Raw genomic sequence first — 230,686 nt, 5'->3', positions numbered from 1 at the left:
TTTTTTAGTTAATTTATTTTTCTTGCATTTTTGAATTAGTTCGCAGTCTCAGTATACAGTTGCTAAACTGCGACTGAAAACTGAATACTTACTCAAATTCTCCCACAAAAGTCACCACAGATCTTGCAGGTATTTCTAAATTATTGTTTTTTTGAATTTCGCCTTTTTTTAAATTTGATTTATCCGAAGTGATGTAGGGCGTAAATTCATTGTTTTTTAAAGTTCCTTTTGAAAGATCAAATTTGTATTTCTGAGTTTCTTTACCACAATTTACTGCCACAACAATCAGCTTTTTGTTTTGAACATCTTTGTAGGCTGTCAGCATTACATCATTTGCTGCGTCTAATTCTTTTTGGTTTGGAATATCAATTCTTTGCATTCCAGGACGTACAAAAAGCGAATAATTTCCTAATGCCCAAAGCAATTTTGAGTCGTGAAATTCGCCATCATTTTTCACATAATTTGGCTCCGTTCCTCCGTTGCTTTTTCCATCATCCAAATAAATTAAACCGTCTTTGTAATCTACTCTTGTAATCGAAGTCCACCATTGCCATGAAGCCGCATTGGCAACTGCAATATCATTATGAATTAATCGGGCTACAAATAAAGCAGTCTGCATTCCTAAATCTCTTCCTCCGCCTGATCCTCCCGGAATTTCATTTTCTCCAGGATTTTCTAAAATACAATATTCAGATTGCCAGTATTTTAATCCTAGCTTTTGTTTCACTTCCGCGGCAATTAATTTTCGGCTTAAAACCTGTTTTTCAATTGGCCATGTTGTAAAATAACTATGTCCTAGAATTACATTTTTTACATTCGAAAATTTAGTCACATTGGTTATAGTTTTTCCGAAGAAAAAATCAATTTGATTGTCACGATTTTCGGCATTTACATTTTCATACAAATAATCGATTTGCGCCGCTTCTGCAACCACGATTTCGGTATTCATTTTCTTAGCTTTTAGCTTTTCCGAAAGCGATTTGGTTAAATCATAAATTTCCTGATTCGTTGCTGGTGTTCCTTCTTGACTGTTGGTATCTCCATTCTTTGGCATCCATTCCCACTGCGGTTCGTTTATCGGACTCACATAATCGAATTTAATTCCTTCTTTTTTCTCCAATCCCTGAATACTTTGAACTAAGAAATCGGCAAATTGTGGAATTGCGCCATCTTTTAGATTCAGTTTATTCTTTTGAGAAGCGAAAGACAATCCGTTGTTTGTCAAATAAACGGGTGGACTATTAGTAAAAATAAGAAATTTTTCAACTCCTCTTTTTTTAGCTGCCTGCAAAAACCATCTCTGACCTTCTTGTTTAGAAAAATCATAAGTTCCGTCAGCATTCAAGAAACATTCACTTCTTCTCCATTCGTCAGAAACTTTACTGTTTTCTCCTTGTTCCGTGCTTCCAGCTCCCAAATTAAATCGCCAGATCGAAAGTCCTATTCCTTTAGGATTTCCCTGTGCATCGATTTCTTTACTGAATAGTAAATCTGCAATAGCATTCTTTTTCTGATCAGGCCAATTTTTCCCCACAAACTGTGTTCGCCAAGCATCAGAACCTCCAAAACCGTCCATGGTTTGTACTACATTATCTGTGCTGATAGTAATCGTTCGCTGTCCAAAAGACAGCGAACTAATTACCAGAAAAAGTGAGATATATACTTTTTTCATTTAATTCTTTTATTATCTATTATCCTCAATTTTGTCATTTCGACGAAGGAGAAATCACACTAGGAATTCAGCAAAGTAAGTCGCCAATCTTTGTCGAGTTTCATGTGTGATCCCTCGTTCCTCGGGATGACAAGATTATGGTAAAACCTTTGTCTCTTTGTAACTCTGTCCCTTTGAACCTTATTTATATGTTCCCACATAAGTCACAACTGATCTAGCTGGAATTTCGAAACCTGAAGCATCAACCGCTGCTCCTTTTTTCAAACTCATAGCATCAGAAGTGATGTACGGAGTCAATTTATTATCTGATACGGTTCCGCCTGCAAGATTCAATTTATAAGCTTTCGCTGATTTGCTGATGTTAACTGCAACTACAACCAGCTTTTTATTTGCCGCATCTTTATAAGCCGTAACCATAACATTATTTAATTCTGACGTATTGTCTACACTTGGAATCTGAACTCTAACCATTCCCGGTTTTACAAAGAATGAAAAATTTCCTAAAGCCCAAAGCGTTTTTGAATCTCTGATGTATCCGTCATTTTTACAATAATCAGCATTTCCAGCTCCGTTGCTTGCTCCATCATCCACGTGAATTAAACCGTCTTTATAATCACCACGGCTAATTGCGGTCCACCATTGCCATGAAGTTACGCCTCCAACAGCAATATCAGTGCTAATAATACGAGAAGTCCAAAGTGCTAAAGACATTCCTAAATCTCTTCCTGCTCCTGCTCCACCTGGAAGTTCTGCAGTTCCAGGACTTTCTAAAACACAATATTCCGATGACCAAAGACTTAAACCTCCAACAGATTGCGTTCTCGCAGCCGCTTCTTGTCTTGATGAAATCAATGTACTTAGTGGCCACGCTTGCCAGTAACTATGTCCAGAAATAGTTCTTTTTACGTTGCTTAAATTTCCAATATTTTTAGAAGAATTAGCAGCAAAGAAATAATCAATCTGGTTTGATCTGCTTTCTTTTCCAGAAACTGTTTTATAAAGCGGTTCGTAAGCTCCAGCTTCTCCTACAACAATTTTAGCTTCTAACTTTTTGGCCTGTAATTTTGGCGATAAGATGTTTACAAAACTGTAAATATTAGCATTACTTGCCGGAGAACCTTCCTGTCCAGAACCATCCCACTCATATTGTGGTTCATTGAACGGACTCAAATAATCGATTGTTAAGCCGTGTTCTGTTTTTAATTTTTCTAAAGAAGTTGTCCAGAAATCAGCTAAATCGGGCATTTTACCATCTTTTAAATTATAAAATTCTTTGATAGAAGCGTGTGCCTTTCCGTTTTGAGTCAGATAAACCGGTGCGCTGTTTGCGAAAGCCAATAGTTTATCGACACCTCGCTCTCTTGCCGCTTTCATAAACCAAACCTGTCCTGCTTGTTTGTTCATATCATACGAAACTCCATTGGTGGTAAAACATTCCGATCTTCTCCATTCATCTGTAATATCACTGGCTTCACCTTGTTCTGCACTTCCTGCTCCAAGATTAAAACGCCATAACGATAATCCAATTCCTTTTGGATTTCCGTCAGCATCTAAACCTTGGCTGAACAATAAATCGGCTATTTTATTTCTTTTATCAGTCGGCCAATTTTTTCCAATAAAATTACACTGCCAAGCGTCTGAAGCTCCAAAACTTTCCATAGTTTGAAGATTCATATCCAAACTTACATTTAATTCTGTTACAGCATTTTCTGAACCTGAATTTTCAGATTTTTCAGAATCACAGCTTACAAAAAAAGAACTTGCGAAAAGTAAGCCTGCACATAGCAGACCTACTTTATTTTGATTATACTGTTTCATCTTAGTATCCAGGATTTTGTTTAATTACACCACCGCTCAAATCGATTTCTAATTGCGGAATTGGCCACAATAAGTTTTTTGCAGGATTAAAATTGATTCCTTTATCCTGAGATTCTCTCAAGTTTGTTGTTTCGTAAGGATCTGTAGAACTCAAATTGTATTGTACAAAAGTTCCGTTTGGTCCCATCAAAGATTCGATCACCGGTCTTCCTGTTGTTGGATCTTTTTCTCGGCGAATATCAAATAAACGCAATCCTTCAAAAGCCAATTCTAAACGACGTTCTTTGTAAATCTGTCTTAAAAGGGTTGGTCCAGAAATTCCTGTTTTCGGATCTAATTTTACACGTGCTCTAATGATATTAATATCTGCTAAAGCATCACCGCCTGTATGATAATTTGCTTCAGCTCTTGTTAAATACATTTCTGCTAAACGAATCAACGGAATGTTTAATGGCAAGTGACCGTCTTTTTTATCTAATGAACGACGTGTCGCAATCGGGATATAATATTTACGGCAGATACGTCCAGATTTATTATCATTTAAACTGAATTTATGTGTCGGATTTAAAACTTCATCTCCGTAAGCTGCTTCTCCCCATTTTGTAATGGTGCTTCTGCGGCGGATAACATCATTTTCAGACAAATAAGCATTTTCTAAATCACTTGTCGGCATACACCATCCCCAACCATCCAAAACATCGGCTGCATCATTACTTGGGAAATTCTTTTTGTCTTCTCCTCTTGCTCCAGATAAAGTTGGCAACGCTGCACCTAAGTTTCTATCCTGGACAGAAGAGGATTGCGCTTCTAAAATAGATTCAATTCCGTTATGATTGTTAACATTCCAGATATTTAAGAAATCAGCTTCTAACTGGAAAGGACCTTCTGTAATTACTTTGTTAGAATATGTTTTTGCTTCTGCCCATTTTTCTTGGAACAAAGACACACGAGCCAGTAAAGCATAAGCCGCCCATTTGTTAATTCTACCATTTCTTGCTACAGGAGCGCTTTCTAGTTTTGTTGCTGCGTCTTTAAGATCGGTTTCTATTTGAGTATATACTTCTGCAGCTGTATTACGTGATAACGTTAAATCGCCAGTTCCTAAAGATTTTGTGTAAACTGGAACTCCTCCAAAAAGATTTACCAATTCATAATAGCAATAAGCACGTACGAATAAAGATTCGCCCATATACTGATTTTTTTGAGCATCTGTAAGTGGCGAAACAGCCATTCTTTCTAAACCAACATTTGCAGACTGAATCGTATAAAAATGTGCTGTATAAATACTATTCATATCTCCCATATTATCTGGAGTAATGATGTATTGAGAAGCTGGTCTGTGTGCGCTATTGTCTTGACCGGTATTTCCCATCCAGGCGTCATCTGTTGCCATTTCGTTGGTTACTCTAGGAGCAGTTAATACCCACCATTCTTTTGCTAACAATAAACGTTGCGTTAATTCATTGGTGTAATTCTCGCATTCTTGTACTGTTTGAAAATAATTTTCTAAAGTCTGAGTTCCTCTTTGGTCTTTTTCTATAAAATCACTGCAAGATGCCAAAAATAGAGAAAAAGCTATTATTGATACTATTATTTTTTTCATGATCGTTTTGATTAAAATGCAACATTAAGTCCCATCAAGATTGTTGGCTGTACTGGATAATTCCATCCTCCAAAACCTGATCCTTTTACTCTGTCTCCATTATTTGGATCTCCTGCCCCAACTTCAGGTTCTACTCCTGAATAGTTTGTCCATGTCCATAAATTTTGTCCTGATAATGATAATCTTAATTTATCTAAACCAAATTTATTGTAGAAGGAATAACCAATTTGAAGGTTTTTCATTCTAACGAAAGATCCATCTTCTACATAAAGAGAAGAGAATTTTGTAAAGTTCTCGTTGTTATCATCTTTTGATAATCTCGGAATATAGTTTGAAGTTCCTTCGCCATGCCAAGCCATTTGCTCTAATCCACTTACCTTGTTGGTTAAACTTGCACCATTGTATAAATCTGAAATATTCTGATTAACGATTTCATTTCCAATACTTGAATAAAAATTCGCTACTATATCAAAGTTTTTGTAAGCAAAGTTTAAGTTCAAACCAATATTGTAGTCTGCCCAAGGAGAACCAATTTTAGTTCTGTCTTTGTCATCAATTTTTCCGTCGCCATTTATATCTTTAAAACGAACATCACCTACTTGTGCATAAGGCTGTAATTTAGTTCCATGTTCATCTGTATGCGAATTTAGCTCAGTCTGATTCTGGAATAATCCATCAGCAATATAACCGTAAAAATATCCAGGTTCATCCCCTTTAACCGTTAAGGTTCTATTACTTGAACCGTATAATCTTTCTCCTTCAGCAGATAAAGAAATCATCTCTACATCTACAGTTGTAAAAGTTAAGTCTGCACCATATGAGAAATCTCCTTTTTTATCTTTAAATGAAATCAATAAATCAATACCGCTTGATTTCATTGAACCTACATTTGTCCACATAGTTGAATATCCTGGGAATCCGCTGTAAGTTGGAAACTGTTTTAAGAACAACATATCTTTTGTTTTCTTTTGGTAGTACTCTAAAGATCCTGAAAGTTTATTTTTCCATAATCCGAAGTCAATTCCAAAACTAATATCTTCTACAGTTTCCCATTTGATGTCTTTATTTGCCATTGTTGACGGAAAAGAAGTATCTACCACCTGACCACCAATAACATAATATCCTTGTCCGATATTTGACTGGTAAACGGCATCAGGCAAACCTTGATTACCTACTTTACCCCAACCTGCTCTAAATCTAAGATCGCTAAAAACATCTTTTGCAGATCCCATAAATCCTTCATTTAAAATTCTCCATGAAGCAGACGCCGATGGGAAATTTGCCCATTTATTATTTGCCATAAATTTAGAAGAACCATCACGTCTAAAAGTTCCTGTAAAATAGTACTTTCCGTCGTAGTTATAAGAAAGACGAGAAATGTAGGACATCAATGAACTTGACCAGCTAGTACCACTACTATTACGATTTTTAGTAGCTGCACTTACTTCTCTCATTAAGTCTGAGTTATTAGGAACTCCTTCGCCGTAACCCCAAACATCATTAGCATTGTATTCCTCCATAGTGCTACCAACCATAAAAGAAGCGTTGTGTTTTTCGGCAAAAGTTCTGCTATAAGTTGCGGTAGTCTGCCAAGTCCAGTCTGCATTTGTAGTGTTTCTTCTTTCAACACTATTAATTTCTGCTTTTTCGTGCGCTGCATCAATTATAAAATCTGGTCTGAAAATACTTTGTGTTTTATCGCCAACTTCAATAGAAGCTTGCGTACGAATTACTAAACCTTTTATTGGTTCGTATTGTAAATATCCATTTGTATTTAAGTTATACTGATTTGTAAAATCATCGTATCTTTTTACCGCAGCAACAGGATTCCAAACATACGAAGGAGAACGTGCATAAATACTGTATTCGTTTTCTAATCCTGTTAATTGATCAGCTGGTTTGTAAATTGGAGTAATTGGATCAATTTTATCAAAATCTGCCCAGTTCCCAGGAGATCCCCAAGTTTCATAACGTGGATTTAAAGTAATTCCAGCAGAAAATTTATCCGAGAATTTAAAGTCGTTCGCAATTCTCATCGTCACTCTTTCCCATCCGCCAACTTCATAAATTGATTCTGCATTATAATAGTTTAAGCTAATGGCATAAGTATGTTTATCTGAACCGCCTGCTACACCAAAAGAAGCATTTGTAACTGGAGAAGCTTTTCTAATTCCTGCTTTCCACCAATCTGTTGTTTTCCCTCTGTATTGAGAAGGATTTGGCAAATAATCAGCATAACCAGAATTGTTGTTAGCCGTATTCATGATTCTAGCGTAAGTTTCTGCATCAGCCATATTGTACGGATTATTCATCATCTGCATACCCGAACTTAAGTCAAAGTTGAATCTAGTTTTACCCACTTTTCCTTTTTTCGTAGTAATTAAAATAACCCCATTTGAAGCTCGAGAACCATAAATGGCACTTGCAGAAGCATCTTTTAAAACCTCCATAGATTCAATTTCATTGTTACTCAAGAAATTGATGCTTGTTCCCATCGGAATTCCGTCTACCACATAAAGTGGATCTGTATTTAAATTTAAAGTCGAAATACCACGAATTAAAACTCTTGGCTGTGCTCCAGGCCCTCCTGCTCCCGTTACCTGAACCCCCGCAACTTTACCTTGCAGCGATTCTGTTACGTTACCCACAGTCATCGTTTGAAGCTCTTTTCCTTTTACAGAAGAAATCGAACTCGTTACATCGCTCTTTTTGACAGCCGCATAACCTACCACAACTATCTCATCTAATGCCTGACTTGATTCTTCGAGTATGACGTTAATTTCTGTTTTATCTCCAATTGTTTCTATTTTGGTTGTAAAACCCACAAATGTAAATTCAAGCTGTGCATTTTTATTTGGCACATTAAGTACATAATTACCATCAAAGTCAGTTGCTGCTGAAGTTGAAGTTCCTTTTACCATTACGTTTACTCCTGGAATTGGCACATTGCCTTTATCCTTCACAGTTCCTTTTACTTTTATTTGTCCAAAGGATACAGCAGTACACAAAAGGGCAATAAAAAATCCTATATATTTAAATTTCATATTAAGCTGTTTTTTTTGTTAATTGTTACAACAAGAATGTGTAACTAACTATTTTTTTGTTATAAATACTCTTTCTAATTCGGTATCTAAAACCACTTTGTATGCACCTGGAGCTGCTGGATATTTTGCATTACCATTTTCTCCTGGAGACATTGTCGCAATTCCGTTTTTGATCAATCTCCATGATGGACTCCACCATTGACCTGTAAAAGTAGCTTCCATTGTACCTGTCAAAGTGTATTCTCCAACTAACTGATAAGGATTTGCCGCGTTATTTGCTAAATGCAATCCTTTTTGCATCCATGCGTCCCAAGTGTCCCAAGTTGCTCCTTGAATTCCGCCTCCACAAACGCTTACGAAAGGTTTTCTTTGCGCCTCAACATCATGCCATAAACCGTTAGCAACATCAGCCCAAACTTTACTTGAAGGCGTGTACTTTTCGGCAGTATATTTTAAAGTATTTGGATTTATTTTAATTTTATAATATCCTTTCGTAGGTAAAACAATCGCCGCTGAAGCCACATCATCAACCAATTCTCCTGAAGCATTTAAGCCAAAACAATGCGGTGCAAAATCTGATTCCTGACCTAAGAAGTAAATTTCTTTATTGTCTTTATCAGCATAATATTTGAATTCGAAATCTTGCCCTGTCTTTTCATGGAAATACATCGGAACACCTACTGCATCTGTAGTCAAGTTTGTTCCTTTTGGCTGATCGCATAAATAAATCGCTGGATATTCATTTGTTGCCACGACATTTACAGTCAATGATCCTGTATTCGGAATCGTAAATTTATCTCTAGCTGTAATAGTTAAAACATAATTTGCCGCAGTAACTGGTAAAGTATAGGTTTTATTGAAAGTATAAGATTGCGGAGAACCTGCTAATTGTACAGTCTCATCAATACCAAGTTCTGTACATTTTATTTGAATATAATCGATTCCTGAATCATCATTTACCACAAAATTTATTGGCATTTTGTTACTTGTAGACAATAATATAACAGCACCTTCTTTTGGAGTTATCATGCTAATGCTTGGAGCAGCAAACTCTCCGTCAAGACGTAAATTTATTTCTTCGTTTACAACATTACCAGAAACATCTGTAATGATTAATTTTATTTTGAAGCTCTCTGATGTTCCTCTACTAGCTGGAACCTCAAAAAAGTAACTAAGATCATACGATTCTAAAAGTGGATTTGTAGCAAAACTAATTGTCTTATCTAATGACAATTCTGGAATTTGAATCTCTACACTTTTTAATCCTAGATCATCGGCAAGGGCTGCTTTGATTTCAAATTTTCTACTTGGTGCTCCGTAAATTTCTTTTGTCGAAACTACCACCGTAGGGTTATCAGAACTTGGAAATCCTGATTCGTTATTTTGGCAGCTGGTAAGAAGAATGCCAAAAAGAGCAAGAAAAAATAAAAATACATTTTTTTTCATTTCTTTAATTTTAAGGTTTAGTTAGTTAGTTTTCTTTCTAAAGCGAAAGTTTGTTTTTATTCTCGCAGGTTTAATTCGAGATTGGTTTTTCTGTTTTTCTTGTGGCAGAAAACAGTCGTACTTAATTATGTGGTTACTTCATACTGAATTGAGTTTGGTTAATTGTTTGCTATTTTTTTACTTTTTTTTCTTTTATAATTATGTAGTAAGTTTTTTTTTAAATTAACCCGCAGCTTACTTCTAAACTGCGGGTTCAAAAAGTAATGTAACCAACCATTACTTTTAGAATTCTAAAGAGTGCTCAGCTCTTTAAATAGATAAAATCTTTATCTTGAAACTAACATTTATGACTAACAGCAATTCTGTAATAACTGATTGCTATAAGTGCAAAGAAATGTTTATTTCACACTTATAAGGAGGGGTAAATTCGAAAAAAAAGGAGGTCAAAATTGTAATTAACCATTATTAGTAAGTAAATTTTATAGAGTATTTAAAAATGAGTGGGTATTTTTGCGTTTTCCATAATTATTGAAAAAACAGCATTTTTTTAGCTATAACGATTAAGCTTAGTAGAGAATTTTAATCGTTTAGACCAAAATCAAAGAAAAAATGCAATGAAAAATAATATACAATGTAACTATTTGATGATATTTAGATCTGAATTGAAGGAGCTTTTATATTTTTTGATGTATTCTGAAGGAGTCATTCCAAAAAGTTTTACAAACTGCTGTCTGAAATATTTAGGATCTTCAAAACCAACTTCTGCACTTGCCTGAGCAATATTCATTTCTTCTGTCAGCATTAGCATCGCCGCTCGTCGAATACGTAATGAACGAATAAAAGCATTTAAAGTCTGACCCGATATAATTTTGATTTTGGTATAAAGTGTTCTGTGGCTCATTCCCATTTCAAGAGCAAAAGTTCGAATCGTAAAATCTTTTTTATGGATGTTTGCTTCTACAATGTCAATACATTTTTTCAGCATCTGCTGATATTCTACAGGAACTTTCTGAGTGTTTTCTCTTAAAGTGATGCTATCTAAGAAATAAGTACGCAAATTATGTCGATTTCGAAGTAATGATTCCACACGCGCTGTTAGAATATCATCATCAAAAGGCTTGGTAATATAATCGTCTGCACCCTCGTTAATTCCCTGCAAATGCGTTTCAGGATTTTTTGACGCCGTTAGTAAAATTACTGGAATATGAGATAAAGCATTGTCTTCTTTAATTTTTCGGCATAATTCCAGACCGTCCATCTCTTCCATTGTAATATCACTAATGACAAGATCTGGCATATGTTTTTTGGTCATTTTCAACCCTTCCTCTCCATTTTCTGCACTATATACCATATAATTAGCCGAAAACAATTTGATTAGATAAGCCCTAATCTCGGCATTGTCATCAATAATTAGAACGGTACGTTTTTCAGTCAGCATAGCTTTTCTAAAATCACTCTCTGAAACTAATTTGGTTACGGCTGGTTCTTCAATTTCGTCTGGAATCAATTCATCAAACAATTGACTTCTCTGTGGTTTTTCGTCTGTTATTTCTGCATCTTCAAAATGACTGTTTCCTTTTAAAAAAGTCAATTTAAAAGCACTTCCTTTTCCTGTTTCACTGCTGCAGGTAACAGATCCTTTGTGTTTGTCTACAAAATATTTAACAATATAAAGTCCGATACCGAAACCGGTTCCAACAGAAACTTTCGAATTAATCTGTTTGAATTTTTCAAAAATAACATCAATATCTTTTTTATCGATTCCGTCTCCGCTATCGGTTATTTCAAGAAAAACTTCTTTGTCATTTTCAGTAAGCGTCAAATTGATTGCTCCACCAATTGGCGTGTATTTAAAAGCATTTGACATTAAATTAAACAATGAAATCTCTATCTTTTCATAATCCCCAATAATTATAATTTCATGATCAGGAATATCTAAATTGTACTGGATCTGTTTTTCTTTAGCCTGATTAACAAAACATTGATAAACTTCGTTAGAAAGATTATTTACGTTGATTGCTGACAATCGTAATGAATCGGCGTCATTTTCAGCCTTTCGTAACAACAATAATTGATCCACCAGACTTAAGAGTCTTCTGGCGTTTCGGTGTGCAATAGCCAAATCGCTTCCAGAAGAGCCATTTTCGACAATTTCTTTCTGAACTGCTTTTTTTAACGGATTAATAATCAGCGAAAGCGGTGTTCTAAATTCATGCGAAATGTAGGTAAACATAGACGCCTGTTTTTCGGCTATCTCTTTTTCCTTTTTACTTTCCAGTTCGGCAATTTTAACTTTATACTTTAGTTTTTCTTTGTTTCTGCTGTAATCCAGATATAGAAATAAAATACCGCCAATCGCTGCTAAATACAAGGTGTAAGCCCACCAAGTTCTGTACCACGGCGGTAAAACCGTTATAGAAACTAAACTGACTTCTTTATTCCAGCCGCCTTTAAAATTGGTTGTTTTTACTTTAAAAGTATATTTCCCTTCTGGAAGTCTTGAGTAATTTGCTTTTCGGGTTTGCCCGACATAATTCCACTGTTCGTCCCAGCCTTCTAAAAAATAAGCATAATTAATTTTATCTGAGTTGTTATAATCCAAAGCGACAAATTCTAAGGATAATGTCGTTTGATCATATTCTAAACTAACATCTTTTACCTTATCTGAATCAATATCTACTTCGGCTTTACTTTCTTCAATCAATTGATTATTCACATAAAAATCAGTTAGTAAAACAGTATTCTTTTGATTAAATCCTTTTATAGCTTCAGGATAAAAAATATTAAAACCATTAATACCGCCAAAAAGAAATTCTCCCGAAGAAAGTTTAATTCCGGCATTAAAACTAAACTGATTACTCTGAAGTCCGTCATTTAAAGAGAAATTACGGAAGGTTTTGCTCTTTTTATCGTATCGGCAGATCCCGTTATAAGTACTCATCCACAAATTTCCGTGTTGATCTTCAAGTAATCTTAAAACAGTATTGGATGGAAGTCCATCATTAATGGTCAATCTTTTAAAAGTATTTGTTTTTCTATCAAAAAGCAGCAAACCTCCCTCTTGCGTTCCGAGCCAGAGATTCTTGTCTTTATCTTCGTAAATACATCGAATAGGATTTCCAATGGCTTTTTTAGTAATTTTTCTTGTATTTTTATCAATACATAAAAGTGACGTATAATTTCCAGCCCACAATTTTCCGTCTGACGTTTCAGTCATGCATTGCAGATTATCGATACTTTTATCAAAAAGAACAAAACTATCTGTCTTTCGATCTAAGAAGTATAAAGACCCTTCATTTGTTGCACTTGCCCAGATATTGGCTTTGGAATCTTTAAACACAAACCAGATATTTTTTTCGGTTTGTTTGGTAAAAGTATTGTAACAAGAATAATGCTTTACACTATTTGTTTTTTTATTAATGCGATTAATACCGCCTGCCCAAGTCGAAATCCAGATATCATTATTATCATCGCGGATTATTCCGGTTATAAAACTGCTTGAAAGTGAAGCGCCATAATTGGTGTAGGTATTATTTTTTCTATTCCAATATTTTAATCCAGCGCCATCTGTACCTACTAAAAGATTCTTTTTTTCATCTTCACAAAAAGATAAAATAAAGTTATCAGCTGGTTCTTTTGCATTGTATCGAATGCTTTTAAAATACTTTGGCGTATCACTAAGCATACTGATTCCTCCACGAAGTGAACCAAACCATTTATTCCCTGATTTATCTTCATAAAGACTCCAAACCGAATTACTTTTTGCTAATTGTTCGTTATAAGAAAGCAGTTTATTATTATTTGGATTGAGATAAAAAATCCCACAGCCATCGGTTGTAACCCAAGTTTTTCCTTTTCTGTCTATTAAAACATCTGTTACACTGCACTTATTAGAAAAATAATTATCTGAAACAGATCCCGTTTTGGTATTTAAAAGAAATAAACCTTCATCTGTGCCTAATAAAAGATTTCCATCCGCAGAAAGCTTCATCGCTTTTACTTCGATAGAAAGCGGAAAAACTATTTTCAAATTTTTCGCTTTATAATTATAGCTGCAGACTCCAACATTTCGAACATAAATCCAGCATCCCGATTTCTCTTTATTTTCCTGAATGGCAACGGCATCATAATTAGTAATGCTAATCTTGTTTTCTAACGCATTTAGCGGAATGTGATTTCCTATAAAAGAACCATTTTGAAAAGCTAATAATCCTAATTTTTGAGAAGCCACAAGTACCAGCTCATCAGATACTGAACGCATTTGATGTATAATACCCTGAAGCAATGCTGTTTTTTTATCTAAACGTGTGTATCGGACTGGATGAAATAGTGCTTTTTTCTTATCATAAACACAGATTCCGTTAGTTCCTCCAACCCAAATATTGTTTTTAGAATCTCCTTCTACATTATAAATAGTATTGAATGACAAGGATTTTTTGTCGTTGATTCGATTTCTAAAAACTTTAAAATTATATCCGTCATATCGGTTTAAACCATCGTAAGTTCCAAACCACATATAACCTTCATTATCCTGATAAATGGTAGTGATTGAATTGTTAGACAGACCATCTGATATATCGAGAAATTTTACGGGATAATCCTGTGAATATCCAACTGGACTTAAAACCAGCGATAAGAAAAGACATAAAACAAAATTTTTCAAAATATTTTTATTATTTTATTCCTGCACAATTGTACAATTATAAGCTAATTTTAGGGAAATTTGTCAAAAAAATCAAAAAAGATAGACTTAGAAAAACTCCTTTTTATTGCAAAAAGTCATTGCAATCAAATTGTAGTATTACATCATCATTATTCACTTTAAATTGTAATAAATATTTTAAAATCTATTACAAATAAAAACCGTCCCGATTAAAAATCGGGACGGTTTTTTCTAACTAACCAAACAATAACGGATTAAGGTTTAAGCTCTGTAAACTTCGAATCTAATTCGAAAGCTTTCTTTACTTTCTCAACAGTTATTTCTTTTTCAACTGAAAAATCAGCTGTTTTTTTAATATCTAATGAAGATGCCCCAACTAAAACTTTGTAAGTTCCAGCTTCAGCAATCCAAGCACTTTTGTTTTCTAAGAAAGAAGCCAGATCTTTTGGCGACAAAGTCAAAGTTAGCGTTTGGCTTTCTCCTGGTTTCAATTCTTTTGTTTTTCCAAAAGCTTTCAATTCTTCTTTAGGTTTATCAATTGATTTTGATGGAGCCGAAAGATATAATTGTACTACTTCTTTTCCTGCTACTTTTCCTGTGTTTTTTACTGTTACAGAAACCGTTAATTTATCCTTGAAAGTTGGAGAACTTAATTTTACACCAGAATAATCAAACGTAGTATACGAACTTCCGAAACCAAATTCGTAAGAAGGTTTAATGTTGAACGTATTGAAATAACGGTATCCAACGTAAACCCCTTCTTCATAAGTTACTTCTTTTGGATTATCAACTGGAAATCCAGGGAAATTTTTAGCTGAAGGCGTATCTGAATATTTCGCTGGGAAAGTCATCGTCAATTTTCCAGAAGGATTGATTTTACCTGAAACCACATCAGCAACAGAATGTCCGCCTTCTTGACCTGGCTGCCAAGCTAATAAAATAGCATCTACTTTATCTTTCCAAGAAGCTGTTTCGATAACACCGCCAATATTTAAAATAACAACAACTTTTTTTCCTTTAGCATGAAAAGCTTTTGATATTTTATCCAGCATTTGAATTTCTTCATCAGCCATATTAAAATCATTATTAACAACTCTGTCTCCGCCTTCTCCAGAATTTCTTCCTAAAGTCACGAAAGCAATTTCAGAACTTACTGCTTTTTTAGCAATAAAAGCATCATCCATTTTTAATTCTGGAAGTCTTTCTGGCAAAGCCAAAATTCCTCTTGCTTTTCTATTCTCTAGTTCAGCAGCCACTTCTTTTTCAGCATGAGGTTTGTACAAATCAACCAATTCTTTGTCTAATTTATAACCTGCAGCAGTTAAACCTTCTAAAAGAGAAACGGTATGTTTGTTATTCACACTTCCGCTTCCTGTTCCGCCTGTAATCCAAGCGTAAGAAGTAACTCCAAATACCGAAACTTCTTTTTGTTTGTCTGCAAAAGGCAGTGCATTGTTTGTATTTTTAAGTAAAACCATTCCTTCAGCAGCAGCATTTCTGGTTACTTCAGCATTTTTAGTCAGGTTTGGTTTATCGCTGTATTTGTATTTAGCGAAAGTCGGCGTACGGAAAACATATTCTAAAATTCTTTTCACGTTTACATTTGCCACTTCTTGAGATAATTTGCCAGAATCTAAGGCAGCCAACAACGCTTTTTTCTGAACTGGAATTCCTGGCATCAATAAATCATTTCCGGCAATCATTTGTTGTACAACATCAGAATTTGAACCTTTCGAAATCGATTCAAAACCTGGAAAACCACCAAACCAATCCGTCATTACAATTCCTTTAAAACCCCATTCGTCTCTTAAAACCTGAGTTAAAAGGTCTTTTCTGTCAGACGTGTAAGTTCCGTTTAATTTGTTGTACGAAGACATTACTGTCCAAGGCTGCGATTCTTTAACCGTGATTTCAAAACCTTTTAAATACAATTCTCTAATCGCTCTTTCAGAAACATGCGCATTGATTGTCAAACGGTTGCTTTCTTCATTATTTACAGCGAAATGTTTAATTGAAGTTCCAACACCTTGCGACTGGATGCCGTTTACAATTGCCGCAGCAGTTTTTCCTGAAATTAAAGGATCTTCAGAATAATATTCGAAGTTTCTTCCGTTCAATGGATTTCTGTGGATATTCAAAGCTGGAGCTAATAAAACATCAACACCATATTCTTTTACTTCGTTACCCATTGCTTTTCCAACTTCTTCCAAAAGCGCTTTATTCCACGTTGAAGCCAAAGCCGTTCCAACTGGAAATGCCGTTGCATAATACGTTTTAGCATCATTATCTCTCGTTGGCGCGATTCTTAATCCAGCTGGACCATCTGCTACGACCGTTGCAGGAATTCCGAAACGCTCAAAAGCTGCAGTTCCTCCTGCCGCTCCTGGAACCAAACCTTGTTTAGAATCTCCAACAGGACCAGTCAGAACTTCGATTCCTGGCATTCCAGTTCCAATCAATAATTCCACTTTTTCTGCATTCGTCATTTCTTTGATAATGGCATCAATTCTTTGATTAACAGAAAGACGTGTATCTTCCCAAAGATCTAATTTCCCATTTCTGTTATAATCAGCAAATGTAAATCCTTTGATAGTCAAAAGAGGCGGATTCGTTTCGTCATTCGGAACAGTATTCCAAGACAAATTAGAAAGCACTAACGCCGTCAAAAGCGTAATTTTTCCTGTTTTTATAATTTTATGTTTCATAATATATAGTTTTTAAAGTCTTATTTTTTTCACGCTCCCGATAGCTATCGGGATTAAAAGGATTTAAGCTGATAAGCGCAGATTTTTTTAATCTAATCTGCTCAAATCTGTCTAGATCTGCGTGAAACTTTTTATTTCTAGTTTAAAAAACCTTGAAGTTTCAACCAATCTTCAAAGCGAGTTTCCCATGAATCAACAGGTAAATTTTGTTTTCCTGTTCCAAAACCATGTCCGCCTTTTGAGTACATATGAAGCTCAACGGTCTGCCCTGCTTCAAGCCATTTATTATACATTTGAATACTTCTAGGAGCCAGTTTTAATTGGTCATCGCTCGCGGCACATACAAACATTGGAATCTTTTTTTCTGGTGCCGGAACACTCAAAAGTTCCGGTCTTGGTCCGCCATAAATATTCGCTACAAAATCTGGAAGCTGTTCTGCTTTATTATCCAAAGCGGTTTCCATCGCCACCGTACTTCCTGCCGAAAACCCGATTATACCAACTTTTTTAATGTCAATGCCATATTTTGAAGCATTCGCTCTAACATAATTCAGTGCATTTTTCCCGTCTTGAGCTGCCAATTGAATAGTTGCCAAAGAGTTTTTTTCAAAAGCGGCTCTGTCTTTTAGTTTGTCCATCATTTCTCTTGCAGGATCGTTGGTTTCGGTTTTATTAAGACGGTATTTTAAAACAAAAGCAGTAATTCCTTTTTTGCTTAAAATTTCTGCTAATTCTTTTCCTTCCCTGTTGATGGATAAACTTTGGAAACCGCCACCCGGAGCAATGACAATGGCAGTTCCTGTGTTTTTAACTCCTTTTGGAACTTGGTAAACCAATAAACTTGGATCAGTCACATTGTAAACTACTTCGGTCTTAAAAAGATCCGAATACATTTGAGCTTCTTTTTGTGTCCAGTTTTCAGATCCTGGTGCTTTTCCCTGATATAATTTAATGGTTTCTTGTGCCTTCGCAGAAGTTCCTAACAGCAGAAATCCTGTCGCTAAAAATGTGTATATAATTTTCATAATAGTTTGATTTTTATTTAGTTGTTTTAAACAGTTCCAGTTTGGCAAAGAAATCTTCAAACATCAATCGGGTATCTAATTGATTGTAAACCCGAATATTTCTTCCGTCATGATTGGTTTCATAAAGTCCCTGCGAATTGATCAACGGTGAAGATTTCAAAACATAAGAACTAGAACTCGGATCTGCCTCAAATGAAGATTGCAGCGCTGTCAACAAAACCAGTGGACTGTCTCCCATAATGTAAGTTTCGCCAATATGAAGATTGAATTGCTGTACTCTTTTCATCAGACTTTCTATTTTTTCTGAAAGATATTCTCCCGTTTTTCCTTGCGGTTTTACTTTTAGCAACAATTCAGAATACGACAATAAAGTTTGGCGATAGGCATTTCTTGGAATTTGCCAAATTGGAATTTTTGAATCATTAAAAATGACTTGTCCTGCCGTAATATCAATTCCTAAATTGTATTCTAAAGAAGTGTAACCTGGCGGCGGCGTTGCTAAATCTGAATATTCAGGACCGCCAATCCAAATCAGAGTAAGACGATCTGCAATTTTGGGTTCTAGTAAATAAGCGCTTGCAATTTCTATTAATCCTGCACCACAAACTACATAAAGCGGTGTTTTTACATCGTCGCGCATTGCCTCTTTTACAATCGCTTTTGCTCCTTCCGAAATATTTGGTGTTTTAGCATCTTTCAGTTGTAAATTCGAACCTTCATAAACGGGAAAAGCATTTTGAAGTTTCATTACTTCCAGAAGTTCTTTCACTTTTTTAACCGCATTTGTAGCCGTTTCTGATGAAGAATCAAAACCATCTCCCTGTTTTAAATGTGATCCTATTATTCCTCTGATTTCTGCTGAAGGCGACAAGATTTGATGCGCCAATTGAAATAATCCGTCTGGATCTCCGCTAAAATCATTGTCGACAATAACACGCATTCTAGGCTGTATCAAATCTTTTGAAAATGAATTTTTAGATGTTGATTGGGCTTGTGAACAAATGCTTAAAAGCAAACAGAATGCAAATAGTATTTTTATATTATTTCTCATTATTTCACGCAGATTTATTATGATTTAAGCAGATTCTGCTGATTTTATAGTTTTTGCTAACATACAGTTTGTCATTTCGAACGAAGGAGACTCGAGCGATAGCGAACTGGCGAAGCAAATCTCCGTAAGTAGCTCCGATCCTAAGAGAAACCAATCTTTGTCGAGTTTCTTGCGAAGATTTCTCCTTCGTCGAAATGACAAGATTGTGTTTACTTTGTCGAAACCTAACAGGTTTTAAAAACCTGTTAGGTTTAATTCAAAATCGTACAAAAAATTACTGTTTCTTATAAACTTCTGTTCTGGCATCTTTAATAACACCTTTCCAGTTCAATCCAAAAGCAAAATCATAGATATTTCCCTCACTGTCTTTATGCGGAATCATATCATAAGGAACGTCTTCAAATTGTTTTTCAACCGTTTCCATGTTTGCCGGCATTTGTACTGGAAGCAATCCTGAAGGTTCTGTTTTTCCTGAAATAATATCTAAAACAGCTTGAGATGAAACTCCGAAATTCAGCATAATTCCGTCAACCTGTTTTTCAAATTCATTGAAAATCATAGGTTTTGAAGCCGTAACCGAAACAATAACTGGTTTTCCGTTCATCATGTCTTTGGTATCGAGAATTGTTCTCAAATCCATAGTATTGGCAACGGTAACCGTTTTGTTTTTATAAGTTCTGTCTTTAATCGTTGGATCAATTACCTGATCTCCGGCTGCGATGCTTTTTGTTCTGCCTTCGGTTGCTGTGTATGTTCCGTATTGAAGTGAAATTGGCACATAACCGTTGCTTCCGTTTTGTCTGTCTTTTAAATCATAACCGCCTTCTAAACTCTGCGGACTTGTTACAAAAACAATCGCGAAATCGGCTTTTGAAGGATCTTCGGTAACATTGTAATATTTCTTAACCAATTCTAGATTAACTGGATATTCCAGTTTTGGCTGACTCGCAACACCCCACCAGTCTTTGGTTGAAGCCGTATAGATTTTCGGAATAAAAACCGTTTTCTTTTCCTTTACAGGCAAAACCGCAGCTTTGTTTTTCAACAACACAACCGATTTCAATTGTGCATCATAACCTGCTTTCATAAACTCAGGATTTCCGACAACCGCTTTTGTTTCCTCAACATTTAAATATGGATTTTCGAAAAGCCCAACTCTAAAAATGTTTTTTAATAAACGAACTGCTGATCTTTCAAAACGCGCTCTCATAAAAGATTCTCCAAATTCTTTGATTCCCATTTCATAAGCAGCCAAAACGGGTTTCTTATCGTTGTTCCCGCCAAACTGATCGACTCCCGCAATAATCGCTTTGTAATGCCTTTGATCAATTGAAAGATTCTCAACTCCCCAAGGTTTTCCAGCGAATAAATTTGGTGTTTTTCCTTCGTCTCCTGTTACTAACCAATCGGTACAAACTACACCGTCGTAACCGTATTTATCTCTTAATAAATCAGTAATGATATATTTGCTGTAACCGTTGGCTACATTTTCATTGTATTTTTTATCCTGATCAAAAGTAATCGTGTAATAAGGCATTACCGCCGAAGCTTTACTGGTTTTTCCTTTCAATTTGAAAGCACCATTAATAAACGGATCAATATGCTGCTGCAGATTATTTCCTGGATAAACCGCAAATTTCCCGTACGCCCAGTGCCCGTCGCGTCCGCCTTCTTCAGCACCGCCACTTGGCCAATGTTTTACCATGGCATTTACACTTTTATAACCCCAGCCGTCTTTGATTTCGTCTTTTCCGTATGATGTTTGAAATCCGTCAATGTAAGCTCTTCCCATATCTCTGGTTAAAGCTGGGCTTTCGCCAAAAGTCATCGAAATTCTGTACCATCTTGGCTCAGAACCCAAATCGATTTGAGGAGACAAAGCCGTTGCAATTCCTAACGCACGGTATTCTTTTGCGGCAATTTGTCCAAACTGTTCTACAATTTTTGGGTCAAATGTGGATGCCATTCCTAATCCGTCAGGCCACATTGAGATTGTTCCTCCTGCTCCAGCGTTAAACTCAGAAGTTACATTTGCCGTATGACGCGGATCTGTACTGGTATTACTCGGAATTCCAAGTCCAATTCCTTCAACAAAAGCCTGCATATTATTATTCCATACAGCAGCCGTTTCGGGACTTTGTACACTTGTAATCAAAACGTGACGGAGATTATCTTCTTTCAAAAACGCTTTCTGCTGATCGGTTAAATCGGAAGCTTTTGCATTACTTTCTGGAAATACTTTTCCGTTATACGTTCCTGCATTATAACCCGAAACTCCTGCCGGCAAAGCCTGATGGCGGCTGTAAAGCATTAATCCTGCAATTTGTTCTACCGACATTTTTGAAGCCAAATCTTTCGCTCTTTCATCTGCCGAAAGGCGCCAATCTTCGTATTTGTCCAGATTTCCGTTTTTGTTTAAATCTTTAAATTTCTTTCCGCCAACGGTTAGAATTTTGATGCCAGATTCGGGAGAATATCCCAAATCTGCACCTTTGTTATTTTTTACAATCGTAAAGTTTCCTTGCTGCGCCTGCATGGTAACGCTTAGAAAAAAAGCGAAACCGGCAGTTATAACTGTTTTTTTCATCGAAATAAAATTTAGAATCTGAAATTAAGAGAAGCTTCTAAAGTGAAAGGTCTGATGTAAGAACCAACCAAAAGCTGATCATAATAAGCCGAAGCATCTGTAATTAACTCTGCTCCATTGATAGTTCCTTTTGCTCCTGTTTGATTTAAGAAGTTTACAGCAGTCAAGCCAATATCAAAATGATCGTTTATTTTATAATTTACTCCTCCAAATGTTTCCCATCTTGGAGCAAAGTATAATGCATTGGTTTGGTTGGCATATTGTTTACTGAAATAACGGAAACTTGTCCAGAATTTGAAATCTTTATACGTATAACTAGGGTCAATTTCCATCAATACTTTAGAGATTTCCAAAACGTTTTTATCGTTATAAGAATAGCTGTTTCCAAAAGCATTAAAGTTGTAGTTTTTGTAAACAGGATCTTGAAACGTAATTAAATAATGCAGGTTAAATCCTTTGAATGGTGAAGCTACAATATCTGTTGTCCAGCCCAAAGTCTGAATATCGTAGAAAACCGTCGCCACTTCTGACTGACTTGCATTGGATGGATTTACTAAATTTAATCTTGCCTGATAATTGTTTCGTGTTAAGTACGTTGCCTGAGATACAACACTGAATTTTTCATGATTGAAATACAATCCAAAAGCTCCTAAAGGACTTTTAGTTTTTGCCATATTAGGCACAGCAGCTCCAGAATAACTTTCTAACTGTCCGTTTTTTTCTGTATAAGTAAAGTCCGCAAGAATTCCGGCTCTTTTGGTTACTTTATAAACCGCATTGATAGAACCTCCTAAATGAAACCAATTGTTATCAAAATAGGTTTTCTGACTTGGATCAAATACTAAATCTGGTGTTCTTGGTGTCAGGTAATAATCTCCTTTTAATTTGTGGTATCTTAAATTTACACCATAAGCTAAACTTAAACGATCGTTAACCGTCCAGTTATCAGAGAAATATCCAGATAATTTGTTTTCAAAACCATTGTGATATTCACCACCAACATTGTAATTGTAAAATCCGTCAGCGTCTGTGTTTGAAGTGCCGCCTGGAGTATTACGAACTAATTTGTCAGGATTTGCACTTACTGTTTGGTTAAAGAATGATCTGCTTGATGTGAAGTCATCTACTTGATAATAGTATTCTGTGATACCAAATCTCCATTTGTGTTTTTCTACATTTTTTGTGATTTCAAATCGAGATAAAGCCGTTTTTGTAGGCGTTCCGTCAGTGTATAATCCCAACATTGAGTTTACATTCCCAACATAAGCATTTTCAGTTGATTTGTAGGTAAAATTATCAGCAGCGGTAGCTTGAAAAATTCCAAGTGGAATCGCAATTAACTGAGAAGCTTCTGCATAACGAAAACGAGTGGAGAAATTGAATTTCCAGTCATTTGCCAGATCATAATTCCCTAAGATGTCAAAAGTGTGAGAAGTCGATGCTGCATCACTTCCTCCCATATCGGCAAATTTAGTTTCGCCAGTCATAATGTCTTTAAATTTCATGATTCCGTCATTAACGATATACGAATCACGTCCGATTTTAAAGTCATTATATTCCTCTACTTTTCCGCCTTCTTTATATCTAAAAACAGCATAATTTGTCAAAGAAGCCGAGTTAGCATATTTGTATAAAAAGCTTATTTGTCCTTTTCCGTTATTAAATTTTTTCGTTAAGCCTGCTCTGTAAATCTGCGTTCGGTCTGAATACTTAGCAAACTTTAAATCGAAAGAATTCGGATCAAAATTGGCATAAGCGCCCATTGTATACGACCATCCTTTTGCTAGTGGACCAGAAACATTTAGGTCGCCTTTCATCCATCCGAAACTTGAACCTGAAAAATTCCCCACGACTTCCAGTTTATCTGTTCCGAGTTTGGTATAAGAATTAACGGCAAAACCTAAATCTCCGGTTGTAATAGCAGCTTCTCCAATTTTTAATAATCCAGTGCGCCCTAAACTTGTGCTTTGTCTCCAAGTACGGTTTGGCAGTTCTGGCCAGAAATAATAAACTACTGGCAAATCATTTTCTTGAATGGTAATTCCTCCAACTGTCGAAGGTAAACCAATATTTACATCGCGCGGGCCAGTATTGTTGGCCGCATTCAGCATTACATTTCTATTTTTTTCTTCTTTAGTATCTGATTCTACAATTTTGGTTATTTTTTTAATTGAGTCTGTAGTTCTCTGCTGCTTGTTTTCTTCTTGCGAAAAAGCCTCAAAAGCTGGAAAAAAAGCCAGACAGATTGTGGAAATAATTAATTTTTTCATGAGTAGTTTAAGTTAGGTTTTCATTATGAAATTTTCATTGCTTCATAATGAAGCAATATTAAATACTATTTTTCATATCAACAAATAATTGATGTTATAATTTTTAATATCGCATTAAAACACAGCTATAAATTCCATAAAAACAACAAATAAGAATATCTGCCTGAATTGTCAAATTCACACTTAAATTTTACTACCTCGTTTGCGTAAAGTCCTGTAATTATTGAAAAAAAGATGTTCTAAATAATGAATTCATCAAATTGAAAAGAAGTTGGCTAAAAATAAAATATCACCTTTTACGATTATTTTGTGACGGAATTAAAAATGTCAGAAAAAAGAGAAACAATTTGACTCATACCTATTAAAAAGTTTAAATTTGAAACTAATTGAACTCTCATGGAATTTAAAAAACTACTCGAAAAACGTTCTGAAGAGTCTTGGAAAAGGTTTATTCCAACGCTTTCTATTGACTGTGTGATATTCAGTTTTCACGAAAATGAACTTCAGGTTTTGCTTTTAAAATTAAGAGACCGTGAAGAATGGGGACTTCCTGGAGGTTACGTAGAAAAGATCGAAAATGTAGACGATGCGGCAATTCGCATCTTAAAAGACAGAACTGGAACAGAAAATATTTACTTACAGCAGTTTTATACCTTCGGAAACTTAAACCGTTCAGAGTTTGCTTTTGAAAAGTATGCCGATAATATGTGGCACAAACAGCGTTTTGTTTCTATTGGATATTATGCTTTGGCAGAACACTCTCATGTAAATCTTTTTGTTGATGAATTTTCGAGTGCGGTTAAATGGCATTCTATAGAAAATCTTCCTGAATTTATGATGGATCACAGGATTATTTTTGATAAAGCTTTAATTACACTTCGAGAACAATTGAACAATCATCCAATTGGTTATAACCTTCTTCCTGAGAAATTTACAATGCCTGAACTTCAAAAATTATATGAAGGTATTTTGGGTAAAAAACTCAATAGAGGAAATTTTTATCGAAAAATTCTGCGTTATGATATCTTGACAAAATTGGATGAATCAAGAAAAGGTGGTGCACATAAAGCGCCTGATTTGTATAGCTTTGATTTAGAAAAATATAATAGCGCTTTAAAAGAAGGATTGAAAGGAAACTGGTAAAATTACCTCTCCCTATAGTAATCAAGTTTGTCACATTCTAAAAAAAAAAAGGACTCGTATAAACGGGTCCTTTTCTTATGACATCAATCTAAAATTAAATAGATTGTTCTTCTTGTCTTCTTTTAGCTCTCTTTTCTTTGAAAAGCTCCCAGCTAGCTCCAGTAACCCAATAAGATACGAAACCAACCAAGAAAAACATTAACCAAAATCCTATAGTAAGAATGGTTAAGAAAAGTAAAAAGCCTAAGTACTGTGAAAATTCAAACATGTTTTCCGGAATTTTTGAATGTTAGGACAAATGTAGGCTATATATTTTTTTTCAGCAATAAAATCTAAATCATTTTTCGTTAAATAACATTTATCCGTATATTTATACTCATTTTAAATAAGGATTTTTTCCGAATATTATTCAACTGTCTAAATTAGAAGAATATGAGTATTTTAAGGAGCTGAAACCTGCTGTCCACTATATTCCCGATAAAGAAAAACTACGGCTAAAAAGCCTTGTTTTCTAAATCGGGAGATGCCGTTCCCATCAGGGCTAGGGCACTCATTTTCACAAGAAGCTTCAATTTTAAATTTCACAAATAACATTTCACATTTTTCAAATAACATTTTACAAACAAAAAAATGAAATACAGAATAGAAAAAGACACCATGGGCGAAGTTCAAGTCCCAGCCGATAAATATTGGGGTGCACAAACAGAACGTTCTAGAAATAATTTTAAAATCGGACCATCAGGTTCTATGCCAAAAGAAATTATTGAAGGTTTTGCTTATTTAAAAAAAGCTGCTGCATATGCCAATTACGATTTAGGTGTTTTACCAATAGAAAAAAGAGATGCAATTGCAGCGGTCTGTAATGAAATTCTAGAAGGAAAACTAGACGATCAATTTCCTCTCGTAATTTGGCAGACTGGCTCAGGAACACAAAGCAACATGAATGTTAACGAAGTAATTGCAAATCGCGCACAAGTGCTTAAAGGTTTCGAAATTGGCGAAGGCGAGCAATTCATCAAAGCAAACGACGACGTTAATAAATCGCAATCTTCAAATGATACTTTTCCAACTGGAATGCATATTGCGGCTTACAAAATGGTGGTTGAAACTACAATTCCGGGAATCGAAAAACTGCATGCTACTTTAGTAAAAAAAGCTGCTGAATTTAAAGAAGTGGTTAAAATTGGTCGTACCCACCTTATGGACGCAACACCATTAACACTGGGACAAGAAATTTCGGGCTACGCTTCTCAATTAGCATTCGGATTAAAAGCCTTAAAAAATACTTTAGCGCATTTATCTGAAATCGCTCTTGGCGGAACTGCAGTTGGAACTGGACTAAACACACCAAAAGGATACGACGTAAAAGTTGCCGAATATATTGCGCAATTCACCAATCATCCGTTTATAACAGCTGAAAACAAATTTGAAGCACTTGCGGCACACGATGCTATTGTAGAAACACATGGCGCATTAAAACAATTAGCCGTTTCATTAAACAAAATTGCAAATGATATAAGAATGTTAGCTTCTGGACCTCGTTCTGGAATCGGTGAAATTCATATTCCTGAAAACGAACCAGGTTCTTCTATTATGCCAGGAAAAGTAAACCCAACGCAGTGCGAAGCTTTGACAATGGTTTGCGCTCAAGTAATTGGAAACGATATGGCAATTGCTGTTGGCGGTATGCAAGGACATTATGAATTGAATGTTTTCAAACCAGTAATGGCCGCAAACTTTTTACAATCAGCACAATTATTGGGCGATGCTTGCGTCTCATTTGACGAACATTGCGCACAAGGAATCGAGCCAAACTACAAGCGCATTAAAGAATTGGTTGATAATTCACTAATGTTGGTAACTGCTTTAAATACCAAAATTGGTTATTATAAGGCCGCAGAAATTGCTCAAACCGCTCATAAAAATGGAACTACACTTAAAGAAGAAGCAGTCCGCCTCGGTTATGTTACACCAGAAGATTTTGATGCTTGGGTGAAGCCTGAGGATATGGTGTAAATTTAATTTTTAATTTTTAATTTTTAATTTTTAATTTTTAATTTTTAATTTTTAATTCATTATAAAAAAAGAGCTTTCTAAGTTTTAGAAAGCTCTTTTTAAATTTATAATTAATCATTAACAACTAACCATTATTAACGTAATCTTGCAAATAGCTAAATCGTTCTGTTAGTTTTCCATTTTCTGTGATTTTGGCTCGTTTCAAAATTCCATCTTTATCGCCATTAAAAAAAGCAGGAATTACGTGTTCCATAAATTGTTCTCCAAAACCTATGCTTGCATCTTTTGGAATTTCGCAAGGCAGATTATCAACTGCCATAACAGCAACTGCCGCAGGATGAAAAAAATCTACCTCTTTATCTTCCAAAGGAAAATAACCATATAAAGGCTCTTCAATAGTCGAAGAACGAAGAGTACACGCAATTGGTCCATTTACATCGCAAGAAATATCTGCTACTACTTTTAGTTTGCAATCACTAGCGTTAAGCATTTCTCTTGTAAGGATCATCGGTGCGTTGCTCGCGTAAAAATGACCTGCAAAATAAATATCCGAAACCTTAGTAAATCTTTCAAAATCAGATTCATATTCTTCAGGATGCTGAATAAAATCTGTAAAATCTAAAACCTGACCATCTTTTCTTCTATTGTATTCTAAAACGTCCAACTGAACGTAAACTGCCTGCGCATATTTTTTAGTCAGATAATTATCAATCGTAATTTCTTTCACTTTAATGGCATCCAAAATTTCTTTGGCTCCGCTTCCTACTTTTCCTGTTCCTGTAATTACAAATTTTAAAGCAGGCATTGTGATGCGCTTTAAATGCATAATTAAAGCTTCTTTTCCCGAAAGAGTTTCTGCTTTTGGAAGTTTAAACAATTCGAATTTAATTCCGAAAGCTCTAATTCCGTTATAAACTCCAACCATTCCAGCATATCTTCCAAAACCAATTAAACGGCGGTCTAGTTCGTCTACGATGGTTTCATGATCATACAAATCGATGTTCTTCTCTAAAATAGCCTGAAGTAATTTTCTATTATGCGGTTGCTTTTTAATCGTATGGGAAAAGAAAAAATAGGATTTGTTTGGAATTAAATTTTCAACAGGAACTTCTTTCACTCCAAATAAAACATCACAGTCCGAAACATCTTCTGTTACTGTAATTCCCATATTTTTATATTCTGAATCAGTAAAAATCCTAATATCTGAACTTTCAACTTCAAATGAAGCTGTGTGATAAACTTGCTTCAATTTAGCTAATTCATCAGGAGAAAATACTACTCTCCTATCTGGCGGATTTTTTCTTTCTTTTATAATTCCAAACTTCATTTCAGTGATTTTAATATTCAATAATATAACTTTTAAAACAGTATTTGTTTCAAATATAACAAATTTAGTTAAATTTTTGTTTCTAAAATTCTATTTAGAATGCTTCAAATTCGTTAAAACCTGAAAAACAAACGACTAGTTTTTACAACTCTTAAAAAAATGTTAAAAATCACAAATTAAAGCCTCAGAACTGAGAAAACAACAAAATTGAATTCGATATATTTGTTTTTAAAGAACGATGCAAATGATTTTCCTTAAAAAAACAAAGATACCACAAATACTTTTCTCAGTATTAGTTTTAAGCTCATGTGGTCAAAACAAAAAAACAACACTAGATACTACTCAAGCAGTCGAAGATACTTTACCTAAAATGAAGCCTTTAGGAGCAGAAAAGAAAATTTCTCAGGCTTATATAAACTCGGTTGTCGGTAGAATAAATCACTTTTATAATAAAAACTGGCCCAATAATACCATGAATGGAAGCTTTCTGGTAGCTAAAAACGGTCAGATCATTTTTGAAAAATACAACGGATTTGCCAATAAAAACGAAGGAACGAAAATAACGGCAGAAACTCCCGTACAAATTGCCTCAGTAAGTAAAGTTTTAACTGCGACTGCGGTTTTAAAATTGGTAAATGCAGGCAAAATAGATTTGGATCAAAAAGTAAATACGATTCTAAAAACATTTCCATACGAAGAATGTACGATTAGAATGTTATTGAGCCACCGTACTGGAATGCGCAATTATGCTTATTTTACAGATCGTGACAAATCGGTTTGGGACCGTCATAACCAATTGACTAACAAAGACATTCTTGATATTCTAGCAACAAAAGATATTGGTTTGGAGTCTAAAACTGGCACACGTTTTAGCTATTGCAATACAAACTACGCTATGCTGGCGCTTATTATCGAAAAAATAACAGGCTTAAGTTATAAAGAAGCAATGTCGGAAATGATTTTCAAACCTCTTGGAATGAAAAACACCTATGTTTTTGATGATGATAAAGACAGAAAAAAAATTGTTCCTTCTTATAAAGGAAACGGCGTAGAAATAGGTTTTGATTATTTGGATAATGTTTATGGAGATAAAAACGTTTTCTCTACAGCACGAGATCTTTTAAAATTTGATCGCGCTAGACAATCACCAGATTTCTTAAAACCTGAATTATTGAAACAAGTTTATACGGGTTACAGTAATGAACGCAAAGGAACTAAAAATTATGGTCTTGGAATTAGAATGATCAACTGGGAAACGGGACAAAACTTCTATTTCCATAATGGTTGGTGGCATGGAAACACTTCGTCTTATATTACGTTAAAGAATGAAGGTGTTACAATTATTGCCCTTTCTAACAAGATGACTAGAAATACGTATGCAGTCCGTAAATTGGCACCAATATTTGGAGATTACCCTTTTAATTTTAAAGACGAAGAGTAAAACTATAGGCGAAAGTCAAAAGTCGAAAGTCAAAAGTTGTAAAGTCTTGGAACAGTAGTTAATAATGACTTTGTTTTTTAATAACCAACAATGGGAAAATAAAATGAAGCAATAGCACTTAAGTATGTGACTTTACAACTTTTGACTTTCGACTTTATGACTATAAAATTTTTCTGAAAATTTTAATAGAAAGTAATTTCAAAAAGTATACATTTGCAGACTTATTTTTTGGGGTCGACTGGTTTTGACAGCAAGTCGAATTGAACAGTAAGCACGTCGAGCATTGAGACCTTGCTCGTAAATATAAGATCTCAAACTTTTACACGGCGAAAATAATTACGCTTTAGCTGCATAATCCGAATCATAGTAAGATTGCGCCACGTCTCTACAAGGTAGAGAAGCTGGATTCTCCTGGAAAGCCTTGGTTTGTGGCGTTCCGTTCAGGGGAACCGTAAAAATAAACCTAGATATCCATGAGCTTCGGGTGGGTTTCGAAAATTAAGAAGATAAGTGTTCGGTGGCTGTTTCTGGCCTAGCTTAACATCGAAAATCTAATCAGGAAATAAACGTGTAGAAAGCTCTTTAGTTGCTTGTTTGGACCCGAGTTCGATTCTCGGCGACTCCACAAAAAAGCCTGTAAACTTATTGTTTACGGGCTTTTTTTTTATTAATCCAGTTGTTATTAATATTAGGACTAGCATAAAAAAGAATTTCGGAACTATCGGCAAATAAATAACATCTAAAAGTCATTTCAACCGAAATCTCTTTTACTTTTGCCGAATGTTAGAAATTCTTTACCAAGACGAATATATTATTGCCATTAATAAACCAAGCGGGTTATTGGTTCACAAATCATTTTATGCGCGAGATGCAAAAGTGTATGCCATTCAGGAATTGAGAAATCAAATTGGGCAACACGTTTATCCTATTCATCGGTTAGATCGCAAAACATCTGGTATTTTGTTATTTGCGCTAGATAAAGAAGTTCTTAAAATTATGAATGATCGTTTTGCTACGCGCGAAGTAGAAAAAAAATATTTGGCGATTTTACGCGGCTGGTCACCCGAAGAACTTACGATAGATTATGATTTAATTAATGATGATGACATTAAACAAAATGCCATAACGTACTTTCATCGTTTGCAAAATGCTGAAGTTGCGTTGGCATTTAACAATAAACCCACTTCCCGATATTGTTTGGTAGAAGCGATTCCAGAAACTGGACGTATGCATCAATTACGGAAACATTTCAAACATATTTTTCATCCCATTTTAGGAAGTCGCCCGCATGGTTGTAACAAACAAAATAAATTATGGCTGGAAAATTTTGACTTGAAAGGAATGATGCTCCATGCACATCAGTTAATTTTTAATCATCCAATACACAACGAACAACTAATTTTGAATGCAAAGGTTAATGAAGAGTTTAGTAGAGTTGGAACGATTCTTAATCTGGATTTGAGTAAATATCAATAGTATTTATAAATGAATAACAAACGATATTCGCTTGATTTGCGAACTAATTTCGTGTTTTCAATTTCATTTAAACTTTCAGCTTTTTATTTTTATTTCTACGCCAATAAAAAAGATAAACAATCCCCAAAACCAACACCAAAATATCAAATCTAATAATTTGTGGAATGCGATTAATTTGATCGTTATAGTAGGTTCCTCCCAAAAGAGCACCGCTCCCAATTCCGAGTTCCATCGAAATATACATCGTGGCAACTGCTTTTCCTCGGTGTTCAGGATTACTCATATCAATCGTCCAGGCGCTAATTGCTGGCGATAGAATTCCGGTACCAGTTCCATAAATTCCTGCCCCAATTAATAGCATCTGAATATCTCTTCCTTGACTAACTACAAAAAGTGCGATAGAAGTTATGATTAATCCTGCTAAAATTACTTTTGGTCTTCCGTGTCTATCTGAAACTTTTCCTGCCACAAAACGAACCAAAACCGAAGCAACGGTAAATGCCGTAAAAAATATACCTTTATTTGTCGCACCAAGATGTTCACTCCAATCTGGAATTAAGGTTAAAATAATTCCGAAGGCGGTATAAGACAAAAAAGTAATAATTCCTGCTGGAAAAACATTTTTATCTACAATATCTTTTCTCCCAATATAAAACATAGACTTGTTAAGTTTCTCTTTTACCGTAAGCGTTTCTTTCATATTAAAAACAATGATAATCGATAAAAAAGCGAGAAATGATGAAGTATAAAACATCGCATTCATTCCAAAAGAATTCACAATCATACTTCCCAATGCAGGGCCAAGTGCGCCACCAATACCAAAACACAATCCATGCATTCCTAATGCTTCTCCCCATCTCTTTTGCGGAATAATATCGGCTACGTAAGCAGATGTCGAAGTTGGTTTAAATCCTGTAGAGAAACCATGAACGAGACGAAGCAATAGAAATCCAGAAACAGAACTTAAAATCGGATACAGAAATCCGCAAATTACACAAACCGAAGATCCAATTGCCATAACCGGTACACGTCCCCATTTGTCTGTAAGCTTACCGCTAAAAGGTCTTGAAATTGCCGCCGTAAGCGTAAACAAGGAAATGATTAAACCTTTGTATTCTGCACCGCCAAGACTGCTTAAATAATTTGGAAGTTCTGGAATCATCATATTGAAACTAGAAGAAAACAGCAAAGAACTTAAACAAAGTAAAATAAATTGAAGCGTATAGATTGATTTTTCTTTTTCTAACATTATTGAATTATAAATTAAATCATTGCAAAAGCAAATATTAAAACTGAAATTTTTAAAACAATTCCAATTGATTATTCGGATTATTTGGTTTGTTCTTTTTGGGTTTTGCATCGCCAAAAACGGTTCGGCCGCCATATAGATGAGAATTTTCCCTTTCTCTTTGAATCAATGCATCAAAATTATTATTTGGCGTAAAATTTTCTTCTGCTTTTCTCGAAATCTCAGATAGTTTTTGAATAGCATTTAATTTATCACTATTTCCAATTTTTGCACGATTTATAGCTCTTTGCAAAGTATCAATTGTTTCATCGTAAATTGTAACGGGAACAGGAAACGGATGTCCGTCTTTTCCACCATGAGCAAAAGAGAAACGTGCCGGATCTTCAAATCGCGTTGGAGTTCCATAGATAATTTCGCTAACCAATGCTAAAGATTGCAAAGCTCTTGGCCCCATTCCTTTTAAAAGCAATAGTTCTTCAAAATCTTCTGGTTTATTATCATGTGTTGTCCAAAGCATTGCGCCGAGTCTTTTCATATTTACATCTTCCATCCTAACATCGTGATGGGCTGGCATAGAAAGATGTTGCATCTCTTTTATAATTTTTGCTGGCTCTTCTTTTACTAGTTCTAAAATTCCTTCTCTAGATTTTGTGGCTGCATCGGCAGTAAGATTTAATATATTTCCCTGATTTTCACCATAAATAAAAGTGTGAGGTTCGTTTATGAAAGATTTCAAATCTTGTGAATGCCAATGATATCTTCTCGCAGTTTGCGAATTCGGATTCATTCCTTGCTGAATAACTGCCCATTGCCCTTTATTATCTACAATAAAATTATGCTGATACAACTGGAATCCGTCTTGAATGGCAGTGTTATCGACTTTTGCAGTCAATCTGCTGCAATTGGCCAGATTATTTCCGTCAAGACCCGTTTTTTCACCTACAAAAAGAAGTTCTTGTGGCGTGAGCATCGAATGTTTGCCCTTTCCTCCACAGATATAAATTCCTAATTCTTTAGAATGCGGATTTACCGATCTTTTTAATGCTCCGAGCACAGAGGTTGTAATTCCTGAAGAATGCCAATCCATTCCCATAACCGCTCCAAAACTCTGAAACCAAAAAGGATTACTCAATTTACTGATCACTTCAGAAGTAGAAAATTCTAAGGCAATTGTTTCTACAATCGCAAAGCCAAGTTTTGACATTCGTTCAGCAAGCCACATCGGAACATGTCCGTAATGTAAAGGAAGATCTGCTGTACCTGAACGTTTCATTTGTCAATTTTAATATCCTGCAAAAATAAACAAAATACAAATGTCTATTTCTTAATAAAGCCGTAAGGTTTGTAGAATGTTACAAAATGAAACAATTTATTGGGGTTGAACAGCTAAATCATTTTCCAGAAACAAAATTACTTTTATGGAGGAACTGCGAACATATTGAACAAATCTGCCCTTTAGCAAATGAAGAATTTGACTATTTAGAATTACAAATTACTTTCCTGACAAACAAAAATATGCTCTAATCCGCTTGATTGTAATGTTGAAATAGCTTCTTTGATGTTTGCTAAATTGGATGTAATAATTTTCAAAACCTGTTTTAAATCCTTAAAATTATTCGGTTTTATAAAGTAACAGACCGCGCCTAAACTAGTTGCGCTATCCATATCATTTTTGTGTGAAGAAGTCGAAATCATAATTACAGGAATATCTTTATAACGCGGATTTGACTTTAGCTCTCTCAGACATTCCCAGCCATTCATAATCGGCATATTTAAATCTAAAAAAATAACTCCTGGTACTTCGTCGAGACTGCTGAGAATCTTTAATGCCTCACTTCCATTCTCTGCGCAATGACATAAAATATCTGCATCAACTTCTGCCAATGCTTCGCAGAACATTTCTGTGTCATCCATATCGTCGTCGGCCAGTAAAATTATCTTTTTCTCCATATTAAATGTCGTTCTCTTTCTGTTCTAAGGGCAACTTTATTGTAAATACAGCACCTTGGTTTGGTATTCCAGAGGCGCTGATACTTCCTCCATGACGCTCCGCTATTTTTTTGCAGAGAGACAATCCTAAACCTGTTCCTTCATATCGATCCTTTGGATTTAAACGAGTAAAGGTTTCAAAAATATGGTTCGTTTGATTTTGTGTAAAACCAATTCCGTTATCTTCTAAAGTAATCACCGCAAAATCTTTGTCTTGCTCATTTGTTATTTCAGTTGATATTCTAATTATTGGAGGTTGTTTATCCTGAGCAAATTTAATAGAATTATTGATAAGATTATAAAATAATTGATATAACAATACACCTGCGCCTTCCAATTTAGGTAAATTTTGATACAGAATTTTTCCGCCCGATTTCTGTAAAGCAATTTCCAGATCGGTTTCGATATTTCTTATAATCTCATTTAAGTCAACTAAAGTCGTTTTTTGTGAATCGGCATTAATTTTAGAATAGGCCAAAACGCCATCAATCATATTAAACATTCGGTCTGCCGCAACATGAATTCTTTCTATATATCTTGTCGAAGATTCATCGAGTTTTCCCTCTAGATGATCTTCTAAACGACTTACAAATGTTTTAATTTTTCTAACCGGTTCTTTTAAATCGTGTGAGGCAACGTGGGCAAACTGCTGCAAATCGTCATTAGAACGCTGTAATTCTTTAGTACGATCTGCTACTAAAATTTCTAGTTTTTCTGTAATCGATTTGTGTTCTTGTATGTCTGTGCATGTCCCAAACCACTTGGTAATAACGCCAGATTTATCTTTGATAGGAACCGCTTTGCTTAAAAACCATCGGTATTCTTTTGTATATATATTTTTGATACGAAATTCAATTTGGTACGGGTTACCGCTTTCAACACTGTAATACCAAAATTCCTTAACCAAATCCATATCATCCGGATGTAAGACGGGAACCCAGCTAGAATCACCAAATTTATCTTCGTCAAAACCAGTGTATTCGTACCAGCGGCTATTGTAGTAATCAACAAAACCATCTGGTTTTGCTGTCCAAATAATTTGAGGAACCAGATCTGCTAATTGTCTAAATTTCTCTTCGCTTTCTTTAATTACTTCCTGAAGTTCTTTTTGCGAAGTAATATTGCTAGCTGTGCCAAACCATTCGACGATTTTATCGTTTTCATCTAATATCGGAACAACTCTCGAAAAAACCCATCCGATAGAACCATCAGGATTTGTTACTCTATGTTCCATCTCAAAAATACTCTTATCTACTATAGATTGAGAAATAAGATTCACAGCTCTTTGAAGATCACTGTTATGAATAAATTTATCTAGCCAATTAGAAACTTGACCTTCAGAATTAGTAAAAAGTCCATCTCCTTCTAGACTATGCATAATCATCCAGTCAGCATCCATTCGATACACTAAATCAGAAGAAGCATTTACCAGCGCCCGAAAACGGCTTTCGCTTTCTTCCATTTTCTGACGTGCTACTACTTGCTGTGTAACTTCGACTGCTACCTGAATCATTCCTGTTATTTGTCCATCTTCAATCAACGGACGATAAGCTAAATTATAATAGTAGTTTTTTAATTCTCCTGTTCGATTATGTGGAACTAAAACTTCACTTTGATCAAACGGAATTCCTTTATTGTAAACGTTTAGAACCTGTTCCCAAACGTATTGTCCTTCAAGTTCTGGAAGTACATCAATCAATCGCATACCAATAATTTCTTCTCCCCGACCGATCATTTGAAGCATATGATTATTAATCTGTTCAATAACTAAATCATCGCCCTTAAGAATTAAGGTCGGAGCTGGAGTCTGGTGAATCATTTTACGGAAACGATTTTCACTTAACTGTATTTTTTCTTCGGCCAGTTTAATCTCTGTTATATCACGAGTTGTTCCTGCAACGGCTTCAACTTCACCTTTTTCATTAAAAACGGGAACAAAAATATAATCGTAAATGCGGCGACCTAATTCGGCATGCGGAAAAGATACCGTTCCTCTAATTGACTTTTTAGTCGATGCAACCTGATCAATTTCTCTTTCGTGCATTTCAGCATGCCATTCTTCATATCCATTTGACCTAAGTCCTTTACCAATAGCATCTTCTGCCGATTTCCCCCACATGTTCAATAAAGCTTTATTGGCATAGGTAAAAATATAATTGAGATCAAATACATATACCAAATCTGGAGTGGTATTGATGATAGAATCGTACAGTCTTTTTTGCTTTTCGGCAACTGTAAGTGCATTATTTAAAGCTGTTTCGGCTTGTTTTTTTTCTGTAATATCTTCTGTAGTAAGTACTAATAGACCATCTTGTTTAACGGCAGTATATAGGAACCATTTTTTTGTACCTTCCATTTCATGCCATTGTTCGTATGTAACAGAATTATCTGTTTCTACGGCATCTATAAGCTTTTCAAGAGTATCTCCTTTAATCCATGGAAAAACCTCACTGTATTTTTTATTTTTATAATTTTCATCTTTAACCCAGTTGATCATAACAGAGTTGAGCAGTAATATAGAAAAATCTTGTATCCTGTTTTTATTATCGTGTAAGGGCTTCAAAACTGCAATACCATTAGGCGTAGCATTAAAGACCGTTTCAAAAAGATTTAGATTATTTATTAGCTCCATTAGTACATCAACATATATAGAAAAGTTCTTTTACTTTTTAAAATTTTAATTATGAATTATTGGTATCTAAAAAAGACATTCAACTAAAACAAAAACAATTTTAATGCTGTCCAAAACATTTCATATCAAAAAATATTAGAATGTTAAATAGCCTACCCAAATATAGAGAAAAAGCTATTCATTTGCTTTTTATTTTAACTGAATCTCACCATCTCTAAATGTTTTTTAGAATCAAAAAAGCCAAACCTATTAGATTTAGCTTTCTCAATTTTATAATTCAGTGACTTACTTTTTATCTAGAGTGTCTTTCTTGACTACAATAGTATCATTTCCAATTTCTTCGATGGTTCCATCCATAAGCGTGTCTACCTCAGGTCCGACAGTATCTATTGTATTTTGAATAGAATCATATGTAGAATCAGCTGGTTTATTCTCATTCTTTTTACAAGAAAATGCTAATCCAGCCAAAAAAATAAAAAGTATAATCTTAGTATTTAATAGCCTTTTCATAAATATTCATTTTTAATTGATATTTCATAATTAATAGCATTAAAAATAAATAATCATGAATTAAATCAATTACAGAATTTTAAATGTCTTTTATAAAAATCAAATCCTATAAAATATTAAAATACGTCATTTCTTTGCTTTATTTTTTCTTTTTGGCTGCTTTTGCCTCTGGTCTTACACTATCTTTTTGCACACCCGTAGCGGTAGTATAAGTGGCACCATCTTGTGAACTTTCTCCTGGACCACTACCAGTTCCTGCTGTACTTTCAGATCCATTTTTTTGTGTGGTTTCAATATTGGTTTCAATATCTTCTTCACTTTTTATACTGTCTGTTTTGTTTTCTGCCTTACTCTGTTTGCTCTCCATAGGTGAAATAACTGTATCTATTTCGTCACTATAGCCATCTTGATTGTTTTTACATGAAAATAAGATTCCACTGAAAATAATCAAAATTAAGATCGTTGCTGCTTTTATTGCTTTCATAATAATTCATTTTCGATTTGTAAATTGTTTGATTTTCACAATAGCTAAGTAACCAATTATAAAACCGTTATGCTTATAGCATTTTTACTATTTTTTACATAAAATTATACTGGCAATCCTATAAAAATGAGCGGTAAAAGCTATAAGAACTTTTCACGAGTTATCGTTATCACAAACAATTATATTGCAAAACATTCCTTTTATTCTATAAAATAAAAAAAGGGAAGATTCCGTAAAATCTTCCCTTTTTGTCTTTAATGATTTTTTGGAAATCAAACTTAAAAAGTAACTAGTTTCACTCCTAGAGTAAACCATCTTGAAGGCAATGGAACAGCTCCAACTTCATAATAAGTGGCATTAAATATATTTTGAGCATCTAAAAAGATGGTGATTTTCTGAATACTTTGACTTACTCTAAAATCGTTTACCCAATAAGAAGGACCTGTAATTCTTTCGTTAAAACGTGTTGCAAATAAGATAGAAAAATCTTTAAACTGATAATCTATCGTGTTTGTAATCTGATGTTTTAAAGAAGAAATTGCATATTTGGAAAACGTTTCTGTACGGGCACTTTTAAATTCTGAGTCTAAATAAGTATATCCTAAAAGAATATTCAATCTTGAATCTTTAGAGAAATCGAATCTGTACGTTCCGCGCAAATTAATTCCGTTTGTGTTTAAATCTCCAGTATTTTGACTTTGCCAAGGCACCGTTGTTGTGTTACGCATCCAATCGATATAATTGTCGATTTTTCTATAGAAATAATTTGCATTCAAACCCAATGCTTTTTTGTTGTATTTAAATCCGATTTCGCTCTGAAAAGCATTTTCCGAATCTAGATCGGCATTTCCGATATTTCCTGTCTGTTTCAAATATAAATCTGTAAACGATGGAATTCTTTGGCTTGTTCCAACATTACCAATTACTTTAAATTCGTCTGTAATGGCATAACTCGCATCAATTCCTGGATAAACCTGCCATTTGTAATCTGAATTATAGTTCAGGTAAGTTCCTAAATTGACATCTAATTTTTCGAAGAAACTAGTTCTGTATTCTGCATACAAACCAACATTTTCGCGATCGTGATCTCCAATATTGGAAGAATGGATATTTTCATTTCTAAATTCAGCTCCAAACCCAATTTCTCCTTTAGACAATTTTACGGTCGAATTTAATTCTGCCGCAATTGAATTGGTATAATGCTGACTTCTTCCAACTGCTAAATTTGAGTTTCCTAAGTAACGATAATCATCATAATTGTATCTGTAAGTAACTCTTGGCATAATTTTCCAACTATCTGTAATAGAATGTTTGGATTGAATGTTCGCAAAAGTAGTTTGTACAATTTCGGTCGAATTTCGATCGCCGGGCGCAGCGTAAAATCCGTTGGCACCGAATCCGTTATTGATATAACCTGCAGAACCTAAAATTTCATTAGAATCATTGATTTGCACATTTCCTTGATAGAAAATTTTATTGTTTTCGAATGCTGTATTATAACGATATCCGTTGCTTTTATCATGAGAAGCAAAAATCAAGTGCTGTTGTTTTTCTTTACCTAAAACAGCTCCTGCCTGAACGCCTGTTCCGTAAAAAGTATCTCCCGTGTCTTGAGTATCTTTTTCGAAATTAGAACCTGCATAAGTGCTTACTAAAAAGCCAGAATCCGTTGGTTTTTTAGTGATGATGTTGATGGCCCCTGTTAAGCTGTTAATTCCGTAAATTCTCGCAGCTGGTCCACGAACGATTTCAATTCTCTCAATAACTTCAACCGGAAGCGGCAGATTTAGCATATTGTGAGCCGTTTGAGAATCGATTACTTTAGCGCCATTTAAAAGAACAACTGTCTGTTCAAAACTTCCTCCATCAACGCTAATATCAGCTTGAGTTCCAAACGGACCACGTTGTCTAATATCAACTCCGTTAGCATATTGCAAAACTTCCTGAAGCGTTCTTCCTGGCAGTTTTTTTATCGTTTCACTAGAAATAACATAGACATTTCTGTTTTGTTTTGAAATGGGCGTGTTAAAACGACCTTCATTAATGACAACCTCATCCATTTGGTTTATGGAATCCTTTTTGGTCTGTGCGTAAAAATTGGTACAAATTACTGTGAAGACAGCAAAATAGATTTTTTTCATTTTGGTTTATTATTTTTTTTGGCAAAAGTACTACCTTGCCGTACTAACAAAGTATACCAGTTTTATAATTATGGATAGTCCGGTTGAAATTCCTTTTAGAAGTTTTATTCATTTAAAACCAGAACAAAATACCGCAATTTATCTGCAGATTGTTTTTGAATTTATTAAAGCCATCCAAACCGGATTTCTTCCAGAAGGAACAAAACTTCCCGGAACCCGCATATTATGCAAAGTATTAGACGTTAATCGGAATACGCTAATCAAAGCATTTCAAGATTTAGAATCTCAAGGCTGGATTGAAACACTGCCAAATAAAGGAACTTTTATTCTATCGCAACAAAAAAACAAAGCGGCATTTCCTGCTTCAAAAGAGCACAATGCATCTGAAAACAATACTGGTTTTACCTTTCAAAAATCGACCATTTTAGAAAATCCAATAGAAACCAGTAATCTGCCTTATCAATTTAATGACGGAATGCCAGATTGGAGATTGGTTCAGACCGATGTTCTGGCAAGATTATATGTTTCAAAACTAAAAAGAAGAAAAAGTTCTAAAACATACGAGCAGATTCAGCTTCGTTCGCATTCTAATTTTAAAACTCACTTTTCTAATTATCTAAATCTTACCCGTGGCATTCGCATTTCAACTTCAAATTTACTGACAACTAGCAGCCATGAAATAAGTTTGTATCTGGTGACAAAAGTGCTTATTTCTTCTGGCGATAAAGTTGCTGTAGCATCTCCAGGTTATTATATGTCTAATATGACATTGACCAATACAGGTGCACAGATTATTCCAATTCAGGTAAATGAAGACGGAATTGATACGAAACAGCTGAAAGAAATCTGCCAAACTTCAAAAATCAGAGTACTGTATCTTACTTCAAATTATCATTATCCCACTACCATTTCGCTTAGCGCGAAAAAAAGAATGGAAGTTTTAGAATTAGCCAATCAATACGGATTTATTATTATAGAAGATGATTATGATTTTGATTTTCATTATGATAATAACCCCGTTTTACCTTTGGCTGCTTTTGATTCTAATCAGAAAGTGGTTTACATCGGATCTTTTGGAAAATCGCTCCCATCTGGATTTAGTTATGGCTTTGTTGCAGCGCCTTCTGCATTTATTACGGAATTAGAAAAACATCAAAATATTCTTGAACCTAGCATTGATGTTTTGAAAGAGCAAGTTTTGACTGAATGGATTACCGAAGGCGAAGTACATCGTCTTTCTAAAAAAAATAAAAAAATCTACAAAGAACGCCGCGATCAATTTTCCGCTCTTTTGAATGAAAAATTAAAAGGTAAAATTAAATTTAAAATACCTCCGCGCGGCTTGGCGATTTGGGTAGAATGGCTGGACAATTTTAATCTCGTTCAATTTCAGAAAGAATGTGCTGCCCATGATTTGTTTCTGCCAAAAACTATTTTATATCAGACCAAAAACCTAACTGCTACACGTTTGGGATTTGGACATTTAGAAAAAGAAGAGATGGAAAAAGCAATTTGCATTTTAAGCGAATGTTTAGAAAACATCATCCGTAATCATTAAAAAAACAGATAAAAATTGCTTTTTCAACACAACCAAATATTTCGAAGCAAATAATACACAAAATCTTAACTCTCTTAGAATTATGTAACTAAAAAACATGTGGTTATAAGTTTTATATTACAATTTTATCCTAACTTTGATAGGATTAAAAATATTTTGTAATGGACCCATATCTCGTAATACAACTAATTTTAATTTCAATCGGAGCAACATCGGCAATGACTTGGTTCAGCTACTTTGTCTCCAAAAAATTTCAAAAATTATACAAAGAGCCAGTTCTTTTATCTAGTGTATTTTCAGAATTACATTATGATCTTTCTTATGGTTCTAGACGGAAACTAGGATGGATGGTTCATTACTTCATTGGATTTTTGTTTGTTGTAGGATATCATATTGTATGGGTAAAGGATATACTATCAGTTTCATTGCTAAGTGCTCTCTTATTGGGAATTATCAGCGGTGTAATAGGTATAATCAGCTGGGTATTTATATTTAAAATAACCCGATATCAGACCCCAATTAATTTTAAAGGTTATTATATTCAGTTATTCTTTGCCCATATTATTTTTGCTCTTGTTGCTACATTACTTTACTTTATTACTATGCTTCTTGTAATTGTCACAAAAGCTTATATAACATAACAAAAAAAACAGGGATTAAAGTCCCTGTTTTTTTTTGTAAAGATTGAAATACTGTTTACCAGCCTTTTACTGCTCCGCCTTTAAATTCCACTTCAGCAGCCTTTTCTACTTCTGGAGATTGAAAAGCCTGTAAAAACTGTTTTACTTTTTCTTCATTTTTATTGTCTTCACGGCTTACTACTAAATTCACATAAGGCGATTCTTTATCTTCAACAAATAAAGCATCACGAGAAGGAACTAATCCAGCTTGAGAAGCAAATGTATTATTGATAATCGCAATAGAAACGTTTGCATCGTCTAAAGCTCTAGGCAATTGAGGCGCTTCTAATTCTAATATTTTTAAGTTTTTAGGATTACTTACAATGTCAGTTACTTTTGGCAATAAACCAACTCCGTCCTTCAATTTCAATAAACCATTTTTCTGTAAAAGCAATAAAGAACGACCGCCGTTTGTTGGATCGTTTGGAATAATGATTGTGCTTTCATTTTTTAATTCAGAAAGGTTTTTTATTTTCTTAGAATAACCTGCAATTGGGTAAACAAATGTTTTTCCGATAATGGCCAATTTATAGCCGCGTTGTTTCGATTGCTCGTCCATGTATGGTTTGTGCTGAAAAGCATTTGCATCAATATCACCTTGACTTAAAGCTTCGTTCGGAATAACATAGTCATTGAATGAAACCAATTCTACTTCTAATCCGAATTTTTCTTTGGCTACTTTTTTAGCCGCTTCTGCAACCTTTAATTCTGGTCCCGCAGCAACTCCAACTTTAATAAAATGCGGATCATTTTTTTTATCATTTCCACAGTTTGATAAAACAAGCGCCAAAGCCAAAACCCCAGCTGTTTTTAAAATATTTAGTTTCATACTCTCTATTTATTTTTAATTTTTAATTCTAAATTTTTAATTGAATGATTATCTATGGTCAAATCGTTTAGACAAAGCATCTCCGGCAAACTGAATCAGGAATACCAAAATTACCAGTAAACCTAAAACCGAATTCATCGTAACGGCATCGTAACCAATATAACCGTATTGATAACCCACTTGCCCTAATCCGCCAGCACCAACAGCTCCGCCCATTGCAGAATAACCTACAAGAGTAATTAAAGTAATGGAAGCTGCATTGATTAGAGAAGGCAATGCTTCTGGCAGCAATACTTTATAAACAATTTGAAGAGGAGTCGCTCCTAAAGCTCTTGCCGCTTCAATCAAACCTGAAGGAAGACCTAATAAACTGTTTTCTACTAAACGAGCAATAAAAGGTGCCGCGCCAATACTTAACGGTACTAAAGCCGCACTAACACCAATTGAAGTTCCCACAATTGCACGAGTAAATGGAATCATCCAAACGATTAAAATAATGAATGGTATTGAACGGAAAACATTTACTAAAACCGATAAAACTCGATTTAAAACGGGCTGTTCTAAAATTTGATTTTTACGTGTCAGAAAAAGTAAAATTCCTGTTGGCAATCCTAGTAAAAATCCAAAAAATCCCGATACAAAAGTCATAACAATGGTTTCCCATGTTCCTTTTAACAATAAATCTATAAGAGAATCAGACATAACCTATAATTTCTGTTTTAATGTGTTTTGAATTAAAATATTGAATTGCAGCATCATAATTTTCGCGTTTTCCTGAAAGTTCAATCAGCATTACACCAAAATTTACTTCTCCCGCCTGATCCATCTGTGCACTAACAATTTTGAAATCAGTATCAAAAAGTCTTGAAACTTCTGAAATAACGGGTTCATTAACAGACTTTCCAGTCATTTCTAATTTCAATAACGGATTCAAATTTCCGTTATCTTTTTGTTGTAATCTTTCCTGATAAACAGACGGAATCTCGATATGCAAAGAAGAAGAAATAAACTCTCTAGTCAATTCTTGTTTCGGATCAGCGAAAATTTCACCAACACTTCCCTGTTCAATTAGTTTTCCGTAGCTGATAACTGCCACTTCATCACAAATCGATTTTACTACTTCCATTTGATGCGTAATCAATAAAACTGTAATATTCAATCGTTTATTAATGTCTTTCAATAAATTCAAAATCGAACGCGTTGTCGCTGGATCTAAAGCACTTGTAGCTTCATCACATAACAATACTTTCGGATTATTGGCCAAAGTTCTCGCAATTGCCACTCTCTGCTTTTGTCCTCCCGAAAGACTTGCCGGATAGTCGTTTGCTTTTTCAGCCAAACCAACCAATTGCAGTAACTCTAAAACTCGAGTTTTAATTTCGCTTTTTGAAGTTCCTGCCAACTCTAAAGGAAAAGCAACATTTTCGAATACCGTCCTAGAAGAAAGTAGATTAAAATGCTGAAAAATCATTCCGATTTGTCTTCTTTCTATCGCTAATTCAGCGTTAGATAATTGCATCAATGCTTTGCCGTCGACAATAATTTCTCCCGAAGTTGGTCTTTCCAACAAATTCACACAACGGATTAAAGTACTTTTTCCTGCACCTGAAGTTCCAATTACACCAAAGACTTTCCCTGGCGGAACTCTTAATGAGACATCAGACAAAGCAGTAACAATCCTGTCTTTCTGATGAAAAGTTTTGGTTACATTTTTTAATTCAATCATTTCGTTATCAAGGTTAAAACAAAAAGCCTTTCAAATATTCATGAAAGGCTTTTTGAGATAAATAATATAGTTTTATTTAGAAGCCAGATCAATGAATTGCATTACAACAACACGGCACATCATTGCACTGTTATAATAATTCTTCATATTCTGGTCTTTTTTTCTCATTGCGATTGCAAATTTAAGCAGTTATTTTCAATTTTAATGAAAAAACTATTAAAACTTTTATTTTCCTATCAATCTAATAGACTACTATAACGTTTGCAACATAATTTAATCATTCTTAGCATCTAATAAAATAGCTAATTGAATACAAGGTAAATCGGAACGATTGCTCCACGCATGATTTGTTCCGCGCTGAATTACGATATCTCCAGGTTTCAACAATGTTTCTTCTTCATCAACAATCAAATAAATTTCTCCAGATATTATAATGATATAATCTAAAGTATCGGTTTGATGCATTAATGGATGAGGTTGGCCTTCGGGTGCCACAATTCCCAAATCTTTATCTGGAGGAATTTGCACATATCTAAAATAACTTCCGTTTTTGGGCGTGTTTGGAAAAGCAGTATTTTCTATATTTTTATCTTCAAATTTTGCTGGAGTACTATCGGTTGACCAAATGTCTGAAATAATCAAACCCGGAAAATGCTCTGAAACATTGGTTACAATAGCATCTTGCTCAATAATTGATTTTCCGTTTTTAATTCCTGTTACAACTCTTCTTGGTATTGTTTTCATTCTTTATTGATCTGCATTATTAATTTTTTTCCATACGTTTTATTTTCACGTAAAAGCCAAAGCGCTTTAACAACCGTTCTCGTGTTTAATTCTCCAATTATCGAAACATTCGGCGGTGCAATGATTTTACTTTCAAACAATTGTGCTAACTCAGTCAAACCATTTTTATAATAGTCGTAACGTTTTTCGAGTCCATAAGCATAATTGGAAATATTGTGAATAGTAGCTCCTCTCGAAAAAAGAATATTTCGGGATTCTGGAGTTGAAAAATTTGTTACATCTAAGTAGGTTCCATTTATTTTCATCAGTTTAGTAGCTACTTCAGCAATTTTATTTCCTACCAAATCTACTACAATATCAAAATTTTTATTTCCATTTAAAGAAAGTGCCGCATCGTATATTTCTTGTTTTTTATAATTAATGATTTGCTGTGATTTTACTCCAAGATTAATTAAAGAAGCAATACTTTCTTCATTTCCAGCGGTCACGACAAAGTTTGAGAAACCTTTTCCAATAAGGATTTTTATAAACAAATTCCCTACTCCCCCAGCTGCTCCAGTAATTAATATGGAATCTGTCAGAGAGGCCTTCATTCTCTTAAAAGACTGTAAAGCCGTTAATCCAGCTGATGGAATTGCAGCGGCTTCTTCAAACGAAATGTTCTTCGGTTTCTTTACTACAATTGCTTCTGGAACGCAAATATATTCGGCGTAAGTTCCGTTAGAACCCATGCTTCCCGAACCGCAAAAAACAGCATCACCAATTTTAAAATCTTTTACACTTGCTCCAATTTTTGTAATAATTCCTGAAAATTCCCTTCCTAAAATAGGCGAATGCAAAAGCTTTCTTTCAGAACCATTTTCGGTCATTTGGTAGTCAATTGGGTTAAAACCCGAAGCTACAATCTGCACCTGAATCTGATGGGGTTCTGGTTGAGGAGTTTCAATTGTTTGCAACTGAAATTGACGGTTTTCCTGTAATAGAATTGCTTTCATCTTTTGTTAAATTAATCATTAATCCAGTTCAAACCATTCCTTTACTTCTCTTTCTATTGTATCTTTTATTCGAGGATTTTCAAATTCATTTGTTGCAGGATTATATTCGTAATCTTTCTGCCATTTTTTATAATTCGAAGCCACTTGCTGAATGGCATCGCAGATAAATAAAAGTTCCTCATCTGTTGTTATCGGATGAAGTGACAAACGAACCCAGCCCGGTTTATTGGTTTGATTTTTCTCTAATAATTCTGTCGTAATCGCTCTAGAACGTTTTTCATCAATATTAAAAAGATAATGCGCATATGTACTCGCACACGACCAGCCGCCACGAGTCTGAATTCCGAAACGATCATTCAGCAATCTTACAATCAAGTTGTAGTGAATATCTTCAATTACAAAAGAAACACAGCCAATTCGTTTGCTTTTTAAATCTCCCAAAATAGACAAACCTTGTATTTTTTGAAGTTTTAAAAAACAAAGATCCAGCAATTCTTTTTCTCTTTTTGCAATCTGTTCTACTCCCATTTTTTCTTTTAATTCTAAAGCCAAAGCCGCTCGAATTACTTGTAAAAACCCTGGTGTTCCGCCGTCTTCTCTTACTTCAATAACATCGCTGTAACAATAATTCCCTAAAGGATTGGTCCATTTTACATTTCCTCCGCCTGGATTATCTGGAAAATCAGATTGGTATAATTTTTCATTAAAAACCAAAATACCACAGGTTCCCGGTCCGCCCAAAAACTTATGAGGCGAAAAGAAAATGGCATCCAATTGCTGTTCTGGATCTTTTGGATGCATATCGATTTTGACATAAGGTGCTGAAGCTGCAAAATCGACAAAACACAATCCGCCATTCTGATGCATGATTTTGGCTAAATCATGATAAGGCGTTATAATTCCTGTCACGTTCGAACATGCTGTAAACGAACCAATTTTTACACTTCTATCGGCATATTTTTTTATTTCCGCAGAAAGAATTTTAGGATCAACCAAATTATTTTCATCGGCAGGTAAAATCACAACATCGGCATTGGTTTCGTACCAAGGAACTTGATTAGAATGATGTTCCATGTGCGTGATAAAAACTACTGGTTTATCTTTTTCGTTTTCATCGTTTTTTCTCAAACCAATAATACGCTGGAGTTTAGATAAAGCCGCCGTCATTCCAGTTCCCGTCGTAACCAAAACATCCGATTCATTTGCATTTACTGCTTTTTTTATAATGTCTCTTGCATACTGATAAGCATAGGTAGACGTTTTTCCGGTCTGACTAGAAAGTGAATGCGTATTGGCAATCATCGGACCTATTTTATTAAGCATAATATCTTCAATCGGAGCGTACAACCTTCCGCTGGCAACCCAATCTGCATAAAGCAAATTCTGTTCTCCATAAACCGATTCAAAACTATGATTTACACCTACTGTATTTTTTCTGAACTCAGAAAAATAACTTTGTAAACTAAATGGTTTAATGTTCTCAATAGCATTCATTTCCCTATCATTTTTAAATTAACAAATTGTATTATTTATTGAATCTTTCAAAGAATTCAAAAGTTCGAAGCAATTGGTCGATTCTCTGACGATTATCACCGCTTCTGGTAATTTCGTGACTCGCGCCCGGCTGTCTGACATATTCTACAGGTTTTCCTAAAACTTTTAAGGTTTTGTACAACATCTGACTTTGTGTAACACCCGTTCTATAATCATTATCTCCATGAATAATCAAAAATGGAATATTGATATTTTGCGCATAATTTAGCGGTGATTCACGTTCTAAAATCGCTTTTGTTTCTTCTTCCCACGGATAACCGCCCCAATATCTCGGAACCATTCGCCACACATTTCCTTCTCCAAAAAAAGTACCTAAATCATAAACCCCACGTTGGCTAGAAGCTGCTTTAAAACGCTGATCGTGACTGATAATCCAAGTGGTTAAATATCCTGCGTAAGAGCCTCCTGTAATAAACAATCGGTTGGTATCTGCCCATCCTTGTGCTACGGTTTTGTCTAAAGCTGTCAAAACATCACTTGATGGTCCTGGTCCCCAATCTTTAATATTTGATCTTAAGAATTTTTCGCCATAACCCGAAGAACCTCTCGGATTACTGTACAAAACTCCATAACCTTGAGCTGCAAAAAACTGATATTCCAGCCACATACTTCCATCACCAGGACCAAACATTGAAGCTGGCCCTCCGTGAATTTCTGTCAATAATGGATATTTATTTCCTTGCTCAAAACGAGCTGGCTTGGTTACCCAATATTCAATTTCTAAACCTTTTTCGTTGGTAAATGTTCCCTTTTCTGGAAAACTGATTTCTTTATTTTTCAACCAGTTGGTATTGAATTCAGAAACTAATCTTGGTGCTTTTAATTTCAAATCAGAAATATAAAGTTCTGACGGATTTTCAACGGCTGTTTTAGCAAAAACCAAAACATCATTATTAAAATCATAATCCGTAATTCCTTGATCGAAAGAAGTTAAAGTTTGTACTTTTAAAGTGTTTAATGGCACATTGCAAAGTACATATCCGCCATTGCTTGATGACGTAAAATATAGCTGTTTGTCATCTTTAGAAAATCGAACATTATTGTTATTTCGATCATAATCAATGACTTTACTTTTAGCGAAAGGATTTTCTAAACTGAAAATTTTAAGAACTGGAACCGACAAATTATTGATAATACTTTCTTGATATGCCAATTGTTTTCCTGAAGGCGAAACGGCTAAAAGCTGAAACACGGTATTTTCTGCGCCTAATAATTCAGTTACATTTGTTCCGTCGGTATTGATCGTATAAATTTTGTTTTCTAAAACACGGTCCGGATGTCTTTTTTCATTGATATTTCCGTTGAAAACAATTTTGGTATTGCTTATAAACGAAGGATTTGAATGCGAATAAAATCCTTTTGTAATGGCTTTTTCTTTTGCGCCAAGTTTGGCATCAATAATAAAAATATGCGAAAAACGTAATTCACTGCTAACTGCGGTTTCAGTTTGAAATTGCAGTTTGTCAACTACTTTTGCTTTTTTATCTTTTTCGTTGTTTTCCAAATACGCACGAATTGCTTCGATATTTCCGTTTGGATCGGCTTTGGTTTTGTTGCTTTTCAGATTTTCATTTGCAGCAAATCCGGGTTTTTCAAAACTCCAGATTGGCAATTCTTTTTTTGGATTTAAAATCGAATCTTTAACCAATTCGTTAATTTGTATCGAAGCTGTAAACAAAATCTGTTTTCCGTCTGGGCTCCATTTAGGATTTCCAGCGCCATATTTAGATTCGGTCAATTGGACTGCTTCTCCGCCTTCATCGACTTTAAAAAGGAAGATTTGAGATTTTCCTTTTACACTTCTAGTAAAGGCAATTTGTTTTCCGTCTGGACTAAAAACAGGAGAACTTGATCCTTCTTTTCCGAAAGTTAATTGTCTTGGCGTACTATTTTTAGCCGTTTTCGCAATCCAAAGTTGTGTGTCATAATCGTAATCCAAAGCGTTCTCTGGATTTTTAATGATGCTTTTTACTGTAAAAACAGCATTTTGTCCGTCTTTGCTCACTTCAACATCACCAACAGTTCTGATTTTTAAAAGATCGGTAACCTGAATGAGTTCCTTTTTTTGCTGACTAAAACAACAGACAGAAGCAATCAGGGCAAAAACTATGTATAATTTATTTTTGATCATCTTGATTTCTTTTAGTTTTTAACGTTTTCCAATATCAGTTTCATGAATTCTGCTCCAGAAACTTCGCCTTTCTTTTTAATGAAATCTTTTGGTGTATTATCTCCAATTTCAAAAACCAAAGCTTCTGTTTTATATGTTTCAAACAAATAACTAAACAAGGTAAAAGTTGGTGGTTTGAAATATAAAGGCTTTACATGAGGCGTATAACCCGGAATTCCGTCTTTTACTTTGTTCAGCCAATTCGGAACAAAACCTGGAATATTTCCTTTCAATTCAGGATCAACGGTATAATAAATATCGTCGTGAGTTGAATGGAAGTCAATTGCAAACCATAATTTATTAGAATCCTTAATTTCATTTTTTAGAAAGTCGCGAACAGCTCTAGTTTCTGGCTGATTGAAATCATTATAATCGCGGTTCAAATCGATTCCGCCCGAATTATGTCTCCAAAAACCGCCGTCAACACCATCGGGATTCAGAAGAGGGATGACGTACACTTCAAATTTCTTTCTGAACTTTTTTGCCAATGGTGTATCGGCTGTTAAACTTTCTACAAAAGCTTCAAGCGCATAATGTCCTGTCACTTCTGGCGGATGATTTCTGCCCGAAATCAAAATTTTATTTTTAGAAGAAGGATTTCCGATACTAAAAACAGGAATTTTTCGTCCTTCGGCAGTTAAGCCTATTGAAGCTTCTGCCGCATTGTTTTTATTTTTTAAAGCCGAAATCCATTCGTTTATTTCTTTAGAAGTTTTAAGTTCTTGAGCGGCAATCCAAGTAGTATCTTTACTCACTTTGACTGTCAATACATAATTGGAATCTTTTTCTCTTTTCACGAAAGTGCCCTTTTCAGAAGCTTTCCATTGTTTTCCGTCGGTGCTTATTTTTGCGTTGTAACGGTGTTTTACTCCCGCAGGATAATCAAAACGAATCTTGATTTCTTTATTAGTTTTCGACCAGACTTTAAAAGCGTACCACGGACTTCCGTTTATTGGTGCATTTTCGGGCGTAATCAGAACGCTGAAATTATTATCATCTAATTTGACAACACCATTTAATCTTGCTCCTACAAAATCATTCCCGAAGAAAACTTCATCACCAGTTTTATCAAAAACGCCTTTCCATTGTTTTTGAACAGGACGCGTTACAGTCGAAACAGCCGTAATCGGATCTTGTCCTTTAAAACTACTTTTTACTTGTGCATTCGCCGATAAGACAAGTAATACCGCGGTTGAAAAAAATAATTTCGTTTTCATTTTATTATTGTTTAATTTTTCATGAGTATTCTTTTGTTTTTTCAACACATAGAAACATAGTTTTTCTTTGTCTATAAAGGCATTTCATTTGTTTAAATAAACATAGCTATGTGTGAAAACTAGTTTTCCTAAATTTCTTCTACATTTAAAATTTAATCTATGTTTCTATGTGTTTAAAAAAACTTTTATTTACTTATCCAAAAGTGTCTTAAGTGTTGTCTGAAGGTCTTCTCCGCGAAGGTTTCTCGCTACAATAATTCCTTTTGAATCAACTAAATAATTTCCAGGAATGGCTCTCACTCCATATAATTTGGCGATTGTGCTGTTCCAGTATGTTAACTCCGAAACTTGCAGCCAGTTTAAGTTATCCTCTTGAATTCCTTTTACCCAATTTTCTTTCTTTTTATCTAAAGAAATTCCGATAATGTTGAACCCTTTGTCGTGATATTCTTTGTAAGCCGCTACAATATTTGGATTTTCTTTTCGGCAAGGACCGCACCATGAAGCCCAGAAATCGACCAAAGTATACCCTTTTAAATTTTCTGAAAAACGAACTGGTTTACCATCTGGATTTGGAGCAGTAAAATCAGGGGCTTTTTTACCGACCGCCAATCCGTTTAAAACGGTTACCAGTTCTTTTAGTTCTTTCACGTAAGTGCTGTTTTGCTGACTTTTATCAAGCAAAGCAATATTTTTTGTAATTTCTTCGGGAGATAATCTGTACGACCAATTTCTATATAAGACATAAGACGAAACAATAGATTTAGGATGTTCGGTAATGAATTTACTGATTTCTACGTCTTTCGTTTTTTTATAAGTTTCAAATAAATTTTGAGTTTCTGAACCTTCAACCACAGAAGCGCTGTAATATTTCTTTGGACTTAATTTTACGTTAATCGGTCCTTTTTCAAGGAAAATATAAAGCGGAATATTGGCTGTATTCACACTTAAACCGTACAATTCTGGAGTAGTAACTTTGGTTTTAAAACTAAAACTTCCATCTTTTACTTTTACCGAATCAATTGTCGTAAACATCTTATTATGAAACTTTTGCAGGTAAACATACTGTGCAACCGTATCTACAACCGTTCCTTTTAGTTGTAAATTATTTTCTTGTGCTTGAGATTGTGCAATCCCAAAAAATAAAGCAAAACCTAATAGTATCTTTTTCATCGTATTTGATTTTTGTAAAACTTTGTCAAAATGCAGTATTCTGACAAAGTTTCGTGGTTAATTATTATGGATTTCTAGTATAATTTATTAGCTGACAATTCTGTATTCGCTGGTGGAAAAATATAATTAGCATCAGACGGTAAAACTGCTGGAGTCTGTAATTTGCTATCTCCTTTTGCTGGAAGCGTCTGTAAGTTTCTTAGCAAATCTGGACCGCGAAAACCTTCTCCTAAAAGTTCAATTCGGCGTTCTTTCCAAATCGCCTGAATCAATTGATTTTGATCTGAAGTTACTGTCACAGGAAATATATATGTAGCATCAGAACGCTGGTGTACTGCTGTCAGTAAATTAGCTGCCAGTGTTAAATTTCCTGTTTTGGCTGCTGCTTCAGCATAATTTAATAATACTTCAGAATAGCGTATTACTGGAATATAATCTAAGAACGGTGATGGTTTTGCGTATTTCTTAAAGTACTGTTTTCCTGAAACGGTTCTTGTTAAATCGCGTCTTTTATCAGCAGTTCTCCACTGCGCATCGCCCAAAATTCCAGTCGGATTTAGGTAATATTCTAAATTCGTGTTGTAGATATAAGCGATAGAAGACTGACCTGTATAGGAGTCCAAACTGCTCATCGGAATACTGAAAATAGATTCTACCGTTGCATAATTTGAAGAAAAAATCATTGTAATATCGGGTTGCAGAGCATGTTTAATTTCGCTGGCAGTAGTGGAAAAAGGCGCTTGTGTCTGCGGCGCTAATTTGGCTGCTTCTTCAATTACTTTTGCCCAGTTGTTCTGCGTAAGATAAACTCTTGTTTTTACTGCAATTGCAGTACTTACGTGCGCTCTTGTCGTATTCAGATCGGCAGTCGAATAACTCTGTGGCAGTGCTGCTTCGGCTTCGTTTAAATCTTTTAATATCTGCGTATAAATTTCTGCCACAGAGCTTCTTGCTAAATCATTATTGGCTGTTCCTGTTTCTGCTTTTAATCGCAACGGAACTCCTTTTGATGCTCCAGAATCTTTATTATAAGGCTGTCCAAAATTGATAACCAAAGTATAATAAGCCAGCGCTCTAACTAATTTTGCTTCACCAATATATTGTTTGGCTTTTTCTTCGGTAATTACACCTTGATTTACAGCTAAGCCTTCAATTAAAATATTAGCGTTATTAATAGCGGAATAAGCTTGAGCCCAGAGATTATTAATATCATTGGAGCCAGAACTGTACGAATTGTTCCAGCTTTCGTAACCTGTAAAATTATTTGCTGTGATATTGATAAAATCTTCCCCACGCTGATCTTGATACAGCAAAATACGGCCTCCGTATAAACTGGCACCTTTAAACGCCTTGTAAATTCCGTTTACCAATCCTTCGATTCTTGCCGGAGTTTTAAAAATATCCTTGTCTGAAACCGTTGTTTCTGGAGCAATATTCAGATCTTCATTATTCTCGCAAGAAGTCAGCAGAATACTTGAAAATAACAATAAAGCTAAAACTGGTTTTTTATGTGATTTGAAATATGTTTTCATGATAATTTTTTTATTCGTTATTAAAAACCTACGTTAAGCCCAACAGTAAAAGTTCTTCCTTGTCCAACTGAGTTTTTCTCTACTCCCATAGAAGTTGTTGAATCTCCATTTGAAGAAGTCTCTGGGTCTGTTCCTGAATAGGATGTAATTAAGAAAAGATTCGTAGCCTGCGCATAAACTCTAACTGATGCCAATTGTGCTTTTGCCAAAATATTTTTTGGAAGAGAGAAACCAATTGCCAACTGCTGCAATCTTAAGAAATCTGCTTTTTCAGCATTATCAGAAAGGGCAAATCCGCTTGAACCGTTTGAAATGACGTCATTGTAAACTAATCTCGGAATGTTGGTTACTTGTCCCGGCGTAGTCCAACGGTTTAAAATTTCTGTCGAATTGTTGTAAAAACGCTGATCTAAAAGAGTTCCTCTTGTATTATTCATGACTTTATTACCACCTGAATACGTAAACCCAACAGTAAAATCAAATGCTTTGTATTGAATATTATTGGTTAAACCACCGTACCAAACTGGTAAAGCATTCCCTAAAACCTGATAATCTGCTACTGTAATCGCTGCGGCAGTTGTTCCGTCTAAGTAGGTCCAGTTGCTTTGTCCCGAAGGAGCTGCAGCACTGTACTGCACTTTTTCTCCGTTTTTGTTCAAGAAAATTCTGCGTCCGTTTTCTGGATTTACACCTGCCGTTACAGCACCGTAAAGACTTCCTGCCGAATAACCTACTCTAGTAATATTGTTTGCCTCAGTCGTAACTTGTGTATACCCAATAATATCTGTATTTCCTTCAGCCAGAGCCGTTACTTTATTTTTTACATGTGTGTAATTGAAAGACGCTTTCCATTGAAAATCTTCTTTATTGATAATCGAAGCGTTAAGTCCCAATTCGATACCGCGGTTGTACATAGAACCTACGTTTGATAAAATAGAATTTCCTGGAATTCCTTTTGATGGCGATTGCGGACTGCTCAGAATTAATCCGTTTACATTGTTATTGAAATAATCTGCAGATAATTGTAATCTGTCTTTAAAGAAACCTGCCTCTAAACCAATATTCGTCTGATCGCTCGTTTCCCAACCTAAATCTTCATTTCCAGCCTGAGAAAGTGCCCAAGTTGCGGCAGATCCATAAATAGATGAACTATATAAATTTTGTGAAGCGTACGCCGAAGAAAGATTTCCGTTTCCTACTCTACCCCAGCTTCCTTTTAATTTTAATGAATTTAAGTAATTAGAAATACTGCTGTTTTTAAAAAATGCTTCTTCGCTTACAGACCATCCAGTAGAAATACCACCGAAGTTTCCATATTTATTATTCACTCCTAAAGCAGAGTTTCCGTCTTTTCTAAAATTCCCGGTTAAGAAATATTTTCCACCATAATCATACGATAATCTGAAGAAAGAAGAAAGAAAAAGTCTTTCTGAAAGTCCATTACCAGAAGAACGGATAGTTCCCCAAGTTCCTTGATAATTTTCGAAGAAAGGATCAGAAACATTCGTTTGATTGGCTCCCCAAGAAGAATTTTCATATTTCTGCACATCATAACCTGCCAAAGCTGCAATATGATGATTGGCTCCAAAACGTCTATCAAAAGACAAACTGTTTGTAAAGTTGTAGTTGTTTCTTGTTGCCGCAATATTTGTAGCAGAACCTGCCGTAGCATACGCAGATGAACCTAAGTTTGGACTTAAATAAGTAATGTTTTCAGATTTTAAACGGTCAATTCCATAATTACTGTCAAACTTGAATCCGTCGAAGAAAGTAATTGTTGCGTGAATATTTCCAACAAAATGATCATTAGTACTGGTATATCTGCTGTTTTCAAATAATGCTCCCGGATGCCATAAAGTATTAGTAAATAAGTTATTTCCTGGACTCGCTGTTCCTGTCGAACTTAAGTTATACGATCCGTCTGCATTATAAGCTGAAACATTTGGAGGCAATGCAAAAGCTAAACGCGCCGCCCCAATTAACAATAAACCACTGCTGCTTAAAGAACCTGTATTTTGTGCCTGGTTAAAAGTATTGTTATAAGATAAATTTCCGCCCAATTTCAACCAGCTGTTCACATCGTGATCAATATTAAATCTTGCCCCTTTTCTTTCAAACTCATTGTCTTTTGTAATACCTTCTTGTTTAGAATAATTGGTTGAGAAATAATATCTTGTACTTTCTGTTCCTCCAGAAATACCAATATTATGATTTTGAGAAACGGCATCACGATACACTAAATCTTTCCATTTTGTATTTACACGCGAACCATCTGCATTATAAGAAGGAAAAAAAAGTGCCGATGCAACAGCAGCATTATTTTCATTACCAGCTAAAATTTTGCTGTTTAAAACCGCTTCATTTTTAATGGTTTCGTATTGCTCAGCATCCAAAAGATCTGGAAGTCTGGTGGCTCTTGTTATTCCAACCCAGCTATCATACGTTACTTTTGCTTTTCCTTGTTTTCCTTTTTTAGTAGTTATTAAAAGTACACCACCTGCCGCACGAGAACCGTAAATTGAGGTTGACGCCGCATCTTTTAGAATATCAATCGACTCAATATCTGCGGGATTAATATCTGCCAAAGGATTGTTGGCAACTGAATTGGTGGTCGAAATATCACCTGTATTTACGGGAATTCCGTCTACAACAACTAAAGGATAAGAACTTAGCGAAATCGAATTTACACCACGAATTCTAATTACTGGCGGATCATTTAAAACCCCGCTTGGAGTAGAGACATTTACACCAGAAGCTTTACCTATAAGCGCTTGTTCAAAACTCTGAACCGGAATATCTTTAATCGCTTTTGCTGTTACTCGAGCCGCAGAACCGGTAAATTCTTTTTTGCTTTGTGTTCCATAACCTACTACAACTACTTCTTTTAAAGCAGTATTTTCAGAAACTAGACGTATATTTCCGAAAGAAGAATTTGTATTTTTTTCTAATGTTTTATAACCAACATAGCTGAATGCCACTTGTTGATCTTTTGATGTGACGGTAATAGAAAATTGACCGTTTCCATCACTGATTGCTGTTTTTCCGCTCGAAGAAGCAACAATCGTTACACCCGGCAAAGGGTCGCCATTTTCAGAATCCCTGATAATTCCAGTGATTGTTTTATCCTGTGCAAAAAGGCTTGTAGGAAAGATACTGAGCAGAAGTAATAAGCTGAGTAAGATTTTTTTCATAATGATTTTAGTTTAAGGTTGGACAAAAGAATTCCTGGGCCAATGTTAAGAGGCCTTCAGCAAATGCTATTTAAAAAAGGAAAAAAGAGAAAAATTTAGTGTCTTCGCATTCGGAAAACTTCAATATTATTTTCGTGGAAAAATAAATTCAAACAATCAAAATTGGCGTGTAATAAAACTAATTTGCTTTTCATTTTTTTAATAAATAGATTTTAACATTTGATGACCTTATTCAGATTTTGAGCAAATCTTTATTCTTATCTGTCCCGCAAATCGGGAAGGATTTAGCACCTTATTGGGCAACAGGTTGCTAAGACTTCATCGGGCCTATTCCCTCAGTCTTTCTGGATAAGTATCATTTCAGAAATTTTCTGTGATGCAAATATATACTAATTCTACCGATTTAGTCAAGTTTAAATTCTATTTTTTTTGATTTCATTTTAAAAAGTTCTCAAAATTAAAAATAAAACACTCAATATCAGCTATTTAAATCAAAAACACAATTTTAATTATTTTCAATTTTATGACAAAAATTCATACTTTCAATGCCATAAAATCATCAAAAAAAGCAAAACGTTACAAAAAAACCTGCAAATAATCTATTTACAGGCTTTTAAAATTTAGTATTTAAGTCTTGATTAATTAGTTGTTTTGTTCGGCTATCGTCGATTTATTGAGTTTGATTACTCTGATTTTTTTATTGGTATTATCAGACAAGAAAATACGATCGTTAAGCTGTGCCGTTCCCACTATAGTTCCAAATGGATTTTTCCCTAAAATATCGGAAGCATTTACAACCGCTTTGTAATTCATTTTATTGAATTCTTCTTTCGGATATAATCTCAAATAAGAGGCACTTCCAACATTTTCTGAAGTTACTGCCCAATCTTTACTGAAAGAAACCGCTATAGGTTTTATATCTGTAAACTGGACTTTATTTGGTTCTATTGGCGTTGTCAATGAAGTTGCAGCATTTGCTTTAATATTGGCAATATTGTAATATAAATAACTTTTGGCATCTCTTCCTGCTACGACCAAATTGCCGCCATAAATGTCTAGCGAATACACTTCTGTATAACCATTTATCGTATTGAGTTTAGCAATAGGTTCTAAATTCCAATTACTGGTTTCTGTTATTTGTGAAGCTTCAAGCACTTTTATAATATTGTTTTTTTCTTTTACAAATACCAATCCGTCTTTTGCAACAACACCAAAAACGTGAACAAAAGTCTGCCACCATTGCCCATTTCCAACGGTATTGATTCCGGCATTTGTGGTTTCATCAAAAACAAATAATCTTGATTCTGTGCTTCCAACATAGATACGGCCATTATCAACAGAAACAGAAGTAAGACTTACCAGCGGAATTATTGTCGTTCCTTTTGTGTATTCTTTAATCGTTTTAATGTGAGCTAATGTTAGCGCATTAAAAATTTCTAGAACATCTCCATTTACAACATACAATTTATCGTTTGAAACGGCAATTCCTTTAGGATCAAATGCTGTTTTACTTCCTGAAATATTTTCAGCAGTAATAGAAGCTTCGTCTGTTGGGTAATAATAATCGTAATTTTTAGATTCGATATCGTCTTTACTGCAATTTGTAAAAAAACAAAGTATAAAGATTAAGGGCAAAATAGATCTCATATTCAATTTATATTTTAATTCCATTTTCCTTCACCTTTATATTTTAGTAAAAATGGATTCTTAGGACTGATAATAAAAACTGGCTTCTTGTAAGTTCCAGTCAAATAATTTGTTTTTGACCATGTTTTTAAAACATCTGAATCCGTAAAAGGGAGGTCGTTCAAATAAATTAAATACTTATAAAAATGGGTTAGCATTTCTTGCTGCCCACCGCCTTCGCCACTATTGGCCAAGTTACTGCTGTGGCTGAATCCGATATGATGTGAATATTCATGCGACCAAACCGACATCTCTCCTACCCAATGTCCGCTCACATAACCAGATTCCCATTGCGAAGCTAAATTTCCTCCGCCCCAAGCAGAATCTCCTCCGACCATTGCCATATAAACTGTTCTTTTGTCTAGATAATTCCAGTAGATTTTCTCGATTTCGTCTTTAGTTAAATAATCGTAAACGCCATTTACATCTTCTGCATTTCCATGCCAATTTAAGGCTCCGTTTATAGTAGTTCCCGCTGTTGCAGCTTGCTCTTGCTTGTATTTATCAAAATTGGTAAAAGTGCTGTAATACAACGGATGACTTAATGCGTAAGAATAATTAATAATCATTGTAATGGCTTCCTTAGCCAGAACCGGATTCATCGGTAGAAATTTTCCTAATTCATTAATGTGATAGCCATCATGAAACTGAACTAAATGATTTGATTTTATTTTTTTGAATTTTTGAAATAAAGGATCATCAGATTCTACAGAAAATTGAATTGCGCCAGAAGAAAAACCTTCTATTTTATCAATCGTAACTGTGTTTCCGCTTTCTAACAAATAATCGTTTTTCTTCTCTGTCAGTGGAATTTTATGAAACGAACGATGAAAAGCTGGAACTTTAGAGAAGCTGTACAGCAGAAATCTTTTGTCATAATTAGGCAATTTCGCATACACTTTTACATTAGTAAGTCCGACCGGAGAATAAAGAGAAACCTGTACAGAATCTTTTCCTTTTTGAATAATTTGAAACGGTTCGTTGACTCTAAACCATCGATCTGTTTTGTCGTACATTTTTGAAGGACTTTCATTATCTTCAAACATTGTCATCGGATGGTTTTCGCTTGGTAAAGCTGTGGCATCAATGCTTGGTAGATAAGTTGGCTGGTAGGTATCGCCATCGTCACTGCAACCAAAAACAATACTTGCCAAAATAGCAAGTACAAAAAAGTGAGCTTTTTTTCTCATCGTTAAGTAAGTAGGTTTGGGGTTAAATATGCTACAAAACTATCAATATGCTTTTTAAAAACAAGCATATTGAAAGAAAAGTATTAATTCAAAAGAATACAAAGTAAGTTTTATCAGCAGTAACGACACCTAAATCTCAGATTTTAAAGCTTCTAATTTGTCAAATCTAAAGTTTCAATTCTAGATAAATCGTTATTAAATTTTACAAAAGAAGCAGGAAATCCAGATTTTAGCTTTCCTATTTTATCTTGCAGACCAATAGCGGCAGCTACTCTTGTTGTTGCCATTTTTATAGCTTCATCAGTCGTAACATTTAGATTATTAAAAGCATTTTGCACCGCTTCTGTCATTGATATTGTTGCTCCTGCTAAATTGCCATCTTCATTTCTGTAAAAGCCATCTACCAAATGGGCATCAAAATTATCCCATTTAAAGTTGGCAATTTTTCTGCCTAGAAAAGTCGCATCGCTGATGAGAAAGAACTTTTCTTGTTTTAATCTATAAGCTATTTTTGCTGCAACATAATCGCAATGAACGCCATCTAAAATAACGGGAGCATAAACTTCTTCGTTTTCGAAAACAGCTCCGACTAAACCAGGTTCGCGGTGACCGAATTGCGTCATTGCATTGAATAAATGAGTTACTAGATTTATTCCTTTAGAAAAATAAAATTGTGCCTCTTTGTGGGTAATAGTAGAATGTCCGATAGAAATTGTGATTCCGCTTTCAATTAGCATTTGCAATTGTTCTTCTGTAAAACATTCTGGAGCAATCGTAATTACTTTTATAACATCTTTTCCTTTACTGATTATTTCTTGAAGTTCTTCATTTGTAGGTTTTCTAACCTGATCAATACTATGCGCGCCACGTCTTAACGGATTCAAAAATGGCCCTTCCAAATGCATTCCTATTACGCCATTATTGTGCTTTTTCATGTATTCGCGAACGGCTTCAATTCCTTTTAAAATAGTTTCTTTTGAAGACGAAATCAAGCAAGGCAAAACATGCGTTGTACCATATTTCATACTTGCGTCGTAAATATCTTGAATTGTTTCTTCATTTGGAGTTTGACTGAAATAGTACTTTTCTCCCCCATTTATCTGAATATCTATAAATCCTGCAGCAAGATGATTTCCTTCCAAATCTATTTGTTCAATATCATTTGGAATTTCTTTCTGGACTGAAATAATTTTTCCGTTTTCTACAACTACAACTCCATTTTCAATTATTTCTTCGCCGGTATGCACGACAGCATTTATGATTGCTTGTTTCATTTTTCGCTTTATTTCTTTTTTCAAATTTATAAAAAAGAACTCGGTTAATCTTCAAACAAAAAAAGCTTCAGAAACTATCTGAAGCTTTTTTTTAAAATTAAATTCTGAAAATTAATATAGTACAGTCATCGCAAACTGCATATTTTATGTTTTAATCTGGATTTGCCAAGATCTTATACAATTCGGCATTCGAAAGATAAAATTGATTTTCTAAACTAATTTGAGACAACTTAGCACTTACTAAATTATTCTCTCTCGAATTGATTAAGAAAATAGAACTTTCCCCAAAAGAAAATAGTTTCTCTTCTGAATTCAACATCGTCATGTAATCATTTACCAAATTATCAATAACTATTTTTTGTCTTCTTAAAGAAGCAATTTCTGTTTGTTGCGCTTTGATTTTATTTTTCAATTCTACTCTCTGCTGGCCAATATCAAATTGCATATCTTGAATTTTTAATTTAGCCAATTTCAAATTTCCGCGCTCTTTTCTTAAGAAAATCGGAAAACTAAAATCGATGTTGAATTTATAATCGTCTGCATTAAAAGTATTCCAGTAATTTGGATCTGAAATATAATTGTAACCAACGTTAACTTTTGGCAGCAACGAATTGGCTTTCAACTGACGATTTACTTCCAAAATAGACAATTTAGTTTCCATAGATTGAATTTTAGGATGCGAATCTAAAGACTCAACATCAACCATCATAGCATCAGTTCTAAGAGTTTCTTCGATAGTTTGACCTAAATTCTGCTCTGGTTTTACCATCTCTCCCAATTCAACCGGAACATTTTCAATCCATAAAAAATTAGCTAGTTTAAGCTTTGCTTTAGCCAATTTTAGATTTCCGTTTTCAACATTTAATTCTCTGTTTCTAACAGTAATTTTAGCTTCTACACTATCAATGGCTGGCGAATCTCCAGATTCAATTAATTTTTTAACACCAGTAAAACGAGTGCTGGCAAAACCTAAATAATTTTTGTAAAGTTCTGCTTCGTTGTAACTTTTTCTCCATTCAAAATAAGCTTCACTTGCCTGATACAAGACTTCGATGGCTCTTAGTTTACGCTGTGCATCACTTAGCTTCAGGTTCAATTTCCCTTCTCTGACATCGGCCATTCGCTGGTTAATAAACATTCCCTGACCCAAAGCAACCGTAATTCCAAGCGACGCTAAACCTGCTTCTGGCGTACGATTTTGCGGATTATAATACTGTCCGTCGGTATCATCAAAACCTGCTTTTACTTCAATTCCGTACCAAGTAGGAATTTTGAAACTGCTGTTTAATAACGAATAATATTCTGTGCCTTTAAATTCTTTCTTATTGTAATCTACTTCAATTTTAGGATCAAATCCGCCTCGCGCTGCCATCAATTTAGCTTGCGCATTGCTCACTTCAAGATTAGCCTGTTTTACGAGCGGATGGTATTTTTTTACATATCCCAAATACTCGATAAAAGTTAGCTCCTCTTCATTAAAGTTTTGACCTTGCATTGTAGAAAAGCAGAACAGCGTTAAGAAAGAAAACAATTTTACAAGATTTCTCATTTTACTTTTTCTCCTTTCCTTTTGCTTCTTTTTCTCCTGAATTATAATAATTTGGAGGGAAACCGTTTAAGTTTCGCCAAATCTCATACCATACCGAAACCGTTTCTAGCAACGCAATACTTTGTGCTCCAGCACCAATGCTCAATTCTTTTGGCCAGTGGCGATCTTCTCCATCTGGTGAAACCAAAATTCTATACTTTCCGTTTGGACTGATAAAGTTTTCTACCGCTACAATTTTTCCTCCGTAAGTTCCATAAGACAATCCAGGCCATCCAGAAAATACAATTCTAGGCCATCCATCAAACCAAACACGAACTTTTGCGCCACGATGCACCAATGGTAAATCGATTGGGTCTACGTAAGTTTCTACCGCAATATCGTATTTAGAAGGCATGATACTTACTACTGAAGTTCCTTCTTTTATCGTTTCTCCAAGACCTGCCAGTAAAGCACGGTTTACATAACCGCTTTGTGGTGCTGTAATGTAATACAAACCATTTCTTAATCTGTAATTGGTATATTGATTTTCTAACTTATTTACCTGAGCCTCTGTATCGTACTGTGTACTTAATGCTGTAAATTTATCACTTCTTGATTTAGAAATTTTCTCAGCATATTCAGCCGTAATTCTATTAATTTCTACTTTCGCATTGATCAATTCGTTTCGACTGCTTAATAATTTATTTTCTTGCGTAATAATATAAGCTTCAGACTCTTGCAATTTCAATCTTTTTTGCTCTACGTCTGTCATCGGTTTTAAACCTTCTTTATTTAAAGCTGTAGAACGGTCAAACTGCGTTTTTGCGATTCTCAATTGCGTTCTAACGGCAACAAGGTCCATACTGTCACTTTTTATTTTCAGTCTTGCTTGTTTGATTTTATTTCCCGCTTGCTCCAATTTCAATTGTCTTTCTGTATTTAAAGACTGCGCCTGAACATCAAGAGAATTTACTTTATCACCGTACGATTCAACCGCCATTTTTTTAGCATCGACTTGCTGTTTGGTATTTCCAACCAAATTTGGATCTAAATAATCTTCTTTGATCTCTGAAATAAAAAGAATGGTATCTCCTTTTTTTACATAATCTCCTTCTTTTACAAACCATTTTTCAATTCGACCTGCAATTGCATTATGTACCGTTTGAGGTCTTTGATCTGGTTTTAAAGTCGTAACCGAACCGCTTCCTGAAATATTTTGTGTCCATGGCAGAAAAAGGCAGCATATAAGGAAAATCAAAAATCCAATTATGACTTTATTTAAAATTTTATAATGTGGTCTGCGGGCAACACTCGTAATCGATTTGTATTTTCCCGGAGTTATAAGTACGTTATTATCTTTAGATATATTGAGCATGATTAAAGCTTTATGTCGTTAATAATTTTTCCGTCGTCGATTGTGATCATACGGCTGCATTTGCTCTTCCAAATATCGCTTTTAGAAGTTACAATTACAGTCCAATCGTTTTCTTCGGAAAGTAAAAAATCAACAATTTTATTCGAAGTCAATTCATCCATTTTATCAACAGGATCTTCCAAGAATAAAATATTTGGTTTGCTCACAATACTTCTTGCCAAAAGAATTTTTTGAACATCAGAAGCAGAAAGTTCGCGTCCTCCGGGATGAATCTGATTTTCTAATCCATTCTCGAAAGTTTTAATGTATGGTGAAAGACCTACATTATCTAAAGCCCATTTTAAATCATCACTATTTAATTCTTCATTTCCAAAAACAATATTTTCTCTGATTGTTCCTGCAAATAAGGTATCGCCTTGCAAATAGGTTCCTGCTTGCGCTCGGTAAGTATCTTCGCTAAGACGGTTCATAAAATTATCGGTCACATACATGGCACCGCTTTCTGGTTCTAAAACACCTGAAAGTAATCGCAATAAAGTACTTTTTCCGGCACCGTTTGTTCCGGTAAGAATAATTTTTTCTCCCTGAGAGATTTTCAAATTAATATTCTTAAGCGATTTTTTGTTGTGTTCTGGATAATTATAATTGATACTTTCTGTCTCAATATTGATTCCTTTTTCTGTTTTGTCTGAAGTTTCAGGAATGCATGAAATTTCCATATCGGTAACCTGTCCAATTTTTTCAACAGAAGTCAAAACGTCATAGAAAGATTCTAACCCGAAAATGATTTTTTCTACAGAGTTAATAAGCAATACAATTACGATTTCAGCTGCTACGAACTGCCCTATGTTCATTTGGTGGTGAATTACCAGAAAACCACCGATCGATAATAAGGCAGCAGTAACAATTACTTTAAAAATAGTAAGCTGAATATATTGTTTTTTCATTACCTGAAAGTGTTTTTCGCGGTAATTGACATAGTTAGTGACATAGCCATCATTTCTTTCCAAGGCATACTCAAAAGCTCCTTTTCTTCGAAAACTTTCTCTGTTTCTTGCAATTTCTTGAAGCCATGCTGCAACTTTATATTTAAACTTCGATTCGTTAAGACTGGTTTCTAGACCATCTTTATATGAAAATTTAAAAATGACCCATAAAATAACAATGAAAAGAAGTCCTATAACCATAAAGAAAGAATGGTATAAGACTAATAAAATAATACCAAGTCCCACTTGCAGAAATGCTGTACAGAAATCTAACAGTAATTTTGCTGTTCCTTTCTGTACCATTAAAGTATCGAAGAATCGATTGGCTTTTTCTGGAGCATATTCTGAATACATTTCTTTAAATTTAATTAAAGGCATTCTGTAAGCAAATTCAAAAGAAGAACGAACAAAAATTCGCTGTTGAAGATTTTCTACAATTCGAAGCTGTAAAATGGTCAAAATTCCACCAAAACCAACTCCAATTGTAACTAGAATTACAAGAACAATCCAAGAAACGCTCAGTTGTCCGCTTTGAATGAAATTAATAATGGCCTGAATTCCTAAAGGCAGGGAAAGATTAACTAAACCTGCAAATGCAGCATAGAAGATAATTTGATACACATCGCGCTTATCAAGCTGCAATAAGTTATAAAAACGTTTAAATGGTGTCATGAAATGTAAGTATAAATACAAGATTATTACATAGAATAAATATACGGCAAAAACCGCATTTAGGATAAAGATTTTTATCTAATCCTTAAAAAACAAGTATTTATGAATTCATTCGAGGAGGTGGTATATCTATTTTACCATGAAAACCAAATGAAAAAATTGTATTATCAATATATTTTTTTCCTTCTGATTCTATTAAAAAATAAAAACTCGGCATTAATGATTCTGATGAAATCAGATATTCCATTAACGGGATTCCTTTTGCTAATTTGGCAGTTTTGGTGTCTTTTGTTTTGTAGTCATCCAGCTCTTCTGGAATTCCATCACACTTGAAGATTTTTTTTAGAAAATTGCATGTAATCCCTTTTACCGTATAGGTTTCGGCGTTATCGCTAATAATGCGAACCATGCTATTTGAGATATTTAAACTGCTGATTAAAAAATAGCCGACTAGTAACACCTGAAGGCATTTACATAAAAAGCTATTTTTAATTTTATTCAACATAGTCTAAAAGGCGAAAATTGAGATAAAATCACTGAAATTCAATTCAAAACTCCAGTGATTTAGGGCAATTATTTTGATTTTTCTAAGCGCGCAATTTAGACCTAAATATTTTCTCGAACATTAGAATAACATTAGAATTTGGGTCTTTGCAAAACTTTAAAACTAAATTAACAAGACATTCCTACATGGTGCAGATTATCGAAATTATATAACAACGAAGGACAATTCTATAACTCCAAAACAGATTTACATTCTACTTTTGAATTCGAAAATTTTGATAAGCTTAAAAGAAATACAAAAGTGTTACCGATTAAAGAAACTCCAATTATAAACGATTTAATACAAAATCAAGATATGACTTACGCAAAGAATGATTTGACCCGATTTTTAGATGCACAAAATAAATTGTATTTAACTGCTCTTTCTGAAATTAAAAAAGGTAAAAAAGAAACGCATTGGATGTGGTTTATTTTTCCTCAAATCAAAGGTTTAGGAAAAAGCACTATTTCTGATTATTATGCTGTTGCCGATTTAAAAGAGGCAACGGAGTTTTTAAATCATCCTATTTTATCGAAGCATTTAATTGAGATTTCGAAACTAATGCTGACTTTAAACAAAAAATCTGCTGAAGGAATTCTTGGAGATTTGGGTGCAAAAAAACTGCATTCTTCGATGAGTTTATTTGTTCAAGTCGAAAATGCGCATCCGGTTTTTCAACAAGTTTTAGATACTTTTTTCTTCGGACATTTGGATCAGATGACTTTAAATTTTACTCAAAAAACTACTGCAAATCTGCCAGTTGCAGTACTTTCTTAATATTCTTAGGACTCTAAAAAAAGCGTTTATTTCAATATGAAATAGACGCTTTTTTATTTTATAAATGTACCGCAATCAATTCCGTAGGAATGTTTCGTCGGTAGAAAAAATAACCGCCAATCACGTTTACGTTCAATAGAAACGTTTGATATCCCAGATTGTTACAAAAAATGAAATCAAACGTTCCAATGGAACGTTGCAGAACGACACCAATATTATTTTTCTACCGACGAAATGTTCCTAAGGAACAAAAATATAAATGAATAAAAAAAGCTGCTTCAAAATTTGAGACAGCCTTTCCATCAACAATAATAAATATAAAATAAAGGTAAAAATTCTGTTTACGAACTTTTTTCAAAATTGGAAACACCTTTTTGAAGCCAGTTTAAATACTCCTTAATATCAGGATTATAAGCTGACGTTTCATTCAAGGTTTCTCCGTCATGATTTACTAAAACATAAAAAGGTTGCGCATTGGTTTTATAAGTAAGCGTTTGAAATTCGCTCCATTTTTGTCCAATGTATTTTAGTTTTTTCCCAGTCAATTGAGAAGTGATTTGTTCCTCTGGATTCAGTTCTCTTTTATCATCCACATAAAGTGAAATTAAAACCAAATCGCCTTTTAAGATTTTCTGAATCTTTTCGTCAGACCAAACATTATCTTCCATTTTACGGCAGTTTACGCAGGCATGACCCGTAAAATCAATCATAACAGGTTTTCCTATCTTTTTGGCATACTGCATTCCTAAATCATAATCGGTAAAAGCCATAATATTATGCGGACCAAGTTCTGCGCCTTCTGGCAGGTTTTGTGTTATTTCTTTGGAAGACGAATTATTCAAACCATTGGGAATTTCGCTATAATGCATTGGCGGCGGAAAACCGCTAATCATTTTTAGAGGCGCGCCCCATATTCCTGGAATTAAATAAATAGTAAAAGCCAAAACGACAACTCCAAGTCCTAATCTAGGAACGCTTATATTTTGAATCGGACTATCATGCGGCAATTGAATTTTTCCAAACAAATAAAAAGTCAGTGTTCCGAAAATGGCAATCCAAATCGCTAAAAACGCTTCTCTTTCCAGCCAATGCAATTGCAAAACCAAATCGGCATTCGAAAGAAATTTAAAAGCCAAAGCCATTTCTAAAAACCCTAAAAATACTTTAACCGAATTGAGCCAACCGCCCGATTTTGGAAGCGAATTCAACCAGCCTGGAAAAGCGGCAAATAAAGTAAACGGCAAAGCTAAAGCCAGCGAAAAACCAAACATTCCGACAAAAGGTGCGATTCCTCCGCGCGAAGCGGCTTCGACCAATAATGTTCCGACAATTGGTCCTGTGCAAGAAAAAGAGACAATAGCCAAAGCTAACGCCATAAATAATATTCCGACAATACCACCTCTATCTGCTTGTGAATCCACTTTATTTGCCCACGAATTTGGAAGCATAATTTCGAATGCGCCCAAAAATGAGAAAGCAAAAATCATGAGAAGTACAAAAAAGATCAGATTGAACCAAACATTTGTAGAAAGTGCATTTAGAGAATCTGCTCCAAAAATCCAAGTGACTACAGCTCCCAAAAAGATATAAATGGCAATAATTGCAATTCCGTAAAAAATCGCTTTTCTAATTCCTTGCGATTTGGTTTTGCTCTGTTTGGTAAAAAAACTCACCGTCATCGGGATCATTGGAAAAACGCAAGGCGTTAACAATGCTGCAAAACCTGAGAAAAAAGACAATAGAAAAATCGTCCATAAACTTCTTGATGCTGTTTCTGGATTTTGTTTTTTCAACACTTTTTGAGGCGTTTTTACAATTTCTAACGGAACAATTTCTGCTTTTTTTTCTTGTAAGTCTGTTCCAGAAGAATCAACTTCTTCAATTTTTGTTTCTGTCTTTACTGCACTTTCAATTAAAATTTTCGCTTTCGCGGAAGGAACAACGCTAAACTCCAATTCGTCTGTTCCAGGCGGAAGGCAGTTTTCATCATTACAAACCATAAATTCAAGATCAGCTTTGATTTTGAAAGGGTTCGATGATAGTAATTTGATGCGCTGTCTAAAAGTGGTTTCTTTCTCAAAAAACTTAATCTGCATTTTAAAAACAGGATCGTTAATCGTTTTTCCTTTTTCTTCTTTTACAGCATCAATCAATTGATAATCTGCACTTTTTATAAAATTAAAACGAGTCGGAATTGGTCCTCCGTCCGAAACTACCTGACTGTATAAGTGCCAGCCCGATTCTATAATGGCTTTTGCCTGCAATTCGTATTCTGTATCAGATATTTTCTCTACGCTCGTTTTCCATTTTAAGGGATTATAGATTTGAGCTTTTACGAATATGGAAAACAGCAGGAAGAAGCCCAGTAAAAATATATTTTTTTTCATGGGTAAAATCTTTAATTAAGAGGGCTGAATAGATAAAACAACCCTCTATGAAATCCGCTATACAAATTACATTGCTTACTAATTCAAAATATTATTTGATAGGGAAATACAAATTAAACTCTAGTAAATAAAAATCAGCTAGATTATTTTAGTGGTTTGAAGACTATTTCCATAGAATCTGCTTTGTCTAAAAGAGAATTGGCAAATTCTTGAATCTCTTTAGAAGTGATGCTGTTTACAATATCTTCAAAATTTTTAGGATCATTCATATTGTAGCCTTCTTCAAAATAATTAGAAATCAAGCTCATGCTGTAACTATTAAAGTTTTTGCTGTCTTCTCTTGATTTTAAATAGCTCTTTCTCGTTTTCTCAATATCTTCAGCGGCAATTTCGCCTTTTTTGATTTTATCAATTTCCTGATAAACAATTGGCAGTAAATGTTCTACTTTGTCTGCATCACAATCAAAAGTAATTTGAATGCCTCCTTTTGTAATTGGATCTTTTACTAGAGAACCTTTCACTTGCGCACCGTAAGTTCCTCCTTCTTTTTCACGAAGACTTTCTGTGTAACGTAAAGTCAATATATCGCCTAAAAAAGAATTCAAAATTCTATTTTTTTGAGAATAGGCATAATCTTTCATGAAAGCGATATTTACAGCACTTTTAGGTGTTTCCATTTTTATAAAAACATCACGATCGATTTTCTTTGAAGTCCATTCTGGAACATCTACTTTAAATTTTTCATTTCTTTTAATGCCTTTTATACTCGCAATATATTTTTCTAATAATGGTTTTAAAACTTCTGGCGTAACATCTCCAACAATGTAGAATTCAAAGTTTGAAACATCTGCAAAACGATCCAGATAAATAGATTTCATTTTATCAAAAGACAAATCATCGATATATTTTTGATTTAATGGTCGAATTTTTGGATTGTTTTTTCCGTAAACAATATTGGACAAACTATCTTGCATTTTAGCATTAATGTCGTTTTCTCTATTTTTTAAAGAGTTTTGAAGTCTTTGTTTTAAAAGGGCATACATCTGCGCATCAAATCTCGGTTGAACAAAACGCAAGTGAACCAACTCCATCATGGTTTCGATATCTTTTACATTCGCAGAACCGCTAACTTCTTCTTTTAAAGAATTAATAGTTACAGAAGAATTGGCAATTTTTCCTTTTAAGACCTTTTCCAAGTCAACATTTGAAAGTTCCCCAATTCCAGACATCATGGCCAGACTTGTCGAACGATATGCAGAAGGTATATCGTCAAATTTATACAAAGAAATTCCGCCTTTACTTTCTGCTTCTAGATTGACTTGCTTTTTGTTTTTGTCTGCAAATTTGTAATGCACTTTTACACCGTTACTCAAAACAAAAGTAGTTGCATCAATGGCTGTTTCTTTTTTCTCAGATACAATTTTTCCCGGATTAATTTTTAGATTTCCTAAAAGTGTTTTTCCTTCAAAAGTATCTACATATGGTTGCAATGAAGCATCATTTTCAGCTTTCTGAATTATATCAAATGCTTTTTCCTGCATTAGATTTTCTTCGCCATCAACACCCGTTACGGTTACTACACGATTTTTTTGCGTATATAATTTGCTAATTTGTTCCTGCAGCATTTTAGTATTGATGTTTTTTAAAATGCTTTTTGTCATTTCAAATTCTGCAACAGGATCTGCAAGTACTTCATGTTTCAAATAATCTTCTTTAACCATTCCGATTACTTGTTTGTGCGAAATCTCATTTAGTTTGTCTAAATAATTTTCGTAGCTCGAAATCGTTTCTGTAGCGGCTCTTTCGATTTCTCCTTTAGAAAAACCAAATTTATACGCTCTCACCCATTCATTCATAGCCATTACAAAAGCTTCGGCTTGTTTTCCTGGTTTTGGAGAAACACTCAGAATCCAAATATCGTTTAATCGAGTATAATTTTGATAGCCAATTTGAGCGCCTTTAAATGGACATTCTTGTTTTTGCGCCAATTCTGCTAAACGATTATTTAAAATTGAAAAGGCAATATTTCTTTGTGTTGTCTTTTCTAATTCGGCATATGTATTGGTTGCTTTTTCTGTTTCATGACGAATCATAAAACTAATACTCGAAGCCGAAATTTCTTTGTCCAAAGCCAATTTAAAAGTCGGTTCCGTTTTTTCTGGAATTGCGATTTCAAAACGTTTTTTTGGATTTACCGGTGTCGGAATATCTGCAAAAAGTTTTTTGATTTTGGCTTCAATTTCATCTGCATTTATATCTCCAACAATGGCGATTGCCTGCAAATCCGGACGATACCAATCTTTATAAAAATCTTTTAAAACTTGGTATTTGAAGTTTTTCACAATATCCATATCACCAATCGGCATGCGATCAGTATACAGCGAATTATTGTAATAAGATGACGCTAATTGATTATAAATTCTCGCTCTTGCATTTTGTCTTGTACGCCATTCTTCGGTAATTACGCCGCGCTCGGCATCGATTTCTTCATTCGTTAGCGATAAAAAATTGGACCAATCGTGCAACACCAATAAACAGGTATCGACAACTCCTCCATCTTTTGACGGAATATTATCTAAGTTGTAAACTGTTTCGTCTGTGCTCGTGTAAGCATTGATATTTTTTCCGAAAACAGCACCTTGTTTTTGAAGCGTATTCAAAATACCTTTTCCTTCAAAATTTTTGGTTCCGTTAAACGCCATGTGCTCCAGAAAATGAGCCAAACCTTTCTGCTGGTCGTTTTCTAAAATAGAACCTACATTTTGAATGATATAATAACTTGCCGTATTTTTATTTACCTCAGTCGGATAAATATAATACGTCATTCCGTTTGGCAAAACTCCTTTTTTTATCTTTTGATTGACCGCAATTGGATCAGTTGCTTTAAAGTTCTGCGCTTTCGCGGATAAAAAACATCCGGCGACAAACAGTAAGATTGCTATTTTTTTGCTGTATTTCATAAAGCTAATTATTAACTCTTCAATAATTTATCCAATTGCGCTCTTAATTCTGGATTAGAAGGACGAAGCGCATCGGCATTGATGATATTTCCTTTTGTATCGAACAATAAGAATCTCGGAATGGCATTTACATCGTAATTTTTAGCCACATCAGAGCCAAAATCTTTGTCTGCCATTAACTGAATTCCTTTTAATTGTTCTTTTGTTACATAATCTTTCCACTTTTGAGCATCTTTTGCTTTGTCTAATGAAAGACTTACAAATACAATGTTTTTTCCGTGGTAATCTTCTTCGATTTTTTTCATGTGTGGAATCTCTGCTTTACATGGTCCGCACCAAGTTGCCCATAAATCGATGTAGACAAATTTACCTTTAAAATCTGAAAAAGAAACTGGTTTATCATTGATATCTTTATACGTAAAATCTAACCCTTTTTGACCTACGTTTTTATGCAATACTTTTTCATATTCTAATAAAAATGCTTTACTAGCACCTGAAACCATTAACGGTTTGATGCTTGGTGCAATTTTTTCGTATTCTTCAATTTTCATTCTTGAAGTTGCAACGGCGTCGCGCAAATAAACATCTTTTAGAGCTGGATCTGTAATATGTGTAACTGCTTCTGTTAAATCTAAACGTTTTGGTGCGTCGCCAGAATTCATCGTTACATAAAAGAAATAATTTGACATTAGAGAAACGCCATTTTGTAATTTTAATAAATCTGGATCTGTAAACTTTTTATCTGTCTGCCATGTTTTGATTACTGCTGGACGATCGTCTTTGTCAGGAAATGCAGTTCTAGGCATTCTGAAAAAAGTATATGTTAATTCTTCTACATCTGTTGCCACTGCTAACTTTAATAATTTATTGAAATTAGCATCTTTAGTTTTTATCGATTTTGAAAATTCATCGGCTTTTGCAACTCCTTTATCAAGCCAAGGATAAAATTCTACATACGTTGCATCTCCACCAAGTCTGGCAAAAGGTGCAAATTCGTTATAGATTTCATTTGCTTTTTGAACTAAAGCGTTCTGTCCGATATTTTTTCCGCTCAAAACATACGAATCTTTACTTATCGCAAGATTGATATCCAATTTTGGTTCTAGATACAAACGAATTAATTGGTTTCTACTTTTAAATTGTCCGTAATCTACATAATAAAAGCCAGCAGCTGAAACTGGTGTCAAAAAGCCAAACTCCCCCAGAGAATTAACTTTTGCTGTAGCGGCAACAACTGGCTTTCCTTCTTCAACATTGTAAAGCGTAATTTCTTTTGTCTTCAAATCTGGAATCGCAATTGTTCCTTTAATTACTGCATAATCAGACAGATTTACAGCATAACTCATTTGAACCATAATAAAGGTCATAATGAAATAAAAAGCATTCTTTTTCATATTTTTTTGTTTTTTAGTTGCTATTTTTAATTGAAATTTGCATAGATTGATTGTCTTGTTCGATAATAAAATCTTTACTTTCTTTAGATTCTTTCAGCTTTTTAAGGTTTTCTGGTTTCAATAAATCTTTGGCTTCAAAATCGTTTATCTGAGTAACTTTTGCTCCAGCTTTAACTTTCTTTAAGTCCTCATTTTGCTGATCGATAATTCTTTTTACTACTAAATTTTGGTTGTCATCAAAATCTAAATCCATTCCGCCCAAGTAAAAAGAAGATGTTTTTTTGAAATTTTTATTAGGTTCTAAATAGACCGTTTTGTGCAAAAGATCAATTGTAAAATTGAAACGTTTTATTAAATCAATTCCCAAAGATCCATCGGCGAAAGCCCAGTTTTTATTGGCTTCGTCATATTCTTGAATTGCTACAGTTACATTTGGAAAATTATTTCCGTTAATTGCCACATTCGGAATTGCACCGCCAACAATTTTAGTTTGTTTTCCTAAGCTGTAATTCACAGAAGTATATTCCGTTTTTAGACTTGCTTCCAAATTATTTTTATGATTGAAAGGTCCGTACGCGATCAAATCGTAGCCTGCGCCAGTATCAAAAGTAAAATTGCCTTCGACTGTTTTTTTGTCTTCAAAAGTCAGATTCATTTTTACGACCGGAAGTCCCGATTTGTAATCAAAAACAAATGGCTTTGCTTTTCCCCAATAATTGAAATTTCCAAAATTGTACAAATCGATTGTCATCGTATCAAAATTGACTGACGTAATGAAATTTCGCAACAAGTTTGCGCCAAACAATCCGTCGTAGACACCATGTTTCGGAAAAATGACCAAACCTTGATTTTTTAAAACCTGATCGCCAATATAAATGGTATTGTCTGCAGAATACTTTACTTCCTGACTTCCGCCAACCACAGAAGTCGATTTCGTTTTGGTGACCACAACACCCGCTTTGTAAGCACTGTCGGGATTTAAAGCCATTCCGTCTGCGCCTGTATCAAAAAGCATTAAAAATTCACGATTGGCTTTGTTTAATTTGATTTTAATAGCAATTCCGTTTTCGATAATTTCAAACGGAATACTTGCCACTTCCTTTACTGTGGCATGTCGGTCGACTTTGTATAAACCATCAAAAAATGTCACGTACAAAATTTTATTTTCTGAATTGAAAACAATCTGAGACGGCTTTTTTTCTTTTCCTTTAAAACAAAAATCGGCCAAAACATAGGTTTCGTTTTTCATTTCTACCTTTTTTCCAATTTGAATAGAATCTAAAACTGGAAATGCATTGAAAATACCATTCAAATAATATTCGTTTGATGAAGCATCTCCAACACCGACTGTAAATTGTGGTGACAAAAGATTTTTCATGCTATTGTAATCTTTGTTCTGAAAGGCTTTTTCGAACATTTCAATAGATTTCTGAATGCTATTTTGCGCATACATTGAACAGCCAAAAATCAATATTGAAAACAAGAATATCTTTTTCATTGAAACTTACTTTTTTGAAGCTGACGGATTAACGACCACTTTTTCTACTCCAAAATCTTTTAATAAAATAGCTGAGTATTTTGTAAATTCTTCTGGCGTGTAGAGTTCTTTAGAATCATTTACTAATTCTGTAAATCCTTTCAAATCTTTCTTTTTTTCGTATTCTTTTTTCTTGCGTTGCAAAATGGTAAATACGTGATTGGTCACGCTCCATCTTCCGTAATCTTTTGCAAATTTTTTACTGTTAAAAAGAAAAGCATCATCATATTGTTTTCCGACTCTTAAACCCGTAACGATTACAAAATAAATTTCATCAGAAGTCTCTTTAGATTTTAAATAAGTATCGATAACCTCAAAAGGCACATTTCTTTTTCCGTCTAAATACGCTTGTTTATAAAAATCTGGATACTCTTTTTCTTGAATTTCTGGACTATACTTTTTGAAAACACCTTTTTTAGCCGACTCTTTAGCGTTTTGAAGCAAAGCTGTAAATTGCTCTACGCTATGAAAACCGCCAGCAATATCAATAACTTTTCCTTCAGCGCTCATCAATAAAAATGTTGGAAAACCAGTTACGCCGTATTTCATGCATAATTTTTTCCCGATTTCTTCTTTTAAAATATCCGATTTGAAAGTGACAAAATCAGCATTCAAAAGAGCCGCTACTTTCGGATCTGGAAATACTTCTTTGTCCATTTGTGCGCATGGCATACAGCCCGTAAAATACAAATCGACAAAGATTAATTTTTTCTCCGTTTGAGCTTGTTTTTTAGTTTGTATCCAGCTTCCTTCGGTAGATTGTGTCTGTGCTTTTAAGGCAAAAGAATGACAGGCAAGCAGCAAAACTGCGCTTGCGATTTTAAAAAATCGTTTCATAAAATGTGGGTTTTAGAAGCCGAATGAATTCTAATTTTCATTCGGCTTTTTTTAAGATTTCAAGTTTATTTAATTATCGTACACGGTAAGAAACATCAACAATTTTACATAAACCTGTATAGGTATTTTCTAAAACTAAATTTCCGTTTACAGGCGGAACGGTATATAATTCTAATTTTCCGGTTGTGCTGTAAGTACCTAAAATTAATTTGCTGATTACTTTCGGGCCTCTTTTGCTAAAACCTAGATAGGTAATTTCTTCATTTCCTTTATCTAACATCAATTTTGCAGATTGAGTTCCGCTGTCATATTCATATACTTTGTTACCAACTGAATAGAATAAGTATCCAGCATCTGGACTTACAGCAAATTTTGTTGCTTTATCTAAATCCGGAGCATTCAGCATTTCTTTGTAATAGGTTTGCACAGCACCAGTGGTAAAACGCAATAGATAAAATTTGCCTGTTGAAATATTCTTTAAGACCGCAAAATTTTCATTCAAATTAAAATTAGAATTGGTCATGTAAACCAATTCGCAATTGGTATTATTCCAATCTAATGTTGTTGCAGAAGCTGTAACAGGAGGCATCGCCGAGCAATTTCCTTTTGAATAACTGTAACGTAAAAAACGATATTTTTCTACATCAAAAAAGACTGGAGTTCCTGTAGAACCAGTTTCTGCAATAAAAGGTGCCGCCGTAAAAAGTTTGGTTTCTAAGTCGACTTTGTTTTGTGGCAGTCCATATCTAATTTGCTGTGTTCTGTTAAAATAATAGATATCACCATTTTTAAAGAGAAAATTCTCTCCTCCATTAATAGGTTTCATAAAATCTACTGCGAAATTTGTTGGAAAAGCGCCTCCAACAGTTTCATAAGCAATATTTTGTGTTTGGCTCCAAGCAAAAGAATCAGGTTCTAATCTAGATGTTCCAGACTCAGAAGCGGTTACATAAACACCGTAAATAACAGCGCCAGGCAAAGGTGTACTGAAACATTCCACATCTACTGCTTTTCCACTCAACTTTAAAGTAGATCCGGAAGCGTCTAAAACATCATTAATAATACGTGGCTGCGCAACCCCAGGAATTATGGAAACCATATCTAATCTCGCTTTTCCATCAACATCTCCAACCACAAGCCAGCCTTCATAAATTGACGAAACTACATTTAATGTAATTATGGGCTGCTGCCAAGTTACTCCTGTTATTTTATCCTTTATGAAATAATAAAGATTGTATTTTGCTGGCGGCAATTTTAAAATTCCTTCAATATTTTTTGTTGTAGCAACGGTAGTTCGAGCCTCGTATGCTAATTTTGTAGGATTTAAAGCCACCCATTTATACTCGTAACGATCGGGATTTGTACCATCGTCTAAAGTTGGATTTATATTGGGTTTTATTGTAAAATTATCTCCTGTATACGCTGTATATTCTTTTTCTATTCCAGTTACTTCTAGCTCATTGATCTTCTCATAATCATAATTTCCCTCATCGCTAACGCAACTGTAGGCAAGAAAAAGAACCATTAATGCAGCTATTTTTATTGTTATATTTTTAAACATCGTTTTATATTTTTGAAATTAAAAAAATGATTTTTTATGGAAAGAACATTTCATTTCCATTTTCTTCATAAATGGTATTTCCTGAAGCTTTCTGATCGGCTAAATAGCGTTTCATAAAGTTTTGATAATACTGATAATCGGGAATTGAAAGACCTGTACCTCCTGGTGCTTGATTAAACATCTCAGGTTCTAAATCCATCAGTTCACACATTAGGAAAAATTTCTTTGCGGTAAAGACACCAAAATTGGCAGTAATCCAACCTAGCGGTGTCGATAATTTATCATTAAATGATAATTTAAAACGAATAAAACTTATGGTTTTTCCCGTCAAAACATTCGTCACTCTTGATTGCATCTTCGTGGTAAAAAATTCATTTTCTTCCAGATTTAGCACTGCTGTAAAATCTTTAGTTTTCATATCTGGAGTTCTTAAAACCTTTAGAAAAATAGTATCTATCTCTTTTCCAGCGCGCATTACCATATTTTCTGGAAATTTAAAATGAGTTCCTAAAACGGCTGTACTTGATGGGTCAACGGTAAGTTTTATTTGTCGATCAACATTGCTAACTTTTCCTTGAACTCGTATAGCAATAGGGAAAATTCTTTCTGTAATGGCAGCGTTATCCAAACCAAAACTAAATCCGGTGCTGTCTATAAGTGGTCCATTGCTATATAATGGAACTATAGAGCGTGAGAAATAAATGTTATCGGTATCATTATAAGGCTGAATTTCTTCTTTATCGCATGATGTTAGTCCGAAAAGAGATAGAAAAGTGATGCTTAAAATCAATATTTTTTTCATGATTACTTTTTTTAATTATTGAAAATTAATTTCTTCATCTGGCAATGGCACCACATATTTAAGTGCATTCATCGTTACATTTCCAGATGCAGCAGAACCGTTTGGAATTGCTGTTGAATTGATTCTTTTGTAATAAAAAAACAATTGTCCTTCTCCCATAAATTCTTTTCTATATTCTTTTGTAATTTCTGTTGCTAAAACCGCCGTTGCAGCAAGATTGGTCAAACCTCTATTAAATCTAAGCGTATTTAAATAAGCAATTCCATCTGCTGGAACCGGAGCTGTTTCTGCCGCAATTAAATACAATTCTGAAAGTTTAAACATTGGAATCTGAAAACGAAATTCTTTGGTTTTATCCGTTACATCTTCGTATTTAAAAAATGTTTTCTGTGTTTTTCCTCCTGATATTGGAATCTTCCAAGACGGAAGACTTCTGTAATCGTTATCATTAGATTCAAAAACAGCATTTAATCGGCTTAGCAGTGGAGCGTAAATATTAAAGTCGTCTAAACTGGAATCAAAAATTAATTTTTGTTTGTTATATAAAGTAAGATCGCTAAGGGCAAAGAAATTCTCAGAAGAAAAAATACGATCTGGATTAGAAGTATTGGTAGCTTCTAAGAATGGCGTCCAGTACACATAAGGTTTTGCTTTTACATAATTGATGAGTTCATTCGCGACAGCAAATGCTCCCGTTTTATCTCCTGCGTAAAGCAAAACTCTGGCTTTTAAACACTTTACTGCCATGATATTCATTCGCTGTCCTCTATTTTTATAATAATAAGGATTACCGTCAAAAGCAGTTGTCGTTCCATATTTTCCAGTAGTTGGAAATGGATCCTCTTTTAGAAGTGAAATGGCCAAATCTAAATCGGCTATAATTTTAGCCATTACTTCGTTTGCAGGCAGAACCGGATTATTTGTAGTCTGAGCAAGATCATAATAGGGTATAGAAGGATCTGCAGGAGATACTTTATAGATCGGTCCATACATACGGAGCATATCAAAATGCAGCATTGCACGAATAGCAATCGCTTCTCCTTTTAATAAATCTGCCTTTTCTTTAGAAATTTTATCCGAATGCTGATCAATACTTTCTAGAAATTTATTTGTAGACAATATGGTTTTAAAAGCAGTAACCCAAATAGCCGCAAAAGTAGATTTTGGCAAGGCCTCAGCATAAGAATAAGTCGATATTGTAGCTTTTACATGCGAGCCTGACATATTAAATTGCTGGCCTAAAATTTCTACAGCATCCATGGTAAGCTGTCTTCCGTACAAATTGGCATTAGCCAATTGAAGGTAAATTCCGTTATGTACATTCTGAATTCCAGCTTCAGAACTATAAGCCTGATCTTCTAAAATTTTATCTTGCGGCACTACATCCAAAAAATCACTACAGCTTACTGCGGTTATAGAGGTAAGCAAAATGAATGTAATTTTATATAAATACTTGTTCATAATTTCTTTATTAAAATGATAAATTAAGAGTCAAAGAATAAATTCTTGAGAAAGGATAATCAATACCACGCTCTGCTTTTATTGTTGATACACGGAAAAACTCGTTTGCCAAAGCATTAAATCCTAAAGCTGTCAATCCGTTTCTTTTTAGCCATGCTCGGTCAGTTATTCTATAACCTAAACGAATAGATTCTCCCGAGATATAATCGTCTTTCTGAATAAAGCGTGAAGAAATTGGTGTATTATTGGTTAATCCGATTGCCTTAAATTGCGCCATTTGTCCAGGAGTTGTCCATCGGTCTGTAAAAGCTCTTACATCTTGATTATCAAAAATGCTTGATCGCGTAATATTTTCTACTTTGTTGTACAAGGCAGAGTTAAATCTATCTGCACCAAAACTGTAACGCACAAACAATCCAAAACTAAAACCTTTGTAGTTTAAGTTTGTAGAAACTACTCCTGTTGCAGTTTCTCTAGAATTCCCCATTACTACTTCGTCTTTTTTATCTAGAATAAAAGTCGATTGCCCGTTTTTCTTTAAGAAAACTTCTCTACCTGTTGCAGGATCGATTCCTAAGGATGGTACAGCCCATAAATCATTACTGCTTGCTCCATCATAATATCTGGTTAAGCCCGTACCCTTTTTTGCGGTCTCATTTAATGAAGCCAAAGCATTACCAAAACCACCTAATTCATTATCGCCAGTTGCGCCCATCAATCCGATTCCCCAAACAAAATTTCTGCTTAAATCGTAAATGAAATTATAGTTCATTTTTAACTCTAACCCTTCAGTAGTCAAGTAACCCACATTTAAAGGATAACTATTAATTCCAGTAGAAGCAGCAAGATCAATACCTACAATCTGAGGAGAAGTTTTACGTCTGTAAGCTCCAAGAGTCATTGTAAATCTATTTCTAAACATTGCAAGATCTAATCCTAAAGATAAATCTCTGGTTTTTTGCGCTTCTAAATTTGGATTTGCAATTTGCGAAACGGCAAGTCCAGCACCAAAAACGTTGGTATTCGGATCGTAAGAATAAATGTCATAAGAAGCAAATCCTACTAAGTTCTGATTTCCTGTCTGACCGATATTGGCACGCACTTTAAAAATGTTGACAATGTCTTCATTCATTTTAAACTCATTGTTTAAGTTCCATCCAAAACCAATTCCCCAATAAGGCGAATATTTTTTGTTTGTTCCAAAATTGGTAGCGCCCGAAATAGTCTGTGTAAAATCGAATAGAAATCTTCGATCGTAAGCGTAGTTAATCTGATTGGTTAAATCTACACTTCTAGTAAGCTCTGTATATATTGCTGGTTTTCCGTTTGGTTCATAGCCAAAAGCAAATGCTGGATTTCCGGCAACTCCAATAGGAAAACCTCTCAAAAAGGATTTATACGAATTATTTTTTGTTTCTAAAGCCGAAGCTCTAATCGTGTAGTTAAAAGAGTGAACGTTTTTAAAAACATTCGAATAGGTTGCACCAAGGTTAGCATTCCATTTGTCTGTAATAGCTTCATATCTGCTGTATGTTCCTTTTTCTGTAGCAATATTACTGATAAAACGAGTATCGTCTGGAGAAACGAAAACCGTATTATTACTATTTAATCTTGAAACAGAGATTGCTCCAGTTGTTTTGATATGCGGACTTACATCATAATTGATTGCAAAGTTATTCGTAAAATTAAAATCGTTTCCTTTATCATAACTTCCCAAAAAGACATTGTAAAGCGGATTGGCTGGATGATTTACAATGGTTTGCAAACTAGTCAAAGGCAATGAAGAACCATCTAAATAACGAGTTATCACTCCGTTTTCATTCACTTTTGGATAATACGGACTTACCTTTGCCCAAGTTTCAAATGAACCGTATGGCGATTCTTGGTTATTTCCTCCAGAAACAAAAAATTGATTGCTAATGTTTAATTTATTTTTTCTGTAAGTCAAAGTGGTATTGTATCCCCAAGTATTGTGTTCAGAACCTTTCATGGTTCCGGTTAAAGTTTTATAATTTCCGGCAATATTAAAACGAAATTCCTCAGAACCTCCACCAAAATTTAAACTGTGTCCAGATGTAATTCCCATCTGAATAGGTTCGTTTAACCAATACGTATTTACGCCGCTGCGTACAGCAGCCAAACGTCTGTTGTATTCCTTGTCCCAAGTTAGCGGTGTAGTTTCGGTAGTACCATCTTTAACAATAAATGCTCCAGAAAGTCTTTCGAATTCTAACTTTTGTTCTGCATTCATTAAATGATAAACACTTAAATCTGCCAATTCGTAAGAAGAATTATATACGTAAGAAACTTGAAGTTGTCCTGGCAATGGCTTGGTAGTTTCGATAACCACAACCCCATTTGCAGAGCGAGATCCGTACAATGCAGTTGATGCCGCATCTTTCAATAAAGTAATACTTGCAATTCTATTAATATCTAAATCGACAACTTGCTGTAAAGTAGTTGGAAATCCATCTAAAATAAAAAGTGGCTGATTCGGATCATCTCTAAACTGACTATCAACCTGATTGGCTGTTAAACTCGTCTGTCCTCTTACCTCAATTGTAGGCAGAATATTTGGATTTGAACCTACTAAATTGTTATTCACCACAATAAAAGATGGGTCTAAAGATTTTAAAGCCTGAACAGCATTTTGTGTCGAAACCTGTCTTAGTTCCTCACCTCTAAAAACAGTAACCGCACCCGTAATTAATTCTTTCTTACGAACGGTAACCCCTGTATTTACTACAACTCCTTCCAGTTGTTTTGTTTCTTGCACTAAGGTAACATTGATTACTTTTCTTTTGTTTACCTCTACAATTTGCGCTTTATGCCCAATATATGTAAATAGTATTTGTCCATCTTCTGGAGCACTAATGGTATATTTTCCGTCAAAATCGGTTTGTACGGCAGCATTGGAACTTCTCACTTTTATGTTTACTCCGGGAAGCGGTTCTTTGGCTTCATTGGTAACAGTTCCTTTAATTTCAATTATTTTAGATTGCTGAACCACAACTTTCTCTGCGGCTCTTTCTTTTACAACAATCGTATTTCCGTTAGAAAAACTAAAGTCAAAATCTTTATTAGAAAAACTGGCTTCTAATAATTCATTCACTTTAATTTTTCCTTTTTTTAAATGTACTTTAGGTAATTTTTTAAATAAATCTTCCTGATAAATAAAAGTATAGTTGGTTTGTTTTTTAATGATATCAAAAACTTCGTCAACACTTACTGTTTTATCAGCCGTAATTACAACTTTTGAGTTTTGTGAAAATAGATTTACGGGAGAAAAACCAAAAATTGTAGTACAAAACAAGAAGATAAAAGTTCTCATAATGTTAATAATTAGCCGCTCTCTAAAATAGAAATAGGCGCTGGTTAATTTAAATTTCATAAATTTACATGTTAATTGGTTGGTTGGTTGTTAAAACTGATTAATGGATTAATGGATTAATACATAGAAAGGGATAAAGTGCAGTACGGTGAGAGGTCTAAACTTTAATCCCTTTTCTTTTTATTTGATAATAATCTTATCGTCTTTTTTCTCATAGGCATTAATAAAATTAATATTCTTGATGGTCGTTAATATGTCTTCTAATTTTTGATTTTTGTTTAAAACGCCATTAAACTTAACATTTCCAAGAGCTGGATCAGCAAACACAATATCTACATCGTACCATCTTGACAATACTCTTGCAATTTCTTTTAGAGGCATTCCTTTAAATACGAACAAGCCTTTTCTCCAAGAAATTTCGTTGTAAACATCGACTTCAGAAACGGTAATATTTCCGTTATATTCCGAAATTCTAGATTGCTCATTCGGAACCAAAGTTTTTCTTTTACTTGCATTACTTACCGCAACAACTCCTTCTACCAAAGTGGTGTAAATAGTCGATTCGTCGCGATACGCTTTAATGTTAAATTGAGTTCCAATAACTTCAACATTTTGGTTTTCGGTTTTGACTTTAAATCTTGAACCTTTATGTTTAGTGCTTGGCGAAACTTCAAAATAAGCTTCTCCATAAACCAATTCTACTTGACGCGTTTCGCCGTCAACAAAAGCGACTGGATATTTAAGTTGAGAATCTGAGTTCAGCCAAACTTTGGTGCTGTCTGCCAATTGAACAAAAAATTGTCCGCCTCTCGGAATCGTTAATAAATTATTAGCAATGGTAACAGTTCCACCTTTTGAATTGTATACTAATTTTTCGCCATTACTAGACGCATTTCCTTTTGTATACGATTTTCCTTTTTCTAAAGCGATAACAGAACCGTCTTCTAAAGTCAAAGTTGCTTTGTCGCTTCCAATTAGAATTTCTTTGTGGGCAACCTGCGGAGTTTCAATCTTAAGCGGATTTGTTTTATTGATTATTAAAGAAATCGAAATCAGCAATAATAGAGATGCTGCCATCGCAATCAGTTTGAATCTGTTTGTGGCATAAAAAGGTTTCAAGCGAATAACTTCTTTTTCTTCAGATTGAATCGCACTTTGAAGACGCGTTCGCATTTTATGTTCCATTTCTTCTTTAGAACCAAGCGCATCATTCCAGTCTTCATTGGTTTGAAAACTTTCGTAAAAATTCAATAATTTGTTATTCTCCTCGAGATTGGTATCACCGGAAAGATATCTATTTAGTAAAACTAAAAAATCCTCTTTTTTCATTTTATTTTGTATTATTCGGGGAGTATATGAAGTAAGTATCCAAAAAGACACCTACCCCCTAGTCCAAATTGTATTTTTTTTGATTTTTTTTGAAAAACGACTAAAAAAGAGGAAAACACACACACCATTCAATCCAACCACACCATTTATTTTCGCTAAAAGATATTTTTTGAAACCCACAAAATCATCGCCATACTAATGCTTTCTCCCATAGAAGATCGAATAGTATGTAAGGCTTTTGTAATATGATTTTCGACTGTTTTTGTAGAAATATTAAGTCGTTCTGCAATTTCTTTATGAGTCAGCTGTTCTTCGCGGCTCAGTTTATAAACGGCCTGGCATTTTTCTGGAAGAGATTCGATAATTAAATTCAATTGCTGCACCAATTCGTCGTGCATTAATTGTGTTTCTGGCGTAGAAGATAAAAAGCGCTTTTCTAGATCATCAAAAAGTTCGACGTGAATTTTGTCTTTATTTTTTCTTAAATGATTAAAAACCTGATATCTGGCGCAGGCATACATATAGCCTTTTAATGAAATATGAATTTCAATTTTTTCACGATTATGCCAAATATTCATGAAAATATCTTGAATAATATCTTCACATAATTCCTTGTCTTTAATGACATTATAAGCCGACATAAAAAGTGCCTGCCAAAATTTATTATACAATTCTGTCAATGCCGATTCGTCGCCGTCACGAAGACGATCAATTAAAATTTGATCCTGATTTAAGGTAAGATTCGACAAATGAAGGCTGGTTTATAAAATTGAATAATTCGCAACAAACATAATAAATTTACCTAATAATCCTAATTTGTTCTTGACGACAGAATTATATACTTATCATAATTCTTAATTTAAAAAACAGCAAAACATTAAAAATTATATAATGTAAAATACAAAACAGAAACTTTTTTTCAACTTAAATGAATTCTTCAATCAAAATAAAATGGATTTTACAAAATATTAAATTCAAACCGATATGAAGTTAAAATTGTATTTTCATTAAATTTAAAAAAAATGACGTAGCCAATTTCTTTAAATCTAAGATCTAAATTCTTTAGCTCCTTTTCGAAATAAAGAAATAAAAAAATCTGCTGAAGAATCATCCGCAGCAGATTTTTAATTATTAAAATTCAGTAAAAAGATTTAAAACAGTATTCGAATTCCTAATTGATTATTTGAAGCAATAATTGCTGTTTGAATAGTATTCTGCTCCACTAAACTCTCCGGAAGTTTATTGTTGTATTTTCCAAGTGCTTCTCGAATTTTTCTTGGATACCCAATTTTTATCGGAATTGAGACCGCAACCAAAATACCGCCAATAACAGCAAAAGTCATATTAGAACGATCTGAAGAAACTTGTGGATTAGTCGCAGAGCCCGTAGAATTAATATCTGTAGTATTCATGGCTGTTATAACATTCGCACCAATCATTGCCAATCCTCCATAAAAAAAGGCATTTCCGAAAGTTTTCTTAGTCCTTCCAGTATTATACAATTTCAGGGCTTCCGGATTATCCCGCATTAATATTCGAACATTTGTCGAAATTACTTTTTTGCCTTCAGAATCGTAAACAGTTCCTCCTGTTCCGTAGGTTAAATGCTGGGCAAATGTTATTGTAGAAAAAATAAAAAATAAAAGGATTAATTTTTGTTTCATTTAGTTTGATTGGTTTAGTTATATTGATTTATTTGATTTATTTATAACAAGCTTATTTTAAAGGATTTGCTTTTACACCTTCATTGGTCAGCACAACCGGTTTGATTAAACCATTTTCGTCAAAAAACATTTCTTCTATGCAAGTTTCTCTCGAATGCATTACCGTTTCTGTCAAAGGTCTTCTGTGATACACAATATAATATTGCTCTTTGTTCGACACTTTTATAATAGAATGATGTCCAGCGGCACGCGCAATTTTCGGATCAGATTCTAAAACTTTTCCAATTCTTTTAAATGGTCCCATTGGCGAATCTGCAATTCCGTATGCCACGCAATAATCTGGTCCGCCCCAATCGCCTTCAGACCACATAAAATAATATTTGTTGTTTTTGATGAACATAAAAGGACCTTCTGTATAATTGTCTGGTGTCATTTCTTTGAAAATCGTTTTGTCTTCAAACGGTATAAATCCAGTAAAATCCGATTTCAATTTGGCAATATTGCAATGTCTCCAACCGCCGTAAATTAAATAATGCTGACCATCTTTGTCTTTAAAAACAAACTGATCAATTGGCTGAGCGCCATTAATAATTTTATCAACGAGAGGTTTTCCTAAATAATCTTTGTAAGGCCCTTCAGGTTTTGAAGCCACCGCCACTCCAATTCCGCCAGTTTCTCCTTCATGAATATCATTTGCTCCAAAAAACAGGAAATACTTATTTTTATTTTTAATGATAGACGGTGCCCACATAGCTCGTTTTGCCCATTTTACAGCCGTTGTGTCTAAAATTCTCGGATGTTTTGTCCAATTTACTAAATCTGGCGAAGAAAAGGCATCAAAGAAAACCTGATCGTCAAAAGGTGCCGAATAAGTTGGATAAACCCAATACGTTTTATCAAAAATAATTCCTTCTGGATCTGCATACCATCCTTTAAAAATGGGATTATTTTGTGCATAAGAATGCAGCGAAGTAAGAATTAGAAAACCGAAAAGCACCTTTTTCATCCTTTATTTTTTATTTTAAAAGTAATAAAACATTTTAAAGTATTGAATTTGAGTTTCAAACTTTTCAAAAAATGTACTTTTAATGTATTTTTCATTTTATAATTATTGTATTTTTGGACTAGCAAATTACTTTTATTTACAAACGAAAAACAGTCCAGATGCTTCGCCCTTGGCCATTAGAAATTGAGCTTGACAAAAAATCAGACAAAGCAATATATCTGCAAATTGCCGATGCGGTAATTGATGCGGTAAAAACAGGAAAATTAGTAAGCGGAAATGCGCTACCAGGAAGCAGGCAATTGGCACAATTATTAAAAGTAAATCGCAACACCGTTGTAGAGGCTTTGGATGTTTTAACTGCTGAAGGATGGCTGGCAACAATGGACCGAAAAGGTACTTTTGTAACAGATGCTCTTCCTCAGATCAATTATTCATCAGCGAATAAAAAAGAGAAGGAAATTGCGAATGAAGAAACTAAAAAATTCCTCGTTTTTGATGACGGACTTCCCGACAGCCGATTGGCACCAATGAATGATTTAGCAAGGGCTTATCGCGAATTGTTCAGCCGAAAATCGCGCTGGCAGATTATGGGTTACAGCAGCGAATTGGGAAATCCGGAATTTAGAAAGTCGATTGCCCAAATGCTCAATTTTAAACGCGGCATGAGTATTTCTTCCAATCAAATCTGTATCACTCGCGGAAGCCAAATGGCAATGTATCTGGCTTCGCATTGTATTCTCAAATCGGGAGATTTAGTTTTGGTTGAAAATCCTGGTTACAAACCTGCTTGGGAAACTTTCGAAAATGCTGGTGCAAAATTACTTGCTGTCGATGTTGAACCAGACGGATTAAATATAGAACAAGTAGAAAAATATCTTCAAAAACATAAAAATATAAAAGCGATTTATGTTACACCTCATCATCAATTTCCGACTACGGTAACTTTGTCTTTAAAAAAGAGATTAAAACTAATTGCACTTTCTAATGAATATAATTTCACCATTATAGAAGACGATTATGATAATGAATTTCATTTTGGGCAGCGTCCGATTCTCCCTGTTTCCAGCTATTCGGCTTTAAAAAACTATGTTTATATTGGCAGTTTCAGCAAAGTTGTTGCGCCTGCCTTACGTATCGGATATTTGGTAAGTTCTGAGCAGAATATCTTAAAAATCGCAAATCATAGAAAGATTATTGATGTTCAGGGTGATAATATTATGGAAGAAGCTATTTTGAACCTCATCAATGAAGGTAAAATAAAACGTCATCTTAAAAAAGCCAATTTGGTTTATAAAAGTAAACGAGATTTCTTTGAAAGCATTTTAAACCAGCATCTTAAAGACAAAATAAAATTTACAAAACCCGAAGGCGGACTTGCGTTTTGGATTGTTCCAAAGTCTGAAATAAATGTGCTGGATGTTTTTGAAAAGCTAAAATCGCAAGGCATTCAGATTATGAGTCCAGATCGTTTTAGTTTTAATGAAACGATTAAAGGTTTCCGTTTGGGTTATGCTTCACTTTCTGAAAAACAAATCGAAGAAGGAATTAAAGCGCTTGCTAAACTTTTGTAGTTTTATTTTAACACATAGAAACATAGATTTTGAAGTCGTCAAAAAAGACGTTTCACTCACATTAATGCACATAGTTTATGCTATGTGTTAAATGATTTGTCATTTTTTTTAAACCCTTTTTCAGAGAAAGATAAACTATGTTTCTATGTGTTTAAACTAAATTAATTACAATTTTCCATTTCAATAATAGAAAAACCATTTGCCCGAACCTGATTTTCAACTTCAATCGGAGCTTTATCAATGTGGCAGAAACGGCATTCTTTAGAAGATAAAGCTTGTCCTTCCTGATCTACACTTTTTAGGTAAATTTTACCATATTCATATACTTGTTGCGCATCATTAACATTTTCATCTACCAAAATATCAAAGTGCATAATTTTTCCATCTTTACGGGTTACATATGTATCCCAAACTGCTATTTTCATTTTCTTCTTTTTTAAGGTTCTAAGTTTCTAAGGAACTAAGGTTCTGAGGTTTTTACTTTGCAAATTTATATTGGTTTTGAAACTGTTAAATCATCCAGTTTTTTCATTTTTTGAGAGTTACTGGTCCAGTAAAATTTTGCAGTTTCGATTTAATTTTGCTTTATGAAAAACGAGATTATTTTTAATTTAATAAAGGTTCACCAACGCATCGAGGATGCTTGCAAAATTGCTGGAAGAAATCCTGCTGACGTACAACTTTTATTGGCGACTAAAACTGTTCCAGCTGAAAAAATAAGAATTGCGATTCAAGCTGGAGAAACTTTAATGGGCGAAAACAAAATGCAGGAATTACGAGATAAAGATTATGAGTTGAAAAATCTTCCTGTAGAACGGCATTTTATAGGACATCTTCAGACCAATAAAGTAAAAGATGTTTTGAAATATGTGACTTGCATTCAATCTTTAGATCGATTAAGTCTGGCTGATGAATTGCATAAACAGCTTAAAAATCAAAATAGAACATTTAGATGTTTTTGTTCAGGTCAATACTTCTTACGAAGAAAGTAAATTTGGTTTGGCACCAAAAGACGTTTTGTCGTTCATCAATAAAATAAAAAATTACGAAACCTTAAATATTAAAGGTTTAATGACCATCGGACTTTTAGATGTTGAAAAAGAAAAAATGATTCCGTCACTTAGACTTTTAAAAATAATTCGAGATGAAATTTATGCTGAAAAAATAGAAGGTTTACAAGATTTAAAACTTTCTATGGGAATGTCTCAGGATTTGGAACTTGCTATCGCTGAAGGTTCTAATATCGTGAGAATTGGCACTTCGATTTTTGGAAACCGATTTTTAGGAAAAGAAATATGGAATGAAAACATTGCAGAATAAAACTTAATTTTGCAGCAAATAAAATGCAGATGAACCTGAATGATCTTACCGTAATTGATAACGAAAAAATTGCTTTAGACGATTTATTTTTTAGTGAAGAAAATAAAGCAGCCTTACTTCAAATTATCAAAGAGCATCAATATATTGAAGAATTAAAAAAATACAATCTTAAAGTTGACAATAAAATTTTACTGCACGGAAGTTCTGGCTGCGGTAAAACGACAACGGCAAAAGCGATTGCGAATACTTTAAACAAAAAAATCATCATTGTCAACCTCAGCACTGTCATTGATGCTAGAATTGGTGAAACTTCAAAAAACTTAAAAGCCATCTTTGACAAAGCGATTCGCGAAAGAGCAGTTTTATTTCTAGATGAATTTGATCAGATAGGAAAAAGCCGTGACAGCGACGATAAAGATGTGGGTGAAATGAGACGTTTGGTCAATACTATTATTCAGCTTTTAGATTATTTTCCTTCTGATAGTTTAGTAATTTGTGCGACCAATCATTATGAAATAATTGACAGTGCTTTATTACGAAGATTTCAACTTCGTTTAAAGTACGAAATGCCTTCCGAAAGTCATTTGGATATTTATTACGATAAAATTTTAAGTGAGTTTCCAAAACAATTTCAAAACATTGAAAAACGTTATGCTATTTCGTATGCCGAAGCTTTGGATTATATTCATACTGCAATGAAAAAACAGATTATTGATTCGATAGAAAATAGTAATATTTCGTAGGAATAACTCGTAAGTAGAAAAAATATTATGTCGATTTAAATGTGTCCTGTAGGGACACTTGTTTTATACGCACTATTTATCTATTGCATTAATCAAACGTTCCTATGGAATGTACAACGATTTAATACATCTTTAATTCTACCGACGAGACATTCCTACGGAATGAATTGTTATAAATCAAAAAACCCGTTGCAAATGCAACGGGTTTTTCTTTACGGAGTTTTTTATATAGAATGAATAGTGTACAAATTTTATAATCCTCTTGTCAACCATCCTTTTTTGTTAGCTGTCGCTATCGCGTAAGGCGCAATCCAGAATAAACTGAAAGTGTAGAAAACACTATAAGAATAAGCCCAGAAAGACTCAGACAAGTTGTATCTTTTTGCGTAAAAGATCATAGAGAAACTTGAGAAAATTAAGATTCCTAAAAATGTAGAACTTAAAAATAATACTGGGTGTACAGCAATAAAGTAGAACATAAATAAGATAAATGGGTATGTCATTGCGATTTTAAAGAACTGGTTTAAGAATAACATTCTTGGACCAAATTTTGACTCTTTTCTAAAATCGGTAAAAACATATTTTGCCATCATTAAGTTTTCACGAACATTACTTCTCGCCCATCTAATGAACATTTTGTATAATCCTTTGTATTCTTCAGGAACATTTGTCAATACGACTGCATTTCTTTGAAATCTAACTTCAAAACCTTGTTTCAAAATCATATTTGTCAAAGCACGATCTTCTCCAATATCTGACGGTTCACCCATAAAAGTTTGGTTGATCCATTCTGGAAGACAGTTAAAAACTGCATCTCTTTTGTAAGCTGCCAAAGCTCCTGGCGTACATAATACAGAACCCAATTGACTTTCTGCAGAACGTTGAAATTCGAAACTCATTACAAAACTTACATTCAACATTTTTGGTAAAATAGCCGATTTGTTGTTTAAAACTTGAACGTTTCCAGCAACTGCACCACATTTTTCGTTTACTACAAACGGACTAACTAAGTTTCTTAAAGTATCTTTTTTCACGATAGAATCACTATCTACCGTTACAAAAATTTCTCCAGTTCCTAATTTGAATCCTCTGTACAAGGCTTGACGTTTTCCTTGGTTTTTTGGCTGTTGGAAAATCGTTACACGATCTCCTAATTTTGCTTTAGCTTCTTGCATCCAGTACCAAGTATCATCTTTACTACCATCATCAATAGCCAAAAGCTGTAATTTTTCTGCTGGATAATCACTATCTGCAAGACTTAACAAAGTATCCCAAACCAGTTTTCCTTCATTGTAAGCTGGAACGATGATTGTACATGTTGGCAACAATTCATCCGATACAGATTCGATTGGCTTATATTTTAAATACAAATAAGAGCTGTACAAGAAAACTCCTGTTTGATAGAAGAACAATAATGTTGTAATGATTAGAAATGGCAATCCCCAAGTTGAGGCTACTCTTTCGAAATGAAATTGTTCAAAATCATCTTGTAGCAAGAATACTGAACAGACTCCTGCAATCATCAAAAAGAATGTTGCAATGATAACTGCTAATCCAATTGAACTTTTTGGTCTTTCTACGTGTATTTTTTGTGTTTTTTCTTTAGTTCCAAAAATAGAACCAGTTAATGCTTTTTCGCTTATTACCGAACTACCGTTCGAGTAAAATTGTTTTGAGATGATTGTTTCGCTTTCCATGCTTATACTCCTTTTTAATTTCTTTTAATTTGGCTTTTATTAAAATCTTCTTCTTGTAATTAATTTGAAACTCGTATGGGGAGAAAAATTAAAAAACAGATATATCAAAGATTTTGACATTAACACAATTTGCAAGCGTCGTGCCAATACAGTTCTAAGCTGTTCTAGAGGCATTTAAGAAAAAGAGACCAAAAAATAGTGTATAATTATTTCACACTTTGTGGATAAGGTATACACAAAAATTAAAAAAAATAAAATTGAAAAGTGAGATTTTAAAAGGGATTCAGACATTTTAATCCCATCAAAAAAAGATATTCTAAAGATTAGAATAAAGTAAAAAAACAAATTCTTCGTGAATTATAAAAACGCTAAACTTGAAACAAAATTGTTTTTTATAAGGAAAAAAAGCTGTTTTTGTTCTTTTTCCTTTATAGATTAAAAAACATTATTCCTAAAATAAGGAAAGTTTTATATAAAAATGTTAAATTTATCAAGATAAAAAACAACAGTTAATTTTAGGAGACTAAAAAATGATTACAAAGCATTACAATCTTTTATTAGCAGATGATGATGAAGATGATTGCGATTTCTTTAGAGAAGCTCTCAGCGAAACAACAATCAAAGCTGAACTTTTTACAGTGCATGATGGGGTACAATTGATGAATTATTTAGAAAAGAATGGCTTGGAAAATTTTCCCGATGTCATTTTTCTTGATTTGAATATGCCTCGTAAAAACGGTATAGAATGTTTAACGGAAATTAAAGAAAATAAAGACTGGAAAAATCTTCCTATTATTATCTTTTCGACCTCACTAGACAACGAAATTGTAAATAACTTATACCAAAAAGGAGCTACTTACTATATTCGGAAGCCTGGAGAATTTTCTAAACTAAAAACAGTTATTGAAAAAGCATTAAAAATAGCATCTGAAAATAATTTCAAACAGCCCGAAAGAGCAAATTTCATACTCCAACCCTAAATCTTCTTTGGATGAACCGCAATAAAAAGGAACATTATTTTCTGTCCGAAGGAGGAGAAATGGGCAGATTAATTCGTTCCGAAGACTGGAGCAAAACACCTTTGGGTGATCCTGAGAAATGGCCTCAAAGCCTCAAGACTATGACGGCTATGATGCTTAGCAATCCATTTGGAATGTATATTGCGTGGGGAAACAATTATACACAATTGTACAATGATGCTTTTCGTCCAATTTTGGGTGCTACAAAACATCCAGAAGCTCTAGGTGGAAGTTCTCAAAAAACATTTGGCGAAATCTGGGATCAGATTGGTCCTATGTTTGCCGATGTTATGAAAGGAAAAGCCGTTAGTTTTCCTGATTTTAAAGTTCCGCTTCATCGTAATGGTTACACAGAAGATTGTTATTTCGATTTTTCATACAGTCCCATAAAAATAGAAGATGGTTCGGTTGGCGGTATTTTAGTAACCGTAATCGAAACCACAGAAAAGAAAATTGTTGCCGATGCATTGCAGGAAAGTAATGCTCGATTTGTCAACAACATTATGCAGGCTCCTGTAGCCATGTGCATTTTTAGAGGTGAAAACCATATTGTTGAAATGGCCAATGAACAAATGATGCAGCTTTGGGAAACTAAGGCAGAAAACATTATCAATCAGCCTATCTTTAAAGTTTTACCAGAACTTAAAAAACAAGGTCTTGGCGAAATTCTACAGAACATTTATACCGACGGAAAAAAAATTACTACCGACGAAATATTTGTTCAATTGCATCGCAACGGAAAAACCGAAAACACCTATATCAACTTCGTTTATGAAGCTTTACGAGAACCCGACGGAACAATTTCTGGTGTTGCTGCAATTGCGACCGAAGTTACCGCTCAGGTTTTGGCACGTTCTAAAGTCGAAGAAAGTGAGCAGAAAATAAGACAATTGGTAGAAAATGCTCCTTTTCCAATCGCAGTTTATGTTGGAAAAGAAATGCGCATTGAACTCGCCAACGAATCAATTATAAATATTTGGAGAAAAGGCTCGGATGTAATAGGGAAAACGTACAAAGAAATCCTGCCAGAATTACAAAATCAATCTATTTTTGAACAAGTTGCTACTGTATTTGAAACTGGGCAATCCTATCATTCTAGAAACTCTCGTGTTGATATTTTGATAGATAATGTATTGCAACCCTTCTATTTCAATTACAGCTTTACACCTTTGTATGATTTAAACGGTAAGGTTTATGCCGTTATGAATACCGCTGTAGAAATTACCGATTTATATTTAGCCAAACAAAAAATCGAAGAAAGTGATAAACGTTTCCGAGATACAGTTCGTCAAGCTCCTGTTGGAATCACGATTCTTCGCGGACCAGAATATATTGTCGAAATGGCCAATGAAGCTTATCTTAAACTTGTGGATCGAGAAGGACATGCATTTGTAGGCAGACCATTATTTGATTCGTTACCCGAAGTAAAAGATGCAGTGAGCAACCTCTTAGACGATGTATTTACAACTGGAATTCCTTATCACGGAAATGAAATGCCTATTCCACTAAACAGGCATGGAAAACAAGGAATTTGGTATTTTGATTTTCTTTATCATCCCTTAAGAGAAGAGAATGGTGAAATTACGGGAATCATTGTCACTGTTACAGAAGTTAGTGAAAAAGTAGAAGCCCGTAAAAAAATCGAACTCAACGAAGATCGTCTTAAAATTGTTGTTGAAGCCAGTGAATTAGGAACTTGGGAGCTGAATGTTAAAACTAGAGCCCCATTTTATTCACAAAGATATCTCGAAATTATTGGCGGATATACCGAAGAAGTTACTTTAACTCATGAAGAATTGTTGGCACATCTTCATCCAGACGATATGAATGTTAGAAACAAAGGTTTTAAAGATGCCTTAAACACTGGTATTTTAAACTATGAAGTTCGTGTCATCTGGAAAGATCAGTCGATTCATTGGATAGAAGGAAAAGGAAAGGTGTTTTATGATGAAAATAACGAACCTGAAAAACTAATTGGAACGATTAGAGATATTACAGCCGAGAAAAGATACCAGCAGAAAATTGAAGAGAGCGAGAAAAAATTGAGAAACCTCATCATGCAGTCTCCTGTTCCGAAAGCCATTTTGAGAGGAAATGATTTTGTCATAGAAATGGCCAATTTTGTTCTTTTAGAAAATATCTGGAAAAAACAGCAAACAGAAGTAGAAGGAAAAAATCTTTTAAAAATCTTTCCTGAACTTAAAAAACAGAAATACGGCAAATTATTAAAAAAAGTATATGAATCTGGTGAAGTTTATGCTGAAGCTGAATCTTTGCTTTTTATTAAAAATGAAAATCACCAAGATCAATTTTATGTCGATTTTGAATTTGCACCACTCCGCGAAAGCGATAATTCGATCTCTGGAATCAGAATGACGCTGATTGATGTTACGGAAAAAGTGGAAGCGAGAAAAAAAATAGAAGAAAGCGAAAAAAGATTCCGTTCTCTCACAGAAAGTATTCCACAGTTAATCTGGGAAACCGATGCGGAAGGCAACTCTTTATTTACCTCAGGAAAATGGTTTGAATATACCGGAATCGAACCTGGTCATGAAGGTTCTTGGGAAGCAATGATTCATCCTGATGATTTTGAAGAAAATGTAAAAGTCTGGAAGCATGCACTTTCTACTGGAGAAATGTATCGTTGTGATGTCAGAATGCATAGAAAAGATGGTACATACAGATGGCATACCGTAATTGGCGAACCAGTTTTGGGTCCAGACTATAAAATTATAAAATGGGTTGGGGCTTTTACCGATATTCATACCGAAAAGGCTTTTACTCATGAGCTTGAACAACAGGTTACAGCAAGAACGAGAGAATTAATTCAGATGAACGAATCGCTTAGAAAAAGCGAAGAACGTTACCACTTAATGGTTGAAGAAGTTCAGGAATACGCCATTTTATACCTTAGTGCACATGGAATTATTGAAAATTGGAATGCTGGAGCTGAAAAAATAAAGGGCTATAAAGCAGATGAAATTGTCGGAAAATATTTTTCTATTTTTTACACTAAAGAAGATCAGAAAAGTAAACTTCCTGAAAAACTTTTACAGCTCGCAATAGAAAACGGAAAAGTGGTTCATGAAGGCTGGCGTACTCGAAAAGATGGAAGTCTATTTTGGGCAAATATCGTAATTACGGCAATTCATAATAAACAAGATGAAATTATTGGTTTCTCGAAGGTAACGCATGATCTGACCGAAAGAAAAAAGGTAGATGATAAACTAAAAATGAATGCGTTGGAACTGGAACAGAAAAACAATGAACTAGAAGAAATGAACAAAGAACTTCAGTCCTTTGCTTATATTTCTAGTCATGATTTACAAGAACCGCTTCGAAAAATACAGACTTTCGCCTCGCAGATTATGGATAAAGAATCGGAAAGTTTATCTGAAAACGGAAAAGATAAATTTAGAAGAATGCAGAACGCCGCACAGCGAATGCAAACTTTAATTAATGATTTACTAGCATATTCTAGAACCAATATTCAAGAACGAGTTTTTGTCAAAACCGATCTTCGTCAAATTATAAAAGAAGTAAAAGAGGATTTAACTGAAGAATTAGAGCAAAAAAATGCTGTGATTGAGATAGAGAAAACTTCTCAAGTCGATATTATTCCTTTTCAGTTCAAACAACTATTGTACAATTTAATTAGTAATTCGCTAAAATTTTCTAATCCTAATATTCCGATTGTAATTAAAATTAAAAGCGAAATCGCATTAGCAGAAGAATTCAACAACGAAAAATTGATTCCGACTAAAAAATACTGTCATATTCAGGTTTCAGATAACGGAATTGGTTTTGAATCTCAGTACGATAAAAAAATATTCGAAGTGTTCCAGCGTCTGCACGGAAGAGACCGCTACAACGGAACGGGAATTGGACTGGCAATTGTAAAAAAAATTGTAGAAAACCATAACGGAATTATAACTGCTTCGGGCGTCCTAAATCAAGGCGCTTCCTTTGATATCTATATTCCGGTGAATTAAATTTCAATTAAAAAAAATGTATAAAAAAAACGGAAACTACTTTAAAGTGTTTCCGTTTTTCAATTTCAAAGCACATTGAAATTATCTCAAAACAAATTTCTTATCTACTGTAAACTGTAATAAAACCAGTTGTTTTGTCTTTTAATTTTAATTCTTTGTTTGTCAAATTCATGATATCACTAGTTGTAGTAACACCATTAATAGTTAACGTTAAATCGTTATGAGATCTTACGTAAGTTCCCGTAGTTTCAACTAAAGCACAATTGCTTCCATTATAATCTCCGTAAACTGCTGCATTACTCAATCTTAGATCTAAATAGTCAGTAGAACAACCAGCTTGATTAGCTGCTGCATCAACTAAAACTTCTTGTCCGCCAACAATTGATCCCGTTTGTCTTAGATTATATTTCCCTTGTAAAGGAACAATTGTTTCTCCTTCATTGTCATCACTGCTGCAAGATGTTGCAAAAAAACCGATGCTTAATAGTCCTAATAAAATTGCTTTATTTTTCATGGTAGATTTCTTGTTTTATTGTTATTAATTTTAATACTGCTAAATTAAATGTATAATCTTACAGAAATTTCCATGATTTTAGGATTATATTACATAAATCGCATTTTAATTTTATTTTCTCACATATTTATCAATAATATACTTCGTTACAGGTTTTAAAGCTTTTCCATTTTCAGGGTGATTCCCATGTGTATTAAAAAACTCAACCTTTTCTCCCACCTTGGCATACCAAACAACCGCTTTCTCATTTTTAAAAAAGGTAGATGTATCACAAACCTTAATTCTTCGAAGATTTATAATTCTTTCATCATAAGGTTCTGGTGAATTAAATGTTCCTATTCCTTGTATTTTCAAATCACAACTTACCTCTTCATAATGGTCGCCAGACCATTGTATACAATCTTTTTGTGACAAGGTTAAATAAATGATTAAACCTAACCCGAAGAGAACAGCTCCGATTGCTAAATATTTTAATTTATTAGATTTTGGTTTATTATCCATTTTAACAAAAGTTGATATAGCAGTTCGAGTCTTTTTTAGTTCTTCACCTTGAACTGATTCTAATTCTTCACTTTGAATTTGATCAGGTTCTTTATTATCAATATCTATTTCTGAATCTGTAAATTCTTCTTCAACCTCATCAATTAAATTACCGAGATCTATTTCTACATTAGGCTTGGTATTATTCTTTAACTCATTATAAATTTCCAAGTCCTCATCATCAATTTGTTTTCTAAACTTATTAAAAGGTCTTGGCTGAAAATCTACTAAAATTGCAGCCATATCGACAACTTCGATTTTATCTGGATCTGTTTCTCCTTTAAAAAAATTTTCAATTGGTCGAAAAGGATTAGTTTCTTTCTTAAATTTTTTCTGTGAATTAATATCAAAGGAAATTCCAAGAAGAGAATTAAAAACATTCAAATCATTTGAATGCATATTATTATTCGTGAATTTTTCCCAACATAACTTATTCAGTTTTCCTCTTGTTGGAGCATTCAAGAAAAAAAAATCATCACCGTTTTTTGCTTCTTCGTATTTCTCTTTAACGGCTTTTTTATATAAATCTTCTAAAGTATTGTTATACATAGGCTCTATTTTTTTTGGTCATTTTAAGGATTTTAAAGGAATTTTAGGGATTGCCGAAAACTAAATCGGAAATCCCGGAAATCCATATAAATACAGCTCAAAACCCCATATAACTTTGCCTCAACAAAATTAGTTAATGTTTTGATCTGCAGGTCAAAAACAAATGTACAAAACTAGTTCAATTACAAAGTGCGGAAAACCGTAAGGCGGATTCTATTCCGGGAAGTATAGATGAAAATCTTACTGTCGTACGCACTTCACTTCCCAAGCAAAATTTGGTATTGCCATTTAAAAAACAACCTGGAAAAGATCTAGGCAGCAATACCCATGTTTAATTTTTTAATCCTAAACACGATGAAAACTTTATATTTATTGGGAGCGTGCGCGCTACTTTCACTTACATTATTTTCTTGCACTGCTGAAGAATTCGAAACAGCTGATGGCAAAACTGAAATTAAAAAAGATATTAATCAATTAAAGGCTGATGGCCCAGACGATGGCCAAATTGTGGTTCCAAAACCACCAATTAAAAATCCTTAATTTAAGTATCTTAATTTATAAATAATTATTATTTTCGGGGAAAGTAACTCTTATGCTACGATCCCCATTTTTTTATTTTCTTATTTTGGCAGCGCTAATTTCTTGTACAGAAAAAGCAAAAATAGACTTAGATGCTAAAGAAATAATAAAAGAAGCTATATCTCTAAGAGATAAAGGAGAATTAAACTTTCAAAATAAAAATTATAATACTGCTTTTTACAATTTCAATAAATCTAAAATAGCATTTGAAACTGCGAAGGATAGTGCCAACATTGTTTACAATCTAATCCAAATGGCTTCTATTCAGCAAATAAACGGAGATTATTATGGAAGTAAGGAAACATTAACAGAGGCGCTCCAATACATTAAAAAGAAAAACATTTACAGCGCCGCAATCAATAATTCTTTCGGAATTGCCGATAAAGAACTTTCTCTTTATAATGATGCTCTTTTTTATTATAATGAAGCTATTAAGGATTCTGATGATGATATCTCAAAATTATCTCCCCTAAACAATATTGCAGTAATTCATATTCGGCAAAAAAAATATGATAAGGCAATTGAAATTTTAGAATCCATTCTATCTCAAAGCCAAACTTCTGAAAACATAAAAGGAAGGGCTCTGGATAATCTCGGCTTTGCTTATTTTAAAAAAGGAATGCCTGAAAAAGGAATTCACTTTTTAAATGAAGGTTTAAACTTGAGAATAAAAATTAGTGATGAATATGGAAGCATTGGAAGTTATCTTCATCTTGCCGAGTTTTATTCAAAAACCAATATTCAAAAGTCAAACGAATATGCGCAAAAAGCCTATGAACTGGCAACAAAATCTAATAGTGTCGACGAACGTTTAAAAGCACTTTCTTTATCCATTTCTAATAATGCAGGAACTCAATACGCTCAAAATTATATTTCGATTAATGATAGTATTATCAATATTAGAAACAACTTTAAAAACAAATTTGCAAAAATTAAATACGATTCTAAAAAAGAAAAAGACGAAAACCAGAAACTCCGTTTAGAAAAGGCAGAAAATGAATTAGCTCTTCAAAAAGCACAATACCAAAGAATATTTTTCACAATTGGTATAGTGGGTCTTTTTTTATTGCTAATATATTTGAGAAAAAGATACGAAAACAGAAATCGAATAGAAAAAATAAAAACTGCTTACGATACCGAAACACGAATTGCCAAAGACATTCATGACGAATTAGCAAATGATGTTTTTAATACAATTACATTTACCCAAACTCAATCCCTGATAGCTGACCATAACAAAGATACCTTACTTCAAAAACTAGATCAAATTTATGCTAGAGTTCGAGGTATCTCAAGAGAAAATAATGATATTGATACTGGTATAAATTATTCTAATAATTTAAAAGACATGCTTTCTACTTATAACAGCAACAAAACAAATGTTCTTATTAATAGCATAGAAAAGGTAAATTGGGAATTAATTGAAGATTTAAAAAAAATTACAATTCAACGAATCTTGCAAGAATTAATGGTCAACATGAAAAAGCATAGTGAAGCTTCTGTTGTTGTTGTAAAGTTCGAAAATAGTGCAAATACAATTTTTATAAACTATTCAGACAACGGAAAAGGCTGCGAAAAAACAAAAATTATAAAAAATGGTTTACAAAATATGGAAAACCGTATTTCGGCTATAAAAGGAACTATTACTTTTGAAACTGAACCTGATAAAGGTTTTAAAGTAAAAATAACAATGCCTAAATAAAAGCCTATGTTTAAAAAAGTGATAATAGCCGAAGATCTTGATGCAATGAATTTAGGAATTCAACAAGTTTTAAAAGATTTAAATATTATAGATTTTCAGCATTCTAAATTTTGTGATGAAGCGTTTCTAAAAGTTCGCGCTGCCATTCAGAAAAATGAGCCTTACGATTTGTTAATAAGTGATCTTTCATTTAAAACAGACCATCGCAAGTCTGAAATTTCTAATGGAGATGAACTTATTCAAAAAGTGCGTGAGTTGCAGCCTAATATTAAAATTATTGCTTATTCTGTAGAAGATAAAAGTTACCGCATTAAATCTCTTTTTGAAAATGCAGATATTGATGCTTTTGTTTTGAAAGGTTTAAATAGTATTGACGAGTTAAAAAAAGCTATTAATTTAATTTCGATTTCAGATCAAAAATTTATTTCTCCTGAAGTTGCTATGGCATTGCAGGAAAAAAGCAATTTTGAAATTGATGATGTCGATATTAAAATCTTAAAATACTTATCTGCAGGAACTTCTCAAGATGAAATTATTGAGATTTTTAAAAGCTCGAATGTCAAACCAAATAGCAAAAGTGCTATGGAGAAAAGACTGTCTAAACTTAAGGACTTTTTTAAAGCCAACAATACGATTCATTTAGTTTCGATCGTAAAAGATATGGGGATTATTTAAATTCCTTTTACCTCATTTTAAAAGCTCCTTCGGGGGCTTTTTTTATTTCTTAAAATTATAGATTATGGATTTCCGTAAAATTCTGGTTTTGATTGAGTTTACTTTTGGATTATTAAATAATTTAAAAGTAAAAACATGAAAAAATTAGTCGTTTTATTTAGTTTATTCTTCTTAGTTCTAGGAGGAAGCATTGAAGCTCAGAGTGGTCATTACAAAGGAGGAAAAGGTAGTTCTCATAAAGGAGGAAAATATAAAAATTCGAGTACCAAAAACCATTATAAAAAAAGAAAGTAATGTGTCTGACTTCGATCGACATGATTTAAAGGTTATTGTCAAAAGAAGTTTCTGAGTAACAAACAAAATTTAATTAATTAAACCTAAAAATCATGGGCTTTCGATTTCAAAAAAGAATAAAACTTGGAGGAGGATTTGGTTTAAATATTAGCAAATCTGGAATTTCTCCAACTGTTAGAACTAAAATGGGCACATTTAGTAAAAGTGGCTATTCTACAAAAACGGGAATACCAGGTGTTAGATATCAAAACAATGGTTGCCTTGTTTTATTTGTCTTTAGTGGACTTTTTACATTTTTAATTTATACAATTAAACATTTATAATTATGGGATATCGAAAAGGATATTACAGAAAAGATGGAACTTATGTTCAAGGACATTATACCAATAATAGATCTAAATATTATTCTAATAAAAACAATGGCTGCGTAATATTGACCTTACTATTTATTGCTTTTACTACAATAATTTCCTGTTCAGAATCATCAGATTCAGTAGAAAATTCAAACTCAGGATCGGGATCAAATTCAAATTGTCCAACAAAAACGTGTGGAGATTTTTCAACTCAAGCACAAGCACAAGCCACTTATGACAGCAACAGAAAATGTTACAAAAACCTAGATGCAGACGGAGATGGAAAAGCATGTGAATCTTTAAAATAAAAATAGTAACCATGATAACACTAGAACTAAAAAGCCATTTTTTAAGATTATATCAAATGGCATTATCAGATGATCAATTTGATGTATTAGAACTTCAAATGCTGTATCACTTTGCAGACGAAAGAGGAATTCCTAAAGAAGAACTTGATAAGCTTTTTCAAAATCCAGTGAACACAGAATTCATAGTTCCCGAAGCTTTAAATACCAAAATTGAATATCTGTACGATTTTACCAGAATTATCTGGGCTGATGAAAAAATTACAGATGACGAATTGAATATGCTGAAAAAATACTGTCGAAAATTCGACTTCTTAGAAGAAAATATTAATGATTTATCTGATTATCTTATTGATTGTGTTCAGAAAAACATTAGTAAAGAAGAAATTATTAGTCAACTAAACACTTAAGTTATGAAACCACTTTCCCAATTATTTAGTTTAAAAAAAACAGAGGATTCTTCTTTTAAAGTTGTAGAAGAAAACGAAGAAGACGTAGAACAAATTAGAATTACGTATTATCAAAGCGGTTTCGCCGCTTCTGTCAAAGCAACCGGAAAACCAATTGTTTTAAAGGCTTGTCTGCAAAATTTATATATGAGTTTTGAAGATCAATGCAGAAAACAAAAAATGGAACAAGACAGACTGAAACAACCTTATCGCGAAGAGCAGGAAAAAAATAGAACCGAACTTAAAAAATCTGAAACTGCAATTGGTATTTATGAGAAAAAAGAACAAGATATCAATGATAATATCGACCAAATTAAAAACGAGATTATAGAGGTAAAACGCAATCCAGACAAATACGGGATCGAGGAAGGAAAAGGTTTAAAAGCACAATTTTATATTGGTCTGATTCTTTTGTTACCAATTACACTTTATGTTCTAGTATTTTATATTTCAGCATCTTATTCTGCTTTTTTTAAAGAATTTTCTAATGACAGTTTAACAGCAGCAATTTTTGATGCCGATGCGTTTACTAATGCTTTTAAAGCGAGCTGGCTCGAAGGAGTTTTGGTTGTTACAATTCCGTTTGTTTTTATGGGATTAGGTTATGTTATTCATATGGTGCAAAAAGGAAAAGGAATCAAAAATATTTTTAGACTCATTTCTCTTTTTGCTATTACATTTTTATTCGATTCTCTTCTGGCTTACATCATTGAGAAAAAAATATACGAGTTTAATAAAACAACCGAATCTTCTCCATACAACTTAAACATAGCACTTGGCGAACCAGAATTCTGGATGATCATTTTTGCTGGTTTTGTGGTGTATATAATTTGGGGACTTGTATTTGATTTTGTTATGAAGGAATTCGAAAACATTGATAAAATAAGAGCTTTCATTAGAGGCAAAAAAGAAAATTTACTTAATCTGGAAAAACTTAAATCCGATTATAGTAACAAAATCAATGACTTTAAACAGCAGATCGTTACTATTAACGGAAAAATATCAGAATTGCAAGCCAAAATTGATGGCTTTGTTTTTCCTGTAAAAGAGTATTTACACTATCACCATCAATATAAAGAAGGATGGTTTCAAGCTATAAATACTGAAATTGCTTTACCTCATAAGGAAAAAGTAGAATTACTTGAAAACTGTGAAAATTTATCTGAAGAACATCTTGGAAGATTAAATTTAGTTGATCCTGATTTTCAACACTTGATATATTCTAAAATTAATTAAGATGAAAAAAACTTTACTCACAATTTCAATATCCTTAGTATTACTCTTATTTTTTTCTTGCAAAGAAGATACTAAGAAAGAAGAAAAAGAAACAACAGTTAAAAGCTCCGTTTCAGAAAACTATAATATTAGTATACTAATCGATTTATCGGATCGAATAAGTCTTAAAAAAAATCCAAATTCAACTATGGAAATCTATCAAAGAGATTTAGGATATATCAAATCTGTTTCTGAAGCTTTTACACAGCATTTAAAATCAAAAAGAATGAGGCAGATTGATGACAAAATGCAATTATTCTTTAATCCTGAACCAGAAAATTCTGAAATTAATTCTATTTCTAAAGAATTACGAATTGCGGTCGACAAAGACAATGCATCTAAAAAATTATTGAATTCCATAAATGAGACTTATTCTTCAAAAACTGCTGCAATTTATGAATCGGCAATCAAAGACGATAAATATATTGGTTCAGACATTTGGAATTTTTTCGACAGTAAAATACAAGATCAGTGTATGGATAAAGGTTACAGAAATATTGTGGTTATTTTGACTGATGGATATATATTTTATGATGGAACACAAATTAAGGACGCAAATTTATCTACTTATTTAACACCTCAACTGATTAAACAGAATGGTTTAAATAATAACGATTGGCAAAAAAAAATCGATAAAGAAAATTTCGGTTTCATTAAAATCAATGCAGATTTATCGAATCTGGAGGTTTTAGTTTTAGGAATAAATCCGAATAAAAATAACCCATTTGAAGAAAAAGTCATAAAAGCATATTGGACTAAATGGCTTTCTGAAATGCAGATAAAACATTTCGAAATTAAAAATGCCGATCTCCCTTCTAACATGGACAAAATCATAAAGGATTTCATTTTAGAAAAAGAATAAAAAACAAAACCTATGCGTTTAAAGAGGAACCTTATTGTCCTCTTTTTTCCGTTTAAATACATCCCTAAAAAATTTCTTTTTAAAATTTTGCTTCATTACGGATTTCCATAATACACTGATTTTAATCGGTTTTACTTTTGGATTATTATTTTAAACTACAAACCAATGGAAATGAATATTCAACTAAAATCATTAGCGGATAAAATTAATCAGCTAAAAAGTAAAATTGAAACAGAAGAATCTACAAAACATGCTTTTGTACTGCCATTTATACACATTTTGGGTTACGATGCTTTTAATCCTTTAGAAGTGGTTCCAGAATTTACAGCAGATTTGGGACTTAAAAAAGGAGAAAAAGTAGATTATGCTATTTTTCAAAATGGTGAACCTATTATAATTGTTGAATGCAAAAGCTGGAAAGAAAAGCTTACGGTTCATAATTCGCAGTTGTTTCGCTATTTCCACGTTACTAAAACCCGATTTGCTCTTTTAACAAACGGAATCAATTATCAGTTTTTTACCGATTTAGACGACCAGAATAAAATGGATGAAAAACCATTTTTAGAGTTCGATATCTGCAATTTAAAAGAAAACACAATCAATGAAATTGCAAAATTTCACAAAGCCAATTTTGATGTAAACAATATTGTTAGTAATGCTAGTTCGTTAAAATATATTAAAGAAATAAAGAAGCTGATAAATGCCGAATTAGAAAGTCCTTCAAACGATTTTACAAAGCTATTTGCAAGCAAAATATATACTGGAAGATTGACTGAAAAAGTGGTAGATGAATTTAAAGATTTGGTTCAGAAATCAGTTAGTCAATTTATTAATGATAAAATCAACGATCGATTAAATGCTGCTCTAACCAAAGAAACGATTAAACAGCAAGATGAAGAAATGACAATAATCGAAGACGATAATAAAATTAATACTACCGAAGAAGAACTTGAAGCTTATCGTATAGTCGTAGCCATTTTACGCCGAAAATTGCCAACAAGTCGCATTGTCCATCGTGACACACAATCTTATTTTGGAATCTTACTAGACGACAACAATCGTAAACCTTTATGCAGGCTTCATCTAAATGGCAGTAAAAAATACATAAGCCTTTTTAATGATAATAAAAACGAATCTAAAATTGCTATTTCATCGATAGACGATATTTATCAATTTGAGAAAGAATTGTTAGATACAGTGGCACTTTATGAAACCGAATAAAATCACGTATAAGTACTCATAACAAAGATCTTAATTCTAATTAGATTTATCGCATACTGTATACAAACTCAATACCCCAAACGCCTATGCAAAAAAACTACCTCATCTTACTTTTATTATTTACGTTTTATTCCTGCAGGAAAGCATCGGCTCCTCCTCCATCACAGATAAATTCATTTTACAAAACTGTCATTGAAGCTGACGACCGAAAAATCATTACACCTGAAGAAGCCAAAACCTATCATGTAAATACCACTTATAAATACGAATACAGAACTGGAAATCCTGGACATTATGAATATAATTATGATGTAAAAGGAATAAAGATAAATGGTGATTCGGTTTTTGGCAACATCAATACAGAAGGAAAATACGGCGCAGGAATCTTAAAAGACAGCATTTCTGAAATAGAAATTAAAACCGAATGGATTTCGCAAGGAAAATTAAAAGCGCTTGATAACAGAGGAAATGAATACAATCTAATTGTCAAATAAAATCAGCTAATGAAATATATTTTATTTTTAATTTTTGTTTTTGCAACTTCATTTTGCACAATAGAAACCAACGTGTTTATCTGTGGCTCTACAGGTGCCAAAAAGTATCATTACAATGAAAAATGCCGTGGCTTAAGCGCATGTAAACATGGAGTGGTAAAAACATCGCTAAAACAAGCTCAAGGATACGGACTTACAATTTGCGGATGGGAAGATTAGCCTTCTTCTTTCTTTCTTTGTTTATTTAATCATTTGATAATAATCACTTTACAATAATTTCACATTAGTTTCGGTAATTTGAAATAAAACTAATCGTTATGAAATTATTCAACCTAAATTTTCTAGTATCATTCAAAGAATGGCTTTTCTTAAGAGCAATGCAATCTTCTTTCCTACATTAATAAACCATTTTAAATAAAGGAAAGTACAGATTGAATGAATAAAATTGAAAGCTCATTTTTGAACAAAAACCAATTTGGTGAAAATTTCTTGTGGGGTGTATCAACCGCCGCTTTCCAAATTGAAGGTGCTCATGATTCAGACGGAAAAGGTTCTTCTATTTGGGATGTTTTTACTTCTCAAAAAGGAAAAATAAAAAACGGACATCATGCCCTAACTGCCTGCGATTTCTACAATACTTATCAGGACGATATCAATCTAATAAACGAATTAAATATTCCGAATTTTAGATTTTCAATCAGCTGGCCTAGAATTATGCCAACAGGAATTCATCCTATAAATCAAGCAGGAATAGATTACTACAACAAAATTATAGATTCGTTGCTCGCATCTGGAATAGAACCCTGGATTACACTTTATCATTGGGATTTGCCTCATGCTCTCGAAGTTAAAGGAGGCTGGACCAACCGCGAATCGGTTGCTTGGTTTACCGATTATGTAGAAGTTTGTGTGCAACATTTTGGTGATCGAGTAAAAAACTGGATGGTAATCAACGAACCGTCTGTTTTTACAGGTGCAGGCTACTTTTTAGGTATTCATGCTCCAGGCCGAAAAGGCATCACTAATTATTTAAAAGCCATGCATCATGTAACTCTTGCAACTACCGCTGGTGCCAAAATAATTCGTGAACGCATTCTGAATGCCAATATCGGAACGACTTTTTCGTGCACGCATATTGAACCTGCAACAGAAAGCGCAAAAGATATTGAAGCCGCAAAACGTGTCGACACGCTATTAAATAGAACTTTTATCGAACCGATTTTAGGTTTGGGTTATCCGCAGAAAGATCTTCCGGTTCTAAAAAAACTGAATAACTATATTGCTCCTGACGATCTGAATAATCTGGCTTTTGATTTTGACTTTATAGGTCTGCAATGTTACACCAGAGAAGTTGTAAAATCGTCTATGCTCACGCCTTATATTGGTGCAGAATTAGTTAGTGCCGAAAAGCGGAATGTAATCGCAACCGATATGGGTTGGGAAGTTTATCCGCCTGCCATGTATCATGTTCTTAAAAAGTTTAATGAATATGAAGGCATTAAAAAGATTATTATAACCGAAAATGGTGCTGCTTTTCCAGACATTGTAAAAAATGGAAAAGTTCATGATATAAAAAGAACGCACTTTATTCAAGATAACTTAGAACAGATTTTAAAGGCAAAAAAAGATGGCGTAAATGTAGATGGCTATTTTGTCTGGAGTCTGACTGATAACTTTGAATGGGCGGAAGGTTACAATGCCAGATTTGGACTTATTCATGTGGATTTCGAAACACAGAAAAGAACCATTAAAAATTCAGGATTATGGTTTAAAGATTTTTTATCTTAAACTAAACACTTAAAATAAACAAAGCCTTTTACAATTAACTTGTGAAAGGCTTTTTTGTTCGAAATACAAACAGCTTATTACTGCAACCTAAATTTATACGGCTGTTTTAAAATTCCAACATGAACCTTACCATTCTCTTTTAAATGCGCTGTAACAAGAATATATCTTTCCTCAGGATAATTTACAGCAAAGCTAAAGGTTGTATCTTTTGTTTTAACCTCAAATAGATGCTTTCCGTCGTCTGATGTTGACAAAGCTAATGTTTCATACGTCGGCAATGCATTTGTTGCTTTCAAATTAAGATCTTGAATTTTCTTTTTATCTAGAAATACTTCCAGTTTTAAATTGTCCAATTTCATATTGGTTGGCTGTTCAAATGATACTACATATTTTTTACAGCCAAAAGTGCATAAAATAATTCCTAAAATGAGAAGCTTTTTCATAAAAAATACTTTTAAACGAATCGTTAATAGAACTAAATAATCTCTTTTAATCTTTTATAAATATAGATAATTTATTACAAATTACTAAACCGAAAAAGGGAAGTTTTATAGTCTTTAAAACCAATAATTTAGAGACTAAAAAAAAGATAAAAAAAAACAGCTAATTTATTGATAAACATTAGGTTTGTCGGATTTTTTTTCTTATCTTTATAGTATAAATAACAGTAAATATATGCCGAAAAACCAACTTTTTAAAAGCCAAAATTACCCTTCAAAAATTTATTCTTTTTACCGCTTTGAACATTTTATTTTTCAAAATGTTTTTCTATCTGATCTTATTTTTTTGCCAAATCTAACAAGGCACAAAATATCTGGACAAACGCTCCATTTTCAATCTTAATTATTTTGTAAGGATTTGTTTTCTGAACCTTTTTACAGAAAATAAACCTTTAAATCAAATCTAAAGATTTCCTTTTCTGGAACTTCTTTTGATTCTTCATGTCTCGTATTCACCAAAATCATTTTTTATATGCCATTAGTTTCTACTTCTTCTATTCAATCTTTACTCACAATTTCAATTTTTGTTTCAATTCTACATTTTTTAATGATTTGAAACCAACTTCTGACGGACTTTTTGCATCTATTATAATAGAGATTAGTTTCAGCTTCAATAACATTTAACAACCAAAACAAGCTTTATCTATTTGTTTTTTCGGGAATTCTCAGGAATCTCGGGAAAACGCAGGAATTCCGGGAATCCCTTATGTACAAAGGCCTCAAAGCGCCTTTCCTTTGCATCAGAAATTAGTTCAAGTTTTGTCTGCAGACTAAAACAATATGTAAAACTAGTTCTAATTAACCTTGTGAAAAACCGTAAGACCGAATTTATTCGGGAAGTATAAATTACGTCTTACAGTTCTACACAACTACTTCCCTTAAAACAATTTGGTGTCGCCAAAACAAACTCTGGATCATTCCGGACAGCCACACCTATGTCTAATTTCTAAATTAAATCAAAATGAAAAAATTTACACTATTGTTCGCTATTGCGATACTTTTTACCATATTTTCTTGTACTCCTGATGAGTACGAAACTCAGCCAACGAAAAAAATCGAAAAACCAATCGATAAATTAAAAGCTGATGACGGTGGTCCTGGTGATGGAAAAACTCCTCCAATAAAACCACCAACTCCATAAATATATTTTTAGTATGGAATCAATTACTGTTTTCGGGGAAAGTAAATTTATATGTTACGATCCCCGAATTTTTTATTTTAATTAATCCAAAATTATTTCAGTTTCCAAAACTTAAAAAAATTCTAATTTCTATTATTTTTTTAACAAGTTTAATATTTAAAAAACTACTTTTACAAAACGTATAATACTTAAAACTATTACTTTTTATGGCTTTTACGTCATTATTTTCTGTTTTTTCTTGTACTTCTGATGAAAGCGAGATTCAGACAACAAAGAAAAAAGAAATCAAAATCGAAAAGTTACAAGCTGACGGGGGCCCTGGTGATGACATGGGAGATACAAAACCTCCTGTAAAACCACCTACTAAATAAATATATTTTTAATACGCAATTAATTACTATTTTCGGGGAAAGTAAATTTATATGTTACGGTCCCCGATTTTTTATTTAATCCTATTTCTTTTGCTTTTTTCCTGTAATGAAAAAAAGACAGCTAATCCCCATAAAAAAGCTAGACAGAAAGAAGCTACTCGCTTACGAACGAAAGCAGATGAAAATTTTCAAAAACAAAACTTAAACACTGCTTTTTTTGAATTTAATAAATCAAAAGCTTTTTTTGAAACCTTAAAAGACAGTACCAACATTGCATACACACTTATTCAAATGGCCTCTATTCAGCAAATTAATGGAGACTATTATGGAAGTAAAGAAACCGTAACCGAAGCATTGCCATATGTTGAAAAAAATAAAGCATATATAGCTGCTATAAACAATATATTAGGTATCGCCGATAAAGAACTTTCTCTTTATAATGATGCCATATTTTATTATAAAAAGTCAGCTGATGATTATGCAGATCCTCTCGATAAACTAAATCCATTAAATAATATTGCAGCTGTTTATATCCAACAAAAAAAATATAATAACGCAGTCACCCTTTTAGAATCTCTTCTAAAAATAAAATCATTACAACATAAAACTCAAGGATATAAAAAGTCCTTAATAATGGATAATTTAGGTTACGCCTATTTTAAGAAAGGAAATGAAGAAAAAGGATTTGATTTAATGAAAAAAGGACTTCAGGTAAGAATTGAAAATGAAGATACTTATGGAAGCATCGAAAGCTATCTTCACCTTGCTGATTATTATTCAAAAAAAGACCTTCAAAAATCAGATGAAAATGCCTTAAAAGCATATAATATATCAACTAAACTAAATAGTGTTGACGAAAGATTGGAAGCGCTTCAAATTTTAATTTCAAATAACAACAGCGCGCAAGACACCAAATATGTGCAAAAATATTTTACGTTAAACGATAGTATTATTAAGGTTAGAAACAACTTTAAAAATAAGTTCGCTAAAATTAAATACGATTCGAAAAAAGAAAAAGACGAAAACGAAAAGCTTCGTTTAGAAAAAGCTGAAAATCAATTATCGTTGCAAAGAGCAAGTTACATCCGTATTGTATTTGTAATTGTCTTTGTTTTCTTGGTTATTTTAATAGCAATTTTAATTCGCTATTATAAAAATAAAAACAAGTCTATAGAATTAAAAACTTCTTATGATACCGAAACCAGAATTGCTAAAAAAATTCATGATGAATTGGCAAACGATGTGTTTCAGGTAATTGCTTTTGCCGAATCGCAAACTTTAAGTACAGAAAACACAAAAGAAAATCTGCTTCAAAAACTAGATGACATTTACGGACGTGTAAGAGGAATTTCAAGAGAAAACAACAGTATCGATACTGGAATAAATTTCACCAAAACTATAAAAGAAATGCTTTCAGCTTATAACACAGCCGAAAGAAATATTATGGTTACCAATTTAGAGCAGATAAACTGGGAAGCTATTGATGAAATGAAAAAAATTACTATCAGCCGTATTTTGCAGGAATTAATGGTAAATATGAAAAAACACAGTCAGGCAAATCTTGTGGTAATTAAATTTGAGAGCGATCAAAAATCAATCTTAATCAATTATATGGATAATGGTGTTGGCTGCGAAAAAAGCACTATTGTAAAAAATGGTCTTCAAAACATGGCAAACCGTATTTTAGCCTTTAATGGAACTTTTGATCTTGAAACTGCACCCGATAAAGGATTTAGAGTAAAAATAGCAATGCCAGAACAAACGCTAATTAAAGCGTAGAACTTGTTTAAATATTGAAATTAAAAAAGCCTTTCAGATACCGAAAGGCTTTTTTCTTCAAAAAAAATAAATATTATAACCTTTTCAGCTTATAATGTTTCGGTTAAAACGGTAACAGCCTCTTTCCAATTATTCACTCTTAAATGATGCGTTTGGTTCACGTTATGAAATGCCGTAAACATAATCGGTTTCCCGATGCAATAATCTAGGTTTTTACAATGATCATCAATAAGATAATCGGTTTTGATGATTCTTTTGCTTCCGCATAAAACGATATTTTCCCATTTTATAAAAGGAAAATGTTCGCCCAACCAAGCTACTTTTTCTGCTAACGAAACAGGAAATTCTGTTGCAGCAGAAACAATAAATATTTCGAAATGCTTTTGTAATTCACGAACGCTTTCTATTGCATCGGTCATAACTGGCAGTGTTCTGAAAAAATTATCCTTATTTAAAATTTTAAATAATAAATCTCTTTCTTTAAAAGCTTCTTCTTCACTTAATCCCTGAATACTTTCTTTTGTTAAGTTCGTTCCATACGCTTTATTGTAATGGTCTATCAGCTGTGATTCTACATCAGCAAGCACGCCATCCATATCGATTGCAATTGTTTTCTTTTCCATTGTAATTTTATTTTGCTGCCAAAATATGCAAAAACAGCACTAAGTTGCAAATTATTGCAATATTTTATTTATTTTTGCAATATAAAATCGCAAAAAAAATGAAAAAGGAAGAACGTCAGAAAACTATTTTAGAATATTTATCAAAAGAACATCGCGTAACTTCAATAGAATTAAGCGAATATCTGAGTGTTTCTGAAGATACCATAAGACGTGATTTGAAAGAGCTTTCGGATCAAGGGCTTTTAAAAGCGGTACGCGGCGGTGCGGTGGCTCCTTCTCCAATTCCGTTGCATTATAGAAAAAGAGAAAAGCACGATCTTGAAAACAAGAAAATTATTGCGCAAAAAGCCCTTCCGTATCTAAAAGACGGACAGGTCGTTTTTATTGACGGAGGAACAACTTCTTTGGCTTTGGTTGCCAGTTTTCCTCATGATTTAAAAATAACTGTGATTACCAATAGTTTTCCTGTTGCGGTTTTGGTTGAAGATTTACCCAATATCGAATTGATTTTTGCGGGAGGAAGAATGTGCAAAACGTCATTTACAACAGCTGGAATGGAATCTCTTGATTTCTTTAGAAATTTTAGAGCCGATATCTGCATTTTAGGAATTTGCAGTATTCACCACGAACGCGGACTTACTGGAATCTTATATGATGATTCTCAGATCAAAAAAAATATGATTCAGAATTCTGATTTTATTATTGCTTTGAGTTCCAGCGAAAAGATTGATACCGCAGAAACTTATTTTGTTTCTCCTATCAAAGACATTGATGTTTTGGTAACGAATATTGCTCCAGAAGACGAAATTTTAAAACCTTATAAAGAAAAAGGGCTTACAGTTCTTTAATATAAAAAAAGCCTTTCAGGATTTTACTCCCAAAAGGCTTTTTCACTACAAATTAACAGGCAAATTTTATTTCCATCCGCCGCCCAAGTCTCTGTAAACATGGACAGCAGCATTCAATTGCTCTTTTTTAGTATCTACCAATTCTAATTTTGCTTCTAAAGCGTCTCTTTGTGTCATTAAAACTTCAAAATAGTCTACTCTTGCCGATTTAAACAAATCGTTAGAAACATCAATAGAAGTATTTAACGCATCAACTTGCTTCGATTTAAGATCGTAACCTTTTTGCAGATTATCAATCTTAGACAATTGATTTGAAACTTCTAAATAAGCGTTTAAAACCGTACGATCATAATTGTATAATGCCTGAAGCTGTCTTGCGTTTGCACTTGCAAATTCTGCTTTGATTGCATTTCTATTAATTAATGGTGCCACAAGATCTCCAGCCAATGAATATAGAAGCGATTCTGGCATTGTAAACAAATAAGATGGCTTAAAAGCATTTACCCCAACCGCAGCAGAAATATCCAATGATGGGTAAAACTCTGCGCGAGCTACTTTTACGTCTAATTTTGCTGCCACTAGTTCTAATTCAGCTTGTTTTACATCTGGACGATTCTGTAATAATTGAGATGGAATTCCAGACGTTACAACAGCTGGTAATAAGCTTAAGAAATTATTGTTGTTTGTTCTCTTAATTTCCTGAGGATATCTTCCTAGCAAAAAGTTGATTTTATTTTCTGTTTCTTTGATCTGCTGTAAAATATCAAACTCTAGACTTTGAGAAGTCAAAACTTCTGCTTCAAATTTCTTAACTCCTAATTCAGTTGCTCTTGCAGCTTGCTTTTGAACTTTTACAATTTCTAAAGCGTTAGTCTGCAATTTGATAGTTTGTTTTACAATATCCAATTGATTGTCTAAAGCCATTAATTCGTAATAAGAATCAGCAACTTCTGCGATGAGGTTTGTAATCACAAAGTTTTTACCTTCAACCGTAGCTAAGTATCTGTTTAAAGCTGCTTTTTTTGAATTTCGCAATTTTTTCCAGATATCCACTTCCCAATTAGCGTAAGCAGAAATCGTAAAATCGCCAAGCGGATCTGGCATTTCTTTACCTGGTTTAATTTCAGTAGAAGCATCACCAGCACCTTGGCTTGTATATCTACCTACTTTTTCTACTCCTGCGCCTGCGCGAACACCAACTGTTGGCAACAAAAGCCCTTTTCTAACTCGAATATCATTCTTTGCAATTTCAATTTCCTGCAAAGTAATATTTAGTTCCTGATTATTTTTAAGAGCAACGTCTATTAAATCTACTAGATTTTGATCTTTAAAGTAATCTTTCCAGTTTAACGTTGCTACATTATTGTTTGCATCCTGAGGTTGAGTCATTCCAAATGATTCTGGAACTGGTGCAGATGGCGTTATTGCTGCCTCAGGCGCAGGGGTTTTACACCCTGCAACTGTTAGACAAACAGCTAATGCAATACTATATTGATATGATTTAACTTTATACATGATTGTTGTCAATTTCTTCTGTTAATGGATTTTCTTCTTCATGTTTTACCAGTTTGTATCGCTCCGCAATTTTGGCAAAAATGTAATACAATCCTGGAATTACGAATACTCCACAAATAGTTCCTATAAGCATACCTCCTGCTGCTGCAGTTCCGATTGTTCGGTTACCAATTTTACCTGGACCATTTGCAAAAACAAGCGGAATTAATCCGGCGATAAAAGCAAACGAAGTCATCAAAATAGGACGGAACCTAGCTTTTGCTCCTTCCATTGCAGATTCTAAAACAGATCTTCCTGCTGCGTGTCTTTGTATCGCAAATTCTACAATCAATACGGCGTTTTTACCTAATAATCCGATAAGCATTACCATGGCAACTTGCGCATAAATATTGTTTTCTAATCCTGCAATTTTCAATAAAAGGAATGCTCCAAAAATACCTGCAGGCAATGAGAAAATTACAGACAACGGTAAAATGAAACTTTCGTATTGCGCTGCTAAAACCAAGTACACAAATCCTAAACAGATTAAAAATACCCAAATAGCTTGATTACCTTGTGCAACCTCATCGGCAGAAATACCTGCCCAGTCAATATCGTATCCTCTCGGTAATTTTTTCGCTGCAATTTCCTGAATCACTTTAATCGCTGTACCAGAACTGTATCCCGCAGCTGGCGAACCACTAATTTGCGTTGAGGTATACATGTTATGTCTTGTGATTTCTGAAAGTCCGTATACTTTTTCTAATCTCATAAAAGCAGAGTAAGGAACCATTTCATCACGATCATTTTTTACGTACAATTTCAAGATATCATCTGGCTGCGCACGATATTCTGGAGAAGCCTGAACGATTACTTTATAATTGATTCCGAATTTAATAAAACTGATTTCATAGTTACTACCCACAAGAGTTGACAACGTGTTCATCGCATTTTCGATTGAAACTCCTTTTTGTTGTGCCAAATCGTTGTCTACTTTCATCATATATTGAGGGAAACTAGAGCTGTAGAAACTAAATACGTTAGATAATTCTGGCTGTTTATTTAATTCAGCAACAAAATCATTATTTACTTGCTCCATTCTCTTATAATCTCCAGAACCTGTTTTATCTAATAAACGAAGCTCAAATCCTCCAGCAGCACCATATCCAGGCACAGCAGGCGGTTGAAAAAATTCGATATTCGCACCTGTAATATCTTTACATTTTTCCTCCATCTCGTGCATAATCTCAACTACAGATTCTTTTCTGTCGTTCCAGTCTTTAAGATTCACCAAACAAGTACCAGAGTTGGCTCCTGTACCTTCAGAAAGAATCTCGTAACCCGCCAATGACGAAACTGATTTTACGCCATCAATTTCTTCTGCAATTTTTTGAACTCTCTCTGCAATATTATTAGTTCTTTCTAAAGAAGAACCTGGAGGTGTCTGAATTACAGCATAAAACATCCCTTGATCCTCATTCGGAATAAATCCAGAAGGCACATTACTGCTGATAATCCAAGTTCCAGCACAGAAAACAAGAAGCGCTACAACTGTAACCACTCTTCTATTTACAATTTTACCTAATAGATTTTGATATTTCCCTTGTGCTAAATTGAACTTTTCGTTAAAACCATCAATAAATCTATTTGCAGGTGTTTTCTTTTTAGGCTGTCCATGATTATTTTTCAACATCATAGCACAAAGCGCTGGTGTTAAAGTCAAAGCCACAATACCCGAAAGAATAATTGCCGTTGCCATAGTTACAGAAAATTGTCTGTAGAATACTCCAACTGGACCTGACATAAACGCAACAGGAATAAATACCGCAGCCATCAAGAATGTAATCGCAATAATTGCCCCTGCAATTTCATGCATCGCTTTTTTCGTTGCTTTAAATGGAGAAAGATGTTCCTCTTCCATCTTGGCGTGAACGGCCTCGATAACCACAATCGCATCATCGACGACGACACCAATCGCTAATACCAAAGCAAATAACGTAATCAAGTTCAGCGAAATATCGAAGAATGTCATGAATACAAATGTTCCTACCAAAGAAACTGGAACCGCAATTGCCGGAATAACCGTAGAACGCCAGTCTCCTAAGAAAAGGAATACTACTAAACCTACCAAAATAAAGGCTTCAACTAAGGTGTGAATTACTTTTTCGATAGAAGCATCAAGGAATTTAGAAACGTCATACGAGATTTCATAATCCATTCCCTTTGGAAATCTTTGTTTGATTTTTTCCAGTTTAGCTTTTACTTCTTCAATAACCTGATTGGCGTTACTTCCAAAAGATTGCTTCAATACAATAGCCGCAGATGGTCTTCCATTCAAATTAGAATAGATATCGTACATCGAGCTTCCGAACTCAACTTTCGCAACATCTTTCAATCTTAAAAGCTCTCCGTTCTGATTTGCTTTTACAACAATATTCTCGTATTGTTCTTTTGTTGTAAAACGCCCTGAATATTTCAATACATATTCAAATGCTTGAGAACGTTTACCAGAACTTTCTCCTGTTTTACCTGGAGAAGCCTCCAAACTCTGACTAGATAATGCTTCCATTATTTCATCAGCAGAAATTTTATACGCTAACATACGATCTGGTTTCAACCAAATACGCATTGCATATTCACGTGTTCCTAAGATATCTCCAGAACCAATACCGTTTACCCTTTTTAGCTCAGAAAGAACGTTGATATCAGCGTAGTTATACAAGAACTTCATGTCAGTATTTTTGTCTGTACTATAAAGGTTTACGTACATCAACATACTCGGTACTTCTCGTGTAATTTTGATACCCTCTCTAATTACTAAAGGTGGAAGTTTATTAGTAACCGAAGCCACACGATTCTGAACGTTAACCGCAGCTTGATTAGGATCTGTTCCTAAATTAAAAACCACTTTAATTGTAGCTTCACCATCGTTACCGGCATCAGAAGCCATATATTTCATTCCTGGAACACCGTTTAAGGCTCTTTCCAAAGGAATAACAACCGCCTTAACCATCAATTCACCATTAGATCCAGGATAATCTGCTGTAACATTCACCATTGGAGGTGAAATTGTAGGGAATTGTGTAATTGGTAAATTCAATACCGACAAAACCCCTAAAAAGACAATTATCAGCGATATTACAATCGACAGAACAGGTCTTTGAATAAATTTATTAAACATTTGTATATTTTTTAAATGATTAAATTAAAAGGAAATCAATACCCAGTCAGCAAATTTTAAGTACAGTATTTTACTGAATACTTAAAACTGATAACTGAACACTTCATTTATTCTGCTTTTAAACGCAAGTGATTGATAACCTCTTTTGGAGATTGGTAATCGTATTTAATTTTGTCTTTTTCTTTTACTTTCTGAACCCCTTCAAGTAATATTCTGTCGTTTTCAGAAATGCCACTTTTTATTACATATAAATCAGGAATTTCTCCAGTAATAGTAATTTCTCTTGAACTTACTTTATCGTCTTTACCTACTACGAAAACATATTTTTTATCCTGAATTTCGTAAGTTGCTTTTTGCGGAATTACAATTGCATTTTTAAGCGGTACGTTCATTTGAACTTGTCCTGTTTCTCCGTTTCTAAGTAATTTTCCAGAATTTGGGAATCTTGCTCTAAAAGCAATATTTCCAGTTTCGTTATTGAATTCACTTTCTATAACTTCAACATTTCCTTTCTCTTTAAAAATGTCTCCATTAGCCAAAACTAGATTCACTTTATTATCAGCACGATCTTTAATATTCGTTTCATAACTAATATATTCTGGTTCAGAAACATTGAAATAAGCAAACATCTGACTGTTGTCTGAAAGACTTGTCAATAATTCGCCTTCATCGATTAAACTTCCTAATTTTAAAGGAATACGGTCGATTGTTCCATCAAAAGGAGCTCTGATTTCTGTGAATGATAAATGTAATTTTGCCAATGCAACTTCAGCTTTTGCTGACTGTAATTTTGCCTGAGCCACACTTAATTCGTTTTTAGAAACGATATTTTTATCAGCTAATAATTTTGAATTTTGTAATTCAATTTCTACTGATTTTTGTTCTGCCTGTGCTTTAAGCAATTCAGACTGATACATGTTTGGCATAATTTTAAACAACAGCTGTCCTTTTTTTACAAACTGTCCTTCGTCAACATAAATATTTTGCAGGAAACCTTTTTCTTGTGCGCGTAACTCGATATTTCGCACAGATTTTATTTGTGAAACATATTCTTTTGTGAATGAAGTATCGATTTTAACAGGATTGGTAACCGTAAATTTTTCAACTTCTTCTTTTTCTTCTTTTTTAGATGTACAACTAGTCAAGCACACCAAGGCAATTAAGCCTGAGATAACAATGATTTTTTTCATGATTTAGTTTGGAAATTAAGCTTATGAATGCTTTTGGAATAAAAATTCCTTTTGGATGTTAAAATGCATCAGTCAGCCGTAGTCCAGACCTTAAAAGTCATATAAGCGGAAGTAGAAAAAATATACAACAGCAAGATACGCAGAGATCAAAACTCAGGTAACCGATGTATACTTAAAATCAAATTCTTAATACTTGTTGTGTAATGTATAAAGGATTTGAATGCCCGAAGACAGGCGTAGAAATTTTAAAACGATTGGAATCATTTGCTGCAGATTGATCTGAAAGAGCCAGATACAATTCATCTACTAAGCTGTAAGAAGCAGCAAAAAATTTATTCGTAAGTCCATCAACATCATCATTTCCAAGAAGATCCTCTTCGATATCAATATCTGTAGCATCTTCAATAGTCGAAGATCCACGATCTTGATTAGTGAATTTAACTCGATGTTTCTTTTCAAAATTGTGGTGATGAGAAATACCAAAAGTATTTGCATTCAAATACTGGCCTCCGCCGAACAGAAGCATATTCATGAATACTAAAAATACTATTAACTTTCTCATTTCGGTGCGAAAGTAATAAAAGATTGGAACAAAAAAAATAAAATAAGAAAGTCTTAACATTGAATATCAAACGAAAACGTTTTCAATTAAAAAGAAAATAAAACGAATCATTTAAAAACCAAAAACACACACAAAACACTAATAACAAACAACTTACATCGAAAACTCCATAACGGTATATTCTTGCCCAGCTTTGGTAAAAACATTCCCAGTATCGACCATATCGAACTTTTCGTAGAATTCTTTTTTTTCTTTTCGGGCATTACACCACACTTTTTTTAGTTTTTTTTCTTGTGCTAATGCAAAAATATGTTTCAATAAATGAGATGCAATTCCTTTTCCTTGATAGGAATCTAAAGTCGCTAATTTTCTAAACTGCATTTCATCATTTGAAATAAAACAAGAAACGATAGAAACCAGTTTCTCATTTTCAAAAACACCATAATGCAGTCCAAAATTATCTTCTTCAAGCTGAACAAATTCAAAAGGCTGATCGGGCCACATTACTTCATGCCTAATCTGCCAAGTATCTGATGCTTTGATTGCTTTGATTTCCATTTTAAATAATTTCTAGTTTTTCAAAAATAAAGCATTTGTGGTGAATTAGAAAAATTAGGCATTCATTAATCTTTTAATCAAAAAAAAAGGGAATCAGCTGATTCCCCTTTTTCTAAATTTTTACGTAATAATTTTCTTCATTATCCGCCTTTACTTTTTCAATTCCATTTTCTGTTTTTATACCCACGTTAACTACATGTAAAACATCAGCTTTTTTACTAATGCTGCAATTCCAGATTGTTCCATCTGAAAGCATTATTTCAGAAAATAATGAAACTACATCACTTTTATCATTGTAGATTAAGTCTTCTTTTCTAAGAAGTTTTTTTTCTTTTGTTTTTTTGTTCATAGAATAAAAAACAATTTCATTTTGGGTGATCTCGACAATCTCATCAAAATCAGATTGCTCATTTGCATTTACTGAAGCATTAGACCAAACTGGATGATTTCCTGATTTTTTCCAAGTTCCGATAGCGTTGTCCAGAATTTCTTTTCTTAGAACTTCTCGCAGCGTATCTACTTTTTTAATGGCTTGCTGGCCAATTTCATTTTCAGGTTTAATTTTTGCGGCTAAAGAAAATAAATCGATAGCTTTTACAAAATCAGCTTTTTCATAATAAGAAATAGCCAACTCGTATTTGCATTTTTGAAATGCAACTTTTTGATTAGTCTGTCCAAAACACTGAAGAGTAATCAAAAAAACAATTAGGGGCAATGTCCTTTTCATTATTTTGTAGGTTTTTATTTTACAAACATAATTTATTTCAAGAACATCTTTACGGTTTTTCTCATTTTTGTAGTGCTTATTTTTAAAATAAAAACAAAAAAGTCTCTTTTTTATTAGAAAAGAGACTCTTATAAGCTGTTATTCTTTGAAATTATTACTTAATATGCAAAATGTTGTTTTCTGGAGTTGCATCCATAAAAATTCCTCCATCAAGTTCGATCTGTTCGATTTTCTTTGTGCTTTTTAAAATAATTTTTACTGTTTTTGGGCTCTTTTCCCAAACTGCTGGTGTTTGATGAAGTACTGCTTTTGATTGATCAGCATAGGTAATAATTACATCAAAAGGAATGGCAAAACCTCCAATATTTTCTACCGTAATAACTTTTTTATCTGGAGAAATTCCTTTTATTGCAATATCTAAATAATTATTGGTAAAGAACCAGTTATTGAAAAACCAATTCAAGTTTTTTCCTGTTGCCGTATTAAAAGAGTTGAAATAATCCCATGGAATTGGGTGTTTTCCATTCCAGGTATCCATGTAAGCGTGAAGTGCTTTTTTGAATAAATCATCACCTAATAAATCTTTCAACGCCAAATAAGAAAGAGAAGCTTTTCCATACGAATTGTTTCCATAACCTGCTCCGGAAACCTGTGTAGACATTGAAATAATAGGTTGATCCTGTTCTGAAGATCGATCTGCTATATAGTTTTTTACTCTAAAATTTTTATAAAACTTATCTGCAGCCTCTTTACCGTGTTCTGCAATTCCGATTAAATATTCGAAAGTCGTCGCCCAGCCTTCGTCCATAAAAGCATAGCGCGTTTCATTGATTCCCATATAGAAGGGAAAATAAGTATGCGCCACTTCATGATCTTGTACCAATTGAGCAAAAACAGGATCGCCCATTTGCGAATCGTTACACATCATTGGATATTCCATATCTGCAAATCCCTGAAAAGCGGTCATTTTAGAAAATGGATACGGAACTCCTGGCCAATTATTAGAAAACCAATCTAAAGCATATTGATTGTTTTTTACCGAATTTACGAAATCTGTTCCCGTAATATTATATGCTGCCTGAACACTTGCACGTCTGTTTGTTTTCTTGTCTACAACAACGCTGCTTGCATCCCACAAATAGTGATCGCTTAAACCAAATGTCACGTCCGAGATATTTTTAGCTTCAAACTTCCAAACATTCCAATCGTATTGTTTGGTTACGATGCCGCTTTTCATTTCTTGTTCGCTCGCAATATGAAGGATTTCGTCTGTGGTGTATGATTTTTTTAAACGTGAAGCAAATTCTGGCTGTAAAACCTCATCTGGATTTAATAAATCTCCTGTTGCATATACTACATAATTTCGAGGCGCTTTGACAGAGAAAACATAATCATTAAAATCATTATAAAACTCTTGACGATCTGTATGCGGCAATCTGTCCCAGCCATTATAATCATCATAAACCGAAACACGAGGATAACTGTAAGCAACAAAAAAAGTCGTTTCATCAATCTGTCCTTCTCTACCGCTTTCTTTAGACAAAGGATAATTCCATTGAATGTTTAACGTTATTTTTGAATGTGGAAGAATTGCTTTTTTCAGTTTCACATTTCCAACAGTTCCCCATTTTCTGGCATCCTCTTTATAGATTTCATTTTCTATTTTTAATGAAGTAATGGTCAGTCCGTCGCTTAAAAAATCGTCGCTTACCTCACTTCCTCTTGGTGAAGAAGGCTTATGAAGGTTATTTACAAAACGAATAGCTAAATTTCGTAACGTATCTTGGCTATTATTTTCATAAATAATACTTTCCGTACCGCTTACTAATCTCGTTTTTGGATCAACCGAGATTTCCATATTGTATTTTCCACGATTCTGCCAATAGTTTTTTCCTGGTTTCCCATCTTTAGAACGTGTTCCGTTTGCATAAGCCTCTCTAATATTTCGTGGCATGTAAAGATCTTGCGCAAAGGTATTTTGGGTAAAAAGAACAAATGCTAGTACTGCAAATTGCAATATTTTCTTTTCCATAAGTAGCTCTTAGGTATTTTAAATTAATTTTTGATATCGTATTAGTGGATTTTTTTCTACGAATGTTACAAATTTAGTTATTAATTGTGAATTATTAATTGTTGATGGTTTTTGGTTTTTAGTTGATGGTTAAACAGAACTTATCAACCCAGCAACTTTGCAACTCTGAGCCTTTGTTACTTTGTCACCAAAAAAAACCTTAGAACCTTAGTATCTTAAAAAGAAAAAAACCGCCCGCTTCAAGAAGAAACAGACGGTATCTACAATTAATATATAACTCTTGAATACTACAAAATGTAATCAGTATTAATAAAGTTCGATTCTTTGCTATTAAGCAATTCCTGCAAAATCTGATTGTTGTAATCGATATCTTTTGAAGCAACAAACGTACGGATCGAGAAAGAACGTAAAGCATCTGGAATACTTAAAGTTCCTACAGCAGAATCTTTTCTTCCTGTAAAAGGGAAAGCATCTGGTCCTCTTTGGCAAGAACTGTTGAGGTTAACCCTGCAAACTAGATTTACTAAAGCATCAATAAGCGGTGCTATCGTTTTAATGTCTTTACCAAACAAACTCACTTGCTGTCCGTAGTTTGATTCGGCCATATCTTTCAACGGCTCTTTAATATCTTTGAATGAAAGAACAGGAACAACTGGTCCAAACTGCTCTTCGTGATACACACGCATTTCTTTATTTACTGGATATAAAACGGCTGGAAAAATATAATTATCAGTATGTTTTCCTCCTTTTTCATTGATAATTTCTGCTCCTTTAGAAGTTGCATCATCAATTAATCCTTGAATATAACTTGGCTTTTCCGTTTCTGGAAGCGGTGTTAGTGAAACTCCTTTTTCCCATGGATTTCCAAAAACTAAACCGTCAACTTTTTCAGCAAAACGTCTATTGAATTCTTCTCTAATCGATTCGTGAACATATAAAACTTTTAATGCTGTACAACGCTGACCGTTAAAAGACAAACTTCCTGTAATGCATTCTTGAATTGCTAAATCTAAATCGGCATCTGGAAGAATAATCGCTGGATTTTTAGCCTCTAAACCTAAAATCAAACGCAATCTGTTTTTGTTCGGATGCTGATCTTGTAAAGCAATCGCCGATTTACTGTTTCCAATTAATGCTAAAACATCAATTTTTCCAGATTTCATGATTGGAGACGCCACTTCGCGACCTCTTCCATAAACGATATTAATTACACCTTTTGGAAAACTGCTTCTAAAAGCTTCCAATAATGGCGAAATACATAAAACACCATGTTTAGCAGGTTTAAAAATCACTGTATTTCCCATAATTAAAGCCGGAATTAACAATGAAAAAGTCTCGTTTAATGGGTAGTTATAAGGTCCAAGACACAAAACAACACCAAGAGGTCCACGACGAATCATAGCATTTACACCTTGCACTTTTTCAAAATGCGAGCTGCGTCCGTTTAGTTCCTTATAGCTATCAATAGTATCCTGAATGTATTCTACAGTTCTATCAAACTCCTTTTGCGAATCGCCAAGATTTTTTCCAATTTCCCACATCAAAAGCTTAACTACTTCTTCGCGAGTTTCTTTCATTTGTCTCACAAAATTCTCCATGCTTTTAATACGATCGGCAACTTTCATTGTTGGCCATAATCCTTGCCCCATATCGTATGCATTGGTCGCAGCTTCTACAACTTCTGCTGCTTCTTTTTCTGCCATAAAAGGAATAGATCCTAATAAGGTTGGAGAATATTTCTCTGTTGAAGAAATAGTAGAAAACACAGGTGTGGTTTGCCCTGTCCATTGTTTCAATTCTCCGTTTACAAGATAAGTGTCTTGGTTGATCAGCGTATTAATCTGATATTCTTCTGGTATAAAACTCATAGTTTGGTTATTTAATGGTCTGGTAATTCTATTTTCAAAAGAAAAAAGAGGCTTTTGTATGCCTCTTCTTCTTTTATGGTTGTACTGTTTCGCCTTCCCAATCTAGGATTCCTCCAAGCAAATTGTAAGCATTTTGTATACCCAATTCGTTCATAACCTGGCATGCTTTTGCACTTCTTGCCCCAGAACGACAGTATACATAATAATTTTTATTTTTGTCTAGTTCTTCAATTTCGTAAATGAACCCCTGCCCTTTATTGATATCAATGTTTAAAGCATTCTCAATGTAGCCATCATTAAATTCGTCTTCAGTTCTTACGTCAAGTATAACTGCATTTTCGTCAGCGTTTAACTGAGCAACCCAATCTTCTTGTGATAAATTCATAATAAAATGTGTTTTTGTAAAATTACGACGTTTCTATATATAAAAAACGTACCAAATGCGATTTCGATTATTATTCTCAGAAAACGTTTTAGAGAAACAATTATAATCAGTGAATTACAAATTTAGTTACTATTTTTAAAAATTCAGTCCACAAAATCGATAGAAAATAGGATTTTTTCATTTACATAAAATTGACATGAAATCTAGTTTTCTGATAATTAATCCCATTTCAATCTATTATCTTTGCAATCAATCACAGCTTTTGATTTCTTTTTGATAAAATACTCTGTCACGAATTACACAAATTGCCACAAATTAATTTGAGTAATTCATGGCTAAAAAATTAAAGTCCATGCAAAATTCATTAAAAAATATCTTTCCAAATTTCTCCAACGAACTTATCGAAACCATAGAAAAAAATGGAACTCTTCAGGATTTTGAAGCGGGAACTATTTTAATGCGCACGGGACAGTATATTAAAAATACAGCTTTGATTACAAAAGGCAAAATCAAAATTTATCGCGAAGGAGAAGATGGCGGCGAGTTTTTATTGTATTATTTACAGCCAGGTCAAGCTTGTGCGATTTCGATGATTTGCACAGTTAAAAGCGAAAAAAGTCAGATTATGGCAAAAGTGGTCGAAGATGTTTCTGTAATGATGATTCCGTTGCAATCAATGGACAAATGGATGATGGAACACAGAAGCTGGTATGAATTTGTCATTGAAACCTACAGAAGCCGTTTTGAAGAAGTTCTCGAAGTAGTCGATAATATTGCTTTCCGTTCTATGGACGAACGTTTAGAATTTTATTTAAAAAGACATTCTGATGCTTGCGGCTGTTCTGAAGTAAATCTTTCGCATCAAGAAATCGCAACCGAATTGAATACTTCTCGCGAAGTGGTTTCTAGATTACTCAAAAAAATGGAACAACGCGGTCTAGTCAAACTCAACCGAAACCAGATTGAGTTATTGAAATAGTTTTTTTTTGCCACAGATTAAAAATATTAGATGGATTTTTCTATTCTTATTAAAAAGAAATCCTAATAATCCTTTTAATCTGTGGCAAAAATATTTCCTGTTGTCAGGCTGAACGAAGTCGAAGCCCCGCAAAGCATTTCGACTTCGCTCAATGTGACAGAATAATTCCTGAAAATTCGAGAATTCGTCGCTAAAAAAAAATCTTCTGTGATAAATGTTACTGTAGAATCCTAATTTCCGAAGCAACTTTGCATTAAAATAAATGCAATGGAATATTTAGGCTTTTTTGCTGCTATCATAATCGGAATTTCACTTGGCTTAATTGGCGGAGGCGGTTCTATTTTAACTATTCCAATTTTAGTTTATTTGTTTAAAGTAAATCCGGATCAAGCAACTTCTTATTCTCTTTTTATTGTTGGACTTACCGCTCTTTTCGGAAGTTACAGCCATTACAAAATGGGAAATCTGAAATTGAAATCAGCGCTTTATTTTGCTATTCCTTCTATCATTTCGATTCTAATTATTCGTGAAGTAATTTTTCCTCAAATTGCAAAAACCTTATTCTGTGTTGCATCTTATTCGGTATCCAAAGATTTTCTAATTATGATAATCTTTTCTGTATTGATGATTACAGCAGCGATTTCGATGATTAAGAAAAATCAGCCCGATGTAAAAACTGTCGAAACCAATTATTTGCAATTAAGTTTTATTGGATTTTTGGTCGGAATTGTAACTGGTTTTCTTGGCGCTGGTGGCGGATTTTTAATTATTCCCGCGCTGCTTTTTTTCGCCAATTTACCAATGAAACAAGCCGTTGGAACTTCATTATTAATCATAACCATTAATTCCTCAATTGGTTTTGCGGGCGATTTATACATCGGAACACCAATAGATTATACTTTTTTATTAAGTGTTTCTGCAATGGCTTTAATCGGAATGCTGATTGGAAGTCAGCTTTCTAAAAAAATTGACGGAACAAAACTAAAACCTCTTTTTGGCTGGTTTGTTCTCATAATGGGGTTTTATATCATCACCAAAGAAGTATTGTTTTAGAATTAACGCATCACAACTGGTCGTGTAGATCTTTGTCGATTTTAATTTATATTTTGAATTTAGTTTTTACTTGTAGAGTAATCTTTGTCAAAGTTTGATACTTTGACAAAGATGAAACTAAAAATTTGTTGGTTCTAAATTTCTCCAAACTTATCCTTATATCGCTCCAATTCATTTTCGGTAATATTGAGCAGTTTTTCCAATAACTGGATTTTATCTTCGTAAAGCTCTTTTAATGCCGATGAATTATCTGTGTTAATTAAAATACTTCCGTTATTGTTTCCTGTTATTTTATTGAAATTATTGAAGTACTTATCATAATCAAAACTAATAATATCTTCTACGCTGACATCTAAAATTCTTCCAATTTCTACCAGCTTTTCATAACTCAAAGAAGTTTTTCCTTTTTCAATTTTGCTGTAACCTGCCTGTGTCACACCTAATCTTTCTGCCATATATTCTTGAGTATAATTTTTTAACTCTCTAATATTCTTTATTTTGTTTTTAATCGTTGCGGCCATAATTTCGTAATTTGGGGTCCGTATAGTTAAAACAGCCCGCCGTTACTTTAATAACGACATAACTATACTTATTTTTGGTATTTTAAAGCTACTTCATAATTAGCAATATATGACTTAGCGTTTCGTTAATTTTTTTCTTTTCGTTATAAAATAACCGTAAATCAAAGCTGCCATTATGACTAAAAAGTCATAACGGGAAATATCAAATACAAACATTCTATTTCTTTTTAAGCTGTTTTTTGAATATTTCTTTCGAATTGAAGATCCAAATAGTAATCTATTTGTTTTCCAACTAAAGCACGATCTTTTGATTCAATTTTGGTTTTTATTTCATTTTGATAAATATCTCTCACAAAAACAAAATAAACAAATTCTGTTGAATCGCTAAATCTGATAGTTATAATAAGCGCGTAACATATAAGTGCTGGAATGATGTAATATAAATCCATTAAATCAGAAAATAGCATACAATAATAAGTTACGGCTGTTACAGCGGCAAAAGCACCATTTTCTAGAAAGTATTTTTTTCTTTTTTTCAGTAATCCAATTTCTTTAATTTCATCAAAATGATACTGCCAATTTTTAGATTTATAAGAAAATCTAATCTTGTCGGTTAAAATTGTTAAGGGCATAATAATTTGTAGGTAAAAAAGATTTAAGCTTTTAGTAAAAATCGATTTCTAAAAATTCTTTTGGGGGAAAAATTCTTAGATACGCAATATTAAGCATTAACTCGTTTGTTTTCCTACAATAAAAATTATAGAATATAACTTTTAGTTGTAATTAAATCTTTAATAAATGATTACGCTTATAAAATGGGCTTATTTAGGACAATATATCTTTTAATTCTTTCAAAAATCAAAAGATAAATCTTTATTAGAAAAGAGCTAAAAATTTGGGATTTTGATTTATAATTTGATACAAAAATAACCTAAATAATTTAATTATTTCAAAAAAGTTAAACATCATATTTTCATGTTTTAGTTTCTTTGTCAAATTCTGCTCGAACATAACGAAGATATTTCACAGGAACTTTAGTAGTTCTATGCCTTTTTACTTCCCAAATAACTTTTTCATATAAAGCGATGGCTACTAACAAAAAAACCTCCAGTTAAAAATGGAGGAAGTTTATGTTTCTAATATAAGAAATTACAAAGTTTTATTTTAATTCATAAGTCCATTTCAATGTTTTCTCATCAAAATCTACAGAAATATAAGCCATATAATCAACAGCAATTTGGGTATTTTTATGTCTTTTTAACTCCCAAACTTTCAAATTTTTCAGCAATTCTATAGTGTAAATTTCAAATTCCGTTAGAGGTCTTCTACTTTTTACATTAAATTCTTTCATTAAACCAAAATTCGGGTCAATTTTAAAATCTTCAGAAGATTTGTACCAATCAAAAAAATTAAAAACAGAAATCAATTCTCCTTTTTTATTGATGTACAATGCAAAAAGTCCGAATGGTTTATCAGATTTTATAGCTTTCGCATCTTTAAAAATGGAGTCGAGATTGGTAATTGGTTTCGTAAGATTAAATTCATAGTTCACAGCATAGTCAAGATCGTAGATGTAGCTATCCAAATTAAATTCGTTACCATGATCCAACACCTTTTGCAGAAGAGGATCAATTCCTCTTTCCCCAATAACATGAGAGTTGGAACACATAATACTAAACCCTAATTTCCCTTGATATTCAGAAGCAAAAACTAGTAGTTTCTGATTCTTATAAACTTCCGAATAGCATGAACTCCCACCAGAGTCCTCTTTCTCATAGTAAAATGTAAAACGCAGTTCTTTTGGAATATTAGCTTTTTTATAATTCTTGAGCACCTTAACTTTTATAGAATAGGTAGCAGAATCTTTGGCAATTTTTTTATCTATAACTAATCCTTCAAAAACATATTTTGAGGAGTAAAATTCTAAAATTGGTTTTGGTGCATAGCATGAGCAGGCTAATACTTTTATAGTGCTTAAAAGAAAGAAAAATGTAATTATTTTAAAGTTTTTCATTAAATGAAATATTAATAGAATGTTTTAAAGAAGACTAAGAAAATTTTCAATATCTTCTATGAATTACCTCAAGCTTTAGCTGGAGGTAAACAAATCTATACAAATAAAGGGCTTTAGCCAAACTTAGGAATTTGGCTAAAGCTTTTTCAAAATCAAACAAAAAAACCTCCAGTTAAAACTGGAGGCAATTAAATTTATAAAAGACTTTTCTAATTTTCTTCAAATCCGACTAACTTAAACTCTAATCTTCCAGAATCATTCAATTTGTAACTAAATATACTTTTACCTTCAACATGACCATCTCCATAATCGGCAATTAAATATTTACTTCCTAATAATTGAATATTTCCGAAAGACATATTCCCTCCTAAAGTTGGCTGCAACGGAATTAAATCTGTTCTCTTTGTTAATTCTTCTTTTATAAATTTTTCTGGGTCAACAATTCCTTTCTTTTTAAAATCTACATTATCATATTCAGGATCATACCAAGCATTTTTATCTTGCAAAACAACAATTGCTTCTTGGGCCACTTCCAGTTTTCTATTTAAAGAATCATTCTTTTTTTGCAATAATACATTTTCATTTTCAAGTAAACTTTCATTCTGTTTTGCACAGCTTGTTAGTACAACGAAAACTGCGGTCAATACTATTAGAGCAAAATTTTTCATTTAAAAGAAATAAAAATTAGTGTAAATTAGTGCAATTCGTGGCAACAAAAAATCAATGTTCCCCATATCCAATATCATCCATTTTTCCGCTAAAAACGCGATACTGAATAATAAAATAAATAATAACCAGAAACAAAGCGACAAAAAACCAGCTCAAACCTGCATTTAATCCATATTCGTGAGCGGCAGTATTGTAAATCGTCAATGACGGATTTACTTTATTGGTCGAAGGCAGAACATTCGGGAAAATTGAAACCGCGGTAGACGCAAATCCCCCAACTAAAAACAAAGTCGAAAAAATAAAACCATGTCCATCTTTTTTGAAAGAACGAACTTTGAATAATCCCGCAATTCCAACAAAAGTCATTAAAGGAAAAAACCAAAGAATCGGATTTTCAATAAAATTATGAAATGGTTTTGGTTCGATAAAATGCCAAATTCCTAAAGAAATAAAGACCAAAATCAGCAAAACAAAGTTCAATTTAAAAACTACATTTTTCAATTTCGGATTTAAAGCTGAATTCGTTTTGTAAATAATCCAGTTTGCACCGTGAATCGTTAATGCCACAACACTTACAATTCCTAAGAAAAGCGTAAACCAGTCAATAATTCCCAATTCATTTGCTTGCGGACTAAAAGTTGGATTCCATAAAGGCAGAAAGAAATAATGTGGCTCTTGAGTTGAAACACCGTTTTGAACCATTCCGAGATTCACACCGCGAACAATATTTCCGAGAGCAATTCCGAAGAAAAGCGCCAAAAGTAAACTCGCAATTCCGAATGCTTTATCCCAAATACTTTCCCACATATGATTGTGTACTTGTCCACGCATTTCCAATCCGATCGCACGGAAAATTAAAAGCCATAAAATCATAATCAAAGGCAGATAAAATCCGCTGAAAGAAGAAGCATATAAAGTCGGAAAAGCAAAAAACAATACACCTCCGGCTGCAATTAGCCAAACTTCATTGGCATCCCAAAACGGACCAATCGCACTTGTTATCGCTTTTTTATCTTTTTCTGTATCGGCAAAAAATAAATGAATAATTCCTGCACCAAAATCATAGCCGTCTAAAACCAGATAAACCGCTAGAATTCCCATTAAAACTACGTACCAAAAAAATTCCATACTTATATTTTTTCTGTTGAAAGTTCCACATTGTGTGGTCCTTTATTGATAATTTTTCCAACTAAAAGTAAAAACAACATTCCCAGTAAAAGGTATAAACCAATAAAACCTAACAAGGTAAACAAAGTATTTCCTGAAGAAACTGTTGGCGAAGCTCCAGCAGAAGTTCGTAATAAATTATAAACCAACCAAGGCTGTCTTCCTAATTCGGCCGTGTACCAGCCTGTTGTGTTGGCAATATACGGAAACGGCATCATGAACATTAACGACCATAAAAGCCATTTGGTTTCGAATAATTTCCCTCTAATTAGTTGAAAAAGAGAAAGCGCCATTAAACCAATAAAAACGGTTCCAAGTCCGACCATAATATGATAGGCATAATACAAACCAGAAATATTAGTCGGATGCAAATCTTCTTCAAACTGATCTAATCCTTTAATTTCCTGATCCCAATTTCCATAAGTCAGGAAACTTAAAATATTTGGAACAGCGATTTTATTATCTAGTTTTTTGTCTTTTACATCAGGCTGGCCAATTAAAACAATTTCTGACCCTTTCTTTTCGGTATGAAAAATTCCTTCCATTGCAGCAAAAGTTACTGGCTGGTATTTCACAACGTTTTTAGCCGCTAAATCTCCAGTCGGAACAGCAACTACAACACTTGAAATCAATCCGAAGATTACGCCTGTTTTTAAGAACAATTTCCCGAAAGAAACATTCTTTTTACTTAAAATATAGAAAGCGCCAATTCCGGCAACAACAAAAGAACTTGTTACCATTGAAGCCGCCTGATTATGCAAATAAGAAGGCCAAAGCCAAGGATTTAAAAATAAAGCTTGAAAATTAGTCAGTACAAATTTTCCGTTTTCTAAGATTTCGTAACCAACAGGATTCTGCATCCACGAATGTGTTGCAATGATTAAAAATCCGCTGGCCCAAGAACCAATCATAATTAATAATCCGGTTACAAAATGCCATTTATGTCCCAACAGTTTTTCTCCAAATAAAAATATCCCTAAGAAAGACGATTCGAGAAAGAAAGAAAACATTCCTTCCATTGCGAGTGTCTGACCAATGATTCCTCCAGTTAACTCAGAGAATTTTGCCCAATTGGTTCCGAATTGAAACTCCATCGGAATTCCCGTTACAACGCCCATCGCAAAATTGAGAGCGAAGATTTTCATCCAGAAATGAGTGGCATGATTGTATTGTTCGTCTTTAGTTTTTAAGTATTTCCATTTGAAGTACACAATGATCAGCGAAAGACCCATTGTAAGTTGCGGAAAAAGATAATGAAAAGTAATGGTGAAGGCAAATTGCATTCGATCATAAAAGAGCATTTCTTCCATAAGTGGTAATTTGTTTATGAAGTTCCACAAATTTACCCATTAAAACCCGAATAGCCTCTTTAAAACAATAGTTTCTTTTTAAAATTTTGAACCATATAAGTGATATAAGTAAATATAAATTTAGAAATAAACTAAAATGAACTTACATCACTTATATGGTTTAAACTATTTCTTCAAAATCCCCTTTTCAACACTCTCATTAATCAAACCTTCAGCATACTTCCATAATGATGTTGAACCATTTTTGATTACGCTTTTCTTTTCATAAACCTTATCGTAATTCACTCCAAACTCTTTCCAAGTTCCGCCATTGTTAGAAGTATTTTGCAACAAAGGTTCTAATCTATCCATCGATCTTGCAAATTTGGCTTCGTTGGTTTCTCCTGCTTCAAATTCTTCCCAAATGGCAATTAATTCTTCCGCTTGATTTTTAGGCAAAAGACCAAAAATTCTATTTGCCGCTAATCTTTCTTCGTCTGTATTATCATGACTTTTCACAGTATCATAAATAAAAACATCTCCTGCGTCGATTTCTACGATATCATGAATCAAAACCATTTTTACGACTTTCAGAACATCAATCGGTTCGTTTGAATGTTCTGCCAAAACAATCGCCATTAATGCCAAATGCCAGCTGTGTTCTGCGTCATTTTCGCAGCGGTCGCTATTAAAAAGTTTCGTTTTGCGCTGAATGTATTTTACTTTATCAATTTCTTTTATAAAAGCGATTTGATCTAATAAATCTTGTGTGTTCATAAGGAATTTATAAATGATTCTGTGGAATTGTAAAAATACAAAGTTTTTTTTCTACCATTTAAGTAATATAAGCAATTATAAGCTGGATGCTTACTATCGTATAAAAATGGAAACACATATAAGTAACTCCTTCAAAAATGAACTTATATCACTTATATGGTTAAATTACATTTTTTTACACAAAAACCTAATTTCTGTAACATTAGTCACCTATTTTTCTAAAAAACAAAGTTACCTTTGTATCCCATCATTTTACAATATCTATCATGAAAATAGAGCAAATTTACACCGGATGCCTTGCGCAAGGTGCATACTATATCACTTCAAATGGCGAAGCGGCCATTATTGATCCGCTTAGAGAAACGCAACCTTACCTAGATCGTTTAGAACGTGACGGAGTAAAATTGAAATATATTTTTGAAACGCACTTTCACGCTGATTTCGTTTCAGGACACGTTGATTTAAGCAAAGAAACTGGAGCGCCAATCGTTTATGGACCAAATGCTGCCTGCGAATTTGACTGCATTTCTGCAACAGACGGACAAGAATTTAAACTTGGAAAAGTCACCATCAAAGTTTTGCACACTCCAGGACATACTATGGAAAGCACTACTTTTTTACTAATTGACGAAAATGGAAAAGATCATGCTATTTTTTCTGGAGACACGTTATTTATAGGCGATGTTGGACGTCCAGACTTAGCTCAAAAAGCGGCGGGAATGACACAAGATCAATTGGCTGGAATTTTATTTCATTCGTTAAGAGATAAAATCATGACTTTGGCTGATGATGTGATCGTTTATCCGGCGCACGGTGCAGGAAGTGCTTGTGGAAAAAACATGAGTAAAGAAACCGTTTCGACTATCGGAAATCAGAAAGCAAACAATTATGCATTGCGAGCTAATATGACCGAAGAAGAATTCATCAAAGAAGTTACCGACGGTTTATTGCCTCCTCCTGCCTATTTCAGCATGAATGTTGCCATGAATAAACAAGGTTACGAAAGCTTTGAAACTGTTTTACACAATGGAATGAAAGCCATAAACGTAACTGAATTTGAAGCTGTTGCAGAAGAAACTGGCGCTTTAATCCTTGACACAAGAAGTGCCGCAGATTTTAGTAAAGCATTTGTTCCGCAATCTATCAATATCGGAATCAACGGTGATTTTGCACCGTGGGTTGGAACTTTAATTGCGAATGTGAAACAGCCTATTATTTTGATTACCACGGCTGGAATGGAAGAAGAAACCGTAACGCGTTTAAGTCGTGTTGGTTTTGATACTATTATAGGACATTTGGATGGCGGTTTTGAAGCTTGGCAAAAAGCGGGTTACGAAACAGATTCTGTAAATAGAATTACTGCTGAACAGTTTGCTAATGAAGTAGATATTCAAAAAGACAAAATAATTGACATTCGTAAAGAAACCGAATACGAAGCAGAACATATCGAAGATGCTTACAGCAAACCTTTAGCTTATATTAATGACTGGGTAAAAGATATTAATCCGAATGAGCATTTTTATCTGCATTGTGCTGGTGGCTACAGAAGTATGATTGCAGCTTCAATTTTGCAGGCACGTGGATTTAGAAATTTCTCTGAAGTTGAAGGCGGTTTTGGAGCAATTTCAAAAACAGATATCCCAAAATCAGATTTTGTTTGTCAGAGCAAGGTTTTGAAAGCATAAACATTGAACATAAATTTTTACCATATAAGCGATATAAGTTCATTTCAGCTAGGGTGTTTTTAAACCCACTTCTTATATTTACTTAACTTTTTCTAAGTTATATAAGAAACTCCAACTTATAATTTCTTATATAACTTATATGGTAAAAAAAATACTTAATCTTTAAATTATTTATGAGTTTACTAGAAATTTTGAGAGAACCTTGGCCTTGGTATGTTGCTGGTCCGTTGATTGGATTAACAGTTCCAATTTTATTAATTATCGGAAATAAATCTTTCGGAATTAGTTCTTCACTTCGTCATATTTGTGCGGCTTGTATTCCTGCAAATATTTCCTTTTTTAAATACGATTGGAAAAAAGAAAGCTGGAATTTATTCTTTGTTTTCGGAATATTTTTAGGCGGTGTAATCGCTGCTTATTTCCTTTCTAATCCAAATGCGGTTGTTATTTCTCCAGAACTTTCTGAGCAATTAGCTGGTTACGGAATTACAGATCACACTGGATTAGTTCCTGTACAATTATTTTCTTGGGAAAGTTTATTGACACTTCGCGGATTCATTATGATGGTTGTCGGCGGATTTTTAGTTGGTTTCGGAACACGTTACGCCGGCGGTTGCACAAGCGGACACGCGATTATGGGATTATCAAACTTACAATGGCCTTCATTGGTCGCTACAATCTGCTTCATGATTGGTGGTTTTGTAATGTCACTTTTGATTTTACCTTATATTCTTTCACTTTAAAATTCTAATAAAATGAGTTTAGAAAATAAAAATACCGACAGCGAAGGAATTAACGCAAGTCATAAAAAAGAAAATGCATTCGAGAATATTAAATATTTAATCGTCGGCATATTTTTCGGAATTGTATTCGTAAAAGCAGAAATTATAAGCTGGTTTCGAATTCAGGAAATGTTTCACCTAGAATCATTCCATATGTATGGCGTAATCGGATGTGCTGTTGTAGTTGGATTAATATCAGTCCAATTAATTAAAAAATTCAATATCAAAACCCTTCAGGGAGAAAAAATAGAAATCCAGCCAAAAACTTTCAACAAAGGTCAAATTTACGGCGGATTATTATTCGGTTTCGGATGGGCAATTACTGGAGCTTGTCCAGGTCCGCTTTTTGCTCAAATTGGTACAGGCGCAACCGTAATTGTAGTTACTTTAGTAAGTGCCATTGCTGGAACTTGGGTCTATGGGTTGATTAAAGATAAACTGCCTCACTAAAAAATTTGCTACAATTTTATTTGTTTCAGGTTTCAAGTTGGAAAACGTAACAAACCCGATAGTTTTTTTTTAACTGTCGGGTTTTGTATTTTAAGAACCTATTCATTCCGTAGGAATGTCTGGTCGGTAGAAATTAAATTTGAATTCCATTTACACGTTCCGTAGGAATGTATGATTAACGATTGAATATCCCATTTAAAAAAAACAAATGTCCTTACAGGACACAACACAATACGATATTATATTTTTCTACCGACGAGATATTCCTAAGGAATATTTCTTCATCTATTTTTAATTTCATTTCGTTAAGTTTGCTTTAAACAATATTTCAAATATAAAATGAATCGTTCCGAACAACTAGCCAAACTAAAGAATACCGAAAAATGGGACGTAATAATTATAGGCGGTGGCGCGAGCGGACTCGGAACTGCGATTGATGCGGCAAGTCGTGGCTATAAAACCATCTTATTTGAAGCTGTAGATTTTGCAAAAGGAACTTCGAGCAGAAGTACAAAATTGGTTCATGGCGGAGTGCGTTATTTAGAACAGGGAAATGTTCATTTAGTAAGAGAGGCACTGAAAGAAAGAGGTTTACTGGCTCAAAATGCTAGTCATTTAGTAAAAAACCAATTGTTTGTTATTCCGAATTATCATTATTTGAGTGGTTTTATTTATACTATTGGTTTAAAAATTTACGATTTATTATCCGGTTGTTTGAGTTTAGGAAGTTCAAAATATCTTTCAAAAAAGAAAACTATTGAAATGCTTCCCAACGTAGAAGAAAATGGTCTTATCAACGGTGTTATTTATCACGACGGACAATTTGATGATTCTCGTCTCGCCATTAATCTTGCGCAGACTGCTGTAGAAAACGGAGCTTGTGTTTTAAATTATACTAAAGTAACGAACTTGCTAAAAGATGACCACAATCGGATTATTGGCGTTGAGGTAATCGATCAAGAAAATGAAATTACTTATAAAATAAAAGGTTTAGTAGTAATAAATGCGACTGGAGTATTTACTAATGCCATCATGAAATTAAATGATGCGGTTTATAAAAAATATATTGTTCCAAGTCAGGGAATACATCTGGTGTTTGACAAATCATTTTTGCCTGGCGAAAATGCCTTGATGATTCCGAAAACGAAAGACGGAAGGGTATTATTTGCAGTTCCTTGGCACAATCGTATTGTAGTTGGTACAACTGATACTTTGATAAAGAAACAAAGTTTAGAACCAATTGCTTTAGAAAGCGAAATTCAATTTGTTTTAGAAACTGCACAACGATTTTTAGCAAAAAAACCTACAAGAGCCGATGTACTTTCCGTTTTTGCAGGCTTACGCCCGCTCGCAGCGCCAAAGGAAGAAGGAAAAAGCACCAAAGAAGTTTCTAGGAGTCATAAAATTATTGTTTCAGAAACAGGTTTAATAACCATTACTGGCGGAAAATGGACAACGTATAGAAAAATGGCTGAAGAAATAATAAACACTGGTATCCTAAAAGGAAAACTTCCTAAAAAATCATGCATTACAGAACACTTATCTATTCACGGAAACAAACCAACGACTAATCTTGATCGTGAAAATCATTTATATATATATGGTAGCGATATTAAAAAAATACAGCAATTACAACAAAACGAACCTGAGTTAAAAGAAAAGCTGCACCCTAATCACGAATTTACAATGGCAGAAGTCGTTTGGGCAATTCGTCATGAAATGGCTAGAACTGTTGATGATATTCTGGCAAGACGTGTTCGTTTACTTTTTTTAGATGCGAGAGCGGCTATTGAGGTCTCAGAAAAAATAGCGCGTTTGCTTGCTAAAGAATTAAGTCATGATGAAGATTGGATCAGAAAAGAAATTTCAAATTTTTCAGTAATTGCCAAAGGATTTTTGCTTCCTGAGTTTCAGTAGAACTTGAATTTGAACTGATTTTTAATCATTTAGCTGAATTACATTTTTATTTGTCTTACAAAAGCCATTTTTACAACATTTTTCGATTCCACAGATTTTTCAATTTTAAATTTAAGTTAAACATCAAAATATCAATACTTTAAAATTAAAAAATACGTTACTTTTATTATATTAAAAGTTCAAATTGAACGCGCAAACATTCAATATTTTATCAATTAACAAAATTTTAACATGAAACTTGTATATACAACTATTAAAAGTTCTACATTTGTATATACAAATTATACACTTACGACTATGACAATTGAAGAGGTTATTAAGAGTACAGTTAAGATGGATAATGCGAAAAAAGTTATTCTGAATATCATGTACACACAAAATGTGATTCAGGATCATTTCAACGAGTTGATAAAACCGTATGATTTGTCTGGAGAACAATATAATGTGCTGCGTATATTAAGAGGACAAAAAGGAAATCCTGCTAATATGTGTGTGATACAAGAACGTATGTTGGCTAAAACGAGTAACACAACCCGATTAGTTGACAAATTATTACTGAAAGAATTCGTTACAAGAAATGTCTGTCCCGACAATCGACGTAAAATCGAAGTTTTGATTACACAAAAAGGATTAGATGTTTTAAAAGAATTAGATCCGAAAGTAGATGCACATGAACGCGCATTTGCGGAGAATATAAGTCAGGAAGAATTAGAATTATTAAACAAATTATTAGAAAAATACCGAACTCAACAAAATTAAAACTATGAGCACAATTTTAGAAAATCTTAATTGGAGATATGCTACAAAAAAATTTGATGCAACAAAAAAAATCTCTGATGCTGATTTAAATACTTTGAAAGAAGCTGTGAGATTAGCTGCTTCTTCGTACGGATTACAACCATTTAAAGTGGTAGTTGTAGAAAATCCAGAAATTAGAGAACAATTAAAAGCAGCTGCTTACGGGCAAACTCAAATTACTGATGCTTCTCAATTGTTTATATTTGCTAACGACTTAAATGCAGGACCAGAATCTGTTTCAGCTTATATCAAAAATATTAGCGAAACAAGAGGTCTTCCAACAGAAGCTTTAGGCGGATTTGCGGATATGATGAATAATGTAATTTCAAACTTATCTCAAGAAAATAAAAACATCTGGACAGCAAAACAAACGTATATTGCTTTAGGAACTTTATTGGCAGCTGCAGCAGAATTAAAAATCGATGCTACTCCAATGGAAGGTTTCAATCCAGCACAATTCAACGAAATCTTAGGTTTCGATAAATTAGGTTTAAACGCTTCAGTTATTGCAACTGTAGGTTACAGACATGATGAGGACGACACTCAGCATTACAAAAAAGTTAGAAAATCTCAAGAAGAATTATTTATCACACTATAATTATTTATTAATCAAATTCAAATTTTACAACATGAAAAATTTAAAAACAATTGCAATAGCATTATTCGTAGCAGCAGCTGGTATCTCAGTAAACGCACAAACTAAGAAAATCGACGTAAAAGCGTCTACTATTAAATGGGTAGGTAAAAAAGTAACTGGAGAGCACTCTGGAACTGTAAACTTCAAAGATGGAGCTGTAGTTTTAAAAGGAAACAAATTAGTTGGTGGTAGCTTTACTGTTGACATGACTTCATTAACTTCTACAGATTTAACTGGAGAATACCAAGGAAAATTAAACGGGCACTTAAAAGCTGACGATTTCTTCGGAACTGAAAAATTCCCAACTTCAAAATTAGTTATCAAAAAAATCGGTGCAAAATCTGCTGATGTTTATACTGCAACTGCAGATTTAACTATCAAAGGAATTACTAAACCAGTAACTTTTGACATTACTGTAAAAGGAAACACTGCTACAACTGCTTTCAAAGTTGACAGAACTAAATACGATATTAAATACGGTTCAGGTAGTTTCTTCGAAGGTTTAGGAGACAAAACTATCAATGACGAATTCGAATTAGCAGTATCTTTAAAATTCTAATTTTTTAGACTTACTAATTCAAAAATATAATAAACCCCGGCGTTATTTAAACAGCCGGGGTTTATTTTTTTATAAAACTTTTCATAAGCTTAACATTCTTAATACTAAACTAACGCATTCGTAATAAACATCAGGACTTTGATTAACATAGGGCTTCTAATTTTGGGACAATTAAAAAAATCAAAAACTAGAAATCCAAATCATAGTTATGAAAACAAAATTACGTATTGCCCTAATTATCTTTACTATCAGCTTTTTCTCACACGCTCAACAACCAAAAGGAATTATTGGCACCAACAACTGGATGAATAATTGGACCAATTTTAATCCTGCTAAAATGGAATACAACGAAGCAACAAACATTATTGCTGGAACAATAGATAAAGACACTAGATTAGTAAAAAGAAATACTTATCAATTAGTTGGTGTTGTGTATGTTACCAATAATGCTGTTTTAACGATCGAGCCTGGAACAGTTATTCGTGGTGATGATAAAACGTGTGGAACTCTTGTAATTACTAATGGAGCAAAAATCCTTGCTGAAGGTTTAGAAACAGATCCTATCGTATTTACATCAAATAAAGAAAAAAACCTAAGAAAACCTGGTGACTGGGGTGGGATTATTGTTTTAGGAAAAGCTCCAATAAACTCTCTTGGCGGTGTGCATACTTTACCTTTTGATTTAGAAGCAAACTTAAATCATTACGGCGGTCAAGATCCAGAAGATAATTCAGGAATTTTAAAATTTGTCCGTATCGAATATGCTGGAAGAAAATTAAGCTCTACAAAAGAATTGAATGGTCTTTCTCTGGCTGGAATTGGAAGAAAAACTCTTTTAAGCAACATTCAGATCAGTTTTTCTAATGATGATTCTTTTGAATGTTATGGAGGAGATTTGAATATGACTAATTTAATTTCGTACAGAACAACAGACGATGATTTTGATTTTACGCAAGGTGCACAAATCAACATTTCTAACAGTATTGCGGTTCGTCACCCTTTTTCTTCAGATATTTCGGGATCAAGATGCTTTGAAGTAGATTCGTATGAAAAAGTAGCTACTACAGATATGACTAAAAAAATGACTAAAATAAACGCCAACAACATTACTTTAGTCAACTTAGAAGAAAACAATCAAGGCTTGGTTAGAGAATCTATTTTTATAAAAGAAAATACATTTTTCAGTTTAAACAATAGTATTATTTCTGGTTTTTCTCCTTTTGTTTTATTAGAAGGTGCTATTGGAAATGGAGATGTAAATCTTTCGAAAATGAGTTTTAAAAACACAATTGTAAATAATTGCAATGGCGGAATTACAAGCGAATCGGCAAGCAGTAATGATTCTATTCAAAATTTTTACAACCCAAATTCTGGTTTAGAATACACTAAAATGAAAAATACAGAATTATTTGCAACGCCAAATATTAAAGGAAATCCAGATTTTAGAGCTAGCACAAACAATACAATAGCAATTGGAAATTAAGCTTTTAAAGCAACCTTAGTATTTGAAATTTAACAAATTTTCAATTTTAGAAAAGTTTTTTTTTAATTTTTGTATACTACAATTCAAATTACATTTATATCTTTGTCTCAACAAAAACAATTATGAGAACATTATTAAACAATTCTTGGTGGTGGAACAATTTACGTCAAACGTCGTGAACAACGCTTCCTATGGTATTGTAAAACTATAAAATATAAAAGGCTTGTCATCACGACAAGCCTTTTTTTTTGGTCGAAATTGAAATTAAAAATTAACGAAACAACATAAAACTAAATATTTTGAAACCTTTTATTCTTAATACACATTACAAACAAATTCTGGCAGACACCGTTACGCCAGTAAGCATTTATTTTAAAATCAGAGATAAATTCCCAAACAGTTTATTATTAGAAAGTAGTGATTATCACGGAAATGACAATAGTTTCTCTTACATTTGCTGTAATCCAATTGCCACTATAAAAATTGAAAACGAAATTATTTCAAAGACTTTTCCTGACGGAACTTCAGAAAAAATAACTATTGATTCAACTACAAATATTCCACAAGTAATTCAGGAATTTTCAAGTCAGTTTCAATCAGAAAAAAATGATTTCAAATTCATTAATAATGGTTTGTTCGGTTACATTTCTTATGATGCTGTTCGTTATTTTGAAAAAGTATCGATTGCTAAAAAAGACAATGCAACTGCAATACCAGATGTGTTTTATGCTGTTTATCAAAATATTATTGCTATTAATCACTTCAAAAATGAAGCTTATATTTTCTGCCACAGTGTAGACGGAAAAAATAATATTGCAGAAATTGAACAATTACTTCAATCTAGAAATATTGCTTCTTATAAATTCTCGAAAGAAGGTGAAGGTTTTTCTAATCTAACAGATGAAGAATTCAAAGAAAATGTCGCTTTAGCAAAAAAACACTGTTACCGTGGCGATGTTTTTCAATTGGTTTTATCACGTCGTTTTACACAAGGTTTCAAAGGTGACGAATTTAATGTATACAGAGCTTTGAGAAGCATTAATCCTTCTCCGTATTTGTTCTTTTTTGATTATGGAGATTTCAAAATATTTGGTTCTTCGCCTGAAGCACAAATTATTGTAAAAGACAGAAAAGCAGAGATTCACCCAATTGCTGGAACTTTTAAAAGAACCGGAAACGACGAACAAGATGCTCTTTTAGCCAAAGAACTTTCTGAAGATAAAAAAGAAAATAGTGAACACGTTATGCTGGTTGACTTAGCGAGAAATGATTTGAGCAGAAATGGTCACGATGTAAACGTAGAAAAATATAGAGAAGTACAGTTTTTCTCTCACGTCATTCACTTGGTTTCTAAAGTTACAGGCCATTTACACGATAAGGCAACAACCATGCAAGTAGTTGCAGATACTTTTCCTGCAGGAACATTAAGCGGTGCGCCAAAACATAGAGCCATGCAATTAATTGAAGACTGCGAAAAAACTAATCGTAATTTTTACGGTGGCGCAATTGGCTTCATGGATTTTAATGGAAACTTTAATCACGCAATTATGATTCGAACTTTCCTTTCTAAAAACCATCAATTGCATTGTCAGGCTGGAGCTGGAATCGTTGCCAGTTCAGACGAAGAAAGCGAAATGCAAGAAGTCTATAATAAATTAAGAGCTTTGAATACGGCTCTAGAAATTGCAGAGAAAATTTAGTTTTCAGTCGCAGTTTTTAGTCTCAGAATTAAAAATTAAAAATCAAAAAAAACATAAATCATGAAAAAAGTAATTTCAATTTTAGTTTTAATCATTACAATGACATCTTGTACTTCTGAAAAGAAAAATCCGATTGAAGGAACCTGGCGTCTGATTTCGGCAGAAACCACTGAGAAAGATTCAACTTTTTCAACTTTCAATAGAAAATCAAAAATGATTAAAATTATAAACGATACCCATTTTGCTTTTTTTAATCATGATTTGAAAAACGGAAAAGATTCCACAGCAACTTTATTCTTTGGCGGAGGCGGAAAATATACTTTGAAAGACAGTATTTATACCGAAAACCTAGAATATTTTAATAACCGCGATTGGGAAGACAATAAATTTGAATTTGTGGTGAAAGTTCAAAATGACACTTTGATTCAAAAAGGTGTAGAAAGAGTAGAAAAATTAGGAATAGATCGAACTATTATTGAAAAATACGTTCGAGAAAAATAAAAATTTAGTTGTCAGTCTCAGTATTCAGTCACAGTTTTAAAAAAAACTTAGAATCTTAGTCACTTAGCAACTTAGAACCTTAAAAAGAAATGAAAAAAATATTAGTTATAGACAATTACGATAGTTTCACTTACAATTTAGTGCACTATTTAGAAGATTTAAACTGCGAAGTTACCGTTTACAGAAACGACGAATTTGATATTGATGAAATTGCATCTTTCGATAAAATATTACTTTCTCCAGGACCTGGAATTCCTGATGAAGCAGGTTTATTAAAAGCAGTAATCGAAAAATACAGTCCAACAAAAAGCATTCTTGGCGTTTGTTTAGGACAGCAGGCAATTGGAGAAGTTTTTGGCGGAACACTTTCAAATCTTGATAAAGTGTATCACGGTGTTGCTACAAATGTTAAAACGTTAGTTTCAGACGAAGTTTTATTTGAAGGTTTAGGAAATGAATTTGAAGTTGGAAGATACCATTCTTGGGTTGTTGATGCCAATTTACCAGAAGATTTAGAAGCTACTTCTGTTGACGAAAATGGACAGATTATGTCTTTAAGACACAAAACATTTGATGTAAGAGGCGTTCAATTTCATCCAGAAAGTGTTTTAACTCCAAACGGAAAAAGGATTTTAGAGAATTGGATCAAAAGCTAGTATTCAGTCACAGTTTACACTCACAGAAAAAAACTTAGTCCCGAAGCTTCGGGATAGCATCTTAGCAACTTAGAACCTTAAAAAAAAATGAAAACTATATTAAATAAATTAATCAACCACGAAGTTCTTTCTAAAGAAGAAGCAAAACAAGTTTTGATTAATATCTCAAGCGGTCAATATAATCCAAGTCAGATTTCGGCTTTTTTGACTGTATTTATGATGCGAAGCATTACAATTGAAGAACTTTCAGGCTTTCGCGAAGCTTTATTAGAATTATGTATTCGTGTAGATTTATCTGCATACAATACAATCGATTTATGCGGAACAGGCGGTGACGGAAAAGACACTTTCAACATTTCGACTTTAGCTTCTTTTGTTTCTGCTGGAGCTGGAATTAAAGTGGCAAAACACGGAAATTACGGAGTTTCATCTATTTCTGGATCAAGCAACGTGATGGAAAAAATGGGAATTAAATTTAGTAATGATCCTTCTTTTTTAGAAAAATGTATTGATCAAGCGGGAATTTGTGTTTTGCACGCTCCCCTATTTCATCCGGCAATGAAAAATGTTGGACCAATTAGAAAAGAGTTGGCAGTAAAAACCTTTTTCAATATGTTAGGACCAATGGTAAATCCTTCTTTCCCACAAAATCAATTAGTTGGGGTTTTTAACTTAGAATTGGCGAGAATGTACGCTTATTTATATCAAAATACTGATGTGAATTTTACGATTTTACATTCACTTGATGGATATGATGAAATTTCGTTAACAGGTGCAACCAAAACAATTTCAAACCATATGGAAGGAATGCTAAAACCTGAGGATTTTGGTGTTCGTCTTTTATCTCAAACAGAAATTGAAGGCGGAAAAACAATTGAAGAATCTGCTGAAATTTTCACTAATATTATTTCAGGAAAAGGAAACGAAGCTCAAAACAATGTAGTTTGTGCCAACGCCGCAATGGCAATTGCAACGGTTACAAAATGTTCTCCGCTTGAAGGTTTTGAATTAGCAAAAGAAAGTTTATTGTCTGGAAAAGGATTAAAAGCGTTGCAAACATTACAAGAATTAAGTAAGTAAAAACAAACACAAATTTCACGAATTAGCACTAATAAATTTGTGCCTTTGTGACTTTGTGGCAAATTAGTAGCCATGAATATACTCGATAAAATAATATTTGATAAACAAAGAGAAGTCGTTCTTAAAAAATCAATAATTCCAGTTTCTCAATTGGAAGCTTCTGTATTTTTTGGAAAACAAACTATTTCTCTTAGCCAGAATTTACGCGAAAGCAATTCTGGAATTATTGCAGAACACAAACGCAGATCTCCTTCAAAATCAATTATCAACAATAATTTTACGGTTGAAGAAGTTGTAAAAGGATATGAAGATGCGGGCGCATGCGGAATTTCGGTTTTAACAGACGGAAAATATTTCGGTGGTTCCTTAGACGATTTACTTCTAGCAAGAGCCTCTGTAAATATTCCGCTTTTGCGAAAAGAATTTATTGTTGATGAATATCAAATTTTAGAAGCCAAAGCATATGGAGCCGATTTGATTCTTTTGATTGCTGCGGTTTTAACTCGCGAAGAAATAAAATCTCTATCTGAATTTGCTAAAAGTTTAGGTTTAGAAGTTTTGCTTGAAGTTCATAATCAAGAAGAATTAGAAAAATCGATTATGCCGACTTTAGACATGATTGGCGTAAATAACAGAAATTTAAAAACTTTTGAAGTGAGTTTGGATTTCAGTAAAGAATTGGCAGCAAAAATTCCAGATGATTTTGTAAAAGTATCTGAAAGCGGAATTTCATCAATTGAAGCCATTCAAGAACTAAAACCTTACGGTTACAAAGGTTTTTTAATTGGAGAAAACTTCATGAAAACCGATAACGCTGGCAAAGCTGCAACGGAATTTATTAAACAGCTTTAAATTTTAGTTGCCACAAATTGCACGAATTAGCACGAATTTAATTAGTGAAAATTCGTGGAATTCGTAGCAAAGAAATAAACACAAAGCTTTGCGAACTTTTCCACATTTTAAACACAACACAAAAACAAAAACTTAGCGCTCTTTGCGTTAAAAAAAACACAACGAAATGAAACTTAAAATATGCGGCATGAAATATCCCGAAAACATTCTCGAAGTCGGATCGCTCCTACCCGATTATATGGGATTTATTTTCTGGGAAAAATCCGCTAGATATTTTGACGGAACCATTCCGGAACTGATCAAAACGATTAAAAAAACTGGCGTTTTTGTAAACGAAACGGTAGAAAATATTGCAGCAAAAATCAATAAATACGATTTGCAAGCCGTTCAATTGCACGGAAAAGAATCGGTAGATTTTTGCGCATCATTAAAAGAAAAAATCGATTCGAAAATTGAAATTATAAAAGTATTTTCTGTCGGAGAAGATTTTGATTTTGAATCATTAAAACCTTTTGAAGCCGTTTGCGATTACTTTTTGTTTGATACAAAAGGGAAATTACCAGGCGGAAACGGGACAACTTTTGACTGGAAAATATTAGAAAATTACAAATCTGAAAAACCGTTTTTCTTAAGCGGCGGTATCGGAATTGAAGAAATTCCAGCCATAAAAAATCTCAAATTACCTATTTATGCTATTGATGTAAACAGTAAATTTGAAATCGAACCTGGATTAAAAAATAAAAATCTATTAAGAAAATTTCAGAAAACTTTAAAACCTGAAATTTTGAACCTTAAACAAGAATATAATGAATTATAATGTTAACGAAAAAGGATATTACGGAGAATTTGGAGGCGCTTATATTCCAGAAATGCTGTATCCGAATGTAGAAGAATTACGTCAGCAGTATTTAAAAGTTATTGCAGAACCTGATTTCAAAGCAGAATTCAATCAATTGCTAAAAGATTACGTTGGGCGTCCTAGTCCACTATATTTTGCAAAACGTTTATCGGAGAAATACAATACCAAAGTTTACTTAAAAAGAGAAGATTTAAATCATACTGGAGCGCACAAAGTAAACAACACAATCGGACAAATTTTAGTAGCAAAACGTTTAGACAAAAAAAGAATTATTGCCGAAACTGGCGCTGGACAGCATGGCGTTGCAACGGCAACAGTTTGCGCTTTGATGGGAATGGATTGTATCGTTTACATGGGTGAAATCGACATTGCGCGTCAAGCTCCAAACGTGGCTCGTATGAAAATGTTGGGCGCCGAAGTTCGTCCTGCACTTTCGGGTTCAAGAACTTTAAAAGATGCGACAAACGAAGCGATTCGCGATTGGATTAACAATCCGGTTGATACGCATTATATTATCGGATCGGCAATTGGACCGCATCCTTATCCAGATATGGTAACGCGTTTTCAAAGCATTATTTCAGAAGAAATTAAATGGCAGCTGAAAGAAAAAGAAGGACGAGAAAATCCTGATTATGTAGTGGCTTGTATTGGCGGAGGAAGTAATGCCGCTGGAACTTATTATCATTTCTTGCACGAACCAGAAGTTGGAATTATAGCGGTTGAAGCAGCAGGGAAAGGTGTTGACAGCGGACATAGTGCTGCAACAAGTAAATTAGGAAAAGTCGGCGTTATTCACGGTTGTAAAACGCTTTTAATGCAGACTTCAGACGGGCAAATTACAGAACCTTATTCTATTTCTGCTGGATTAGATTATCCTGGAGTTGGTCCTATGCACGCACATTTAGCGCAAACTGGACGCGGCGAATTTTTCTCTGTAACAGATGAAGATGCCATGAATGCAGGATTGCAATTGACAAAACTAGAAGGAATTATTCCAGCAATCGAAAGCGCACACGCCTTTGCTGTTTTAGATCAAAAGAAATTTAAACCTACAGATGTTGTGGTTATTAGTCTTTCGGGTCGTGGCGATAAAGATTTAGATAATTATATTGAATATTTTAAATTGTAATAAAAGTTATACTTTTGGATAATCTACTTTAACGAATAAGGTTTATTCAAAACCAAACAAATAACGAGAAAATAGTAATTATGGAAAAGTTATTCTCTTACGGAACATTACGATCAAAACAGATTCAAATGCAGATTTTTAATAAGGTTTTAAACGGAACTCAAGATCAGATTCTGGGTTTTAAACTTAAAAGCTTACAAATAGAAGAAGAATTTGGAATGGCAGATTATGTTGTTGCGGTTCCAAGTGAAAATCTGGAAGACATTATACATGGTGTCGTTTTTGACGTTTCTAATTCAGAATTATTAAAGGTTGACCAATTTGAATCTAATTCATACAAAAGAGTTCAGGTCAAACTAAAATCAGGAATACTAGCTTGGGTTTATACAGAAAATAAATAATCAAAAAAATGATCTTAGCTGCGGCGCAAACAAAGCCTAAACGAGGAGATGTATCTTCTAACTTATTAAATCATTATCAACTTATTGAATTGGCTGCTCAAAATGGAGCCAATTTAATCGCTTTTCCAGAATTATCGATTACAGGTTACGAAAGAGAAAATGCTGCCAATTTGGTTTTTACAAAAGACGATTACAGGATAGATCATTTAAAAGAATTGGCTGTTAGAAATAACATTATCATTATTGCTGGTGCACCAATTCAAGTGGAATCTAAAATGTTTATTGGCGAATTTGTGATTTCGCCAGACAATTCGGTTTCTATTTACACCAAACAGTTTTTGCACGAAGGTGAAGATGAATTTTTCCAGCCTTCTTTTGATTACAATCCGATGATTCAAATTGAAAATCAGAATATTTCTCTTGCAATTTGTGCCGATATTGACAATCCGCTGCATCCAGAAAATGCTAAAAAGAAAGATACAAATATTTATATTGCTAGTATTTTCTTTTCGCCAAATGGAATTCCAAAGGCCTACCGAGATTTACAGAATTATGCTCAAAAACATGAAATGAATGTTTTGATGTCCAATTTTAGCGGAGAATCTTGGGGTTTTCCTTCGGGAGGAAAAAGTGCTTTTTGGAATAATAAAGGGGAATTAGTTGGACAAATGAATGATTCTGATTCGGGATTATTGCTTGTTGAAAAAAAAGACAATGATTGGGAAAGCCAAATCGTAAAATTTTAAAATATAATGCCACAGATTTCACAGATTAGCTAAGATTTTTTCACGCAGATTTGGCAGATTAAAGCAGATTTTAATTAAAGATATTTTAAAAAAATCTGCCTGAATCAGCTTAAATCAATTCAAATCTGCGTGAAAAAAATTCAAATAATAAGCCGTGAAAATCCTTTTAATCTTTGGCAAAAGAAAACGTAAACATACCTACAAGGTTTTGGAAACCTTGCAGGAGAAAAAAACACATAAAAATGAACAGAATAACTCAAAAATTACAAGAAGATAAAAAGATACTCTCGATCTATTTTTCTGCAGGATTTCCTAATTTGAATGATACGGTTCAAATTATTCAAGATTTAGAAAAAAACGGAGTTGATTTAATTGAAATTGGTCTCCCTTTTAGCGATCCTTTGGCAGACGGACCAACAATTCAGGCAAGTTCCACTCAGGCGCTTCATAACGGAATGACGACTCAAATTCTTTTTGATCAACTGAAGAACATTCGCGAAAGCGTAAAAATTCCGTTGATTATTATGGGATATTTTAATCCGATGCTACAATATGGCGTTGAAGCGTTTTGTAAAAAATGTGCAGAAATCGGAATTGATGGTTTAATTATTCCAGATCTTCCTGTTGATGTTTATGCTGAGGAATACAAAGCAATTTTTGAAAAATACGGTTTAATCAATGTATTCTTAATTACACCACAAACATCAGGCGAAAGAATTCGTTTTATTGACAGCGTTTCAAACGGATTTATTTATATGGTAAGTTCTGCAAGTGTTACAGGATCTCAAGCTGGTTTTGGAAATACGCAGGAAACCTATTTTGAAAGAATTGCAGACATGAATTTGAAAAATCCACAAATTGTTGGTTTCGGAATTTCAAATAAAGAAACTTTCAATCAAGCTACAAAATACGCAAAAGGAGCTATTATTGGAAGTGCTTTTATTAAACATTTAAGCGAAAGTGGAAGTGGGAAAATTGGTGAGTTTGTTGGAGAGATTCGATAGAAAATTTACATAATCATTATTTTAGACGGTATTTAATAACAAATTTAAATACCGTTTTTTATTTAAGAATCTATAACTAAAACCTTTTCAAATATTTTTTTTTACCTTTGAATAAAATCAATTATTATGGATTTAGAAGCTCGTAAAATATCATTTGTGCAAGAATTTCTTAGGTTACAAAACGAAGAAATAGTAAATCAGCTTGAAAAATTGCTTCATGAGCAAAAAGTTCAATTATTAGATTTAGAAATGAAACCTATGAGTTTAGATCAATTCAATAACGAAATCGATCAATCTGTAAATGATGTTGCTCAAGGTCGAATTATATCTTCGAAAGATTTGAAATCAAAAATTCAAAAATGGGATTAACTGTCTATTGGACTCAATTTGCAGAGGATAAGCTTACTGATATTTTTGAATATTACAAATATAAGGCAGGAGTAAAAGTTGCAAAAGCATTAATAGATGGTTTAATAGATTCTTCACTTTCACTTGAGTTTAATGCTTATGGCGGTCAAAAAGAAGAACTTTTATCTGAAAGAATTCAAGATTTTAGATATTTAGTATTTAAAAATTACAAAATTATTTATTGGATTGAGGAATACAAAAATGTTGTTTATATTTCTAACATATTTGACACCAGACAAAATCCAATCAAAATAAAATTAGAAAAATAAATTATTTAAAAGCTGAAATACTTAAGTATTTCAGCTTTTTTTTTTGCTCCAATTATCGAAACCGTTTTATGTTAATATTGTGTTAAAACAAAATTAAACAAGTGTTTAAATTAAACAAGTGTTTAATTTTGTACCCGATTAGAAAAACTATCATGTCAAACATCGAATTAAACGACAAAAAAATTCAGATCCTTAACGTTGCTGAAAAGCTGTTTTCTGATAAAGGATTTGAGGGTACATCGATACGGGACATTTCCAAAGAGGCAAAAATCAATATTGCCATGGTTTCGTATTATTTTGGTTCAAAAGAAAAGCTCTTAGAGGCTTTGATTCTTCACAAAACTGTTGATTTAAAATTACAACTCGAAAATTTATTAAAGGAAAATATCGAACCCCTTGAAAAAGTCAATAAATTAATCGAAATTTACATTAACCGAATTTGTCTTAATAAAGGGATTTACAGAGTTTTACATTTTGAATTGAACAATAAAAAAAGAGAAAAAAGCTTTCAAGCTTTTACAGAACTTAAAAAAGGAAATTTAAAGTCTGTAGAAAGTATTATCAAACAAGGCCAAGCTCAGGGCGTTTTTAGAAAAGATATCAATATCCAACTCATTACTCCAACAATTATTGGAACCTTTTTTCACTTTCATATGAATCGTCCTTTCTTCGAAGAATTATTAGATTTAAAAACAGAAGAAATGTTTAACAATTACATGAAAAACGAACTTACAAAGCACATTCAACAAACTATAAAAGCGCTACTTGTTTATGAAAATTAGTCAATTAATGCTCTTTGGAGTTTTCTTTATAGGAATATCTTCAGTAGAAGCACAAGAAAAAACAAGTTTAACCTTAGACGAAGCCGTAAAGATGGCGTGGGAAAAAAGTAACGAAGTTACGCTTGCCAATACTAAGGTAAACACAAAAAAATACGAGTTAAAAGCCGTAAAAAATAATCAGTATCCTGATCTTAAAATTTCTGGACAATATCAGCGACTAACAAAAGCTTCGATTGATATGCATAATGAAGGTGAAAGTGCTGCCACTCTAGCTTCTCCAGATCGCGCGATGTTAGGAATGGCTAATTTAAGTTTACCGATTTTTGCTGGATTTAAAATTCAAAGCAGCATCGATGCTTACGGTAACTTATATGAAGCTGAAACTGCCAACGCTGCAAAAACAAAAGAAGATGTAGCTTTAAGAGTAATTACTTATTATACTGCATTGTACAAAGCACAAAAGACTTTAGATGTTCTAAATGAAAATCAAAAAAGTGCTAAACAGCGTGTAACTGACTTTATAGAATTGGAGAAAAACGGAATCATTCCGAGAAACGATTTATTGAAAGCGCAATTGTTAGTTTCAAAAACGCAATTATCTATTGATGAAGCAACTAACAACTTAAACAACATCAATTTTTATTTAACAACATTATTGAAATTAGCTCCTGAAACCAAACTTCAGGTTAATGAGGATGATTTCTTTAATTTGAAAACAAACAATGCTCCAACAACAGATGCATTAGCACTTGAAAACAGAAAAGATTTGGAAGCAATCCGTTTGCAATCTAAAGCTTCTGAAGCCAACATTAAAATTGCAAAAGCTGCTTATTACCCAACACTTTCATTACTTGGAGGTTACACAGCTTTAGACCTTAAAGATATTATTACGGTAAAATATGCAATGAACTTTGGTCTAGGTTTATCTTATGATTTATCTGGAATTCTAAAAAATAGTGCTCACGTAAAAGAAGCTGAAAGTAGAGCTTTAGAAGTAAAAAACACTGAAGCGATTATGACAGACCGCATTAAGGTTGAAGTTCAAAAATCTCTTGAAGATTATGACTTAGCAATCAATCAAAGTGTGGTTTATGAAGAAGCACTTCAACAAGCAGCCGAAAACTATAGACTTGTTAAAGATAAATTCGATAATGGATTAGCTGATACCAATGATTTGGTTGAAGCGGATGTTGAACAACTAAGTGCGAAAATAAATACCGCAGTAGCAAAGGCATCAATTATTCAAAAATATTACGAATTACTTTCAGTATCAGGACAATTATCACAATCATTCAATCTTTCTAAAATATAATCGATAGCTCTCATGGAAAAGAAAAAGACAAATAAAAAATTCATCATCATATTAACCGTTATGGTTTTATTGGGAGGAACTTACGGAATCTCTAAATATTTACATTCACAAGCTCACGAAGAAACGGATGATGCTCAGATTGAGAAAAGAATGAACCCGATTATCCCGAGAGTTTCTGGATATATCAGCAAAGTTTATGTGAAAGATAATGATTACGTAAAAAAAGGAGATACTTTATTTACTATCGATAAGAGAGATTATCAATTAAAGATTGATGAAGCTAATGCTGCATTATTGGGAGCTGAAGGTCAATTTGAAGCAGCAAAAGCAGATATTGGAAGTGCTTACGCAAGTATTTCGGTTTCAGACGCTCAAATGAGATCTGCAAGTGGTTCTATCGAAAGTGCAAAGATTAGATTGAGACAGCTTACAAACGATTATAACCGTTACAATAACTTGTACAAAACACATACAATTACAAAACAGCAATATGAGCAGGCTTTAACTGCAAAAGAAGAAGCTGAAAATCAAGTACGTGTTTTAGAACAACAACAAAAAGCTACTTCGTACCAAAAATCGGTTATTCAGTCAAAATCTAAAGTTTCTGATAAACAAACTGAAGTTGCGGCGGCAAACATCAAAAAAGCAAAAACAATGTTAGATGTTGCTCATTTAAATCTATCTTACACAGTAGTTACTGCTGCAATTGACGGTCAGGTTTCTAAAGTTGATATTCAGCCAGGACAATTGGTTCAGCCAGGTCAGTCGTTATTTTATATCATCAATAATAATGAAGCTTGGGTTGTAGCAAATTTCAAAGAAACTCAATTAAACAAAATGGTTATTGGACAAAAAGTTAGCTTAAAAGTTGATGCTTATCCAAACTACGAATTTAAAGGAATTGTAACTTCTTTTTCTCCTGCTACAGGATCACGTTTCTCATTATTGCCCCCTGACAATGCAACAGGAAACTTCGTAAAAACAATTCAAAGATTACCCGTAAAAATTAGTTTAGATCAATCTAACGATCCTGAAAAAGTAAAACTTTTGAGACCAGGAATGAATGTTGATGTAGATGTACATTTGAAATAAAATAAATGGCAACAGCAGTACAAGCAGATGACGATTTAGTAGAATACGGTTTTAGACGTGTTGTCATTACGATTACGGCAGTACTTTGTGCATTGCTGGAAATTGTAGACACAACGATTGTAAACGTAGCACTAACCGACATGCGAGGAAGTCTTGGGGCAACCCTGACAGACGTTGCATGGGTAATTACAGCATACGCAATTGCGAATGTAATTGTAATTCCGATGACGAGCTGGCTATCACAGCAATTTGGAAGACGAAATTATTTTGTGGCTTCGATCATAATATTTACCGTCTGTTCCTTTTTGTGTGGTAATGCCTCTAATATATGGGAACTTGTAGCCTTTCGATTCGTACAAGGTATGGGTGGTGGAGCACTTTTAGTAACAGCCCAAACTATTATTACAGAAAGTTACCCTGTCGCAAAACGTGGAATGGCGCAAGCAATTTACGGAATGGGTGTAATTGTTGGTCCAACTCTTGGTCCGCCATTAGGAGGATATTTGGTAGATAATTATTCTTGGCCTTATATTTTTTATATCAATATTCCGTTGGGAATTATTGCGACAATTTTGGCTTTGACATTTGTTAGAAGTCCAAAATATGGAGAGAAATTAAAAGCCAATCAGGTTGACTGGTGGGGAATTATTTTGTTGAGCGCCTTTATTGGTTCTTTACAATTTGTATTAGAACATGGACAGCAAGATGACTGGTTTAACGATTCTCTTATTGTAACTTTAAGTGTTGTGACCGTTCTTGGATTGGTTTTATTTATCTGGAGAGAGCTTACATATAAATATCCAATTGTGAACTTAAGTGTTCTAAAAGACGGGAACTTAAGAATTGGAACCGTGATGTGTTTTATTCTTGGTTTCGGTTTATATGGATCAACTTTAATTATTCCGATTTACACGCAGTCTATTTTAGGATGGACCGCAACTGATGCTGGTTTATTATTGATTCCTGGATCTATCACCACGGCGATTATGATGCCATTTGTTGGAAATATGATTCAGAAAGGTGTTCCGCAAGGTTATATGGTAGGAGTCGGATTTTTAGTTTTCTTCTTCTTTACCTTTATGATGTATTCAAGAATGACGCCTGATACTGGTGTAGAACATATGTATTGGCCATTAATTTTGAGAGGAATTGGTCTTGGATTGCTTTTCGTTCCCATTACTACGCTTTCACTTTCAACTTTAAAAGGAAAACATATTGGAGAGGGAGCTGCTTTTACCGGAATGATGCGTCAATTAGGAGGATCATTTGGTATTGCGATTATTACCACATTTATTACGCGTTTTAGCCAATCACACAGAGTAGATTTAATTAACAATTTAGATCCAGCAAAGTTTGATGTACAACAACGCATTACAGGAATGCAACATGCCTTTATGGCAAAAGGATATAGTGCAGATGTTGCTTTGAAAAAAGCTTACCAAGCCATAGAATATTCTGTACTAAAACAAAGTACTGTAATGGCCTACATGGATATTTTCATGTATTTAGGAATTATGTTTTTATTATGTATACCGATTATTCTCTTTATCAAAAAAGGGAAGAACAAAATTAATGCAGCCGACGCAATGCATTAATAATAATAAGTTTATAATACGCAGAAACGCCGAATTCATCATTTAGAATTCGGCGTTTATTTTTTATTTTTATTTATCCGCAAAGTCCCCAAAGATTTTATTCTTAAGATGTGCTGAAATGCAAAGTTCGCAAAGCTTTGTCATAAAAACTTTGCGAACTTAGAATCTTTTTTTTATTTCATCTCTTTCAGGGATTAAAATCCCTGCCTACAATATGTTCCGAGCCTTCGGCTCTCTAGCAAAAAACCTCTGTCACTTTGCCACTTTGAACCTTTGTCACTAAAAATCTATCTTGTAAAAACCAAGTGATTTCCTTTTGAAAGATTGGCATCAAACTGATATCCTTCGTAATTAAAACCTTTTAAATCATCAATTGTTTCGGCATTGGTATCAATAATATAACGAACCATCATACCTCTCGCCTTTTTTGCAAAGAAACTAATCATTTTCAATTTTCCGTCTTTATAATCTTTAAAGTCAGGAGTAATGACAGGAACTTTTAAAGCTTTTACATCAACTGCAGAAAAATATTCATTACTTGCTAAATTCACAAATAATTCGTCTTTTTTCAATTCTTTATTTAGAGCTTTAGTCACTGTTGGTTTCCAGAACTCATGAAGGTTTTTAGATTCTCCAACCGGCATTTTTGTTCCCATTTCTAAACGGTAAGCCTGCATTAAATCTAAAGGTTTCAAAAGTCCGTAAAGACCCGATAAAATCCTCAGTTTGTCCTGTAAATCATCTAATTTTTCTAGCGGAATTGTATAAGCATCTAAACCTGTGTAAACATCACCATCAAAAGTATAAACCGCTGGACGTGCATTTTCTGGAGTAAAAGGTGTTTTCCAATCTTGATTACGTTTCCAGTTTAAATCGGCTAGTTTATCTGAAATTGACATTAGTTCTGATAATTCAGATGGATTTTTTTGTTTGACTACTTTGTGAACTACTCTCGCTTCTTTTAGAAATGAAGGTTCTGTATACTGAGATGTTGGTAATTCTTTTTCAAAATTTAAAGACTTCGCTGGCGATATAACTATTTTCATTTGTGCTTTTTTCTATGATTCAAAAATACAAATTGAATTTCTAAAAACAGATTATTGTAATTGAATTGTTCTATTGTTGTATTTTTCTTGCCACGAATTTCACGAATTTCCACGAATTGTCTTTTTTATAGCCACAGATTACAGAATTAAAATGATTAAAAAAATCTGTGCAAATCTTTTTAATCTGTGGCAAAAAAAATCTTTACAAAAAAATAAATTCGTGAAAATTCGTGAAATTCGTGGCAACCCTTTCTCAATTCATAAAAATCAATGCTACAAAATGTGAAATTGTTCAAAAAAGTCAGCTCTAGATTATAAAAGGCATTTTCTATGTTGTAAATTTGCATGCATTTTATTTCTATTAAAATCTGAAATGCTTTTTATTAAAAAATTAGTGAATTCGTGGCGATACAAACAAACTACAAAACTGCTTTACAAAACAAAATCTTCGATATTATTTCGAAAGCTTCTCAGGAATTAAATGTTGACTCTTATGTGATAGGAGGATTTGTTCGTGACTTGCTTTTAAATCGAGGTTCTAAAAAGGATATTGACGTTGTGGCGGTTGGAAGCGGCATCGAATTGGCGCTTAAAGTTTCAGAGTTACTTCCGAACAAACCAAAAGTTCAGGTTTTTAAAACTTACGGAACAGCCATGCTTCGTTTTGAAGACACCGACATTGAGTTTGTTGGGGCAAGAAAAGAATCTTATACCCGCGACAGCCGAAATCCAGTTGTAGAAAACGGAACTTTGCAAGATGATCAAAACCGTCGTGACTTTACGATTAACGCTTTGGCCTTATCCTTAAACCAAAGTAATTTCGGAGATCTTCTAGATCCTTTTGATGGTTTAACCGATTTAAAAAATAAAACTATAAAAACGCCTCTGGATCCAGATATTACCTATTCTGATGATCCGTTGCGAATGCTTCGCGCGATTCGTTTTGCAACACAATTGAATTTCGAAATCGAAGAAAATTCATTGAATGCAATTACAAAAAATGCCGAAAGAATAAAGATTATTTCTGGCGAAAGAATTGTCGATGAATTAAACAAAATTCTTTCTACAGATAAACCTTCAACTGGATTTTTACTTTTATATAAAACCGGACTTTTAGATTTAATTTTACCTGAATTGACTGCATTAAATCAGGTGGAAGAAATTGAAGGGCATACGCATAAAAACAATTTTTATCATACGCTTGAAGTTGTCGATAATATCTGCCCAAATACAGACGATGTCTGGTTGCGCTGGTCGGCTTTATTGCACGATATAGGAAAAGCGCCAACAAAACGTTTCAATAAGAAACAAGGATGGACTTTTCATGGACATGAGTTCTTAGGCGGAAAAATGGCGAAGAAAATATTCGAACGTTTACATATGCCATTGAATCACAAAATGAAATTTGTGCAAAAAATGGTTATTATGAGTTCGCGACCTATTGTTTTGGCGCAAGATATTGTAACCGACAGTGCGGTGCGACGTTTGGTTTTTGATGCTGGCGAAGATGTTGAAGATTTAATGACTTTATGTGAAGCCGATATCACAACCAAAAATCCCGCGAAGTTCAAGAAATATCATAAGAACTTTGAAGTTGTTCGAAAAAAAATCGTCGAAGTAGAAGAACGTGATCAGGTACGTAATTTTCAGCCGCCTATTTCGGGTGAAGAAATTATGGAAATGTTCGATCTCAAACCTTCACGCGAAATTGGTGTTTTGAAAGAGGCCGTAAAAGAAGCTATCTTAGAAGGTGTGATTCCAAATGAATATCAGGCTGCTTACGATTTTGTGATTAAAAGAGCTGAGAAATTAAACTTAAAACCTAAAAAATAATCTATATGCTTGGTTTATTATTTTATTCATGCTTTTCACAATGATGATGGTTCTTAATCTTCTTTTTATCAAGAAACTGAAGATTATTAATAAAAATAAAGCAAAGCATAAATTAATATTTTTTTTAATCAATATTATTACAATAGCAGTAATAACTTTTTTTTATATAAAATTTCAGTTTACTATTCTAAAAAAATACTTCGAAATTGATGAAAGTACTAATGGAGGAATAATAATTACACTGATGGCAATTATCTTACTGAATAGCCTTTTAAATATATTTATTATAAAAATCTACATAAAAAAAATTAGCAAATCGAGCGAAATCGAATTAATCGGAAAAGAATGAAAAAAGAGAATAAATCAGTAATCATTTGGTTACTATCAGGTTGTGTTTTATTATTTTTAATGGTTGTAGTAGGCGGAATTACCCGTTTAACTAATTCAGGTTTATCTATGACCGACTGGCATTTGGTAACTGACACTTTCCCGCCTTTAACCGAAGCCAAATGGCAAGCCGCTTTTGACGAATACAAGAAATTTCCAGAGTATCAAAAAATCAATATTCATAACGATTTTCAATTAGCAGATTATAAATTTATCTATTTCTGGGAATGGTTTCATCGTTTCATCGGACGCATTATTGGGTTGGTTTTCTTTGTACCGTTTGTTTACTTTTTAGCAAAAAAGAAATTAGATACAGACACTATTAAAAAATGTGTGGTTCTTCTAGCTATGGGAGGTTTCCAAGGATTTTTGGGATGGTTTATGGTAAGAAGCGGTTTAATTGATAATCCAGATGTAAGTCATTTTAGACTTTCACTGCACTTAACTTTTGCATTTATTACTTTCGCGTACACGCTTTGGGTTGCACTCGACTTAATTTATCCGGAACGAAATATCAATAAAATATTACCGCTTCGAAAAATTGCTCGTTATGCACTAGTTGCCTTATTAATTCAGATTATTTATGGCGGTTTTGTAGCTGGATTAAATGCAGGATTAATTCACAATCATTGGCCGTTAATGAGTGATGGAGAATTTATTCACGAATCGGTTTTTATCGAACAATCTTCTTTAATCAAAAATTTAATTGAAGGAAAAAGCGGTGTTCAGTTTGTACACAGAACTTTTGCTTATGTAGTGGTTGCGATTATTCTTTTTCTTTTCTTTAAAAGCAAAAAATATTCGCTTACCAGAACTCAAGCAAACGGAATCAATACTTTAGTAGTTTTTGTTTTTATCCAATTTTTGCTTGGAGTTTTTACCTTATTGTTTAGCGTTCCTTTGGCTTTAGGATTAATTCACCAAATTATGGCGTTTTTCCTTTTAAGCGCTATGACATTTACATTGCATAGATTGAGTAAATAAAATCTAATATATTAAAACATAAAAAAGCTGTCTCAAAAAGATGGCTTTTTTTGTAAGCTTCGGAGAAGCGAAATATTTATAGCAAATGATAAACATTTACAACATAAAGCTCTGGAAGAGCGACATATATTAAGGTTTTAGAAAAAAAATGTCACTCCTCCGGAGCTTTATTTATTTGTCTTATTCTAATTTCTATACATATTTCACCCCGCTGGGGCTTTACTGATAAATGAAATCTTATAAATATTTTGCAATGAAAAAAGCTATCCTTTTGAGATAGCCAATTTTTATGATATCGATTTTAATTCGAAAAATTAAAATCTATTAAATTTCTTTTTTTTGATTTTATCCCAACCAAGCTTTAAAATCCTGTACTTTTTCTCGGCTTACAATAACCTCATCTTCTTTATAAGTTGGAAGAATCACTTTAAGTCGAGAATTAGTATAAACCTGGATTTCTTTAATCGCTTTTAACGGCACAATAAACTTTCTGCTTACGCGAAAGAAATCCTTTTTGTCTAATTCTTGCTCCAAAATTTCTAAAGTCGAATCGATCAAATAATCACGATTATCGCATGTATGAATGTATGTTCCTTTATTTTCACTAAAAAAACATTCAATTTCTTCTGTTGTAATGACTTTTAGATGTTGGCCAATCTTTACTGTAAACCTCTTTTTATACGTCTTTTCAAAAGGATTTGAAAGCATTTGACGAATCTGTTCAAAATCTAATTGCAGGTTTGAAGTTTCTGTTGTTTTCGGAATTCGTGTTTTATATTTAGAAACCGCAGTTTCCAAATCATCTTCATCAATTGGCTTTAGTAAATAATCTATACTGTTTAGCTTAAAAGCCTTTAATGCATATTCATCATACGCTGTTGTAAAGATGATAGCGCTTTTGATATCGATCTTTTCAAAAATTTCAAAAGACAAACCGTCAGATAGCTGAATATCCAGAAAAATCAAATCCGGATGCGGATTATTTTCAAACCATTGAACTGATTCTTCAACCGAATGAAGCATCGTTTCTACGGTTACATCTAACTTTTCAAGTTTTCTCTGCAACAATCTTGCTGCCGGTTTTTCGTCTTCTATAATTAATGTGATCATTTACTATACTATGAAATTTGAAAAAATATTAGGTCAAAGTTACTCCCATTTATTTTTATTTGCGGCGTCTTTATCCATAAATTTTTGGATTTTCTTTTGTTCCCAGTCTTCACTAAAAAACAAATTAGAACCAAAAACAGAAAGTCCGTGCGCTACTAAACCAATTCCCCAGAAGAATGCTGTTGAATAACTATGCCAGTTAGACAAACCACTAAAATCAAACCCATTTGAAAAATTGCTTCTTGTTATACTTGAAACAATAATAATGATATTTACAATAAAGTACACTTTCAAATGAGAATAAAATCCTTTAATTTTTTTTACTTTTTTGTAAGCCGCATTGTAACTTTCGTCATTGGTATATTCTCCTGAATTTTGTTTTGCGTAGTCTTCGTACATCTCTCTTCTATAACGTCCCATAACTATATTTTTTTTTAAAAATTATTTCCACTTGTTTTTATTTTCTTTCTCTTTCTCCATAAATTCCTGAATTTTTCTTTCCTCCCATTCTTTACCCATTCCAGGAAAAACTTCAAAAACTTTCAATCCGTGAAAGATAACTCCAACTCCCCACCATAATAGCGGCCAGAAAAACCATAAATATTGTGGTGATGTATACAAATTGATAAAGATTAAAATGGCATTTACTAATATGTAAGAAACTAGATTTCCATAAAATCCTTTAATATTTTCGACTTTCTTTTTAGCCGCGATATATCTTTCCTCTTCGCTTAAAATCCTTTCCATGATTATTCCCATTTTTGTTTTTTATATTTTTTTTCTAAGATGCTTTTCAATTTACGTTGTTCCCATTGTGTGCCAAAAATTTTATAAGATGCAAACATATCAATAGCAGAACCAAGTATTACAGCCGACCAAATAATCATAACCACCCAATTGATGTATTGTATTGGAAAAAAATGAAGTGGAAGATTGGTATATTCTTTCAGAAGAAATACAATCATCGAGATTACATAAACAAATAAATGATTGTAAAATGACTTTAGCTGTTTTACTTTTTTGCTGGCTAGTTCCTTCAAAATAGTTTGTTCCTGATCGTTACTCAAATTTGTTTCCATGATTACTTTCAAGTCTACGTTTATTTTCTTTTTCTAAAAATTCTTGTATTTTTTTATCCTCCCATTTTTTATTAAAGAAAGGCGGAAAACTAAAAACTTTTAATCCATGTAAAACAATTGCCATTCCCCAGCCTACTACACACCAAATAAACCACAAATACTCTGGAGAGGTCATTAAATTTACTATAATTACAATTGGAGTAGACAAAACGTATACACTCAAATGCTCGTAAAACTCTCTTAATTCTTTCACTCTTTTCTGAGCATCATAATAACGATCCGCTTCAGTAAAATCTTTTTCAGTCATTATTTCCAAGTGTTTTGTTTGTTATCTCTCTCTAAAATTTCTCGTATTTTACGTTCTTCCCAATCTGAACTGTATCCAAAAACTTTAAAAGCATGCATGGCAACTCCAAATCCCCAGCCTAAAGCAGAAAACCAAAACCATTGAAATCCTGGTGAAAATTTTAGATTGATAAAAACTAAAAATGGAATTACACAACAGTATGAAATAATATTTCCGTAAAAACCTTTTAGTTCTTCAACTCTTTTTTTGGCTCTATAATAGGCTTTTGCCTCATCTGTATATTCTGCACTCATTTCCATAACTGTAATTTGTTTGGTTAAAATTGGAATTCTAACGGTGAAATTCTTTTCGTCTTGATCAATTTTCACTCTTCGGTCCGTTATAATTCCGTATCGATTTACAATATTCTGCAATCCAACACCTTGTCTATCTTGCAAAACTTCTTTCTTTTGAAGATCATTTTGTATAGCCAAATAATCTCCGTCAATAAATATTCTAATATGCAAAGGTTTTTGTTCGCTTACAATATTATGCTTTACAGTATTCTCCAGTAAAAGCTGTAAAGAAAGCGGAACCACTTTAGCATCTGGATTGATGTTTTCTGTTGGCAATTCGTAAAACAAACTATTTTCGAAACGCATTTTAAGCAGATTCATGTAAGTTTTAGCAAATGACAATTCATCTTCAACAGAAACCAATTCTTTATCTTTCTGCTCTAAAACATATCTGTAAATTTTAGATAAAGAAGTGGTAAAACGCTGCGCATTATCAGGATTTTCTTCAATCAATGAACTTAAAACATTCAAACTATTAAAAAGAAAATGTGGGTCAATCTGATTTTTTAAACTTTCAAATTTGGCGCTGGCAGTTCCGGCGATGATTTTTTGCTGCGTTATTTCAACTTTTGAAGCTTTTTTCCACTTCACCATAAAACTTCTGGCTTGTAAAAAAGTGGAAACTCCTAAAGATAAAATAATATAAAAAAGATGTACCCATATCATTCTTGCTCCCAAAAACACCTCTAAGCTCACATCCTGCAATACCACAAAAATGAAATAGTTTATGGCTAAAACTACAGGAACTGTATACAAAACGGTTACTAGAATTCCGTAATAAACTCTAAGGTTTGTTTGTTCCAGCCAATCCCATTTTTTGTCTAAGAGCACATTCAGGAAGCCATTTCCAAAACCTAATCCGAAAGAATAAAGACAGCTTATAAAGAAAGTTAAAAGAACATTTCTAACATTTAAATCATCTCCTAAAGAAGCTGAAAATATTACGGCAAAGATCATCGAAATCTTGAAACAGACTATTGTTCCACTTTTCAGATCGGTAAATGTTCTTTCTTTCATTATATGCTTCTTATATTAATTTATTATTTACACGTTTTTTGGACTTCCAAAGCTCTTTCTAATCCCCATTTTGGAGAAAAAGGAGTCGCTGGTTTAAAAGTATTAAAAAGTTCAATAGATTTTGCAACTTGAGCACATAAAGGTTTTGTGTCAACCCCTGTCCATTTTGCACCTCCTAATTGATAATCTGCTTCACCAAAAACAGCTCTTGGGTTGTTTGGGTCTAACGCTTTGGCTTTTGCGTAAGCTTCCATTACTTTGCCAGAATATTTCATTCCGTTTGTCATTGGGTCTGCAACAACATATCCTGTGTAGATTAAAGCTTGCATTACATATAATTCTGAATTGCTTTGATCTTTTATTAATTCTACATCTAATGCGTCTTGTGCTTTTGTCAATAACAAATCAATTTTTGTTTTGTCTTTTTCTGTAAACACAGCTGTTGTATTAATTAAAGCGATATAATAATTTGGCAAATAACTGTTTTTTTCAGCAGCTGCAATTCTTTCAAATAATTGAGAAGCTTCTGTGTTTTTTCCTTCTTTCCAAAGTCCAAACGCTTTTGTCATTCCTTGTTCAAATTGTGTTTGAGCAGATAATAAACTACAAACAAATAATGCGATAACTGTAATAATTTTGGTCATGATTTCTTTTTTTTAAGTTTCTAAGTTACTAAGGTTCTGAGATTCTATTTTTTTTGATTGATAATTAAAACTCTTTTTTTAAGGTTTAAAGGTTCAGAGTTACAAAGTGACAAGGTCTTATTTTCTTATTATTGCTATTCAAAAAACTTTGAGCCTTTGCTGCTTTGCTTCTTTGTCTCTTTTAATTTATACTTCAAAAGTATGTCGGTTTTTATTGTTTTAAAACTAAATGATACCGAGTTGTTGATTTTGGTTACTGAATTGTTTTTTTTGAGTTACTAAGGTGCTGAGGGGCTAAGGTTCTAAGTTTTTTTTCTTAGCACCTTAGTATCTTAGAACCTCAGAATCTTTTAAAGATTCTTCAACTGATTCTCATTTTTATTCTGACTAATTGTCCAAAAGAAGCCTACGAAGAAAAATCGATCTGCAGTCGGGATTACAGCTTGTCTTTGGTACACTCCGCTTGCGTCTGGCGTTCTGGCGTAATCGTAGCCGAAAACATTTTGTGTTCCTAAAATATTGGATACTGAGAAATAAAGGATTTTTTGTGTCGTCAATAAATAGGCCCAGTTAAAACTCAAACTATTGTAAGACTTTGTTTTTCCGCTCATGAATTGCGTTTGATTCGGATCATTGTACGGGCGGCCTGAGCTGAAACTATTTGTAAATCCGATTTGTGATTTCCAATCTGTTATAAAATATTTGGTTACAACAGATAAATTATGATTAGCAACAAAACTAGGAGTAGCCATATTTGGAAAGTTTTTATATTGTCTTTCTGAATCGATATAAGAGTATGAAATCCAATATTCTAAGTTTTTATATAAATTACTATCTCTCCAAAGCAAATCAAAACCTTTTGCATAACCCGATCCGTTGTTATTGAAAACCGAATTGTATTGAATATCTCTTGTATCGTATTGCACTAAATTGCTATAATCTTTATAATACAGTTCTGTTCGAAGCAATTGTCCAGGTTTTGTAAACGTATAATTCAAAATATAATGTTTTGCTTTTTCACTTTCAAACTGATGGTACTGAGAATATTTAATATAATCTACAACTGGTGTTTGTGTAAAATCTCCATAAGCGAAAGAAAATTGACTGCTTTTTGAAACTTTGTAACCTAAAGAAGCTCTTGGAGCAATATTATTTTCATTCAACAAGCTGTTGTTAGAATATCTTAAACCAACTTTTAAGGCTAAATTTTTAGAAAATGCAACATCTCCTTCTACATAAGAGGCAAAAATATTAGAATCGTAACCGTTAGCAACATTAAGAGAAGCATTATCGGTAATATCTTCATTGAATTTTGTAATGAAATAATCTGCACCAAAAGACAATCTAAAATAGTTTGACACTTTTTTTGATAATTTCAATTTTAACTGCGCAGCATTTTCCTGATTGTTAATTCCGGTAATATCATATTTCAATTTGTTTTTACTGTAACCGTAGCTAACGCCAGAAGTTAATTGCCATCCTGTTCCGATACTTCCTTTATAAGAAGAATTCAAATAGAAATTATTGTTATTCATATCTGTTCTGATCGGATTTTCAAAATTGATATTTTTCTGATTTAAATCGAATCTTTCAGAATCAAAAGAAGCATACAATTTAAATACTCCATTTGTAAACTTATATCTGTAAACCGTTTCTCCACCAAGCGATTGATATGGATTATTCCAATCTACATTTTGCGGAATTACAGCTTGATAAGGCGCTAGATTTACATACATCATATTAACGCTTAAAGAACTTTTTTCCCATTTCTGCGTATTTCCTAAACTTAGACCAACGGTCATGAAACCAATATCTGTTTTTTCATGATCTTCTTCATCTTGCGTATTTAAAAGTAATACACTAGATAATGCTTCGCCATATTCCGCAGAATAACCACCTGTAGAAAATGCGATTCCGCTAAACAAAAAAGGAGAAAATCGGCTTCGAGTTGGTAAGTTATTTGTGGTTGCTCCGTAAGGTTGTGCTACACGAATTCCGTCTACGAATGTCTGTGTTTCATTTGCTTCTCCACCGCGAACAAACAAACGTCCGTCTTCACCCACACTTTGAGTTCCTGGTAAAGTTTGCAAAGCAGCAACAATATTTCCGGCTGAACCTGCGGTTGTGACAATATCTAAAGGTTTTAAAACCGAAACTCTTGCTTTATCTCCCGATTCTAACGTTCCCGCAGTAATAACAACAGCATCAAGCGCATTTACATTTTCTCTTAATTTTACAGTTTGATTTTTATAATTGGCAACATCAATTTCTTGTTTAAAAGTTTCGAAAAGCAGAAAGCTAACTACTAAAAATTTATTTCCCGTTTCGGTAGTTTCAAAAGAAAACTCTCCCGTTTCAGAACTTGTTGCCCCATCGTAAGTTCCGTCTATATAAATATTGGCGCCCACAACTGGTCTTCCTTTTTGATCTACAACTTTTCCTGAAATTGTATTTTGAGCAAAAATTAAAGCTGTAAAAAATAAAAAGCTAATGGTAAAAAATAATTTGGTTTTCATATCATCTTTGGTTTTGATGAGGCAAATATATTTTAACATTAAACGTTAAAAAATATATAATAACCCAATTGTAGAATTTCGAGGATGAGTTGTAAATGACTATAATTTGTATCTTAGCTAGGAATTCCAAAAAATTACCATTTATGTCAGAAAGCGTTAGAATTTCAAATTTATATCAATCCATTTATAATGGAAATCCTTGGCTGGAAGTTAATCTAGCTAACACTTTACAAAATGTAACAGCAGAACAGGCTTACAAAAAAATAAATCCAAATTTGAATACCATTTGGGAAATAGTAAATCATTTAATTCAATGGAGAAGAAACATTCTCGAGCGCATGCAGGGAGAAGTCATCAAAACTCCAGATCATAATTATTTTGTTCCTGTCTTAGATCCGTCTGAAGCTGCTTGGGAACAATCGCTTCAAACATTGGCAAAATCGCAAGATTCTTGGACTGCTTTTTTTGAAAATTTTGATGATGCTGATTTAGCAAAAATCTACGTAAATAATGGGCATAGTTATTACGAACATCTTCACGGAATTATTCAGCACGACGTATATCATTTAGGACAGATTGTTATTTTGAAGAAACTGCTTTAATTACAAGAATATTTTTCCCACAGTATTGTCATTTCGAGAAACGAGAAACCACACGCGGGATTCCATACAAACTCGATTTGCTTTGCGGAATTTCTAGTGCGATTTCTCCTTCCTCGAAATGACAAAAATCGGGGTTAATCTTTAAACTTAAATTATCAGATGAAAACTTCCATTTTTATTCTAGTCTTTTTACTTTTTAATACCATCGGATTTTCACAAGAAGCCGAAGTAAAATATGATGAAGCTTTAGCAAAATCGCTTCACGCTGATGAATACGGAATGAAGAAATATGTTTTTTGTCTTTTAAAATCAGGAAGCAATACAACTATTTCAAAAGAAGAAAGCAAAAAATTATTTGAAGGACATATGGCTAATATTAATAAATTGGCTAAAGAAGGAAAACTAGTTGTTGCTGGACCTTTTATGAAAAATGACAGAAAATATCGAGGCATTTATGTATTTAATGTAGAAACTGTCGAAGAAGCAAAAAAACTTGTAGAAACAGATCCTGCCATAAAAGCCAATTTACTAGAAGCCTAATTAACGCCTTGGTATTGTACTGCGGCTTTGCAGGAAACGGTAAAAATACATGAGAAAATCGCTAAGACGAAAATGTAAATAATGAAAACAGAAAAAGAAAAAATGATTACCGGCGAATATTACAATGCCTTTGATCCAGAATTACTAAAAGGTCGTCGTGCCGCAAAAAACCTTTTGCATAGTTTAAATGTAAAAGAATATCGAGTTACTAAAAAGGCCAAAGAAATTTTAAAGGAGCTGATTCCAAATGCTGGAGCAGGTTTATACATTGAACCTCCATTTCATTGTGATTATGGTTATAATATTTTTGCAGGCGAAAACGTTTATTTCAATGTGAATTGTGTGGTTTTGGATTGCGCGCCTGTAAATATTGGCTCAAATGTATTTATTGCGCCAAATGTTCAGATTTACACGGCCTCTCATCCGCTTGACGCCGAATTAAGAAAAACATTAGAAAATGCTTATCCTGTTACCATTGGAGACGATTGTTGGATTGGAGGCAATTCTGTTATCTGTCCTGGAGTTACTATTGGAAAAGGTTGTGTAATCGGCGCTGGATCTGTAGTAACGAAAGATATTCCAGACAATTCATTGGCCGTTGGAAATCCTGCAAAAGTAATCCGAAAATTAAATCAAGAACCTGAATCTAAAAAATAATGCTTACCCTTAACAAAGTTCATCATATTGCCATTTTATGTTCAGATTACGAAAAATCGAAATACTTCTATACTCAGATTTTGGGCCTAACCATTATTCGTGAAATCTATCGCGAAGAACGCCAGTCTTACAAATTAGATTTGGCATTAAATGGTTCTTATGTTATCGAATTATTTTCATTTCCAAATCCGCCGCAACGTCCTTCAAGACCAGAAGCTGTGGGATTGCGTCATTTGGCTTTTGAAGTTATTAATCTAGACGAAACCATAGCCTTTTTAACTGCTAAAAATATAGAATCTGAGCCAATAAGAATTGACGAAACTACTGAAAAACGTTTTACTTTTATCGCTGATCCAGATTTATTGCCGATTGAGTTTTATGAGAGATAAATGAAAGGGACAAAGTAACAGAGTTACAAAGGGACAAAGGTTTATAGTAATATTCTTTTGAATTGAGTCCAGCTTTAGTTGCATGAATAAATTATAGTCCCAAAAGGGCTTTAGCCAAACAAAACGTATTTGGCTAAAGCCCTTCTCTCTTTTATTTTCAACCTCCTACTAAAGTTGGAGGCAATTCAAATTTCATCGTGCGAAATCAAATATTTAATGCCTCCGCATAAAACTTTGTCCCTTTGCTCCTCTGTAACTTTGTCTCTTTTTTACGAAAGATTTTTCCTGTTTATATCCATTTTAACACACTAAAATGAAGATTTCCTAGAAAAAACCAATTTTGATGCTTAATTTTGTAATCCGCAGAAAAAAAATGCGGATTTCTTAATCTTACTCTGATGAACAAAACGGCGCAAATCAAAAAAAATCATCAATTCATTAAATTCCGAAAATTAGTTATTGTTTCTATTTTAATTGGCTTTCTTTCAGCCTTTCTCGGAATTTCACTAAAAAAAATAACAGAATATTACGAAGAAATCTTCTTTCACGAAGTTTCAGTCCATCCTATATATTACATTATTTTTCCTGTTTTCGGTTTATCTGTTATTTACTTCTTAAGACAATATCTTTTTAAGAAAAAAGAAAACAAAGGAATCAAAGAAGTTTTTGAAAGTACCGCATCAAAGTCTAAAAACCTTCCTTCTTATAAAATTCCATCGCACTTTATCAACGGATTATTGACAGTTATTTTTGGAGGTTCAACCGGAATCGAAGTTTCTACCGTTGTTGCTACCGCTACTATTGGTTCTGTAGCGCACGAAAAAGAAAATGTTTTCCGCCAATACAAAACAGAATTAATCTGCGCAGGAGTTGCAGCAGGTGTTACAGCACTTTTCAGCAGTCCGATTGCGGGAGTTTTATTTGCATTTGAAGTAATTTCAAGAAAAGTAACCAGAGCTTTTATCATTTCTAATTTAATTGCGGTTTCGATAGCTTTTGGATTATTGACTATTTTAAAAGAAGAGCCTTTATTCGCTGTTTCAATCACAACATGGCATCTTAAAGCAATCCCGTATTTCATTCTTTTAGGAATTTTAGCTGGAATGAATTCGGTTTACTTAACGCGTTGTGTATTATTTTTTAAATCTCAATTCGGAAAAATCGATACACATTATTATAAAATCATTTTAGGGTCGGCAGTTTTAAGCCTTTCTCTATTCTTTTTTCCACAATTATATGGAGAAGGATATCATGCTATCAAAGGAATTTTCGGAAATGCAGCGCAACTTCTAACCATAACTTTAGCTTTAACTTTTATTGGAATTTTGATTCTAAAACCAATTGTAACTTCAATTACATTGGCTTCTGGCGGCGACGGTGGAGTTTTTGCACCGAGTTTATTTATCGGAGCTTTTTTAGGATTATTATTGGCTTCTATTTTAAATAGCTTTTTTCATGTAAATGTAATTCCGGTTAATTTTATGATTATCGGAATGGCAGCCGTTTTGAGTGCAAGCATTCATGCGCCTTTTACAGCTATTTTCCTAGTTTGCGGATTAACAAACGATTATACATTATTTTTTCCAATTCTAGCCGTTTGTTTGATTTCAAAATATACGGCAAAAATGATTTATCCTTATACTGTATACAGTTATTCGCCAAGTTTAGTTAAATAATTTCGAGACTAAATCTAGAGATTGCAAGTATCTAGCAAAATATATTTAAAAGCATAACGAGCAAAATAATACCACATTATGCCAACTGAAAAAATAAAAAGAAGCTATCGCAAAACACGTTATATCCTTTATAAAGAAACATTAATTGATTTTAAAGAACATTTTTGGTCTTTTTTAGGCTCATTTGTTGGAATTGGAATTTTAGCTTACGTACAATCGATACATTTTTCTGGTTCTGACGCAGTTTATTTAATCGGTTCTTTTGGAGCATCGAGCGTTTTGGTTTACGGAATCATTCAGAGCCCTTTTTCTCAACCACGCAATTTAGTTGGCGGGCATGTAATTTCGGCTCTTGTTGGTGTAACAGTCAATAAATTGGTTCCTGATATTATGTGGATTGCCGCGCCTTTAGCAGTTTCTTTTGCCATTATTTTAATGCAGATTACTAAAACACTCCATCCACCGGGAGGCGCAACAGCATTGATTGCTGTAATTGGAACAGAAAAAGTAAAAGCCTTAGGTTATATGTATGTGCTTTCTCCCGTTTTTACAGGAGTTATGATATTGCTTTTCACGGCTTTGATTTTTAATAATATGACTTCAAGTAGAAGTTATCCAAGCCACAGCACCTATCATAAACATTATCATAAAATTAGAAAGAGACTGGCGAGAAAATAGTTTTATGCTATTGTATGTCACCCTGAGCGAAGTCGAAGGGCGTTCCAATTGGGAAAGGGCTTCGACTTCGCTCAGCCTGACAAACTATTGACAATCAATTTTCTAAAATCTTTTCAACAAATCGCAATTCCTAATTCGTATTTCGTTTTTTATATTTTACCTTTGACCTCTCAATAAAAACAAAGATTATGGTTTATAAATTTAGAGTAATTCTAGACGCCGAAGAAGATATTTTCAGAGACATTGCAATACTTGAAGATGATACACTGGAAGATTTACATAATGCTATCTTCAATTCTTTTGGTTTTGACGGATCTGAAGTTGCTTCGTTTTACACTTGCGATGATACATGGAATCAAGAAGATGAAATTCCGCTTTTTGATACAGGTGACGTTCCTGGCGAAATGAGAACCATGAACGATTATCCATTATCTAGTATCTTAGACAAAGAAAATACAAAAATCATCTATGTTTACGATTTCATCAGCATGTGGACTTTCTTAGTAGAATTGGCAGCAGTCGAAGATGAAGCTGTAGGCGCAACATACCCTGAAACATTATTCTCTCATGGAGAAATGCCTGCTGATGCTATAGAAAAAAACTTCGAAGCCGATGATATGCACGATGATATCTATGGCGAATTTGAAGATGATCTAGACGAAGACGATCTTGATATGTTTGAAGGCGACGACAGCTTTGAAGATTATGGATTTGAGGAGAATTGGAACTAGTTTTTTTAGGTTCAAAGGTTCAGAGTAACAAAGGTTCAAAGGTTTCTTTAAAATTTGACGATTTTAAAATGTAATATTTTTCCTTATTTTTATATTTTAATTCTTAAAATATATAATGAAAACTTTTCGCGACCTTTTAATCTGGCAGAAATCTATGAATCTGGTAACTGAAATTTACCAATTAACAAATTCATTCCCGAAAGAAGAAATTTATGGACTATCTTCACAAATTAGAAGATGTTCAGTATCAATACCGAGTAATATTGCCGAAGGATATGGCAGAAATGGAAAGACTGAATTGCTAAGATTCTTAAATATTTCTATTTCATCTTTATTTGAAATGCAAACTCAGCTTGAAATTTCATTCAATCTAAAATATATAACCGATTACCAATTCAGTAAAACAAACGGAGAAAGCAGAGAATTGGAGCGAATGTTAAGCGCTTTTATAAAAAAATTAAAAGATAGCAAATAAAACTTTGTCTCTTTGTCACTATGTTACTTCAAACCTAAAAATAAATGATCAACTTATTCAACACCCACATCGAGACGCTTGCGATACATCGCGTAGGAAACAAAAGCCGTAACGAAGCTATTTTTTTATCAGAGCAGCCATTTAACTTAAATGACGAAATTGTTCCTTTGATAAAAGAATTCTTTTTTAAGCCTTTTAGAGAAAAAGAAGAAAACTATTATCAGTTTGCACACGAAGTGGACTTGGATTACAACGACATGTTTAAATACGCGACTGAGATTTTTGCAAATCCGTCGAGTGTACATGAGGTTTCTAAAAACATCACAAAACATTTATACGAACAGTCAAATCATCCGCACATTAAAAATGGAGAGGTTTATGTAACGTATTTAACCAATCTAAGCATTGATAATAATGTAGTTGACGCAATCGGAATTTTTAAAAGCGAATTGCAAGCTGACTTTTTACAGTTTGAAGAAAAAAACAGCAACCTTGAAATGATTTTACAGCAAGGAATCAACTTGAATAAATTAGATAAAGGATGTTTGATCTTCAATTATAAAAAAGAAGAAGGATACAAAATTTTAACTGTAGACAGTAACCGTTACGATGCACGTTATTGGTTAGAGCACTTTTTATCTGTAGATGCATTTGAAGATGAAAATTTCATCACAAAGAAATATTTAAAATTCTGTCAGAACTTCGCGAAAGACGTGGTTTTGCCAGCAGAAGATAAGAAAGAGGAAGTAATGTTTATGAACCGATCTGTGAATTATTTCGCTAAAAATGATCAGTTTGAAGAACAAAATTTCTTGAATGAAGTATTAGACAATCCTGATTTGATTCCTGAATTTAAAAACTATAAAGTTGATAAAGGAGAAAAATACAGCATCGAAGATGTTACCTCATTCCCTATTGCCAACGCAGCTGTTTCTGACGCTAGAAAATCGATTAAAAATGTGATCAATTTAGATACTCACATTCAGATTAAAATGGATTTCATCAATCCTGAAAGCGCAGAAAAATTTGTTGAAAAAGGCTGGGATGAAGAAAAACAAATGTATTACTACTTAGTGTATTTCAATAAAGAAGAAAAAAGCTAAGAAGTTTTCATTTTCTATTACTTACTTAAAACAAAAAAAGGCAGTTACATTTGTAATTGCCTTTTTTTATGTGCTTTAATTTCCCTTAAAATAAAGAGAATATAGCTTTAAGAATATCATCGTAAACTTGTTTGTCATTTTCACCAGCTCTAGCCAAAACCCGAATTCCGGAATAATTGTTAAAGATAAAACGTGCCAGTGATCTAGCCTCTTGTTTATCAGAAATCTGACCCGACTCCTGCCCTTTTTTCACTGCATTATAAAAAATATCTTCAACAGCTTTTTGGTTATCGTGAACTATTTTAGCTATTTCAGGATCGTGCATCGCCAATTCTACCGCAGAATTTACCATAAAACAACCTTTTGTAATTCTGTCCTGAAGACTTTCTAAAACAGCTTGCTTGAAAATTTCAGTAATCGTTGTTTTGATGTTTTCAGAGTTTTCAAAAAGCTGTATCAGACTTTCTTGATTTTGCTGCTGATAGCGTTTTAATGACTTTACAAAAAGCTTTTGCTTATCGCCAAAAGTATCATACAAACTCGAACGGCTTAAACCCAAATGCGTTACCAAGTCTTGTGCAGATGTTCCGTTGTAACCTTTGTGCCAAAAAATCTCAATTGCTTTATCTAAAGCCTGATCTTCGTTAAATTCTTTCGTTCTAGCCATCGCATTAAAATTAAATTCATTTCCAAAGATACTAAAAATACGGAACAATCGTTCCTGAATTAATCAAAAAATTATAATACTGTATTTACAGTAAGTCCACCATCAACAACAATTTCTGTTCCTGTAATAAATGATGCATCATCCGAAGCAAGGAAACTAACTGTTTTAGCAACTTCAGCAGCTTGTCCAAAACGTTTTAATAAAATTTTCTCTCCAAGAGCAGCACCTAAACCTTCTACTTCTTCTTTTTCTAAACCAACTTTATCATACAAAGGAGTTTCAATTGGACCAGGAGATACTGCATTTACTCTAATTTTTCTTCCAGCCAATTCAGCTGCAAATATTCTGTTTAATGATAAAACTGCTGCTTTACTCGCGCCGTATACACTTGAACCTGGCATTCCTAATTGCGCATTCACTGAAGTATTAAAAATAATAGAACCTCCATCATTCAAAATGGGTAATACTTTTTGAACTGTAAAATAAACTCCTTTTACGTTTACATTCATAATACTATCATAATGCTCTTCTGAAGCAGAATCTACTGGAGCAAAAGCGGCAATTCCGGCATTTAAGAATAAAATATCAACTTTTCCGAATTGAGTTTTTACTTGTTCTACCAAACTGTCAATTGATTTTAAATCAGATTGATCAGCAACAATTCCAGTAACATTCAATTCTGTTTCAGCTTTTGCTAAAGCTTCTTTATTTCTTCCTGTTACGATTACTTTTGCTCCTTTTGACACGAAATCAGCTGCTGCTGCGTATCCTATTCCACTGTTTCCGCCTGTTACTATTGCAACTTTGTTTTCTAAATTTTTCATTTTATTTGTTTTTAAGTTATTGATTATTCAATTATTATGGTACAAAGATATAATTACGGAACGATCGTTCCGTAATTACGGAAGTTAATTTTTTGTTAAAATAATTAGCTGATTTTTGAAATGCCCGTCAAATAAGGACTTTATCTATCGAATAATAAAGGAAAGAAATCGTAAAATGTCGTTGATTCTTAATTTATCCTTAATTTTGCATTAAAAAATAACTCAGATGGATATTCAGTTTTTTAAAGAAAGTCCTTTCACTACGATAATATCATTTCATAAGCTAATCGAATCCTTTGAAGAAATTGCTTTGTCAGATGTTGATTATAGATCCGATTATGCAAAAGCCATTTTAAAACAAATAGAATCAATTCCAGAATTAAGAACAGGAATTCATGATTACGCTGTTATAAAAGAGAATGAAGCATTAATCAAAAATATTTTAGCCGATTTGTTTCCGACTGCTTTAACACAAAATGAAATAAAAGCAGTTACTATTCCATTTCAAAATATCTCCTTTAATTATACAGAACGTTTTAAAAAAATTCTAAAAAATGCGGGAGATGAATTTTACATGGAAATTCGCGATTTTAGCGAACATCAATTCTACATCAATAACTGTTGTCTGATTCTTAGCTATTATTACAAACAGCATATCGATTTTAATCAGCCTTTTTTCTATGATATTCCAGATGAAAATGGTGTAGAAAAACATTATCGTATTTTGTACAACGCAGATTTCATGGAGATTATTCCAACCGAAAATGCAGTTACTTTAACTCCGGAAGATATTGACCAATTGATTGATAACTATAATGACATCAATTTATGGAAGTCAAAATTCCCAAAAGGAAGCTGGATTTTAAGAGGTTTTGGAATTGTTTCTCTTTTTGATGCCACCACAGAAAGTGCTATTTCTACCTTAAAAAGTAACTTACTGAAACCTGGTGTAAAAACAGTTACAACAGATAAAGAAATCTCAAATATTTTTCAGTCGATTTTTAATCTTCCGAATTTAAAAGTCGGATTTATCATTTATAATCCTGAAGAAGAAAAATTTATCAGACCTGTAAAATACGACACGCAACTTAAAAGTTTCTTGCTTTCATCCGATCAGGAAGTCGATTGCAAAAATGCTTTTTTTGGATGTTCTTTCGAAAATTTGCTGGATAAGAGAGAGCCTTTCGTGATTTCTAATGTTCAGAAATTTACAGATGAATCAACAAATAAAAGACTTGGGGAACATTTATTGACTCAAAACATTCACAGCTGTATTTTTGCTCCTGTTATTAAAGATGGGCATTTATTGGGAGTTGTTGAATTGGTTTCTGAAAATCCGAGAGATTTAAATAGTGTGAATGCTACAAAATTAGAGTTGGTTCTTCCTTATTTAACGGATACAATTGATCGTTACAATACAGATATGCAGCATCAGGTTGAAGCAATTATTCAACGTGAGTATACAACAATTCATCCGAGTGTTTATTGGAAATTCAAAAAAGAATCTCAGAATTACTTTCAAAATTTAAATCATACTAAAGATTATATTTTTAAAGAAATTGTTTTTAAAAATGTATTTCCGTTATACGGTCAGATTGATATCAAAGGTTCTTCTGAACATCGAAATGAGACAGTCAAAACTGACTTAAAAAGTCAGCTTAGCGCTCTTTTAGAAATTTTCGAAAATCAAGAGGAAAACTCGAATTTAGTTCTTTTGGAACAAAGAAAATTTGAATTGGAATCACTTCGAGCTGAATTGGATTTTCCATTAAAAGCAGATACAGAACAGCACATTCAACGTTATATTGAAGAAGAAATTCACCCGATTCTTAAAAACACAAAAAGTAACCCTAAAAACGAAAAATTAGAAAAACTTTACTTTGAAAGTCTGGATGAAAAAACAGGAATGTTTTATCAGGAAAGAAAGAAATTTGACAATGCCATGTCAATCATTAATAAAAGGCTGGCAACTGTTTTAGACAGAAAGCAAGTTGAAGCACAGCAGATTTATCCGCACTATTATGAGCGTTTTAAAACAGATGGTGTGGAGCATAATTTGTATATTGGGGCTTCAATTTCGCCTACAAAACTATTCGATATTATGTATTTGCATAATCTTCGTTTATGGCAATTACAGACTTTGTGCGAAATGGAATTGGAACATCATGACCTTAAAGAATCGCTTCCTTATGAATTGGATGTGACTTCATTGATTTTAGTTTTCAGTTCACCTCTTTCTATCCGTTTTAGAATGGATGAAAAACGTTTTGATGTTGACGGGACTTATAATGCCAGATATGAAGTAGTCAAAAAACGAATTGATAAGTCGCATATAAAAGGAACAAACGAACGCATTACAGAAAAAGAGAAAATTACAATCGTTTATTCGCAAAACAGCGAAGAAGCAGAATATTTAAAATACATTAAATATCTGCAGCACAAGAAAATTCTAGAACCTGCAATAGAACAGTTTGAAGTCGAAGATCTTCAAGGAGTTTCTGGTTTAAGAGCGATTCGTGTAAAAGTGATTAATAATACGTCAAATTCACAAATCAAAAAAATAACTTACCAAGATTTATTAGATGAGCTCAACTAAAAGTTGGGCTTTTTTTTTTATTTTTAAACACATAGTAACATAGATTTTGAAACTTAAAAAAAGGCGTTTCACTTTCATTAATACACATAGCTATGTGTGATAAACTAGTTTCTTTCTTCATTCTTTTTAAATAAAGAAAAAACTAGTTTCTATGTGTTTAAAAACATTTCTGCATATTTAAATATTTGACAAAGTTGTCAATCTTAAAAAATATTTTAAAATTTTAAATTGATTTAAAAGCAATTACAAACGAGATAACCGTTATAATTAATCCAAACATAAAGAAGTTGTAAGCAATTCGGAGTAAATTGTATTTTCGCTGCAAAACCAAACCTAGATAGTACAAATCTTTAATCATGGTTGAATAAAGATAATCTCTGTCTTTCATCATTTCATTCATGGCCCAATCGTAATCTTCCAAAGGCATTTTATAGAAATTTCCGAAGAACATTAAATTTACTTTCTTAGCCTCAACATCACCGCGCGTAAAAAAACCGGATGTTACTTTTGGTCGTGTAGAAAGAATTGCAAAAATAATAGTGATTACGCTCGACATCAGCATAATAAAAGTTGGAACAACCAAATGCGCGTTTTTTGGACTATCCAATTTTGGAATAATAGAAGATAATGCGATCGAAATGATGATCGCATTTACAGACAATAAAATATTGGCTTTACTATCTGCAATTCCGCTTAAGCGGGTATGATTTCCAAGTGTAACACGAAATAAAGTGTCTATTCCACGATCTGGTTTTTCCGCTTTATCCTTCTTTTTGTTTTCTTCTTCGATGGCTGCAGCGGCTTTTAATTCTTGTTTGTTTATTTTCTTTTGAATTAACAATAAGTTTTTCTCTTTCAAAGGTTGCCATTTTCTTAAAGCATAATCCGTATAAAATCGATGTTTATTTAATAAGAAATTCAAGTTTTCTCTTGTCCATTCTGCATTAGAGAAACTTACAATCCCGGTATTTTTTAATTCTAAACGTAACAATTCGCAAGTTGTAACATATTCAGTTCCCATCAAATGAGCATAATCAGCATCTTTAATGATTTTTTCTAAATGTGTTTTAGGCTCATATTCTTTAGCTGTAGCTAGAATCAAACTTGCAACAAGTGCTATAAATTCTTCCGATTTTCCTTTTTCTCTTAAAAATTTGGTTGCAATTTCTGTGCTGGTGCTTTCGTGATTTTCATATCCATGAACATATCCTGTATCATGAAACCACGCTGCCACTAAAAGTGCCTCTTTATCATCACCTTCAACATCTTCTTTTTTACATAGTTCTTTTACCGCAGTAACTACTGTGAAAGTATGGTTAAAATTATGATAAGAATATAGATTAGAAAGTTTATCTTTGAGTAAATTACTGACGAAATCTTCGGATTGTTCTATTAGATTCATAAAGAATATTTTTATACCACTAAATTATGAAATTGTTTTTGGATAATCATTTTATTGCCAAAATTAAAACAGGAATGGTTACTTTACTACTACTTTTCCTTGTTTATTCTTGTGCAACTCACAAGCCCCAATATGGAAAAAATGTAAGCTCGATCGAGAATGAAAACGCAACAGATACTATAAAAATTGCACACACTTTCTTTCTTGTAGGAGATGCTGGAAATGCTGATGAAGTTCAATCGAAGCAAACGCTCGAACTATTACATAAAAGACTGAAAAAAGCCAATAAAAAATCGACATTGCTGTTCTTGGGAGATAACATTTATCCGAAAGGCTTTCCTAGTGATAAAAAGTCTGGAGACAAGGCTTTGGCCGAAACAAAGCTAAGCAATCAATTAAAGCTTGCAGAAGGCTACAGAGGAAAAACTATTTTTATTCCTGGTAACCACGACTGGTACAGCGGTATAAAAGGTCTTGAATTACAAGCCGATTTTGTAACCAAACATTTGAATGACAAAAAAGCTTTCCTTCCTAGAAAAACTTGTCCTATAGAAGATGTAAAAATAGATAGTACTACAACGTTAGTCACTATTGATAGTGAATGGTTTCTAGAGGAGTGGGACAATCACCCAACAATAAATGACAATTGTGAGATAAAAACCAGAGAAGCTTTTTTTGAAGAACTGGAAAACATTCTAAATAAAAATCAAGAAAAAACGGTTGTTTTAGCCATTCATCATCCTCTTTTGAGCAATGGAACTCACGGAGGACAATTTTCATTAGAAAAACAATTATTTCCTTTAGAACAAAAAATTCCTTTACCAATTATTGGTTCATTCATCAATTTATTACGAAAAACATCTGGTGTTAGTCCGCAAGACACTCAAAACAAACAATATACAATTTATGCGAAACGAATTAAAACACTTTTGCAAAAACAGAAAAATGTAATTGTAGTTTCTGGACACGATCATAACCTTCAATATATCAGCAGCGAGAATATTCAACAGATTATTAGCGGTGCCGGATCTAAGTCTGAAGCGGCAAGGGCAATAAACGAAAATGATTTCTCTTACGGCGGAAATGGATACGCGACTTTAACTCTTTTTAAAAGCGGTGATGCTAAAGTTTCTTTCTATGGAAATGAAAACAATAAAGAAAAACTGCTTTTTGAACGCGAAATTATAAAAGCCAAAGAAATTAACTGGGCTTCAGATATTCCAAATAAGTTTCCATCAAAAATTACAACTTCTATCTATTCGCCAAAAATGACAGATAAAAGCTGGTTTCATAGTTTTTTATTTGGAAAACACTATAGAAAATATTACAGTATGCCAATTGAAGCTAAAGTAGCAACTGTAGACACTTTAAAAGGCGGTTTGAAACCTATTCGAGAAGGCGGAGGACATCAATCTGTTTCTTTGAGAATGTCTGATCCAAAAGGTCGTGAATTTGTAATGCGCGGTATGAAAAAAAGTGCTACTGTTTTTTTACAGTCCGTTGCATTTAAGGATCAGTATATCGTAAACGATTTTGAAGATACATACACAGAAAGTTTCTTATTTGACTTTTATACCACTTCTCATCCATATGCGCCGTACGCGATTGGAGGAATGTCTAACAAACTAGGATTACTGCATACCAATCCGATTCTATATTATATTCCGCGACAAAATGGTTTAGGCGAATTTAATGCTGGTTTTGGAGATCAATTGTATATGGTTGAAGAAAGACCTGCTGATAATCATTTAGACGGAAAAAATTTCGGAAATCCGAGTAATATTATTGGCACCGATGATATGATGCTTAATCTTCATAAAGATGAAAAATATTCGGTTGATGAAAAAGAATACATAAAAGCTCGATTATTTGATATTTTAATTGGCGATTGGGACAGACACAGTGACCAATGGCGTTGGGCAGAATTTAAAAAAGATGGAAAAGTAATTTACAAACCAATTCCCCGCGACAGAGATCAGGCTTTTGTTAAATACGATGGCGCTTTACTTTCTATTTTAATGAATATTCCAGCATTGCGCCACATGAGAACATTCAAGGATAAAATTGGCAATGTAAAATGGCTGAGTAGAGAACCTTATCCAATGGATTTGGCTTTCTTAAGAACATCTGACCAAAAAGATTGGATTGAACAGGCAAAATATATTCAGGATAACTTATCGGATGCTGACATTGAGAACTCTTTTAAAAATATGCCAAAAGAAGTTCAAGATGAAACGATTGACGAAATTATTCGAAAATTAAAAAACAGAAAAAAAGAGCTTCAAAAATATGCTGCTATTTATGCTGATGTTTTAAGCAAAACGGTTATGATTGCTGGAACAGATAAAAAAGACAAATTTGTTTTAAATCATAATGCGAAGAAAAGTATTGAAATTCAGGTTTTCAGAACCAAAAAAGAAGGTGATGAATTGCAGTACTCTAAAACCGTTACAGATGCCAAAACCAAAAATTTATGGATTTATGGTTTAGATGATAATGATATTTTTGAAGTGAAAGGAGATTACAAATCAAGAATTAAAGTTCGTTTAATTGGCGGTCAAAACAATGATACTTATAACATTGAAAACGGAAGAAAGGTTATTGTTTACGACTTTAAGTCAAAAGAAAACACTTATAATTTATCCCGAGGCCTCGGGACTAAAACGCAAACACAGTTAACTGATGATTACGATGTTAACTTGTACAATTATGAAAAACCAAAATATAATGTAGTTTCTGGTTTACCAAATATCGGTTTTAATCCTGATGATGGTGTAAAAGTGGGGATTAATTTAAATTATACAGTTAACAATTTTAAACAGAATCCGTATACTCAAAGACATGTTTTAAATGCTTTTTACTATTTCGCAACTGGTGGTTTAGAGTTTAACTACGTTGCGCATTTTCCAGGGTTATTAGGTAAATGGGTTATTGATGTTGAATCGCTTTACACCACTCCAAATTTTGCGATGAATTATTTTGGATATGGAAATGAATCGCAATACGACGATGATTTAAGTCTAGATTACAATCGTGTCCGCATTAGAAAATTTAATGCTTCAGGAGCTGTTAGACACGTTGGTAGATATGGAAGCGAATTTAGTATTCAGCCTATATTCCAAAGAATGACAGTTGAAGAGACTGAAAATCGTTTTATTAATCTTCCAAATATTGTAAATCCTGATGTGTTTAATACTCAGAATTATGGAAGTTTGAAAGTAAAATATCTTTTCAAAAATTCTGATTTTGCAGCCAAACCAACTTTAGGAATGTTTTTTATGATTGCTGGAACTTGGACTGCCAATTTGGATGAAACCAATAAAAACTTCCCTACTTTAGAAAGTGCTTTAGGATTTACGCATAAATTAGACAAAAACGGAAAACTGGTCTTGGCAAGTTACCTTAAAGGAAAAGCCATTTTTAATAACAATTATGAATTTTATCAAGGCGCAGCTTTAGGCGGTGACACTGATTTAAGAGGTTTTAGAAACGAACGTTTCTTAGGAAGTTCTTATTTTTCTCAAAGTTCTGATTTACGCTTTAGCATTGGCAGAATAAGAAAAACGATTGCTCCTTTTACATACGGAATTCTAGGCGGATTTGACTACGGAAGAGTTTGGCTTGATGGCGAAGATTCTAAAAAATGGCACCATGATTACGGCGGCGGACTTTGGTTAAATGCTATTAACGTTCTTACTGCAAGAATATCTTACTTTAAATCTCCTGACGAAATTGGAAGGGTGATTTTTGGAGCGGCTTACAGCTTCTAGTTGTTAGGTTCAGAGAAACAAAGCAACAAAGGTTCAAAGTTTTTTTGCCACGAATTACACCAATTTTCACTAATTTTTTTAAATATAATTCGTGGAAATTGGTGTAATTCGTGGCAAACTTTTTATTTCAATTTGAATTCGTAGACGTTTCCTCCTATTTTATCGGCTTTTTCATCGGCGATTAAAAGGGTATTGTTGTCTTTAAAAACGATGGCTTCCTTTTGTGAGAAGTGATTTAGTTCTATTTGCGTCTGAGTTCCTTTATGGAATAAATCTCCTTTAAAATCTTTGAATATAAGCACTTTATCATGACTTAATAATGCTACTTTTTTTCCGTCTGGGCTTATTGTAGCGCTTGTTAATACGCAATGATTGTAATTGTTACAGGTTTTAAATTCTCCTATTTTAACTGCCTTTTGAGGACCTTTTGCATTTTTTATTTTATAAATAAAGGCTGTTCCATCAAAACCTTTACTTCTATTTTTAGTAAAAAGGTAAAAATAACCGCTGTGTTCAAAGAAACTCTCCACATCAAAAAACATTTCTTTTTTCTTAGGCGGAAATTCTTTTTGTTCTGGATAAGAGAACGAAATTTTATATTCTGCTTGAGCCAAATCATTACTCAATTGATTTTTTGCAACTTTATAAATACATAAATCCCTGCGCTCGTTGTCATTATTTCCGAAATCTCCAATGTAAATATTTCCCGATTTATCTTTTGTGATATCTTCCCAATCTACATTTGTCGCGTTTGAAACCGTAATGGTTTTAGCTAATTTCCCTTTAGAATCAATAGCATAAATAGCATTTTTATTTCCGCTATCTTCCAAAGTATAAAGGATATTTGTTTCAGGAAAATAGCTAATTCCCGAAACTTCTTTTAATTTTTTCGGAAGCGAATAAAGCTCTTTTAAATTAGAACTCGATTGTTTTTGACAAGCCAATAAGACTATTGAAACAACTACTAAAACAGATTTTCTCATAATATTTTATTTTTCTAAACCATATAAATTCATATAAATAAACCTACTTCTTAAATTTACTTATATGCCTTATATGGTTCAACTTTTTTATACTAAATGTGTATTTTTAAAATTACGTGTAATAAACTCGAATGCCGCATGCATAATATGTCCCATTGATTTTGCATTTTTAAATTTCATATCGTTAGTATATCGGTACAATTCCATTTTTAACTGCAATAAATGTTCTTGGGTAGAAATAGTATCATGGCACATAATGTTCAGTAATTTATTAATTCTGGTTTCCGCAGAATGAATACGTTTTGCCAAAATAGCTCTTTCTTCGTCTTTATATTGAATAATGGAACGTTCTTCTAATTTCTCTTTAATCAATTGAATCATTGGAGAATTTTCCTTGAAAAACTGAGGGCGATACACTTTAAAATTTCCTTCATAACATTGCTGATCAAAATCGATTGGTCGAATTTTATAAACCACTTGATCAAAATCGTGAATAGGAACAATTACGTAATTGTAGGCGCGCATGTCTCCTAAAAGTCGAATCATACAGCGTTCATTAAACTTTACAAACTCTTTTGCAATCTGCGCTTTTTCTGTCTCCGAACAGCTGTCTAATAAAGTATCCATAAAAACATCACCAGGAATACCGATAATATGCTCTTCGATTAAAGTATCTTTATAAACTAAAAAATTGATTTTATCAGGCGAAAGAATATCTTCCAATTCTAATCCGTAGATTCTTGAAGCATCGGCTTTTTTGATGTAAAAATGAACATAATTATCGTTCAGAATATTTCTAACTTTAATTCTAAAAGGCTTCGAATTTCCGAAAGTACAATAATCAATTGCATCTACATTGAGATACTGAATGATTTCATTGTTTCCATCAGAATGCAAAAGCGAATAGATTTTCTTCAAATTTAAATCAATTTCATTGCGTTCAAACTCGCCATAAAACACTCGAATCCAAAGCGTATCGGTATCATTTTTATCATAAACATTTATAGAACCAGAAAAACGAAGCAGATCATCATAAAACACAGAAACTTTAGAAATACGCTCGTATCGTTCTAAGTAACTTAAAAGTGGCTGTGTTAAAGGATAAGAAGGTTTTTTTAAAACCATTAAAGGCTCGCTCATTTTGAATATCTTTAATACAAATTTACATCAATACGATTTAAAGTTAGAATTTAAAGTAACAAAATTCAAGTTAACTCGTCATACTAAAAAACTAAAACCAGAAAAATTTGGAAACCATATTAACCATTGAAAATCTAAATAAAAGATACGGCCGAATTCAGGCTTTAAAAGATGTATCTTTTACCATACAGAAAGGTCGCGTTTATGGCATTCTTGGCCCAAACGGCAGCGGAAAATCAACCACACTAGGGATTGTACTTAATGTAGTAAACAAATCGTCTGGAAATTATAAATGGTTTGATGGAAAAGTTGAAACACATGAAGCTTTAAAAAAGGTTGGCGCAATAATCGAAAGGCCTAACTTTTATCCGTATATGACGGCCGAACAAAACTTGAAGTTGGTTTGCAAAATCAAAAACATCAATTATTCTAAAGTTACCGAAAAATTAGAATTAGTTGGTTTGAATGATAGAAAAGACAGCAAATTCAGTACTTTTTCTTTAGGTATGAAACAGCGTTTAGCTATTGCCTCTGCGCTTTTAAATGATCCCGAAATTTTAATTTTAGACGAACCAACCAACGGATTAGATCCGCAGGGAATTCATCAGATTCGAGATATTATTAGAAAAATTGCTTCACAAGGAACTACTATTTTATTGGCTTCACATTTATTAGATGAAGTGGAAAAAGTTTGTTCTCAAGTAATTGTTTTAAGAAAAGGAGAAATTCTGTATTCTGGTTCTGTTGATGGAATGGCTTCAAATGAAGGTTTCTTTGAAGTGCAGTCTAATGATAATTTACTTTTAAAAACAGCTTTACAAGAACATCCTGCTGTTGAGCGAATTTCTGAAGAAGAAGGAAAAGTTTTAGTTTATCTAAAAGCAGATTTAACCGCTTCAGATTTAAATCAGTTTTTATTTTCAAAAAATATTGTTTTAAGTCATTTAGTAAAACGCAAAAATAGCTTAGAAGCTCAGTTTTTAGAATTAACCAAAAATGCAACTGCTCAAAAGAACTAAACCATGAAAAGACTTCTTTCTATAGAATTACAAAAAATCTGGATGAACAAAGCCAGTCGTATTTTAACTTTAACTTATTTTATATTACTTTCTTTTATCGCCTTAATTGCGGCAATAAAATTTGATATTGGTCCCTTCAAATTTCATTTAGCTGAAATGGGAATCTTTAATTTTCCGTTTATCTGGCATTTTAACACCTATGTTGCTGCTTGGTTAAAATTCTTTTTGGCAATTGTAATTGTGTCCATGATGGCCAATGAATACAGCTACGGCACATTAAAACAAAACCTGATCGACGGTTTAAGCAAAAAAGAATTTATACTTTCGAAATTTTTAACGGTAGTCTTATTCGCTTTTGGATCTACTGTATTTATTTTTGTGCTGAGCTTAATTTTAGGGCTATCTTATTCTTCTTACACAGAATTCAGTATTATTTTTAGTGATTTGGATTACCTTTTAGCTTTTTTTGTAAAACTAACAGGTTTCTTTTCTTTCTGTTTGTTTTTAGGAATTTTAGTAAAACGTTCTGCTTTTGCATTAGGATTTCTTTTAGTTTGGAGTATAATTGAAGGAATTATAAAAGGTCTTCTGGCTTTTAAAGTTTTTCCAGAAAGCAATACTGATGAAACTATCATGCAGTTTTTGCCTTTAGAAGCAATGTCCAATTTAATTGTTAATCCAGGGCCTAGATTATCGGTTGTAAAAAATATTGGGACGCAAATAGGCATTGAAACCGATATTGATTACAGCATAAACTATACTGCTATTTTCATTGTATTAGCGTGGACGGCGATATTTATATCATCTTCATACAAATTATTAAAAAATAGAGATTTGTAGTATATTTGCTACTATGAATTATGTAAAAGCAATATTCCTTATCTGCCTTTTGTTTCATGTCGGGTCTACAGCCAGTGCCCAAAATATTACTGTTGACCCAACTGTAACGCCGGAAGTTTTAGTAAAAAATATTTTAATCAACAGTTCTTGCCTAAGTATAGAAAATATAAATGCCTCCGGAAATCCAACACCTGGAAAGCAAAGTTATGCTTCTTTTACGGCAGGAAGTAATTTTCCTTTTTCTAACGGACTTGTTTTAAGTACTTCTGCAAGCAAAAATGCCGAAGGACCATACAATCAAGCAACTTCTATAGGCGAAAGGATTTTGTCTTGGAATGGTGATCAAGATTTAAACATAGCTTTAGGAACTACTACAAGCACACAAGCGACAGTTTTGGAATTTGATTTTACGCCTTCAACCAATTCAATAAGCTTTAATTATTTTTTTGCTTCGAATGAATATCAATCTTTTTATCCATGTTCTTACTCAGATGGATTTGCTTTCCTGATTAAAGAAGTCGGCACATCAGAACCTTATAAAAATCTAGCTGTTTTACCCAACTCAACAATTGCGGTTTCTGCAACAACGGTCCATCCAAAAATAAATAGTATTATTGTTGAAGGAACTCCAAAACCAGGATGTGAAGCTAATAACGAAAATTACTTTAAAGGTTATAATTCACCATCAAGTCCAATTAACTACGCAGGACAAACTGTAGTTATGAATGCTTCTACAGACGTAGTCCCAAATAAAAAATATCACTTAAAATTGGTTGTAGCTGACGATTTAACTAGAAATTTCCCTTCGGCAGTTTTTATTGAAGGAGGTAGTTTTTTAAGTAAAATTAATTTTGGAAAAGATAGAACCTTTGCGAGCGACAATCCAGTTTGTTTTGGAGAAAATTTTGTTTTGGACACAAAATTAAACGCTGCTGACTACACTTTCAAATGGTACGTAAAAGATGCTTCTAATAATTATGTTTTAATTTCGGGGGCAACAACCTCTACTTATGCGGTAATTACACCTGGAACCTACAAAGTTGAAGCAACTTTAAACAGCGCTTCGTGCACTGCCACGGGAGAAATTTCGGTAGAATTTACCCAAGAAATTAAATCATCGAATACTTCTATAGTACAATGTGATGACAATACTGACGGAATTACGATTTTTAATTTAACGAAAGTTGAAAATATTGTAAAGAATAACGTTTCGCAAATTACCAATCAAGGTTATTATGAAACTTTATCAAATGCAATAAATAAGACAAATCTAATTCTTAATCCAAAAAATTACATCAATAAATCCCCAAATCAGATTGTTTATGCTCGTATCGAAAATGCGTATGGCTGTTTTGCCATTCCGCAAATTACATTGAATATTTCCAATTATGTTATTCCTGATCAAGCACCATTTGAAACTTGTGATGGCGATGAGAAACAAGACGGTTTATATCAATTTGATTTAAATCAAGAGGTTACATCTAAAATTATGGCAGGGCTTCCTTCTGGATTAGTCGTTAATTATTATCTGACAGCAAATGATGCATTGACAGAAACAAATCCTTTACCGAATATTTTCAAAAACACTATTCCAAATAGTCAGACAATTTATGTTCGAGCCGTAAACGGACCTGATTGCTATGATATTGCTCCAGTAGAATTAATTATACATACTTTTGATCCGCCAAATTTTGAAGATGAAACTTTATATTTATGTAAAGGAGAACAAATGACCTTATCGGTTGCTACTGGCTTTAAAACATATCAATGGTCAAATGGCGATACCGTAAATTCAACGCTAATTAATTCGGCAGGAGACTATAAGATTTCGGTAACCGATACAAATGATTGTCAAAAAACGAAAACATTCAAAGTAATTTTATCTGAACCAGCAGTTATCACTGGAGCAGATATAAAAGATTTCTCTGGAATAGATAATACAGTCAAAATTATATACACAGGAGTAGGAAATTATAAATTTTCGCTTGATGGGTCCGTTTTTCAAGACGATCCAACATTTACACAAGTAAGTTCAGGAATTTATAATGCGGTGGCTCGAGATAAAAATGGTTGCGGCATTTCCAATTCATTTTCATTATATGTTTTAGATTACCCTCGATTTTTTACTCCGAATGGAGATGGCTACAATGACCTCTGGGCCATTCAAAATATAGATCAAATGCCAGATTATAGCATTTCTATCTTTAATCGATATGGAAAATTATTAAAACAAATGACTCAAAATAGTTCTGGATGGAATGGAATTTTCAACGGGCAAGAATTACCTTCAGATGATTATTGGTTTACTTTATTATTTACTAACGGAAAAATAGTTAAAGGTCACTTCTCATTAAAAAGATAAAATTTAATGGTTTAAAATATAAATTAACAAATTCCAAAATGCAGCTAAAAAAGAATCCCAAACTCTAAATTAGAATTTGGGATTTTTTATATTAAAATTTAAATCGAATTAGATTTTAAATCTTTTTCTGTCAGTCTCAGTTAAATAAATTTTTCTCAAACGGATAGATTTTGGAGTAACTTCAACGTATTCATCTTTTTGAATATATTCTAAAGCTTCCTCAAGTGAGAAAATGATTGGAGGAATAATTCTAGCTTTCTCATCAGCTCCAGAAGAACGTACGTTAGATTGTTTTTTCTCTTTAGTTACGTTTACACACATATCATCACCACGAGAGTTCTCTCCAATTACCTGACCTTCATAGATTTCAGCATTTGGTTCAACGAAAAACTTACCACGATCTTGTAATTTATCGATAGAGTAAGGAATAGCTTTTCCTTTTTCCATAGAAATTAAAGAACCTTTGTTACGGCCTGCAATTTCTCCTTTGTAAGGCTCATATCCTATAAAACGGTGTGACATAATAGCTTCACCAGCAGTAGCTGTAAGCAATTGATTACGTAATCCAATAATTCCACGAGATGGAATATTAAATTTAATAATCATACGTTCACCCTTAGTTTCCATGCTTAACATTTCACCTTTACGAAGTGTAACGAATTCAACCGCTCTACCTGAAAGATTTTCCGGTAAGTCAATTGTTAATTCTTCAATTGGCTCACATTTTTTACCATCAATTTCTTTGATGATAACTTGTGGCTGACCAATTTGAAGCTCATACCCTTCTCTTCTCATTGTTTCAATAAGAACAGATAAGTGAAGTACACCACGACCAAAAACCATGAATTTATCTGCTGAATCAGTTTCACCTAACTTCATAGCTAAGTTTTTCTCTAATTCTTTTGTCAAACGTTCTCTAATATGACGAGAAGTTACAAATTTACCTTCTTTACCAAAGAAAGGAGAGTCATTAATAGTAAATAACATACTCATTGTAGGCTCATCGATAGCAATAGACGCTAATCCTTCAGGATTTTCGTGATCAGAGATAGTATCTCCAATTTCAAACCCTTCAACACCTACAACAGCACAAATATCACCAGCAATTACTTCTGTAACTTTTTTACGACCTAAACCTTCAAAAGTATGTAATTCTTTAATTCTTGATTTTGTTACAGTACCGTCTCTCTTTACCAAAGATATTGGCATACCTTCTTTTAAAATACCTCTTTCAAGACGTCCGATAGCGATACGACCTGTAAATGCAGAGAAATCTAAAGAAGTAATCAACATTTGTGGATTTCCTTCAGAAACTTTAGGAGCTGGGACATTGTCAACAACCATATCTAATAATGCTTCAACATTATCAGTTACGTTTTCCCAATGGTCAGACATCCAGTTGTTTTTAGCAGAACCATAAACTGTTGGAAAATCCAACTGCCATTCTTCAGCACCTAATTCAAACATTAAGTCAAAAACTTTCTCGTGAACTTCTTCTGGAGTACAGTTTTCTTTATCAACTTTATTAATAACTACGCATGGCTTTAAACCTAAGTCAATAGCTTTTTGTAGTACAAAACGGGTTTGAGGCATTGGTCCTTCAAAAGCATCTACTAGTAAGCATACACCATCGGCCATGTTCAAAACACGTTCAACTTCACCTCCAAAATCCGCGTGGCCAGGAGTGTCAATAATATTGATTTTTGTTCCTTTATATTGAACTGATACGTTTTTAGAAGTAATTGTAATACCTCTCTCACGCTCTAAATCGTTATTATCTAGGATTAAATCACCTGTGTTCTCGTTTTCACGAAATAATTGACAGTGATACATAATTTTATCAACCAAAGTGGTTTTACCGTGATCGACGTGGGCAATAATTGCAATGTTTCTAATAGATTCCATCTGTGATTTTTAATGGGCGCAAAGGTACACTTTATTTTCTAAAAAAAAACGTTTATAATATAGTTTACGTATATACAATCAATTAGTTAATGTAAATGATCGAAATATAGGCCTTAAATTGACATTAACATATGTTTAGTTATAGTTAATTTAACTATATTTGGAGTAATGAAAAGTAAAACTCTCCAAATTACTCTTATTTATACAATCATCACAATAATTATGGCAGTCATTTGTCATCAATTACTGACAACCTACTTTTCTCTTTCTCAATATCCTACTTTATCCCTTTTAAAAGATATTTCATTTATTTTAATAACTGGTTTGATCTTTAGTTTCATACTTGCAAAAAATGAAAAAAAGAACATCACGATTTTTGAGAAGTTAAACAAAACAAATGAGGAGATAAAAGAATCCAATGAGAAATACGACATTGTAGCAAAAGCAACAAGCGACACCATTTGGGACTGGAAAATTCAAGAAGATAGCATTAATTGGAACAAAGGAATAGAAAGTGTTTTTGGTTACAATCCGCAAGAAGTTGGCAAAACTTCGAAATGGTGGTTCGACAAAATACACCCTGAAGACAGCATCAGAATGTCTATCAAATTATACTCTTTTATCGAACAAAAAACACAAAATTGGCAGGATCAGTATCGTTTTAGATGTGCAGATGGAACTTACAAATATGTTCTAGACAGAGGTTTTTTATTAAAAGATGAAAAAGGAAGAGCCATCAGAATGATTGGAGCTATTCAAGATATTACCAAACAAAAAGAAGAAGAACAGCGTTTAAAACTTCTCGAAACAGTAATTACACAATCTAAAGATTCCATTTTAATAACAGAAGCTAATTCGCCAGACGGTAAAATACCTAAAATCGTTTATGTTAATCCAGCATTTTCGCAAATGTCAGGTTATCAATCTAATGAAATAATTGGAAAATCAGCTAATATTTTTAAAGGCCCAAAATCTGATTCAGAAGAATTAAAAAAATTATTAAAAGCCATAAAAAATGAAGAAGAATGTCTAATAGAAACTATTACTTATACCAAAAATAAGGAAGAATACTGGGTACGTTTCTCTATGATTCCAATTTTTAACAATGAAGAAGTAATTACCCATTGGATTTCTATACAGCGAGATATTACAGACGAAAAAAAATTAGAGACAGAAAAAGAGCATCTCATTCGAGAACTTACCCAAAACAACAAAGATTTAAAGCAGTTTTCTTATATAACTTCGCACAATCTTAGAGCGCCGCTTTCCAACCTTATTGGTCTTCTAAACCTAACAGAAGATATTCCGATTGAAAATGAAGAACTACAGGAGATCTTAACCGGATTTACAAAATCAACTCATTTACTCAATGAAACCATCAATGATTTAGTAAAAGTCATTATTATTAAAGACAATCCTTCCATGCAAAAAGAAGAAGTTTCTTTAAAAGAGGTTTTTGAAAATGTTTTCAGCCAATTATCCTTTCAAATTGAATTGCACAAACCCATAATTAAACTTAAGTTTGACAAACTACCGCAACTAGTAACAAACAAAGCTTACATAGAAAGCATTTTACTTAATCTGCTTACGAATTCAATAAAATACAAATCCGAAAACAGAAAACTAAAAATAGCTATAACAGCCGAACAAGTCGACAATAAAGCAATAGTAACTTTTAAAGACAACGGAATAGGAATCGACCTAGAAAGAAATCGAGATAAAGTCTTTGGATTATACCAAAGATTCCATAATTATCCAGATAGCAAAGGATTAGGACTTTATCTTGTTAAATCGCAGGTAGAAACAATGGGAGGAACAATTGCTATAGAAAGTGAAGTTAATAAAGGCACCATATTTACAATAACATTTAAAAACTAATTATTATGCTTGAGCAGATTTTATGCATTGACGATGATCCAATCACATTAATGTTATGCAAAAAGGTAATTTCAAAATCTTCATTTTCTCATGAAATTATTACAGCTCAAAACGGCGAAGAAGCACTCCATCATTTTAACACCTTAAAATACACCAACGATAAAAACAAAAGAAAACCTGAACTTATTTTCTTAGATTTAAACATGCCTATAATGGGAGGCTGGGAATTTTTAGACCATTTTACTTCTAGCGCTTACAACGAATTCAACTCAGCGCCAGTAATCGTCTTATCCTCAACGATTGATCCAGAAGATTTGGAAAAAGCAAAAAAATATCCAATAATAATCGATTTTCTTTCAAAACCGATAACTCAACAAATGTTAGAATACCTTAAAAAGAAAATAGATTTTTAGACTGTATTCGAATACTTTAAATCAAAACTTCAAACTTAGTTTCAAGTTGTTTTTTTGAATAAAGATTAAGAATATCACCTTAATCAATTGGGTAAAAACAAAAAAAGTCCTCTAAAAGAGGACTTTTATATATGTAATAAATTGTTTTTAATTACAATTTAGCAACGTGTTTCGTTAATTTAGACTTCAAGTTAGAAGCTTTATTATCGTGAATGATGTTCTTTTTAGCTAATTTATCAATCATAGAAATTACAGTTGATAATTTTGCAGTAGCATCAGCTTTATCAGTTGCTATTCTTAATGCTTTAATAGCATTACGAGTAGTTTTATGTTGATATCTGTTAAGAACTCTTCTTTTTTCGTTACTTCTGATTCTTTTTAATGCTGACTTATGATTTGCCATTTTTGTTCAATTTTAGATGTAATAATTATTATAAATACTAGTTAAAAAAGAAAAACCTCCCACAATTATAAAAACAATCACTTTGGTTTTAACTAATAAAACAAAAACCGAGACACCAATTTTTATTTTACAAAACTTATTTACAACTAATTTTGTAGTCCGTAGGGGAATCGAACCCCTGTTACCAGGATGAAAACCTGGCGTCCTAACCCCTAGACGAACGGACCTAAATTCTCCTAGTTTGGAAACTTTTCAATATGTAATATAACTTGTAGTCCGTGGGGGAATCGAACCCCCCTTACCAGGATGAAAACCTGGCGTCCTAACCGATAGACGAACGGACCGTGCTTCTGTATTGCGGATGCAAAGATACATCTATTTTTTAGTTGCACAATAGTTGAAGCAAAAAAAATATTTTTTTTTTAATATGCCTTTGCAAAAAGCACTCTTTTAGAAGAAGGATTCCCAGTAAACACACAGGTTCCCGCCTCTTCAACAGCATCCAAAGGTATGCATCGAATCGTTGCTTTTGTCAAATCTTTTATCTTTTCTTCTGTCTCTGCAGTTCCGTCCCAGTGCGCAGATATAAAACCTGCTTTACCTTCTAAAACTTCTTTAAATTCCTCAAAACTATTTACTTCTGTAATATGAGTATTTCGATAATTTAATGCCTTAGTAAATAAGTCTTTTTGAATTTGCTCTAGAAGATTATTCACATAATCAACAATGCCTTCGCTTGCAACAACTTCTTTAGACAAATTATCACGTCTTGCAACTTCAAAAGTTCCATTTTCCAAATCTTTTGGACCAACAGCAATTCTAACAGGGACACCTTTTAGTTCCCACTCTGCAAATTTAAATCCTGGTTTTTGAGTTGTTCTGTCATCATACTTCACCGAAATATTCAGTTTTCTCAATTTAGCAGTCAATTCATTAACAGCAGCAGTAATTTGAGCCAATTGCTCGTCTGTTTTATGAATAGGTACAATTACAACTTGAATTGGGGCTAAATTTGGAGGAAGTACTAATCCCTGATCATCAGAATGCGTCATAATTAATGCCCCCATCAAACGAGTAGAAACTCCCCATGAAGTTCCCCAAACGTGTTCTTGCTTTCCTTCTGCATTAGCAAACTTAACATCAAAAGCTTTTGCAAAGTTCTGTCCCAAAAAGTGAGAAGTTCCCGCCTGCAAAGCCTTTCCATCCTGCATTAAAGCCTCAATACAATAGGTTTCATCTGCACCTGCAAAACGTTCTGTTTCTGTCTTAATACCTTTTACAACAGGAATAGCCATGAAGTTTTCAGCAAAGTCAGCATAAACATTCATCATTTTCTCTGACTCTTCAATAGCTTCTGCTTTTGTTGCGTGAGCCGTATGCCCTTCTTGCCACAGAAATTCTGCAGTTCTCAAAAACAAACGCGTACGCATTTCCCAACGTACCACATTCGCCCATTGATTAATTAATAAAGGTAAATCTCTATAAGACTGTACCCATCCTTTATAAGTAGACCAAATGATTGCTTCACTAGTCGGACGAACAATAAGTTCTTCTTCGAGTTTCGCATTTGGATCAACCATTAATTTTCCAGGTCTCTCTTCATCATTTTTCAATCTATAATGTGTCACAACAGCACATTCTTTCGCAAATCCTTCTGCATTTGTCTCTTCAGCTTCAAACATGCTTTTAGGCACGAATAATGGAAAATAAGCATTTTGATGACCTGTTTCTTTAAACATACGATCTAACTCAGCCTGCATTTTTTCCCAAATAGCATACCCGTATGGTTTAATCACCATACATCCTCTAACTCCTGAATTTTCAGCTAGATCTGCTTTCACAACCAGCTCGTTATACCATTTCGAATAATCTTCTGATCTTGTAGTGAGGTTCTTACTCATATTATATAGTTTGGCACAAATTTTGTTTTAATAATTTTAACTAAATAGTTTGACAAAACTAACTATTTTTGTAATGTGCAACAATAAAAAACACCACAGATATGAAAACTAACATTTCTATTCGCCAAAACTCTAATCATTTTTACTTAATTGGATTATTGAGTTTATTGCTAGCGTCGTGTGGTTCTTACCAAAATTCATCTTATCATGATAATGATGGTGTATATGGTAACTCATCAAACAGCTACGTGCGGTCTAATACCAACGGCACGAACAATCAATACAAAGAATATTTCAGATCTTTGCAAGACGATGGTCAGCCAACTGAAATATTCACAGACGTAGACAATTACACTAATTACGCAGAAAATGACAGCACTCAAACTGCATCTGTAGGCTATCCTGCTTGGGGAAGCAGCAATTCTGAAGTTTCTGTAAACGTATACTCAGATCCAACTTGGTCATTCGGGTTTGGAATGGGATATCCTTATTATGGATGGGGATACGGCGGTTACTACGGATGGGGATACCCAGGTTACTGGGGCGGCTGGGGCTATCCAGGCTACTGGGGAGGTGGCTGGGGCTATCCGGGATATTGGGGAGGCGGTTATTACGGCTACAACAATTACAATTACAGCTACGGAAGAAGAGGTTCAGCAGCATATTACGGCAGCAGAAACTACAGCTCAAACCGCGCATATATGTCAAACAGAGGTTATGCTTCTAACAGAAACTATAACTCTAACAGAAATTACACCACTAACAGAAGCAGTTATACAACTAACAGAAATTATACAACCAATAGATCTAGTAACGGCTACACCGATTTTAGAAGAACTTCTACAGTAAACGGAAGAACTTCAAGTCCTACATTTACAAACAGAAGATCTACCTCAAACGGTTCAGACTATAGCAATTACAGCAATAGAAGATCTTACAACAACAATAGCAGCGGAACTACCAACAGAAGCTACACACCGAGCAGCAACAGCAACTCATCAAGAAGCTATACTCCTAGCACTTCAAATCGTTCAATGAACAATAGCGGTGGAGGAAGCATGAGATCATCTGGCGGCGGAGGTGGCGGCATGAGATCTGGTGGCGGAGGAGGAAGAAGATAATTTTTTTCTCAAAATAATTTCGAACTAAAACTCATCAAAATGAAAAAAATATTATTCCTATTAATAGCAGGACTGACTGTCAGCGCGTCATATTCTCAAGATGTTTCGGATGCCTTACGTTACTCTCAAGACAATTTAACAGGAACTGCTCGATATAGAGCAATGAGCGGTGCTTTCGGTGCAGTTGGAGGAGATTTATCATCTTTAAGCGTGAATCCAGCGGGTTCTGCAATTTTCAACACCAACCAAGTTGGAGTATCTTTTAGTAATCAGAATATTAAAAACAATTCTAATTATTTTGGCACTCAAACTTCTGAAAAGGAAAATTCATTTATTTTAAACCAAGCGGGAGGTGTTTTTGTTTTTAAAGATCGTAATCCTAATAATGGTTGGAACAAAATCGCGATTGGTGCAACTTACGAAAACACCAATAATTTCAATAATACTGTTTTTTCTGCTGGAACGAATCCAACTAATTCAGTTGACGGCTACTTTTTAGCTTTTGCAAATGGAACCTCTTTAGGAAGAATTACCAATAATCCTTATGAAGATTTAAGCTATAGAGAACAACAAGCATTTTTTGGTTATGAAGGTTATGTAATTAACCCCGTTACTAACAACGATAATAATACAGCTTACACCTCTAACGTTCCTGCTGGCGGAAATTACTATCAAGAAAATGAAATTTACACTAGAGGCTACAACAGCAAAGCTAGTTTTAACATTTCTACCTCATACAAAGACAGACTTTATTTTGGAGCGAATCTAAACGTTCATGTAACTGACTTCAGGAGATCTATGAGTTTTTATGAAGAAAATAGAAACCCTTTGGAAACGTACGAAACGATTTCTAATTTACGTTTTAACAATGAGTTATACACCTATGGAAACGGATTCTCTTTCCAATTGGGAGCAATAGGAAAAGTAACCGAAGCTCTTAGAGTTGGTTTATCTTACGAATCAAATACTTGGTACACATTATATGACGAAGTTTCACAAAGTTTATTTACCACAACTGAAACTAGTGCCGGCGACTCATTTGACAATCCTGTTAACCCAAATGTCGTAAATGTATACGATTCTTATACACTACAAACTCCTGACAAATGGACTCTTAGTGCTGCGTATGTTTTTGGAAAATCAGGATTAATAAGTATTGATTATTCTACAAAAAATTACGGAAACAGTAAATTTAAACCAACTAACGACGCCGGTTTTAGAGAAGTTAACGCTGACATAAGTAACGATTTAAAAAGAAATGATGAGCTTAGAATTGGAGCTGAATACAAAATAAAACAACTAAGCCTAAGAGGTGGATACCGTTTTGAAGGAAGTCCTTACGAAAACAGAAGAACTATAGGAGATCTTAATAGTTTTTCTGGTGGTTTAGGATATGATTTTGGAGGCACAAAATTAGATTTAGCTTACTCTTATGCTCACAGAAAATCAAATCAAGGATTTTTCGCAACAGGCTTTACAGACGGCGCAAACATTAATTCTAAAATGAATAATGTAACGCTTACCTTATTATTTGCATTGTAATTAAAATTAAATAGATTAATTAAAATTTCCGTCAGGTTTCTAATCTGACGGATTTTTTTTACTTCAAATTCGTTTAAACTATCTTTTAATGCGATGACAACTCGAAAACCGCATTTAACTTCATAAAAAACAGCTAAAACAACTTTAAAACTAGTGCTGTTTGAATAAAAAAAGTGTAATTTTGCACTCCAATTTATAAAAGTATGAGAACCAAGTCTTTAAAAAAGAACAAAATTAACGTAATCACTCTTGGGTGTTCAAAAAATGTTTATGACAGTGAAGTCCTTATGGGACAGCTGCGTGCTAATGGAAAAGAAGTTGAACATGAAGCTCCTGCAGAAAAAGAAGGAAACATTATTGTAATTAACACTTGTGGTTTTATTGATAACGCAAAAGCAGAATCAGTAAACATGATTTTGGAATACGCTGACAAAAAAGACAGAGGACTTGTTGATAAGGTTTTCGTGACTGGATGTTTATCTGAGCGTTACAGACCAGATTTGGAAAAAGAAATTCCAAATGTAGATCAATATTTTGGAACTACAGAATTACCTCAATTATTAAAAGCTCTTGGAGCAGATTATAAACATGAATTACTTGGAGAACGTTTAACCACAACTCCAAAAAATTATGCTTACTTAAAAATTGCTGAAGGCTGCGACAGACCTTGCAGTTTCTGTGCAATTCCATTAATGAGAGGTTCTCATGTTTCTCAACCAATTGAAAAACTGGTTAAAGAAGCACAAGGTTTAGCAAAAAATGGCGTAAAAGAATTAATCTTAATAGCTCAAGACTTAACATATTATGGACTTGATCTTTATAAAAAAAGAAATCTTGCGGAACTTTTAGAAGAATTAGCAAAAGTTGAAGGAATCGAATGGATTCGTTTGCATTACGCCTACCCGACTGGTTTTCCAATGGATGTTTTAGAATTAATGAAGCGCGAGCCAAAAATCTGTAATTATATTGATATTCCATTACAACATATTTCAGATTCTATTTTAAAGTCAATGCGTCGTGGAACTACTCAGGCTAAAACAACTCAATTATTGAAAGATTTCCGTGCAGCGGTTCCTGGAATGGCAATTAGAACTACTTTAATTGTTGGTTATCCAGGTGAAACACAGGAAGATTTTGAAATTTTAAAAGATTTTGTTCAGGAAATGAAATTTGACAGAATGGGATGTTTTGCTTATTCGCATGAAGAGAATACTCATGCTTATTTATTGGAAGACAATGTTCCGGATGATGTAAAACAAGCGAGAGCAAACGAAATTATGGAATTACAATCTCAAATTTCTTGGGATTTAAACCAAGAAAAAGTTGGAAAAGTATTCAGATGTATTATTGACAGAAAAGAAGGAGCACATTTTGTCGGAAGAACAGAATTTGACAGTCCAGATGTTGATAATGAGGTTTTAATTGATGCTTCTAAACATTATGTAAAAACAGGAGAATTTGTTAATATCAAGATAATTGAAGCAACAGAATTTGATTTATACGGAGAACCTGCTTAAATTTACACGAGACAATTGTTAATCTTAGATAAAATACTTTTATGAAACCAATTCAAACTTTATTTATTTTAGTTTTTAGCTTATTCTGTTTCTCTGCTTCTGCGCAGTATGGAGGCTACAATAATGGTTATGGAAACGGCTACGGAAGAGGTGGCGGAATGGGAATGGACAGAAGTATGATGGGAGGACAACAACAAGGCACTCCAAGCAAGCCAAAAGAAACTCCTCCAGAAGAAACAGCAGCTATAGTTGTTGAACAAATGAAACCTCAAGTAAATCTTGATGAACTACAAGCAATTGCAATTACAAATGTATTAGCAGAAAGCATTAGAGAACAAGGTATTTTATTAAAAAATGAGAGCAGCAGTCAGGATCAAAAAATTGAGCAGATAAAAGCTTTACGAGAAAATACAGATAAAAGAATCACAGCTTTCTTAAATCCTGATCAAGTTGAGAAATACAAGACTTTCATGGATACTTTGAAAGAGGTTAAGAAACCTAAATCAAAAAAGAAAAAAGATAAAGATTCAAAAGAAACTAAAGAAGTAAAAGAAAATACAGATACGAAAATCTCCGAATAATCGTTTAAACTTATAAAACAACGAATTATGACAAAAAAGCTTTTTTGTTATCTGCTTTTAGCTGCTATTATTAGTTCTTGCTCTACAAATCCGTATAAAAACACGGAAAAAGCATATGACCAGCAATTAAAGACTTTAGAAAATCAAATTACAAGTAAAGAAGCAAAACCAATTCCGGCGACTACAGTTGTTATTGATACTTCTTATGCACAGCAATTGAAAATTGTAAAAGATACTTTATCTAAAACAAATTCAACTTATTTGCAAAACGGAATTAATACCGAGTGGATTGGTACTGTAAATTTTAATTTAAGAAAACCAAGCTTCGTTATCATTCATCATACAGCTCAAGATTCTCTTCAGCAAACGATTAATACTTTTACAAAAACTAAAACACAAGTAAGCGCACATTATGTGATTTCTGAAAATGGAAAAGTGGTACAAATGCTTAATGATTATCTAAGAGCATGGCACGCCGGAAACTCTACTTGGGGAAAAACTACCGATTTAAATTCCTGTTCTATCGGAATCGAATTGGACAATAATGGTTTTAAACCTTTCACAGAAGCACAAATCAGCAGTTTAGTTGCCTTATTGACTAAGTTAAAAAAGGATTATAACATTCCGACGCAAAATTTTTTAGGTCATGCCGATATTGCTCCAGGAAGAAAACAAGATCCAAGTGCTTTATTTCCTTGGAAAACACTTGCAGAAAAAGGTTTCGGAATTTGGCCTGATGAAGTTTTAGAGCCAGCTCCTTTTGATTTTAAAATTGAGCCTGCATTGAGAATTATTGGATACAATACCAAGAATCTAACTTCGGCAATTCAAGCGTTTAAACTGCATTACATTCAAACCGATGCAACCTCAACTTTAGACCGAAAAACGATCGACACCATTTATTCGATCTACAAAAAACAAGTTCAATAAATAAGAGTTAATTCAAAATATAAAAACGCATTTCTACAAAACTAGAAATGCGTTTTTTTTATTATTGTATTGTTTTCCATTTTCCATACTATATAAACCTCTTATTTAAAGGAGACGCGCTGCTGTGCGCCTCTACAAACACATATTTAAACCTTAAATAAAAAAACAATATCCGAAATTATACCCACAATATAACTAGTTTTCCTAGACCATAAAGTCCCAACAACCAACAACCAACAACCAACAACCAACAACCAACAACCAAGAACCAAGAACTACAAATAAAAAAGCTGCCAAAACATTAGTATGTTTCGACAGCTCCAAAAAAAAAAAAAAAATATCAATCTTTATCTCTAGAAAGAGTATGTTGTAGCAATTAATCCGTAGAAGTTTCCACCTGTTGGCATCACATCTTTATCCAAAAAGATATCCTCAGATGCAGCGTCGTATCTTAACTCCGGAATGATTGTAAGTTTTCCAACTTTAAAATTCAAAGAAACAGTGTTTGCAAAAACGCTTGATCCTGCTAAAGTTCCAAGGCTTGGCGCAGCATCTTTTGCATCGAAATATTCCATTCTGTATGCTAAAAGAAGTGATGGACTAAAAGAGTAGTTTGCGTATCCTACGATAGAAAACCATTCTCCATCTAAAGTACTATCAAAATCATTCGTAGTTTTAGCATAAGTTGCGTTTAAACCAAGTGCAAAACTATCACTGATTGTTTTAGAAGCTGTTAAATCAAATTGCGTTTTGTTTTCATCTGAAACTGGAATTATACTTCCTGGAATTGGATTAGTACTACCTGTCGTAAAATTCAAGTAAGCACTTCCTGTTTCTCCAATATATCCAACTTGTCCGATGAATGTTTTTTGATAAGAACCTGCATCCATAGCTGATTTAAAATCTGTTGGATTTGTAATTCCTAACATAGCAGTAAATTTACCAGAAGTATATTGCGCTTTCAAACCAGTATTAAAGAATGGTCCGTAAGAAAAGGCATAAGACATACTGTAGTTTTTGTTATCTACGGCATCTAATACCTCATATCCAATATGAGTTCCGAAACTACCTGCCACAAATTTAAACTTCTCTGTCACGTTGTAAGTAAAAAATAATTGTTTAATTAAAAATCTTGCACTTCCATCTTTATCTGCTGTTTCATTATATGAAAATTCTCCTGCTCTTTTTCCGAAACCTAAATCTACAAACACAGATGCTTTTCCGAAAGTATGACTTGCTTCAACAGATGCCATTCCTAATTCAAATGAATTCTGAGAGTTGGTGAAGCTCGTTAATCCATTCATTTGTTTTGAAAAATCATATTTATAATACGCATCAGCAGAACCTCCCCAGGTGGTTGCAGGTGGAGCAGCAGCTTCATCTTCTTGGGCAAAGGCAAAAGAACTCGTTAACATGGCGGTTAAAATGTAAAATGCTTTTTTCATGTTTTAAATTGGTTTTTAGTTATTAAATTGATTCTGGTTAGTTAATCTTTTATATATCTATGTAATAGTATAAGTCATTTCTAAAACCTTTTATTCTCCTCAAATCATCTTCATTTTCATTAGCGAATTTATTAACTTTTGTATGATCAGAATAATTCAAAACTACTTTTTTGACGTTTTGAACGAAGAATTACGGATTACAAAAATTAATCTTCCAATAATCATTATTTCATATTTATCTTTAATTGTTTTTGAAAATTCAATAACAAAATTTTAAGAGTTTTTACAAAATAAATGGGGCAAATATAATTTTTACTACAAAAATAAACCACAAATAACCATTTATACACTTTTAAAAAACAAAACCCCCTAAAAAAATAGGGGTACTTTAAAAACAAACAAAAAATAACAAGTAAACCCAAAATCAAAACACTAAAAAACAAGCGAAAAAATTACAACGTATAATTCTTACAAAAAAATAACCCCATTATCTTCGTATTATCATATAAATCAAAGTCCTTTCATTAAAAGAAAAACGCTTACAAAACAAAAAGCCTGTCCATAAAATGAACAGGCTTTTTACTAGAAGTAAAAAAAACGCGTTTATTCCTTATTATACTTTCGTAAAAACTCACGAACCTTCAATCCAGAATCTTTTAAATCTTCATCTTTCCATTTTCCTTCCGAGTTTGCCGATTTTTTCAAAATGGAACAAGTTTCATCTTTATCTGAAACTGACCATGTAATCCAACTTAGCTTTCTAGATTCCATCCAATCTATATATTCTTGCCATGCTTGATCATTTAACGGTCCGTCACCAGATGCTTCCATTCCAGCAGATTCTGAAATAAAAACTGGTAAACCGCTTTTTATTGCAGCATCTGTTCGATCTCTCAAGTACTTTCCATGCGTTGCTGCATAAAAATGCATGGTATACATTATATTAGTATAACCTACTATCGGATCTTCGGCGGGAAGATCTATATCTTGATCCCAATGCGGACAGCCAACCAAAATAATATTGTTAGGGTCATTCTCACGTATCACTCTGATTATTTCTTCTGCATAAGTCTTCACCTCCCACCAAGTTTCATAATCTGGTTCATTGAATACTTCATATATAATATTAGGATATCTGGCATATTTCTTTGACATTTCATCAAAAAATTTCTTAGCCTCTTTCAGGTTAACATTATGACTGTGCCAATCAATGATCACATAAATATCTGACTTTATAGCTCCATTTACAACAACCTCAACTTTCTCTTTAGAAAATACTGGATCGTTTATATAGGAATGATCTCCAAGCTCAACTCCCATGGCAGCGCGAACTACATTACAATTAAAATCTTTTTTTAGCCAGCTTACCGCTTTTTCATTATAAAATCTTGGCCATAGACTATGCCAACCAAAACTTAATCCGCGAAGTACAATGAGATTGTTGTTTTTATCCACCAGCTGTGTACCTTGAACGCTTAGCTGTCCATGCTTTTTTACAAATTGCGCTCTAGAAATATTAGCAATCAATAATAGAGAAAAAGCAACATACCAAACTTTTGATTTCATAATGACCTTTTTAAGGAATTAGTTTTAATGTTACAACGTCATGCGAAGCAATTTCGGCAGTAAAAACCTTTTTAGTATTTCCAACTTCTTTATTTTTCCAAAGATCTTTTACTTTGAAAATAGTTTTTGTAAAATCTGCTTCGTACCCAAAATCTGCGTCTTTGATATTATTTTTCTTCCAATCAAAATTGACTTTTTTAGAAGTTTCAGTTCTATTTACAAAACTCACTGCCCAAGCTCCATCTGAAAGCGGTTTCACCCATACTTCTACTCCATCTAAGATAACATATTTAAATCCTTGAATTCCAAGTTTATCTTGATTTACAGACAGTAATTCTTTGTTAGTTAAAATTGCCAGCGTTTCTTTAGTCATTTTTCTATAATCATTTCCGGTAAATAATGGAGACGAAAGCATACACCACATAGCAAAATGCGTTTTATCTTCTGTATTGTTCATTTCGTTTCCAACTTCCATCATATCAAAATCGTTCCAATGATCTGGACCAGAATATTTACGAATATCTTTTCTCATATCGGCAATTTTCATAAATCCCCAAGACGACCAATTTTCAGGATGTTTGAATTCGCAGTCAAAACAAGGATAAATATCACCCGAAATTCTCCAAAGATTTCCAATTGGTTTTCCCCATTCCCAAGGCTGATTATCGCCCCATTCACAAAGACTGAAAACAATTGGCCTTCCTGCAGTTTTAAGCGCATTACTCATGGTTGCATACGCTTCTTTTGCTGTAATTCCTTCTGTATTACACCAATCGTACTTTAGAAAATCTATTCCTAGTTTTGCATAAAATCTTGCATCTTGATATTCATATCCTCTTGTTCCTGGGTAACCGGCACAAGTTTTTGTTCCTGCGCAATTGTACAAACCGAATTTTAAGCCTTTACTATGAACATAATCAATAAGAGCTTTCATTCCGTTCGGGAATTTTTCGGGGTCTGGCACCAAATCTCCATTTACATCGCGTTCGTGTGTCATCCATCCATCATCTAATACTATATAATTGTAGCCTGCCGCAGCCAAACCTGAAGAAACCATAATATCTGCCGTTTCTTTTACCAGTTTTTCATCAATATTAGTTGCGAAGGTATTCCACGAATTCCAACCCATTGGCGGTATCATGGCAAGACCATCAAATTTTCCAGCTTGCTGTTTATGCGTATTTCCTTGACCAAAACTGAAACTAGACAAACTTAAAGCAAACAACAAAACGATTTTTTTCATTTTATAAAACTTAAATTATTATAAAAAGATGTTCCCTAATTTTTCAACTAGGGAACATCTCACAAACTAACTCAAAACAGAATCTTATTTTAATACAAATCCTAAATCATCAAACAAGACAGTATTACCGCCGTCATTATTAGATTCTTGAAAAGTAATCATTGTCAAAGCAGAAGGATTTCCTAATTTATCAAGCGGAATTTCCATATAAACCCAAGTTGTTGTAACTGGAATTACATAGTTTGGCCCTCCATTTACACTAAAGTTCACCTGACCATTTTTAGCGCCTTTTACAGCAACTCTTAATGCTTTATATGGTGTCATGTCAAAATTAAAGCCCCAGTTTCCACCGTCCCAGCCTCCAAATTCCCATTGCCAAGATTTTTCACCTTGATAAGAATCTCCGCCGAAATCAAAATTAACGCCTTTACCTGCCCAAGGTCCGCCCCATTGCATTCCATATAATTTATCATCATACAATGCTGTACCAATAGCTTCTTTTGAAGTTGCTGATCCTGAAATATTCGCTACAGTAAGATATCTATGATTTGCATTTGCTGGAATTTTCACTTTAATCTGCTCCAATGTCGACGAAATTACCTGAACTGGAACCGCTGGCTGTGTATCCGTTTTAGCAAGTGTAACGATAGGATTTAGAAAATACTTACCTTTAATAGTTACCTCATCGCCTTCTGCACAGTTTATATAATTGAAACCACTAAATGTTGGTACAGGAGGCGCAACTCTTAAATCAAACTCAGCGGTGCCATTTTTTGTTACTACTTTTAGCTTATTAGCAGCATCTGCATACGGTGTATCTTCATCTACCAAAATAATTATATCAGTATCTGTTACAAATGTTGGTCTGAAATAAGTATCAAAATCATTAAAATACACTTTTGTTGTCGTAGAAAATCCTTTTCCATGAATAACATAATAGTTTTTTGGATCTACTAATGTTGTTGGAACTAGTGGTTTCAACGAACCATCTAAATTATAACCCGAAGGCATTACCGATTCTATCACAGGTGCTCCAGAGTAAACCTCGGCACTATCATCGTTAGAGCATGAAGTAAAAAGCAGTAAAGAAATTACCAATGCCAAACATGCTGCTAATGATACAATTTTTAAATTTTTCATGTTGTATATTTTTAAAATTATTTAAAAGTATATGGTACTACTTCTTTCAATTTTGGATTTTTAGTCAAGTCATCTGCTGGATAAGGAAGTAAAAGATTTGTAGCTGAAATAGTAATATGCTTTTCAACTTCTCTGTTTCCTCTATTTTGCGCTTCTAGAATCGCTTTAGCTTTCTGAAAAGGCAAGCGTCCTAAATCAAAATAATAATCTCCTTCGCAAGCAAGTTCTGCGCGTCTTTCTTTAAAAATATCATCAAATGTTATAACCGTTTTTGGTGCTAATCCAGCTCTTTTGCGAACCGCATTATAGGACTGAAGTGCCTGTGCATCTGAAGTACTTCCTGTTTGTCCGCCTAAAATAGCTTCGGCATGAATTAATAGTAATTCTGCATAACGCATCATGTAACTATTCATACTGCTTTCTCCATTATTAACTGGGTTAAACGCTCCTGTTATTGGAAGATTTTCTTTTCCGATTACATATTTTTTTAATCCAGCACCCGATTTTTGTGCTTCGTATTCAATTTCAAAAGTATATCCCAAAATTTTTGGAGCACCTAAATCAAGTGTTTTAGCATAAGTTAAGTTTGGATAAAAATCTCCAGGAAGCATAAAAGTCTCAATTCTTCTTCTGTCTCCATTTTCAAAACCGTTTTTAATTAAATCCTGAGATGGCGCAATTTGTCCTGAATAAGTTGTTTCTACCAATCTGTTTTCTGGAGCAAATAATGTATTGGTAAAATTACCATCAAAATAACCTCCAGTTCCTGTCCATTGCCAAGCAAAAATAGATTCTTCGTTATTATTGTTTTTTTGCAAAAACAAGTCAGCAAAAGATTTTGTTGGCAATTGATCTCCTCCTAACAATTTAAATTCTCCACTGTTGATTACTTCTTGAGCCAATTGTCTAGCCAAATCATATTTCTTTTGATACAAATATACTTTTGCCAGCATAGCTTTTGCAGAACCGCTTGATACGTGAGCATTTGATGCATAATCTGAACCTCTATTCTTAGTTCTTAAATTAGCAATTGCAAACTTCAAATCATTTTCGATGAATTTATAAACGTCTTCAGTTGGGTTACTTGGAATAACATAGTTTTTAGAATAATCTGCATTATTTTCGATGATAGGCACATTTCCCCATAATCTTACCAAAAAGAAATACGAAAAAGCTCTAATAAAGTGACATTCTCCTAACGTATTATTCAAAGCTTCTTTACTCACATTTGGACCAACACTTTGCGGTAAATTACTAATATAAGCGTTTGAATTTGCAATAGCACCGAAACAAGATCTCCAAGAATCTGAAATATATCTAGATGTATTGGTAAAACTTAAATCTGTAAAATCTCCAAAATCATTATAAATATCGGCATACATATTACCAGAAATAACATCGGTAATTCCGTAAAAACCTTCTTTGTTCATATTAAACCAAACAAGACCATAAAGTCCGTTAGTTGCATTATCTAATTTTTCATCCGAATCGTAATAACTTCCTATTGTCGGATTTCCTTCTGCAGGAACATCTATAAAATCTTGAGAGCAAGAAGACGAGAACAACATTAATAACGCCATAAAGCCTATGCTTCCTCTTTTATATATATTTTTCATATTATTTTTTATTAAAATTCAACATTAAAACCAAAAGAAATTAGTCTTGGCACTGGATAACGACCGTTATCAATTCCTGACATTAATGCATCTTGATTATAAGAACCTACCTCAGGATCATAACCTGTATATTTTGTAAAAGTGAAAAGATTCTGTCCTGAAGCATACACTCTTAATCTTGATAATTTGATTTTTGAAATCATATCAAGTGGCAAAGAATAACCTAGAGTCACGTTCTGAATTCTTAAATAGGATCCATCTTCAATCATACGGCTAGAAACAGCATTATTAATATGATCATAACTAGAAGGTGTTGGCAAAGCACCATTTAAATTAGTAGCCGAATAAAAATCTGCCGCTTCTGTTAAATAGTTAGTTCCTAAGTTACTATTCATAGTTCCAGATGCACGAGTCAAATTCATTAACTTATTACCTGCAGTTCCTTGAAGGAAAATAGACAAATCGACATTTTTGTATTTAAAATTGTTTGTAAAACCATAAGTGAATTTCGGGTTTGGATTACCGATATTCGTTAAGTCACTTTGGTCAATTTTACCATCATTATTTAAATCTTTATAAATAACATCTCCTTTTACGAAATTCGGCAGAAGAGAATTTGTTCCGTTTTTCAAAACAACTCTATTTCCTGAAGCATCTACATGTCCGTATGTCAGTAAATCTTCATCTGTTCTATAGATTCCTACAGCTTCATACCCTAAAAATGAACCTATTGGCAAACCTTCTTGAGTTCTTGTAACACTTACCGTATTATAAGCTAATGTTCCAGTTGTTTTTACAATGTTCAAACCTGCCATATCTGTAACTTTATTTACATATTTGGTAAAGTTTAAACTAGAATCCCATGAAAAATTTTCAGATAATTTCTTATGATAACCAAGAGTTACCTCAATACCTTTATTCTGCATGCTACCAAGATTAAAATATGGAGGATTCACACCACCTTCGTAATCACCACCACCAGAAAGATAATTTGGCAATGGAACTTGGTATAAAAAGTTTTTAGAAACTTTTTTGTACACATCTATAGAAGCACTAAATGCTGAATTAAACAAGTTAAAATCTAAACCTAAGTTAGTCTGATCTTGAGTTTCCCATTTCAAATCTTTGTTTGGAGTATTTGAAGGCAGATAAGAAGTTCCCATAGAACTAACTACTACGTGAAGATTTGAATCGTATAAATTGTTTCCGATTTGATTGTTTCCTGTTTGTCCCCAACCAAATCTTACTTTAATACCGTCAACATATTTCTTTGTTCCTTCCATAAAAGATTCATTAGAAATTTTCCAAGAACCACCAACAGAACTAAAAACACCCCATTTATTTCCTGTGAAAAATTTAGAAGAACCGTCTGTTCTTACTGCTGCAGAAATACCATATCGATCTCCATAATCGTAAACTACCCTTCCTAAATAAGAAGCCAAAGTTTGTGTCCCTGAATATGTACTTTTAAGTACCGCTTTTGTTAAATCGCCGCCAGCAAGAGTATGATTACTATTATCTTTGTAACCATTTCCTTCTATTGAATAGCCTTCCCAATGCGATCTATTAGATTCTTGCACTGCCAAAACCGTAAAACTATGTTTATCAATTGTCTTTCTATAAGTAAGCATGTTTTTTAAGTTCCATGAATTACCCGAAGACGGATTGTAATATAAATTAGCAAAACTTTTTACTGCTGTTCCTAAAGAATACATAGGATCAAATCGCTGCCCTAAATTGTCATATATATAACCTCCAGCTTCGAAACGATATTCTAAACCTTTAAGCAAATCAACTTGAGTATAAAAATTTCCAGAATAATTTTTTCTAACAAGTGTATTAGATCCTAATAGAGAAGTTGCAACAGGATTTACAAATGATACTGCACTACCAGACGGAGGTCCAGAAAAAGCACCTGTTAATTCTCTTACTGCAACATCTGGAGTAGCCAATAAAGATGTTGCCACTACTCCATTAAACTGTCCGTTTAAAGTAAGTTTTTCGTCTGTAATGGCACCACTTACATTAATTCCAACTTTAATAAAGCTATTTACTCTTGCATCTACGTTTGCTCTAACATTATATCTTTTAAAGCCAGATTCAATAACGATACCTTCTTGATTCAAAACACCTCCTGAGATGTAATAATTAATTCCTTCTTTACCTCCAGAAAAAGACAACTGATTAGAAGTCATAATTCCAGTTTCATAAATAGCATCTTGCCAATCTGTTCCTTTTCCTAAAAGTTCTGGATGAGCAAATTCTGGACGTTTTGACGAAGGATCATAAACATCTGACAAAGCATTTTGATGCGTAGCATACTGCTGCAAGTTCATTGAATGCAACTTCTTAGGCAAAGTACTAATCGAATACGAATTTTCGAAAGACAATTTTCCTGTTCCCTTTTTTCCAGACTTTGTAGTTACAATAATAACTCCGTTTGCTCCACGAGAACCATAAATTGCAGTTGCCGAAGCATCTTTCAAAATATCAATTGACTCGATATCATTTGGATTAATTAAAGCAAGCGGACTTACAGTAATATTTCCATTGTTTGAAAAGTTAGAATCTCCAGAAGCATTTCTTCCAGAAGTAGAAGAATTTCTAGCATCTCCCGAAATTGGCACACCATCAATTACATATAAAGGTTCGTTTGTACCCGTTAAAGAAGAAACTCCTCTAATTTTTACCGAAACATTACTTCCCGGCTCTCCAGAGTTACTATTTACGACTACCCCCGCAGCTTTACCTTGCAGCATCTGATCAAAAGATGCTACTTTAAGATTTTCAATATCTTTTGCGGCAACACTAGAAATCGCACTGTTTACATCTTTACGCTTTTGCGTTCCGTATCCAATTACGACTACATCTTTTAAGTCTTCTGCATTAGATTTTAAAATTACGTTAATTGTTTTTTTACCTTCTACAGCAACCTTCTGAGTCGTGAATCCGATAAATGAGAATAATAAAGTGGAATTTGGCGGAACATCTATAGAATATTTACCATCAAAATCAGTCGAAACTGTTGTTTTAGAGCCTGCAATCGAAACATTTGCTCCGGGAATTGATAACCCTTTGTCGTCAGAAACAGTTCCTGAAACCTTTACCTGAGCTGTAATAAAATTACTTGTCAGTAACAAAAATAATATCAAAGGAACTGCTCTGTGGTTAGCTTTCCAATGAATAAAGTTAGTCATTAGTTTTTTCATAATAAGTGTTTGGTTAGTTTAAAGTGTTTATTGCCAATCTAAGAGATAAAATGAGCCTGGATATATTTTATCTTTTAAATTATTTAACAAATCTATAACACTGCGAATTATCAAATCGATAATATTATATCATTTATTGATAATATTTTTACTGTAATCGATTTAAAAAACAAATATGAAAATAAAATCATACAAATATTAAATTATTCGCAATGACAATCCTCAAAAACAACCTAAAACATGAATAAAAACTAACGAAAAGCCAAAAATCAAACGTTTTCGTTAAAAATAATATTTATTAGTGACAAAAAAGTACCACTATAAAATACGTTTCAATCCAGAGAAATCTTCTCTATATTGACTGGGAGTACAGTTTTTAGTAGCTTTAAAACTGCGATTAAAATTGGCTATATTATTAAACCCTGATTTAAAAGCGACTTCAGAAACGCTCATATCTTTCTCAACCAACCAGCGTGCGGCATAACCAATTCTAATATCATTTATATAATTGACAAACGTTTTACCGGTTCGTTTTTTTATAAATCTATTAAACGAAATAATAGACATACTTGCCACATTTGCCACATCTTCTAAAGTGATTTTTTCAGCAAAATGTTTCTGCACATATTCATAAACCAATTTCATTTTATCGTAATCATCGAAAGTATCATAATCAACAGTGTAAGTTGAAAGCAGTCGCTGATTTCTAGAATTTGCCAAATCATACAATAAAGAAGTAATTTCTAAAAAATAATCCATACCGTCTAATTTTGAAAGCCTCACGAGCCTTGGCGTTAATTCCTCGGCTGTTTTTTTCGAAAAAAGAATCCCATGAATAGATCTATTAAACATATCCCGTATCGGATTCATTATGCGTCTAGACAACAAAGATTCATGAAATAAATCATTATGAAACTGAATTGTTATTTCATGGATTTTTTTACTGGTGCACTTGTTAAGCTCCCAGCCGTGATATAAATTTGGACCAATCAAAACCAACTCTACATTGTCAATTTCTTCAATATTATCTCCAACGACTCTTTTTACACCTTTTCCATTTAAGATAAAATTAATCTCAAATTCGGGATGATAGTGAACAGGAAAATCGAAACTATCCTTTACACGATCAAAAACCAAAAAACTATCACTCGATGCGAGTGGCGCAATTTCTCTATAAAAATTCTTTGTAGTACCCATCTTAAAAATATTTTCAGAAAACCAATATTCCTTTTTGACTGCAATAATATGATATATAATTGATAAAATAATATTAATTACACTATATTCATCCGTTTATCTTTGAAAAATCAAATTATCATTTCTTTAAAAAGAGTATTAATAATAAACATTAATCATTTTTAATTAAATAACTTTTTATAGTTTTAATAATTTTAACAAGAGAATACTAAAATATTTTCGAGTTGAAAACGAAATAATTTTAAAACTGTAATCAACTGTATATTTTGCTTCTAACCGCAATTATCAAAACCATTTTTATAATGAAAAACCATTTTATAATCCTTCTCACAACAGCAATTATAAGTACTTCTTGCCTATCGCAAAAAAATACAAGTAATACTAATTTGTCACTTTCAGACAAAAAAGCGACAACTGAAACGAAAGCACTTTATCGAAAACTAAATACTTTATCGAAAAAAGGTTTTCTTTTCGGACATCAGGATGATTTAGCGTATGGGGTTAAATGGAAATATGAAAATGGAAGAAGCGACGTAAAAGAAACAGCTGGAGACTATCCTGCGGTTTACGGATGGGATATTGCTGGTTTAGAAAAAGATAATGCTAATAATATAGATGGAGTTCCATTCGAAAAAATGAAACAATATATTATTGAAGCAAATGAAAGAGGTGGAATTTCAACTATAAGCTGGCATTTTGACAATCCTGCCACAGGAAAAGATGCTTGGAATAACGTTCCTAATTCTCTAAAGACTATTTTGCCTGGCGGAGAAAACAACAAAAAATTTACTTCTTGGCTAGATAAAGCCGCTGTCTTCTTCCTTTCTTTAAAAGACAAAAACGGAAAAAACATTCCGATTCTTTTCAGACCTTTTCATGAACTTACCGGCGGATGGTTTTGGTGGGGAAAAGGCAATTGCACGCCAGAAGAATTTAAAACGGCTTGGAAATTTACTTTTGATTATTTGCAGAAAAAAGGAGTTCATAATTTAATTTATGTATATAACACAGGTGGTTTTGCCAGTGAAACTGATTTCCTAACTAATTATCCTGGAGACAACTATGCAGATATTTTAAGTTTTGACAGTTATCAGAATAGTAATGATCCAAATGGTGAAAAGTTTGTTCGTGAAGTTCAAAATCAATTTAAAATTCTAAACGAAATCAGCAATAAAAAACATAAATTGATGGCTTTGGCCGAAGCTGGATACGAAGCTGTTCCTGATCCAAAATGGTGGACAGGAACCTTACTAAAAGCAATTGGAGATTACAAAATTTCTTATGTCCTGTTATGGAGAAATCATGGTTGGCAGGAAAAAGAGCAAAAAATGCATTATTACGCTCCGTTTAGCGGACAAGTAAGTGAAAAAGATTTTATCGATTTTTATAATCTGGATAAAACTATATTTGAAAAAGACATTAAAAAAGTTTTAAAATAAAACCTAAACTCAAAACCAAAACCTCAAAAAAATAATCAATGCACGACAAAATCAGTTTAAAAGAAAAAATCGGCTACGGGCTTGGAGATGCTGCATCATCCATGTTTTGGAAAATTTTCAGTATGTATCTGTTATTTTTCTACACCGACGTTTTCGGATTAGCACCCGCCGTAGTGGGAACCATGTTTTTAATTACTCGAATCTGGGATTCTTGCTTTGATCCTATTGTTGGAATTATGGCTGACAGAACCAAAAGCAAATGGGGAAAATTCAGACCTTATTTACTTTGGGTAGCAATACCTTTCGCCGTGATTGGAGTTCTAACTTTCTACACTCCAGATTTTGACGAAAAGGGAAAAATCATTTACGCGTATGTGACTTATTCTCTGATGATGATGATATATTCTTTAATCAATGTTCCTTACGCATCACTTTTAGGCGTTATGTCTTCAGATAGAAAAGAAAGAAATACACTTTCTTCTTATCGTATGGTTTTTGCTTTCGGCGGAAGTCTTTTGGCACTTTGGTTAATAGAGCCTTTGGTCAATTATTTTGGTGGAAATCTAAACTCTAAAACAGGCTGGCTGGCGACAATTGCCATTTTCGGTTTAATTACAACTGTCTTTTTCTGGGCTTGTTTTGCATTCACAAAAGAGAGAATAAGACCTATTGAAAATGAACAAAATAACTTAAAAGAAGATTTAAAAGATCTTTTACAAAACAAACCTTGGTGGATTTTGCTTGGAGCAGGAATTGGGGCTTTAGTTTTTAATTCAATTAGAGATGGCGCCGCGGTGTATTACTTTAAATATTATGTAAGCAGTTCGGTAAACTTTGATTTTTCGCTTTTCGGAACCGATTTCCATATGACTCCAACTTCTATTTATTTGGTTTTAGGACAAGCGGCTAATATTATCGGAGTTATTGCAGCAACACCAATTGCTAATAAAATTGGTAAAAAGAAAACCTTCTTTGGCGCAATGGCATTGGCGGCAATTTTAAGTTTAATTTTCTATTTATTCGGAAAAGAAGACATTGTGTTAATCATGAGTTTTCAAGTTTTAATCAGTATTTGTGCGGGTTGTATTTTTCCTTTAATCTGGTCTATGTATGCCGACAGTGCCGATTACTCAGAATGGAAACAAGGTCGAAGAGCAACAGGATTGGTGTTTTCTGCTTCTTCAATGTCCCAAAAATTTGGATGGACAATTGGTGGCGCAGGAGCTGGATGGCTTTTAGGATATTACGGTTTTCAAGCCAATGTTGAGCAAACTGCAACAGCTCAAAACGGAATTCAATTAATGCTAAGTATTCTTCCTGCAATTGCTGCTGCAATTTCTGTAGCATTCATTTTATTTTACCCTTTATCAGAAGAAAAATTACAGATTATAGAACAGGATTTAAACGAAAAGAGAGACCAAAAATCATTAAAAACAGACACAGAAATCAATTAATATGACAACGATAACATCTTCAGCCATTTTTCAGGAAAGAAAATCGGCGTTGGAAAAAGAACATAAAACATTAATCGAACAGAAAAACAGCCCGCAAGAAATTGCAGGAAACGGAATTTATGACCGTTTTAAAAACCCTGTTGTAACTGCGGCGCATGTTCCGTTAAACTGGCGTTTCGATTTTGACGAAAAAACAAATCCATTTTTACAGGAAAGATTCGGAATAAACGCCGCTTTTAACGCTGGAGCAATGAAATGGAAAGGAAAATACCTGCTTGCTGTTCGAGTTGAAGGCATCGACAGAAAATCATTTTTCGCTATTGCGGAAAGTCCAAACGGAATTGACAATTTCAAATTTTGGGACAAGCCTTGTGTAATTCCGCAAACAGAAGAACCAGACACCAACGTTTACGATATGCGTCTTGTACATCATGAAGACGGATTTGTTTATGGTATTTTCTGTACCGAAAGAAAAGATCCAAAAGCGCCAAAAGGAGATACAAGTTCGGCTGTAGCCAATGCAGGAATTGTTCGTTCTAAAGATTTAGTAAATTGGGAAAGACTTCCTGATTTAATTTCAAATACTGGACAGCAGCGAAATGTAGTTTTACACCCAGAATTTGTAAACGGAAAATATGCTTTGTATACGCGTCCGCAAGATGGTTTTATTGATGTTGGATCTGGCGGCGGAATTGGTTTAGGTTATGTGGAAGACATGAATAATCCCGTTGTAAAAGAGGAAAAAATCATTTTTGGAAAACAATACCATACTATTTATGAATTGAAAAATGGTCTTGGTCCAGCACCAATAAAAACTTCAAAAGGATGGTTACATTTAGCGCATGGAGTTCGTAATACTGCTGCAGGTTTACGCTACACTTTGTATATGTTTCTGACCGATTTGAATGATATTGCAAAAGTAACGCATGTTCCGGCTGGACATTTTATGGGGCCAGAAGGAATTGAAAGAGTTGGTGACGTTTCGAATGTTTTGTTTTCTAATGGATGGATTGAAGATGAAGATGGAACAGTTTATATTTATTACGCTTCCTCAGATACAAGAATGCATGTTGCCGTTTCATCTGTAGAAAAATTGGTTGATTATGTAACAAATACACCCGCAGACACTTTTATTTCTGCAGGTTCCGTTCAAACAATCATTAATCAAATTGAAAAAAATAACGCAATTTAAAATATCGTGTCACTACAAAGAAAGCTTTTAAAATCTGAATTATACGCCGAGCTGAATTCCATTTTAAACTATTGGTCAGAACGAACTTTAGACAATCAAAATGGCGGTTTCGTCGGACAAATCGATTTTAATGATGATCAAATCGCCAATGCAGAAAAAGGTTCGGTTTTAAATGCCCGAATTCTTTGGACGTTTTCTGCCAGTTATCAAACCACAAAAAACGAAAACCACAAAAACCTGGCGAAAAGAGCATTTGAGTATCTAGCTGCAAATTTTTACGACACACAATTTGGAGGTCTTTTTTGGAGTATTAATGAGGATAAAACTCCAAAAGACACCAAAAATCAGATTTATGCCCTTGCTTTTGCCATCTACGGATTATCTGAATATTATCTGATTTCTAAAGAGGAAAAAGCTTTAGAACTTGCTAAAAACCTATATCTAAAAATTCAAGAACATAGTTACGACAAAGTAAATAAAGGGTATTTTGAAGCTTTTACAAGAGATTGGCAACCCATCGAAGATTTGAGATTAAGTGCAAAAGATGCCAACGAAAAGAAAACCATGAATACACATCTTCATATTATTGAAGGTTATGTGAATTTATATAAAGTTTGGAAAGACGAAAAACTACTAAAAGACATTGTTGAATTACTAGAAACAATTGAAAAACATTTTATCAATCCAGAAACGGGACACTTGCATTTGTTTTTTGACGAAAATTGGGTCGAAAAACCAGATGTGATTTCATACGGACACGACATCGAAGCAGCTTGGCTTTTACAGCAATGTGCTGAAATTTCAGGAAATGAAACTTTGATTGCCAATTATAAAAAACACGCCATTCAAATTGCGGAAGCAACAAAAGAAGGTTTAGATAACGATGGAGGTTTATGGTATGAATTTGATCCTGAAAAAGACGAATTGATTCCAGAAAAACATTGGTGGCCACAAGCAGAAGCTTTAATTGGCTTTTACAATGCTTATCAATTGATTGGAAAAGAAGAATATTTGGATATTGTCTATAAAATCTGGAAATTCACAAAAAAACACATGATTGACCAGAAAAATGGAGAATGGTACTGGGGAGTTTTCAGCGATTATACTGTAATGAAAAAAGATAAAGCCGGATTCTGGAAATGCCCTTATCACAATGGCCGAGCCTGTCTGGAACTTATTGCCCGAATTCACGATTAACCTACGCAAGTTTTAATCCTAACAATATCATTATCATGAAACAGCTTTTACTTTTTAGTTTTTTATTTCTTTCTACAATAACAAACGCTCAAATGAATCTTATCAAAAACGCTGGCTTTGAAAGAGATTTGATTAATTGGACTGGTCAAGAAAATGCTGCACTTTCATCTTACGACAAAAAGACAGGAAGAAACAGCGCCTTAATCAATCAATATACAGGAGCAGAATGGAGAGCTTTAGATCAAGTTATTTTAATTCCAAAAAATAGTTACGCTGTTGAATGCAGTGCTTGGATGAAAACCGACCAAGTAGAAAGTCAAAAAGAAGAATACAAAGCTGCCGCAATTATTATAGAATTTACCAACGCAGCCGATAAACAAATTAGTTCAGAAACCATTGCAAGAGCAAAAAACACAACCGATTGGACGAACTATAAAAAGGCTGTAAAAATACCTGAAAATGCAAAAAAGATCAGAATTATGCTGGCCTTGGCCCAGACAAACGGAACTGTTTTTTTTGATGATATAAATATGATAGCAATTGGTGAAGAAGAATATGCAAAACTAAGTCCTGAAACAAAATAGCTAAAATGAAAAAACATTTTTTAAAAATAATGTATCTGAGTTTAGCGGTGCTAATTGCTACTAGCTGTTCATCAGACAAAGATGCTACGGACGAAATTATAGTAGATCCGCCAACGCAAGAAGATCCTTTAACGACTTCAAATGTTGCATCTTATATGGTTGATGCCAGTGCTACAAAAGAAACTGTTGCACTTTTTTACAACTTAAAAAGACTCGCAAAAACCAAAACTGCAATTGGACAACAAGATGCTTTCAATAGCTATTATCAGGATGCAGGTGGAGATTCAGACATCAAAAAAAATACTGGTTTTGATCCAGCAGTTTTGGGTTCAGATTTTATATTTATTACCGATAAAAACAACAATAATCAATCTGGCAATTGGTTTTATCAACAAGAACAAAAAGTAATTGCAGATATTAAAGCCGCTTACGCGAAAGGTATAATCAACACCTTCAGCTGGCATTTGAGAGAACCTAATAAAGAAGATTCTTTTTATGCCGCTGATATGACTGCTGAACAAAAATCAACTGCTTTTAGAAGTATTTTACCGGGCGGAGCAAACAATGAATGGTACAAAAAGAAATTGGATAAAGTAGCCAGTGTCATTTCCAATTTAAAAGGCTCAAATGGTGAATTGATTCCAATAATCTTTAGACCTTTTCACGAATTTGATGGAAGCTGGTTTTGGTGGGGTGCAGATTTTTGTACACCTGAAGAATATAAAAAAGGGTATCAGTTTACTGTTGATTATCTAAAAAACACAAAAGGCGTTCATAATATTTTATATGCTTTTTCTCCTGATAACTCCTATACAACCGAAGCCAATTATTTGAGTCGTTATCCAGGCGATAAATATGTTGACATTATCGGAATGGATAATTACGGAGATTTCAACAATCAAGGACAAACTGGTTCTGATAAAGCAAATGCTAAACTCAAAATCCTTTCAGATTACGCTAAAGCGAAAGTAAAAATTGCCGCCTTAACCGAAACTGGATATCGTGTTACTAGTGCAACACCTGCCATTACAGATTGGTTTTCGACTTTATTATATAACGCTTTAACTAAAAATGATATTCAAATAAGTTATGTCATGTTTTGGAATAATAATGCTGATGGATATTATGTACCGAACGGAACTGTTTCGAATGCTTCTGATTTTAAAGCCTATAGTTTAAAATCGAAATCAGCTTTGGTGAATTCGTTGCCGAAAATGTATGAGTTACCGAAATAAGTAACTTCTACAATTTCGAGGAAAGAAGCAACCTCAATAAAATTAGCAACTTGCTATTAAAATACTAGACGAGATTGCTTCGTTTCTCGCAATGACTAAAAAAAAAATAAATTATGAAAAATAGATTTTTAAAAACGCTTTCTCTAGCCTTGATTTTTTCTACAATTGCTTGTCAGGCACAAGAAAAAATTACGGTAAAAGGAAACCAATTTTACAAAGGCGACAAACCGTATTCTTATATTGGAACCAATTATTGGTACGGAAGTTTATTGGCTTCTAAAAAAGTCGGAGACAGAAAAAGACTTTTGCGCGAACTGGATTTATTAAAGAAAAACGGAATTGATAATCTTCGTGTTTTGGTTGGAGGCGATGGCGGAAAATACGATTTTACCGTTCGTCCGGCATTGCAATATCAACAAGGAAAATACGACGAAGATTTATTGGACGGACTAGATTTTTTAATCAACGAAATGAGCAAACGTAATATGTACGCCGTTTTGTATTTAACCAATAACTGGGAATGGTCGGGCGGAATGTCGCAATATCTAGAATGGAATGGCAAAGGTCCAGTTCCGGTTCCTGCGATTCCACCAAATACTTGGCCGCAATTTATGTCGTATACAGAACAGTTTCATAGTTGTGAACCTTGTATGGAAGCTTTGAATAAACACGTGAAATTCATTATTGAAAGAACAAACGCTTATTCTAAAAAGAAATACAATGAAGACAATACGATTATGTCGTGGCAGGTTGGAAATGAACCTCGCCTTTTTACAGTAGAAAATGAAGTTAAATTCACCAAATGGCTCAACAATATTGTAGATTTAATTGATAGCTTAGATAAAAATCATTTGGTTTCGACTGGTTCTGAAGGAAAAAACAGTTCAAACGACAGCATGGAAATTTTCGAAAGAACGCACAAAAATCCAAATATCGATTATTTGACGATGCACATCTGGCCAAAAAACTGGAATTGGTTTAAAGCAGATAACGCAGAAGCAACAATGCCAAAAACAATTGAAAATGCCGGAAAATATATTGACGATCATATTAAGGTTGCCAACAATTTAAAAAGACCTATTATTATTGAGGAATTTGGTCTTCCGAGAGAAAATGAAAACTTAAATGCGGGAGCGCCTTCTGTTTATCGCGATCAGTTTTATAATTATATTTTTGGAAGAGTTGCAGAAAGTCATAAAAATGGAGGGCCATTGCAAGCAGCCAATTTCTGGGGATATGGTGGAGAAGGAAAAGCAATTCGTCCAGACGGAAAATGGAATCCTGGAGAACCACTTACAACAGATCCTCCGCAAGAACCTCAAGGTTTAAATTCGGTTTTTAATGGAGATAAATCAACTCTAGAAATTGTAAAAAAATACAATTCAGAATTGAATAAAAAATAAACTAATTTTCTTTCACCATATAAGTGATATAAGTTCATTGTAGTACAAAGTTTAAAAGCCAAACTTATTAAATGAACTTATATCACTTATATGGTTTAAAAACATCCATATGAAAAATACATTTATTCTATTTTGTTTTTTATTTCTGAACATCTCTTTTTCACAAAAGAAACAAGACTTTATTCTGAAATCTCCCGACGGAAAAATCGAAGTTAAAATTGCAGTAAATGATAAAATTTCATGGTCAATTTCGCATGAAAAAGATTTGATTTTAGCGCCATCAGAAATGTCTTTAACTTTAGACGGAAATAGTGTTTTAGGAAAAAATCCAGTTGTTGTAAACTCAAAAAAAGAAGCAATAAATAGTTCTTTTGAAACACCTTTATACAAAAAGAAATCAGTTCAAAACAATTACAATCAATTGGTTTTAAAATTTAAAAATGATTTCAGCATCGAATATCGAGTTTTTGATGATGGCGCTGCGTATCGATTTATTACCAAAAAGAAAAAAGATATTACAGTAAAATCAGAAGAAGTAGTTTTAAACTTTGATCAAGATTACAACACTTTGATGCCTTATGTTCGAGATTTAAGAAATCCGAAAGATCAATTTATTTCTTCATTTGAATCGCATTATGAAAACAAAAAAATAAGCGAATTTTCTAAAGATACTTTAGCTTTTTTACCGTTTTTAATTGATTATAAAAATCATAAAAAAGCTGTTTTTCTGGAAGCTGATTTAGAAGATTATCCAGGATTATTTGTGACGAACAATAAAACCAAAACAGGTTTTGAATCTCGTTTTTCTAAATATCCAATTCAAGAAACCAATGGTGGATTTAATTACCTCAACAAATTAATTACCGAAAGAGCCGATTATTTAGTAAAAACAAAAGGAAAAAGAACTTTTCCGTGGAGAGCTATTGTAATTGCTGAGAATGATGCGGCTTTAGCCAATAACGATATGATTCAGAAATTAGCCGAACCTTCCAAAATAAAAGACATTTCGTGGATAAAACCCGGAAAAGTAGCTTGGGATTGGTGGAACGACTGGAATATTTACAATGTAGATTTTAAAGCGGGAATCAACACACAAACTTATAAATATTATATTGATTTTGCTTCTAAAAACAAAGTTGAATATGTGGTTTTGGATGAAGGTTGGAGCGTTGAAACCGACATTATGAAACACAATCCGAATGTCGATTTAGAAGCTTTAATCGCTTACGCGAAAGAACGAAACGTCAGTATTATCTTGTGGGCTTCCTGGATGGCAATAAATGACAAAACAGAAGCCGTTTTTGACAATTATGCAAAGCTGGGCGTAAAAGGTTTCAAAGTTGATTTTATAGATCGTGACGATGCTAAAATGGTCAATTCTGTTTATGATATCGCGCAAAAAGCAGCCAATCATAAATTGATCATTGATTTTCACGGTATGTACAAACCAACTGGAATTCAGAGAACATATCCCAATATTTTAAATTTTGAAGGCGTAAAAGGTCTTGAAAACAATAAATGGACACCAAACGATGATGTCCCGCTTTACGATACCACAATTCCCTTTATCAGAATGATGGCTGGTCCAATGGATTATACGCCAGGTGCGATGCGAAATGCAACGAAAAGTGAATTTAAACCAAGTCATTCTACTCCAATGAGCCAGGGAACAAGATGTCATCAATTGGCACTCTACACGATTTTTGAAGCGCCTTTACAAATGATGGCAGACAGTCCGACAGCATTTATGAAAGAACAAGAAAGCACTGATTTTATTGCTAAAATCCCAACCACTTTTGATGAAACTGTTGCGCTAAATGGAGAAGTTGGAAAATATGTTTCAATTGCTAGAAGAAAAGGAAATACTTGGTATTTAGGCACAATCACAAATTGGGATTCCAGAGATATTACTATTGATTTTTCTTTCCTTGAAAAAGGCAAAAAATTCCAAGCAGAAATTTTCTCAGATGGCTTAAATGCCGACAAAGCCGCAACCGATTATAAAAAAGAAACTGTTACCGTTGATTCGACAACGAAATTAAAATATCGTTTGGCAGGCGGCGGTGGATTGGCGATGATTATAAAGTAGATTCCTATTATAATTTAAACTAACCTGGACTGAAGTCCAGCCCTACAATATGGATCGAGCCAAAGGCTCTTTTGCGTTCCGAAGGAACAAATTATATTGTAGAGCTGGACTTCAGTCCAGTTTAAATGTTGGTTTTATAGAAAACACAAAACGCGACAGATTTTATCCCGAGGCTCCGGGACTGTCGCATTTAATATTTTGGACGTAAACCACACGTAGACGCACTGCCGTGCGTCTCTACGATTATGCGTTTTCAAAATTTACAATTCACAATTCACAATTAAGATAAAATCTTTTCAATCGCATTCAATTCATCCTGCGAAAAATCCGTATTCTGTAAACAATCAATATTATTACACAATTGTTTTACAGAACTCGCCCCAATTAAAACAGAAGTAATTCGTTTATCTTTTTGCAGCCAAGCCAAAGCCATTTGTGCCAAAGACTGATTTCTGTTTTGAGCAATTTCATTCAGCTGAATTAATTTCTGAATACGCTCCTGCGTCACCTCATCTTCTTTCAAATGTCCGTTTGGATTATGGGCACGTGAATTTTCAGGAATTCCGTTTAAATATTTATCGGTTAAAAGTCCTTGTGCCAAAGGTGAAAAAGCAATACATCCTACTCCTTTTTCTTCTAAAACATCTAACAAACCATTTTCAACCCAACGTTCCAACATCGAGTATTTTGCTTGATGAATCAAACACGGCGTTCCCAATTCTTTTAAAACATCAACAGCAACTCTAGTCTGTTCTGCCGAATAATTACTGATTCCGACATACAAAGCTTTTCCGCTTCTAACAGCGTGATCCAAAGCCATCATCGTTTCTTCAATCGGTGTTTCAGGATCTGGACGGTGTGAATAAAAAATATCAACGTAATCAACATTCATTCGTTTTAAACTCTGATCTAAACTTGATAAAAGATATTTTCTAGAACCCCAATCGCCATAAGGTCCGTCCCACATCGTGTAACCTGCTTTGGTAGAAATCACGATTTCATCGCGCAGATTTCCTTGAAAATTATGCCATAATATTTTACCGAAATTTTCCTCAGCCGATCCTGGAACCGGGCCGTAATTATTCGCTAAATCAAAGTGTGTAATTCCTTTATCAAAAGCTTCAATGGCAATACTTTCTGCATTTTCAAAATTATCAACCGAACCGAAATTATGCCATAATCCTAAAGAAATTTCTGGAAGCAGCAAACCGCTTTTTCCACATCTGTTGTATTTCATTTTTTTAATTTAAAAGTTGGAGTTTTAATAGATTTTAAAGGTAGAAAAATATCAAAAGATATGAATTTAAAAGTTATTCTTTTTTTAATCTCGCAAAGACGCAGAGCCGCAAAGTTTCTTTTGAATAGCCCCTAGCTTCAGCTAGGGGAATAAGATTTTGAATAAGAAAGGGCTTTAGCCAAACTTTGTAGGTTTGGCTAAAGCCCTTTCGATTGTGTTTATATTTTCATCTAGCTAAAGCTGGACGCTATTCAATCTTATTTTTAAAAACTAAACTTTGCGGCTCTGCGTCTTTGCGAGATTAAAAACTTTGACCCTTTGTTACTTTGTTACTTTGTTACCTTGTTACTTTGTTACTAAAAAACCTATTCTTTAATTTCAAACCCACTCTGCAAACCTTTATCAGAGCTTCCTCCAACCATGATTTTAAAAGTTCCTGGTTCTACTAAATAATTTCCTTCGTTGTCATAAAAACCAAGTTCCTTATCTGTTAAAGTAAAGTTTACCGTTTTGGTTTCTCCTTTTTTCAGATTTACCAATTCAAAACCTTTTAATTCTTTTATTGGACGAATGATACTCGCAAATTCATCATGAATATACAATTGAACTACTTCTTTTCCATCATAATTTCCAGAATTAGTAACCTCAACACTCACCTCAACTTTTTCTCCTTTTGCGAAAGCAGGTTTATTTACTTTCAAATTTTTGTAATCGAATTTTGTATAACTCAAACCAAAACCAAACGGAAATTGAGGCGTTTTTTCCACATCCATATAATGTGACCAGAAAACATTTTTATCGCTGTCAATTGGTCTTCCTGTGCTGTATTTGTTGTAATAAATTGGTACTTGACCCACATTTCTAGGAAACGACATTGGCAATTTCCCACTAGGATTATAATCTCCGTATAAAACCTGCGCAACTGCATTCCCAGTCTGCGTTCCTAAATGCCAAGCTTCTACAATTGCCGGAACATTTTCTGCCGCCCACGGAATACTCAACGGACGTCCGTTATTTAAAACCAAAACTACATTCGGATTTACTTTATAAATTTCCTCTAATAATTCCTGCTGTAAGCCTGGTAAATTCAAATCAGTTCTGCTTCTTCCCTCCCCGCTTTGAAAACCGTATTCACCCAAAACCATTACGACAACATCGGCATTTTTTGCTGCTGTTTTTGCCGCTTCAAATCCGCTTTTATCTGTGGTGTTGAAAACTGTTTCTGTTAAAAAAGTTGCTTTTTGTTTCAATAAATCAACTCCTTTTTCAAAAGTCAGCTTATTATCTTTGTATTGTTGCATTCCTTCTAAAACAGAAACTGCAGTATCATCAGAAGCAGCAATTCTCCAACTTCCTAGCGGACTGTTTTTATCATTTGCCAAAGCACCAATTAAAGCGATTTTTTGTCCAGATTTCTTTAGCGGAAGCAAATTCTTTTCGTTCTTCAATAAAACGATCGATTTCTTCGCCATATCCAAAACTCCATCGTTATTGGCTTTACTTCCAACAACTTCTTTCTCGCGCTTTTCATCACAATATCTATACGGATCATCAAATAATCCCAATTCAAATTTCACACGAAGAATTCTGCGGACAGCATCATCAATCAAAGCTTCTTTAACTTTTCCTGATTTTACCAAATCAACCAGTTTCGCCACATACAAATACGATTCCATATCCATGTCAGAACCAGCAATTACCGCTTTTGCAGTTGCATCGGCTTCGTCTTTTGCATAACCGTGAGCGATCATTTCGCGGATCGAAGCATAATCAGAAATTACAAATCCGTCAAACTTCCATTTTCCTTTTAATATATCTCTTTGTAAAAAGGCATTTCCAGTTGCAGGAATACCATTCAAGGTATTAAACGAATTCATAAACGTACGAACTCCTGCGTCTACAGTCGCTTTAAAAGGAGGTAAAACCGAATTGTATAATTTAGAATTACTGATATCTACAATATTATATTCCAAACCTGCTTCAACATAACCGTAAGCCGCAAAGTGTTTCGCACAAGCCGCAATCGTATTTACTTTTGCTAAATCTGCAACTGTTTCCCCTTGAAAACCTTTTACTCGTGCATAACCCACTTTACTTCCTAAATACGGATCTTCTCCTGCACCTTCCATCACACGTCCCCAACGCGCATCGTTTGCAACGTCAACATTTGGTCCGAAAGTCCAGTTAATTCCAGATGCCGAAGCTTCATCTGCCGCAATTGCCGCCGATTTTTTAATCGCTTCTAAATCCCAACTCGCCGCTTCTGCCAACGGAATTGGACTTAACGTTTTATAACCATGTATTACGTCAAAACCAATAATTAACGGAATTCCCAAACGAGTTTCTTCAACTGCAATTTTCTGTACGGCACGAACTTCTTTCACGCCACGAACTGTCAGCATCGAACCGACTAATCCTTTTCTTAAATGTTCATATTTCAATTCGGCTGATCCGCCTTTTGGCGCTGGTCCCGTAACATCCCAAAAACCGTTGTATTGGTTCATCTGGCCAACTTTTTCCTCCAACGTCATTAACGGTAAAAGCAAATCGATGCGTTGCTCAACAGTTTTATTTTTATCTAGATACGGCTTTTTTTGTGCATTCATATTTCCAATCGTAAAAAGGGAAAAGACCCCAATAAATATTATTTTTTTATTTTTCATATGTGGTTTAGTTAGTTTTTTCTTTGAGATTCTAAGGTTCTGAGGCACTAAGATTCTAAGTTTTTCTTGGGCGTGTCCCTCCGGGTCGGGCTATCCGTTTCAAGTCCTCGCCTGTTCGTTCCTCATGGCTGTGGGCTTTCCACTTCTATCCCTCACGCAAATCGTTTTCAAAAGAGCGTTTTTGGTTTTTATTTTTCAACTCACAGTTTTGTCATTTCGACGTAAGGAGAAATCTTCGCAAGTAGCTCGACAAAGTTTGGCGACATCCGGTGCGGAGTTTCTAGTGTGATTTCTCCTTTCAGTCGAAATGACAAAATTTGCGGAACTTCTCCCGAAGCTTCGGGATCGCTCAGCCTGACAAACCCAAACAAAAAAACAGTGTTAATCTATTCAATCAGTAAAATCTGTGGCCAAAAAATCTACATTCTAAAATCTAAAATTCACTCGTAAAACAAGAAGCAGGCAAATTCGCTTTGTTAAACAAATCCGACTGTGTTGTATTTCCCCACGCAAACCTCACTTTTGCTGGATTAACAACTTTTTTA

The 230,686-nt window shown here is 33.5% G+C and carries 185 protein-coding genes, 2 tRNA genes, 1 other RNA gene, 1 pseudogene and 1 riboswitch (1 of these 190 only partly in view); of the genes and pseudogenes, 87 read left to right on the top strand and 102 right to left on the bottom strand.

Going from position 1 to position 230,686, the window contains the following annotated elements:
* Positions 1-88 precede the first annotated feature (88 nt).
* The 11 genes from LL966_RS01500 to LL966_RS01450 form a co-directional block, all read right to left on the bottom strand.
* Positions 89-1,672, bottom strand: coding sequence for a glycoside hydrolase (locus LL966_RS01500; RefSeq protein WP_229349523.1), 1,584 nt, complete (start codon positions 1,670-1,672; stop codon positions 89-91).
* Between the two features lie 180 nt (positions 1,673-1,852).
* Positions 1,853-3,490, bottom strand: a complete 1,638-nt coding sequence (locus tag LL966_RS01495) for a glycoside hydrolase (RefSeq protein ID WP_229349521.1) — start codon at positions 3,488-3,490, stop codon at positions 1,853-1,855.
* A gap of 1 nt (position 3,491) precedes the next feature.
* Positions 3,492-5,093 (bottom strand): RagB/SusD family nutrient uptake outer membrane protein, encoded by a 1,602-nt coding sequence (locus LL966_RS01490; RefSeq protein ID WP_229349519.1) that lies wholly within the window; start codon positions 5,091-5,093, stop codon positions 3,492-3,494.
* A gap of 11 nt (positions 5,094-5,104) precedes the next feature.
* A complete protein-coding gene (locus tag LL966_RS01485; protein ID WP_229349517.1) occupies positions 5,105-8,137 on the bottom strand; it encodes a SusC/RagA family TonB-linked outer membrane protein in 3,033 nt (1,010 codons plus the stop codon).
* A gap of 48 nt (positions 8,138-8,185) precedes the next feature.
* Positions 8,186-9,583, bottom strand: coding sequence for a hypothetical protein (locus tag LL966_RS01480; RefSeq protein ID WP_229349515.1), 1,398 nt, complete (start codon positions 9,581-9,583; stop codon positions 8,186-8,188).
* A 637-nt stretch (positions 9,584-10,220) separates the two neighbouring features.
* Positions 10,221-14,246 (bottom strand): two-component regulator propeller domain-containing protein, encoded by a 4,026-nt coding sequence (locus tag LL966_RS01475; RefSeq protein ID WP_229349513.1) that lies wholly within the window; start codon positions 14,244-14,246, stop codon positions 10,221-10,223.
* Positions 14,247-14,500: 254 nt separating this feature from the next.
* Positions 14,501-16,951, bottom strand: a complete 2,451-nt coding sequence (locus tag LL966_RS01470; RefSeq protein ID WP_229349511.1) for a glycoside hydrolase family 3 N-terminal domain-containing protein — start codon at positions 16,949-16,951, stop codon at positions 14,501-14,503.
* Between the two features lie 137 nt (positions 16,952-17,088).
* Entirely contained in the window at positions 17,089-17,976 is an 888-nt protein-coding gene (locus LL966_RS01465; RefSeq protein ID WP_229349509.1) for an alpha/beta hydrolase, read from the bottom strand.
* A gap of 13 nt (positions 17,977-17,989) precedes the next feature.
* A complete protein-coding gene (locus tag LL966_RS01460) occupies positions 17,990-19,027 on the bottom strand; it encodes a nucleoside hydrolase (RefSeq protein ID WP_229349507.1) in 1,038 nt (345 codons plus the stop codon).
* 274 nt (positions 19,028-19,301) lie between these two features.
* Positions 19,302-21,614 (bottom strand): glycoside hydrolase family 3 protein, encoded by a 2,313-nt coding sequence (locus LL966_RS01455; protein ID WP_229349505.1) that lies wholly within the window; start codon positions 21,612-21,614, stop codon positions 19,302-19,304.
* Positions 21,615-21,625: 11 nt separating this feature from the next.
* Complete coding sequence (locus tag LL966_RS01450; protein ID WP_229349503.1) at positions 21,626-23,884, bottom strand: TonB-dependent receptor; 2,259 nt, start codon at positions 23,882-23,884, stop codon at positions 21,626-21,628.
* A 396-nt stretch (positions 23,885-24,280) separates the two neighbouring features.
* Here LL966_RS01450 and LL966_RS01445 point away from each other — a divergent pair, with 396 nt between their 5' ends.
* Complete coding sequence (locus LL966_RS01445; RefSeq protein ID WP_229349501.1) at positions 24,281-25,027, top strand: NUDIX hydrolase; 747 nt, start codon at positions 24,281-24,283, stop codon at positions 25,025-25,027.
* Between the two features lie 94 nt (positions 25,028-25,121).
* Here LL966_RS01445 and LL966_RS01440 read toward each other — a convergent pair whose 3' ends face one another.
* Positions 25,122-25,295, bottom strand: a complete 174-nt coding sequence (locus tag LL966_RS01440) for a hypothetical protein (protein ID WP_144218730.1) — start codon at positions 25,293-25,295, stop codon at positions 25,122-25,124.
* Between the two features lie 362 nt (positions 25,296-25,657).
* On the opposite strand from LL966_RS01440, the gene fumC reads away from it, so the two are divergent.
* The gene (fumC, locus tag LL966_RS01435) at positions 25,658-27,043 is read left to right on the top strand and encodes a class II fumarate hydratase (RefSeq protein WP_229349499.1); all 1,386 of its coding nucleotides are present in this window, start codon (positions 25,658-25,660) and stop codon (positions 27,041-27,043) included.
* A 124-nt stretch (positions 27,044-27,167) separates the two neighbouring features.
* Here fumC and LL966_RS01430 read toward each other — a convergent pair whose 3' ends face one another.
* A complete protein-coding gene (locus LL966_RS01430; RefSeq protein ID WP_229350870.1) occupies positions 27,168-28,370 on the bottom strand; it encodes an NAD(P)-dependent oxidoreductase in 1,203 nt (400 codons plus the stop codon).
* Positions 28,371-28,608: 238 nt separating this feature from the next.
* On the opposite strand from LL966_RS01430, the gene LL966_RS01425 reads away from it, so the two are divergent.
* The 3 genes from LL966_RS01425 to LL966_RS01415 all read left to right on the top strand — a co-directional run bounded on the left by LL966_RS01425 (position 28,609) and on the right by LL966_RS01415 (position 31,287).
* Positions 28,609-29,811, top strand: a complete 1,203-nt coding sequence (locus LL966_RS01425; protein ID WP_229349497.1) for a serine hydrolase domain-containing protein — start codon at positions 28,609-28,611, stop codon at positions 29,809-29,811.
* A 230-nt stretch (positions 29,812-30,041) separates the two neighbouring features.
* Positions 30,042-30,439: a transfer-messenger RNA gene (gene ssrA, locus LL966_RS01420) on the top strand.
* Positions 30,440-30,591: 152 nt separating this feature from the next.
* On the top strand, positions 30,592-31,287 hold the full coding sequence (locus LL966_RS01415) for a pseudouridine synthase (protein ID WP_229349495.1): 696 nt from the start codon (positions 30,592-30,594) through the stop codon (positions 31,285-31,287).
* 67 nt (positions 31,288-31,354) lie between these two features.
* Here the strand turns inward: LL966_RS01415 and LL966_RS01410 are convergent, their stop codons facing one another.
* From LL966_RS01410 to LL966_RS01380, 7 genes are all read right to left on the bottom strand, one after another.
* Positions 31,355-32,536 (bottom strand): MFS transporter, encoded by a 1,182-nt coding sequence (locus LL966_RS01410; protein ID WP_229349493.1) that lies wholly within the window; start codon positions 32,534-32,536, stop codon positions 31,355-31,357.
* Positions 32,537-32,588: 52 nt separating this feature from the next.
* Positions 32,589-33,809: a DUF763 domain-containing protein gene (locus LL966_RS01405; protein ID WP_229349491.1), complete on the bottom strand. Its 1,221-nt coding sequence runs from the start codon at positions 33,807-33,809 to the stop codon at positions 32,589-32,591.
* Positions 33,810-34,021: 212 nt separating this feature from the next.
* A complete protein-coding gene (locus LL966_RS01400; RefSeq protein ID WP_229349489.1) occupies positions 34,022-34,486 on the bottom strand; it encodes a response regulator in 465 nt (154 codons plus the stop codon).
* 1 nt (position 34,487) lies between these two features.
* The gene (locus tag LL966_RS01395; protein WP_229349487.1) at positions 34,488-37,157 is read right to left on the bottom strand and encodes a PAS domain-containing sensor histidine kinase; all 2,670 of its coding nucleotides are present in this window, start codon (positions 37,155-37,157) and stop codon (positions 34,488-34,490) included.
* A gap of 285 nt (positions 37,158-37,442) precedes the next feature.
* Complete coding sequence (locus tag LL966_RS01390) at positions 37,443-37,667, bottom strand: hypothetical protein (RefSeq protein WP_229349485.1); 225 nt, start codon at positions 37,665-37,667, stop codon at positions 37,443-37,445.
* Positions 37,668-37,806: 139 nt separating this feature from the next.
* Positions 37,807-38,151, bottom strand: coding sequence for a hypothetical protein (locus LL966_RS01385; RefSeq protein ID WP_229349483.1), 345 nt, complete (start codon positions 38,149-38,151; stop codon positions 37,807-37,809).
* A gap of 278 nt (positions 38,152-38,429) precedes the next feature.
* Complete coding sequence (locus LL966_RS01380; RefSeq protein ID WP_229349481.1) at positions 38,430-40,292, bottom strand: TonB-dependent receptor plug domain-containing protein; 1,863 nt, start codon at positions 40,290-40,292, stop codon at positions 38,430-38,432.
* 70 nt (positions 40,293-40,362) lie between these two features.
* On the opposite strand from LL966_RS01380, the gene LL966_RS01375 reads away from it, so the two are divergent.
* Complete coding sequence (locus LL966_RS01375) at positions 40,363-41,850, top strand: aminotransferase-like domain-containing protein (RefSeq protein ID WP_229349479.1); 1,488 nt, start codon at positions 40,363-40,365, stop codon at positions 41,848-41,850.
* 161 nt (positions 41,851-42,011) lie between these two features.
* Positions 42,012-42,491, top strand: a complete 480-nt coding sequence (locus LL966_RS01370; protein WP_229349478.1) for a hypothetical protein — start codon at positions 42,012-42,014, stop codon at positions 42,489-42,491.
* 55 nt (positions 42,492-42,546) lie between these two features.
* Here the strand turns inward: LL966_RS01370 and metQ are convergent, their stop codons facing one another.
* The 18 genes from metQ to LL966_RS01280 all read right to left on the bottom strand — a co-directional run bounded on the left by metQ (position 42,547) and on the right by LL966_RS01280 (position 66,781).
* A complete protein-coding gene (metQ, locus tag LL966_RS01365; RefSeq protein ID WP_229349476.1) occupies positions 42,547-43,359 on the bottom strand; it encodes a methionine ABC transporter substrate-binding lipoprotein MetQ in 813 nt (270 codons plus the stop codon).
* A 48-nt stretch (positions 43,360-43,407) separates the two neighbouring features.
* A complete protein-coding gene (locus LL966_RS01360) occupies positions 43,408-44,061 on the bottom strand; it encodes a methionine ABC transporter permease MetI (RefSeq protein ID WP_229349474.1) in 654 nt (217 codons plus the stop codon).
* Complete coding sequence (metN, locus tag LL966_RS01355) at positions 44,054-45,085, bottom strand: methionine ABC transporter ATP-binding protein MetN (protein ID WP_229349472.1); 1,032 nt, start codon at positions 45,083-45,085, stop codon at positions 44,054-44,056. Before metN ends, LL966_RS01360 begins: the two co-directional genes overlap by 8 nt.
* 273 nt (positions 45,086-45,358) lie before the next feature.
* Complete coding sequence (locus LL966_RS01350; protein ID WP_229349470.1) at positions 45,359-45,829, bottom strand: cupin domain-containing protein; 471 nt, start codon at positions 45,827-45,829, stop codon at positions 45,359-45,361.
* A complete protein-coding gene (locus LL966_RS01345) occupies positions 45,826-46,824 on the bottom strand; it encodes an NADP-dependent oxidoreductase (protein ID WP_229349468.1) in 999 nt (332 codons plus the stop codon). Before LL966_RS01345 ends, LL966_RS01350 begins: the two co-directional genes overlap by 4 nt.
* 18 nt (positions 46,825-46,842) lie before the next feature.
* Positions 46,843-48,318, bottom strand: a complete 1,476-nt coding sequence (locus LL966_RS01340) for an aminotransferase class V-fold PLP-dependent enzyme (protein WP_229349466.1) — start codon at positions 48,316-48,318, stop codon at positions 46,843-46,845.
* A gap of 31 nt (positions 48,319-48,349) precedes the next feature.
* Positions 48,350-50,509: a S9 family peptidase gene (locus tag LL966_RS01335; RefSeq protein WP_229349464.1), complete on the bottom strand. Its 2,160-nt coding sequence runs from the start codon at positions 50,507-50,509 to the stop codon at positions 48,350-48,352.
* An 11-nt stretch (positions 50,510-50,520) separates the two neighbouring features.
* The gene (locus LL966_RS01330; RefSeq protein ID WP_229349462.1) at positions 50,521-51,765 is read right to left on the bottom strand and encodes a M14 family metallopeptidase; all 1,245 of its coding nucleotides are present in this window, start codon (positions 51,763-51,765) and stop codon (positions 50,521-50,523) included.
* Between the two features lie 189 nt (positions 51,766-51,954).
* Positions 51,955-52,938 carry a TlpA disulfide reductase family protein gene (locus LL966_RS01325; RefSeq protein WP_229349460.1) on the bottom strand — a complete coding sequence of 328 codons (984 nt, stop codon included), beginning with the start codon at positions 52,936-52,938 and terminating at the stop codon, positions 51,955-51,957.
* Between the two features lie 74 nt (positions 52,939-53,012).
* Positions 53,013-54,470, bottom strand: coding sequence for a RagB/SusD family nutrient uptake outer membrane protein (locus LL966_RS01320; protein WP_229349458.1), 1,458 nt, complete (start codon positions 54,468-54,470; stop codon positions 53,013-53,015).
* 20 nt (positions 54,471-54,490) lie between these two features.
* Positions 54,491-57,661, bottom strand: coding sequence for a SusC/RagA family TonB-linked outer membrane protein (locus tag LL966_RS01315; RefSeq protein ID WP_229349456.1), 3,171 nt, complete (start codon positions 57,659-57,661; stop codon positions 54,491-54,493).
* 254 nt (positions 57,662-57,915) lie between these two features.
* Positions 57,916-58,016, bottom strand: a riboswitch (SAM riboswitch).
* 287 nt (positions 58,017-58,303) lie between these two features.
* Positions 58,304-59,332, bottom strand: coding sequence for a hypothetical protein (locus LL966_RS01310; protein ID WP_229349454.1), 1,029 nt, complete (start codon positions 59,330-59,332; stop codon positions 58,304-58,306).
* Positions 59,323-60,537 (bottom strand): hypothetical protein, encoded by a 1,215-nt coding sequence (locus tag LL966_RS01305; protein WP_229349452.1) that lies wholly within the window; start codon positions 60,535-60,537, stop codon positions 59,323-59,325. The genes LL966_RS01310 and LL966_RS01305 overlap by 10 nt, the downstream gene beginning before the upstream one ends.
* A 152-nt stretch (positions 60,538-60,689) precedes the next feature.
* The gene (gene nagA / locus LL966_RS01300; RefSeq protein WP_229349450.1) at positions 60,690-61,811 is read right to left on the bottom strand and encodes an N-acetylglucosamine-6-phosphate deacetylase; all 1,122 of its coding nucleotides are present in this window, start codon (positions 61,809-61,811) and stop codon (positions 60,690-60,692) included.
* Between the two features lie 151 nt (positions 61,812-61,962).
* Entirely contained in the window at positions 61,963-63,360 is a 1,398-nt protein-coding gene (locus tag LL966_RS01295) for a TolC family protein (protein ID WP_229349448.1), read from the bottom strand.
* A gap of 1 nt (position 63,361) precedes the next feature.
* Positions 63,362-64,714, bottom strand: a complete 1,353-nt coding sequence (locus tag LL966_RS01290) for an HlyD family secretion protein (RefSeq protein WP_229349446.1) — start codon at positions 64,712-64,714, stop codon at positions 63,362-63,364.
* Positions 64,715-64,716: 2 nt separating this feature from the next.
* Entirely contained in the window at positions 64,717-66,372 is a 1,656-nt protein-coding gene (locus LL966_RS01285; RefSeq protein WP_229349443.1) for a peptidase domain-containing ABC transporter, read from the bottom strand.
* Between the two features lie 100 nt (positions 66,373-66,472).
* Positions 66,473-66,781: a hypothetical protein gene (locus LL966_RS01280; protein ID WP_229349441.1), complete on the bottom strand. Its 309-nt coding sequence runs from the start codon at positions 66,779-66,781 to the stop codon at positions 66,473-66,475.
* A gap of 450 nt (positions 66,782-67,231) precedes the next feature.
* On the opposite strand from LL966_RS01280, the gene LL966_RS01275 reads away from it, so the two are divergent.
* A complete protein-coding gene (locus LL966_RS01275; RefSeq protein WP_229350868.1) occupies positions 67,232-67,693 on the top strand; it encodes a DUF1810 domain-containing protein in 462 nt (153 codons plus the stop codon).
* Between the two features lie 341 nt (positions 67,694-68,034).
* Here LL966_RS01275 and LL966_RS01270 read toward each other — a convergent pair whose 3' ends face one another.
* From LL966_RS01270 to LL966_RS01210, 13 genes are all read right to left on the bottom strand, one after another.
* Positions 68,035-70,080, bottom strand: coding sequence for a protein-disulfide reductase DsbD family protein (locus LL966_RS01270; RefSeq protein ID WP_229349439.1), 2,046 nt, complete (start codon positions 70,078-70,080; stop codon positions 68,035-68,037).
* 143 nt (positions 70,081-70,223) lie between these two features.
* Positions 70,224-73,040 carry a M16 family metallopeptidase gene (locus tag LL966_RS01265; protein WP_229349437.1) on the bottom strand — a complete coding sequence of 939 codons (2,817 nt, stop codon included), beginning with the start codon at positions 73,038-73,040 and terminating at the stop codon, positions 70,224-70,226.
* Between the two features lie 11 nt (positions 73,041-73,051).
* The gene (locus LL966_RS01260; protein WP_229349435.1) at positions 73,052-74,434 is read right to left on the bottom strand and encodes a TlpA family protein disulfide reductase; all 1,383 of its coding nucleotides are present in this window, start codon (positions 74,432-74,434) and stop codon (positions 73,052-73,054) included.
* Between the two features lie 13 nt (positions 74,435-74,447).
* The gene (locus LL966_RS01255; protein WP_229349433.1) at positions 74,448-75,932 is read right to left on the bottom strand and encodes a retropepsin-like aspartic protease; all 1,485 of its coding nucleotides are present in this window, start codon (positions 75,930-75,932) and stop codon (positions 74,448-74,450) included.
* Positions 75,933-75,938: 6 nt separating this feature from the next.
* Positions 75,939-76,808 (bottom strand): thioredoxin family protein, encoded by an 870-nt coding sequence (locus LL966_RS01250; RefSeq protein WP_229349431.1) that lies wholly within the window; start codon positions 76,806-76,808, stop codon positions 75,939-75,941.
* Positions 76,809-76,881: 73 nt separating this feature from the next.
* Complete coding sequence (locus LL966_RS01245) at positions 76,882-78,369, bottom strand: PKD-like family lipoprotein (RefSeq protein WP_229349429.1); 1,488 nt, start codon at positions 78,367-78,369, stop codon at positions 76,882-76,884.
* Positions 78,370-78,403: 34 nt separating this feature from the next.
* On the bottom strand, positions 78,404-79,171 hold the full coding sequence (locus LL966_RS01240; protein WP_229349427.1) for a DUF4843 domain-containing protein: 768 nt from the start codon (positions 79,169-79,171) through the stop codon (positions 78,404-78,406).
* Positions 79,172-79,186: 15 nt separating this feature from the next.
* On the bottom strand, positions 79,187-80,632 hold the full coding sequence (locus LL966_RS01235) for a RagB/SusD family nutrient uptake outer membrane protein (protein ID WP_229349425.1): 1,446 nt from the start codon (positions 80,630-80,632) through the stop codon (positions 79,187-79,189).
* A gap of 10 nt (positions 80,633-80,642) precedes the next feature.
* The gene (locus LL966_RS01230; protein WP_229349423.1) at positions 80,643-83,963 is read right to left on the bottom strand and encodes a SusC/RagA family TonB-linked outer membrane protein; all 3,321 of its coding nucleotides are present in this window, start codon (positions 83,961-83,963) and stop codon (positions 80,643-80,645) included.
* Positions 83,964-84,143: 180 nt separating this feature from the next.
* Positions 84,144-85,292: a FecR family protein gene (locus tag LL966_RS01225; protein WP_229349421.1), complete on the bottom strand. Its 1,149-nt coding sequence runs from the start codon at positions 85,290-85,292 to the stop codon at positions 84,144-84,146.
* A gap of 155 nt (positions 85,293-85,447) precedes the next feature.
* Complete coding sequence (locus LL966_RS01220; protein ID WP_229349419.1) at positions 85,448-86,041, bottom strand: RNA polymerase sigma factor; 594 nt, start codon at positions 86,039-86,041, stop codon at positions 85,448-85,450.
* 402 nt (positions 86,042-86,443) lie between these two features.
* The gene (locus LL966_RS01215) at positions 86,444-86,956 is read right to left on the bottom strand and encodes a hypothetical protein (RefSeq protein ID WP_229349417.1); all 513 of its coding nucleotides are present in this window, start codon (positions 86,954-86,956) and stop codon (positions 86,444-86,446) included.
* Positions 86,957-87,008: 52 nt separating this feature from the next.
* On the bottom strand, positions 87,009-87,962 hold the full coding sequence (locus LL966_RS01210; RefSeq protein WP_229349415.1) for a glycoside hydrolase family 43 protein: 954 nt from the start codon (positions 87,960-87,962) through the stop codon (positions 87,009-87,011).
* A 158-nt stretch (positions 87,963-88,120) separates the two neighbouring features.
* On the opposite strand from LL966_RS01210, the gene pdxR reads away from it, so the two are divergent.
* Entirely contained in the window at positions 88,121-89,533 is a 1,413-nt protein-coding gene (pdxR, locus tag LL966_RS01205) for a MocR-like pyridoxine biosynthesis transcription factor PdxR (protein ID WP_229349413.1), read from the top strand.
* Positions 89,534-89,694: 161 nt separating this feature from the next.
* Here the strand turns inward: pdxR and LL966_RS01200 are convergent, their stop codons facing one another.
* Positions 89,695-89,958, bottom strand: a complete 264-nt coding sequence (locus LL966_RS01200; RefSeq protein ID WP_229349411.1) for a DUF2024 family protein — start codon at positions 89,956-89,958, stop codon at positions 89,695-89,697.
* Positions 89,959-90,120: 162 nt separating this feature from the next.
* On the opposite strand from LL966_RS01200, the pseudogene LL966_RS01195 reads away from it, so the two are divergent.
* Both LL966_RS01195 and LL966_RS01190 read left to right on the top strand, forming a co-directional pair.
* Positions 90,121-90,853, top strand: a pseudogene (locus tag LL966_RS01195) (YggS family pyridoxal phosphate-dependent enzyme).
* 29 nt (positions 90,854-90,882) lie between these two features.
* A complete protein-coding gene (locus LL966_RS01190; RefSeq protein ID WP_229349409.1) occupies positions 90,883-91,596 on the top strand; it encodes an AAA family ATPase in 714 nt (237 codons plus the stop codon).
* 251 nt (positions 91,597-91,847) lie between these two features.
* Here the strand turns inward: LL966_RS01190 and LL966_RS01185 are convergent, their stop codons facing one another.
* Positions 91,848-93,293 carry a glycosyltransferase gene (locus LL966_RS01185; RefSeq protein WP_229349407.1) on the bottom strand — a complete coding sequence of 482 codons (1,446 nt, stop codon included), beginning with the start codon at positions 93,291-93,293 and terminating at the stop codon, positions 91,848-91,850.
* A 530-nt stretch (positions 93,294-93,823) separates the two neighbouring features.
* Here LL966_RS01185 and LL966_RS01180 point away from each other — a divergent pair.
* Both LL966_RS01180 and LL966_RS01175 read left to right on the top strand, forming a co-directional pair.
* Complete coding sequence (locus LL966_RS01180; RefSeq protein WP_229349405.1) at positions 93,824-94,273, top strand: response regulator; 450 nt, start codon at positions 93,824-93,826, stop codon at positions 94,271-94,273.
* 11 nt (positions 94,274-94,284) lie between these two features.
* Positions 94,285-98,304, top strand: coding sequence for a PAS domain S-box protein (locus tag LL966_RS01175; protein ID WP_229349403.1), 4,020 nt, complete (start codon positions 94,285-94,287; stop codon positions 98,302-98,304).
* Between the two features lie 100 nt (positions 98,305-98,404).
* Here LL966_RS01175 and LL966_RS01170 read toward each other — a convergent pair whose 3' ends face one another.
* Together LL966_RS01170 and LL966_RS01165 are read right to left on the bottom strand one after the other, a co-directional pair.
* Positions 98,405-98,818 (bottom strand): lipocalin-like domain-containing protein, encoded by a 414-nt coding sequence (locus LL966_RS01170; protein ID WP_229349401.1) that lies wholly within the window; start codon positions 98,816-98,818, stop codon positions 98,405-98,407.
* 111 nt (positions 98,819-98,929) lie between these two features.
* Positions 98,930-99,907, bottom strand: coding sequence for a hypothetical protein (locus tag LL966_RS01165; protein WP_229349399.1), 978 nt, complete (start codon positions 99,905-99,907; stop codon positions 98,930-98,932).
* A gap of 354 nt (positions 99,908-100,261) precedes the next feature.
* Between LL966_RS01165 and LL966_RS01160 the strand changes: the two genes are divergently transcribed.
* The 13 genes from LL966_RS01160 to LL966_RS01105 all read left to right on the top strand — a co-directional run bounded on the left by LL966_RS01160 (position 100,262) and on the right by LL966_RS01105 (position 109,904).
* Positions 100,262-100,447, top strand: a complete 186-nt coding sequence (locus LL966_RS01160) for a hypothetical protein (RefSeq protein WP_229349397.1) — start codon at positions 100,262-100,264, stop codon at positions 100,445-100,447.
* A gap of 85 nt (positions 100,448-100,532) precedes the next feature.
* Positions 100,533-102,188 (top strand): tetratricopeptide repeat-containing sensor histidine kinase, encoded by a 1,656-nt coding sequence (locus tag LL966_RS01155; RefSeq protein WP_317207116.1) that lies wholly within the window; start codon positions 100,533-100,535, stop codon positions 102,186-102,188.
* A gap of 6 nt (positions 102,189-102,194) precedes the next feature.
* The gene (locus LL966_RS01150) at positions 102,195-102,863 is read left to right on the top strand and encodes a response regulator (protein ID WP_229349393.1); all 669 of its coding nucleotides are present in this window, start codon (positions 102,195-102,197) and stop codon (positions 102,861-102,863) included.
* A 135-nt stretch (positions 102,864-102,998) separates the two neighbouring features.
* Positions 102,999-103,157, top strand: coding sequence for a hypothetical protein (locus LL966_RS01145; protein WP_229349391.1), 159 nt, complete (start codon positions 102,999-103,001; stop codon positions 103,155-103,157).
* Positions 103,158-103,249: 92 nt separating this feature from the next.
* Positions 103,250-103,480: a DUF4236 domain-containing protein gene (locus tag LL966_RS22815; RefSeq protein ID WP_344758178.1), complete on the top strand. Its 231-nt coding sequence runs from the start codon at positions 103,250-103,252 to the stop codon at positions 103,478-103,480.
* Positions 103,481-103,482: 2 nt separating this feature from the next.
* Complete coding sequence (locus LL966_RS01140) at positions 103,483-103,818, top strand: excalibur calcium-binding domain-containing protein (RefSeq protein WP_229349390.1); 336 nt, start codon at positions 103,483-103,485, stop codon at positions 103,816-103,818.
* 11 nt (positions 103,819-103,829) lie between these two features.
* Positions 103,830-104,225 carry a hypothetical protein gene (locus tag LL966_RS01135; RefSeq protein WP_229349388.1) on the top strand — a complete coding sequence of 132 codons (396 nt, stop codon included), beginning with the start codon at positions 103,830-103,832 and terminating at the stop codon, positions 104,223-104,225.
* Between the two features lie 3 nt (positions 104,226-104,228).
* Positions 104,229-105,500, top strand: coding sequence for an ABC transporter permease (locus LL966_RS01130; RefSeq protein WP_229349386.1), 1,272 nt, complete (start codon positions 104,229-104,231; stop codon positions 105,498-105,500).
* 1 nt (position 105,501) lies between these two features.
* Positions 105,502-106,401: a hypothetical protein gene (locus tag LL966_RS01125; protein WP_229349385.1), complete on the top strand. Its 900-nt coding sequence runs from the start codon at positions 105,502-105,504 to the stop codon at positions 106,399-106,401.
* Between the two features lie 165 nt (positions 106,402-106,566).
* Positions 106,567-107,622, top strand: coding sequence for a type I restriction endonuclease (locus tag LL966_RS01120; RefSeq protein WP_229349383.1), 1,056 nt, complete (start codon positions 106,567-106,569; stop codon positions 107,620-107,622).
* A gap of 86 nt (positions 107,623-107,708) precedes the next feature.
* Entirely contained in the window at positions 107,709-108,116 is a 408-nt protein-coding gene (locus LL966_RS01115) for a hypothetical protein (protein WP_229349381.1), read from the top strand.
* A 9-nt stretch (positions 108,117-108,125) separates the two neighbouring features.
* Positions 108,126-108,335, top strand: a complete 210-nt coding sequence (locus LL966_RS01110; RefSeq protein ID WP_229349379.1) for a hypothetical protein — start codon at positions 108,126-108,128, stop codon at positions 108,333-108,335.
* A gap of 216 nt (positions 108,336-108,551) precedes the next feature.
* Positions 108,552-109,904, top strand: a complete 1,353-nt coding sequence (locus tag LL966_RS01105) for a GH1 family beta-glucosidase (protein ID WP_229349377.1) — start codon at positions 108,552-108,554, stop codon at positions 109,902-109,904.
* Positions 109,905-109,981: 77 nt separating this feature from the next.
* Here the strand turns inward: LL966_RS01105 and LL966_RS01100 are convergent, their stop codons facing one another.
* Positions 109,982-110,347 carry a hypothetical protein gene (locus LL966_RS01100; RefSeq protein ID WP_229349375.1) on the bottom strand — a complete coding sequence of 122 codons (366 nt, stop codon included), beginning with the start codon at positions 110,345-110,347 and terminating at the stop codon, positions 109,982-109,984.
* A 1,018-nt stretch (positions 110,348-111,365) separates the two neighbouring features.
* Here LL966_RS01100 and LL966_RS01095 point away from each other — a divergent pair.
* The 3 genes from LL966_RS01095 (at position 111,366) to LL966_RS01085 (ending at position 113,695) form a co-directional block, all read left to right on the top strand.
* A complete protein-coding gene (locus LL966_RS01095; protein ID WP_229349373.1) occupies positions 111,366-111,545 on the top strand; it encodes a hypothetical protein in 180 nt (59 codons plus the stop codon).
* Between the two features lie 206 nt (positions 111,546-111,751).
* Complete coding sequence (locus tag LL966_RS01090) at positions 111,752-111,916, top strand: hypothetical protein (RefSeq protein WP_229349371.1); 165 nt, start codon at positions 111,752-111,754, stop codon at positions 111,914-111,916.
* 90 nt (positions 111,917-112,006) lie between these two features.
* Positions 112,007-113,695, top strand: coding sequence for a tetratricopeptide repeat-containing sensor histidine kinase (locus LL966_RS01085; RefSeq protein WP_317207115.1), 1,689 nt, complete (start codon positions 112,007-112,009; stop codon positions 113,693-113,695).
* An 89-nt stretch (positions 113,696-113,784) separates the two neighbouring features.
* Here LL966_RS01085 and LL966_RS01080 read toward each other — a convergent pair whose 3' ends face one another.
* Positions 113,785-114,318, bottom strand: coding sequence for a 5' nucleotidase, NT5C type (locus LL966_RS01080; protein WP_229349367.1), 534 nt, complete (start codon positions 114,316-114,318; stop codon positions 113,785-113,787).
* A 98-nt stretch (positions 114,319-114,416) separates the two neighbouring features.
* On the opposite strand from LL966_RS01080, the gene LL966_RS01075 reads away from it, so the two are divergent.
* Positions 114,417-115,166 (top strand): DeoR/GlpR family DNA-binding transcription regulator, encoded by a 750-nt coding sequence (locus LL966_RS01075; protein WP_229349365.1) that lies wholly within the window; start codon positions 114,417-114,419, stop codon positions 115,164-115,166.
* Positions 115,167-115,232: 66 nt separating this feature from the next.
* Here LL966_RS01075 and LL966_RS01070 read toward each other — a convergent pair whose 3' ends face one another.
* From LL966_RS01070 to LL966_RS01030, 9 genes are all read right to left on the bottom strand, one after another.
* On the bottom strand, positions 115,233-116,681 hold the full coding sequence (locus LL966_RS01070) for a TolC family protein (protein ID WP_229349363.1): 1,449 nt from the start codon (positions 116,679-116,681) through the stop codon (positions 115,233-115,235).
* Positions 116,674-119,841, bottom strand: coding sequence for an efflux RND transporter permease subunit (locus LL966_RS01065; protein WP_229349361.1), 3,168 nt, complete (start codon positions 119,839-119,841; stop codon positions 116,674-116,676). Before LL966_RS01065 ends, LL966_RS01070 begins: the two co-directional genes overlap by 8 nt.
* Before the next feature lie 107 nt (positions 119,842-119,948).
* Positions 119,949-121,031 (bottom strand): efflux RND transporter periplasmic adaptor subunit, encoded by a 1,083-nt coding sequence (locus LL966_RS01060; protein WP_229349359.1) that lies wholly within the window; start codon positions 121,029-121,031, stop codon positions 119,949-119,951.
* Between the two features lie 178 nt (positions 121,032-121,209).
* Positions 121,210-121,593 carry a hypothetical protein gene (locus LL966_RS01055; protein WP_229349357.1) on the bottom strand — a complete coding sequence of 128 codons (384 nt, stop codon included), beginning with the start codon at positions 121,591-121,593 and terminating at the stop codon, positions 121,210-121,212.
* 153 nt (positions 121,594-121,746) lie between these two features.
* Positions 121,747-122,151, bottom strand: a complete 405-nt coding sequence (locus tag LL966_RS01050; RefSeq protein ID WP_229349355.1) for a GNAT family N-acetyltransferase — start codon at positions 122,149-122,151, stop codon at positions 121,747-121,749.
* A gap of 112 nt (positions 122,152-122,263) precedes the next feature.
* Positions 122,264-122,878 (bottom strand): tetratricopeptide repeat protein, encoded by a 615-nt coding sequence (locus LL966_RS01045; RefSeq protein WP_229349353.1) that lies wholly within the window; start codon positions 122,876-122,878, stop codon positions 122,264-122,266.
* 154 nt (positions 122,879-123,032) lie between these two features.
* Complete coding sequence (locus LL966_RS01040; protein ID WP_229349351.1) at positions 123,033-124,910, bottom strand: M1 family metallopeptidase; 1,878 nt, start codon at positions 124,908-124,910, stop codon at positions 123,033-123,035.
* 287 nt (positions 124,911-125,197) lie between these two features.
* Positions 125,198-126,778 (bottom strand): NADP-dependent glyceraldehyde-3-phosphate dehydrogenase, encoded by a 1,581-nt coding sequence (locus LL966_RS01035; protein ID WP_229349349.1) that lies wholly within the window; start codon positions 126,776-126,778, stop codon positions 125,198-125,200.
* 73 nt (positions 126,779-126,851) lie between these two features.
* Entirely contained in the window at positions 126,852-127,163 is a 312-nt protein-coding gene (locus LL966_RS01030; RefSeq protein WP_229349347.1) for a rhodanese-like domain-containing protein, read from the bottom strand.
* 352 nt (positions 127,164-127,515) lie between these two features.
* Here LL966_RS01030 and LL966_RS01025 point away from each other — a divergent pair, with 352 nt between their 5' ends.
* Together LL966_RS01025 and LL966_RS01020 are read left to right on the top strand one after the other, a co-directional pair.
* Positions 127,516-128,142, top strand: coding sequence for a Crp/Fnr family transcriptional regulator (locus LL966_RS01025; protein WP_229349345.1), 627 nt, complete (start codon positions 127,516-127,518; stop codon positions 128,140-128,142).
* Positions 128,143-128,409: 267 nt separating this feature from the next.
* A complete protein-coding gene (locus LL966_RS01020; RefSeq protein WP_229349343.1) occupies positions 128,410-129,195 on the top strand; it encodes a sulfite exporter TauE/SafE family protein in 786 nt (261 codons plus the stop codon).
* Positions 129,196-129,329: 134 nt separating this feature from the next.
* Here the strand turns inward: LL966_RS01020 and LL966_RS01015 are convergent, their stop codons facing one another.
* The 7 genes from LL966_RS01015 to LL966_RS00985 all read right to left on the bottom strand — a co-directional run bounded on the left by LL966_RS01015 (position 129,330) and on the right by LL966_RS00985 (position 135,632).
* Positions 129,330-129,716, bottom strand: a complete 387-nt coding sequence (locus tag LL966_RS01015) for a helix-turn-helix transcriptional regulator (protein WP_229349341.1) — start codon at positions 129,714-129,716, stop codon at positions 129,330-129,332.
* A gap of 227 nt (positions 129,717-129,943) precedes the next feature.
* Positions 129,944-130,348: a hypothetical protein gene (locus LL966_RS01010; RefSeq protein ID WP_229349339.1), complete on the bottom strand. Its 405-nt coding sequence runs from the start codon at positions 130,346-130,348 to the stop codon at positions 129,944-129,946.
* Between the two features lie 527 nt (positions 130,349-130,875).
* The gene (locus LL966_RS01005; RefSeq protein ID WP_229349337.1) at positions 130,876-131,730 is read right to left on the bottom strand and encodes a hypothetical protein; all 855 of its coding nucleotides are present in this window, start codon (positions 131,728-131,730) and stop codon (positions 130,876-130,878) included.
* A gap of 209 nt (positions 131,731-131,939) precedes the next feature.
* Positions 131,940-132,398, bottom strand: coding sequence for a hypothetical protein (locus LL966_RS01000; RefSeq protein WP_229349335.1), 459 nt, complete (start codon positions 132,396-132,398; stop codon positions 131,940-131,942).
* Between the two features lie 52 nt (positions 132,399-132,450).
* On the bottom strand, positions 132,451-133,527 hold the full coding sequence (gene cydB, locus LL966_RS00995) for a cytochrome d ubiquinol oxidase subunit II (RefSeq protein ID WP_229349333.1): 1,077 nt from the start codon (positions 133,525-133,527) through the stop codon (positions 132,451-132,453).
* Between the two features lie 2 nt (positions 133,528-133,529).
* Positions 133,530-134,876, bottom strand: coding sequence for a cytochrome ubiquinol oxidase subunit I (locus LL966_RS00990; RefSeq protein ID WP_229349331.1), 1,347 nt, complete (start codon positions 134,874-134,876; stop codon positions 133,530-133,532).
* A gap of 165 nt (positions 134,877-135,041) precedes the next feature.
* Entirely contained in the window at positions 135,042-135,632 is a 591-nt protein-coding gene (locus tag LL966_RS00985) for an HD domain-containing protein (protein WP_229349329.1), read from the bottom strand.
* Positions 135,633-135,898: 266 nt separating this feature from the next.
* Here LL966_RS00985 and LL966_RS00980 point away from each other — a divergent pair, with 266 nt between their 5' ends.
* The 24 genes from LL966_RS00980 (at position 135,899) to LL966_RS00865 (ending at position 158,329) form a co-directional block, all read left to right on the top strand.
* Positions 135,899-137,317: an MBL fold metallo-hydrolase gene (locus LL966_RS00980; RefSeq protein ID WP_229349327.1), complete on the top strand. Its 1,419-nt coding sequence runs from the start codon at positions 135,899-135,901 to the stop codon at positions 137,315-137,317.
* 173 nt (positions 137,318-137,490) lie between these two features.
* Positions 137,491-138,060, top strand: coding sequence for a YeeE/YedE family protein (locus tag LL966_RS00975; RefSeq protein WP_229349326.1), 570 nt, complete (start codon positions 137,491-137,493; stop codon positions 138,058-138,060).
* 12 nt (positions 138,061-138,072) lie between these two features.
* On the top strand, positions 138,073-138,549 hold the full coding sequence (locus tag LL966_RS00970; RefSeq protein ID WP_229349323.1) for a DUF6691 family protein: 477 nt from the start codon (positions 138,073-138,075) through the stop codon (positions 138,547-138,549).
* Positions 138,550-138,888: 339 nt separating this feature from the next.
* On the top strand, positions 138,889-140,466 hold the full coding sequence (locus LL966_RS00965; RefSeq protein ID WP_229349321.1) for a glycerol-3-phosphate dehydrogenase/oxidase: 1,578 nt from the start codon (positions 138,889-138,891) through the stop codon (positions 140,464-140,466).
* A 297-nt stretch (positions 140,467-140,763) separates the two neighbouring features.
* A complete protein-coding gene (locus LL966_RS00960) occupies positions 140,764-141,225 on the top strand; it encodes a MarR family winged helix-turn-helix transcriptional regulator (protein ID WP_229350866.1) in 462 nt (153 codons plus the stop codon).
* Positions 141,226-141,229: 4 nt separating this feature from the next.
* On the top strand, positions 141,230-141,862 hold the full coding sequence (locus tag LL966_RS00955) for an NAD(P)H-dependent oxidoreductase (RefSeq protein WP_229349319.1): 633 nt from the start codon (positions 141,230-141,232) through the stop codon (positions 141,860-141,862).
* Between the two features lie 31 nt (positions 141,863-141,893).
* Entirely contained in the window at positions 141,894-142,460 is a 567-nt protein-coding gene (locus tag LL966_RS00950; protein ID WP_229349316.1) for a YceI family protein, read from the top strand.
* 208 nt (positions 142,461-142,668) lie between these two features.
* Positions 142,669-143,943: a hypothetical protein gene (locus LL966_RS00945; RefSeq protein ID WP_229349314.1), complete on the top strand. Its 1,275-nt coding sequence runs from the start codon at positions 142,669-142,671 to the stop codon at positions 143,941-143,943.
* A gap of 299 nt (positions 143,944-144,242) precedes the next feature.
* On the top strand, positions 144,243-145,643 hold the full coding sequence (locus LL966_RS00940; protein ID WP_229349312.1) for an anthranilate synthase component I family protein: 1,401 nt from the start codon (positions 144,243-144,245) through the stop codon (positions 145,641-145,643).
* Positions 145,644-145,703: 60 nt separating this feature from the next.
* A complete protein-coding gene (locus tag LL966_RS00935) occupies positions 145,704-146,144 on the top strand; it encodes a hypothetical protein (protein ID WP_229349310.1) in 441 nt (146 codons plus the stop codon).
* Between the two features lie 89 nt (positions 146,145-146,233).
* Positions 146,234-146,800 (top strand): anthranilate synthase component II, encoded by a 567-nt coding sequence (locus tag LL966_RS00930; protein WP_229349308.1) that lies wholly within the window; start codon positions 146,234-146,236, stop codon positions 146,798-146,800.
* Between the two features lie 87 nt (positions 146,801-146,887).
* On the top strand, positions 146,888-147,880 hold the full coding sequence (gene trpD / locus LL966_RS00925; RefSeq protein WP_229349306.1) for an anthranilate phosphoribosyltransferase: 993 nt from the start codon (positions 146,888-146,890) through the stop codon (positions 147,878-147,880).
* Between the two features lie 72 nt (positions 147,881-147,952).
* Positions 147,953-148,732 (top strand): indole-3-glycerol phosphate synthase TrpC, encoded by a 780-nt coding sequence (gene trpC, locus LL966_RS00920; protein WP_229349304.1) that lies wholly within the window; start codon positions 147,953-147,955, stop codon positions 148,730-148,732.
* 166 nt (positions 148,733-148,898) lie between these two features.
* Positions 148,899-149,549 (top strand): phosphoribosylanthranilate isomerase, encoded by a 651-nt coding sequence (locus tag LL966_RS00915; RefSeq protein WP_229349302.1) that lies wholly within the window; start codon positions 148,899-148,901, stop codon positions 149,547-149,549.
* Positions 149,539-150,720: a tryptophan synthase subunit beta gene (trpB, locus tag LL966_RS00910; RefSeq protein WP_229349300.1), complete on the top strand. Its 1,182-nt coding sequence runs from the start codon at positions 149,539-149,541 to the stop codon at positions 150,718-150,720. Before LL966_RS00915 ends, trpB begins: the two co-directional genes overlap by 11 nt.
* 80 nt (positions 150,721-150,800) lie before the next feature.
* Positions 150,801-151,121, top strand: a complete 321-nt coding sequence (locus LL966_RS00905; RefSeq protein ID WP_229349299.1) for a gamma-glutamylcyclotransferase family protein — start codon at positions 150,801-150,803, stop codon at positions 151,119-151,121.
* Between the two features lie 8 nt (positions 151,122-151,129).
* Positions 151,130-151,867: a carbon-nitrogen hydrolase family protein gene (locus tag LL966_RS00900; protein WP_229349297.1), complete on the top strand. Its 738-nt coding sequence runs from the start codon at positions 151,130-151,132 to the stop codon at positions 151,865-151,867.
* Between the two features lie 242 nt (positions 151,868-152,109).
* Entirely contained in the window at positions 152,110-152,871 is a 762-nt protein-coding gene (trpA, locus tag LL966_RS00895; RefSeq protein WP_229349295.1) for a tryptophan synthase subunit alpha, read from the top strand.
* A 126-nt stretch (positions 152,872-152,997) separates the two neighbouring features.
* Positions 152,998-153,240: a hypothetical protein gene (locus LL966_RS00890; RefSeq protein WP_229349293.1), complete on the top strand. Its 243-nt coding sequence runs from the start codon at positions 152,998-153,000 to the stop codon at positions 153,238-153,240.
* On the top strand, positions 153,231-153,548 hold the full coding sequence (locus tag LL966_RS00885) for a type II toxin-antitoxin system RelE/ParE family toxin (protein WP_229349291.1): 318 nt from the start codon (positions 153,231-153,233) through the stop codon (positions 153,546-153,548). Before LL966_RS00890 ends, LL966_RS00885 begins: the two co-directional genes overlap by 10 nt.
* Positions 153,549-153,700: 152 nt before the next feature.
* The gene (locus LL966_RS00880) at positions 153,701-154,330 is read left to right on the top strand and encodes a TetR/AcrR family transcriptional regulator (RefSeq protein ID WP_229349288.1); all 630 of its coding nucleotides are present in this window, start codon (positions 153,701-153,703) and stop codon (positions 154,328-154,330) included.
* Positions 154,320-155,642 (top strand): TolC family protein, encoded by a 1,323-nt coding sequence (locus LL966_RS00875; protein WP_229349286.1) that lies wholly within the window; start codon positions 154,320-154,322, stop codon positions 155,640-155,642. The genes LL966_RS00880 and LL966_RS00875 overlap by 11 nt, the downstream gene beginning before the upstream one ends.
* Positions 155,643-155,654: 12 nt before the next feature.
* Positions 155,655-156,734 (top strand): HlyD family secretion protein, encoded by a 1,080-nt coding sequence (locus tag LL966_RS00870; RefSeq protein ID WP_229349284.1) that lies wholly within the window; start codon positions 155,655-155,657, stop codon positions 156,732-156,734.
* Positions 156,735-156,739: 5 nt separating this feature from the next.
* Positions 156,740-158,329, top strand: a complete 1,590-nt coding sequence (locus tag LL966_RS00865; RefSeq protein ID WP_229349282.1) for an MDR family MFS transporter — start codon at positions 156,740-156,742, stop codon at positions 158,327-158,329.
* A gap of 287 nt (positions 158,330-158,616) precedes the next feature.
* Here LL966_RS00865 and yaaA read toward each other — a convergent pair whose 3' ends face one another.
* Positions 158,617-159,375 (bottom strand): peroxide stress protein YaaA, encoded by a 759-nt coding sequence (gene yaaA / locus LL966_RS00860; RefSeq protein ID WP_229349280.1) that lies wholly within the window; start codon positions 159,373-159,375, stop codon positions 158,617-158,619.
* A 402-nt stretch (positions 159,376-159,777) separates the two neighbouring features.
* On the opposite strand from yaaA, the gene LL966_RS00855 reads away from it, so the two are divergent.
* Together LL966_RS00855 and LL966_RS00850 are read left to right on the top strand one after the other, a co-directional pair.
* Positions 159,778-161,208 (top strand): CCA tRNA nucleotidyltransferase, encoded by a 1,431-nt coding sequence (locus LL966_RS00855; protein WP_229349278.1) that lies wholly within the window; start codon positions 159,778-159,780, stop codon positions 161,206-161,208.
* Positions 161,209-161,553: 345 nt separating this feature from the next.
* The gene (locus LL966_RS00850) at positions 161,554-162,579 is read left to right on the top strand and encodes a COX15/CtaA family protein (protein WP_229349276.1); all 1,026 of its coding nucleotides are present in this window, start codon (positions 161,554-161,556) and stop codon (positions 162,577-162,579) included.
* A 345-nt stretch (positions 162,580-162,924) separates the two neighbouring features.
* Here the strand turns inward: LL966_RS00850 and LL966_RS00845 are convergent, their stop codons facing one another.
* The 8 genes from LL966_RS00845 to LL966_RS00810 form a co-directional block, all read right to left on the bottom strand.
* Complete coding sequence (locus LL966_RS00845) at positions 162,925-163,689, bottom strand: LytR/AlgR family response regulator transcription factor (RefSeq protein ID WP_229349273.1); 765 nt, start codon at positions 163,687-163,689, stop codon at positions 162,925-162,927.
* Positions 163,690-163,728: 39 nt separating this feature from the next.
* On the bottom strand, positions 163,729-164,109 hold the full coding sequence (locus LL966_RS00840; protein ID WP_229349271.1) for a 2TM domain-containing protein: 381 nt from the start codon (positions 164,107-164,109) through the stop codon (positions 163,729-163,731).
* A gap of 21 nt (positions 164,110-164,130) precedes the next feature.
* On the bottom strand, positions 164,131-164,448 hold the full coding sequence (locus tag LL966_RS00835) for a 2TM domain-containing protein (protein WP_394799441.1): 318 nt from the start codon (positions 164,446-164,448) through the stop codon (positions 164,131-164,133).
* Positions 164,439-164,768, bottom strand: coding sequence for a 2TM domain-containing protein (locus tag LL966_RS00830; RefSeq protein WP_229349267.1), 330 nt, complete (start codon positions 164,766-164,768; stop codon positions 164,439-164,441). The genes LL966_RS00835 and LL966_RS00830 overlap by 10 nt, the downstream gene beginning before the upstream one ends.
* Positions 164,749-165,075: a 2TM domain-containing protein gene (locus tag LL966_RS00825; RefSeq protein WP_229349265.1), complete on the bottom strand. Its 327-nt coding sequence runs from the start codon at positions 165,073-165,075 to the stop codon at positions 164,749-164,751. The genes LL966_RS00830 and LL966_RS00825 overlap by 20 nt, the downstream gene beginning before the upstream one ends.
* Positions 165,075-166,427: a 2TM domain-containing protein gene (locus tag LL966_RS00820; protein WP_229349263.1), complete on the bottom strand. Its 1,353-nt coding sequence runs from the start codon at positions 166,425-166,427 to the stop codon at positions 165,075-165,077. The genes LL966_RS00825 and LL966_RS00820 overlap by 1 nt, the downstream gene beginning before the upstream one ends.
* 23 nt (positions 166,428-166,450) lie before the next feature.
* Positions 166,451-167,071 carry a hypothetical protein gene (locus LL966_RS00815; protein ID WP_229349261.1) on the bottom strand — a complete coding sequence of 207 codons (621 nt, stop codon included), beginning with the start codon at positions 167,069-167,071 and terminating at the stop codon, positions 166,451-166,453.
* A 350-nt stretch (positions 167,072-167,421) separates the two neighbouring features.
* Positions 167,422-169,587 carry a TonB-dependent receptor gene (locus tag LL966_RS00810; RefSeq protein WP_229349260.1) on the bottom strand — a complete coding sequence of 722 codons (2,166 nt, stop codon included), beginning with the start codon at positions 169,585-169,587 and terminating at the stop codon, positions 167,422-167,424.
* 143 nt (positions 169,588-169,730) lie between these two features.
* Between LL966_RS00810 and LL966_RS00805 the strand changes: the two genes are divergently transcribed.
* From LL966_RS00805 to LL966_RS00765, 9 genes are all read left to right on the top strand, one after another.
* Entirely contained in the window at positions 169,731-170,189 is a 459-nt protein-coding gene (locus LL966_RS00805; RefSeq protein ID WP_229349258.1) for a DinB family protein, read from the top strand.
* 159 nt (positions 170,190-170,348) lie between these two features.
* Positions 170,349-170,729, top strand: coding sequence for a YciI family protein (locus tag LL966_RS00800; RefSeq protein WP_229349257.1), 381 nt, complete (start codon positions 170,349-170,351; stop codon positions 170,727-170,729).
* Between the two features lie 81 nt (positions 170,730-170,810).
* On the top strand, positions 170,811-171,386 hold the full coding sequence (locus LL966_RS00795) for a sugar O-acetyltransferase (RefSeq protein ID WP_229349255.1): 576 nt from the start codon (positions 170,811-170,813) through the stop codon (positions 171,384-171,386).
* On the top strand, positions 171,386-171,775 hold the full coding sequence (gene gloA2, locus LL966_RS00790) for an SMU1112c/YaeR family gloxylase I-like metalloprotein (protein WP_229349253.1): 390 nt from the start codon (positions 171,386-171,388) through the stop codon (positions 171,773-171,775). The genes LL966_RS00795 and gloA2 overlap by 1 nt, the downstream gene beginning before the upstream one ends.
* 398 nt (positions 171,776-172,173) lie before the next feature.
* A complete protein-coding gene (locus LL966_RS00785; protein ID WP_229349251.1) occupies positions 172,174-173,451 on the top strand; it encodes a chloride channel protein in 1,278 nt (425 codons plus the stop codon).
* A 78-nt stretch (positions 173,452-173,529) separates the two neighbouring features.
* Positions 173,530-174,129, top strand: coding sequence for an HPP family protein (locus LL966_RS00780; RefSeq protein WP_229349249.1), 600 nt, complete (start codon positions 173,530-173,532; stop codon positions 174,127-174,129).
* Positions 174,130-174,317: 188 nt separating this feature from the next.
* Entirely contained in the window at positions 174,318-174,860 is a 543-nt protein-coding gene (locus LL966_RS00775) for a plasmid pRiA4b ORF-3 family protein (protein WP_229349247.1), read from the top strand.
* A gap of 115 nt (positions 174,861-174,975) precedes the next feature.
* Positions 174,976-175,335, top strand: coding sequence for a four helix bundle protein (locus tag LL966_RS00770; protein ID WP_229349245.1), 360 nt, complete (start codon positions 174,976-174,978; stop codon positions 175,333-175,335).
* A 44-nt stretch (positions 175,336-175,379) separates the two neighbouring features.
* The gene (locus tag LL966_RS00765) at positions 175,380-176,438 is read left to right on the top strand and encodes a nucleoid-associated protein (protein WP_229349243.1); all 1,059 of its coding nucleotides are present in this window, start codon (positions 175,380-175,382) and stop codon (positions 176,436-176,438) included.
* Positions 176,439-176,523: 85 nt separating this feature from the next.
* Here LL966_RS00765 and LL966_RS00760 read toward each other — a convergent pair whose 3' ends face one another.
* Positions 176,524-177,105, bottom strand: a complete 582-nt coding sequence (locus tag LL966_RS00760; protein WP_229349241.1) for a TetR/AcrR family transcriptional regulator — start codon at positions 177,103-177,105, stop codon at positions 176,524-176,526.
* A gap of 71 nt (positions 177,106-177,176) precedes the next feature.
* Positions 177,177-177,929 carry an SDR family oxidoreductase gene (locus LL966_RS00755; protein ID WP_229349239.1) on the bottom strand — a complete coding sequence of 251 codons (753 nt, stop codon included), beginning with the start codon at positions 177,927-177,929 and terminating at the stop codon, positions 177,177-177,179.
* 226 nt (positions 177,930-178,155) lie between these two features.
* On the opposite strand from LL966_RS00755, the gene LL966_RS00750 reads away from it, so the two are divergent.
* A complete protein-coding gene (locus LL966_RS00750) occupies positions 178,156-180,525 on the top strand; it encodes a GAF domain-containing protein (RefSeq protein WP_229349237.1) in 2,370 nt (789 codons plus the stop codon).
* A gap of 223 nt (positions 180,526-180,748) precedes the next feature.
* On the opposite strand, the gene LL966_RS00745 is transcribed toward LL966_RS00750, so the two are convergent.
* Positions 180,749-181,927 carry a Pycsar system effector family protein gene (locus LL966_RS00745; RefSeq protein WP_229349235.1) on the bottom strand — a complete coding sequence of 393 codons (1,179 nt, stop codon included), beginning with the start codon at positions 181,925-181,927 and terminating at the stop codon, positions 180,749-180,751.
* A gap of 26 nt (positions 181,928-181,953) precedes the next feature.
* On the opposite strand from LL966_RS00745, the gene LL966_RS00740 reads away from it, so the two are divergent.
* A complete protein-coding gene (locus LL966_RS00740; RefSeq protein ID WP_229349233.1) occupies positions 181,954-185,697 on the top strand; it encodes a metallophosphoesterase in 3,744 nt (1,247 codons plus the stop codon).
* A 122-nt stretch (positions 185,698-185,819) separates the two neighbouring features.
* Here LL966_RS00740 and LL966_RS00735 read toward each other — a convergent pair whose 3' ends face one another.
* Both LL966_RS00735 and LL966_RS00730 read right to left on the bottom strand, forming a co-directional pair.
* Positions 185,820-186,680 carry an SdiA-regulated/phytase-like domain-containing protein gene (locus tag LL966_RS00735; protein ID WP_229349231.1) on the bottom strand — a complete coding sequence of 287 codons (861 nt, stop codon included), beginning with the start codon at positions 186,678-186,680 and terminating at the stop codon, positions 185,820-185,822.
* An 87-nt stretch (positions 186,681-186,767) separates the two neighbouring features.
* Positions 186,768-187,820 (bottom strand): hypothetical protein, encoded by a 1,053-nt coding sequence (locus tag LL966_RS00730; protein WP_229349229.1) that lies wholly within the window; start codon positions 187,818-187,820, stop codon positions 186,768-186,770.
* Between the two features lie 107 nt (positions 187,821-187,927).
* Between LL966_RS00730 and LL966_RS00725 the strand changes: the two genes are divergently transcribed.
* From LL966_RS00725 to LL966_RS00715, 3 genes are read left to right on the top strand one after another with little or no spacing between them, the layout of a single operon-like run.
* Positions 187,928-188,839: an ABC transporter ATP-binding protein gene (locus LL966_RS00725; RefSeq protein WP_229349228.1), complete on the top strand. Its 912-nt coding sequence runs from the start codon at positions 187,928-187,930 to the stop codon at positions 188,837-188,839.
* A gap of 3 nt (positions 188,840-188,842) precedes the next feature.
* Entirely contained in the window at positions 188,843-189,679 is an 837-nt protein-coding gene (locus LL966_RS00720; protein ID WP_229349226.1) for an ABC transporter permease, read from the top strand.
* Positions 189,680-189,692: 13 nt separating this feature from the next.
* On the top strand, positions 189,693-192,041 hold the full coding sequence (locus LL966_RS00715; RefSeq protein ID WP_229349224.1) for a T9SS type B sorting domain-containing protein: 2,349 nt from the start codon (positions 189,693-189,695) through the stop codon (positions 192,039-192,041).
* Between the two features lie 108 nt (positions 192,042-192,149).
* Here the strand turns inward: LL966_RS00715 and typA are convergent, their stop codons facing one another.
* On the bottom strand, positions 192,150-193,946 hold the full coding sequence (gene typA, locus LL966_RS00710; protein ID WP_142451157.1) for a translational GTPase TypA: 1,797 nt from the start codon (positions 193,944-193,946) through the stop codon (positions 192,150-192,152).
* 168 nt (positions 193,947-194,114) lie between these two features.
* On the opposite strand from typA, the gene LL966_RS00705 reads away from it, so the two are divergent.
* Together LL966_RS00705 and LL966_RS00700 are read left to right on the top strand one after the other, a co-directional pair.
* Complete coding sequence (locus tag LL966_RS00705; protein WP_229349222.1) at positions 194,115-195,824, top strand: PAS domain-containing sensor histidine kinase; 1,710 nt, start codon at positions 194,115-194,117, stop codon at positions 195,822-195,824.
* 5 nt (positions 195,825-195,829) lie between these two features.
* Positions 195,830-196,237: a response regulator gene (locus tag LL966_RS00700; RefSeq protein ID WP_229349220.1), complete on the top strand. Its 408-nt coding sequence runs from the start codon at positions 195,830-195,832 to the stop codon at positions 196,235-196,237.
* Positions 196,238-196,388: 151 nt separating this feature from the next.
* Here LL966_RS00700 and rpsT read toward each other — a convergent pair whose 3' ends face one another.
* The 4 genes from rpsT to proS all read right to left on the bottom strand — a co-directional run bounded on the left by rpsT (position 196,389) and on the right by proS (position 198,541).
* Positions 196,389-196,640: a 30S ribosomal protein S20 gene (rpsT, locus tag LL966_RS00695; protein ID WP_068844538.1), complete on the bottom strand. Its 252-nt coding sequence runs from the start codon at positions 196,638-196,640 to the stop codon at positions 196,389-196,391.
* Positions 196,641-196,795: 155 nt separating this feature from the next.
* Positions 196,796-196,867 (bottom strand) — tRNA-Glu (locus LL966_RS00690).
* A 45-nt stretch (positions 196,868-196,912) separates the two neighbouring features.
* Positions 196,913-196,984, bottom strand: a tRNA-Glu gene (locus tag LL966_RS00685).
* 78 nt (positions 196,985-197,062) lie between these two features.
* Positions 197,063-198,541 carry a proline--tRNA ligase gene (gene proS, locus LL966_RS00680; protein WP_229349218.1) on the bottom strand — a complete coding sequence of 493 codons (1,479 nt, stop codon included), beginning with the start codon at positions 198,539-198,541 and terminating at the stop codon, positions 197,063-197,065.
* 101 nt (positions 198,542-198,642) lie between these two features.
* Between proS and LL966_RS00675 the strand changes: the two genes are divergently transcribed.
* The 5 genes from LL966_RS00675 (at position 198,643) to LL966_RS00655 (ending at position 204,232) form a co-directional block, all read left to right on the top strand.
* A complete protein-coding gene (locus tag LL966_RS00675) occupies positions 198,643-199,662 on the top strand; it encodes a hypothetical protein (RefSeq protein WP_229349216.1) in 1,020 nt (339 codons plus the stop codon).
* Positions 199,663-199,701: 39 nt separating this feature from the next.
* Complete coding sequence (locus LL966_RS00670; RefSeq protein WP_229349214.1) at positions 199,702-201,204, top strand: OmpP1/FadL family transporter; 1,503 nt, start codon at positions 199,702-199,704, stop codon at positions 201,202-201,204.
* 203 nt (positions 201,205-201,407) lie between these two features.
* A complete protein-coding gene (rimO, locus tag LL966_RS00665) occupies positions 201,408-202,721 on the top strand; it encodes a 30S ribosomal protein S12 methylthiotransferase RimO (protein WP_229349212.1) in 1,314 nt (437 codons plus the stop codon).
* Positions 202,722-202,762: 41 nt separating this feature from the next.
* Positions 202,763-203,302 (top strand): hypothetical protein, encoded by a 540-nt coding sequence (locus tag LL966_RS00660; RefSeq protein WP_229349211.1) that lies wholly within the window; start codon positions 202,763-202,765, stop codon positions 203,300-203,302.
* A 27-nt stretch (positions 203,303-203,329) separates the two neighbouring features.
* Positions 203,330-204,232, top strand: a complete 903-nt coding sequence (locus tag LL966_RS00655; protein WP_229349209.1) for an N-acetylmuramoyl-L-alanine amidase — start codon at positions 203,330-203,332, stop codon at positions 204,230-204,232.
* 353 nt (positions 204,233-204,585) lie between these two features.
* Here the strand turns inward: LL966_RS00655 and LL966_RS00650 are convergent, their stop codons facing one another.
* The 7 genes from LL966_RS00650 to LL966_RS00620 all read right to left on the bottom strand — a co-directional run bounded on the left by LL966_RS00650 (position 204,586) and on the right by LL966_RS00620 (position 215,648).
* Positions 204,586-205,677, bottom strand: a complete 1,092-nt coding sequence (locus LL966_RS00650; protein ID WP_229349207.1) for an outer membrane beta-barrel protein — start codon at positions 205,675-205,677, stop codon at positions 204,586-204,588.
* Positions 205,678-206,280: 603 nt separating this feature from the next.
* The gene (locus LL966_RS00645; protein ID WP_229349206.1) at positions 206,281-207,243 is read right to left on the bottom strand and encodes a glycoside hydrolase family 5 protein; all 963 of its coding nucleotides are present in this window, start codon (positions 207,241-207,243) and stop codon (positions 206,281-206,283) included.
* Positions 207,244-207,253: 10 nt separating this feature from the next.
* Positions 207,254-208,486, bottom strand: coding sequence for a glycoside hydrolase family 27 protein (locus LL966_RS00640; RefSeq protein ID WP_229349205.1), 1,233 nt, complete (start codon positions 208,484-208,486; stop codon positions 207,254-207,256).
* 84 nt (positions 208,487-208,570) lie between these two features.
* Positions 208,571-209,626, bottom strand: coding sequence for a hypothetical protein (locus LL966_RS00635; RefSeq protein ID WP_229349203.1), 1,056 nt, complete (start codon positions 209,624-209,626; stop codon positions 208,571-208,573).
* A gap of 17 nt (positions 209,627-209,643) precedes the next feature.
* Positions 209,644-211,242 (bottom strand): RagB/SusD family nutrient uptake outer membrane protein, encoded by a 1,599-nt coding sequence (locus LL966_RS00630; protein ID WP_229349201.1) that lies wholly within the window; start codon positions 211,240-211,242, stop codon positions 209,644-209,646.
* An 11-nt stretch (positions 211,243-211,253) separates the two neighbouring features.
* Entirely contained in the window at positions 211,254-214,451 is a 3,198-nt protein-coding gene (locus LL966_RS00625) for a SusC/RagA family TonB-linked outer membrane protein (protein WP_229349199.1), read from the bottom strand.
* A gap of 318 nt (positions 214,452-214,769) precedes the next feature.
* Positions 214,770-215,648, bottom strand: coding sequence for an AraC family transcriptional regulator (locus tag LL966_RS00620; RefSeq protein WP_229349197.1), 879 nt, complete (start codon positions 215,646-215,648; stop codon positions 214,770-214,772).
* Positions 215,649-215,950: 302 nt separating this feature from the next.
* Here LL966_RS00620 and LL966_RS00615 point away from each other — a divergent pair, with 302 nt between their 5' ends.
* The 8 genes from LL966_RS00615 to LL966_RS00580 all read left to right on the top strand — a co-directional run bounded on the left by LL966_RS00615 (position 215,951) and on the right by LL966_RS00580 (position 226,241).
* Positions 215,951-217,087, top strand: a complete 1,137-nt coding sequence (locus LL966_RS00615; protein WP_229349196.1) for a glycoside hydrolase family 26 protein — start codon at positions 215,951-215,953, stop codon at positions 217,085-217,087.
* A gap of 38 nt (positions 217,088-217,125) precedes the next feature.
* Entirely contained in the window at positions 217,126-218,541 is a 1,416-nt protein-coding gene (locus LL966_RS00610) for an MFS transporter (protein ID WP_229349194.1), read from the top strand.
* A 1-nt stretch (position 218,542) separates the two neighbouring features.
* The gene (locus tag LL966_RS00605) at positions 218,543-219,733 is read left to right on the top strand and encodes a glycoside hydrolase family 130 protein (protein ID WP_229349192.1); all 1,191 of its coding nucleotides are present in this window, start codon (positions 218,543-218,545) and stop codon (positions 219,731-219,733) included.
* 6 nt (positions 219,734-219,739) lie between these two features.
* Positions 219,740-220,930, top strand: a complete 1,191-nt coding sequence (locus tag LL966_RS00600) for an AGE family epimerase/isomerase (RefSeq protein ID WP_229349190.1) — start codon at positions 219,740-219,742, stop codon at positions 220,928-220,930.
* A 35-nt stretch (positions 220,931-220,965) separates the two neighbouring features.
* Positions 220,966-221,514, top strand: coding sequence for a carbohydrate binding domain-containing protein (locus LL966_RS00595; RefSeq protein ID WP_229349188.1), 549 nt, complete (start codon positions 220,966-220,968; stop codon positions 221,512-221,514).
* 5 nt (positions 221,515-221,519) lie between these two features.
* Positions 221,520-222,749, top strand: a complete 1,230-nt coding sequence (locus LL966_RS00590; protein ID WP_229349186.1) for a glycoside hydrolase family 26 protein — start codon at positions 221,520-221,522, stop codon at positions 222,747-222,749.
* 113 nt (positions 222,750-222,862) lie between these two features.
* Positions 222,863-224,152, top strand: coding sequence for a glycoside hydrolase 5 family protein (locus LL966_RS00585; RefSeq protein WP_229349184.1), 1,290 nt, complete (start codon positions 222,863-222,865; stop codon positions 224,150-224,152).
* A gap of 109 nt (positions 224,153-224,261) precedes the next feature.
* Complete coding sequence (locus tag LL966_RS00580) at positions 224,262-226,241, top strand: glycoside hydrolase family 97 protein (RefSeq protein WP_229349182.1); 1,980 nt, start codon at positions 224,262-224,264, stop codon at positions 226,239-226,241.
* Positions 226,242-226,521: 280 nt separating this feature from the next.
* Here LL966_RS00580 and mgrA read toward each other — a convergent pair whose 3' ends face one another.
* From mgrA to LL966_RS00565, 3 genes are all read right to left on the bottom strand, one after another.
* Positions 226,522-227,478 (bottom strand): L-glyceraldehyde 3-phosphate reductase, encoded by a 957-nt coding sequence (gene mgrA, locus LL966_RS00575; RefSeq protein ID WP_229349180.1) that lies wholly within the window; start codon positions 227,476-227,478, stop codon positions 226,522-226,524.
* Positions 227,479-227,843: 365 nt separating this feature from the next.
* The gene (gene bglX, locus LL966_RS00570; protein WP_229349178.1) at positions 227,844-230,141 is read right to left on the bottom strand and encodes a beta-glucosidase BglX; all 2,298 of its coding nucleotides are present in this window, start codon (positions 230,139-230,141) and stop codon (positions 227,844-227,846) included.
* Positions 230,142-230,574: 433 nt separating this feature from the next.
* Positions 230,575-230,686: the final stretch of a sialate O-acetylesterase gene (locus tag LL966_RS00565; RefSeq protein WP_229349176.1), read on the bottom strand. Its footprint extends 1,271 nt past the window's final position; only the last 112 of its 1,383 coding nucleotides appear in the window; the start codon falls outside the window, past its right edge; it ends in the stop codon at positions 230,575-230,577.

The sequence above is a fragment of the Flavobacterium chungbukense genome (genome assembly GCF_020805785.1).
GTDB classification, from domain to species: domain Bacteria; phylum Bacteroidota; class Bacteroidia; order Flavobacteriales; family Flavobacteriaceae; genus Flavobacterium; species Flavobacterium chungbukense.
This window is presented reverse-complemented; position numbering and strand designations above follow the sequence as displayed.

Excerpts from the sequence above, each read along its gene's own strand:
- LL966_RS01405 (WP_229349491.1), bottom strand. The coding sequence starts at position 33,809 with ATGAAACGTTCAGGTACAGCAGATCTTCCTTTACATTACGGACATGTT.
- LL966_RS01050 (WP_229349355.1), bottom strand. The coding sequence starts at position 122,151 with ATGGAAATCAAAGCAATCAAAGCATCAGATACTTGGCAGATTAGGCAT.
- LL966_RS00820 (WP_229349263.1), bottom strand. The coding sequence starts at position 166,427 with ATGAAAGAAAGAACATTTACCGATCTGAAAAGTGGAACAATAGTCTGT.
- nagA (WP_229349450.1), bottom strand. The coding sequence starts at position 61,811 with ATGAAACAAGCAATCATAAATGCTGTCGTGCATACCGGCGAAGAAATA.
- LL966_RS00650 (WP_229349207.1), bottom strand. The coding sequence starts at position 205,677 with ATGAAAAAAGCATTTTACATTTTAACCGCCATGTTAACGAGTTCTTTT.
- LL966_RS01350 (WP_229349470.1), bottom strand. The coding sequence starts at position 45,829 with ATGAAAACAATACCAAGAAGAGTTGTAACAGGAATTAAAAACGGAAAA.
- LL966_RS00715 (WP_229349224.1), top strand. The coding sequence starts at position 189,693 with ATGAATTATGTAAAAGCAATATTCCTTATCTGCCTTTTGTTTCATGTC.
- LL966_RS01170 (WP_229349401.1), bottom strand. The coding sequence starts at position 98,818 with ATGAAAAATAAAGCAATTTTATTAGGACTATTAAGCATCGGTTTTTTT.
- LL966_RS01395 (WP_229349487.1), bottom strand. The coding sequence starts at position 37,157 with ATGGAGCTAATAAATAATCTAAATCTTTTTGAAACGGTCTTTAATGCT.
- LL966_RS01275 (WP_229350868.1), top strand. The coding sequence starts at position 67,232 with ATGACTTACGCAAAGAATGATTTGACCCGATTTTTAGATGCACAAAAT.
- LL966_RS00585 (WP_229349184.1), top strand. The coding sequence starts at position 222,863 with ATGAAAAATAGATTTTTAAAAACGCTTTCTCTAGCCTTGATTTTTTCT.
- LL966_RS01120 (WP_229349383.1), top strand. The coding sequence starts at position 106,567 with ATGGAAATGAATATTCAACTAAAATCATTAGCGGATAAAATTAATCAG.
- LL966_RS00840 (WP_229349271.1), bottom strand. The coding sequence starts at position 164,109 with ATGGGACGTTATAGAAGAGAGATGTACGAAGACTACGCAAAACAAAAT.
- LL966_RS01015 (WP_229349341.1), bottom strand. The coding sequence starts at position 129,716 with ATGGCCGCAACGATTAAAAACAAAATAAAGAATATTAGAGAGTTAAAA.
- LL966_RS01295 (WP_229349448.1), bottom strand. The coding sequence starts at position 63,360 with ATGAGAAATCTTGTAAAATTGTTTTCTTTCTTAACGCTGTTCTGCTTT.
- LL966_RS00850 (WP_229349276.1), top strand. The coding sequence starts at position 161,554 with ATGAAAAAAGAGAATAAATCAGTAATCATTTGGTTACTATCAGGTTGT.
- LL966_RS00985 (WP_229349329.1), bottom strand. The coding sequence starts at position 135,632 with ATGAACACACAAGATTTATTAGATCAAATCGCTTTTATAAAAGAAATT.
- LL966_RS00765 (WP_229349243.1), top strand. The coding sequence starts at position 175,380 with ATGATCAACTTATTCAACACCCACATCGAGACGCTTGCGATACATCGC.
- metN (WP_229349472.1), bottom strand. The coding sequence starts at position 45,085 with ATGATTGAATTAAAAAATGTAACCAAAACTTTTCATCAGAAAGACAGG.
- LL966_RS01000 (WP_229349335.1), bottom strand. The coding sequence starts at position 132,398 with ATGAAAAATTTTGCTCTAATAGTATTGACCGCAGTTTTCGTTGTACTA.
- LL966_RS00830 (WP_229349267.1), bottom strand. The coding sequence starts at position 164,768 with ATGGAAACAAATTTGAGTAACGATCAGGAACAAACTATTTTGAAGGAA.
- LL966_RS01030 (WP_229349347.1), bottom strand. The coding sequence starts at position 127,163 with ATGAATTTATCACAAGAAGATTGGGTTGCTCAGTTAAACGCTGACGAA.
- LL966_RS00945 (WP_229349314.1), top strand. The coding sequence starts at position 142,669 with ATGAAAACAAAATTACGTATTGCCCTAATTATCTTTACTATCAGCTTT.
- LL966_RS00610 (WP_229349194.1), top strand. The coding sequence starts at position 217,126 with ATGCACGACAAAATCAGTTTAAAAGAAAAAATCGGCTACGGGCTTGGA.
- LL966_RS00675 (WP_229349216.1), top strand. The coding sequence starts at position 198,643 with ATGAAAACTAACATTTCTATTCGCCAAAACTCTAATCATTTTTACTTA.
- LL966_RS01325 (WP_229349460.1), bottom strand. The coding sequence starts at position 52,938 with ATGAAAAAGATACTATTAGGTTTTGCTTTATTTTTTGGGATTGCACAA.
- LL966_RS01415 (WP_229349495.1), top strand. The coding sequence starts at position 30,592 with ATGTTAGAAATTCTTTACCAAGACGAATATATTATTGCCATTAATAAA.
- LL966_RS00930 (WP_229349308.1), top strand. The coding sequence starts at position 146,234 with ATGAAAAAAATATTAGTTATAGACAATTACGATAGTTTCACTTACAAT.
- LL966_RS01485 (WP_229349517.1), bottom strand. The coding sequence starts at position 8,137 with ATGAAATTTAAATATATAGGATTTTTTATTGCCCTTTTGTGTACTGCT.
- LL966_RS01040 (WP_229349351.1), bottom strand. The coding sequence starts at position 124,910 with ATGGAAAAGAAAATATTGCAATTTGCAGTACTAGCATTTGTTCTTTTT.
- yaaA (WP_229349280.1), bottom strand. The coding sequence starts at position 159,375 with ATGAAAATAGTTATATCGCCAGCGAAGTCTTTAAATTTTGAAAAAGAA.
- LL966_RS00875 (WP_229349286.1), top strand. The coding sequence starts at position 154,320 with ATGAAAATTAGTCAATTAATGCTCTTTGGAGTTTTCTTTATAGGAATA.
- LL966_RS00615 (WP_229349196.1), top strand. The coding sequence starts at position 215,951 with ATGAAAAACCATTTTATAATCCTTCTCACAACAGCAATTATAAGTACT.
- LL966_RS01045 (WP_229349353.1), bottom strand. The coding sequence starts at position 122,878 with ATGAAAAGGACATTGCCCCTAATTGTTTTTTTGATTACTCTTCAGTGT.
- LL966_RS01285 (WP_229349443.1), bottom strand. The coding sequence starts at position 66,372 with ATGACACCATTTAAACGTTTTTATAACTTATTGCAGCTTGATAAGCGC.
- LL966_RS00775 (WP_229349247.1), top strand. The coding sequence starts at position 174,318 with ATGGTTTATAAATTTAGAGTAATTCTAGACGCCGAAGAAGATATTTTC.
- pdxR (WP_229349413.1), top strand. The coding sequence starts at position 88,121 with ATGCTTCGCCCTTGGCCATTAGAAATTGAGCTTGACAAAAAATCAGAC.
- LL966_RS01310 (WP_229349454.1), bottom strand. The coding sequence starts at position 59,332 with ATGGAATTAAAATATAAATTGAATATGAGATCTATTTTGCCCTTAATC.
- LL966_RS01180 (WP_229349405.1), top strand. The coding sequence starts at position 93,824 with ATGATTACAAAGCATTACAATCTTTTATTAGCAGATGATGATGAAGAT.
- LL966_RS00590 (WP_229349186.1), top strand. The coding sequence starts at position 221,520 with ATGAAAAAACATTTTTTAAAAATAATGTATCTGAGTTTAGCGGTGCTA.
- LL966_RS01380 (WP_229349481.1), bottom strand. The coding sequence starts at position 40,292 with ATGAAAAAAATCTATTTTGCTGTCTTCACAGTAATTTGTACCAATTTT.
- LL966_RS01375 (WP_229349479.1), top strand. The coding sequence starts at position 40,363 with ATGGATAGTCCGGTTGAAATTCCTTTTAGAAGTTTTATTCATTTAAAA.
- LL966_RS00735 (WP_229349231.1), bottom strand. The coding sequence starts at position 186,680 with ATGAGAAAATCTGTTTTAGTAGTTGTTTCAATAGTCTTATTGGCTTGT.
- LL966_RS00885 (WP_229349291.1), top strand. The coding sequence starts at position 153,231 with ATGGGATTAACTGTCTATTGGACTCAATTTGCAGAGGATAAGCTTACT.
- LL966_RS00795 (WP_229349255.1), top strand. The coding sequence starts at position 170,811 with ATGAAAACAGAAAAAGAAAAAATGATTACCGGCGAATATTACAATGCC.
- LL966_RS00635 (WP_229349203.1), bottom strand. The coding sequence starts at position 209,626 with ATGAAAAATTTAAAAATTGTATCATTAGCAGCATGTTTGGCATTGGTA.
- LL966_RS01135 (WP_229349388.1), top strand. The coding sequence starts at position 103,830 with ATGATAACACTAGAACTAAAAAGCCATTTTTTAAGATTATATCAAATG.
- LL966_RS00755 (WP_229349239.1), bottom strand. The coding sequence starts at position 177,929 with ATGAAAAATTTAGAAAACAAAGTTGCAATAGTAACAGGCGGAAACAGT.
- LL966_RS00815 (WP_229349261.1), bottom strand. The coding sequence starts at position 167,071 with ATGACCAAAATTATTACAGTTATCGCATTATTTGTTTGTAGTTTATTA.
- LL966_RS01255 (WP_229349433.1), bottom strand. The coding sequence starts at position 75,932 with ATGAAAAAGATATTCTTGTTTTCAATATTGATTTTTGGCTGTTCAATG.
- LL966_RS00780 (WP_229349249.1), top strand. The coding sequence starts at position 173,530 with ATGCCAACTGAAAAAATAAAAAGAAGCTATCGCAAAACACGTTATATC.
- LL966_RS01160 (WP_229349397.1), top strand. The coding sequence starts at position 100,262 with ATGAAAACTTTATATTTATTGGGAGCGTGCGCGCTACTTTCACTTACA.
- LL966_RS01230 (WP_229349423.1), bottom strand. The coding sequence starts at position 83,963 with ATGAGAACTTTTATCTTCTTGTTTTGTACTACAATTTTTGGTTTTTCT.
- LL966_RS00705 (WP_229349222.1), top strand. The coding sequence starts at position 194,115 with ATGAAAAGTAAAACTCTCCAAATTACTCTTATTTATACAATCATCACA.
- LL966_RS01340 (WP_229349466.1), bottom strand. The coding sequence starts at position 48,318 with ATGAATGCTATTGAGAACATTAAACCATTTAGTTTACAAAGTTATTTT.
- LL966_RS00580 (WP_229349182.1), top strand. The coding sequence starts at position 224,262 with ATGAAAAATACATTTATTCTATTTTGTTTTTTATTTCTGAACATCTCT.
- LL966_RS00720 (WP_229349226.1), top strand. The coding sequence starts at position 188,843 with ATGAAAAGACTTCTTTCTATAGAATTACAAAAAATCTGGATGAACAAA.
- LL966_RS01225 (WP_229349421.1), bottom strand. The coding sequence starts at position 85,292 with ATGAAAAAAGAGGATTTTTTAGTTTTACTAAATAGATATCTTTCCGGT.
- LL966_RS00760 (WP_229349241.1), bottom strand. The coding sequence starts at position 177,105 with ATGGCTAGAACGAAAGAATTTAACGAAGATCAGGCTTTAGATAAAGCA.
- LL966_RS00595 (WP_229349188.1), top strand. The coding sequence starts at position 220,966 with ATGAAACAGCTTTTACTTTTTAGTTTTTTATTTCTTTCTACAATAACA.
- LL966_RS00605 (WP_229349192.1), top strand. The coding sequence starts at position 218,543 with ATGACAACGATAACATCTTCAGCCATTTTTCAGGAAAGAAAATCGGCG.
- LL966_RS01100 (WP_229349375.1), bottom strand. The coding sequence starts at position 110,347 with ATGAAAAAGCTTCTCATTTTAGGAATTATTTTATGCACTTTTGGCTGT.
- LL966_RS01470 (WP_229349511.1), bottom strand. The coding sequence starts at position 16,951 with ATGAAACATAAAATTATAAAAACAGGAAAAATTACGCTTTTGACGGCG.
- LL966_RS01175 (WP_229349403.1), top strand. The coding sequence starts at position 94,285 with ATGAACCGCAATAAAAAGGAACATTATTTTCTGTCCGAAGGAGGAGAA.
- LL966_RS00785 (WP_229349251.1), top strand. The coding sequence starts at position 172,174 with ATGAACAAAACGGCGCAAATCAAAAAAAATCATCAATTCATTAAATTC.
- LL966_RS01440 (WP_144218730.1), bottom strand. The coding sequence starts at position 25,295 with ATGTTTGAATTTTCACAGTACTTAGGCTTTTTACTTTTCTTAACCATT.
- LL966_RS01125 (WP_229349385.1), top strand. The coding sequence starts at position 105,502 with ATGAAAAAAACTTTACTCACAATTTCAATATCCTTAGTATTACTCTTA.
- LL966_RS00900 (WP_229349297.1), top strand. The coding sequence starts at position 151,130 with ATGATCTTAGCTGCGGCGCAAACAAAGCCTAAACGAGGAGATGTATCT.
- LL966_RS01090 (WP_229349371.1), top strand. The coding sequence starts at position 111,752 with ATGGCTTTTACGTCATTATTTTCTGTTTTTTCTTGTACTTCTGATGAA.
- LL966_RS00915 (WP_229349302.1), top strand. The coding sequence starts at position 148,899 with ATGAAACTTAAAATATGCGGCATGAAATATCCCGAAAACATTCTCGAA.
- LL966_RS01110 (WP_229349379.1), top strand. The coding sequence starts at position 108,126 with ATGAAATATATTTTATTTTTAATTTTTGTTTTTGCAACTTCATTTTGC.
- LL966_RS01460 (WP_229349507.1), bottom strand. The coding sequence starts at position 19,027 with ATGAGAAATAATATAAAAATACTATTTGCATTCTGTTTGCTTTTAAGC.
- LL966_RS01450 (WP_229349503.1), bottom strand. The coding sequence starts at position 23,884 with ATGAAAAAATTAATTATTTCCACAATCTGTCTGGCTTTTTTTCCAGCT.
- LL966_RS00630 (WP_229349201.1), bottom strand. The coding sequence starts at position 211,242 with ATGAAAAATATATATAAAAGAGGAAGCATAGGCTTTATGGCGTTATTA.
- LL966_RS01080 (WP_229349367.1), bottom strand. The coding sequence starts at position 114,318 with ATGGAAAAGAAAACAATTGCAATCGATATGGATGGCGTGCTTGCTGAT.
- LL966_RS22815 (WP_344758178.1), top strand. The coding sequence starts at position 103,250 with ATGGGCTTTCGATTTCAAAAAAGAATAAAACTTGGAGGAGGATTTGGT.
- LL966_RS01130 (WP_229349386.1), top strand. The coding sequence starts at position 104,229 with ATGAAACCACTTTCCCAATTATTTAGTTTAAAAAAAACAGAGGATTCT.
- LL966_RS00825 (WP_229349265.1), bottom strand. The coding sequence starts at position 165,075 with ATGACTGAAAAAGATTTTACTGAAGCGGATCGTTATTATGATGCTCAG.
- LL966_RS01335 (WP_229349464.1), bottom strand. The coding sequence starts at position 50,509 with ATGATCAAAAATAAATTATACATAGTTTTTGCCCTGATTGCTTCTGTC.
- LL966_RS00625 (WP_229349199.1), bottom strand. The coding sequence starts at position 214,451 with ATGAAAAAACTAATGACTAACTTTATTCATTGGAAAGCTAACCACAGA.
- LL966_RS00835 (WP_394799441.1), bottom strand. The coding sequence starts at position 164,448 with ATGGGAATAATCATGGAAAGGATTTTAAGCGAAGAGGAAAGATATATC.
- LL966_RS00935 (WP_229349310.1), top strand. The coding sequence starts at position 145,704 with ATGAAAAAAGTAATTTCAATTTTAGTTTTAATCATTACAATGACATCT.
- LL966_RS01115 (WP_229349381.1), top strand. The coding sequence starts at position 107,709 with ATGCAAAAAAACTACCTCATCTTACTTTTATTATTTACGTTTTATTCC.
- LL966_RS00950 (WP_229349316.1), top strand. The coding sequence starts at position 141,894 with ATGAAAAATTTAAAAACAATTGCAATAGCATTATTCGTAGCAGCAGCT.
- LL966_RS00770 (WP_229349245.1), top strand. The coding sequence starts at position 174,976 with ATGAAAACTTTTCGCGACCTTTTAATCTGGCAGAAATCTATGAATCTG.
- LL966_RS01360 (WP_229349474.1), bottom strand. The coding sequence starts at position 44,061 with ATGTCTGATTCTCTTATAGATTTATTGTTAAAAGGAACATGGGAAACC.
- LL966_RS01430 (WP_229350870.1), bottom strand. The coding sequence starts at position 28,370 with ATGAAGTTTGGAATTATAAAAGAAAGAAAAAATCCGCCAGATAGGAGA.
- LL966_RS00980 (WP_229349327.1), top strand. The coding sequence starts at position 135,899 with ATGAAAATAGAGCAAATTTACACCGGATGCCTTGCGCAAGGTGCATAC.
- LL966_RS01250 (WP_229349431.1), bottom strand. The coding sequence starts at position 76,808 with ATGAAACGATTTTTTAAAATCGCAAGCGCAGTTTTGCTGCTTGCCTGT.
- LL966_RS01210 (WP_229349415.1), bottom strand. The coding sequence starts at position 87,962 with ATGAAAAAGGTGCTTTTCGGTTTTCTAATTCTTACTTCGCTGCATTCT.
- LL966_RS01385 (WP_229349483.1), bottom strand. The coding sequence starts at position 38,151 with ATGAAAGCAATAAAAGCAGCAACGATCTTAATTTTGATTATTTTCAGT.
- LL966_RS01345 (WP_229349468.1), bottom strand. The coding sequence starts at position 46,824 with ATGAAAGCAATTCTATTACAGGAAAACCGTCAATTTCAGTTGCAAACA.
- LL966_RS00845 (WP_229349273.1), bottom strand. The coding sequence starts at position 163,689 with ATGATCACATTAATTATAGAAGACGAAAAACCGGCAGCAAGATTGTTG.
- LL966_RS00965 (WP_229349321.1), top strand. The coding sequence starts at position 138,889 with ATGAATCGTTCCGAACAACTAGCCAAACTAAAGAATACCGAAAAATGG.
- trpC (WP_229349304.1), top strand. The coding sequence starts at position 147,953 with ATGAATATACTCGATAAAATAATATTTGATAAACAAAGAGAAGTCGTT.
- LL966_RS00805 (WP_229349258.1), top strand. The coding sequence starts at position 169,731 with ATGTCAGAAAGCGTTAGAATTTCAAATTTATATCAATCCATTTATAAT.
- LL966_RS01150 (WP_229349393.1), top strand. The coding sequence starts at position 102,195 with ATGTTTAAAAAAGTGATAATAGCCGAAGATCTTGATGCAATGAATTTA.
- LL966_RS01270 (WP_229349439.1), bottom strand. The coding sequence starts at position 70,080 with ATGAAAAAAAATATATTTTTACTGGGCTTCTTCCTGCTGTTTTCCATA.
- LL966_RS01500 (WP_229349523.1), bottom strand. The coding sequence starts at position 1,672 with ATGAAAAAAGTATATATCTCACTTTTTCTGGTAATTAGTTCGCTGTCT.
- LL966_RS00890 (WP_229349293.1), top strand. The coding sequence starts at position 152,998 with ATGGATTTAGAAGCTCGTAAAATATCATTTGTGCAAGAATTTCTTAGG.
- LL966_RS00905 (WP_229349299.1), top strand. The coding sequence starts at position 150,801 with ATGGAAAAGTTATTCTCTTACGGAACATTACGATCAAAACAGATTCAA.
- LL966_RS01390 (WP_229349485.1), bottom strand. The coding sequence starts at position 37,667 with ATGAAAAGGCTATTAAATACTAAGATTATACTTTTTATTTTTTTGGCT.
- LL966_RS00620 (WP_229349197.1), bottom strand. The coding sequence starts at position 215,648 with ATGGGTACTACAAAGAATTTTTATAGAGAAATTGCGCCACTCGCATCG.
- LL966_RS01200 (WP_229349411.1), bottom strand. The coding sequence starts at position 89,958 with ATGAAAATAGCAGTTTGGGATACATATGTAACCCGTAAAGATGGAAAA.
- LL966_RS01265 (WP_229349437.1), bottom strand. The coding sequence starts at position 73,040 with ATGAAATACAGCAAAAAAATAGCAATCTTACTGTTTGTCGCCGGATGT.
- LL966_RS01330 (WP_229349462.1), bottom strand. The coding sequence starts at position 51,765 with ATGAAAACGAAATTATTTTTTTCAACCGCGGTATTACTTGTCTTATCG.
- trpB (WP_229349300.1), top strand. The coding sequence starts at position 149,539 with ATGAATTATAATGTTAACGAAAAAGGATATTACGGAGAATTTGGAGGC.
- LL966_RS01410 (WP_229349493.1), bottom strand. The coding sequence starts at position 32,536 with ATGTTAGAAAAAGAAAAATCAATCTATACGCTTCAATTTATTTTACTT.
- LL966_RS01495 (WP_229349521.1), bottom strand. The coding sequence starts at position 3,490 with ATGAAACAGTATAATCAAAATAAAGTAGGTCTGCTATGTGCAGGCTTA.
- LL966_RS00660 (WP_229349211.1), top strand. The coding sequence starts at position 202,763 with ATGAAACCAATTCAAACTTTATTTATTTTAGTTTTTAGCTTATTCTGT.
- LL966_RS01145 (WP_229349391.1), top strand. The coding sequence starts at position 102,999 with ATGAAAAAATTAGTCGTTTTATTTAGTTTATTCTTCTTAGTTCTAGGA.
- bglX (WP_229349178.1), bottom strand. The coding sequence starts at position 230,141 with ATGAAAAATAAAAAAATAATATTTATTGGGGTCTTTTCCCTTTTTACG.
- LL966_RS00865 (WP_229349282.1), top strand. The coding sequence starts at position 156,740 with ATGGCAACAGCAGTACAAGCAGATGACGATTTAGTAGAATACGGTTTT.
- LL966_RS01445 (WP_229349501.1), top strand. The coding sequence starts at position 24,281 with ATGGAATTTAAAAAACTACTCGAAAAACGTTCTGAAGAGTCTTGGAAA.
- LL966_RS00800 (WP_229349257.1), top strand. The coding sequence starts at position 170,349 with ATGAAAACTTCCATTTTTATTCTAGTCTTTTTACTTTTTAATACCATC.
- LL966_RS00810 (WP_229349260.1), bottom strand. The coding sequence starts at position 169,587 with ATGAAAACCAAATTATTTTTTACCATTAGCTTTTTATTTTTTACAGCT.
- LL966_RS00960 (WP_229350866.1), top strand. The coding sequence starts at position 140,764 with ATGACAATTGAAGAGGTTATTAAGAGTACAGTTAAGATGGATAATGCG.
- LL966_RS01235 (WP_229349425.1), bottom strand. The coding sequence starts at position 80,632 with ATGAACAAGTATTTATATAAAATTACATTCATTTTGCTTACCTCTATA.
- LL966_RS01010 (WP_229349339.1), bottom strand. The coding sequence starts at position 130,348 with ATGCCCTTAACAATTTTAACCGACAAGATTAGATTTTCTTATAAATCT.
- gloA2 (WP_229349253.1), top strand. The coding sequence starts at position 171,386 with ATGCTTACCCTTAACAAAGTTCATCATATTGCCATTTTATGTTCAGAT.
- LL966_RS01425 (WP_229349497.1), top strand. The coding sequence starts at position 28,609 with ATGCAAATGATTTTCCTTAAAAAAACAAAGATACCACAAATACTTTTC.
- LL966_RS01215 (WP_229349417.1), bottom strand. The coding sequence starts at position 86,956 with ATGAAACAAAAATTAATCCTTTTATTTTTTATTTTTTCTACAATAACA.
- LL966_RS01005 (WP_229349337.1), bottom strand. The coding sequence starts at position 131,730 with ATGAAAAACTTTAAAATAATTACATTTTTCTTTCTTTTAAGCACTATA.
- LL966_RS01240 (WP_229349427.1), bottom strand. The coding sequence starts at position 79,171 with ATGAAAAAAATATTGATTTTAAGCATCACTTTTCTATCTCTTTTCGGA.
- LL966_RS01290 (WP_229349446.1), bottom strand. The coding sequence starts at position 64,714 with ATGCTCAATATATCTAAAGATAATAACGTACTTATAACTCCGGGAAAA.
- LL966_RS00990 (WP_229349331.1), bottom strand. The coding sequence starts at position 134,876 with ATGGAAGAAATGCTCTTTTATGATCGAATGCAATTTGCCTTCACCATT.
- LL966_RS00975 (WP_229349326.1), top strand. The coding sequence starts at position 137,491 with ATGAGTTTACTAGAAATTTTGAGAGAACCTTGGCCTTGGTATGTTGCT.
- LL966_RS00955 (WP_229349319.1), top strand. The coding sequence starts at position 141,230 with ATGAGCACAATTTTAGAAAATCTTAATTGGAGATATGCTACAAAAAAA.
- LL966_RS01465 (WP_229349509.1), bottom strand. The coding sequence starts at position 17,976 with ATGAAAATTATATACACATTTTTAGCGACAGGATTTCTGCTGTTAGGA.
- typA (WP_142451157.1), bottom strand. The coding sequence starts at position 193,946 with ATGGAATCTATTAGAAACATTGCAATTATTGCCCACGTCGATCACGGT.
- LL966_RS00670 (WP_229349214.1), top strand. The coding sequence starts at position 199,702 with ATGAAAAAAATATTATTCCTATTAATAGCAGGACTGACTGTCAGCGCG.
- rimO (WP_229349212.1), top strand. The coding sequence starts at position 201,408 with ATGAGAACCAAGTCTTTAAAAAAGAACAAAATTAACGTAATCACTCTT.
- trpD (WP_229349306.1), top strand. The coding sequence starts at position 146,888 with ATGAAAACTATATTAAATAAATTAATCAACCACGAAGTTCTTTCTAAA.
- LL966_RS01095 (WP_229349373.1), top strand. The coding sequence starts at position 111,366 with ATGAAAAAATTTACACTATTGTTCGCTATTGCGATACTTTTTACCATA.
- LL966_RS01245 (WP_229349429.1), bottom strand. The coding sequence starts at position 78,369 with ATGTTTAAAAATATAACAATAAAAATAGCTGCATTAATGGTTCTTTTT.
- LL966_RS01035 (WP_229349349.1), bottom strand. The coding sequence starts at position 126,778 with ATGAGTTTTATACCAGAAGAATATCAGATTAATACGCTGATCAACCAA.
- LL966_RS00745 (WP_229349235.1), bottom strand. The coding sequence starts at position 181,927 with ATGAATCTAATAGAACAATCCGAAGATTTCGTCAGTAATTTACTCAAA.
- trpA (WP_229349295.1), top strand. The coding sequence starts at position 152,110 with ATGAACAGAATAACTCAAAAATTACAAGAAGATAAAAAGATACTCTCG.
- LL966_RS01065 (WP_229349361.1), bottom strand. The coding sequence starts at position 119,841 with ATGTTTAATAAATTTATTCAAAGACCTGTTCTGTCGATTGTAATATCG.
- cydB (WP_229349333.1), bottom strand. The coding sequence starts at position 133,527 with ATGGAATTTTTTTGGTACGTAGTTTTAATGGGAATTCTAGCGGTTTAT.
- LL966_RS00740 (WP_229349233.1), top strand. The coding sequence starts at position 181,954 with ATGAAATTGTTTTTGGATAATCATTTTATTGCCAAAATTAAAACAGGA.
- LL966_RS01165 (WP_229349399.1), bottom strand. The coding sequence starts at position 99,907 with ATGTATAACAATACTTTAGAAGATTTATATAAAAAAGCCGTTAAAGAG.
- LL966_RS01025 (WP_229349345.1), top strand. The coding sequence starts at position 127,516 with ATGCAAAATTCATTAAAAAATATCTTTCCAAATTTCTCCAACGAACTT.
- LL966_RS01185 (WP_229349407.1), bottom strand. The coding sequence starts at position 93,293 with ATGGAAAGCGAAACAATCATCTCAAAACAATTTTACTCGAACGGTAGT.
- LL966_RS00750 (WP_229349237.1), top strand. The coding sequence starts at position 178,156 with ATGGATATTCAGTTTTTTAAAGAAAGTCCTTTCACTACGATAATATCA.
- LL966_RS01020 (WP_229349343.1), top strand. The coding sequence starts at position 128,410 with ATGGAATATTTAGGCTTTTTTGCTGCTATCATAATCGGAATTTCACTT.
- LL966_RS01070 (WP_229349363.1), bottom strand. The coding sequence starts at position 116,681 with ATGTATAAAGTTAAATCATATCAATATAGTATTGCATTAGCTGTTTGT.
- LL966_RS01305 (WP_229349452.1), bottom strand. The coding sequence starts at position 60,537 with ATGAGAAAAAAAGCTCACTTTTTTGTACTTGCTATTTTGGCAAGTATT.
- LL966_RS01060 (WP_229349359.1), bottom strand. The coding sequence starts at position 121,031 with ATGAAAAAAATCATTGTTATCTCAGGCTTAATTGCCTTGGTGTGCTTG.
- LL966_RS01315 (WP_229349456.1), bottom strand. The coding sequence starts at position 57,661 with ATGAAAAAAATCTTACTCAGCTTATTACTTCTGCTCAGTATCTTTCCT.
- LL966_RS01455 (WP_229349505.1), bottom strand. The coding sequence starts at position 21,614 with ATGAAAAAAACAGTTATAACTGCCGGTTTCGCTTTTTTTCTAAGCGTT.
- LL966_RS01480 (WP_229349515.1), bottom strand. The coding sequence starts at position 9,583 with ATGAAAAAAAATGTATTTTTATTTTTTCTTGCTCTTTTTGGCATTCTT.
- LL966_RS01075 (WP_229349365.1), top strand. The coding sequence starts at position 114,417 with ATGAAAAAGGAAGAACGTCAGAAAACTATTTTAGAATATTTATCAAAA.
- LL966_RS01400 (WP_229349489.1), bottom strand. The coding sequence starts at position 34,486 with ATGGAGAAAAAGATAATTTTACTGGCCGACGACGATATGGATGACACA.
- fumC (WP_229349499.1), top strand. The coding sequence starts at position 25,658 with ATGAAATACAGAATAGAAAAAGACACCATGGGCGAAGTTCAAGTCCCA.
- LL966_RS01260 (WP_229349435.1), bottom strand. The coding sequence starts at position 74,434 with ATGAAAAAGAATGCTTTTTATTTCATTATGACCTTTATTATGGTTCAA.
- LL966_RS00645 (WP_229349206.1), bottom strand. The coding sequence starts at position 207,243 with ATGAAATCAAAAGTTTGGTATGTTGCTTTTTCTCTATTATTGATTGCT.
- LL966_RS01320 (WP_229349458.1), bottom strand. The coding sequence starts at position 54,470 with ATGAAAACATATTTCAAATCACATAAAAAACCAGTTTTAGCTTTATTG.
- LL966_RS01370 (WP_229349478.1), top strand. The coding sequence starts at position 42,012 with ATGGACCCATATCTCGTAATACAACTAATTTTAATTTCAATCGGAGCA.
- LL966_RS00730 (WP_229349229.1), bottom strand. The coding sequence starts at position 187,820 with ATGAGCGAGCCTTTAATGGTTTTAAAAAAACCTTCTTATCCTTTAACA.
- LL966_RS01055 (WP_229349357.1), bottom strand. The coding sequence starts at position 121,593 with ATGAGAAAGTTAATAGTATTTTTAGTATTCATGAATATGCTTCTGTTC.
- LL966_RS00700 (WP_229349220.1), top strand. The coding sequence starts at position 195,830 with ATGCTTGAGCAGATTTTATGCATTGACGATGATCCAATCACATTAATG.
- proS (WP_229349218.1), bottom strand. The coding sequence starts at position 198,541 with ATGAGTAAGAACCTCACTACAAGATCAGAAGATTATTCGAAATGGTAT.
- LL966_RS01280 (WP_229349441.1), bottom strand. The coding sequence starts at position 66,781 with ATGGTTCGCATTATTAGCGATAACGCCGAAACCTATACGGTAAAAGGG.
- LL966_RS00970 (WP_229349323.1), top strand. The coding sequence starts at position 138,073 with ATGAGTTTAGAAAATAAAAATACCGACAGCGAAGGAATTAACGCAAGT.
- LL966_RS01190 (WP_229349409.1), top strand. The coding sequence starts at position 90,883 with ATGAACCTGAATGATCTTACCGTAATTGATAACGAAAAAATTGCTTTA.
- LL966_RS00640 (WP_229349205.1), bottom strand. The coding sequence starts at position 208,486 with ATGAAAAAAATCGTTTTGTTGTTTGCTTTAAGTTTGTCTAGTTTCAGT.
- LL966_RS01140 (WP_229349390.1), top strand. The coding sequence starts at position 103,483 with ATGGGATATCGAAAAGGATATTACAGAAAAGATGGAACTTATGTTCAA.
- mgrA (WP_229349180.1), bottom strand. The coding sequence starts at position 227,478 with ATGAAATACAACAGATGTGGAAAAAGCGGTTTGCTGCTTCCAGAAATT.
- rpsT (WP_068844538.1), bottom strand. The coding sequence starts at position 196,640 with ATGGCAAATCATAAGTCAGCATTAAAAAGAATCAGAAGTAACGAAAAA.
- LL966_RS00655 (WP_229349209.1), top strand. The coding sequence starts at position 203,330 with ATGACAAAAAAGCTTTTTTGTTATCTGCTTTTAGCTGCTATTATTAGT.
- LL966_RS00880 (WP_229349288.1), top strand. The coding sequence starts at position 153,701 with ATGTCAAACATCGAATTAAACGACAAAAAAATTCAGATCCTTAACGTT.
- metQ (WP_229349476.1), bottom strand. The coding sequence starts at position 43,359 with ATGAAACTAAATATTTTAAAAACAGCTGGGGTTTTGGCTTTGGCGCTT.
- LL966_RS00870 (WP_229349284.1), top strand. The coding sequence starts at position 155,655 with ATGGAAAAGAAAAAGACAAATAAAAAATTCATCATCATATTAACCGTT.
- LL966_RS01490 (WP_229349519.1), bottom strand. The coding sequence starts at position 5,093 with ATGAAAAAAATAATAGTATCAATAATAGCTTTTTCTCTATTTTTGGCA.
- LL966_RS01105 (WP_229349377.1), top strand. The coding sequence starts at position 108,552 with ATGAATAAAATTGAAAGCTCATTTTTGAACAAAAACCAATTTGGTGAA.